The following is a 230,686-nucleotide window of genomic DNA, read 5'->3' as shown; positions in this document are numbered from 1 at the left end:
GCTTAAGAACGACCCACAAAAATAACCCAGAGCGCACCCTGATGACGGCACCTGCCAAAATGCCTAACGACGCGCCACAGCATCAGTAACGCTGTCGAGCTTCTCAACCAGAGCCTCGAGCGGCATAGCACCATTAACCCGAGACCCATCGGCAAAGAACAAGGCCGGCGTACCACGAATGGTCATTTGCTGGCCAAGCGCCAGAATATCTTGCACAGGGGTTTCGCACTGAGCTTCGGGCGGCACAACGCCGTCAAGCATCCAGTTGCGCCACGCGGCAACGCGGTCGGGGGCACACCAGATATTACGCGCCTTGTCGTGCGAATCTGGTGACAAGATGGGGTACAAGAGCGTATACACCGTAATGTTGTCGACGTCGGCCAAGGTTTGGTGCAAGCGTTTGCAGTAACCGCAATTGGGGTCTTCAAACGCAACCAGCACGCGTTCGCCATTGCCCTTGACCTGCTTTATCGCCAGATGAAACGGCAACTCGTCAAACGGCACCTGACTTAAATCGGCCAGTCGCTTTGACGTCAAATCAACGCGTGATACCGCATCGATAAGTGAGCCCTGCATCACATAAGACACATCGGCGTCGCTATACAGTAAATCCATCCCTACCTGGACTTCGAAAAGGCCGGGGAAAGGGGTCTCACGCACCGCAGTAATTTCAATCCCCGGGAAACGGGTTTCAAACCGGCCTTTAACATCGGCCAAGAGGTTTGTTGATTGTGTTGGAACAGGCTGCGCGTGCGCCCCCGAATACATGGCACTCAACAATACGAAACCTACCAGCGCCAAGTAACGCCGAACGACAGAAAACATATGGACTCCAGAAATTGAATCAGAGCATGCGCAAGGACTAGCGCGACGCCCCTTGTATAAGTCGCCGCTTGACCCAGGGCAAACGATCGACTAACTGCATGCCCAGATTACGCACCATGACGACAGGCGGCGCCTGTACCGCAAACAGGCGGTGCAGACCATCGGTTACCGTACGCATGGCCAAAACGGGTTCGGCCCGCGCGCGACGGTAACGCGACAAAACACGCATATCGCCAGGTGACCGGTAAGACTCTTTAGACACCAACACGTGTAAGAGTTCCTGCACATCGCCCAACCCAAGGTTAAGCCCCTGACCAGCCAGGGGGTGAACGCGATGCGCCGCGTCGCCCACAAGCACCACGCCGGGCGCAACCATATCGCTGTACTCGCAAAACAGCGGAAACGCGTACACCGCACTACGAACGGATATCGTGCCCAAATCGTGTCCAGCCAAAACTTTCAGACGCAACGCAAGCCATTCGGCCCGAGCCGCCGCGTCAAGCGCCATCAGGGTATCGGCCTGGTCTTGAGGCATAGACCAGACCAGAGACACCTGATGAGCGTCGGACGTATCGGGCATGGGTAAGAATGCGATGATGCCGTCAGAAGTAAACCATTGAAATGCCGTACCTTGGTGGGGCCGATCGACGCGCAAATGGGTAACTACGCCGGCATAACCATAAGGTTTGGAGTGGTGGGCGATACCTGCGGCCTGACGAACCACTGACTGCCCGCCTTCGGCGCCAATGACGAGAGGCGCAGAGATAGACTTGCCCGATGCGAGGGAAACACCGCGTTGGGCAAAGTTTTCAAACCGGTCGTCGAGCCAATTCACACGAAAGAGCTGAACAGCCTGACGCAATACACGTTCGAGCTCATCAGATTCGATAATCCAGGCCAGTTGGTCATGCGCAGCCTGCCAAGCGTTCAAGCTTACCTGGCCACTGGCATCGCCATAAATTTGCATGGACTCCACCGCGGTAATCCGCTGCGGGTCGAGCATGTCCCATACCCCCTGCTCGGCCAAAAACCGCTGACTAGCCGGAGACAAGGCATACACGCGCGGGCAATACACCCCGGGTGCCTTGGATGGCAAGGGCTGCTTCGGCGCGACAAGCACGGTGTCGAGCCCTGCCCGCGACAAGCCCAGCGCCGCTGAAAGCCCAACGATTCCGGCACCGCAGACAACAATCGGGTCACTCATCGCGCGGAAGGCGCTCCGGCCTGCTTGGGCCACAGCACCCACATTTCGCCGGATTGCTTCATACGACCCGCGCGCGCGCCAGCCTCGTCACCAAAGCCCCAATAAAAATCAGTTCGGGCTGCCCCCTTGATGGCCGCGCCGGTATCTTGCGCAAACACCAGACGACGCAACGGCTGCTGAGCGGCCGGGTATGTTGTCGCCAGATAAACAAGGCTGCCTAACGGAACGAAAGCGGGATCGATAGCAACTGCGCGTTCGCCAATCAGCGGAATACCGTAGGCGCCCTTGGGCCCAAGTTCGGCGTCGGAAATACGCTCTTCACGGAAAAACACCATGGCCGTGTTTGCATTGAGCATTTCTTGAATGCGGCCCGGATTACGCTTTGCCCAAGCCTTTATGTTTTGCATGGAGGTTTGCGCCAACGGCATTTCGCCTTGATCGGCCAACCACTTGCCAATGGACGCATACGGCCGACCGTTGTGATCGGCATAGGCCAGACGAATGGTTTCGCCATTAGGCAGCAAGGCACGGCCCGAACCTTGAATTTGCAGGAAAAAAGCTTCGACAGGATCATTTGCCCACACAATGACGGGCGGCTGCTTTTCGGCGCCGGCAATCTGGGCGCGGGTGTCGTAGGGCACAACCCGCTTGCCTTCGAGCTTACCGCGCACCCGTTTACCGGCCAGCTCGGGGTAAACCGACCCCAAGTCAATCGTCAGCAGGTCGTCGGGTGCGGCATACAGTGGCCATTGATAGTCGCCGCCACGCGTGCGTGACGCCCGAATCAAAGGCTCGTAGTAACCCGTTACGGTGTTGCGGGCCAACTTGCCTTCGCTATCGAGCAGGCGCCAGGGCTGCAAATGAGTTTGCAGGAACTCGCGCACCCATTGCGTATCGGGTCGACTGTTTTCAGGCACACCAGCACGTTCGACCTGCAAGCACACCGGCTGCCAGGCACGGGGTGCGGCGCGCGCCGGTAACGCCAACGAACCGGAAACCGGCCGCATCAAACCTTTACAATTGTTGACCAAGCCTTTCCAGACCGACGCGAGATCGTCTTCGTTCCAGCCCGGCAAAGCCCCCCAGCCCACGGCCTGAAACTTGCCGGACAGCGGCCGGACGGCGGTTTCCCGCAAAACAGATATATCGGGCACCCGCAGTGGACGCTCGGCAATATCGGGGGTAGGCTCGGCACCGGGCGCAGAAACGGGCGCCTCGGGCGGGACACTGGTACAGGCTGCCAGCAGGACCAGCAGCAGAGGGAGAAGACGTTTTTTCATGAGTCGGCAGAAAGCAAAGACACAAGCCCGGTACAATTTCAATGCAAGGTGCGCGGCATGGCCAGCACAAATTCGGGGATTTCAGCCTCGAACGGAATACCATTATCGCCGACGCAGTGATAAGCGCCTTTCATGGTGCCGAACGGCGTTGGCAAGGGGCACCCGCTGGTGTATTCGAAGGTTTCGCCTGGTGCCAGCAACGGTTGCTGGCCCACGACACCCAGCCCCCTGACCTCTTGCACGTTTTGCCGGCCATCGGTAATTACCCAATGACGGCTGATGACTTGTGCGGCGTGTTCGCCATTATTGGTGATGCGTACGGTGTAGGCAAACACAAAATGCTGTTTGTCCGGGTCAGACTGTTCTGGGAGGTACTGCGGAGTTACGGTAATGCTCAGGTCGTAAGGCTTCATAAAGATTCCAATGGCACTCACCTGCAATAATGTCATGTATCAACCGGAAGATGTCCGGCTTACCCACAGGTTTACTGATTATGTCTACATCTAACACCCGAATTGCACCCAGCCTGTTGTCGGCTGACTTTGCCCGCCTGGGCGAAGAAGTGCGCAACGTTATCGACGCTGGCGCCGACTGGATTCACTTTGACGTCATGGACAACCATTATGTTCCCAATCTGACGATCGGGCCGATGGTTTGCGAGGCGATCCGCCCCCACACCAAGGCACCCATTGACGTTCATCTGATGGTAGAACCAGTGGACGACATTATCCCGCAATTTGCAAAAGCAGGCGCCGACGTTATTACGTTTCACCCGGAAGCTTCGCGGCACCCTGACCGCACCCTGTCGCTGATCCGCGACCATGGGTGCAAGGCAGGCCTAGTCTTTAACCCGGCTACCCCCCTGCAATGGATGGACTACGTCATGGACAAGCTGGACATTGTTCTATTGATGTCGGTAAACCCGGGCTTTGGCGGGCAAAGCTTCATCCCGAATACGCTGACCAAACTTAAACAGGCCCGCGAAAAAATTGATGCCTGGCAAAGTAATGGCGGCCAAGCCATTTTGCTGGAGGTTGACGGCGGCGTAAAGGTCAACAATATCGCCGAAATTCGCGCAGCCGGCGCCGATACATTCGTCGCCGGCTCGGCCATATTTGGTCAGCCCGACTACCGTCAAGTCATTGAAAACATGCGGCGCGAAATCGCACGGGGCGAACAGCAGGCATCATGACATACGCAGCTGTACTTCTCGATCTGGACGGCACGCTGGTCAACTCCATTCCAGATCTGGCTGATGCCACCAACGCCATGCGCACCGAAATGGGCTTATCGCCCCTACCGCTCGACGTTATTGCGACCTATGTCGGCAAAGGGGCCGAAAACCTGGTCCGACGCGCGCTGTCATCAGGCTTCGACGACGACCTGCCAGAAGAAACCGTCACCCAGGGCCTGACGTTATTCAAACGACACTATCACATCGTTAACGGCACCAAGTCGGCGGTGTACGAAGGGGTTGTCGAGGGGTTGGTACATTTGCGCGATGCCGGCGTCCCCATGGCGGTTGTCACAAACAAGCCCGCAGAGTTTACCCACCCGCTTTTGCTGGCCTGTGGGTTAAGCCGCTTTTTTGAGCACGTCGTTTGCGGCGACACCTGCACCGAAAAAAAACCGCACCCCATGCCGCTTTTACACGCTTGCTCATTGCTTGACGTAGCGCCGGAAACCGCTATCTTGATCGGAGACTCGGCCAACGACGCGCTGGCTGCGCAAGCTGCCGGCATATCGGTATTTGCCGTCCCCTACGGGTACAACGAGGGGCAAGACGTGCAAAACCTGAAAGTCGATGGTATAGTTGCCTCGATTGACGTCGCAGCAGCTCGCATCACGGGTAGCGCGGCACCTGTCTTTACCGAATAATTTCAGCAAAAATTCATGACGTTTACCGCTATCCGCATCACAACACCCGGCGCCTATTGGCGCTGGTGGCGTTCGTGTTCCGGGTAACGGTCAATCGTCTCCTGGTGCAAAAACCAGCTGTTTTTGTACCACCAGCCAACTGAATCCAGCCCGGAACGCTCTGCGTAGCCGGGCTTTTTCGTTAAGGGTCCCGGCGCGTGCAAACCTAACCACCGAGACCTTTTATGACCGAAATCGAATTCAATGCACTGGCCGCCCAAGGCTTTAATCGTATTCCGCTTATCGCGGAAACCTACGCCGACCTGGACACCCCGTTAAGCATTTACCTGAAACTGGCATACAACTCTCCCGATGGCGGGCGCAACAGCTGCCTGCTCGAGTCGGTCGTGGGCGGGGAACGCTTTGGACGCTACTCCTTCATTGGCCTGCCAGCAAAAACCGTCATCCGCGCCAGCGGAAACACCACCGAAGTGCTGCACCAGGGCAAGGTGGTCGAAACCCACGAAGGCGACCCGCTGGCCTTCATCGAGCAATACCAGGCCCGCTTCAAGGTAGCGTTACGCCCGGGTATGCCGCGCTTCGCGGGCGGTTTAGCCGGCTACTTCGGATACGACACCGTTCGCAATATCGAATCGAAGCTGGGCCCGGCCGTCAAACCCTTCCCCGCCGGGCAAGGCAAAGGCACGCCCGACCTCATGCTGCTGCACATTGACGAATTAGTCATTGTGGATAACCTGGCAGGTAAAACGTACCTGCTGGTATACGCAGACACCCGTCAGCCCGAAAGCTATGTACAAGCCAAACGCCGCCTCAAAACATTGCGCGAGAAGCTGCGTACGCCTGTCACGATTCCGTATGCCTACGCTAGCCTGCAAACCGACTGCCACCGCAGCTTTGCCAAAGAAGACTACTTGCAAGCCGTGCTTCGCGCAAAAGAGTACATTGCGTCAGGCGATGTCATGCAAGTACAAGTCGGCCAGGTCATCGCCAAGCCGTTTCGTGACTCTCCCCTGTCGCTCTACCGCGCCTTGCGTTCACTCAACCCGTCGCCTTACATGTACTACTGGGATTTCGACAGCTTCCATGTCGTGGGCTCATCGCCCGAAATTCTGGTGCGACAGGAAAGCGTGACCGAAGACGATAAAACGCGCTCGGTCGTCACTATTCGTCCGCTGGCAGGCACACGCCGTCGCGGCGCGACCCCGCAAGAAGACCAACAACTGGCCGAAGAGCTCCAAGCTGACCCGAAAGAGCGGGCAGAGCACGTGATGCTGATTGACCTAGCGCGCAACGACGTCGGCCGTATTGCGGAAACAGGCAGTGTCAAAGTGACCGAAACCATGACCATCGAACGCTATTCGCATGTTCAGCACCTGGTGTCAAACGTAAGTGGCACGCTGAAGCCGGGACAAAGCAATATGGACGTTTTGCGCGCGACTTTCCCGGCCGGCACCCTGACCGGCGCGCCCAAGGTACGGGCGATGGAAATCATTGACGAATTGGAGCCGGTGCGCCGTGGTGTGTACGGCGGTGCCGCTGGCTACCTGAGCTACAGCGGCGAAATGGATGTCGCCATCGCCATTCGTACTGGCGTCATCAAGGACGGCATGCTTTATGTGCAAGCCGCCGCCGGCATTGTGGCGGATTCCGACCCGGAAAAAGAATGGCAGGAAACGGAAGCCAAGGCGCGCGCCGTCATTCGCGCCGCAGAAAAAGTCCAGTTTGGTCTGGACGAACCCGTCTGAACGCCACCGGAGATAGCCATGCTGCTGATGATCGATAACTACGATTCGTTTACCTACAACCTTGTGCACTATTTTGGCGAGTTGGGCGAAGACGTGATGGTGCTGCGCAACGACCAAACGACGCTGGAAGAGATTGACGCGCTCAACCCCGACCTGATCTGCATTTCCCCCGGGCCGTGCTCGCCTGCAGAGGCAGGCATTTCGGTTCCGCTAATACAGCACTTTGCGGGACGCAAGCCGATTTTGGGCGTCTGCCTGGGACACCAGGCCATCGGCGCGGCCTTTGGCGCAAACATTGTGCGCGCCAAAACGCTAATGCATGGCAAGACATCGGCCATTACGCACGACAACGCCGGCGTTTTCGCCGGCTTGCCCTCACCCTTTACGGTGACGCGCTATCACTCACTGGCCATCGAACGCAGCAGCCTGCCCGACTGCTTGGAGATATCGGCGGAAACCGACGACGGCGAGATTATGGGCGTGCGTCACAAAACCTTACCCATTGAGGGCGTACAGTTTCATCCCGAATCTATTTTGAGCGAGCACGGGCATGACCTGCTTCGCCGATTTCTTACAATGTAAATAACAGGATCACCGAACATGAAAAACATTTCAATCCAGGAAGCGCTGACCCGCTGCATTGAGCATCGCGAAATTTTCCACGACGAAATGCTGCACCTGATGCGCATGCTGATGCGTGGCGAGATGTCGCCGCAAATCGCGGCGGCGCTCATCATGGGCTTGCGCGTCAAAAAAGAAACCATTGGCGAAATCACCGCTGCGGCGCAAGTCATGCGCGAGTTCGCACTTAAAGTAGAAACACCCAATCCCGACGACCTCCTGGACATGGCAGGCACGGGCGGCGATGGCAGCAATACATTCAATATCTCTACCGCCGCCATGTTTGTAGCCGCAGCAGCTGGGGTCAAGATTGCCAAACATGGGGGTCGAAGTGCGTCGTCGTCATCAGGCAGCGCCGACGTTGTTGAGGCCCTGGGCGTCAATATCGCCTTAAGCCCCGAGCAAATTTCAGAGTGCATTGCCGAGACCGGCATTGGCTTTATGTTTGCGCCTGCACACCATGGCGCCATGAAAAATGTAGCGCCCATTCGTAAAGAGCTGGGTGTCAAAACCATTTTCAATATTCTGGGGCCGCTGACAAACCCGGCCGGCGCCGGCAACCAGCTCATGGGTGTGTTTCACCAAGATTTGGTCGGTATTCAGGTGCGCGTACTGCAGCGCCTTGGGTCAAAGCACGTTCTGGTTATCCATGGCAAAGACGGCATGGACGAAGCCTCTTTGGGCGCCCCCACCCTGATCGGCGAACTGAAAGACGGCGAAATCAACGAGTACGAAATTCACCCCGAAGACTTTGGTATTACCATGACGTCCAATCGCTCGATCAAGGTCAACAGTCGGGACGAATCGGCGGCGATGATCAAAGAGGCGCTAGCTAACGTTGAAGGCGCTGCCCGTGATATCGTCGGTTTCAATGCCGGGCTGGCCATTTATGCCGGCAATGGTGCGGCCACGCTCAAAGACGCTGTAAAACAGTCTTTCGAACTCATTGCTAACGGCGCAGCCCTCGACAAACTGAATCAGTTCAGCGCATTTACACGGAAATTCCAGTCATGAGTGACATCCTTCAAAAAATAATTGATACCAAGAAAACTGAAGTCGCCACCGCCCGCCAAATGCGCAGCGAAGCTGACGTGCTGCGCGAAGCCGAAAGCCGCAAGGATGTGCGCGGCTTTTTAAGCGCCATGGAAAGCAAGATCCAGCACGGTAAGCCGGCGGTCATTGCAGAAATCAAAAAGGCATCGCCCTCGAAAGGCGTGATTCGCGAAAACTTCAACCCCGCTGAAATTGCAGCCTCCTACGCGGCACATGGCGCAGCGTGCCTGTCAGTACTGACCGACGTGCAGTTTTTCCAGGGGTCCTATGATTACTTGCGCCAGGCGCGCGCGGCGTGCTCGTTGCCCGTGCTTCGCAAAGACTTCATGATCGACCCTTATCAAATTGCACATGCACGGGCCATTGGCGCCGACTGTATTTTGCTGATTGTTGCTGCGCTAAGTCCCTCACAGCTGCACGAAATGGAAGCACTCGCCATGTCGTTGGGTATGGATGTTCTGGTCGAAGTGCATGATCAGGAAGAACTTGAAATCGCCCTGAAAATGAAAACGCGCCTTCTGGGCATCAATAACCGCAACCTGCGCACCTTCGAGGTATCTCTGCAGAACACCATCGACATGCTGCCGCTTATTCCTGCAGAAAAGCTGGTGGTGACTGAAAGTGCCATTTTGTCGCGCGAAGATGTCGACCTGATGCGTTCTCATCACGTCAACGCCTTTCTAGTCGGCGAGCGTTTCATGCGCGCCGAAGACCCCGGCCTGGCATTGAAAGAGCTGTTTTTCTAATGAGCGCCACACCTTCCTGCCCCCTGTGTACACGCAACCCGCTGGTCGAAATCTGGAGCGACGACCAGCTTCGGGTCACTGACGCACAAGACCCTGACTTCCCGGGCTTTACGCGGGTGGTCTGGCATGCCCATGTCAGCGAAATGACCGACCTGACCCACGCCGAACGCGAACACCTGATGTCGGTGGTGTGGGTCGTAGAAAGCGTACTGCGCAACGAGCTCAGCCCGGTGAAAGTAAACGTGGCCCAACTGGGCAATCAGGTACCTCACATCCACTGGCACGTCATCCCGCGCTGGCGGCTCGACAGCCGTTTTCCCGATGCCGTCTGGGCGCCGGCCCGCGAACGCACTCCCGAGCAAAACCTGGCCTGGGAGGTGTTTCAGGAACAGCAACTGAATCTGATGGCCGACTACCACCACGCTTTGCGCAACGCGCTCGAGCAATTACCGGGGTATCGGGCAGCGACATGACGCCTGCGAACCCGACAGACAACAGGTATGCCGGACCCCTGTCACCGCACATTGCCGGGCTGCCGGCGGCCTGGCGCGATATTTTGGCGCACACCGACGTTGCCGCCACATTAGCAGGCCTCGACGCCTTTTTAAACAAACGCCTGGCGGCCAACGCGGTGATATTTCCGGCACACCCCTTCCGGGCGTTGCAAGGGCTTGCTCCCGACGATGTACATGTGGTTATTTTGGGGCAAGACCCATACCACGGCCCCGGGCAGGCACATGGTCTAGCATTTAGCGTACCGGAACAATGCCCCTGCCCACCCAGTTTGCGCAATATTTTTACCGAGCTCAAGCTGGAGTTCCCCGACCGTCTAACCCTACAGTCTCACGACCTGAGCCGCTGGGCGCAACAAGGCGTACTGTTGCTGAATACCGTCTTGACGGTAGAGTCGGGCAAACCAGCATCGCATGCCCGGCACGGCTGGGAAGCCGTTACCGATGCGCTAATCCGCCGCGTGGCGCAAGGCACGCAGCCCAAGGTGTTTATGCTGTGGGGCAACCATGCCCAGCAAAAACGCGGGCTGATCCCCGACAATGCGTTCAACCTAGTGCTTTGCGCCAACCACCCGTCACCGCTGTCGGCTCGCCGACCTCCGGTGCCCTTTATCGGGTGCGGGCATTTTGCCCAAACCAACGCATGGCTGACCGAGCAAGGCCAGCGAGCCATCAACTGGTAAGCTGTATTGGCATTACGACACCCCCGGCGACTGTACGCCAGCCCTGCGGTACGCACGCAACATGACGAGCACGTTACAAATTAGTACTTTCCCTAATATTGTTGTGCGGGCTATACTCCGAGCACTGCAATAAAACGCGTCGACATTTTTATACAACCCGAGGGTTGTGTGCCAGCAGTTGACTGATTCGTCAGCACCCATGTCGGACGCCATCGCCCCCTGACCCCCAAGCCTTTTCCGTTGCGGTTTGCGCTAGCAAACCTGCTGCACTCCAGGTTGATTGGTCGGCACGATGCTTTCAATCAACCGGCCAACGGGTCATTTTGAACCCAGGCCAGTGTATGCCGTAAACAACGGCAAAGGAATACGCATGTCTTTTGAGAACCTGGGTCTCGTCCCTACCCTATTGTCTGCCGTCAGCAAAGCTGGCTTTACTACACCTACGTCGGTGCAAGCTGCCGCTGTGCCTAAAGCCCTTGAGGGCCACGACCTGATGGTGTCGGCGCAAACCGGCAGCGGCAAAACCGCCGCTTTCATGTTGCCCGCCCTGAACCGCATTGCACAAATGCCCGCCAACGCCGGTACAGGTGTTCAGGTACTGGTCTTGACCCCTACCCGCGAACTGGCCATGCAAGTAGCCGAGGCCACCAAAATTTACGGCGCGCACATTAAAGACCTTCGCACAGCTGTCGTTGTGGGCGGCATGCCTTACGGCGCCCAACTTAAAGCCTTGTCGCGTCGCGTCGATGTTCTGGTCGCAACGCCAGGTCGCTTGATCGATCACCTTCAGGCACGCCGCGTCAACTTGTCGACCGTACACACATTGGTGCTCGACGAAGCTGACCGCATGCTGGACATGGGCTTTATCGAAGATATTGAAACCATTGTGGCCAGCACACCGGCCGATCGCCAGACGCTGTTGTTTTCGGCAACGCTGGACGGCTCGATTGCCCGCCTGGCCGGCAAAATGATGCGTGAGCCGCTTCGTATCGAAGTATCGGGCCACAAAGAAAAACACAGCAACATTACGCAAAGCCTGCTTTATGCAGACGACAACAATCACAAACTGCGCCTGCTCGACCACCTGCTGCGCGACGCCAACCTTGACCAAGCCATTGTATTTACGGCAACAAAACGCGGCGCCGATGACTTGGCCATCCGTCTGTCTGACCAGGGCTTCCAGGCCGGTGCGTTGCATGGCGACATGAACCAGCGCCAGCGTACACGTACGTTGGGCCTGCTGCAAAAACGTAAACTGCGTATCCTGGTCGCCACCGACGTCGCTGCCCGCGGTATCGACGTTCAGGGTATCAGCCACGCGATCAACTACGACCTGCCCATGCAGCCCGAAGATTACACGCACCGCATTGGTCGTACGGGTCGTGCCGGCAACAATGGCTTGGCCTTCACGCTGGCTACCCATGCCGAACGCCACAAGATCCGTCGTATCGAGCACTTTATTGGCCAGCCTATTCCTTCAGATGTCATTGAAGGCCTGGAACCCAAGAAAACCGTGCGTCCCACTTACACCGATCGTACACCCGGCGGCAAAAAGCCTTACGGCGCTCGCGGCGGTTTTGGCGGCGGTAAGCCCAGCTACGGCAAACCCGAAGGTCGCTACGGCGACAAGCCTTCATATGGTAAGCCTGAAGGCCGCTTCGGTGACAAGCCTTCGTATAGCAAGCCTGAAGGCCGCTTTGGCGACAAGCCTTCGTATAGCAAGCCTGAAGGCCGCTTTGGCGACAAGCCTTCGTTCGGCAAACCCGAAGGTCGTTTCGGCGACAAACCTTCATATAGCAAACCCGAAGGTCGCTTTGGCGACAAGCCTTCGTATAGCAAACCTGAAGGTCGTTTCGGCGACAAGCCTTCGTATGGCAAGCCTGAAGGCCGTTTCGGCGACAAGCCTTCGTATAACAAACCTGAAGGTCGTTTCGGCGACAAGCCTTCGTTCGGGAAATCTGAAGGTCGTACTTCGTACAGCAAACCGGAAGGCCGCTTTGGCGACAAACCTGCGTTCGAAGGCCGTGCCCCGGCATATCGCGACCAGGACGCCGGCGCCCACCGTGGCCACTTTGGCGGCTCGAAGCGCCACGATGGCCCTGCTGCTGCGGCAACCGATCGCCCTGCACGTCCCCGCCCCAGCTTCAAAAAGCCTGCGGGAGCCAAGACAGGCGCAACCAGCCGCCCTTCGCGCTTCGCATAACACAAGCAAACGTGGGGCTACGCCCCACGTAGTTTGAAAAGACGCCCTGCAACCCTGGTCTTCCAGGATTACAGGGCGTTTTTTATTGCGGCACAGGACATCTCGCCCTGACGGTTTCTTGCAAGAGCTGCGCCAGTAAAGCAGTGGCGGGGCCGATGCGATCGGGGTTCCCGTAAATAAGAAACAGCGCCCCAAAACGCCGCTGATACGGCCCCAAGGCAAGTGGCACCAGTACGCCAGCATCAAGATCGGGCTGCACAATATGCGTGGGTAACCAGGCAAAAGCCAGCCCACCCACCACCATGGCCCGCGAGGCAGGAAAGCCACTTACGGTCCACCTGTGCGACGATCCCAGCCAGCCTTCGTTTCGTGGTTGCTTCATGCCTGAATCGCGCACCACCACATGCAAATGGCTTTTCAGGTCGTGCTCGGTCAGCATCCGCCCCAACTGATGCAAGGGGTGGTCAAAGCGGGCCACAGCAACAAACTCGATGTCGCAAAGCTTCTGCCCCAGCCGACCAACAGGCACATGCGCCGAGATCGCGATATCGGCCTGCTGTTCCAGTACGGCGTCTTCGGCACCCGACAAAACGACTTCGGTGAGCTGAACGCGGGTCGCCGGCGCACGGCCATTGAACTGGTGCATGGTTTCGACCAATGCTTGCGTGGGAAATGCCGCATCCACCACCAGCTTGAGCGTGGTCTCCCACCCTTCACCGATGCGCTGCGCAAGGGTTTCGATGCCGTTGGCTTCTGACAGCAAGCTTTGCGCGTATTCGAGCAATACCCTGCCTGCCTCGGTGAGTTCGGCCTTACGCCCCTGAACTTCAAGCAACACAACACCCAACTGTTCTTGCAACTTCCCCACCAGATAACTGATGGATGACTGACTGCGATGAAGCCGTTCGGCCGCCTGAGCATAGCCGCCATATTCGACCACCGCCTGAAAGGCCCGCCATTGCTCTAACGTTGTTTTCATCCACCCACCTTTACATCTAAAAATTCGATTGTTTTAATCGTAATTTAGCGATTTTTTATCTATTCATTTGACCATAAAATAGCCATAACGTCACTCAACGAAACAAGCCCGGAGGCCCAAATGATCGAGATTCGCAAAGCTGAAGACCGCGGCCACGCCAACTACGGCTGGCTCAACAGCCACCATACATTTTCGTTTGCCAACTACTACGACCCCGATCAAATGGGCTGGAGTGCACTGCGTGTCATCAACGACGATACTGTCGCACCCGCTCAGGGTTTTGGCGCGCACGGCCATCGCAACATGGAAATTTTTTCGTACGTGCTTGAAGGCGCTTTGGCTCACAAAGACTCTTTGGGATCGGGCTCGGTTTTACGTCCTGGCGACGTTCAGCTGATGAGCGCTGGCACGGGTATCCGGCATAGCGAATTCAATGGCTCGCAAGAGGCGCCCACTCATTTTCTGCAAATCTGGATCACGCCTAATGAAACAGAAACCGCGCCAGGCTACCAGGAACGCTTTTTTACAGAAGATGAAAAGCGTGGACAGCTTCGTTTGTTGGTCTCGCCAGAGGGTGAAGACGGCGCTTTGAAAATACGTCAGGACGCACGCATTTATGCGGCCTTGCTTGACGACAACGACGCCATAACGAAGCCCATCGACCCAGCGCGACACGGTTACGTGCATGTCGCCAAAGGTAAGGTCACGCTAAACGGCCATGCCTTGAAAGCCGGCGACGGCGCCCGGATTTTGGGCGAATCGACGCTAACCCTGGATAACGGGGGCGGTGCCGAAGTCCTGGTCTTTGACCTTCCTTGAACACCAAACCGCAAGGCCTGGCCTTGCTACCGCAACAACATCAACCCCAGTTTCTTTATAAGGAAATTTCACATGTCTAAAGTATTGGTGCTGTACTACTCGGCCTATGGCCATATTGAAACCCTGGCAAACGCCGTTGCCGAAGGCGCACGCACGGTTGCCGGCACTCAGGTCGACGTCAAACGCGTACCCGAGTTGGTACCCGAAGACGTGGCGCGCAACAACCACTTTAAAGTGGACCAGGCCGCGCCCGTAGCCTCGCCGGCCGAACTAGCGGACTATGACGCCATTATTTTCGGCACGCCGACCCGTTTCGGCATGATGTCCTCGCAGATGAAAAACTTCCTGGATCAGACCGGCGGCCTGTGGGCACAAGGCAAGCTGATCGGAAAGGTTGGCAGCGTGTTCACATCGACCGCCACTCAACATGGCGGCCAAGAAGCCACACTGCTGTCCTTCCATACCGTGCTTTTGCATCACGGCATGGCAGTAGTTGGCCTGCCCTACTCATTCCAAGGTCAAACCCTCAATGACCAGGTCAACGGCGGCACACCCTATGGGGCGTCTACCATTGCCAACGGCGACGGCAGCCGCCAACCCAGCGCCGTTGAGCTTGAAGGCGCCCGCTTCCAGGGCCGTCATGTCGCAGAAATAGCCTTGGCGCAAAAGCTGGGGCGTGAAGCCATGCAAAGCGCCACAGAGCTGGCCTGATCGACCGCCCGATTTAACACGCACTTTTTACGCGTAAAATCGGGCGCTATGAAGCAACTGGCCACTAAACCCGTTTTCCTGTCGCTGCTGCTGGCAATCATTCTTTGGTTCATCTTCGACAACTTTGTTGTCGCGGCGGCAGTCGGCCTGCTTGCGGGTTTTATGGTCTCTATGCTGTACTCGCTGCACCTGTTAAAGCAACAAGCGCAGCCCCCGGGCACTACCGCACCCGCTACGGCAGCTGCAGCACGCTCACCATCGCCGTCAACACAGACACCAACATCCAAATCCCCCATGTCGTCTTCGCTTCCCGAACCAGACCCCGCCGCCGCGCAGCACAGCGCCGCCCTGCACCGGCTTCTCGAAGCGCAAATCAAAGCGGCATCTAATGGGTTTTTGCCATTCGATCAGTGGATGCAATCGGCGCTCTACGCGCCCGGGCTGGGCTATTACGTCGCCGGTACAGAAAAATTTGGCAGCAATCTGCCAGTGGGCGACTTCACTACGGCGCCCGAACTCTCACCGTTTTTCGGCCAGACCCTTGCGCGGCAAATCGCCCAGGTGTTGCAGCAAACAAAAACAAACCAAGTGCTCGAATTCGGCGCAGGCTCTGGTGCACTGGCTGCGTCAATTATTCCGGCCTTGCAACAGTTGGGCATACAACCCTCGTACACCATTATCGAGGTCTCGGCCGACCTGAAATCACGGCAGCAAGCGCGTCTTGCCGACACTGACGCCAACGTGGTTTGGCTCGACCAGCTTCCCGAGGCCTTCGAAGGTTGCGTTATTGCCAACGAAGTCATGGACGCTATGCCAGTAACCCTCTTCCAATGGGATGAGAGCGGGAAACTGCAGGAAATGGGCGTTACATATAACGACGACTTCGAATGGGCCGTGCGCGCGGCATCACCTCGTCTGCAAAAGCTGGTAGGCAGCCGCATGCCGGCGTTACCGGGCTACCGCTCCGAGGTCAACCTGCAGGCCGAGGCGTGGGTAGCGGGCATGGGTGATTGGCTGCACAAAGGGGCCGCACTGCTTATTGACTACGGTTTTCCTCGTCACGAGTATTACCACCCGCAACGCGCTGAAGGCACGCTGATGTGCCATTACCGGCACCAGGCACATGCCAACCCGTTTTTATACCCTGGCCTGCAAGACATCACCGCCCACGTCGACTTTACCGCCATGGCCGACGCAGCGCTGGAGGGCGGGCTCGACGTCCTGGGCTATACGTCTCAGGCGCGCTTCCTGATCAACGCCGGGCTGCCAGCGCTTATTGCCGACATCGACCCAGCCGACCCGGTGGCGCATGCCCGCCAAATAGGGCCTGTACAAAAACTGTTGTCAGAAGCCGAGATGGGCGAATTATTCAAGGTGCTGGCAATTGGTAAAGACATCGACGGCCCGCTGCTTGGCTTTATGCAAGGCGACCGCCGCGACCGGCTCTGACTGACTGGCATTACCACCACATCGAAGTCGTCATCACTGGCTAAGACACCAGACCTTCAAGGGCCGCCAAACGCGCTTCCCGCACCGCGGCTTTAATTTGCGCAGGCCGGCCCGCGCAAGATCGTGCCACTGCACCGGCATCAACGTCGTGCACCTTAGCCAGGCACGTCAACCATTGAGCCATTGACATCGTCGACTGCTCCTCTTGGCAGGTACACGCCGCCGCCTGCAGCAACGCTTGAAAGCGATCGGGTTTGCGCAAGCCGTCGGCCTGCTCGATAAGGGTCAGAACGCTTTCAGGCGACGCCTTGCCGGCCTTTGCTGGCATACCCGCCTCGCCAAGGGCAGTACCGCACTGCCACGCAACGACACACGGCAACAAGCGGCTGTAATCCACCACCTCGACGGGTGCACGCAAGTGTCGGGCCAGCGTCTCGGGCGAAGGGCTATGAAGCACGGCAAGTGCAAATCGCCCCGCCAAGGACAACCGACTCGCAGAAGCACACTCAAGCCTGTCGGCTAGTCGCACATCGAAGACAAAGCCTGGCATGACGCGCTGCAACGCACCGGTGTTGCGCAGCACCTCGAACATTCGTTCCGGGTGCACGCTCATCAGCCCTTTAGCCATCTCACGCCATACCCGCTCTGGAACAAGAGCGTCGACCTCCCCCTCGGCCACCAGACGCTGCGCCAGCGCCAGAGTTTCGGGCGCTATGGAAAAGTCGGCGAAACGCGCCGCAAAACGCGCCAGCCGCAACAACCGGACGGGGTCTTCGACAAACGCGTCGCCGACATGGCGCAGGACGCGAGCCTGGATATCGGCCAGACCATTGAGCGGATCGACCAATTGGCCTTGTGGCGTTTGGGCAATCGCGTTAACGGTGAGATCGCGCCGACGCAGATCGTCGGCCAAAGAGACATCGGCGCCGGTATAAAACGTGAACCCCTGATACCCCCGCCCCGACTTTCGTTCAGTACGCGCAAGCGCATACTCTTCTTTGGTAACCGGGTGCAAGAAGACAGGGAAGTCGCCACCGACCGGCACAAACCCGCGCGCCGACATGGCTTCGGGAGTCGCGCCGACAACCACCCAGTCGCGGTCTCCGGCCGGCAACCCCAACAAAGCGTCGCGTACAGCGCCCCCGACAATGTATACCTGCAACCCGTCGGTAACCGGATCGGGCTCAGCGACCGGCAGCGGTAAAAACCTGGTCATTACGGCAGGCCTGTACCCCGGCGCGGCTTCGGGCTAATGGTACCTAAGCGCGCCTTGAGCGATTGCGACTTCCCGCTAAAGAGCATGTCGTAGTACACGGCATTGGACAACACGTTTTTGACATAGAGCCGCGTCTCGGTGAACGGGATAGTCTCGGCAAATATCGCCCCTTCGACCGGCCCACGCAACTTGGCGCGCCACTGAATGGAACGACCCGGCCCCGCGTTATACCCTGCAGTTGCGAGCACCTGGGAACCGCCCAGATCTTCGAGCACCATGCGCAAGTATTGCGTGCCCAGAATCGTATTCACTTCGAAATCATTGACCGACGACGGCTTAAAGTCGGTCATGCCGATTTTTTTAGCCACCCAGCGCGCTGTTGCCGGCATCAGCTGCATCAGACCCGACGCGCCCACCCGCGACCGGGCATCGGTGATAAACCGGGACTCTTGACGGATAAGACCATAGACCCAGGCAGGATCAAGATTGATTTCGCGCGCTTTCTGGCTGACGCGCCCCTCGAATGGCGCGACAAAGCGTTGCGAAAAGTCGGCCAGTTCAGTGGTTTGCAGCGACGTATTGACGACCCGGTCAAAGATCTGCTCTTCGCGTGCCAGTTCGGCCGCGGCCAGCAACTGGCGATCGGTCATGCCCCGAAGGGTGAAATTCCATTCGGGCACAGCCTCGGCCCGCCACCCCAGATCGAAAAGTTTGATGGCCCTTTGCAACCCAGGGTTTGCCTGTGCCTGAGCGAGTTCGTCGGGCGTTACCGGAGCCGGCTTTGGCGGCATGGCTATAGGCATACCCAGCTCTTCGTGGGCCAACTGCCCATAAAACCCGTAATCGCCCAGAATAGACTGATATAACTTGGTTGCTGCCTGCTCATTTCCTACAGCTGCCAAAGAACGCGCATACCAGTACACCCATACCGGCTCGGCCTGCTGGCGCGCTGTCATTTTGCGAATCGCGTTACCCACCTGCTTCCAGTCGATAGGCACCTGCCGAAGCTCGGAGCGCACTTCCCAGGCATGGTTGTAATCGCTTTTAGGAATATTGCCCGACTGTCGATACCAAGTGACGGCTTCGGGCTCGACATTGAGCGCCGACACCAACCCAAACTGCCCCCACACCCATTGCATATCGGCCTTCGAGATGACATTGGCCCAACGCTGCTGGATATAAGCCGTTTCGGCATCGCGATCGCCGCGCGCCAAGCGCGACAAAGCCAAGGTCACCAGCTCGAAGTCTTCACGTGTGCGCGGCGTTGACTGCGTAGACAGCCACTGCTTGGGGTTTTTCATGAGCGCGGCATATGACTTCATTTGCACCGCATTAAACATCAATGCAGCCAACCGTTGCGCATCGCCCGTTTTATTGGTTTCAAGCGTATCGCGCAGCATAGGCTGCAAGTGCTTCCAGATGACCACGTTGCTATCAACAAGTTGATCGAGCATCATCCAGCACGTGCTGACCGGCCGGAAGGTATCGACGGCCACTTGCGCGTTAACCGGCTGACCGGTCATATGACGCGACAGCAGTACCGCGCAGTCGACCATCGCATTGCTGGCTACCACCGGCTCCAACGCTAAGGCTTGGCGATAGTCGCCGGTGCGCGCTGCGGCGACGACCCAATCGGCCCGGATGCGATCGGCCAGATAAGCATCTTTATTGGTGGCCATGAAGCGCTGAAGACGCTCGGTGGGCACAGGCGATGTCGGGTCTTGTAATTGCCGACGCAACAACCAGTACTCGGCGTAAGAACCCAATAAGGGCTCTTGACTTGCGACCGACGCCAAGGCCTCTAGACGCCCCCATTGCTTGCTTTGCATGGCGTCGCGCGCATCGATGACCGCTTGCAGCGGGGCATCGGTTTGCGTGCTAATGCGGATGACTTCGACCGGGGCTGAAGACTGGGCTTTTGCCGGGACAGACGCCACACTGGCGGCTGCCACCAAGCCCGCTAGGGCGATACCGGCACGACGAAACAATTTCTGATACCGTTGGGACTGCTTGAACACCATCTTGAACAACCTTACGAAGTAACCGCCATGAGCAACAGTATAGAGAATAAGACGCCGGCCCTGCGAGACCGCCTGAAAGCGTTACGTTTAGCCCAGGACCCAAACGAGGCGCGACGTGGTGCGTTGCTGATGCGCGGACGCCTGTTTACTTGGCTGGCCACCACGCGCGACGCACTAAAAAAAGCAGGCAAACCCACACCTAAAAATATTGCTGCATTTTGGCCTATGGCTCAAGAGCCCGACCTGACGCCGCTGTTATACCAGTGGGTTGAGGAGGAAGACATCACGGTATCGTTACCCGTCGTAACCGGCCCCGAGCAACCGCTGACGTTTCGGTTATGGACTCCGGACACCGACATGCAGACCGGCGCGTTTGGCATTGCCGAGCCCACAGGCGAACCAGCGCCGCCACCCGACGTTATTTTAGTACCTACCCTGGGCTTTACCCGCAAGGGCGACCGCGTGGGTTACGGCAAAGGCTACTACGACCGCACCCTGACGAATCTGAAATCACAAGGCCATACCTTTGTAGCCCTGGGCATTGCTTGGGCTTGCGGCGACATCGACCGACTGGACGATGTGGTCTACGAGCCTCATCCTCACGACTACAGGCTGGACGGCATTCTGACAGACAAGGGCTGGGCGTTAAAACTACCCGAGTAATCAAAACCGCCTAATACAAAACGCCGGTACAACCGTACCGGCGTTAGGCATAGCCTGGCAACTACGTAGCCAAACTGCATCAACCCAGCTTCAGGTCGTTTGCAATGGCCAATGTGGATTCCGCCGTATTCAATGTGTAAAAGTGCAGGCCAGGCGCACCGCCATCGAGCAAACGCTGACACATCTGCGTAATGACATCTTTACCGAAGGCCTTGATCGAGGCCAAGTCGCCCTGGTAGTCGGCCAGGCGTTGACGGATCCAGCGCGGAACCTCGGCCCCGCACATATCGGAGAACCGCAACAACTGAACCTGATTGGTGATGGGCATGATGCCCGGCACAATAGGAACATTAACCCCTTTGGCCTGCGCCCTGTCGACAAAGTCGAAATAAGCATCGGCATTAAAAAAGTACTGCGTAATGGCTGCATTGGCACCCGCATTAACCTTGCTGACAAAATGATCAAGGTCAGACTGCGCACTTTTGGCCTGCGGGTGCACTTCGGGATAAGCAGCTACCTCGATGTGGAACCAGTCGCCAGAGTGCTCGCGAATAAAACGAACGAGGTCGACGGCATAATGCAAATCGCCGCTATCGATGCCCATGCCCGAAGGTGGGTCGCCACGCAGGGCAACCACACGCCGTACGCCAGTGTTGCGGTAGGCATCGAGAATATCGGCCAGTACGCTTCGGGTTGAGCCCACACACGACAAATGCGGTGCGGCGTCGAACCCCAAACCCTGCATCAGACGAACGGCCTCGGCAGTGCCTTCGCGCGTTGAACCGCCGGCACCAAACGTTACGCTGACGTACGCCGGGTTTAAAGCCGACAGCCGACGCGCCGCCACCGACAGCTTTTCTTGGGCAGCGGCATCGCGCGGAGGAAAGAACTCTAGGCTTAGCGCCTTGGAAGCATTCATTGTGAAATCAACCTGGACAAGAGCCCCGAGACAATACTGTATACAAATGCACCCAACAAAGCCCACCAAAAGCCATTGACCTGGAAGCCTTTGAGAATGGAGCCGGCAAACCAGAACACCAGCGCATTAAGTACCAGCAAAAACAGCCCCAGGGTCACGATAGTGATGGGCAGTGTCAACAGAACCAACAGAGGCTTGACCAGGGTATTGAGCAAGCCTAGAACCAGCGCGGCCACAAGGGCCGATCCAAACGATGCCACCGTGATACCAGGCAGAACATACGCCACGACCAGCAGTGCCACTGCATTGAGAATCCATATCAGCAAAATTTCCATGGTCAGCCTCCGTTGAAGTTCAAGGTTTAATAACGGTAGTGATCGGGCTTGTAAGGGCCGTCGACCGAAACGTTAATGTAAGCTGCCTGATGCTCGGACAGCGTGGTGAGATTTACGCCCAGCTTTTTAAGGTGCAAACGCGCGACTTTTTCGTCGAGGTGCTTGGGCAAGACATAAACCTCGCCCTTTTTGTAGGCGTCACCCCGGGTAAACAGTTCGATTTGGGCGATGGTTTGATTGGTGAACGAAGCCGACATCACGAACGATGGGTGGCCTGTCGCGCAACCCAGGTTTACCAAGCGGCCTTGTGCCAACAAAATAATGCGCTTGCCGTCGGGGAAGATCACATGATCGACCTGGGGCTTGATCTCTTCCCATTCGAGGTCTTCGATAGCAGCAACGTCGATTTCGTTATCGAAGTGACCGATATTGCAAACGATGGCCTGGTCTTTCATGCGTTCCATATGATCACGCGTAATGACGTGATAATTACCGGTGGCCGTCACGAAAATGTCGGCTTTATCGGCGGCTTCTTCCATGGTGACCACTTTGTAGCCTTCCATTGAAGCCTGCAGGGCGCAGATAGGGTCGATTTCGGTAACCCAAACCTGGGCACGCAGCGCGGCCAGCGCCTGGGCACAACCCTTACCGACGTCGCCAAAGCCCACAACAACAGCGATTTTGCCGGCGACCATGACGTCGGTCGCGCGCTTGATGCCGTCGACCAGCGATTCGCGGCAACCATAAAGGTTGTCGAATTTGGACTTGGTGACCGAGTCATTGACGTTGATGGCGGGGAACGCCAGTTCGCCTTTTTTGGCCATTTGATATAAACGGTTCACGCCCGTCGTGGTTTCTTCGGTAACCCCTTTGATTTGCGCCAGACGCACCGAGTACCAGGTGGGGTCAGTAGCCAGACGCGCCTTGATGGCGGCGAACAGCACTCGCTCTTCTTCACTGCCGGGGTTAGCCAGAACGGAAATATCTTTTTCGGCCTTGGTACCCAAATGCAGCATGAGCGTGGCGTCACCACCGTCGTCGAGAATCATGTTGGCTTGCTGGCCATTGGGCCACTCGAACAGCTTGTGGGTGTACTGCCAGTATTCTTCAAGGGTTTCGCCCTTGACGGCGAACACAGGAATGCCTGCTGCGGCAATAGCTGCAGCGGCGTGATCTTGCGTAGAGAAAATATTGCACGATGCCCAGCGCACTTCGGCACCCAGGGCAACCAGGGTTTCGATAAGCACACCCGTTTGGATGGTCATGTGCAGGCTGCCAGCGATACGGGCGCCTTTAAGCGGTTGCGCGGCAGCGTATTCTTCGCGCGTAGCCATCAAGCCGGGCATTTCGGTTTCGGCAATGGCGAGCTCACGACGGCCCCAGCCAGCCAGCCCGATATCGGCAACGATGTAATCTTTGAAATTGGTGTCAGCAACAGTGTTCATGGAAGAATTCCTTAAACCTGCCGAGACCGGTGCGGAGCAACGATTTTGCCCACCCCACCCGGCCAGCAGGTGATGATGAGCGCCGTTGAACAAAAGAAACGACCCTGAGCCTAGCGGGGAGTATCCCGTCGCAGCGCCCCTCAGGGTGGTGTCATTGTAGCGTAATTGCCAGCGTTATCTAGCCCTGACGGCGCGGATAACCCTGGCTTTTGATGCGCGCCCAGACAACGCGCTTTTCGTCTTCAGACAAAAAAACCCAGTTGGCCACTTCCATGGCCGTTCGTCCGCAGCCGCGACAAATGTCGTCGTACAAGGTAGAGCATACGGCGACACACGGCGAATCGGTGGGAGACAGACTGTGACTGTCGTCGTGGTCGCGGCTGGACGAAGACATTACAGACCTTTTCTGAGCAGGTCGGCTTTATCGGTGGCTTCCCAGGTGAACTCGGGCTCGGCACGACCAAAGTGACCATAAGCTGCGGTTTTACCGTAGATGGGACGCAACAGATTCAGCATATTGATGATGCCGCGTGGGCGCAGGTCGAAGTGTTCACGAACCAACAACGCAATTTTGTCGTCGCCGACAACACCTGTACCGTTAGTGTTGACGGTAATGTTGATGGGTTCGGCCACACCAATGGCGTAGCTGATTTGTACCTGGCACTGACGCGCCAGGCCGGCGGCAACAATGTTCTTGGCGACGTAGCGCGCTGCATAAGCGGCAGAGCGGTCGACTTTTGAAGGGTCTTTACCCGAGAATGCACCACCGCCGTGGGGGCATGCGCCACCGTAGGTATCGACAATGATTTTGCGACCGGTCAGACCGCAGTCGCCCTGTGGCCCGCCAATAACAAAAATACCGGTGGGGTTGATCATGAAGCGGGTTTTGTCAGTAAGCAGACCTTCGGGGAAGCAAGGCTTGATGATCTGCTCGATAACGGCTTCACGGATATCGGCCTGTGAAATTTCGGGGTGATGCTGGGTAGACAGCACGACGGTGTCGACCTCGACGGGCTTGCCGTTAACGTAGCGGAAGGTGACTTGCGATTTGGCGTCGGGGCGCAGCCAGGGCAAACGGCCGTCTTTGCGCAACTCGCTTTGGCGTTGCACCAGGCGGTGTGCGTACCAAATAGGGGCTGGCATCAGGTCGGGGGTTTCGTCGCAAGCATACCCAAACATCAGGCCCTGGTCACCGGCACCCTGGTCCATATTGGCCTCGGGGTTACGGTCAACGCCTTTGGCAATGTCGGGCGACTGCTTGTCGTAGGCAACCAGTACGGCACAACCTTTGTAGTCGATACCATAGTCGGTGTTGTCGTAGCCGATGCGCTTGATAGTGTCGCGAGCGACCTGGATGTAATCAACGTTGGCGGTTGTGGTGATTTCGCCGGCCAGAACAACCAAACCGGTATTGCACAGGGTTTCTGCGGCAACACGCGCGTAGGGGTCTTGTTCGAAAATGGCGTCGAGAATCGCGTCGGAAATCTGGTCGGCGACCTTGTCGGGGTGACCTTCGGAAACTGATTCTGAAGTAAAGAGGTAATCGTTGCTTGACACAGTGGACATCCTTCTAGGTTGGCCGTTTTTACGGCACAGAGGTTGAACGGGTTGCGTTGCACCTCGGATGCCGGGCTGTGAAGCTGCGATCAGGGCGCGACGCTTTAGCGGATTATTTAATTCAGGACAAAGGCTTGCGCCGCCGCCCTGGTATCGCCCCGCAAGTTGTCGGTTAACTCAGCGATACTTTTCATTTTAAGCGAAAATAGCTCTTTGTTTCATTTGCCGGTCTGAGACTACCGCCACACACTGCTCATGCTGCTCTTCCTGTTCCGTTTGCTGGCCTCGGTTCCGCTACCTGTGTTGCACGCCATCGGTCGGGTTGCGGGTCGCATAGTGTATGCCCTGCCGGGCAAGTATCGCGACCGCCTTCAAGCAAACGCAAGCCAAGCGGGCTACAACAGCCCTGCCTTTGCACGAGCCGCGGCAGCGCAAGCCGGCGCCATGATCATGGAACTGCCCAAGGTATGGCTGCGTAACGCCGAAAGCCTGTCGAAAGTCGTGACCGACGACGATGAGGTGGTTAAAAGCGCCCTTGCAGAAGGGCGCGGCATTCTTTATCTCACGCCTCATTTGGGGTGCTTCGAAATCACCGCGCGCTATCTTACCCAGCATGGGCCCATTACCGTCATGTACAGGCCGCCCCGCAAGCCGGTGTTAGCGCCGGTCATGGATGCTGCGCGTAACACGTCGGGCCTTAAGGCCGTGCCTGCAAATATGCAAGGCGTGCGCGAATTCGTCCGGGCACTGAAGCGCGGCGAAGCGGTAGGCATGCTGCCAGACCAGGTCCCTACCCAAGGCGATGGCGTGTGGGCGCCCTTTTTTGGTCGGCAGGCATACACCATGACACTGGCCGGCAAGCTAGCGGCGCAAACAGGCGTCGCGGTCATTTTGACCGCGGGCGAGAGACTACCTCACGGCCAAGGCTGGCGTATTCATTACGTACGACTGCCCGATCCGCTACCGGCCGACCCGGCCGATCAGGCCCTGCTCATCAACGAAGCCATGGAAGCGCTGATACGTCGGTTTCCCACGCAGTACCTCTGGAGTTACAAAAGATATAAAGTCCCCGAGGGCGCACCACCGCCGCCGTCAACCGGGCTTTAACCCCTCTCGTACCTTATGAAAATCAATAAAGCGCGTCCACTGCGCGCCCTGTTCACCTATTTTGGGCAGTGCCCGACGGCAACCCGCCTGCGCTGGGCGCGCGTGCTGGGGTGGCTGGCACCCCGGTTCATGAAGTCGCGCGCCCACATCGTGCGCACCAATCTACGCCTGTGCTTTCCCGAATGGTCTGACGACGAACGCGAAGCCGTTTTAAAGCGGCACTTCCGCTTGCTGGCCTTGTCCATCATCGACCGCGGTCTGATCTGGTTTGGCAACCCCGATCGCGTACGACACACCGTTCAGCTGTCGGGTTACGAGCACCTTGAGCAACATGTCCAAGCCGGCGAAAAAGTCATTATTCTGGCACCGCACTTTGTCGGTCTGGATGCCGCAGGAACCCGCGTCACGATGGACTCGCCCAAAACAGCTACGTTTTATACGCCGTCCAGCGATACCGACATCGACGATCTAATGCGAGAAGGCCGATCGCGGTTCAACGAATCGTTTCTGATCAGTCGGCACGACGGTGTACGCGGGCTGATCCGCCTGTTGCGCCAAGGCATCCCCGTGTACTACCTTCCCGATATGGACTTCGGCATTGAAGGTGCGGCATTTGTGCCTTTTTTTGGTGTGCAGGCCGCCACGCTGCTCAGTACGGCTCAAATTGCGCGCGTCTGGAACGCTAAGGTGCTGCCTATCGTCAGCCGTCTTGACGAAAATACTGGCATCTATCATGTCGAGCTGATGCCGCCGATCCCCGACTTCCCCGGCAACGACGGACCCGAAGCCGACACCGCACGTATCAACACCCTGCTTGAGGGCTGGATCCGCAAAGACCCCGCCCAGTACTATTGGGTTCACCGCCGGTTTAAAACACGACCACCCGGCGAGCCCAAACCTTATTAGGCGTATTCGTCATGATCTGGAATTTCACCAAAATGCATGGCGCCGGTAACGACTTTGTCGTTCTCGACGGCGTCAGCCAGTCTATCGAAATGACCCCAGAGCGCGCCCGCGCCCTGGCCGACCGTCATTTCGGCATCGGGGCAGACCAGCTGTTGCTGGTCGAGAACCCGAGCCACCCCGAGGCCGATTTCAAATACCGGGTCTTTAATGCAGACGGCAGTGAAGTCGAGCATTGCGGCAATGGCGCTCGCTGCTTTGTACGTTTTGTTCACGAACAAGGCCTGTCGCGCCGGAACCCGTTGCGCGCAGAAATATGCACCGGCCTCATCACCCTGAATGAATCGGAAACTGGGGAAGTCACCGTCGACATGGGGCAAACTCGCTTTCAGCCTGCAGATGTCCACTTCATGACGCGTGGGCTGGTCAATGCCCCGCTGCACCACGACACCCTTTGGACACTGCCGCTGCCCGACGGCGACAGCGTCGATATTTCACTGGTCGCCATTTCCAACCCGCATGCGGTTCAAGTAGTCGACAATGTCGATACCGCGCCAGTCGCCACGGTGGGCCCCATCATCGAATCGCACCCACGGTTTACCCAGCGCATCAACGCCGGATTCATGCAAATCGTCGACCGGCACACCATCAAACTGCGCGTCTACGAACGCGGGGCCGGCGAAACACTGGCCTGTGGCACAGGCGCCTGCGCCGCTGCGGTTGCCGGCATTCGTCGCGGGCTGCTCGACAGCCCCGTGGCTGTACACACCCGGGGCGGGCTGCTAACCATTGCCTGGGACGGCGATCGCTTGCAAATGACAGGGCCCGCCACCACCGTATTTACGGGCCAGGTCGACATTGATAAGCTTACGCAAAATTATTTACAAAAGGATGCTGCCACGCCATGACAACAACCCACCTGAGCGCCGACGAGGTCGCCCTGTTTTTGCGCGAAAACCCCGGTTTTTTTCATGAGCACGCAGACGTTTTTGCTGACCTGCGGGTACCTCACCCTCACGAAACACGCGCCATCTCGCTGGGTGAACGCCAAATTCTCACGCTTCGGGCCAAAGCCAAAGACCTCGAATGGAAACTATCGGGGCTCATCAATAACGCGTCAGGGAATGAAAAAATCAGCCGTACCCTGACCGCATGGTGCGCGCGCATGCTGGCCGAGCCTGATGCCGAAAAAATACCGGCTCACATCATTGACAGCCTAGCCAATCTGTTCGAACTGCCCGACACCACACTACGGCTTTTGGAAAGCAGCCCCCGCGTGGCCGAGCGCTTTACGCAAGACGTATCAGATGACATCAGGCTATGGGCGCAGGCCCTTCCCAACCCTTACTGCGGGCCGACCGAAGGTCATGCCGTGTCAGCCTGGCTGAGTGACAATGCACAATCAATGGCGGTTGTCCCCTTACGCGCCCCCGCGTCAGGCAAACTGCTGGGGCTGCTGGTTATCGGGTCCGCCGAAGCCGATCGTTTCGAACCCGACATGGGCACAGCCTTCCTGGAAATTATCGGCGAGCTATCGGCCTCTGCCCTGACTCGCCTGCTTGACCCGCACGAATGAACTCGGTCGAACCGGTTAACCGTTGGCTGCAGTACCTGACGTCTGAAAGGCGTTACTCGGCCCACACCATCAGCGGTTACCGGCAAGACCTGTTGTTACTACAAAATCTATACCCCGACACGCCGCTCAATCAGCTTTCGAACGGCGAACTGCGGCAGGCGGTTGCGCGGCTGCACAGCGAAGGGCATAAGCCTCGCAGTCTGGCCCGGGCTCTGGCGGCCTGGCGGGGGTTCTACCAATGGTGGGCTCCGCAAATTGGTCTGGCCCATAATCCGGCCGCAGACATCCGCGCGCCCAAAATCCCGCGTTCGTTGCCCAAGGCGCTTTCTGTCGAACAAACACAGGTGTTGCTCGATAGACCCAACCTGCCCGCACCGCATACACCCATCGAATGCCGCGACCAAGCCATGTTTGAGGTCCTGTATTCAGCAGGTTTGCGTTTGTCGGAACTGACCAGTCTGGACACGCACTATGTACACTCGGCGCAGTACACGTCGGGCAGTTGGTTACAGCTTGACGACGCCGAGGTCGTGGTAACTGGTAAAGGCGGCAAAACACGGCATGCGCCATTGGGCCGGCAGGCCATCGCAGCCCTTGAACGCTGGCTGGCCTTGCGCGCAGACATGATCAAACCCCAAACCGGACTAACGCCGGGCGATAACGCTGCCTTATTTTTGGGTGAACGCGGGAAAAGGATTTCGGGTCGTGTGGTGCAGCTTCAACTGAACAAACTGGCTCAGCAAACCGGGCTGCCCATTAATGTGCACCCGCACAGTTTAAGGCACAGCTTTGCCAGCCATTTGTTGCAATCGGCGCAAGATTTACGCGCCGTGCAAGAACTGCTGGGGCACGCCAATATTGCCACCACACAAATTTATACGCGCCTGGACTTCCAGCATCTGGCCAAGGTGTACGACCAGGCTCACCCACGAGCAAACCGCCGGCGCGATACCGCAACCCACACGCCGGCGACCGACACTACGGCTTCAGCGAAAAAATCAACTGACCCGCGTTCCACTTGAACATTCCCAAATACGTTCCGGCGGGGCGATCCGTTACGTCCAGAGTATCTGCGTAAAGCGTTCCGCCCACTTTGGCCCCGGTTTCGCGCGCAATCTGGTTGATCACACGCGACGACAGCGCTTTTTCGGTAAACAGTGCCGCACTTTTGGTTTTCTTGATTTCGCGAATCAAACGCGCAATATCGCGTGCAGAAGGTTCGGCGTCCGACGCCAGACCGGCAACGGGGACAAAAGTAATGTCATATGCCTGCCCGAAGTAACCGAAGGCATCGTGCGGCGTAACGACCTTGCGCCGCTCTGGGGGTATGGCCGCCAGCGACTGCCGGATTTCATGATGAAGTTTTTCCATTTCGGCCACATAAATATCGGCGCGCGCCTGATAACCCGCCCGATTAACCGGATCGACCCGCGACAGGCCGTTGGCGATGTTGCGAGCGTACTTTACGCCGTTTCGGAGGTCTTGCCAGGCATGTGGATCGACAGAAGCAGCACCATCGGCCTTGTCGTCGTGCCCGTGTGAGTGCCCATGGTCGTGGTCATGGTCATGGTCCAGTTGACGCGGGGTGACGCCTGTCGATGCAACAATTTCATGCCCCTTGAACCCAGACGCCCGCATGAGCCGAGGCATCCAGGCCTCAAAACCTAAACCGTTCATGACCACCACATTGGCATCGGCCAGCACCCGACTATCGGATGCCGTAGGCTCGTGCGAATGCGCATCGACATTAGGGCCAATGAGCGTCGTGACCTGGACGTTCTCACCACCGATCACCTTGACCATATCACCCAGGATAGAAAAGCTGGCAACCACCTTCAACGGCTCGGCCGCTACCGACAACGGCGCTCCCAGCACCGCAAATGTGCTCAAGCCTATCGCGCAAAACCGTCGCAACCGCGCAAACCCTGCTTGCATCAACACCGCGCCACCATTTGAAAACATAACCATCCTCATCACTTAACCTAACTGGGAATCGACGCCATATGCCGACGACGCGCCCGTGCCTGACGGGCGGCCTGCAATAGCCCCCCTTGCGGCCCGGCGCACAGCGACACAAAGTAAAACAGGCCCGCCGAAAGAATAATGGCCGCAGAAGCAGGCACATTGACGTAATACGAAACAAGCAAGCCAACATACGCGGACGCAGCGCCCACGCACCCGGAAAAAATCATTTGCGCGCCGACCGACCTGACCCAGAAACGGGACGCAGCCGCCGGCAGCATCATGATGCCTACGACCATTAACGTGCCCAATACCTGAAACCCCGACACCAGCGTCAGTACAAGCAGAAACAAAAACACCAGATAACTGATCGAGCCATGTCCGCGCTCAGCACGCAAAAAGCCGGGATCCATACATTCGGCGACTAAAGCCCGAAAAATCAAAGCCAACACGATCAGTGTCACGCTGGCCGTTGCAGTGACCAGGAGCAGGGCATTGTCATCCAGCCCAAGCACGCTGCCAAACAGGACATGAATCAAGTCCATGTTCGAGCCTCGCAATGAGACCAGCAACACACCCAAACCCAGCGACACCAGGTGAAACGCAGCAAAGCTGGCATCTTCACGCTGCGGCGTTAACCTGGACACCAATCCGGCCAACCCCGCCACTACCAAACCCGTCACCACGCCCCCTAATGCCATCGCCCACAACGACAAGCCAGCGACCATGAAGCCTACCGCAACGCCGGGCAGAATCGCGTGCGCCATCGCGTCGGCCATGAGACTGACACGTCGCAAAATAAGAAACACACCCAGCGGGCCGGCGGCAAAGGCCAGCGAAAACGACCCCGCCAGCGCACGTCGCATAAAAGCAAACTCGATAAAGGGCGAGACCAAAACCTCGAACAACCCGTTCACAGGTAGTCTCCCGCACACAAATGACGCGCCAGATGCAGGTTCTCGGGCGTCAGCACCTGATTTGTGTCGCCCCAACCCACTACCTGCCCGGCCAGCAACAGACTCTTCGGAAACAATGATCGCACCATATCGAGATCGTGCAATACGGCGATTACCGTACGCCCCTCGATGTTCCATTGGTGCAGCAGCGCCAGCAGGTCTTCGGTCGTGTGGGCATCGACGGCAGCAAACGGCTCGTCGAGAATCAGCACCTGGGCGTCGTGCAACATAAGACGAGCGAACAACGCCCGCTGCAACTGCCCGCCCGACAGCGTCCCAATAATGCGACGGCCAAAATCGGCCAGCCCAACGGTTTCAAGCGCGTGCTGCACACGCTCGTGCTCGGCCAACGATACCCGGCGCCACCACCCCACCCTGCGCCACGCACCCATCGCCACAAGGTCGTAAACAGAGATGGGAAACGTTTTGTCGAGATCGCCAACCTGCGGCAAGCAGGCCACCTTGCCGTCAACGTTGGCGGCCAGCCGGATCGTACCGCGCACCGGGCTCAATACCCCCGAGATGCCTTTGACCAGCGTGGATTTTCCGGCGCCGTTCGGCCCCACCAAAGCGGTCAACGACCCTCGCTCGAATGCGCCCGTAACGTCGCGCACGGCAATACGATCTCGCCAACCCAGGGAAACGTGGTCCAGTTCAATAACAGGCGAGGTCACGGCGCTACCACCACTGCATGGCCCAACCGGTCAGTGCCCAAAGCGCAAGCACAACCAGGGCAACGCGCCACAGGCGGTCTAGGCCAGACAACAAAATTGCCGAGCCGCGATAAACGCCATGTTTGCGCACAGCGCGCGAGAAAACAGACATAATGAGGGACAGGAAGAACCACTTGGCCAGAAGGGTTATGTTATAACATACTGCGGCCAACTCATACTATGCCACGCAAAGCCACTACACCTGCCGCGCAAATTTCCGCGCAACTCGACACCGCCGAAACCCTCTGCAACCAGCGAGGGCGGCGCCTGACGCCCATTCGTCGCAAAGTGCTAGAAATCCTGTTGCGCCGTCAGCGCAGCGTAAAGGCTTACGAGCTGCTCGAAGAAATCCGCGAAGTACAACCTGGCGCGGCGCCCCCCACGGTTTATCGAGCGCTCGACTTTCTTATTGCAGAAGGCCTGATCCACCGGCTTGATGCCGTTAACGCGTGGGCTGCTTGCATGGATGCCGCAGGCGACCCTCATGACATTTTGGTCATTTGCACCGAATGCGGTGCCGTCGCCGAATTCAGCGATCCGGTACTGCATCGCCAGCTTGCCCAAAAAGTGGCAGGCGCCGGGTTCGTACTCGACCACCACGAAACTGAGTTAAGGGCGCTGTGCAACCCGTGCCACCAAAAAACACATGCGCATCCAGCCGCTGAAAAAGCGGCCCACAAACACGCCCATCAGTAGTTACCCGAAGCATCGTTTTTTCTTTTAAATACAACGACTAACACAAAAGTTTGCTCTTCCGCTCGTGCTGTGATGTAATCGCACGTTGATTATTTTTCCGCGCGGTACAGAATAAAGTCGTAGTCGCTTCGCAAGCGCTTTGCAAATATTCAGGCCGCGCCTTGTGAGCTTTACAGATGAATACCGCAGTAAAAATCGACAAAATGGTGCCCGTCACCATTCTTACCGGGTTTCTGGGTGCCGGCAAAACCACTTTGCTCAAGCGTGTGCTGTCCGAAAACCACGGCCAGCGCATTGCCGTCATCGAAAACGAATTCGGACCCGAAAGCATCGATAACGAGCTGCTGGTCCAGGAAAGCGACGAACAGATCATCGAACTCAGCAATGGCTGTGTATGCTGCACGGTGCGTGGCGACCTGCAACGCACCCTGAACGAGCTGCGCACCAAACGCGAAGCCGGCGACATTAAATTCGACCGCATCGTGCTCGAAACAACAGGCATGGCCAACCCTGGCCCGGTATGCCAAACGTTCTTCATGGACGACGACATCGCCGACTACTACCGTCTTGACGCCGTAATTACGGTTGTCGACGCCAAACATGGCATGGACACGCTCGACCAGCAAGAAGAGGCGCAAAAGCAGGTAGGGTTTGCCGACCGCATCCTGGTCTCGAAAAAAGACCTGGTCACCGAAGACGAATATCAGACGCTGCGCGCGCGCATTGTCCGCATCAACCCACGCGCACCAATCAAGCCGGTACACTTCGGCGAAGCCGACATCCGCGAAGTCCTCGATATCAGCGGGTTCAACCTGAACACGATTCTGGATATCGACCCCGACTTCCTGGCGGCCGATCACCCCGACGCAGCACACGACCACGACCATGGCCACGACCATGCGTGCGACGAGCACTGCCATCACGACCACGATCATGACCATGGTCATGGCCACCACCACGGGCACCATCACGCACATCACAACGACGACATCGGCGCCTTCGTCTACCGCTCGAACAAAGCCTTCGACCCCGAACGCCTTGAAGAATTCCTGGGCGGTATTGTGCAAGTCTACGGGCCCGACCTCCTGCGCTACAAAGGTATTCTTTTCATCAAAGGCATCAATCGACGCATGCTGTTCCAGGGCGTGCACATGATGATGGGTGCCGAACCTGGCAAAGCCTGGCTCGCCAACGAAAAGCCCAATACCAAAATGGTATTCATCGGGCGCAAGCTCCCTGAGGATATTTTCCGTCAGGGTCTCGATAACTGTCTTGCCTGACCGTCAGTTTCGACGTTTCATTTTTAGGGGTACACCATGGCCACGAAGTCAGCCACCACCAAAGAAGAAGCTCAAACCAAGTTGCTCACCGAAAAAGAGCTCTTGGCCATGCCCGAGTCTGACTACATGAACGAGGCTCAACTGGCCTTCTTCAAGCATCGGCTAAAGCAGCTCGAGCAAGAAATTCTTACCAACGCCGACATCACCACCGAACACCTGCGCGAAACGCAGTTTGTACCCGACCCTGCCGATCGCGCGACTATCGAAGAAGAGCATGCCCTCGAACTGCGCACGCGTGACCGCGAGCGCAAATTGCTCAAGAAAGTTCAACAGTCACTGACGCTGATTGAAAACGGTACCTACGGCTGGTGCGAAGAAACCGGCGAGCCCATCGGCATTCCCCGCTTGTTGGCCCGCCCCACCGCTACCTTGTCGCTCGAAGCTCAAGAGCGCCGTGAAATGCGTCAAAAGCTCTACGGCGACTGATTCACGCGCCACGCCGACAACCTCGCTTTTTTACAGTTAGCGCAAACGGTATCAAAGCCGGGCCGGCACACTTCTGTATCATTAGCCATCGCAGCCGCGATGGCTTTTTTTTGCCTATCGCAGTGGTGGCCACAGCGCGCCAGGGGCCACGTCAATACAGAAACGCCTCGTAACCTGTAGCCGCTTGAACTCTGGCCCCCTGCCCCCATTTAGTCGAATCAAGGGGAAAATCCATGGAACAATTTCACGCTACAACCATTATTTGCGTTCGTCGGGGCAACCAAGTTGCCATCGGCGGCGACGGCCAGGTTACCCTGGGCAACATCGTTTTCAAGGGCACGGCACGCAAAATCAGACGTCTGTATCACGACCGCGTACTGGCAGGCTTTGCGGGCGCGACCGCCGATGCTTTCACTCTGCAAGAGCGCTTTGAGGGCAAACTTGAAAAGCACCAAGGTAACCTGATGCGCGCTGCCGTCGAACTCACCCGCGACTGGCGTACCGACCGAGTCTTGCGTCGCCTTGAGGCCATGCTGATTGTGGCCGATGCCGACCATTCGTTGATACTAAGCGGCAACGGCGACGTGCTTGAACCCGAATACGGTTTGGCCGCCATCGGCTCAGGCGGCGCTTATGCCCAATCTGCGGCGCTGGCCTTGCTCAAGAATACCGACCTGCCTCCTGCAGACATCGTCAAGAAATCACTCGAGATCGCGGGCGATTTGTGTATTTACACAAACCAGAACCACGTCATCGAAACGCTTTAAGAGAAACATTATGTCCGCCCTCAACATGACCCCCGGCGAAATCGTCTCTGAGCTCGACAAACACATTGTTGGCCAGAACAAGGCCAAAAGATCCGTCGCCGTTGCGCTGCGCAACCGCTGGCGACGCCAGCAAGTGCCTCAGCCCTTGCGCACCGAAATCGTCCCTAAGAACATTTTGATGATCGGGCCGACCGGCGTCGGCAAAACCGAAATTGCCCGCCGCCTGGCCAAACTAGCCAATGCGCCCTTCATCAAGGTCGAAGCCACCAAATTCACAGAGGTGGGTTATGTCGGCCGTGACGTTGACACCATTATTCGCGACTTGATCGAAGTCTCGATCAAACAAACCCGCGAACAGGAAATGCGTCGGGTGCGCACACAGGCCGAAGACGCCGCCGAAGACCGCATTCTTGATGTGCTGATTTCGCCACCGCGCAACGCGCAGGGTGAGCCCGTTCGCGAAGAAAACTCGGCCCGGCAAACCTTCCGCAAGCGCCTGCGCGAAGGCCAGATCGACGATCTGGAAATCGAAATTGAAGTGCAACAAGCCATGCCACAGATGGAAATCATGGCGCCGCCCGGCATGGAAGAAATGACCGAGCAGCTTAAAGGCATGTTCGCAGGGTTAGGACGCGAAAAAAAGAAAACCCGCAAAATGACGGTAAAAGAAGCATTCAAGCTTATTACCGAAGAAGAAGCTGCCAAGCGCATCAATGAAGAAGAGCTACGCACCACAGCGGTAACCAATGCCGAACAAAACGGTATTGTCTTTCTGGATGAAATCGACAAAATCACGACACGCCAGGAACAATCGGCTGGCGATGTCTCCCGTCAGGGTGTCCAGCGCGACCTGCTACCTCTGGTAGAGGGCACGTCGGTTAACACCAAGTACGGCGTTGTGCGTACCGATCACATTCTATTCATCGCTTCCGGCGCCTTCCATCTGTCGCGCCCGTCTGACCTCATCCCCGAACTCCAGGGCCGTTTCCCTATTCGGGTAGAGCTTGACTCGCTGACCGCTCAAGACTTCGTACGCATTTTGTGCGACACCGATGCATCGCTCACCAAACAGTACACGGCACTGCTGGCTACTGAAGAAGTCGCCCTTGAGTTCACCGACGAAGGCGTACAACGCCTGGCCGAACTGGCGTTTGACGTAAACGAGCGCACCGAAAACATTGGTGCGCGCCGGCTATATACCGTCATGGAAAAACTGCTGGAAGACTTGTCGTTTGATGCGCCGGCCAATAGCGGAAAAACGGTAACGATAGACGCCGCCTTCGTAAACGAAAAACTGCAAGAGACCGCCAGTAAAGAGGATTTGGCGCGCTACGTGCTGTAGTAGCTTAGCTGGGTGCAATCATGCAGCCCTGTATGAACAAACCTGCCCAGCGCAAATAGTACAAAAGGCCCAAGAAACGGAAGCTCCGATTCTTGGGCCTTTTTTAAAAGAGTAAAACGGTAATACTGACCGCCGCTTACTTAACGTTGATCAGTTTCCAGCCACCGTTATTGACCTGAACCAGTGCAGCAGCACGCTCGTCGACGCCGGTGTGATCTTTAGGCGTCATTTTGTAAACGCCGTGCACGCCGACAACTTCCTTGCCAGACTCGAGTGCGTCGCGAATAGCAGCGCGGAACTCTTGTGTACCCGGCTTGGCTTTCTTGGCCGCTTCACGAACAGCCTGATCGCCAATCAGGTAGGCATCCCACGAATACGCCGCAAATGCACTGACGCTACCCTTGCCGTATTTGTCTTCGTAGCGTTGACGGAAATCGAGCGCAACCTTTTTGATTGGGTTGCTGTCGTCAAGCTGCTCGGCGATGATGACCGGACCAGTAGTGGCATAGCCACCCTCGACGGCTTTGCCCCCCACACGCAGGAAGTCTTTATTGATGACCGCTGGGTTGTGATAAATAGGGCCCTTATAGCCGCGCTCGCGCAGGGCGGTATGGGGCAACGCAGCCGGCGTACCCGAACCGCCAATAAGCACGGCGTCGGGCTTGGCGGCAAGAATCTTCAAGATTTGGCCAGCGACGCTGGTGTCGTTACGAGCGTAGCGTTCTTCGGCAACGATTTGGATGTCGTTGCCCGGCACGTTCTTGAATCCGTTAATGACCAGATCGCCCCAAGAGTCGGTAAAGCCGATGAAGCCGACTTTTTTCACGCCGTTGGCCTGCATATGACGCACCACCGGCACCGACATAATGTTCATGGGCTGCGGAATGGAAAATGTCCATGGGCTGGTGTCGGGCTTGAGCGGCGTAGGCGTTAAGGCAATTTGAGGCACTTTGGCTTCGTTGGTGACCTCGGATACCGCAACGGCGGTAGGCACGTTGCCCGAGCCGAAAATCAGGTCGACCTTGTCTTCTTGGATAAGTTTGCGCGCCTGCTTGGTCGCCAGCGTTGTGTCGGTGGCGTCGTCCAGCATGATGTAACGGGCTTTCAAGCCACCCAGGGTATCGGGAACCATATTAAACGTACTTTTGTACGGAATGCCCAGCGAAGCGCCCGGGCCGGTTTCACCCACGATCAGGCCCACGGTAATTTCGTTGGCCATGACTGCCGACGCGGGCACCATGGCGGCCAATGCGAACGCGATAAAAGTCTTTTTCATTGCATGTCTCCTGCAGTTTATGTAAGTCGTTAAAAGGTTTACTGCTGTTTTAATAGGTGTACTGCTTGTCTTGCAGCTTTTTAAATGTTGGGCCTAAAAGCCCAGTTGTCTTGAAACGATGAGCCGCATGATGTCTCCGGTACCGCCGCCAATCATGGGAAAGTACGAATCGCGCAAAAAACGCTGGGCCGGATACTCATTCATCAAACCATAGCCACCATATACCGACATGGCCATTTCGCACACTTCGTGACAACCCTCGGCCGCTACAATTTTTGCAATTGCAGCTTCGGTAGTTATAGAGGCGTTCTGGTCGGCCAAGGCAGCTGCGTGGTAGGTATACAAGCGGGCTTGCTCAAGTTTGGCCAGCATATCGACCAGCCTGAACTGAACTGCCTGAAATTTACCTATGGGTTGCCCGAACTGCTCGCGCTCTTTGGCATATTGCAGTGCGGCGTTATAGGCTGCCTGCCCGCCGCCCAGCGCCAGGGCCGCGGTAAAGATCCGGTCGACCGTCAACGATTTGTACGCATTTAAAAAGCTGCTGCCCGAACCGTTATTCAAATAATGGTCGTCGGGAACAAAGACGTTCTCGAAAACCAACTCGCCCGTGTCGGAACTTCGTACCGAAAACTTGTCGAGCTTGCGCCCCACCGAAAACCCAGGGCTGGTGGTGTCAACCAAAAACAGATCGAGACCTTTGAGCCCCTTGGTCGGGTCAGTAGTAGCCACCACCGTAATGAAATCAGCCACAGTACCGTTGCTGGTAAACATTTTGGTGCCGTTCAGTATGTAACCGCCATCGACCCGGGTGGCGCGTGTCCGCAGCGACGCCGCGTCAGACCCCGAGTTAGGTTCGGTAATGGCAAACGCGGCCACCTTGTCACCCTGCAATGCAGGCTTCAAATACTTGTCGTGCAGGCTTTCGTTACCCCACTGAAAAATGGTGTGGGTGGCCGTAGAACCTTGCATACAAACACCGGCCGCGAAGCTCATCGAGCCGCGCGCCAGCTCTTCGCACAGAATCGTGAAACAGGTATAGGGATACTTCAGCCCGCTGCCACCTACCGATTCGGGGTACATCACCCCGTAATATCCCAATTCGCCCAGCTCTTTGAACAAGGCATGAGAAAATTCAGCCTCGTGATCGATCGCCTCGGCCTGCGGCACCAGACGTTCGTCAACCCACCGGGCAATATATGAACGGAACTCGGCGGCTTCGGCCTCGAGTGCGTCGCGGCTAAAATCGGCTCTTAACGCAGTAGTACCCATGATCTTGTCTCTCTGTTGGTATGTTTTGATACGGGTGGAGTGGCTGAGTCGCCCTAAGGCTGTGTGGCCCGTTGTACCTTGTTGGCCTTGCGCTCAAGAAAGTCACGCAACCGCTGCTTGGCTTCGTCGTCGCCCTGCGCAATACCCACCATCAACATTTCGGTAAACAACCCGGTTTGCGGGTCTTGTTCGGAAATACGCGGAATGGACTGGATAATGGCAAAGTTGGCCAGCGGCGCGTTCTTGGCAATACGTTTGGCCAGTTCTATTCCTTTCTTCAGACCCTCGCCAGGCTCAACCAGGTATTGCGACAGCCGCAAGATATGATGGGCCTCTTCGGCCTCGTAGACGCGCCCGGACAACATCATGTCGATAACGGTCGCAGCGCCAACCAGCCGGGGCAGGCGCACCGAACCACCCGAACCCAGAAAGATGCCGCGCGTACCTTCCGGTAACGCGTAATACGCATTTTTCTCGGCAACCCGAATATGCGTCGATGCCGCGAACTCGAGGCCGCCCCCGATTACCGCACCATGCAGCACCGAAATGACCGGCACCTTGCAAAACTGAACGGTGTCGTTCAGCCGCTGGCCAATAATGGAGGTGTCGAAACTTTCGGCCACCGAGGTTTCTTTCAGTTCGTTTAGATCGAGGCCTGCACAGAAGTCGTCGCCGGCCCCGTGCACCACCACGCCCTGAACCGATGTGGGAATACTGGAAAAGAACGTTTGCATGCCCAGCACCAGTTCGTCGCACAGGGCATTACGCTTATGGGCGCGATTCAGGGTCAGCACGGCAATGGTGCCGTCCAGGGTGACCGACAAGCATTCGGGTAATGGCATGGGCCACGTCATGGGTTCTCTCATTTTGTTCCTGCTACGGCTATTCGATTGATTCAATTGGCGACAAAAGCCCAAAGCCTGCGTCGCGCCAAAACACGCTGCTTAAGCCCCAAGCTTTTCCTGGAGCTTGAGCACATCGACCAAACCACGGTCGCGCCAATTCACCCAGTCTTGCACTGGCTCGCCTTTTGAAACTTCTTGCGCAGCCTCGACCAACTTCGCAATGACCTCAGGGGTCAGCACCGGTGTTATCTTTGGCGTCCACCATTCTTGTATGGCTTTGGCGGTATGGTCGAGGATGCCTTGCATACCGCCAGGGCCGCCGGCCAGATGCAAAGTTAAAAGGCTGCCCATCAAGGCCCAGCGCGGCCCCAGGCCATAGCGCACCGCCGCGTCGATATCTTTGGCACTGGCAATGCCCTCGACCAGACACGCCACGGCTTCGCGCACCAGCGCAAACTGCAACCGGTTGGTCATGTGGCCACTGGCCTCGGCATGCAGCAAAATGGGTTGCTTGTGAAGAAGCCGAGCAAAGTCCATCGCCCAATCAAGCACGGCTTGTGACGTTTTTTCGCCGCCGACAACTTCGACCAGAGGGATCAGGTGCGTAGGGTTGAACGGATGCAACACAACCAGACGCTCGGGATGCTTGCACGCTTGCTGCATGGCCGTCGGCGGAATACCGCCCGTGCTCGACAAAATAATTTTTTGAGGTTCGGCGGCGGCATCTACTTCGGCCAATAAAGCCAACTTGACGTCAAGATGTTCGGGACAATTTTCCTGAATGACATCGGCCTGCCGGGCCGCTTCGGCGGGCGTTGCCGCAAAACTCAGGCGTTCGAGCGGTGGGCTTTCAAGCCCGGTTCGCCCCAATTCGCGCAGCGCAGGCCAGGCGTCAGTCACAAAGGCCTTGACGCGTTCGGCCGCCTGGGTAGACGGGTCGAAAGCAATAACGTCAAGGTCGTGGGCCAGAAACAAGGCGATCCAGCTGGCGCCGACAGAGCCGGTACCCAGAACGGCAACTGACCGAACCTGGTCTGGCGGGGTGTAGATCACATGACTCATGGTGTCCTTTGGGCAGATTGAATAAGTAGGAAAATGGGCTCAACCCGGCGGCGTGAACCGACTAAGCAGGCGCCCTAGCTGTCGCGACGTGCAGCGTTGTCGGCCCAGTCTGGATGCAAGGCCTCGTATTTGGCCGCCAGGTCAGGATCGCGCTGACGCACATCGTCGTGCGACACCCGGCCACTGCGGGTGACGTAGTCGTAGGCGAACGAGATAGGGTCAAGCGACAACTTCGGACCCAGGTTTTCGTACCATTCGGTACTTTTGATCGCTGCACGCTGAAGCGCGTCGGCGCTGGGTTTACGACGCTGCACGAAGTCTTCGAGCATGGCCGACACATTGGAGCCGCACGCCTTGTAGGCCTCGAACAGGGCGATGGAGTCTTGCATGGCCAGCCGCGTACCCGAACCCACCGAGGGATGGCCTGTGCGCAAGGCATCACCAAGCAAAACGATATTTTTGTAGAACCAGTTTTTGTTTTTAACGATGGTGTAACGAAACCATTGCGACTTATTCGACAACAACTTATGACCGGCAAGGTCTGGCGCGAACACCTTTTCGCAGTACGCCAGGCTCTCGGCTTCTGACATTGTGTCGAGCCCGGCTTTGTGAAAGGTTTCGGGGTCGCACTCGACCAGAAAGGTGCTTAAGGTGCGGCTGTACCGATAGGTGTGGGCAATCAGCAAGCCATCGTTGCACTGACGGAAAATAAGCGACAAGGCATCGAACAGCTGGGTTGTGCCATACCAGGCCAGGTAATTGGGGCGAACATCGAGCTCGGGCTGAAAATGCGCCGCATAACGCGTACGAATAGCGCTATTGGCGCCGTCGGCAGCAACCACCAGGTCGGCATCGACAAACTGGGTGACATCATCGAATTTTTGATTGAACTGAATGTCAACGCCGACGGACAGGCAGTGTTTGTGCAAGGCCTTGAGCAAATCGATGCGACTGGTGCGATGAAAGGTATTGTGCGCCAAAGGCACAAGCACATTCTGGTGCACCACCGCCATTTCGTCAAAAACTTCTTGGTTTTCGGTGATGGCGTCGTAAAGTTCAGGCGCGATATCTTTGACAAATGACAGGGCCACATCGGAAAACACCACACCCCAACCGTAGGTCGCATCTTGCGGATCACGCTCGTATAAGACGATGTCGTGTGCAGGGTCGTCGCGTTTCATGAGGTATGCATAAAACAACCCGGCCGGGCCACCGCCCACAATACGAATCTTCACACCTGTCTCCTGAGCATTCTTGTTGAACACAGTTTAGAGACAGCGCAATTATCTGAATAATGCAGATAACCTATAATTGTTAGTCGTTATTTGCATAATGTGGCGTGAATGGATTCCCGTGTACTTGAGTGCTTTTTAAGGGTGGCCGAACTGGGCAGCATTAACCGTGCGGCCGTTGATCTGCACCTGTCGCAACCCGCTTTGTCACGGCAAATCGCCGCCCTTGAACACGAAATGCAGGTCCAGCTCTTCATCCGGTCGCAAGGGGGCGTCAAGCTCACCGACGCCGGCAAGCTGTTGTCCGATCGCGTCCGCCCCCTGCTTCGGCAATTTTCAATTATTAAGGCGCAAGTCGGCGAGCGTGCCGCGGGCCAGCTTGCCGTAGGCATCCCGCCCTCGTGGCACAGTGTATTTACATCAACCTACCTGCCCACACTACTGCGCGACTGCCCTAATGTATCGCTCAAAGTTTACGAAAACGTCAGTCATATATTGCGCGACCAACTGCTGGCAGGTGCTATCGACCTCGCCGCCGTCCCCTTCGAACAAGCGCCGCCTAATGGCTATCGCCAAACGGTGCTGCTGCGCGAACCCCTGGTCGTGGTGGGCAAAGCCGGCAGCGGCTTCAACGCCTCAACAGCGGTAGGCATTCAAACCCTTGACCAGCAAAAGCTGGTGATGCCTGGCCGACCCAATGCGTTGCGCACCTATCTGGAAAACACCCTGGCGCGCAAAGGCATCAAAAGCAGTGTCGCCATCGAAACCGATACGCTAAGGCTGTGCATGGCACTGGCCCGCCAAGGGGCGGGGCTGACGGTTGTGCCGGCTTGCGCGGTATATGACCACGCCTCAGACGACATTTGCTGGGCACCCCTGAAAGGGCTATACCTGACCTGGGCTCTGTTCGAAAACGAATCCCGCTCGCACTCGCCGGCTGTTCAAGAGGGTCGACGGCTGTTTATTGAAACCCTGAAGCAGCAACTGGGCAAGGGCGTCTGGTTTGGGGCCGAGCAAATCGGCGCCCCCAAATAACCTGACTATTTACTGATTTTGACAATAATGTATTGGCCGTCTTGACGGCGAGCCGTAAAAGATACTTTGTCGCCCGGCGCAATGCCCGCCAGCAAAGCCGGGTCAATACGATAGGCCAGCGTCATGGCAGGAAGGTTCAGGTCGGCAATGGCCCCATGTTTGATCATGATTTTGCCCTCGGCAGCATCGATCTTACGCACCTCGCCCGATGCACTGGCCTCTTGGGCGGCTACCGGCGTTACGTAAGCCGCTACGGGCAGCGCCAACGCCGCCAATACACCGGCTGACACGCTACGATTGCAATGGCTCATCGGTTTCCTCCGTTGTAAAACGTTATAGTATCAACCTTGTTCACCCCGATAAAATCATGACCCACCGTTTATCTGTAATTGCGACCCGTACCGGCGACGACGGCACCACTAGCTTGGGCGACGGCAGCCGCATAGAAAAAGGCGCGCCACGTGTTGCAGCATTGGGCGACGTCGACGAACTGAACAGCGTTATCGGCTTGTGGCGTTGCGAACCGCTGCCCGCGCCGGTAGACACTCTTCTGGCAAGCATCCAGAATCATTTGTTTGATATGGGGGCCGAGCTTTGCATCCCGGGGCACAACGCCATCAATAACGAACACGTGCTGGCGCTCGACGAGGCCCTGAAGCACTACAACGCACAGTTGCCCCCTTTAAAAGAATTTATTTTGCCAGGTGGAAACCGACCGGCTGCGCTGGCGCACCTGGCCCGCACCGTCTCGCGGCGTGCCGAACGCGCCGTCATTACCCTGCACAACCACGAACCCATCAATGCCCCGCTGCGCCAGTACCTTAATCGGCTGTCCGACCTGTGCTTCGTGCTCGCCCGCACCCTGAACCGGCAAGACACCCTCTGGAATCGCGACGCGACCTCTTAAGCCAAAACCGCCGGGCACACTCCCTGTCCAAGCTCACGGGCGCACACGCACCGTGAGCATTTTTTTACTTAGATCATCGACAGCATCGATTAATTTGTAGATAAAAACTTCATTTTCATTCATGGAGACCCAACGGTACACTCTTCCGTAACTTATCAAAAGACCGGCTGAACCACAGCCCGGCACCACGGGAGACACCGCATGACATCCAGAGAATTTACGATCACCCAAGAAGCCATCGACCGCATGACGCCTAAAAACGAGCGCTTTGGTCAAGTGATGACTTCTTTGATCCACCATCTACACGACTTCATCCGCGACGTTCAACTCACCGAAGAAGAATGGATGACCGCCATCCAGTTTCTGACCAAAACCGGCCAAACCTGCACCGACAAACGTCAAGAGTTCATCCTGCTGTCCGACACACTGGGTGTGTCGATCCTGGTCGACGCCATCAATAACCGCCTGCCCGAAGGCGCCACCGAACAAACCGTGCTGGGCCCTTACTATTGGGAAGGTGCCCCTCACAAACCCATGGGCGCAAATATTGCCGAAGGCATTGTGGGCGAACCCTGCCTGTACTCGGGCATTGTCACCTCGCTCGACGGCAGTCCCGTCGAAGGCGCGACGCTCGACATCTGGTCTGGCGACGGAGAAGGCAACTACGACATGCAACTGGGCAGCGACGAAATGCGCGCCCGTGCGGTTTTAACCACCGGGAAAGACGGCAAATTCTGGTTCTGGTCGATCAAACCGTCTTTTTACCCGGTACCGTCCGATGGGCCAGTGGGCTCCATGCTCGACGCCATGGGGCGCCACCCCAACCGCCCCGGCCATATGCACTTTATTTTGCGCGCCCCGGGCCACAAAACCATCGTGACGCACATCTTCCCGTCCGACTCGCCCTATCTCGACACCGACACGGTGTTTGGCGTTAAAGACGGCCTGATCGTTGACTACATCCCTCACGAGCCCGGCACAACCCCCGCAGGCGACACCCAAACCGTGCCGTACTACACCTGTCACTACGACTTTCAGTTAGCCCCATTGTCCGAAGTCGAAAAGCTGAAGACCGCGTAAACCGCAGGCACGAAACAACAAAGGTTAACCATGAAAATTGGTAAAGAAACTGTTCCTCGCACGGCTATTTGCACCTCAAACCCTGACACCATTATTGTCCGGGGCAAAGACCTGGCAGAAGAACTGATCGGCAAAGCCTCATTCGGCGACTACTTCCATTTGCTGGTTACCGGCAAAATGCCTAATCCCACGCAGTCGGCCGTGCTTAATGCCACACTGGTGGCCATCGCCGAGCACGGGCTGGTGCCCAGCGTGCAAGCCAGCCGCATGACACTTGCCGCGGCCCCCGACGCCCTGCAAGGCGCCGTTGCGGCAGGCATTCTGGGCTGCGGCTCGGTCATTTTGGGCGCCTCTGAAAGCTGCGGCCAATTTCTGGAAGACATCCGAAAGCGCGCCAACGGCAACCCCGACCAATTCGAATCGGCAGCACGCGAAGCCGTAACCGAACTGCGTCAGGCACGACGTGCCATTCCCGGTTACGGGCACCCCTTGCACAAAAGCCGCGACCCCCGCGTCAGCGCTCTGTTCCGGGTCGCTGCCGAAGCCGGCGCCGACATGACTTATGTGAACCTTGCCGAAGCTGTCGAAAAGGTCATCCCCGACATCGTAGGCAAGTCACTCATGCTGAATGTATCTGCAGCTATCCCGGCTGTCTTGTTGGGCATCGGGTTCCCGCTGGCCGGGCTGAAAGGTGTGCCTATTCTGGCCCGAACAGCCGGCTTGATCGGTCACTTGGTTGAAGAGGCCAATCAGCACCCCATAGGGTTTGCACTGTCGTACCAGGCCACTCGACACGTCGAGTACACAGGCGAAGCCCCGCCCGGCTTTGTCCCCGGCGACTAAGCACCGACGGCTTATCGACTTAAAACACATTTTCTAAAGACTTCTCGAAACATGACCCTTTTGGGCGTTCTCGTACGCCCAGGGCCTCTTTTTGCCCGGAGCAAAGACCATGAAAAAAGTTCTGGAAGGCATTCGTGTATTGGACCAGGGAACGTTCATTACCGGCCCGGCAGCCGGCATGCTGCTGGCCGACTTGGGCGCCGATGTCATCAAAGTTGAACAACCCGGCAGCGGCGATCCGTTCCGGGCCTTCAAGGGCGGCCTGTACAGCCCGCACTACCAAACCTATAACCGCAATAAACGCAGCGTTACGCTGAACACAAAAGACAAAGACGACCTCGCGGTCATGGACGAACTCGTTCGCAGCGCCGACGTTTACATACAGAACTTTCGCCCAGGCGCCGCAGACAGGCTCGGCGTAGGCGAAGGACGCCTGCGCGATATCAACCCGCGCCTGGTGTATTGCTCGATCAGCGGTTTTGGCCAAACAGGCCCATCGGCATCGCGTCCGGCGTATGACTCGGTCGCACAAGCCGCCAGCGGCTTTCTTGGCTTGCTGATTAACCCCGAGAACCCCCGCGTTGTAGGGCCCGCGTTGGCAGATGCCATTACCGGCTTCTATGCAGCGTATGGCATTTTGGGCGCCCTGTTCGACCGCGGCCGAACAGGCGTAGGTAGCACCGTAGAAGTATCGATGCTCGAAGCCATGTGCCACTTCAACCTTGACGCGTTCACTCATTTTTATTCGGTCGGCGAAGTCATGGGCCCTTACAGTCGCCCCAGCGTCTCGCAGTCGTATGTCATGAAATGTAAAGACGGCAAATGGCTTGCGTTGCACATGTCGTCTCCCGAAAAGTTCTGGCAGGGCCTGGCCAATGCCATCGAACGCCCCAACCTGTTCGAAGACCCACGCTTTTGCGACCGGAACGCCCGTATCCAGCATCAAGAAACGCTGATCAAGGTGCTGTCGGAAATTTTTATCACCAAAGACCGCAACGCCTGGTGCGAACGCTTGCTGGCACAAGACGTACCGCATGCCCCGATGTACGACCCCAGCGAAGCACTGGAAGACCCACAGGCCAAGCATCTTGAAATCTTAGTGTCGGGGCAGCACCCTGAAATGGGGCTGTTTCGCACAGTGCGCCCGCCTGTGAACTTCGACGGCGAGCACGCTAAATCTGTCGTGCCGCCGCCTGTACTCGGTGAGCACAATGACGACATTCTTGGCCCGATTCGAGCAACGCTGGGGCAAAAACCGCCCTCTACCGGTTCTGGGTCTGACGTGTAGTCGCCGCCCTATCTCGCTTTAAAAAAGCCCGGCCTTAATATTCATAAGGCCGGGCTTTTGTTATTACGCAGAAAAAGAGAGCAAGACTTAGTGTCCCGCCCCCAGCATTGCCCGACGCAGTTCATCGTGGTCGATAGCTGCTGCATCGTTAAAGTGGCGTGTGATCCGGCCATGGGCCAACACGTAGGCCCGTGACGCAACGCTGATGGCCTGGAAAAAGCTTTGTTCTGCCATAAGAATGGTGAGGTTGGTGCTTTGTTGCAGCGCTTTGATGGTATCAATGACCTGCCCCACAATAATGGGCGCCAACCCGACAGAAGGCTCATCGATGACAATGACTTTCGGTGCCGTCATGAGACAGCGAGCAATAGCCAGTAATTGCTGCTGGCCGCCGCTCATGCTGCCCGCCAGCTGGCGCCGGCGCTCTTGCAAGATCGGAAATGTTTCATAGCAGAACGACAAGTTCTTTTCGAGCTGATCGCGCACCATGGGGTTACTGCCAGCCAAGCGTAAATTGTCTTCTACCGAAAGCGTCGGCACCAAGCGGCGGCCCTCGGGCACAATCGACAGCCCCCTGCGCACGATTTCGTGCGGGGGCAAGTCGGTAAGGTTGGTGGTCACGCCGTCCCATTCGAGCAAAATGCGCCCTTTACTGGGCTTTACAAACCCCATAACGCAGTTCAGCAGCGTGCTTTTGCCATTGCCATTGGTGCCCAGCAGAGCCACCAGTTCGGCCTCGTTGACCTCAAGCGAAACGTCGTGCAACACCGGCACGGCGCCGTAACCGGCGCTGAGGTTTTCAATGATGAGTCTGTTCACCGAAGTACACCTTTTGAACGGTTGTATTGTTGGCGATTTCGTCTGCCGTACCGGCCGCAATCAGCAAACCAGTGTCGAAGCAAACCACGCGCTGCGAGAAGCGCATGACCGCATGCATAATGTGCTCGATCATGATGATGGCCACCCCGGACGCATTCAGGCGCATCAAGATTTCCAGCACTTCGTCAATTTCGGTATCTGACAAGCCCGCCATGGCTTCGTCTGCGATCAGCACTTTGGGGTCGCTGGCCAGGGCGCGCGCCAATTCAAGCTTGCGCAGCTCGAGCTGCGATAGATCACCCGATGGGTCGAACGCCCTTTGATGCAAATTGACGGACTTGAGCAACTGCAAGGCGCGCTCTTCTTTATTGTGAACTGCAGGCTTGTAATCGAGCGGCACCAGCAGATTTTCGAGGACGCTCATGCCAATAAAGGGGCGGGGAATCTGAAAACTGCGCGATATCCCCATACGGGCACGCTCGAACGGCGGCACGTTGCTGATATCTTTGCCCATGAACTGAACCGACCCCTGGTCTGGACGTAACACGCCGGTAATGCAGTTAATGAGGGTTGTTTTACCCGCGCCATTAGGGCCAATGATACCCAGACGCTCGCCTTGCATCAGGTCGAGGTCGACTGGCCCTAGCGCCTTGAATACACCGAAAGATTTTTCGATGCCGCGTAAAGAAAGGGCGGGCGATGTCATCGTGCACCTCCGGATTTGCGTTTGGCCAGGCCAAGAATACCGTTGGGCGCCAGCGCAACGAAGGCGATCAGAACCAGACCGACAAACAGAATATTAAGTTCGGATGAAATGGTGACCGTCGCAATTTGCTGTACAGATGCCAACAAAATTGCACCAATAACCGGCCCAAGCCAACTGCGAGTACCGCCAATAAGCGGCATGGCAATTGCGTTAAGGCCAATAAGCAGGCTAAACGCGGTGACCGGTTCGACAAACGACGTGTAGAACGGGAACGGCGCACCGGCCGCACCCAATATGGCTCCACTAACGGTACATGCCAGCAACTTCAGACGCAACGTAGGCACCCCCGAACACTCGGCGGCATCTTCGCTGGCGCGCACGGCCCGTAGCCCGCGCCCCACCCAGGAAAGCTCTATCCAGCGGGCTAGCGCGACGCTGATGACGGCGACGATAAGCATGACCAGAAAAATGTACTGCACTGGGCCGCCCGACCAGTCGGGTGGCGGCGGGCCATATACGGCCATGCCGCGCGCCCCGCCCATACCGGGGATATTATGGATAATGGTTTCAAGCACAATAACCAAACCCAGCGTGGCAATCGCGAAATAAACCCCCTGGATCTGCAGCGTAAGGTACCCCATGCCCAGCCCCAGCAATGCACCAGCGCCCGCAGCACACAAAATACCCAGCCATAAAGGGATCTCGAACACGTTAAACAGGAACGCCGAGATATACACCCCAAGTCCGAAAAAGGCAGCGGCCCCAAAGTTGATATACCCCGCGTAACCCCCCAAGACGTTCCAGCCCGTGGATATGGCGATGTACTGAACAATGACGTAGCCGGCAAAGAAATAGAACGGATTAGTAACAATGGACGGCGCTAAAAAGCCGGCCACAATGACGGCCACAGCGGCGATCGTAAAAATAAGGTTGTTGCGTTTCATCGTGAAGCTCCGAATAAACCTTGGGGACGAAACGCCAGGGCTAACAGCAAAATCGCGAAGGCGACGCCAGGAGACCACGACGGCGTAAGGTAGGCTGAGACAAACGACTCGGCAATGCCGATCATGATGGCCACGACCAGGGTGCCAGGAATGGACCCCATGCCGGCCAGAACCACAATGGCAAATACCCGGCCGATTTGGAAACGGCCGCTGAACGGATCAACAGGCCCCATCATGACCAGGGCAACCCCGCCCACCACGGCTGTAGCCGTGGCAATACCAAAGGCATGACGTTTGATCCAGGCTGGGTCGATACCCGCAATAGACAGGGCACGATCATCGTGTGCCACTGCGCGAATGGCTGTGCCTGAATTTGTTTTGGTGAAATACATCCAGAGCAACGCAATCATGATGGGTGCCAGCAACGCAGGAATCAGCAGGCGATAGGGCAGCGTAAAAACACCCAAATTAAGGCTGGTGCCAATGTATGGCGCACTGACCGACTTGAGCTCGGAGCCGAACAGCAAGGCAATGGCAATTTCAATCACCAGCGACAGCCCGAAGAACAAGGTCAGGCTTTGCAAAGTGTTGACTTGCCCTCGTCGCTCGAAGGCTTGCGAGTAAAACGTATATAAGAGCATCCCGAACACGTAGAACACAGGAAGCCCGATAAGCGCGGCAAGTAAAGGGTCGACTCCCCACTGTCCCAGCAACACCACAAAATAGGCGCCGACAATTACCAACGTGGGGTGCGCCACATTGGGAATGTGCAAAATACCAAAGGTAATAGCCAACCCCAGGGCGACAGCAGCATAAATGCTGCCCAACAACACCCCGGTTGAAATGGCGTTAAAGAAGATGTCTAAGGTTGACGTCATGCTGCAATGCCCCACCGGCCGGCCCCGAGAGGGGCCGGTCGTACGTGAAGGTTAAAGAATGGCAGAGGGCAGAATTAGCCCTGGCGTGCCTTGTTATAAGGCGTGATCAGCTCGCCCGACTTGAGCGACGACGGGTCGAGAATGACCTGACGACCGGGTTCGCGGAACTGATTGATATCGTTGCCTTTTACGCCCTGCACCTGGATCATGAGGGTGCGTCGCTCTGTCCAGTCGCCCAGTTCGTTGAAGGCCACTTTGCCCACCAGTGTGTCGATAGGGTTGGCATGCAGATACTGGGCCATTTTGGCGTGATCGACCGACTGCGAGCCCTTGATACCGGCCTCGACGATTTGCCCAGCCACGTAGTAGAACGGCGGGATATAGAAGCCCAAGGGATCGAGGCTTTCGGCCTGTGCTTTAGGCACGTATCGGCTGAAGAAGCTGTCGATGGCCGGCGTTTTAAGCGTGGGCTCGGGTACGAAGGTGGTAATGTTGACCAGACCGTTGAGGTCTTGGCCTAACGAGCCTAGCAACGAACCATACTGCGGGCCAATCATCGACCCGCCAAAAATTTGTACCGAATCGGAAATGCCGATTTCTTTGACGCCGCGGATGATGGCCGCGCTGTCGGCCGGATACGAGCAAACAAAAACCGCGTCGGGGTTGGCGGCGTTAATGTTGCGCAAAATGGCAGAGAAATCGCTGGTATTGGGTGGATAGCTTTGGTTCATGACCACTTCCATCCCGTACTCTTTAGCCACCTGGGCCCCACCCTGGGCCGCGCTGGCCGAGAATTCAAGGTCGGAGTTGATGATGGCAATTTTTTTGGCGTTGATGGACTTGGCCAGATCGAAGAACCCTCGCGCCCATCCCAACATCGAGTTAGGGCCCCAGGGGCAGGCGTGAAAGTATTTATCGTGGCGCGCACGGTCGTTGCCAGCTAGGGCAAACATACCGACCATAAACTGGTTGCGCTGACGAATAAAGGGCATCAGCGGAGCCGACAGATTGGCGCCATAAGGCGAAATCAGGACATCAACCTTATCGACGTCAACCAGTTTTGAATAGATGGCGGGGACGTTGGACGCGCTGCTTTGATCGTCGTAGATGACGAATTCGACCTTGCGACCCAACAGGCCACCGGCGGCGTTAACGTCGTCGCGCCAGAGTTCGTAACCGATCTGGCCGGCGCGAGTACTGGCCAACGGCCCCGTTAACGACACACTGGCCCCGATACGAATGGGCTTGTCGCTGGCGTAAGCCTTGCGCGAAATAATTGCGGGTGCGGCCAGGCCTGCTGCGGCCATGGCGGCTAACTTGTTGAACTGACGTCGTGTGGTCATTTGGGTCTCCTCCCAATGTCATTGAATATCTGAGGCGGCTTGTACCGCTTCGTTATTTACTGCCTGTGACCTTGAATTTTTTAAAGTGTGCAAGACGTGCAATTGGTTGCAGGTTGGGTCGTGCTGGGTGGTGTTCCTCCGGGGTGGGGTGCCATGGGCTTTTGCAGCGCCATTTCGGCACAGTGAGACGAGTTTACTTTGTGCTTTGCATGAATGAAAATGAAGTTTTCCATTAAAAAACGATCGACAGCATCGATTGAAAACGCTCATTACTACAAGGCTTTGTATGGAACTCAGACACCTACGCTATTTTGTTGCCCTGGCCGAACAACTCAGTTTTACGCAAGCCGCCGAGAAAGTTCACGTTACGCAATCAACACTATCACACCAGATCAAGCAACTGGAAGAAGAGTTATCCTGCCAGCTTTTCTCGCGCATCGGCAAACGCGTCGTGATGACTGAACGCGGCGAGGCCTTCCTGGAACATGCCCAGCGCGCACTGCGCGAGGTAGAGGAAGGGATGAAAACCGTTCGCGACACGTCGAACGAACTTAGCGGCGTGGTTAGGGTCGGGACGACACACACGTTCAATATGCGGATTATTCCCCGTAGCGTATCGATGTTTGTGGCGCAGCACCCATCGGTGTCAGTGCAGGTCACCGAGCTGCCTGGCGACATCGTGGCCCGAGAACTGTTGGCCGGCAATCTTGATTTCGGGATTACATACAAGCCCGAAAACACCGCCCAATTACAGTTCGAACCTCTGTACAACGAGGAGATGCGCCTGGTGGTGGGCAAGCACCACATGTTTGCCAAGCGCCGGTTCGTGCGCATGGCCGAGCTGCACAAGCAAAAAATGGTGCTGTTGCCACAGTCTTTTTCAACCCGCGCTTTGCTGGAGGATTGCTTCGAGATGGCCAACGCGCAGCCTGTTGTAGTGGCCGAGATGAATGCCGTCGTACCCATGTTGGAATTCGTGACCATGACGGATGCCGCCGCGATTATTTCGGAATACGGGCTATGGGGCGATGAGGTAGCGGTACTCCCGCTTCAAAGCCCCACCCCAGTGCGCACCCCGGGCCTGCTATGGCTACGCGACGCCCCGCGCAGCCCCGCCGTTCGGCAGTTTGCAAACATCATCAGAGACCGGGTGAACGAATTCAACCCCAAACGCCGCCTGAAGTAAAAGTACCCGCAGGCCAAACGTTAAAAAGCCCGACGCCTAACCAAAGGCGTCGGGCTTTCGTGCGTGCAATTGAATTAACTAGCCACACCCGCCGCGTGCGCCTGCTCGTCGGCGTGATACGACGACCGCACCATGGCGCCAACCGCAGCATGACTGAACCCCATGGCATAGGCTTCGCGCTCGAACATGGCGAAGGTATCGGGGTGTACGTAGCGCAATACGGGCAAGTGATGCTCGGACGGCTGCAAGTACTGGCCAATGGTGATCATATCGACATTGTGCTCGCGCATATCGCGCATAACCTGCAAGATTTCTTCATCGGTTTCGCCCAAGCCAAGCATTAGACCCGACTTGGTGGGTACGCCAGGATGCCTGGCCTTGAATTCGGACAGCAGCTTGAGGGAATGATGATAGTCGGAACCCGGCCGGGCCTGTTTGTACAGGCGGGGCACGGTCTCGAGGTTATGGTTCATGACATCGGGTGGGCCCTGATCTAGAATGCCCAGCGCGCGGTCAAGGCGGGCTCGGAAATCGGGCACCAGAATTTCGATACGCGTCGAGGGTGAAAGCTCGCGAACCTTGCGGATGCACTCGACAAAATGAGCCGCGCCGCCGTCGCGCAGGTCGTCGCGATCGACCGACGTAATCACAACGTACGACAACTTAAGCGCCGCAATAGTGCGCGCAAGGTTCTCTGGTTCGTTGACATCAAGCGGATCGGGGCGACCATGACCGACATCGCAGAAGGGGCAGCGACGCGTGCACTTGTCGCCCATAATCATGAATGTGGCCGTGCCCTTGCCAAAGCACTCGCCAATGTTAGGACAGGACGCCTCTTCGCAAACAGTATGCAGATTGTGCTCGCGCAAAATACGCTTGATGTCGTGAAAGCGCGAGCTGGGAGCCGCCGCCTTGACGCGGATCCAGTCAGGTTTTTTCAGGCGCTCGGCCGGAATAATTTTGATGGGAATACGCGACGTTTTAGCTTCGGACTTTTGCTTTTGAGTCGCATCGTAAACCGTATCGGTACGGCCTACGGCCTGATCTGGAGTAGACATACACCTTCCTGGGCCGCAACACACAAAGGTCGCGACATCATGAATTGGTAAAAACCCTATTTTAGCGCCTGAGCCCTTCGAAGGCCTAATCTCCCCGGCTACGTCAGGGCTTTGGTGATGGCGCAGGCAGGGTTTGAAAGGCTGTAACCAAACGGGCAGCCAAGGCCTCGCCAACGTCGTGCACCGTTGCAGACACACCACAAGCTGCCATATCGACCGTGCGCAAACCGGCGTAGCCGCAGGGGTTGATACCTAAAAAAGGAGCCAGATTCATGTCGACGTTAAGTGCAAGGCCATGGTAACTGCACCCCCGGCTGATCTTGACGCCCAGCGCTGCAATTTTTGCAAGCTCGGCGTCAGAGGCCGTCGCGGACAGACCGGGCGCGACAGGCCAAGGCACATACACCCCAGGCGCCCCTGCTTTGCGACAAGCCTGCACAAGGCCGTAATCAACAAGCACGCCGATGACAACGGCCTCGAGCAGTTCAACGTACTCTTTGACAAAGATACCCAACCGACGCAGATCGACCAGACAATAGGCCACTACTTGGCCAGGACCATGATATGTGACCTGCCCGCCGCGGTCACTTTTGACCAAGGGGATATCACCAGGATTCAGAACATGCTCCGGCTTGCCCGCCTGACCCAGCGTATAGACGGGGTAATGCTCGACCAGCCAGATTTCATCGGGGGTATGGGCGTCACGCGCATGCGTGAACGCCTTCATGGCTTCAAAGGTTTCTTGGTAGAGAACCGGACGATGCGGCCACCACTTGACGGCGATCACAGCACAACTGACACCATGGCATGCCCGTGCAGGGCGCGATACAAACCGTCGAGCTGCTCGCGGGATGTGGCCGTTACAGTGAACGTCAGGCCAATGTAATTACCGCTGCGACTCGGCCGCATTTCTACGGTGGCCGGGTCGAAGGCCGGGTCGAACTCGAGCACAACCGCCGCCAGGGTTTGGGCGAAGTCCGGATGAGACTTGCCCATGACTTTGATAGGAAACTGACTGGGGTATTCGATCAGCGAACGTTCTGGGGGGATTTCAGGCATGGACATTAGAGTGCCTCGAGGACTTGATCGTAGGCGGCACGCAAGGCCGCGTAAACGGGGCCGGGCCGGCCGCTGCCTACCGGGCGACCATCGTGCAGGACAATAGGCAAGACTTCTTTGGTCGCCGACGACAACATGAGCTCGTCGGCGGTGTCGACTTCGGTGCGCGACACAGGACGCGCCTCGAAGGGAATACCGGCTTTTTGCGCCAGGCTTTCGATGAAACGATAGCGCACACCTTCAAGAATAAGGTGATTGGGCTCGGGCGCAAGCAAAGTGCCGTTGCGCACTACCCAAATGTTGGTAGAAGCCCCTTCTGACAAGAACCCGTCGCGAAACTGTACAACCTCGTCGACGCCAGCCTCGACAGCGGCCTGCTTGGCCAACACATTACCCAATAAGGACACCGACTTGATATGGCAATGCAGCCACCGGACGTCGGGGATTGAGATAGTGGACAAACCCTTTTCGCGCTGCTCTGCGCCAGGCCGCTTGAACGGCGACACCATACAAAATATGGTGGGTGTGGCGTGGGCGGGGAAGGCGTGGTCTCGTTTAGCGACACCACGCGTCACCTGCAAATAAATCATGACGTTTTCAGACACGCCGGCCATCGCTGGCGCGGTACGGGCGATCATATCGAGGAATAAATCGGCCCATTGATCGTCGGTAAACCCAACCTGGATGCTGATTGCCTTCAGGCTGCGCTGCAGGCGGGCAATATGGTGCGCCATGCGAAACGGCTTGCCCGAGTAAACCGGCACGACTTCGTATATGCCGTCACCGAACACAAACCCCCGATCGAGTACCGACACTTTCGCATCGCCAAGCCGAACATACTGGCCGTTAAGGTAAACAATGCTGTCGTTGTCGACGTCGGGGATCATGAGGCACCTGCAGACAAAAACGCCTATTTTAGCCTGCTGTCTTACTCGAACATGAGCTTAATTTTATCGACCATGCGCGCCATGAAACCCGCCTCAGGGACGTCGGACATGACCAACAATGGCGCCTGGCGCAACACAACGCCATCAAGCGACAAGGACACCGTACCCACTTGCGTGCCTGCAGTCAGCGGAGCAATCAACGGCTGGGTATATTCGGCAACGGGGGTCAGGTCGCCGGCCTTGCCGCGCGGTACTGTTACCCACAACGGTTTGGGTTGGCTCAGCGCCACGGTTTCAGCCTGACCTTGCCAGACGCGCGCCTGAACCGCAGGTTTATCTTCACCGAACAACTTGACCGTATCGAAGTTCTGGAAACTCCAGTTCAACAGCTTGAGGCTGTTTTCGGCGCGTGCCGCATCGCTGGACGCCCCCACAAGCACGGTAATGACACGGCGGCCATCGCGTAACGCGGTCGTGACCAGGCAATACCCTGCCGAAGATGTGTGCCCTGTTTTCAAGCCATCGACAGTTTCATCGACCCATAGCAAACGATTGCGGTTACGCTGTTTAATGTCGTTATAGGTGTATTCTTTTTGGCTGTAGTAATGCAGATACTGGGGAAAGTCGACCACCAGATTGCGCGCCAGAATGCCCAGGTCGCGCACGGTAGTGATGTGCTCAGGGTGCGGCAAACCTGGCGAATTGGTGAAATAAGTACCGGTCAACCCCTGACGCTGAGCCTCTTGGTTCATCAGGGCGACAAAGGCGCTTTCGCTGCCCGCAACAGCCTCAGCCAGCGCGACGGTGGCGTCATTGCCCGACTGCACGATCATGCCCTGAAGCAATTCGCCCACCGACACCTGTGAGTTCACGTTGATAAACATACGCGAACCTTCGGTCTTCCAGGCCACTTCGGACACGGACACTTTCTGGTCGAGCGACAACCGCCCTTCGGCAATTGCATCAAACACTACGTAGGCCGCCATAATTTTGGTCAGCGACGCGGGCTCGACTTTTTCATTAATGTTGGCGGCCGCAATGACCTGGCCACTGTTGGCATCGAGCGTCAACCAGGCCTTGGCGGCCAGCTCGGGCATTGGAATCGAGGAGAAGTCGGCCACCATGGCGTCTGACGCCTGCTGGGCACCCGCCACCGGAGACATGGCCAGCGCCGCCCCCAGAAATGCGCAACCACCCAAACGCAACGCGTTTCGATACAACCTGGAAATCAGAGACATAAAACACCCATCGATTGAAAACAGGCGTTTTGAACGCCTGTACGGCAAAAGGTTCATTATAGGCAGTGGTCAAGTCACGGGCAGCCACCGCTCACGCAACGGTAGGGATCAAATCGCAAACATTTGCTACAGCGCCCGCAATCGCAGTTGCACCAATGTTTTCAAGGTAAGCAGCTTGCCGTGAAAAAAATGAGAGGCATCAGGGATCACCGTTACCGGCAAGTTGTGTGCCCGCGCAAATTCCATGGCTTCTGCCAGCGGCACAACTTCGTCGGCCTCGCCATGGATCAGCACAGTGTGATCGGGCAAGGCGATGTCGCGGAACTTGAAGCGCTCGACAGCCGGCCCGGCCAAAATAACAGCGTCGGGCTGATGCCCACCTTGCAACGCCGAATACAGTTGAGCAGCCACTGAAGTACCAAACGAGAACCCCGCCAACACCCAGTGCCCGACGCACGCCTGCGGGTAAGCCGCCCGGAACTGCTCGACCAGCTGGAGCATGTCGGCCGTTTCGCCACGGGCATGGTCAAAACTGCCTTCGGATGCACCTACCCCGCGAAAATTGGGGCGCACTGTCACCAGGCCGTGGGCCAGACAGGTACGGGAAATAGTAGTAACGACCTTGTTATCGCGGGCGCCCCCATGCAATGGGTGCGGATGCAAGACCAGCGCCCAGCCCTGAACGGGCCCCTCGGGCCATTCGACCACACAATCGACGGCGCCGGCTTGCCCCTGCGCCACCCAAGTTTCTTTGCGTTCTGTCATAAAGTACAAATAAACCGCTACGTTAAAGATTTACACTACCGCTATTTGCTGAACATTGCACCCAGCATCAACCATAAAGCTTAACGCGAATCGGCAGCCCACCGCCCCCGCACAGCCAGATCTTTATGTCGAGCCCATTCCCAAAAATCCCCGAACCCGCCGCATTTCAAACCCTGCTTACCCAGGCGCTACCGGCGTTTCGGTATGTACGCTGGCTCGAGGAAACCGGCTCGACCAACGCCGATCTGGTCGCCCTGGCACGCGAACCCAGCGAAATATATGCACGCCCATGGCTAGAAGGCGCACACCTGCAGCAACGAGGCCGTGGCCGGGCCGGACGCACATGGCAAAATCGTCGCGGGGCGAACCTGATGTTCTCGTGTGCTTTTGATATTTTTGTGCCTGCCCGACACCTGCCGGTGCTCTCCCCCCTGACCGGCGTGGCCACCTGCGAGGCCCTCAGGACGTTCATCAGCCCGGCGCACCGTAACCGCCTGACCATGAAATGGCCCAATGACGTCCTTTGGGACAACGCCAAGCTGGCAGGCATTTTGGTTGAAAGCACGCGCGCCGGTACCGCACGGCAATCGAGCGACCATCATGTCATTATTGTCGGTATGGGTCTGAACATTGACGACGCTCGCACCCTGAGCCAGTCGCTCGACCGCTCTGTCGCCGACTGGTCTGAAATTGCCGCCACAGACCCAGCCGAGGCAGGATCTGCCACCGCTACCGCCCTGGTACAGACTATTGCCAAAGCCTGGTACCAGGTATTTAATGAAGCCACGCGCGATGGTTTCGAACATTTTCCCGAACGCTACCATGCCGTCGACGGTTTAATCGGGCAACATGTTCACATCATTGACGACGGCCGGCTTATACAGGCCGGTATTGCCTGCGGGGTCAACACCACCGGCCAGTTGCTGGTACGCGGCCCCGAAGGTGAAACCGCCATGTCGGTCGGCGAAGTATCTGTGCGCACCCGCACACCGGGCCATCTGACACCCAGGGTCTGATTACGGAGGCACCTATGATTGTATTGATCGACGCCGGAAACACCCGTGTCAAAGCAGGCTGGGTCGACCCCAGCACCGGCGCGCGGGAAACCGACCCCATTGCCCTGACGCACGACAACCTCGACCAGCTCAGCCATTGGCTGGGCAAACTGCCTGCAACGCCCGAAAAAGCCTTGGGCGTCAACGTCGCCGGCGACGTCGTGGCTGCCGCCATAGAAGACGTTTTTCATTTGCACGACTGCCCGATTGAATGGGTAAAAGGCCAAGAAGAAGCGCTTAACGTCACCAACGCCTACGACAACCCGGTGCAGCTTGGCCCCGACCGCTGGCTATCTATGCTGGGGCTAGCCCATCGCCCGCATCCGAAAATATCTGAAAATGTCGGCGCAATTGCCCAAGGTGTCTTCCCACCCATAATTCTGGCCAGTTTTGGCACCGCCACCACCATCGACACCCTGGTGGTCGACGTTGCCCGTAGCGCGCCCAACAGCATCCGATACGCATTCAAAGGCGGCACTATTTTGCCAGGCCCGGCACTCATGAAGACATCGCTGGCCGAAGGTACCGCAAACCTGCCCGAGGCCCATAGCGAACCAACTGCCTACCCGACACACACACACCAAGCCATCAGTACCGGTGTCGCGGCGGCGCAGGCGGGTGCAGTTTTGCGTCAATGGCTGATAGGCCTGGAATACTACGGGCATGGCCCGCTGATATACAGCGCTGGGGGGGGCTGGCCATTGGTACAAGAAGAAACCCGACGCCTGTTGCACTTTACCCAGCAGCAACTGGGCCTGCCCCAAACGCCCATCGAGTGGCTGAGCACACCCGTGCTAGATGGCCTGAGTGCACTAGCGTTACAATCTCCCGCTACGTGCACTTAGCCGTCGACTCTTTATCCAGATACCTATGAAACCAATTCGCAAGGCCGTTTTCCCCGTGGCTGGTATGGGCACACGTTTTCTTCCGGCAACCAAAGCCATGCCCAAAGAAATGCTGCCCATTGTCGACAAGCCGCTGATTCAATATGCCGTTGAAGAAGCAGTTGCGGCAGGGATTACCGATCTTATTTTTATCACTGGCCGAAATAAACGCGCCATTGAAGACCACTTTGACAGCGCCCCCGAACTCGAAGCCGATCTGGCTGCCAAGAACAAACAGGCGCTGCTGGATGCCGTGCGCAATGTTTTGCCATCGTACGTCACCTGCATCTACACGCGGCAGCCGGCGCCACTGGGTTTGGGCCACGCCGTTCTTTGCGCCGCGCCTATTGTGGGCAACGAACCCTTTGTCGTGCTGCTGGCCGACGACCTGATCGACGCCAACATGCCGGTTACGCACCAACTGATCGAAGCAGCGCACCAGCACAATGGCAGCGTGCTGGCCACGCACCACGTCGACCGTGCCGACACCAATAAATACGGCATTATTTCAGGCCACGCCGTCAACGACCGCACTGTTAGAGTCGGCGGGATTGTCGAAAAGCCAGCGCCCGCCGAAGCCCCTTCAACATTGGCAGTGGTGGGGCGTTACGTGCTAGAACCCGAGATTTTCGAGCACTTGCGACGCACGCAAGCCGGTGTGGGCGGTGAAATACAACTGACCGACGGCATTGCCAGCCTGTTGCAAGAGCGCCAGGTGTTTGGGTTGGAATACGAAGGCACCCGCTACGACTGCGGCAGCAAAGCCGGGTTTTATAAGGCCACTATGGAGCTGGGACGTAAATACCACGGGCTCTCCTGAGCTCGTTGATACCCGACACCACGCGGGCAACCGCGCCGGCATGCTTTTGAACCCAATGCGTGCCGGCTTCACCAATACGGTGCAAACGTTGCGGTTCGTCAAGTAACTGCAAGGCCTGCTGCAATGCGACCTCGGCATTCGGGGCGCGCAAAGCGGCGCCCTCTTGGATGGCGTCAAATACGGCCTGCTCGAAGTTATCGGTGTGCGGGCCGACCAGAACCGGGGTACCAATGGCGCAGGCTTCGATCAAATTCTGACCGCCGAAAGGCAAAAAACTGCCCGCCACAATGGCTACCTTGCTGGCCGCGTAATAGCGCGGCATTTCGCCCAGGCTGTCGCCCAGCAACACCAGTTGATGATTGCGGCTGCAAATGCGGGCATTGGCTGCGCCGGTTTCTCCTGATTGCACGAACTCGGATCGACGCAAAAACGAAATACCTGCATCGGCCAGCAACTGCGCGACATCATCAAAGCGCTGCGGATGACGGGGCACAATGCAAAACAGCACACGATCGGCCAGACTCACGCCCTGCCCCCGAGCCCGCGCCACCTGCTTGAGAATAGCCTTGATAAAAAGCTCGTCTTCGCCTTCGCGCGTACTCGCAATGGTGATCATGTTACGCGGCAGGGCTTCGGCAAAAGCGCGCCCGCGCTGCACGTGCTCTTTTGACAGTGACACATCGAACTTGAAATTACCCGACACGCGCACTCCCTGCACACCAGCCTGCTCAAGGCGCTGGGCATCTTGCAAGGTTTGTGCATACACCGCCTGAAAACTTTGATAGGCCTCTCGCATGACAGCGCCAGCCCGTAGGGTTTGACGCAATGACTGGTCGGAGAAACGCGCACTGGCCAACACAAGGGGAATATTCAGTGCGTGCGCCTCAGCAATGATGTTCGGCCAAACTTCGCGCTCGATGAGCACTGCCAGCGAGGGCTGATAATGTTCGAGAAACCGGCGGGCACTACCTGGGAAATCGTATGGCATCCATTGCTGCACCAACTGACCATCGGCAATAGCGTGAGCGAAGGCGCGGGCTGCCTCTTCACGACCCGTCACCGTCATGTGGGTTAATAAGACCTGATCGCCCTGATCGAGCAGCGCCTGAATAAAAGGCTGTGCAGCGCGAACCTCACCCAGGCTGACGGCATGCACCCACACCGGCGACGACTGGGTGGCCGGTTGCGCGTAGCGGCCAAACCGCGCCCCCGACAAGACTTCCCAACGACCACCGGCACGCCGCGCGCGCAATCCCATCCAGGCCATCAGCAACGGCGACAGCATACGGATGCTGACGTTATAGAAAAACCTGTTCAAAACGCCTCCGAGGCCAGGGCCTGGTCAATGGCACTGATCACCGTTTGTGCAGAAGGCGCCTGACCCCGCTCGCCCAGGCTCGCGGTATAGCCAGACCCTTGCAAGGGCGTGCGTACTGGCGTCGAGGCTTTATAAATGCCAATGGTCGGGCGCCCCAGTCCCGCCGACAAATGCGTCAGCCCGCTATCGAGGCCGACCATCAGGCGGGCCCTAGCCAACAGCCACGCAATATCGGTCAGGCTCATGCGAGGCATTACCTGCGCATTAGGCACGCCGGCTACCAAAGCCTGCGCGCGCGCCGTTTCGGCCGCATTGCCGGCCAACAACTTCAGCGACAAACCCGCTTGCGCCAATCGCTCGAACACAGCATGCCAATCTTGTTCTGGCCAGAGCTTATCGTCGCGGCTGGCTGACGGCATGACGACGGCATAGGGTTCGATAGCCTGACCCTCGGTAAACGCCTGCAAGCCGAAATCTGGCTCGCCCTCGGGGGTATAACCAAATGCCAGCCCGGCCAACTGCCGTTGCCGCGGAACCGCCGGCTGCCAGAACTCCACCCGATGTTTGACATCGTAAAAGAGCGATGCCAAAGGTTCGCGTGCCGATTTGCGGTCTAACCCGTGACGAACCCCCTGCGTTTGACGCACCAGCCAGATCGACTTCATCAGCGCCTGCATATCGAGGACGATATCGTAATGCCGCGCCTTGAGATTTTTCTTCAGGGCAGCACGTTCGGATCGCGTTTGCGAGGACCACCAGCTTTTACGCCAGCGGCGATGCGCCACCTTGATCACTTCATGAACCGCTGGATGCCACCCAGGAATTTCGGCAAAGGCCTCTTCGGCCAGCCAATCGATCTGGGCGCCGGGCACATGGCGGGCAATATCGGAAATTGCGGGCAGCATATGCACCAGGTCACCCAGCGACGAGGTGCGCACAATAAGTATTTTTTTCGTCATGGCGCGATTATAAAGACTCGGAAACCAGAAGAAACCTGTCAATTGAAACGGCACAAAACGCTAAAATACCGGCCATGACTTCGACCATACTTGTTACTGGCGGCACCGGCTTTATCGGCAGCCACACCACCGTCCTTTTGCAGCAGGCTGGCTACCGTACCCTGGTGCTGGACAACCTGTGCAACAGCAGGCTTAACGTTATCGACCGTATCGCCCAAATAAGCGGTACCCGTCCTGACTTCATCCAGGGTGATATCCGCGATACTGACCTGCTCGACACGCTGTTCAAAAATCACAATATTGCCGGCATCATGCACTTTGCCGGGCTTAAGGCCGTAGGCGAATCAACCCAATTGCCGCTTCAGTACTACGACAACAACGTCAACGGCACCGTCTGCCTGCTGCAGGCCGCGCAAAAAGCGGGCGTCAAAACATTTATCTTTTCGTCATCGGCCACGGTATATGGCGACCCGGTCAGCCTTCCCATCACCGAAGACCACCCGCGTTCGGCAACCAACCCGTATGGGCACACCAAACTGGTCATCGAAGACATTCTTGAAAATCTGTACAACGCCGAGCCGGACTGGCGTATTGCGCGTTTGCGCTATTTCAACCCGGTAGGCGCACACCCCAGCGGCCTAATTGGCGAGGCGCCGCAAGGCACCCCCAACAACCTCATGCCTTATGTGGCCCAAGTGGCTACTGGCCGGCGCGAGCGGCTTCAAGTGTTTGGCAGCGACTACAACACGCCCGACGGCACAGGCGTGCGTGACTACATTCATGTCATGGACTTGGCGCAGGGCCACCTGGCCGCACTGCAACACTGCAAAACCCAAAGCCGTGCCCTGCTAAGCGTCAACCTGGGCACCGGCAACGGTTTCTCGGTACTCGAGATGGTGCGTGCCTTCGAAGCGGCCAGCGGCCGCGCCATACCCTACGACCTGGTGCCTCGCCGACCAGGCGACATCGCGGCCTGCTTTGCCGACACCGAGCTGGCGGCAAAGCTCATTGGCTGGCGCGCCAAACTAGGTATCAACCAGATGTGCGAAGATGCGTGGCGCTGGGAAACTGGTCAAGAAAATCAAGCAACTGGGTCGTAACGCAACGCCGGAACTCCAGGTCTTCTGACAACGTCGCCCCGAATATATCGGACGACGCCAGCACAGTTTCGGTTAGCTCGTAAGGGTCTGCCGCTTCGCCGCCCAATGCCCGAATTTGCGCAGCCAACGGCCCGGCCCCCATGTCGTCAGACACGGCCTGCGATGCGCTAACTTGCATGAGATGACGCAACCAAGCCGCCACAACACGCGCGTGACGATCAATGGACAGCCCCTGGCGCAAACGATCGGCAACGACTGGCAGCACAGCGTAAGGCAACACTTGGCTGACTTCGGCAACCAACTGCCGCGTCGACACCCGCAAAGACGGATTGGCAAAACGCATCAACCATTGCTGCTGATACTCTTCCCAGGCAATGCCGGTATGTTTCTCAAGCGTTACGCCCGCGTCCGCCATCAACCCGACCATAAACAAGGTGATTTCGGGCTTTTGCATCGCCTGATAAAGGGTTTGGCAACCTGCCAGGCTACCCAGCAAACCTAGCGTTAAATAGCCCGCGTCAAGCAAGCGATAACGGAGTTCTTCGTAGGGCCCGACATGCGGCGTAAGAATGGCGCCCGCATTTTCCAAGGGCGGGCGATCGTTGCAGAACCAATCTTGAATGACAAACAAGGCATAAGGCTCGGTAATGACAGGCGCGGCATCGTGCAAACCCAGAATGCCGGCAGTTCGCTCCAGATCGGCCTCTTGGACTTGCGGCGTCATGCGATCCACCAAGGTGCAGGGGCATGCATATTGCTCCATGAACTGTCTTAACAAGCCAGGCACGCCCAGTTGCGGCTCGGCCTGCTCGATGTAATGCGCCAGCACACGCTGCAACACCTTGCCGTTAGCCGGCATGTTGTCGCAACTTAGCAAGGTAAACGGCTTGAGCCCCCGGGCTTGCCGCTGCGCAATCGCCCAGGCCAACACGCCAATTGCGGACTGCGGGCGTTCAGGCGTACGCAAATCGGCATTGATCTCGGGCAAGGCCTGATTCAGGCAGTCGCCGGCCGGGTCATAGCAATAGCCACGATGCGTAATGGTCAACGAAACCACGGCCGTATCGGGGTGCAACAACGCTGCCATGACCTGCTCACCTTGCTGGACGAGGTTGAGCACCGGCTTCAAGCTTCCAATGACACGTGCGCGCGTCTTGCGACCGTCATCAACCAACAAGGTATATAAACCATCTTGCGGCGCCAGCGCCTGATCGACCCCTGGGCTCTTCAGGCTGACTGCACACACGCCCCAATCGGCCTCGCCCTGTTCGAGCAGATCGTCGGCATAAACCGCCAAATGACTGCGAAAAAACGCGCCCGCCCCCAGATGCACCATCCGGACGCCTGCAGCCGCCCGGTCGTAGCCGGGTTTGGCCACGGTGGAAGGCAACTCAACCAACGTTTTTTCGCTTAATCTGTTCATGAGGATTTACCTGTGTAGAATTTGTCATTATTCAACGTGTGCATTACTTTTGGCAATTCAACGCAGCAACAAGGCAACCGCATCAAGCCGCCAAACTGCGCCACACCCAGAACCCGCCCGGCCCACCGGTCTTATAGCAGCCCCGACCGGTATAAACCAACCGCCAGGGCCCCAACAAAACAAACGATATGTTTTCTTCGTTTCGCACACAACTTATGCTTGCCCTGGGGGGCCTTACGTTGCTTGTCAGCGTCGGGCTGGTTGTCTACGTTGACCAGGCGTCGTCCGAACAACTCGCCACGGCCAGCAAAAACCGCCTGTCCAGCGTATCCGACGCCATTGCCCAAACATTGACCATCAGCATCACCGAACGCAAACGCGCCATTATTGTCCTGAGTCAGGCCCCCTCACTTCTCGAAAAATCTCTGGACGACGACGCCATTCAGGGATTGCTGGAAGACTTACAAGACGCTTACCCCGACTATGCCTGGGTCGGCGTAGCCGATGCCGAAGGTACCGTTCGCGCCGCTGCCAACGACCTGCTCGAAGGGCAAAGCGTTGCCAACCGCCCCTGGTTCATCGAGGGCCTCAAGGCTCCTCACTTGGGGGACCTGCACGAGGCCGTATTGCTGGCCCAAATGTTGCCCAATCACTCAAACGAACCGATGCGGTTTGTCGACTTTGCGGCCCCCATCATCGACAACAACGGCAATACGCTGGGCGTACTGGCCACACACGCCCACTGGAGCTGGGTGACCAGCTTGATAGAAAGCACGGTGAGCACGGGCTCGTTGTCCGATGGCATCGAAGTGTTCGTCATCAACTCGCAAAACGAAATCCTCTACCCGTACGCCAAAATCGGCGAACTAACGGTGCCCGATCTATCCGACGCCGGCCGGGCGCCTTTGGCCTGGGCCGACGGCGGGCTATTTTTAACCAGCACCAGTATCGTCTCCCCGAATACAAGCACGCAATTGGGCTGGAAAGTCGTCGTCCGCCAGCCTGTTGAGCTGGCGCTGGCGCCAGTAGAACAGTTGCGCAAGCGGCTGGCCCTGTTCGGCTTGCTGGTCGTAGCTATTGCCATGCTGGTAGCCTACATCCTGGCGCGTCGAACCAGCCGGCCCATCGAGCGCCTGCACCGCGTGGCCCGCGATGTTCTGGCAGGCGCCGAGGCCCCGCCAGAGCCCCGGCAATTCAAAGGCCCCTTCGAAATCCGCGAGCTTTACCGCGCCTTCCACGACATGACGCTTAATCTGCTGCAACGTAAAACCCAACTGGAAGAGGTCAACGCGTCGCTGGAACAAACCATTAACGAGCGTACGGCACAGCTGCGCGGCGCCAACGAGCACCTTGAGCAACTTGCGCGACTAGACAGCCTGACTGGGCTGCGCAACCGCCTGGCAGCTACAGAAAGACTGAAAGACGAGTTTTTGCGCTATAAGCGCAACGGCACACCCTACGCCGTGTTAATGCTGGACATCGACCATTTCAAACGCATCAACGACACCTATGGTCACCACGCAGGCGACCGTGCCTTGCAGGGCTGCGCGGCCGTACTGGCTGCCAACCTTCGTGAAAGCGATTTCATTGCTCGCTTTGGCGGCGAAGAGTTCGTTGTGATTTTGCCGGACACCAATCTGCTGAACGCCCACGAAGTTGCGGTCAAGATATGCCTGGCGATCAGCCAGACCCCACCCGCGGGCGTTGATGCCTTGACAATCAGTGTTGGGGTCGCCTGCGCGCGCCCTGCGCACCTTGAAAAAGACGATATGGCCATTGTGAATGATGCCGATCGGGCGCTGTATCGTGCCAAGACCAACGGCCGCAACCGCGTTGAAACCTGCACGGCCGAAGACGCCCTGATTGATTAACCTTGCACAGCCAAAGTCAGCCCGACTGCTAGCCGCGACGCCCTTGCGGCCGCTGCGCAACCCGTACTTCCAGGGTAAGCGACTTGCCGCTGCGCACAACTTTGAACGCGGCGCTTTTACCCGGCGCAAGGCGCGCTACCTTGCCTAAAAAGTCAAGCGTATCTCGCACGCGCTCGTCGTTGATGGCCACGACGATGTCGCCCACCGCGAGCCCCGAACGAGCCCCCGGCCCCTGCCGTAAAACACTGGCAATAATGACCCCATCGAGGTCGGGCAAGCCAAAAGCGCGGGCCAAGTCGGAGGTGATGTCTTGCGGTTCGACACCAATCCAGCCCCGGGTCACGTACCCCTGCTTGATAATTTGGTTTTTTACATTCAAGGCCACGCCGGCGGGGATGGCAAAACCAATCCCCAGCGAGCCGCCGGTTTCAGAGTAAATAGCCGTATTGATACCCACCAGCCGACCCGCCGTATCGATAAGCGCACCGCCCGAGTTGCCCGGATTTATGGCCGCATCGGTCTGGATGAAGTTTTCGTACATATTGATGCCAAGACGGTTGCGCCCCAGCGCCGAAACAATGCCCAGGGTCGTGGTTTGCCCGACACCAAAGGGGTTGCCAATCGCAAGCACCACGTCGCCCACAGCCAAATGCTGCTGGTCGTCAACGCCAATGGCCGGCACGTTTTTCAGGTCGGTCTTGAGCACGGCCAGATCAGTTTCCGGATCTGCGCCAATGAGGCGCGCCTTGGCCTGCCGCCCATCGTTCAAGGCGATTTCGATATCATCGGCCGCCTCGACAACATGGTAGTTGGTCAGGATATAACCCGCGCCGTCAACAACGACACCTGACCCCAGCGCCGTTGTTTTTCGACTGCGCGAGAACCCCGGCAACTGATTGAACAGTCGCGCCATATCCGGGTCGTTTAATAACGGCAGAATGGGCTCGACGACCTGTTTGGTGGTGTAGATATTGACGACCGCCGGCGCTGCACTGGCTACCGCGGCCGAATACGATGCGCTGCCTTGAGCGGCGATAACGCCCGACGGGGCCACCGTCGCAACCGGCAACGGCCCCTGCACAGGGCGCAAAGACAGCCAGTCGGGACGCAATGTGCTGACGATGAATAAAATACCAAGACAAACCGTCACGGTTTGCGCAAACAACAACCAAAGTCGACGCATAGGAATACGCACAGATGAAAACAGTAGCGACAAAAGATCTGGCTGCCTGGCTGGACAACACCCTGCAGGTTTCACAGTTTCGGGACTACTGCCCCAACGGCCTGCAAGTTGAAGGCAAAGACCAGATTGCGCATATTATCGCCGGAGTTACCGCTTCGGAGGCACTGCTACAAACCGCGATCGACCGAAAGGCCGATGCCATCATGGTGCACCATGGCTGGTTCTGGAAAAATGAAGACCCCCGGGTGAAAGGCCCCAAACGCCGCCGCCTTCAACTGGCTCTGCAGCACGACCTGAATGTTTTTGGGTTTCATTTGCCGCTGGATGCCCACCCGAAATGGGGCAACAATGCACAACTTGGCGAAAAATTGGGACTGACGCCGCTGCGCGACGAAAACGGAACCCCAAAAACATGTGGCCCCGATAACCTGGTGTGGCTGGGCACGTGCAAACCAAACCACAGTTTGCAGAACCTCTCTGATGACATCGAAGCTGCGCTGGGCCGCAAGCCACTTGTCATTGGCGACCCAACGCAGCGCCCGGCAAAAATTGCCTGGTGCACAGGTGGCGCACAAAATTTTGTAGAAGCGGCCATTGAGGCTGGCGCACAGGTCTACATTACGGGTGAGGCATCGGAGCAAAACTACCACCTGGCCCACGAAACCGGCGTTGCATTTATTGCTGCCGGCCACCACGCCACCGAACGCTATGGCATACAAGCCTTGGGCAAGGCCGTCGCCCAACAGTTCGGTATCCAGGTCGACTTTGTCGACCTGGATAACCCTATTTAAAACTTAACTCCCCGCCCGGACACCAGGCCAATTGCCAGGCTTGGCGTCTGGAAGCGTCGGCCCAGTCGGGCCGGGCACTTACTTCTTGAGCAAGTCGCGAATTTCGCGCAACAAGGCAACGTCTTCAGGCGTGGGCGCAGGCGCTGCGGGCACCTCTTCTTTCTGCTTTTCAAGGCGGCTACGGGCTGCGTTAACCGCCTTGACCATCAGAAACACCACAAAGGCCAGCAGAATGAAGTTGATAAGGATGGTGATGAAATTACCCCAGGCAAACACGTTGGCACCGGCCTTGACCAGTTCGTCGTAGGTTTGCGGGCCGGTATAGCCTTCGGGCGCCTTCAGCACCCAGAACAAATTGCGGAAATCGACCTGCCCGCCCAGAATAAAACTGATGATCGGCATGATCACGTCTTTGACCAGCGAATCGATGATCTTGCCAAAAGCCGCCCCGATAATCACCCCGACGGCCAAGTCGATCATGTTCCCACGTACTGCAAATGCCTGAAACTCGGCAATGAAGCCCTTACCCTTGCTCATGTTTTTATCTCCCGTGAATTCACCCAACGTCGGGCTAACGCTATAATACGCGGTTGGTAGAATATTCAATACGGTAAAAACGTTGAATGCAATGCCCTTTAAGGGGCATGAATTAAGGATACAAGAATGAGTCAGGATAAGTCACAGCACGACGCTGGTGCGGTTGATCTGAGCAACCTCCCACCCGATCCGTCGCGCCGTCTTTGGGTTACCACCGCCTGTGCCGTTGGGGGTGTCGCCGGGGTAGCCACCGCAGTTCCGTTCGTCGGCAGCTTTGCGCCGTCAGAAAAGGCAAAAGCCGCTGGCGCTCCTGTAGAACTCGACGTTGCCTCGATCCCGCCAGGCCAAATGCGCACAGTCGAATGGCGCGGCAAGCCGGTTTGGGTTCTGCATCGCACGCCCGAACAGCTCGAAGCGCTCAAAGGGCTTGATGGCGAACTGGCCGACCCCAACTCCGACCGCCCTGGCTACACGCCACCCTACGCCAAAAACGAATACCGCTCACGCAAGCCCGAGTACCTCGTTGCGGTAGGCATTTGCACCCACCTGGGTTGCTCGCCCACGCCCGAACTGGCCGCCGGCCCTGGGCCAGGCCTCCCCGCCGACTGGGAAGGCGGTTTCTTCTGCCCTTGCCATGGCTCTGCCTTCGACCTCGCCGGTCGGGTTTACAAAAACAAACCCGCACCCGACAACCTCGAAGTGCCGCCCTACGAGTTTTCGGCCGACGGCTCCCGAGTCATCATCGGTGTCGACGAAGACAACAAGGCGTAAGCCATTCAAACTTAATTCATATAGACGCCACTGATACAAAGGAACCGTTTCCATGGCTGGTGACAAAACCGTCGAAACGACAGGCCTCTTAGGATGGATCGACAAGCGCTTTCCGCTGACTCGATTGTTCAAAGAGCACATGTCGGAATACTACGCTCCCAAAAACTTCAACTTCTGGTACTTCTTTGGTTCGCTGGCACTGCTTGTGCTGGTCATCCAGATTGTCACGGGTATTTTCCTGGTCATGAACTACAAACCCGACGGGAACCTCGCGTTCAATTCCGTCGAGTTCATCATGCGCGAAGTCCCCTGGGGTTGGCTGATCCGCTACATGCACTCCACCGGTGCGTCCATGTTCTTCGTGGTCGTCTACCTGCACATGCTGCGCGGCTTGTTCTATGGCTCGTATCGCAAACCTCGCGAACTGGTCTGGATCTTCGGCATGGCCATTTTCCTCTGTCTTATGGGCGAAGCCTTCATGGGCTACTTGCTGCCCTGGGGTCAAATGTCCTACTGGGGTGCACAGGTTATCGTCAACCTGTTCTCGGCTATTCCTTTCATCGGCCCCGAGCTCTCCCTCTGGATCCGTGGTGACTACGTCGTTTCCGACGCCACACTGAACCGCTTCTTCGCCTTCCACGTTATCGCCATTCCGCTGGTACTTATCGGCCTGGTAGTTGCACACATCATTGCATTGCACGAAGTGGGCTCCAACAACCCCGATGGCGTCGAAATCAAAGAAGGCCCCAAAGACAGCAAAGGCCACCCAGTCGATGGCATTCCGTTCCACCCCTACTACTCGGTGCACGACATCATGGGTGTGGCCGGCTTCCTTATCGTCTTTGCCGCCATTGTGTTCTTTGCCCCGGAAATGGGCGGGTACTTCCTTGAATACAACAACTTCATCCCTGCCGACCCACTGAAGACCCCAGCGCACATCGCACCGGTTTGGTACTTCACGCCGTTCTACTCCATGCTTCGCGCCATCACCGATGATTTCACATGGGTTCTGGCTGCCGCTTCTGTGCTGGGCGCCATTGCCCTGTTCATCAAGGGCAACCTGCGCGGCCTGTGGCGTATCGTCGTACCGGTCATCCTCATTGTCGTCGCTGTCCTGCTTCGCACCATCGACGCCAAATTCTGGGGTGTTGTGGCCATGGGCGGTTCGGTTGTCATCCTGTTCTTCCTGCCATGGCTCGACCACTCACCGGTGCGCTCCATTCGCTACCGTCCTACATGGCACAAGTACTTGTACGGCATTTTCATTGTCACATTCCTGGTGTTGGGCTATTTGGGCACGCAGCCGCCCAGCCCGGTATTCAACCTCATGAGCCAGATCGGTACGCTGATCTACCTGGGCTTCTTCCTGCTGATGCCTGTCTGGAGCCGTATCGGCACCTTCAAGCAAGTCCCAGACCGCATCACGTTCAACGCTCACTAGGCCTTACGACACGGAAAGATTATGATTAAAAAGCTGCTTGGTGCTCTGGCGCTTTCTCTGACTTGCTCGGTCGCTTTTGCGGCGACCAGCAACTACGAGCTCGACACCGCACCCGACCGAATCAACAATATGGCATCGCTGCAAAACGGCGCCAAACTGTTCGTCAACTACTGCCTGAACTGCCACAGTGCATCGGCCATGCGGTATAACCGTCTGACCGACATCGGCCTGACCGAAGAAGAAATCAAAAAGAATCTCCTCTTCACATCAGACAAAGTCGGCGACCTGATGAACATTGCCATGCGCCGCGCCGATGGCGCTGCATGGTTTGGCACCACGCCACCTGACCTGTCCGTCATTGCACGCGCCAAGTCAACCAACCTGGGCCCTTCAGGTGTCGACTACGTCTACACCTTCCTGCGCACGTTCTACCGCGACACATCCAAAATGTCCGGCTGGAACAACGCAGTCTTCCCCAGCGTGGCCATGCCTAACGTCCTCTGGCAACTGCAAGGTCCGGTAACGCACACCAGCACACTGACTCACCCCGTCGACAAAGACGGTAAGGTTCAGTGGGAACGTGTCGTCACCACCTACGACGCTCAGGGTTACGGCGAATCGAAAACTGAAGCTGTACAAAACTACCGCGGTTCCGAAAAAACCGAGGCCCGGTTCCAGTACACCAGCAAAGCCCAGCAAACCCAATTCGACAACAACGTTGCCGACTTGGCCAACTTCCTGGGCTGGATGGCCGAACCCGACCAGCTGCTCCGCAAGAAGATCGGTGTTTGGGTCCTGCTGTTCCTGGGGCTCTTCCTGGTCGTCGCATGGCGCCTGAATGCTGCCTACTGGAAGCACGTCAAGTAAGCGCCAGCTGTCGCACTCAAGGTAACGGCACCTAGCCGTTACCCTCCCGGAAAATAGGCGTAAAAGTTCTTACGCCTATTTCCCTTTTCTGAGCAACGTTTTTTCTCGCTCCTGTTTTCTTTCAGAGGATCCCTCGCCATGATGGTGCTCTACTCCGGAACTACCTGCCCTTTTTCCCAACGCTGCCGCTTTGTGCTCTTCGAAAAAGGGATGGACTTCGAAATCCGTGACATCGACCTGTACAACAAGCCTGAAGACATTTCAGTCATGAACCCGTACGGTCAGGTACCCATTCTGGTCGAACGCGACCTGATCCTGTACGAATCCAACATCATCAACGAGTACATCGACGAGCGCTTCCCGCACCCGCAACTCATGCCCGCCGATCCGGTCATGCGCGCGCGCACCCGTCTGTTCCTGTTCAACTTCGAGAAAGAACTCTTCATCCACGTTTCCGTACTTGAAAACCGTGCAGAAACCGACGAGAAGGTCCTCGAAAACGCACGCCAGAACATTCGCGAGCGCCTGTCGCAATTGGCTCCACTGCTCATCAAGAACAAGTTCATGCTGGGCGAAGAGTTCTCGATGCTCGACGTTGCCGTTGCACCTTTACTGTGGCGCCTCGACCACTACGGCATCGAACTGCCCAAAAATGCAGCACCGATCCAGAAATATGCCGAGCGCATTTTCTCGCGCCCGGCCTACATCGAAGCGCTCACCCCGTCTGAAAAAGTCATGCGACGCTAATCGTTATGTCAGAGACCCCGACCAAGCCTTACCTTATTCGCGCGCTTCACGAATGGTGTACCGACAACGGCTACACCCCACACATTGTCGTGACAGTAGATCAAAATACGGTGGTTCCCCGGGCCCACATCCACGACGGGCAAATTACCCTCAATGTGGCCTGGCTGGCTACCAATGGGCTGGTCCTGGGTAATGACTACATCGAATTCCAGGCGCGGTTCGGCGGCGTAAGCGAAGACATCTTCGTGCCGGTCGCCGCCGTTTCAGCCATTTACGCTCGGGAAACCGGCGCGGGCATGGGCTTCGAGGTTGAACCCTCGCTGCCCTACCCCGGGGGCGAATACGCGGCGCCAGCCACTGCCGATCCTTCACCGGCGCAGCTGGCTACCGCCGAAGACCCTCCCCCCGACGACGACCCCAAGCGCCCCCATCTAAAAATTGTCAAATAGCGGAGACTCAATGGACGCCAAGCTTTTAGACGAACTCTATATCCGTCAAACTATCGAACGCTGGGCCGTATGGCGCGATGCAGGCGACTGGGATCGCTTCGAGACCGTGTGGCACCCTGACGGCGTCATGATGGCCACCTGGTTCCAAGGCCACCACAAAGACTTTATCCGGGTTACCCAAGAAGGTTGGAAAAAAGGCGTTAGCATTTTGCACTTCTTAGGCGGTTCGGCGGTCGACATCAATGGCGACCGCGCCATTGCTCAAACCAAAATGACGATCTCGCAACGCGGCGACGTTGAAGGCGTGTTGTGCGATGTCGTCTGCACGGGTCGCTTTTACGACTTCATGGTGCGTCACGAAGGCGAATGGAAGGTATTACACCGCCAGCCTATCTACGAAAAAGACCGCATCGACCCGGTTGACCCAGCGGCTTCGCTATCGCTCGACCACACCGCGCTGGCTACCATGCCTGCAGGGTACCGTCACCTGGCCTACATTCAAACCCGTATTGGCTACAACGTCAAAATGGACATGCCCATGCTGACCGGCCCGGAAGTCGATAACCTTTACCGCCGCGGGGCCAACTGGCTGGCGGGTGGCGACGGGGAATTCCCCAAGTTTTGAGGCACTGATCGAGGCCTTTAGACAACAATCTGGCCCCGATCATCAAACCCGCATCACGCAAGTTGCAACAACACTCGATTTTCGTAGTAGAATAATGGTCTTGCCGGTTTAGCTCAGTTGGTAGAGCAGCGCACTTGTAATGCGAAGGTCAACAGTTCGAATCCGTTAACCGGCACCACGTATTTATGCAGCAATGCTGCAGCAAAAAGGCCCTCAGAAATGAGGGCCTTTTTGCTGGGCGTGATCGGCTAAAAAATGCCTGACCACCGTTTTATGGTGCATTGAAAAACGCTATGCACCACCAGCAGAGGCTTGATTCAAGAAAACGCGCGCTTTCTTGGGTGTTAACAACAACTTGTCACCTTCTTTCAGGTTAAGCGCCCGAAATCGCTCTTCGGTCAGACTGGCCTCGATTAACGGGTCGTAGCCGATCGTCTGCTGGTGCTCCAAGGGCCAAAGCTCCAGACGCGCAACCGGGCCCACCACAATAGCTCGTTGTAGCTCGACCACGATGCCGTTATCGGCGCCGGCTTGCGTGTAGCGTGTCACCTCAAAATCGTGAGGACGTACAAAAGCCATGGCATCTGCATGCTCGGCGTGTTCAAGCTCAGGCGCCGCAATGCGGGCCCCGCCAAGTTGCATCGAACCCTTATGGGTCTGCCCGCGGAAAAGGTTAACATTGCCCAAGAAGCCGTAAACGAACGGGCTAGCGGGGTGATCCCAAACCTCTTGCGGAGACCCTACTTGCTCGATAACGCCCGAGTTCATCAAGACAACGCGGTCTGCAACCTCAAGCGCCTCTTCCTGATCGTGCGTAACAAATATACTGGTCACGTGCAGCTCGTCGTGCAATCGCCGCAGCCAACGCCGCAACTCCTTGCGCACCTTGGCATCAAGCGCGCCAAAAGGCTCGTCAAGAAGCAAGACTTTAGGCTCTACAGCTAGCGCGCGTGCCAACGCTATGCGCTGGCGCTGGCCGCCAGACAGCTGGGTAGGGTAGCGATCGGCAAGCCAGTCAAGCTGCACTAGCTTTAATAAATCGAGCACTTTCTTCTTGATCGCCGATTCGCTTGGGCGCACCGAGCGTGGCTTGACCCGAAGCCCAAAAGCCACGTTCTCAAAGACAGTCATATGCCGGAACAGCGCGTAATGCTGAAACACAAAGCCCACATTACGATCTTTCACGTGCAAATTAGTCGCGTTTTCACCGCCAAACGAAATAGTACCGGCATCGGCAGACTCCAACCCCGCGATAATCCGCAGTAACGTCGTTTTGCCGCACCCCGAAGGGCCAAGCAAGGCCAACAGCTCGCCAGACTCAATGTCCAGATTAACGTCGCGAAGGGCTTGGAACGACCCAAAACGTTTACTTAAGTGACGTATCTCAATACTCATAATCATTCCCGAGGTAATTCGGCCAGCGCCTTCATTTCGCGCTCCATTCGCCAATGCGCAACCGTCTTGATGACAAGGGTTACCAACGCCAGCAAGGCCAACAATGACGCGACTGCGAACGCCGCAACTGACTCATATTCGTTGTAGAGAATTTCAACTTGCAGGGGCATAGTGTTCGTCTGGCCACGAATATGACCTGACACCACAGAGACAGCGCCGAACTCACCCATTGCACGGGCATTACACAGAATGACCCCGTAAATAAGCCCCCATTTGACATTCGGTAGCGTGACGTACCAGAACGTTTGCCAACCCGACGCTCCCAATACGACAGCGGCCTGCTCTTCATCGTTGCCCTGTGCCTGCATCAGCGGAATCAGCTCGCGTGCAATAAAGGGGAACGTCACGAAAATAGTGGCCAAAATAATCCCTGGCACCGCAAAAATGATTTTGATGTCATGCTCGGCTAACCAAGGGCCCAGCCAGCCCTGCGCACCGAAAACCAGCACATAAATCAATCCTGCCACTACCGGCGACACTGAAAAGGGCAGATCCACCAAGGTGATCAAAAACGACTTGCCTTTAAACTCGTATTTCGCGATTGCCCAGGCCGCAGCCACACCAAAAACCAAATTCAGGGGCACCGCGACCATGGCCGTGATTAAAGTGAGTCGAATTGCCGCCCATGCATCTGGATGTGTCACCGCTTGCCAGTATGCTTCCCAGCCTTTGCGCAGCGCTTCTGTAAACACTGCCGCCAACGGCAAAACAAGAAACAACACCATGAAGCCAAGCGCAACAGAGAGCAGTAGCAAACGTACCCATTTGGGCTCGCTAATTGGGCCCGGGATAGCACCCGACATCCTTGAACTCATAATGATGCTCCCAAACGCCTTCTTTTCCAGGCTTGCAAGCCATTGATCAACAGCAGCATAAGAAACGAAATTAGCAACATGACGCATGCCACCGCGGTCGCTCCGGCGTAGTCGTACTGTTCGAGTTTTCCGATAATGATGAGCGGCGTAATTTCAGACACCATCGGGACATTACCCGCAATAAAAATCACGGATCCGTACTCTCCAATGGATCGGGCAAAAGCTAGGGCAAACCCCGTCAGCAACGCGGGCATGACCGTCGGCAAAATAACTTTGAGAAAAGTTTGCAGCCGGTTCGCCCCCAGACAAAACGCAACCTCTTCCAGCTCGCGCTCCATTTCTTCAAGAACCGGTTGAACTGTACGTACGACAAACGGCAAACCAATAAATACAAGCGCAATCACAATCCCTTTAGGGTTGAAAGCCAGCTCAATACCCAATGGCGCCAAATACTGGCCTAACCAACCGTTATTTGCCAAAACTGCCGTTAACGCAATGCCTGCCACTGCGGTAGGCAGCGCAAACGGCAAGTCAACCAGCGCATCAACAATCCGCTTTCCTGGGAAGGAATAACGCACCAGCACCCACGCCACCAAAAAGCCGAACACCATATTGATGGCGGCTGCCAGTAGTGAGGCACCGAACGTCAGTCGATAAGACGCCACAACCCTGGGTGAGCTCACCGCCTCCCAGAATTGAGGCCACGACAATGACAGCGTTTTGAACACCAGAGCGCTCAGCGGAATGAGCACGATCAGGCAAAGGTAAAACAAGGCGTAGCCCAGCGTCAGATTGAAGCCGGGCAGAACACGTTTGAGAGACATCGCTTACTTACCGACGGTGTACAGTTTGTCGAAAAGACCGCCGTCGTTGAAGTGCACTTTCTGGGCTTCGGTCAACGACCCAAAGTACTCTTCAACCGTAAACAGCTTCAATGGCTTGAATGTCTCGGCATGCTTCTGCAAGACGCTTTCCAACCGAGGACGGATACCGTGCTTCGCCGCAATTTCTTGCCCCGAAGGTGTGTACAAGAACTCAAGGTAAGCACGCGCTTGATCCGCCGAGCCTTTTTTTGCAACGGTACGCTCGACCACAGCCACTGGATTCTCGGCGACGATACTCGCCGACGGATGAATGGCTTGAACTTTGCCTTTGCCAAATTCGCGCTCAACAGATACCACTTCTGACTCGAACGTAATCAGCACATCGCCAATATTACGTTGCAGGAAAATGCCGGTTGCATCACGCCCGCCTCGAGCCAGTACGGGCACATTCTTATACAAATCAGCAACGAACTGCTGCGCTTGTTCTGGTGTACCGCCTTTATTCAAGACGCTTCCCCACGCTGCCAGGTAGGCCAAGCGCCCGTTACCTCCGGTTTTGGGATTAACCACGACAACCTGCACCCCAGGCTTGACCAAATCATCCCAATCCTTGATCCCTTTCGGGTTGCCCTCACGGACCAGAAATAACATTGTGGATGTGGTCGGCGCAGCATTGTTCGGGAATTTCTGGCGCCAGTCTTGAGCCACAATACCCTTACTGGCCAAGAAGTCCACATCGGTCGTCGTGTTCATAGTGACCACGTCGGCCTCTAGGCCCTCGGCTACCGCGCGCGCCTGCGCTGAAGAGCCAGCGTGTGACTGCTGGACTTCGATATCTTTACCCGTGGTTTGCTTGTAATGTTCGACAAAAGCAGCGTTGAGATCTTTATAAAACTCTCGCGCAACGTCGTAAGAAACATTCAACAATGTGGTTTCCGCAGCCTGACCCGGGGCTGTAAACATAACAGCGGAAGCTGCGACCACTGCGCTCAAAAATGCCTTCATAAACTTACTCACTATTAATGGTGTGGATACATAGGCATTCTGTCGGTCTTTTCAAATAATCAAAACGACTAATAAAAAATGTATTAATAACCCCTGCTTATTCCTACTGATGACACGCACCAAAAAACAAGGCCCCAAAGGGCCTCGCTTTTTGGTGCTGTAGATGACGTGACGCAGCACTTTGCCAGGTGCCATTCGGTTTGAAAGCCTTACTTTTTGCTGTAAATCTGATCAAACGTTCCACCGTCCACAAAGTGTGTCTGAGTGGCCTGTTCCCAACCACCAAAGGCATCGTCGATAGTGAATAAGGGGATGGCAGGAAACTGCGACAAGTATTTCTTTTGAGCCGCCTCCGAGCGAGGTCGATAGAAGTTCTTTCCGGCAATATCCTGACCGATATCTGTGTACAAGAAGTTCAGATAGGCGGTCGCCACCTCGCGCGTCCCTTTCCGGTCAACATTCTTATCTACGACCGTCACGGGGGGCTCGGCAAGAATGCTGATACTTGGATAAACAATGTCAAATTGCTTACCAAACTCTTTTTCAAGCAAGTAAGCTTCGTTCTCCCACGAAATGAACACATCGCCCTGATTGCGTTGCGAGAACGTGATCGATGCCCCCCTGGCGCCGGTATCGAGCACAGGTACATTTTTGTAAAGCTTCTCGATAAATTTTTGTGCCGCTTCGTCACCGCCATACTTACGTTTGGCAAACTCCCATGCGGCAAGGTAGTTCCAGCGAGCACCACCAGACGTTTTCGGATTCGGAGTAATCACCTTAACGTCCTCACGCACCAGGTCGTCCCAGTCCTTGATGTTCTTTGGATTACCCGCTCGAACCACCAGTACGATGGTTGAGGTATAAGGCGACGAATTTTGCGGCAGGCGCGACTGCCAATTCTTAGGAATGAGTTCGCCGTTCTTATTCAGCGCGTCAATGTCCTGTGCCAGGGCCAATGTGGCCACATCGGCATCAAGCCCGTCAATGATAGATCGCGCCTGCTTGCCCGAGCCGCCGTGCGATTGTTGAATCGTCACTGTTTGACCGGTCTTGTCTTTCCAGTATTTGGCAAAAGCGGCGTTGAATTCGCTATAAAGCTCCCGGGTCGGATCGTAAGAAACATTCAGTAGTGAAACATCCTGAGCCTGAACCTGTGCGGAAAATAAAAACCCAATAGCCGCAGCGACGAGAAAACGACAGCTGTTCTGATACAGAAAAATCATTGGTCCAAGTCCTTAAGTTGATATTAGAGGAACTAATGATCAGTCAAAGGACTCCCCGAAAGAACTACTTATTTTGCGTATCTTTATTACCGTGCATCTTAATACCACTTAGCCAGCTCATTATGTCCCCTGGTTCGGCGCAAAGGTTATGTCGGTAATCTGACCGCGCCGAAAACTTGAAGACTATTTGAGTTATTTACCCCCGCGCGTCCCTAGTGAAATCCCTAGCCACAAATGTCATCACCCCGACAGATGCGGCAGACCCTCCTGTCTAAACTTCCCAAAGAGGACTCGACGCACGATTCCAAACACTGGAGAGACAAGGGCACCCTATGGACATTGATCTAGCCGAACTGGCATCTTTAGTCACGCTACTCAAAGAAGCCGATTTCACAGAGTTTCGTTACGACAAAGGGGACACACATATTGTCGTACGCAGGGGAGTCGTCGGGCGGGACGACATCGAGATACCGCCTGCCCTGCCTTCAGCACCTGCTACACCAGCAACAACAGCCTCACCCGCCGCCAAAGCCGCAGTTGCCCCTACTCATGGCGCAAAGGTAGTAACTGCCCCCATGCTTGGGACATTCTATGTCTCCCCAAAACCGGGGGAGCCCCCGTTTGTCAAACTGGGAGACACTGTCGGCCCAGAGTCGGTAGTGTGCATCATTGAAGTGATGAAACTCATGAACTCGGTCAACGCCGAGTGGAGTGGCACGATTGTGGGCATTCATGCCGAGAACGGGGCTCTTGTAGAGTTTGGTCAACCCTTGTTCAGCATTCAAGAGGCAAACTGATCATGGGCGCCGCAAAACACCGCAAGGTTTTCGTGGCCAACCGCGGCGAGATCGCCCTTCGCATCATCGAGGCCTGCGACCGCCTGGGTATTGAAACCGTACTGGGAGTCTCTGCCTTCGACAAAGACTCTTTACCCGCACAACGTGCCGGCCAAACTGTGGTGCTGGGTCCTTCCCACGCATCCAATAGCTATCTGAATGTCGGCGCTGTCACCCACGCAGCAATCCATACAGGTTGCACTGCGTTGCATCCGGGCTACGGCTTTCTGTCCGAGCGCGTCTCACTCGCCCGGGCCTGCGCCGAAAACAACCTTATTTTTATCGGCCCACGCCCTGAACACCTTGAGGTACTGGGCGATAAGCTCAGCGCCCGTCGGGTTGCAGAAGCGGCCGGCGTTCCCGTTTCGCCGGGAGGGGCCACCACGTCAGGTCAAGAGGCCCTGGACCTCGCAGACCAAATTGGTTACCCCGTATTGGTAAAAGCTGCATTTGGTGGCGGCGGTCGCGGCATGAAATTAGTGCATAACGCCGATGACCTGGTAGCCGCATGGGAGCTTGCCGCCTCAGAGGCTCAGGCCGCTTTCGGCGACGGCACCGTCTTCGTCGAACGATTCATTGCCAATGCCAAGCACATCGAAGTGCAAATTCTGGGTGACCAACACGGCAACCACATCCATCTGGCCGAACGGGAGTGCTCAGTGCAGTATCGGTATCAGAAGATGCTCGAGGAAGCGCCGTGTAACGCCCTGAGCGAATCTGCCCGAAACAAGCTGCACGGTTATGCGCTCAGTCTGGCACGGCAAATCAACTACCAAAGTCTTGGGACAATCGAATTTCTGTACGACGTACAGCGCGACGCCTGGTGCTTTCTCGAGGTCAACCCCAGAGTTCAGGTCGAGCATCCGGTCACGGAGTCTGTGACAGGGATTGACCTGATACGCGAACAGATACTTGTCGCATTCGGTGAACCGCTCTCGCTACGCCAGCAAGATGTACAAATCAGTGGTCATGCCATTGAACTTCGCCTGACCGCACAGGATGCGCATCGCGCGCTGATGCCATCGCCCGGCACACTGACACGTTGGCGGCCGGCTCCTCTGGGCGGCGTAAGGCTGGACACCCACCTCTACGAGAACTACCGTTTCCCACCTCACTACGATGCCTTGATGGCAAAAATCATTGCCTGGGGTCCCGACCGAAACACGGCCCTGGAGCGTCTGACCCTGGCGCTACACCGCCTTGAAATTGAGGGGCCGCGCACCAACCTGGCGCTACTTCAGCGCTTGGTCAATTCACAAACCGTGCTTGAAAACAGCGTGACAACACGCTGGCTCGAAGATGCCCTGCCACAGCTTATGGAAGAGCCCTCATGACAGATGTCCGACTTATCGACGTAAGCCTGCGTGACGGCAATCAAAGTATCTGGGGCGCAGTAGGTGTTAAAACCAGCACCATCGAACGTGTGGCGCCACATATCAATAAAGTGGGCTACTACGCCGCGGAGGCCGCCACCAGCACGATGTTTGCCACCGCCGTACGCTACCATCAAGAAGACCCGTGGGATCGTCTTGATGCCTTGCGCATAGCCGCGCCGGACACCACTTTGGGGTTTTTGACGACCGGCAAACGATTTATCACGTTCTCACGCACGCCCCCAGAGCTTTTCAAGCTGGCCTTCGAGCTGCTGCGTCGTCATGGCGTCACCAGAATGTGGGTCATCGACCCCATGCACGACATGGAAGCCGCCATGTCCACGGCCCGATTGGCAAAAGCCGCCGGGTTCGAAGAGGTAATCGGCGGCTTGTGCTACACCATCAGCCCCGTACATACCGACGCCTACTTCACCGAAAAGATTGCGCAATTCGACAAATGCGACGCCATTGACAGTATCTATATCAAAGACCCCGCAGGGCTGCTTACACCCGATCGCCTGCACTCGTTGGTGCCAAGCCTTCGCAGCGGCCTGAAGCACAAGCGTATTGACGAGTTGCATACCCACTGCAATACAGGCCTGGCACCTCTTACCCTGCTGGCAGGGGCCGACCTCGGCTTACGCTATCTGCATTGCGCACTGCCCCCATTAGCCGAAGGAGCTTCGCACGCCTCTGCACTCCAACTGGTGAATAACCTGAAAGCACGCGGCCATCACGTCAATGTCGATGTCGACGCCATGCAACGCGCCTCCGACGCGCTGCTTCGCGAAGCGCGATTACGCAACCTGCCCGAAGGCAGGCCCCTGTTATACGACGAAGCCTACTACCGTCATACCTTACCCGGCGGCGTGCTCAGCACGACGGCCCGACAACTCAAAGAAATGGGAAAAGGCCATCTGATGCCCGCCGTTGTCGAGGAGGCCCAGCAAGTCAGAGCCGACCTCGGATGGCCAATTGTTGTCACCCCTTTCGCTCAGTACATCGTCACCCAGGCCGCGCTGAACGTGATGGCAGGCGAGCGTTATCAGCGCATCAGTGATGAGGTAGTAGACATGCTCTTAGGTGACTGGGGCCCGATGCCGGGGCTGGTTGATCCCGAACTGCTGAACCGCGTTCACGACTTACCCCGCGCCCGTCAACGTATCGCGCAACCGGAACCTGACCCACCGTCAATCGCAGATCTGCGTCGTCGATTGGGCAGTGAGTTGACCGATGAAGACTTTTTAATGCGCGCTGTCATGCCAACCGAGCAAATGGACGCTATGGTTGCCAAGCGCAACAGCTTGCGACGTGCTCGTGCACATGGTGCCAGCCTGGGGCTACGCGAACTGGCACTGGCCTTAAGCGACCCCCAACGCCCGCTGTCGATTCAAATCTCTCAAGGCGACACCACCCTCACGCTGACCGGGAAACATACCTCGACCTGACGCCAGGAAAACAGAACATGAACGCACCCTCGCCCTTTTCTGACATGCTCTTTGAAAAACGCGAAGAACAGGCCATTTTGACTGACCTTGCCTATGCCAACGGGTGGATGCTCGACGTGGACGGCTGCCTTGTCAAAACCACAAAGGCAGGAGGCGCAGGCGGCCACGCCATCGGCGGCGCTGCGAAACTGCTCGACTGGCTACGCCGCAACGAACGCAAATTTGTCATTTGCACGAATGCATCCCAGCGCACCGTTGCAACCTACGCCAGTCACCTGCGCAGTATCGGACTCGACATTGCAGACCACGAAATGATGACAGCAGCCACTGCTGCAGGTGAAACCATAGCAAGAGCGCATCCCGGCGGACGCATTTTGGTCGTTGGCGATGAGGGGATGCTCGAAGCCATCCGCAGCGCAGGTCTGGAAGTTACGCCTCCGGATGCATCCAACGCTGACGCCGTCGTCGTTGGCGCCGCCGACACGTACAGCTCGGCAAACTTGAACGCAGCCTGCCTGAGCATTGCTGATCATGGTGCACCACTCTACACCTCGGTGTCATCCCCTTGGTTTCACGGCGGCGTCAAACGCAGCATTGCCGTATCGTCCGCGATTGCCCAGGCAATCGCCTCGGTGACAGGTGTCCAACCTATCGTTTGCGGCAAGCCGTCACGCGAGCTAGGCGAAAGCCTGCGCCTGCGCCTAAGCGGTGGCAATAGCCAAATAGTCATCGTGGGCGATGCAGCACCCGCCGAAATGCGCCTGGCACGCGGCATGGGCGCAATGGGCGTCCTGGTGCTCAGTGGCGCGACCCAGGCCGACGAGTTATCCGGCTTACCCGTTGACCAACAGCCGCATTGGGTCGTCCAAGACATCGACGAGCTGGCCGACCAACTGCAAAGAGTTATCCCCTAGTCGTTCCGAAGCTGTTTATTCCCCCCTGATCACGCCAAACACAGAGCGCGACCATCTACTCAGGAGACAAACCATGAATGCACCAACAGATCGCTTCCCTTACCTGCACGAAGCCAAGGCCCCGGCCGGTGCCGAAGGCTGGGAACGCATGTACCCCTATTTTCTGATTTCCCAGCCGGAAGGGCGCGACTTTGAGCAGGAACGATTCTGGTTTGCAGACTCAATGCATTGGTCTCGTGCAGTTCATCCCTTCGACAGCATCGGCGCCGAAGCTGTCTATTATGGTTGCGGTGTCAACGGCGCTCGCAGCATCGTGCTTCCCGCCGCCTTGGGGCTAGACGTGCGCATGGTCAATGGTTTTGTCTACATTTGCCCACAAGCCGTGTCCGACCCGGCAGAAATCCAGCGCCGACTGGCCTTGTTCCAGGAACGAGCAGGCCACTATTACAAAAATTGGGATGCGCTGTACGCAAACTGGAAAGAAAAAATGACTGTCGCAATTGACAGGATGAGGTCCCTGGAGTTCGCGGCGCTGCCAGAAATTGAACCCATTGAGGTCGTGACCGAAGGCCAGGGTCGTTCGGTGTCTTGGGATTTGGTCGAAAACTACCACCGGCTGGTCAACGACTTTTTCCTGGTTTGGCAATATCACTTCGAGATGCTCGGCCTGGGCTACGGCGCGTATCTGGTGTTCTTTGACCTATGTAAAAAGGCCTTCCCCGAAATTCAGGATCAAACCATCGCACGCATGGTGGCGGGTGTCGAGGGGATGGCATTCCGCCCAGATGACGAACTACGTCGACTCGCCAAACTTGCCGTCGAGCTTAAAGTTGACCCGGCGATCAACCCTGATGATACCGCTGATACCGTTCTTGCAAATATTGCGAAACAAGGCAACGGCGCGCAATGGCTTGCGGCTCTGGATGAAATACGCGATCCATGGTTCAACTATTTTGCAGAATACGGTTTCCTGCATGACCAGGAAACCTGGAATGAAAACTTGTCTATCCCTTTCCAGGCCATCGCCCGCTATATCGAGCTCCTTCGTAATGGCGAAGTTATCGATCGTCCGGTCGAAAAGCTTCACGAAGATCGTGACGAAATAGTGGCCGAATATCGAGCATTGCTGGCCCCCGAAGAGGCTAAAGCCTTTGACGAAGCCCTGGCCTTATCCCGCAACGTATTCCCGTACATTGAAGAGCACAACATATACGTCGAGCACTGGAGTCATGCCGTATTCTGGCGGAAAGTACGCGAGCTGGCCAATGTATTTGTCGCCGCCGGCTTTTTCCGCGAGGCCGAAGACTTTTACTTCCTGAACCGATTTGAAATTGATCAAGCCCTGTTCGACATGGTGGAATCGTGGGCCATTGGCGTTCCAGCAAGAGGCGCTCAACACTGGGCCCACGAAATCGATGCGCGACGAAAAATTATGGCGGCGCTTCGTACAAAAACTGCAGCCCCGGCCTATGGCACACCCCCGAACGAAGTAACAGATCCGTTCGCCATCATGAACTATGGCGTTACAACAGAACGCGTGCAGCAATGGCTGGCTCAGACGCGTGGCGGCAACGCGACAGCCCTGCAGGGCATTGCGGCATCGCCGGGGGTTGTCGAAGGGATCGTCCGTGTCATTCGACACGAAAATGAAATCAGCGATCTTCAGCCAGGAGAGATTCTTGTGGCTGCGATTACAGCGCCGTCGTGGGCGTCGGCATTCTCGGTCGTTGCCGGCGTAGTCACCGACATTGGCGGACTGATGAGCCACGCCGCAATTGTTTGCAGGGAATATGGCATGCCCGCCGTCGTCAGCACAGGCTTTGCCACCACCCAACTGAAAACCGGCCAGCGCATTCGTATTGACGGCTATAAAGGCACAGTAGAACAGTTGGCTGCCTGATTGACCCAAAAAAATAGCAACATTGCAGCAAGGAGACAACAGAAATGCAAGACTGGACCCTGACTTTCGAACAACAGAACGCACTGGAACATGCCCAGGTTGGCGGCAAGGGTCATGGGCTGGCGCTCATGGCCCAGGCTGGCATTCCTGTTGCTCCGGGCTTCATCGTAGCTACGTCCGCTCACCGCTATTACCTCGATAAAACCGGCATTGGCACGCAGTTACATCAGGCTTTAAACGGCATCGACAAGGCCTCGCACGAGGCCCGCGAAACCCTTGAGCAAACCGTCATGACATGGTTTGATCAAACACCTATGCCCACCGAACTACGCGAGGCCATCATTCAGGGTTACAAGGACCTGTCCCGGGCACTTCACTTGCCTGACCTCGTCGTCGCTGTAAGATCCAGCGCAACAGCTGAAGACACACAGGGCACGAGCTTTGCAGGAGAATACGAAACATATGTTGGCCTGCATACCTCAGACGATGTCGAGCTTCATGTTCGCCGTTGCTGGGCCAGCGCCTTTTCGGCCAGGGCGCTGGGTTACGCCTGGAAGAACGGCATTGACCCGCTCGGCATCCATATGGCGATTGTTATCCAGAAAGTCGTTAATGCGCGCGCGGCTGGCGTCATGTTCACAGTCAGCCCGACAACCGGCGACAGATCGCGCATTGTGATTGAGGCCAGCCACGGGCTTGGGCTGGGTGTCGTTGGCGGAGACGTCACCCCGGATCGCTTCGTCATCGCCAAAGTAGAAGGTCACGTCATTGATCGAATTCTAGGGGAGAAACATCTGGAATATGGTCCCGACGGCAAGGCAAGGCCCGTCGAAGCAGAGCGACAAGCTGTCTTTTGCCTAAGCGACGCGGAGGCTGTTGCGCTGTCAAAGGTCGGCAAGCGGCTTGAGCGCATGCGGGGCGCACCTCAAGACATTGAGTTCGCCATCGACCGTGAGCTACCAGGCGGTGACAACATTGTCCTGCTCCAATGCCGGCCAGTTACCGTGACTGCGCCCAAAGCCAGCGCTCCAATCGATAAGGCATTGGTTCAACTAACCGCCAGTGTGCTGGCAGCCGCGCGTTAATGACAAAGCCGCTACATCAACAAACGGTTTCGTTAAACCGTGACGAGCTTCTTGCCGGTGCAGATTGGTATATCACACTGTCTGACAGCGCCCAGACACTTGTCAAGCGAGACCTGATCGAGCGCCACGTCAGCTCGGGCGACGCGCTTGGCCACCAAGGCGAAATACAACTTCATTGGTTTGGCGTCATGGATGGTCTGCTCAAATGGTCGGTCAGTGCAATTGACGGGCGATCGGTAACGCTGGGCGGCCAGTCGGTAGGCAGTTGGTTCGGCGAAGGTACATTAGTGCGTGGTAAACCCCGACAATCGGACATCATCGCCTTAAGGCACAGTCGTGTTGCAATGCTCCCGCGCACTACATTTAATTGGCTGAGGCAAAACGAACCTGCATTCAATGAGTTTTTACTGCGCCAAATCAATGAACGAATGCACTGGTTCATGGGCAGCATGGCCGCCCACCGCCTCCTGGATGCAGAACACTTGGTAGTTCGCGCACTATGGGGCCTGGTCCATCCACTGTTAAATCCCCTAGGGCTGCGTCACCTGTTGATTTCCCAAGAAGAACTCGCCAACCTGGCAATGGTGTCCAGACAGCGCTGCAATATGACGCTTGTCACACTAAAACGCGAAGGCCTGATCGAGTTAGGTTACGGTGCCATATCAATCCGCGACGTCGATGCGCTCGCTGCCCGCATCAGATAAGCCTGGGCATCTACCTGTCTGCCATCTGCACCGTAGGTGACTGCGACAATCCAACTCAAACAAAAACGCCAGCCCAAAAAGCTGGCGTTTTTGCGTTACGGCCGCAGGCGCAATTACTGGCTAAGTTCCACCAAGCGCTCTTGCAGCTTGGGGTCGGCTTGCGCGGCCTGGTTAATCGCCAGGAATTTCTCGACGGTTAGCCCTTCGTCTTGTACGGCCCCCATCATTTTCTCATCGGCCTCTTTAACCACGGCTTCACGCTCGTCGGACGATGACGTCGCCTGAACCTTGGGTGCATATTCTTGGGTTAGCACCGACACCTTTTCGGCCGCCGCTACAAACTTTTGCAAATCGGTTTGCGAATAGCTTGTCGTTGGTCCGGCGGGCGGGGTTGCCGACTGCGCCGAAGCGGCCAGCGGCGCTAACGCCAGCGCGGAAGAGATTGCGGTAATAGACAGGAATTGAGTGACTTTACGATGCATCCGTTCTCCTCGGAGTTGATAAAGCAACGCGCTTGCACACGTTAAGGTCACCCTAACACGCACCATAAAGCCATCACAACCCAATGTCGCAATACTTCGCCTAACGTAACATCGCCACACATTTCCGATGCCGGCCTGTGCGTAATACACTGCAGGACATAACGGCAAACCCGACACGCTTTAGCGCAAAACAATAACGGGCAAGCCCAGGCACTACATACAAACACAGTCATAACGTGCCTCAGGAGACAACTTTGGACCGATACCTGTCTATCGAAGCTTTTGTCACGGCTGCAGAAACGCAAAACTTCTCAGAAGCCGCGCGCCGGTTAAGTGTGTCGAAGTCTGTTGTTACCACGCGTATACAGCAGCTAGAAAACTACGTCGGTGCCCCTCTGTTTCACCGCAACACCCGCAACATCCAGTTATCAGAAGTCGGTGAGGCATTTTTAACCGAGTGCGCCGACCTGCTGGCGCGAACAACAGACCTCGTAGACCAGATGCGACAAGCCAAGGCGACCATTACCGGACGGCTGCGCGTGCATGCCTTGCCAGGGCTTGTGCTTGGACATCTGGCCACTTATCTGCGCGAATTCCAGGATCTGTACCCGGGCGTAGAGCTCGACCTCAGCGTTAACGACACGGTCGTCGACCCCGTCAAAGCGGGCGTCGACTGCACATTGCAGATCTTCAAACCCGCATCAAATGAACTGATCGGTCGCCCTCTTTTCCCGGTCAGGCGCGTGTTCTGCGCCTCGCCTGAGTATCTCGAGAAACACGGCACGCCGAAAGGGCCGCGAAATTTGTACGAACACCGCCTGGGCTTGTATTCAAATTATCCGACCCGCGACCGCTGGCTTTTTTACGGCAAACGCGAAACAGTGTCGATGGATTTGCGCCCTGCACTGCGGACCAACAGCGTGCACCTGCTTGAAGAATATGCAGCCGCACACGCGGGCATTGTCTGCATCCCGACGTTGGTTGCGTCGGCCCCCATTATGTCCGGCCGCCTCACGCCCATACTCACCGACTGGCAACTGACCTCGTTCTGGCTATGGGTCGTCTACCCGCATACCCACCGGGGCGGGCTTAAGTTGAAGCTGTTCATCGAACACATTTTGTCTCGCTTTTCGACCGAACCGCCGTGGGACGAAGACCTGATCCGAGGCGGCTTCGTTTCACAAAGTCTTATAGAGTAAACGCAAGACTGCGCCCACTGGAACAGGGCCGTTTTGGCTATGATTGTTTGCATATTGCAAACAGTCTTGTCGCCCATTTGTGCTTTCAGTATCAACAACTTACGCCTAGACTTTTCAAACAACGTCTAAAAATAAGTTGCCCAATCACAAACAATTGTGGAGACAAACATGCAATACACGACAAAGTTCGGATCGCTGGAGCATTACGAAAAAGGGGGCGTGCAAGTCATCAACGACAACGCAAAAAACTACGCATTTTCTAACTGCTTCGAAATCGCCAACACATCAAAACCCTACGAAAAGGTAGTGTTTGGCGTCAACCAGATTTACGTCCTTGAAACCCTGAGAGCCGAAGGCACTTCACCCTGGTATACCTGCGCGCACGACGAGTTTGCCCTGTGCATGGACAAAGACGTCGAAGTTCACCTTATCAAGCTCGATCCATCACAGCACGTCAAAGACACTGAAAAGAATGGCTCGGTCCTGGTCGAAGGAGACCCAAAAGGGCCAAAAATGGGCTGGATTCATCTACGCCGCGGTCATCAAGCCATGTTGCCGGCCAACACCGCCTATCAGTTCCGGGCGGCACAACCTTCGGTCATCGTCCTGCAAACCTGCATGGGAGACCTTTCGGTTCAAAAGTGGGCAGACATCTGCCAAGCCGCTTAAGCCCAACAGGAGACATCTTCATGGACACCGCTACCAAATTTGACGCCATCGCCACTGAGCCCCACCCCGTCTACGGCTACAAGGCCTATTCACTGGGCGATTTCTCGTTCGAACGTGACGAGTACTTTGCGCACATCAAATGGACAACCGTTCAAGGCAAGCCAATGTCTCATACCATCGACATCGGCAACTTCCTGCGCGCCCTGATGCGTGATGTCGGCTGGGGGTTCTTCTACGGTTGGGTAAACTTCGACAACGTTTTCGGCACAACCAACCACTACACCACTGTTGACGTCTTTGCCGGCACCTACAACAAAGACTTTAAAGACGCCAACGCCGACCTGCTGCAAAACTTTCCGTCCGAGCAAGTACGCGTCACATTTGTCGACATGCTCGAAGACTGGACCAATACGGGCTTTGACCCATATGCCGCCCCCCAGGAAACGGGGTCGCCATACGGGCGCAAAAACGGCAATAACCTCAAAGCCGTCCGTCGTGTACGACAACTGGCTGACCGTTGCGTGGGCCTTAAGGGCGACCTGGCCATGCGTACCGACGAAAACGGCTACCCGGTCAATCGCGGATTTGCCGACGTCCCCCAAGATGCGCCCGAACTGCATCCAGAGCCAGGCTTCGAGAACGAAGTTCACGCCTTTAACTTGTTTGCGTATCTGTCGCGCTCCGACGTTACTTGGAACCCTTCATTCACGACTGTCGTCAAGCACAGTTATATGTGCCCCACCACCGAAGAGCATATCTTGCCTGTTGTGCACGGCAACGATCGCGTCGAATGGTTCTTTCAGATGTCCGATGAAATTTCGTGGGTGTGCGCCGACAAGAACACTGCAGAACCTCGGGCTCGCGTCATCATGAAAGCCGGTGACATGGCAGCCATGCCCGCCGACTGCCGACACCAGGGTTTCTCGCCGAAGCGCTCCATGCTGCTGGTTTGGGAGAACGGCTCACCCCAGGTGGTGTACGACATCCAGGAAGGCCGCGCCCCGGTCAACCCGGTTTCATTCTGACGCCAACGCCCCTTCGTTTTTTTAAGGCCCGCCGCATCACGTAACGGCGGCGGGCAATTTCGCCCTTCGCCTACGTCCCGGAGACAGGATGAACACACAGCTTTTCATCAATGGCCGTTTTTGCCCCGCCGCCGACGGCGCGACTCTGGCTACCTTGAACCCCCATGACAACAGCGTCATTGCTGACGTTTCAATGGCAGGGCCAGCCGATATTGAACTGGCCATTAAGGCGGCAAAAGCAACACTGCCCGCCTGGTCGCGCATGGCCGCCATGGACCGCGGTCGCCTGTTATTAAAGTTGGCAGATGCCATCGAAGCCAACGCCGACGAGCTTGCCCGCCTTGAGTCTATCGACACAGGCCACCCATTGCGCGACACGAAATTCCTCGATGTACCCAGAACCGCAGTTACCTTCCGGTACTTTGGCGGCATGGCCGACAAATTTGAAGGCAGCGTCATCCCGGTCGAAGAGGGGTTTCTGAACTACATGCTGCGCGAGCCGGTGGGTATTGTGGGTCAGGTCGTCCCCTGGAACTTCCCGCTTATGTTTACTAGCTGGAAAATGGCGCCTGCCCTGGCCGCGGGTAACTGCATCGTCATGAAGCCCGCCGAACTGACGCCTCTATCAACGCTGCGCATCGCCGAACTGATGGCTGAAGTTGGCTTTCCGGACGGCGTGGTAAACATTCTGCCCGGATTGGGGCAAGTTGCCGGCCAATATATTGCCGAGCACAACGACATTGCAAAAATTGCCTTTACCGGATCTACCGAAACAGGCAAGCGCATCGTACGCGCCTCGGCCGACAACCTCAAAAAAGTTCAGCTCGAACTGGGCGGAAAAGGCGCCAACATTGTTTTTGGCGACGCCAATTTACAGGCCGCCATCAATGGGGCGGCGTTTGCCATCTTTCATAACCAGGGCCAGGCCTGCATTGCAGGGTCTCGTCTGATACTGCATAAATCCATCGCAGACGAATTCCTCAAAAAATTCATTGCGCTGGCTGCCTCTATCAAAATCGGCAACCCCCTCGACATGTCGACCGAAATGGGGCCGGTAACCTCGTTACATCATCGCGACCGCGTTTTGTCTTATGTCGACATAGCGCGCGAACAAGGCGGCGAAGTATTGCTGGGTGGCAAGGTGCCGTCTGACCCAAGCCTTGCGGCAGGCTGCTATATCGAACCCACCATCGTTCGCGCCAAGCCTACCGACCGCGTTAGCCAGGAAGAGGTCTTCGGGCCCTTCGTGTCGGTAACAACATTCGAAACTGACGAAGAAGCACTGGCCATTGCCAACGGGACCGAATACGGCCTGGGTGGCGGGCTCTGGACCAACAACCTGCAACGCGCCCATCAGTTTGCCGGCAAGATGCGTTCGGGCATGGTCTGGATCAATTGCTACAAACGCGTTAACCCAGGATCACCCTTTGGCGGCTTTGGAAAATCGGGCTACGGGCGAGAAATGGGCTTCGAAGTAATGCGCGAATACACCCAGGTCAAATCCGTCTGGGTCAATGTCGACGCCAACCTTAAACCCTTTTACCCGCGCTAAGCACCTCTTCAAGCAGCACACAGGCCACATCAGCAAATAGAACTCGCAGTTTCATGTTGCATTAAAAGAAGCGCCACAGGCGCAAACACCCAGGAGGAGTCTCATGAACCGCTTCAATCTGTCACGCCGTCGTGTTCTTCAAGGTATAGGTGCAGCCACTGCACTCACCGTTTTCCCCGCATTTGCCGCCAACCGCGAAATCCGTATCGGCTATGTTTCCCCTCAAACCGGCCCACTGGCGGCTTTCGGTGAGGCCGACAAGTGGGTCATTGCCAGCCTCGAAAAACGCTTTAACGAAGGCGTTACCCTTGAGGGCAAAAAAATGCCCATCAAGATCCTACTCAAAGACAGCCAGTCGTCACCCAACCGGGCCGGCGAGGTTGCCAACGACCTTATTCTGCAAGACGACATCGACCTAATGCTGGTGTCATCGACACCGGAAACCGTCAACCCGGTTTCTGACGCCTGCGAACTTAACGAGGTGCCCTGTATTTCAACCGTTGCTCCCTGGCAACCGTGGTTCTTTGGTCGCGGCGGAAAGCCTGACACTGGCTTCGAATGGACGTACCACATGTTCTGGGGGCTTGAGGACGTTATTGGCAACTTCCTGAATGGCTGGAACTCGGTGCAGACCAACAAAAAAGTGGGCGGTCTGTTCCCTAACGACGGCGACGGCAACGCGTGGGGCGACCCCGAGCTGGGCTTTCCCAAGCCGCTTGCAGCGCAGGGCTACACCCTTACCGACCCGGGCCGCTTCCAGAACATGAACCAGGACTTTTCCGCACAAATCGCCGCATTCAAGCAAGGCCAAGTCGAAATTGTGACTGGTGTCGTCATCCCGCCAGACGCCAAAACATTCTTGACGCAAGCCCGTCAGCAAGGCTTTAACCCGAAAGTCGTCACGTTGGGCAAGGCTTTGCTTTTCCCTGGCGCCATCGAGGCATTGGGCGACCTAGGGGCAGGGCTGACGACCGAAGTGTGGTGGTCGCCATGGCACCCGTTCAGCTCATCGCTGACAGGACAAAACGCCCAGGCCGTGTGCGCGGCATACGAAACGCAAGCACAGCGCCAATGGACGCAACCCATAGGCTTTGCCCATGCCCTTTTCGAGGTTGCCATCAACGCACTCTCGCGCGCCAAATCTACCGAAAAGGCCGCCATTCGCGACGCTGTGGCTGCTACTCAGCTCGACACTATCGTGGGGCCGGTGAAATGGGGTGGTCAAGGCCCGTTCAAGAATGTCTCGAAGACACCGCTGGTGTTCGGGCAATGGAACCCCGGCCAAAAGTACAAATACGAACTCAGCATTGTCAATAACCAGGCCAACCCGCAAATCCCGGTAAACGGCGAGATGAAACTCATTGGTTAACACGTTCAACTCTACATGGGCCGCTCGAAACGGGCGGCCCTCCTGCTCATGACCATGCTTCTTGCACTGAACGATGTTCATAAAAGCTTCGGCGCCCTCAAGGTTACCGACGGCATCAGCCTGGCCGTCAACCAAGGCGAAACGCTAGGCATTCTTGGCCCCAACGGCGCCGGCAAAACCACACTCTTCAACCTGATATCGGGCGATATCCAACCCGACCAGGGATCCATCACGTTCGGTGGCGCCGACATCTCGGGCCTGCCGGCCCACAAACGTTGTCGCCTGGGTGTGGGCCGTTCTTATCAGGTGCCGCAACCCTATTCGGGCCTTACCGTATTTGAAAACTGCCTCGTTGCCGCAACGGCCGGGGCGCAACTGCCCGAAGAAGAGGCTTACGTGGTTTGTCACGACGTTTTGCAGTCGACCGGCTTGCTGAACAAAGCCAACCAACTCGCCGGCAGTCTTACATTGCTTAACCGCAAGCGGCTCGAACTGGCGCGCGCGCTCTGCACACGCCCCAAGCTGCTGCTGCTCGACGAAATTGCCGGCGGCCTGACCGAGCACGAGGCCAAAGCCCTGGTCGACGAAATCAAAGCGATCAAAGCGCGGGGCGTCACCATGATCTGGATTGAGCATGTTGTGCATGCCTTGCTGGCCGTCGCTGACCGACTCTTCGTCCTTAACTTTGGCGCCCGACTGGCAGAAGGAGCCCCAACGGACGTGATGAACGACCCTGAGGTCAAGCGTGTTTATATGGGGCTGGACGCATGACCGTACTCCTGCAAACCCAGGCGCTTGACGCCTTCTACGGTGACTTCCAGGCCTTGTTCGGAATCGATTTCGAAATTCGGCAAGGCGAAACCGTCGCCGTCATCGGGGCGAATGGCGCCGGCAAATCAACATTTCTTAAAACAATTACCGGGCTGATCAAAGGCCCGCCAGACGCCATACGCTTTCGGGACAAAGGCATTGGTGGCATTGCGCCGGGGAAAATCGTGTCTATGGGCGTTGCCATGGTCCCTGAAGGCCGGCGACTTTTCCCAAGCCTGAGCGTCGAAGAGAACCTGCTCATGGGCGGCTACACGCGCCGCCCCGGCCGCTGGACTCTGGAAACCATCTACGAACTGTTTCCGATTTTGCGCGAACGACGCCACAACCCGGGCACCGCGTTATCTGGCGGCCAACAGCAAATGGTTGCCATAGGGCGTGCCCTGATGAGCAACCCCGCCCTGTTGATTTGCGACGAAATATCTTTGGGTCTGGCACCGATCATCGTCAAAGAGATTTACAGCACGCTTGAACAAATCAGGGAAGACGGATTAAGCATTATCGTGGTCGAACAAGATGTCTCGACCGCACGCCAGGTATCGAACCGGCTTTACTGCTTCCAGGAGGGCAGGGTGTCGTTGCAGGGCGCTTCCAGCGCGCTCAGTCTTGATGAGATATCTAAAGCCTATTTCGGCATTTGAAGGAGTACCCGTTAATGCTCAGTTGGATATCTACGGTTCTACAGGGCCTGATGCTTGGCGGACTTTATGCATTGTTTGCCATGGGGCTGTCTTTAATGTTCGGCGTCATGCGCCTGACCAATATTGCACACGGTGACTTTATTATTCTTGCCGCCTTTGCCGCGTTTGCCCTGCTGGCATCTTCCGGCATGCATGAAGCAGGCCCGGCACTGATCAGTATGGCCATCCTGTTGCCAGCGGCATTTATCGTCGGCTACGGCATGCAACGTCTCATGCTTAACGGCACGCTGGGCAAAGACCCGTTGCCATCCCTGGTCGTTACCTTCGGCTTATCCATCGTTATCCAGAACGCTTTAGTCGAAGTCTTCAGTGCCGACCCTCGGTCCATCGGAAGTGGCGGCTTCAACACGTCAAGCCTGAGTCTGGGCGGCGACCTGGCCGTTGGCGCCTTACCACTCACTATCTTCCTGATCGCCGTCCTTATGGCCTTTCTCATGCAATGGCTATTTAACCGCACTGCTATCGGGCGGGCTTTTCGGGCCACCTCCGACGATAAAGATGCCGCCGAACTCATGGGCCTGGATCACCGACACATTTACGGACTGGCAACCGCTACAGCATTTGTGCTGATCGCGGTGGCCGGCGTGCTGCAAGGCATGCGAACGACCGTGTCGCCATCCGATGGGCCGGCATTACTGATCTTCGCTTTCGAGGCGGTGATCATTGGCGGCATGGGGTCGTTCTGGGGCACTTTTGCCGGCGCACTGATTCTGGGTGTGACGCAAAGCCTTGCTTTTCGCATCGACCCCGGTTGGGGGATCTGGGCCGGCCATGTTGTGTTTCTGATTATGTTGCTGGTTCGCCCAGAAGGGCTCTTCCCTAAAACACGCTAAGCATCAAGCACGAGTTTCTTCCCCATGCAAAATACTCAAATGCCCTTGTTCACCATCGAGCGCAAAACAAAAGCCAGCCAGGTGGGTATGGTGGTTGCCATCGTATTGGCTATTGGCGCGGCCACGATGCCGTGGTGGGCAGGCTCAAGCTGGTTGCGTGAATTCAACCAGATTGCCTGCTACTTTATTTTTGCCAGCATGTGGAACCTGTTGGCCGGTTACGGTGGCATGGTTTCAATCGGCCAACAAGCCTTCCTGGGGTTCAGCGGCTACCTGATGATCATCATGGCTAATTCGTTAGGGGTGAACCCCTTTGTGGCCGTGCCCATTGCCGCCCTGATGTCTGCCGTCATTGCTCTGCCGCTTTCAAAACTGGCCTTCCGTCTGCAAGGCGGATACTTCGCCATTGGCACCTGGGTCATTGCAGAAGTCTTCCGATTAACATTTGCCAATATTTCCTCTATTGGCGGCGGCTCGGGCATGAGCCTGACGGCACTGCGCGGTATCCCGCGTGCAACACGAGAATCCGTGACCTTCTGGATGACCCTTGCTGCCGTGGTCGCCACTATAGGGCTGACGTACTGGTTCTTGCGCAGTCGCCAAGGGCTGGCCTTACTGGCTATACGCGACTCCGAAACGGCCAGTGAGTCTCAGGGTATCGATGTCAAATCGACCAAGCTTCTGGTGTATGTCGTTGCCGCCTTTGGCGCTGGGCTGGCTGGCGCGCTTTATTTCCTGGGCAACCTGCGCATCTCACCCGATGCAGCGTTTTCGGTCAACTGGACGGCATTTGCAATTTTCATGATCATGATCGGCGGCCTGGGCACCATTGAAGGCCCAATCTTAGGCGCCATCATCTTTTGGGCCCTAAACCGTTATTTTGCGGACTATGGCACATGGTATTTGGTGGGATTGGGACTATTGGCCATTGCGGTCACCGTTGTCTTCAAACAAGGGCTCTGGGGGTATATCCAGCAGCGTTACGACATTCGACTGTTTCCGGTGCAGCGCAGGCTGATATTGCGTAAATAAGCACTTAACCTGCCACCCCGGGCACCACCAGCCTCACCCCCAGCCCGCCCAGGTCCGACGCATAAGCATCAACAGTACCGCCATAGGCTGTAGCCATATCGCGCACTATCGACAACCCAAGGCCGCTGCCTGGGACACGCTCATCCAGGCGAACACCGCGCTCGAACGCAGCTTCGCGCCGGGCCTCGGGCAAGCCTGGTCCGTCGTCTTCCACGCACAGCACCAGCATCGTATCAGCGCCTTGCGGCATAAGCCGCGCCATGACGCGGATATTGCGACTGGCCCATTTGCAAGCGTTATCCATGATGTTGCCCAACATCTCTTGCAAATCTTGCGACTCACCACGAAACGCAACACCGGGCGCAATGTCATCAAGACTAATTTGCAAGCCGCGTTCGGCGTAAAGCTTGGACAGCACCCGCACCAAGCCGTGCACCACCGGTGATACCTCGGTACGCAGGCCGGGCGTACGTACCGCGGCCGCTGCGCGTGCACGCGCCAGGTGATGATCGACATGACGGCGCGCAACCCCCACCTGCTCGGCAACCAGGCGACCAAACTCGGAAGACTCTTGTGCCGATGCATTGGCCAGCACCGACAGTGGTGTTTTAAGCGCATGCGCGAGGTTGCCTGCCTGTGTACGTGCACGCTGCACAATCTGATGGTTGTTTTGCAACACCTGGTTAAAGCTATCGACGAGCGGTTGCACCTCGGAGGGGAAATCCCCATCGATTTGCGTTTTAGCACCATCGCGCACAGCACGAAGACGACCACGCAACATCGCCAACGGGCGCAAGCCCACCACAACCTGCATGACTGCGGCCATGGCCAAACCTAAGGCCAGCAAGCCCAACGACACAGCAAGCATGATCCGAAACTGCCGAAGCGGGCGATCGAGCACTGCCTGATCAACGGCCACAATCAACCGATACCGGGCGTCGCCTTCCGGCGGCGCAACGACGCGGATCAGGGCGAGCATGTCGCCCATATCAGCGCCGCCATCAAACGCCGCCAGGCCGCTGGACGGGTCGATCGACAGGCGTGCCGGCACATGCAGGGTTTGATCCCAAAGCGAACGGGAGTGGAAAACTGCAATGTCTGACGGCAAGACAGACGCCGCTGACGACCGAGCCGAAGCCAATCGATCGACCTGCCAGTACAAGCCCGATAAAGGTTGCAGCAAACGCGGGTCGGTAGGCTCGAAAGTCAGTGTGGCATCACCCTGCTCATTCGCCGACAAGCCCGCAACCAACTGATTCATGTGAACAGTGAGCTCGGACGCCAATTGGCGCGCTGCATGCTGACGAAACAGGTCGGACAGCACCCAGCCCGCCACAAGCACCGAAACCATTACCCAGACCAGGGTGCCCACCAGCAAGCGGGTACGCAATGAGTGGCGCAAGCCACGCAGCACCTGACGCATCAGGCCGCATCCCGCATTCGATAGCCTAATCCACGAACCGTTTCGATCGCACCGTCGGGCAGTTTCTTACGCAATCTACCAATAAAGACGTCAATCGTATTTGAGTCGCGGTCAAAATCTTGCGCGTAAATATGTTCAACCAGCTCTGTGCGAGAAACCACCTGGCCTGCGTGCTGCATCAAAATAGCCAACACCTTGTATTCGTGCGCCGTCAACGTTAAAGGTTGACCATCGACAGTCACGCGCGCTGCGCGAGTGTCCAACGTAATGGCGCCGCAAGTCCAGCGTGCCGTGGCGTGATTGCCACTACGACGAATCAAGGCACGTAAGCGCGCCAGCAGTTCTTCCATATGAAACGGCTTGGTCAGGTAATCGTCGGCCCCGGCATCTATACCACTGACTTTTTCATCCCAGTTACCACGCGCGGTCAGAATAAGCACCGGCATCAAACGCCGGGATGCACGCCACTGACGCAGCACCGTGAGCCCGTCCATGAGTGGCAGCCCAAGGTCAAGCACTACCACGTCGTAGTCCTCGACATCACCCTTGTAGTGAGCGTCGACGCCATCCGCCGCAGTATCCACGACATAACCCGCCCCAAGCAAGGCCTGCTGCAACTGCCCTGATAAAACGGGATCGTCTTCAACCACTAACGCACGCATCAGTCAGCTCCCTTGCGTTCGATACCACGACCTTTTACCCGGATGATTTCACCTGTTTGGGCGTCAACTTTTAATTTAATGATGTTGCCGGCCGACTGCAGTAGTTTGATTTCATACAGGTAGAGGCCGTCATCCTCTTCAAATTCGATTTCGACCGGGTCGCCGGGATACTGGCTTTCGACTTTATCAAGAACCACACGCAGCGGCAGCACTTTGCCAGCAAGCAACGCCTGTCGGGCGCGGTCTTGATCATTGTCGGCACGCCCCACAGAGGGCACTGCTGAAAAAGCCAACAGCCCGCACAGAAATGCAGAAAGCATGGAAATACGCCAGCGACCACGTACCCCGCTTACTGGAAACAAAAAATGCTTTACCTGAAATCTCATGATTGCTTGTCGAAGGGAATGAGCCGGCTACGCGCCCGCCTGCCCTGTGGTTTTAACGCACGAAACATGAACAAAACATGAACGCACTCTTCATGCAACGTTCATGTGCCGACGCGCACAATGCACCCATGCATCTGCAAATACCTCGGATGCAATCCCATTTACAGGAGCTCATCATGCAAAAAACTATTCGCCAATCTGCCTTCATTATCGCACTGAGCAGTGCAGCCCTAGCGGTCAGTGCCATCCCTGCGCACGCCCAAACCGCCCCTACAACGCCGCCTGCGGCCGCCGCTACGGCCAACCCAGGGCAAGCCCAGTGGTTAAACATCGGGCAAATCCACGACAAACTCACGGCGGCCGGCTACACCGACATTCGTGAAATTGAACGTGAACGTGGTGGCTACGAAGCCAAGGCCCTCGACAAAGAAGGCCGTCAGGTGAAACTGTATATCGACCCCCGTAGCGGCGATGTCATCAACCAACGTACGCGCGACAAACGCAACGACGACTAACCTCAGGGCCTCGGCGGCGCTGGACTAATCCGGCGCACGCTATTACGCTATGTCTACCTACAACTTTCGGAGGATAGACATGGGTATCATCACCATGATTGTGGTTGGTTTCATTGTGGGCCTTATCGCCCGCGCCATCATGCCCGGCGACCAAAAACTGGGCATTGTCATGACTATCATCCTGGGTATTGCGGGGTCAATTGTCGCCGGTTATTTAGGCGCGGCATTAGGCTTTTACACCGCAGGCCAGGGCGCCGGCTGGATCGGTTCAATTATCGGCGCCATTATTGTGCTGTTCATTTACGGCATGGTCACTAAAAAAGGCTGAGTCACGCGGGCCTACCCTGACGGTTGTGCCACTGGATGTCGTTTGCGCCAAGTCCAGACGCCAACCTAAACGCTCAACCATCAGGGTCACCAGATACAAACCCAAACCGCTGACCGGGCCACTGCCCGACGCCAGGTCTTGCTTGCCTTGCAAGATATCTTGCGCCACCGGGTTCAACCCCGGCCCCTCATCGCGCACCTCTACAACATCGTTGTGCAAAGCAATGTAAATACGGCGTGCCGTGTGTTGCAAGGCGTTTTGAATCAAATTGCGTAACAACATGCGCACCACGACCGGGTCGGCACAGACTTGCCCGGGACCCGAGGCATTGAATGTCACACGCGAGGCAATCGGGAAGTCAGTTGCTAGGCCTTCGAGCACACCATGAATTTCGGTCGCCAGCGACACGGGCCCGGCAACGTTATCCTCATCATCGCTTTTGCGCGCCAAGGCCAGCAACACACGAACATTAGATTGCATCTCGTCGGCTGCCCGCCTGATGCGCCCCAGTGTCGCCTGGTCGGCGGCACTTAGCCCGCCGCGCTGCTCAAGAATGTCGAGAGCGCCGGTAATAATCGCAATAGGCGTTCTGAGCTCATGACTAGCCAGGGCAAGTAATGACTTCTCGCGCCGAACATACGCCTCCAGCTCGGTCACAAAATCGTTGAACGCCCCTGCAATCGTTTGCAGCTCGGCGTCTTGCCAATGGCCCGGCAATCGGTCGATGGAGGGCCCGACCGGCAAGCGCTGAATTCGCTCGGCCAGTTCGCTCAACGGCTGAACGACACGACGGGCGCCCAGTACAGACAACACGACCACCAGCAGCCCAACCAACACGCCTACAACAAGAATGGCCATTCGAAACAGCCATTCTCGTTCCTCGAAGTGCGTGATGTCTCGGGCGAGGTATAGGGTCCCCCCGGAGACCGTTGAAACGCTGACCAGATAGGTGCGATCGTCACGAGAGATCTCGCCCATAAAACCGAGTGACAACCCTTCGAAAATAGCGGGCAATACGTCAGCGTCGCTGCCAATATGGCCTTGCTCTGCCGGACGGTAAACCCGGGTTATACCGGGCCCTTGGAAGAGCAACGGCCTTGATGCATCAAACCCCTGAGCCAAAAAAAACTCACGCTCTTGCGCAAGCTCAACGCGCAACATGGTGTCTTCCAGGTCTTCATTGACGAGCGTCGTGCTTACAAACATGGCCACTAGCGAGATCAGACCGACCACGGCAATCACCCGGTATATCCGGTACGAAATCGACCTCATGCCTGCGCCTCTTCGGGCGATAACAACCGATAGCCCCGGCCATGCATGGTTTTGATCAAAGTATGGCCGGTGTGGTCTTGCAAGGCCTTGCGCAACGCATACACATGCGTACGCACCGTGTGCCGGTCGACTTCGCGCTCCCCCCATACCGTATCAACAATGCGGTCATACGAAACGAAATCGGGGTAGGCCCGAATCAACATCTCGAAAAGGCGGGCCCCAATGCCCGATAGCGCCAGATCAGAATGCCCCACCAAAGACACCGTCAGGCGCCCGGGGTCAAAGCCAATGCCTGGAATATGAACGACGCTTGTGCGTGACGGTAAACGGCGGCGCCCCAGCGCGTCGACCCGCAGCTTCAACTCTTTCAAATTGAAGGGTTTGACCAAATAGTCATCGGCGCCGGCGCCAAAACCAGCTTCTTTGTCGGGCAACTGATCTTTGGCGGTCATGAAAATAACGGGTGTCTGGCACCCCAGGTCTTCGCGCAACCGCCGGCAAATATCAAAACCCGAAACACCCGGCAGCATGACATCGAGCACAATCACGTCATATGACTGAGTAGCCACCAGGTGCAAAGCCGTCAAACCATCGGGCGCAAAATCCAGCACATAGTGCCGATCGTGGCCAAAATACTCGAACAAGTTCTCGGCCAGGGGCCGGTTGTCTTCAACAATAAGCAACCGCAGGGGCGTATCGTTCATTTGATCAGCGGCTCGGCTTGGCCTACAGAGCTTGGCCCCGAAGCAATCTGGTTGTCAGAATGACTTTGATGATACATGAGGACGAACCGCCGGCTCTCGAGCACGGGCACCGCCCCTACATCGCCCAAGCTCGCCGCGTTTTCTTTCGAGATCGCAAACCACAAGGCCTCGCCAGTGGCCAGCCGGGCCAGCAAGGTGTCTTGAGACACGCGTCGCGCAGTATTGCGAGAATAAAATCGTGCTGAAAACGGCAGGTCATCGACGTAAAGCAAAGGTGTTGATAAATCGCCGTGATGTTGCGCATACGACACCAGATACTTCTCGGTTTTCAGCAGGGATGGATTCATCACCATAACGCTCACAAATACGGCCAGCGCCAGTGGTGCCGCCACCGCGGCATAGGGGGCAAGCCTTACCCAGGTGGCGGGCTGCTGCCGATACAAACATACCAACCCCCAAGCCAGTAATACACTAAATCCGCCCAGCGCCGGCAACAGATATGTCCACAGGATATTGCCCGAGAAGGTGAAAAACAAGGGTGTAAATAAGGCCCAGCCCAGAAAATAAAGGGTCCGACGGTCGCGACAACCCGCGAAAAGTGCAGCACGCCCACGCGCTGACACTGACACCCACAGCAGCAAGGCCAGGGCCAAAATACCCCAAGGAAAAGACGCCTGCAGCCAATACACCCAAATAGTGCCGCGTGGAGCGCGGTGTGCGGTGCCATACAAATCGCCTGCCCAGCCAGGATCCAGAAACCGGCGCACATGTTCGCCAACCAGAAAATAATCCAGGAACCCGGGGGTTTTAAGCTCGGCCAGCACATACCATGGCACGACCAACACCAACACCAGCGCGGTGCCTGTCTTCCACGGCAACGATTTCAACGAGGTCCGAAAAGATCGATCGAACAAAAATGCAGGTGCCACTGCCCCGCCGACCAAAACCACAGCCAGCGGCCCTTTGGCCAACAAGCCAACGGCAAGCCCGATAAAAAACGCATAGCGCCAGAACACTCCGGAAGCGCGCGACGCCATTAATGCCCCCGTCATGCACAGCACCGTGCCTAAAGCCAGAAAAGGGTCGGTCAGCACGGCGCCCGAAGCAATAAACACCAGCGCGCAAGAAGCGTAAATCAGCACGACCAGGCGCGCCGTCGATATGTCGTAGACCTGACGAACGCAAGAATACAAGGCGCCCAGCGCCGCCAACGTTACCAGCCACGAGGGAAACCGCGCGGCAAAGTCCGTCACACCAAATACGCGAAAGGATGCGGCCTGCGCCCAAAATGAAAGAGGCGGTTTACCCCAGAATGGCGTCCCAGGTTCGAACCAGGGCGTGATCCAGTCACCTGACTCGGCCATTAGCCGGGCAATCTCGGCATAGCGTGGCTCGGAAGTATCGGCAAGCGGTAATAGGCTCATCCCGATCAGCGGCAGCATCAACACCGCCAGCAACAATAAGATATAGCGCCGATCAGGCCGCATGACCGCGCTCCTCGAGCGTACGAACCCCGGCAGAGCGACTGGCCTGACGACGCTCGACAACGTCCCTGACAAGATACAGCGGGCGTTGCTTGGCTTCGAAATATGTTTTACCCACGTACTCGCCCAGCAAGCCGACCGACACCAACTGCACGCCGCCAAGCAGCGTCATAACGGCAATCAATGACGGATAGCCTTGCACAACCTCTCCCAACACAAGCGTTTTGGCAATGATCCAGCCCCCGAACAATACGCCGATCAGGGCCGTCAACAAGCCAAGCACCATGGCAATGCGCAACGGAGCCACCGAAAAAGAGGTAATGCCCTCGAAGGCCAGGCGCAGCAACCCAGGGTAATCCCACTTGGTCTGCCCCGCCGCCCGCGGCGCGCGGTCATATAACAATACCGTCGTGGGCAAACCAATCCAGGCAAACAAGCCCTTCATGTAACGATTGCGCTCCGGCAACTGTGCCAAGGCGTCAACAGCTTTACGACTCATCAGGCGAAAGTCGCCTGTGTCTTCAGGAATATCGACCGCACTGACACGGTTGAGCAAACGATAGAACAAATGCGCACTGAATTTCTTGGCGGCTGTTTCGCCAGCCCGCGTACGACGCCTCATGGCAACGACGTCTGCACCGGCTTGCCAGGCCTCGATCATTTGCGGAATGAGCTCGGGCGGGTCTTGCAAATCGGCATCCAGAACAATAACCGCATCGCCTTTGGCGTGGGCTATACCCGCAGTAAGGGCAGCCTCCTTGCCAAAATTGCGACTGAGTCGAACGGCGCGCACATGCGGCACCCGTGCGGCGAGGTCAGCCATATCGATATCGCTGCCGTCACGACTGCCATCGTCAACCAGCACAATCTCATACCGAAGCGGCAACCCCGACAAGACCGCCGTCAGGCGCGCGTGCAACAAGGGAAGTACCGCGCGTTCGTTGTACACAGGCACCACGACCGACAAAAGCGGTTGCGCCGCCGGTTTGAAACGCAGGTGCATTGAAGCATTCATGAGCAGACTCACCGAAATATCAAAAGAGCCCCTACGTTAAGGGCCGGCGCGACAATAAACCGTCAAAGAAAAGTCAAGAAAACGTCAAAATCGGTAATTTCCCGGAACCAGTGACCAGAACGGCCCCAAATGCCGGTGCGAGCCCGTAAATGTGCTTGTTTGCATCAGATGATTGCATTATGCTTCTAAGGCTGAACATAGTGCCGGACAAAATTCTTTGGCGCCGGACCCCGCACCACTCTTATCGCAGGATACCGTCCATGACCAACCCTCATAACGAAGCCACAGAATCCGTCAGCACCGACGAAACTCAAGCCATTCAGGTGTCGTCAACCAGTGTCGACCTCGACCCGGCCAACGCTCAAGCCGAACAAGTCATCAAACGTTACGTCAAATGGGCTGCAGCAGCGGCCATCGTTCCGGTCCCGGTGCTTGATCTGGCCGCCCTGGCTACAGTACAAGTCAAAATGATCAAAGGCATTGCCCAATGCTACGGCGCAACCGCCAACGAAACCTCGCTCAAGCCCATTGTGGCGTCATTACTGGGTACGCTCGGTGCCGCCGGCATCAGCGGCGGGCTGGTAGGCTCGTCTGCCAAAATCGTACCTGTCACAGGCACCATTCTGGGCAGCATCGGTTTTGCCGCCTTTGGCTCGGCAGCCACCTATGCTTTGGGTCGTGTGTTTAGCTCACATTTCGCTTCGGGCGGCACGCTCGAAAACTTCAGTGCCAGCGCCGCCACAAGCCGCCTGAAAGCCGAGTACAAAAAAGCCCGCGCCGAGTAACCCCGTTATGCTGCCGTTTTCCGTCCTGGCCTATGTGTTGCTCTCGTTGCTGGTGGGCTTCATCGGGCGCAACAGCCGTGTGGGGTTTGCGGGTGCGTTCGTACTCTCGCTTCTGCTCACACCGGTTGTCATGGGGTTGGCCTATCTTATCGCCGAACCGCGTAAAACATGACCTTGCCCTTCACATCTTTCGGCACCGTCAATGGCCAAGCCTCCTGATACCCAAAGCACCGGGGAATTCCTTCTAGGGCTGCTGGGCCGCTCAAAAAAAAGGGGCAGCCAAGCCCCTTTTTCTTTGCTGTCGTTCATTAAAGCCGGCACCCAAAATGGTGCCCGCGGGTTCTTGCTGGCCTATGCCATTTTGTCGGCAGCGGCAGGCACCGGTATTTTGGTATTGCTCAATACCGAATCGGAACTGCTGGAGCAGCACGGCTACTCCACGCTAATTGCCGTTTTCTTCATTGTGCTGCTGCTGGTGTACCGATTTTCGCAACGGCTGCTGGTTGCCAAAACCGCCGCCCAAATCGAACAAGCCCTGCATGCAAAACGGCAACGCATTTTGGGCAAAACCCTTAATTTGTCGCTGCGCGATCTCGAGAACCTGGGCGGCAACCGGGTCATCAATGGCATTTCAGCATCATACGAGTCGCTCTCGCAGGCGGTCGTACCGCTAGTCGCCGGCGTCGAGGGGCTGGTCATGCTGGTCTTCATGTATGCCTACTTGCTGGTGTTGTCGCCAGCAGCAGGCCTGCTTACGGCCGTCGTCGCGGGTCTGTCGGTATTGGGTTATCTTGCGCTCAACAAGCACCTGGACAACACCCTTAAAGAAACCGAGGAAGACAGCCAACGGTTTCGCGATTACGCCAACGCGGTAGTACAAGGCAGCAAAGAACTGCGTTTGAACCCCGCCCGACGCGCCGGCCTGGAACAAGACATGGTCGATACCTCTGCCGCGTTAGCGTCCAGCCGCTCAACCAGTGCGCACATCCTGGCCCAGATCCTTACCACCGGCACCTCGGTATCCTATCTTTTGGCCGGTAGTGTCGTTTTTTTATTGCCCTTGCTGGCCGACATCCCCGGCGAAGATATTTCCCGCATTGTCATGGCTGTATTGTTTCTTATTGGGCCGGTCGGCTCATTGGCCAATAGCATCCAGCACTACGCCATTGCCCGCTTTGCCATGGGCAACATTAACCGTTTCGAAAGCCAGATCGACAATTGCCACCCCGCAGCCACAACCGAACATGACGCGGACGCGGGCGAATTCACCGGCCTGACGCTTAAAAATGTCAGCTACGAGCACCGTGTCCCGGAAGGCGCAGGCTCAGGGTTTCAGATCAATGACATCAGTCTCGACGTCAAACCCGGAGAAATCCTGTTTATCACGGGCGGCAATGGCTCCGGCAAAACTACCGTGCTGCGCGTGCTCACAGGGCTTTACCCGCGCGACACCGGCATTATGGCGGCTCAAGGTACCGACATCGCGGCAAACCCGCCACAGTGGTATCGCAATCTATTTGCCGGCGTCTTCGCCGACTACCATGTGTTCACCCGGCCCTATGGGCTCGACGAAACCGGGCGCAACATACTGGCGCAATGGCTTGAGCGCCTGGGCATTAACGACAAAATACAGTGGCCCGCAGACCAGATAGACGCAGATGCGCTGTCTACAGGGCAACGAAAACGCCTGGCGCTCGCGCTGGCCCTTGCCGAGCAACGCCCTGTGCTGGTGCTCGACGAATGGGCAGCCGACCAGGACCCGGCCACGCGCAAAATGTTCTACACGAAAATTCTGCCCGAATTAAAAGCGCAAGGTAAAACCATTATCTGCATTACCCACGACGACAACTACTTTGATTGCGCCGACCGGCGCTTCCATATGTCTGAAGGGAAAATGACCCAGGTAGAAGCCCCATGAATGTAAAGCTCCGACACCTTCTGCGCCGGCTGGCATCGACCCTGATCTTCCTGCTTCTGGTCGTCATTTTTCTCGTTATTGTCTTGTGGGACTCAGTAGTGCAGACCACCCCGGTCGGGCATGCCAGCGTGCTTTGGCATCGTTTTCCCATCGGGGGCCAAAGCTCGGTTGGGCCGCTGCGTGAAGGCATGCACTTCATTCAGCCGTGGGATCGCTTCTACACCTACGACCTGCGCCTGCAAACCAAAGACGAAGACTTCCAGGTCGTGTCCAAAGACGGTTTGCATTTCAATATTTCGCTCACGATTCGGTGGAGAATCATCCGGCATAATCTGGTGATACTTAACCAGACCATGGGCCCTAACTATGTCGACAAGCTACTTGTACCCAAAGTCGGCTGGGCAGCGCGCCGGGTAGTAGCTAATTACTCGGCCGAGGCTCTGTTTACCAGCAAACGCACCGAAGTACAAGAACAACTCTATGAGCTCATCACCGAGGGCTCACCCAAAAACGGCATTGCGGGCGACTCGCCCGACATGCGCGACGACGAAGACGTCGTCGAACTCACCGATGTCCTCATCCGCAATGTAGAGTTGCCGCCGCAGATCAAACGCGCCATCGAAAACAAACTCGAACAGGCCCAGATCGTGGAAGAGTATCGCTTCATTGTCCAGCGGGAAACCCTCGAATCGCAACGTAAAGAAATCGAGGCCGAAGGCATTCGAAAATTTCAGGAAACCATCGCCCCAGCTATATCAGACAGCTACCTGAAGTGGCGCGGCATTGAAGCCAGCCTTGAACTGGCCAAATCACCTAACAGCAAAATCGTGATTTTCGGCAACAGCGAAAGCGGACTACCCGTAATTTTCGATGCTACCGATAAGGGGCAGTCGCCTGTAACGGTCAACACACCGCCGAAGACCGATGCACACCCTGCCAAAGCGGCCTCAGACATCCTCCCCACCAAGGGGGCCGAGCAACCTGCAGGTACGGTGACCACGAGCAATCAGCCAATGTATCCGAACCTTGCCGAAGGCATGCCGCCCACCCCCGAGGCCATGCGCGGCTACAAAGACGACGGCCCCAATCACCGCAACCCTGCCGCCCGATCACGATAACACCCGAGGTCCTCCACATGTCTGCGCCACACGCTTTCGATCGCAACCCGACCGATGCAGATGCAATTGATGTCGCGCAACGACTTAACCAGTTGCCAGGCATCCATCATGTGGTTGGCGAGCAGGTTGTGCTTAACGACGGCCCAAAACACATTTACTGGCTCAGTGGGCCCGCCAGCCTTGACGTTGCACGACACCCACCCGACTGGGTCGGCCCCAATGCGCACCTTGTGGCCACCACACAGACGCCATCGGATACCGAACCCAACGCCTTGCCTCTCTGGACGCCGAGCGCGCTCAGTCAGGCGTGCGAAGCGCTTGTGCAACAAAATGGCACCCAAGACGTTGCCATCACGCTCACCCGACCCATCGGCACCCGCATTTCGTTGGGGCCAATTTATGCCGACAACGCACTCGAAACGCCCGACGAGCACACGCCTGTCCCGTCCGTCATTGGTCAGTCACGTAGCAACCAGCCGGCCATCAGCGACGGCGGGCCGCTTGTCTGGCCCAATGACCTGCCAGCCACCTGTACCGAGGCCATCCAACGCGCCGCGACATCGACCGGCGAGGTTGTCATTTACCTGCCCGACGGCCAGGTCAAACGTATTGGCTACCCCAAACTTTTTCAGCAGGCCCAATGTGTGCTTGCCGGGCTACAACACGCCGGGCTGCAACCCACAGACACGCTGCTGATTGCCAGCAACGATGCCGAAGTGCTCATTACCGGCCTGTGGGCCGCTATTCTGGGTGGCCTGTATGCCAGTGCCATCGAACTGCCCGACGCGCAAGCTGACCACACCGCCTACCAGCGGCTTCAGGCGGTGAGCCAGGTTTTAGACGGCCCCATATTGCTCATCGACGATGCCTCAGCCGCGCAACGCGCACACATTCCGGCATTCAGCGCACAGCGCGTCGTCACCATAAAAGCCCTGTTAAAAACGCAGGCTAGCCAGGCACGTATTTACACTGCCCAACCCGACGACATCGCCCTGATCATCATGACATCCGGCAGCACCGGTGTGCCCAAAGGCGTCATGCAAAGTCATCGTGCGTTGTTAAGCATGGTGGCCGGCGTGCAGCGCCAACGCTGCGCAGCCACGACCAACGACGTGTTCCTGAACTGGATGCCTCGCGATCATATCGGGGGGTTGGCCTTCGTCGTTTTGGGTGCGACCGCACTGTGTGCGAACCAAGTTCATGCCGACATTGGCTACATTCTGGGCAAGCCCGAGCGCTGGCTGGCCTTGGTCGACGCCTGCAGAGTCAGCATCACCTGGTCGCCCAACTTTGTCTACGAACTTCTGGGGCGGGCTGCGCGCGCCACCTCTCGAACATACGATTTAAGCAGCTTGCGGCACATCTTCAACGGCGGCGAGGCCGTCAATGAACTGGCCTTGCTTAAATGTGTGAACGAACTGGCAAGACATGGCATGCGGGCCAGCACGATGGTCCCGACATTCGGTATGTCGGAAACCTGCGCCGCTATCTCTTGCGGGCATTTGGGCAGCACCATCGGGGCCTTCAGCAGCCTCGGGCCGGCAGTTCCCGGCGCAAAAATCCGCGTCGTAGACGACGACAACCAGGCACTTACCGAAGGCGAGATCGGTCAAATCCAGATCTGCTCACCCCAGCTTCTGACACGCTATTTCGGTTTACCCCCCGATAGCGCGCGCGTTAACGGATCGGAATGGTTTGATTGCGGTGATGCAGGTTTTATCGCCGACGGCCAGCTATACCTGACCGGGCGTTTAAAAGACACCCTGAACGTCAGGGGAGTGACCGTCTTTGCTCACGAGCTGGAAAACACGTTGGCAAAAGTTTCCGGCGTCGACCCGACCTGCCTGTCTGTTGTACCAGTCAGGCCGCCAGGGGCGAGCACCGAAGAAATCGCCGTGTTCTTCTCGACCTACCCTGAATCGGGGCTGGACACCCCTCCGGTTGTATCGGCTGTTATCGGGGCCATGCGCGACGCCTTGCGTTTAACACACGCCATATCAGCCGACCATTTTGTACCCTTGAAATCCGCCGATTTTCCGCGGACGCCTATCGGCAAAATCGTAAAGCGTGAGCTACGCGAACAATTCGAAGCCGGTCACTTCAATACCACACTGGCCCGTTTGCAAGCCCTGGCGGCTGCACAACAACATCGCGTTGCACTTCATCGTCAAGTCTGGGCGCCAGTACACGACCACCGCCAAACGCTGCCGGTCACGGCATACGTCATCGTTGCGCCCGACACGGCACAGAACAACCCGCTGCAACATTTGCTGGGCGCCTTTGCCGCCGCCACTCAAAAATTACTCGTTATCGATCTGCGCCCACGGCTACAAGACAGCGCATTGCGCAAAGGGTCGACATACGACCTTCTGCAAGCCTTCGCCCACGCCATACGCGAAGACGATACGCCAGAGGGCAACGGCCCGTGGCACATTCGTATTGTTGCCACCAAAAGTGTTTTTAGCGGGCCAGAAGACGCCATCGACGACGAAGCCGCAACGCTTTCGGGTCTTGTTGGCAGCTTCAACCTTGCCAAAGACCCGGTTATCTGGTCGCTGGTCGACTTGCCCCCTATCGCGCAGGCCGAGACAGCGCTCAGCGCGCCTTCACATTTCGAACCGCTGCTGGCCTGGCGCCAAGGGCAGTTTCTGGCGCCCAGGCTCAATCCAATAACCGAGCTGCCACCCAAGAGACCCCCTTCGGAATCGGAGCTATGGCTGGTCGCCGGGGGGCTGGGCGGCGTCGGTGAACAATGCTGCCTGGCGCTCCAATCGCTGGGAGCAAGCCTGATCGTCACAGGGACAACGCCCGCCACACAACTGTCAGCAGAAAAACAGCAACGGCTTGATCGGCTTAGCCAAGGCGGATGGGTCAGGTACACCCATGTGTCAGACGCCCAGGCACTTAGCAACGAAGTCAACGAGGCCGAGCGCCTGAGCGGTACAGTATTGCAAGGTGCTGTGCATGCCGCCGGCGTCGACCTATCGGGCGACGAACACTGGGACGACGCGCAGTTTCAGACTGGCCTGGATGCCACGACGGGCACGCTAAACGCGCTAAACGCCCTGGCATGCGACAAAGCCAAACTAAAGCTGCTGGTCGTCAGCTCGGTGGCCGGCGTCAACGGGGCGCGCATCAAAAGCTATGCTGCGCAGCAGGCGGCGTTTATCGCCCAGGCACAGGCCGGACGAAGCGCGGGGCCCGCCCCGACAGTCGTGGCTTTTTCTGCTTGGGACGACACCGGTCTAAGCCGGGCACGCACGAACGCAGCACTACTGGCCAACGACGGCTTACTTCCCGTCCAGCCGACAGCCGGGCGCGCCATCATCCAGTGGGCATTATCAGCCCCCGGAGGCGTCATTTGCGCCGGCCTCGACGACCAACACCCTCAAAACGCCTGGCGTACCATCCGCCCGGCAACACCAATGCTCGAACCGTCTGCCTGGGCGCCTCATGCGGGCGCAGTCTGCCTGCCCGACGCTCATGGGGCCGCACGCTGGATGCCTGTTTACAGCACAAAAGGGGCGCCGCGCACCTCCGAAGGTTTGCTTGATCTCGCACGTTTAGGTCAGTCCACACTGCAAACCAAGGCCACCACCAACGACCCGGCAGCGCCGTGTATTGCGAGCTTTATTGCCGCAGCCATCGACATCGGCACACCCAGCGTCGACGACGACTTTTTTCTGGTTGGCGGCGACTCGGTAAAAGCCACCCAATTGGCGGCCCAGCTTTCAGAATGGTTTTTCACCGAAATTCCGGTCGCGGCCATATTCCAGCACCCAACTCCGAACGCATTGGCTCACTACCTGCGCAAGCAAACCACTGACCCCGAACTCTTTGACACCGTCATCGCCCATTTAAGCCAAGTGATAGACGGCATTGAACCGCCGCCCGACGCATTGGCCCCATGAAGCAGCTTTCATCACAAAACCACCAGGCACTGCAGGCCTTGCTGCAAAAAAAAGGCCTGCTTAAACAGCACGACACGCACAACAGGCCAGACGGCGCAACTCCCTGGGCCGCCGCAAGCCCGGTGCAGCGCATGTGGTTGCAGGAGTCTCTGGAAGGTAATGCCCTGGTGAACTGCCTGGGCCTGCATTTAGAATTTCTGGAGCCCTGCACCCTACCGCAATTAAATAAGGCCGTGCAGGCCCTGGTCTTGCGACACGAAACGCTGCGTACGCGGCACGAGCCCCAGAACGGTGTCATTTATGCGCAGGTGATCCCTCCTGCCCAATTCACCTTTGAGTTCGGCCCGCCACTGCTCGCGCCTTCAGCGTCCGAACTGCACGGCCTGATGTCATCGCAAAGCTTGTCTATCAATTTGAATGATAACTGGCGCATTTTTCCAATTATCAAGGGCGAGCAATGTTGCGGCGTGGTGTGGCTGATGCACCATGCCATCTGCGACTGGTTTGGTATTCAAACGCTGGCCAATGAGCTCATACAACACTTGCAGGGCATATCGCCCGCAACGCCAGCCCCCTTGCAACCCCGCGACTTTAGTCCGGCCGCAAGGCCGGCCAAAGCCGCAGAGACACAAGCCTTGCAAGCCTATTGGCGCGAACGGCTGCAAAACGCACCCGCCTATTTCCAGGCGCCGGTCACCTTGTTCAAGCACGACGGCGAAACACCTTACGATGCCTTTCGGGCCACGCTAAGCGCGGAACAAGCCAATCGACTGCGTACCGCCTGCCATCAACTTAAGACTACGCCCTATTTTTTCTTTCTGACGGCACTGACTTATGTGTTGTTGCGCCTGTCACGCCAGACCGAAGTGGTTATTGCGACTACGCTGACCAACAGAAACCGACCGGGCGCCGAACATGTTGTCGGCTGCCTGAGCGACCTGGTGCCCCTGCGCTGCCACCCAGACCCTCACGCGACATTCCCAGACGCCTTGCTCGCCCTACAACAACAGGTTGTACAAGACCTTGCGCACGCAAACCTTGGTTTTGCACACATTGTTGAGACGGTCAAACCCGAGCGCCAGCCGGGCAAACCGCCCTTGGCGCAAATCATGTTCAATGTTCTGCCTCGGCTCGACGTCACCCTGGCCCAGGCATCGCCACTGCCAATGGCGACCCCGCGGACCGACCTTGTCATTGAAATTATTGAGAATGACGGCTTCGACGCGGTCATCGAATGCCGCTCAGGACAGTTTCCTCAGGGCTTCGCCCAAATACTTGTGCAAGCGTGGTCGACCCTGGTGCAGTGGGCCCTTGAGCCTCAAAACCAAACGGCGCCAGTCAGCACTTGCGCACTGTCGACCAAGCAGTACGCCGTCGTCACAGCGTTATCAGACAATGCCGAAGCAACCGTCTTCGATGACTTCATGCAACAGGCGATGGCGAAACCCGGCCAAATCGCACTGATCGATGGCGAACACGCCATCGAAAATGCCGAGCTAGTGCGCCGGATTAATGCACTGGCGATGCGCATTGCCAACCACCCTTCGTTTTACATGGGTTGCAAAGTCGCCCTTTGGCTACCTCGTTCAAGCGACCTGGTCACCGCAGTACTCGCGTGCCTGAAGGTCGGTGGCGTCATGATCTTGCTCGACCCAGCGCACCCCGCAAAGCGACAACAACACATTTTGTCAGTCGCTCGGCCGGCGCTCATTATCGCGCCCCCTGACAACCCGCCCCCAACCGGGGCCAACGTCGCTATCCTTCATCCGGCAATACCCTCTACCACGCCCGAGTCCGGCACCGCGCCGGCGCCAACGACAGACGCTGTACCTACCGCCTTCATCGCCTTTACATCGGGCTCAACCGGCACACCCAAAGGCGTTGTCTGCACGCAAAGCGCACTGCTTAACCGGCTACGCTGGTATCGGCAAACGTTTCCTGCACAGCCTAACGATATCGCCTGCCTGAAAACATCCCCCGGGTTTGTCGACGTATTTGCCGAAATGCTCGGCCCACTATGCGCCGGCATACCCTTGGCTATCGCCTCGGATGACATCGCCACTGACCCTGTTGCTCTGGCTCACCTGATTGATCAGCACCGGGTGACGCGACTGGTAGCCGTACCCACCCTGCTGCAGGCGATGCTGGATCATGTCGATAATATCGACATCCAATTAAGACATTTGCGGCTTTGCACCAGTAGCGGCGAGTCACTACATCCGACGCTCGCAAGCCAGTTGCTCGACCGATTACCTGACTGCCGTCTGATCAATATCTATGGGTCATCCGAAGTCACCGCTGACGCCAGCTGGGCCGAAATTCGACGACCGGTGGGCGCCCGTTGCGATATCGGCGAGCCCTTGCCCGGCATGGCAATGGCCATCGTCGACAGCACTGGGCATGCCGTACCCGACGGTTTCCCCGGAGAACTCGCCATCAGTGGTATCGGCCTTGCAGAAGGCTATCTCGACACCCCCGAACTGACCGAGCAGCGCTTTTGCGCCTTACCGGCCTTCGGCGGGCAGCGCGCCTTTTTAAGCGGCGATTCGGCCATAAAAATACCGCAGGGTCCCACCGTGCTGCTTGGCCGCCAAGACCGTCAGTTCAAACTCGAGGGTGTGCGTATCGACGCACTCGAGATCGAAACCGCCCTGAGTGCGTACCCCGGCATCGATGCTTGCCGTGTCGTACTGGTCGACCCGAACGACCGACCCTGGCTGGCGGCCGCCGTCGTTGGGCGTGCCCCACTTGATCAGGCGCAACTTCGTGCGTGGATGCAAAGCCAATTGCCGCGCGCCGCAATCCCGACACGGTTTATATGGTTGGACACGCTGCCGGCCGGCCCAACCGGTAAAACCGACGATGCACGTATAGCCCAGTTGGCCATCGACAGCCAGGGCTCCGAAAGCGAGGTCACACACGAAGCGCCGCAAGACGACATCGAACGCATGCTTGCCCAGCAATGGTCAAGCGTATTAGGACGCTCAATCGCTCACCGTCACGCCCACTTCTTCGACCAGGGGGGGACCTCTTTAAAAGCCATTATGGCCATGAACACGCTACAGCGTGCGACAGGCGTGACCGCGCAGGCTCGGTGGCTGTTCGAAACCCCTACTCTTTCCGGTATTGCCGAACGCTTGCGCCATCTAGGCGTGCGGCTACAGTCAAGCGCCAAAGCAGCCCCACCCTCAGAAACACCGCCAAAGCCACTGCCCGCGACCCAGCCGCAACGCGCGCCACTCACGTTTAACCAGCAATGGCTGGTTCGAGAATACGTAGCTAACCCGAGCCGTACTGCCTATAACCTTGCGATTGCGCATCGTTTCGACAACGTCCCCGACGTGGCCCTGTTAGTTGGAACCCTACAGAAACTATCTGACCGCCACGCCGCCCTGCGCACTCACCTGGTGCTTGAGCTGGGGCAGTGGTCACAACTGACCCTGCCTCCGGGCACTGTACTACCCGTTACCGTACGTCACGACCCAGCCATGGATGATGAGGCGGCGCGGACGTATCGTGACCAATTGGCGCAGATCCCCTTTTCGCTGCCCGACGAACCCTTGATCCGGGTCGACATTTGCACGGCCGCCAACAATAAAACTTATCTGTTTATGTTGGCCCACCACGCGATGCTAGACGGCTGGTCCAGCGAAAGACTGACACGTGACCTGGCCGAGATATACCTGTCATCGCCGGGGCACAACATACTGCCTGCCAGCGCACCCGCCGGCATTGACGATGTGGCCCGCGAGCAGTCGGCGCTGATGCCGGACATTTCCTCAAAGCTGGGGACCTATCGCGACTACCTGGCCGCAGCCGCCTGCCCGCGCTGTCCACCCGTTGCCCGCGGCGTCAAACGGGGCGGCCCATTGGCGCGACTGGCCGTCGCTCGGCTGTCGGGCTCACACCATGCACCGCCCGCTCAACATGTCACGCCCTTTATCATCGGCCTGTATGCACTCACCGTCGCGCTACAGCAGTTCAACACACAGAACGGCCCGGTGACTATTGGCTTTCCCGAGGCCGGGCGACATCGCCCGGAGTGGGAGAACACCGTCGGCTTTTTAGCGAACACGGTGCTGGGGCGTTTCGATGCGACAGCGCAGGCAACATCGCACGCTCAAACCCTGGACACCATACGTCAGCAGTTTCTGCAGGCGATCGAGTTCCAGGACGTCCCGACTTTCTGGCTTCAGGATCAAGGCTGGAAAGGGCTTGACGATGACGGCGACGACCTGCAAGTCATGATCGTCCCCGAACAAGATTTCGACTGGACATTGGATATTCCCGGACTGGCGGTCGAATGCCTGGGGCAAGCACGCGCCACCCAGGCCCGCGTCGACATTGCACTGATCATCAGGGCCGACGGCGACAACGGCACCACATTCGACATTGAATATGACAGCGGACGGATTCAGGGCACATTTGCCCGAACGTTGGCCGACCTTCTGGGACACTTGCTGAACCAGGCTGCCACGGCAGCGCACTTTGAAAACGGGAACTCGAGCGCGTCGCCCTGGGGTACGGGCATGCGCCATCACCTGGCGCTGTCGGGCATGGCAGATGCCGTACCGGCAACATCGCTACGACTAAACGACCTGATCACGACCCTGGCGCAATCTTGCCCTGACCTGATTCTTGCCAGTGATGACTTAAGTCAGTTGACTGCGGCACAATTGAATACGCAGGCCGATCAAATGGCCGAGGCAATTCGCAAAGCCTACGGCGCACCGGCCGTCGCTGGGCTGTGCGCAACGCGCTCAACCCGATGGCTCACAACGCTCCTGGCCCTCTGGAAATCCGGCGCCACCGTCGTCATTTTCGACCCATTATGGCCAACAGAGCGCATTGATTTCATCGTCAAAGACGCCGGGGTAACGCTGTGGCTGGACGATCCGGCCCTCGACGGCCTCGCCCTCGTCAAAGAAGGCATTGCCGCCCAGCAAAACCCTGCTTTCCCGGACACCGCCAATACGGCAATACCCGCCAACCCGGTCGCCGCAATAGTGTACACATCGGGCTCGACCGGCAAGCCCAAGGGCGTGCCGGTGCGTCACGACGCGCTGATCCGGCTGGGGCAGAGTCTTGCCACCCACTACAAGCTGGCACCGGGCAACCGCATACTGCAAGTCGTAGCGCCTGCATTCGATGTTGCTCTGTCGGACATCGCCATGGCCTGGGCCTGCGGTGCCCATCTGGTGGTATTGCCGCAGCACGATGTCATGCCGGGCAACTCGCTGAACCAGGCGATCGAACGCCATGCCATCACTCATATGCAAGTACCCGCCGCAGTGCTGCATGCCACGCCTGCACAGTCCCACCCTTCGCTGCAGCACGTGATTGTCGGCGGCGAGATTTGCCCGGAACCTACCCTTTTGGCCTGGTCAAAGCAGGGGCAAGTCGACATTGCCTATGGCCCCACCGAAGCTACAGTCACGGCTACCTTGGCCCGCTACCGCCCAGGTTTGCAGCCCGGCGCACTGGGCAAGGCTATTGCCGGCAACCAACTGGCTATCGTCGATGAGGCTGGCCGACCGGTACTGTGCGGCATGCCCGGCGAACTCTTGATTGCCGGCCCCCAGGTTACCGACGGCTATCACGGGCACGCACAGACACTATCCGCAGCATTTAAAACAACTTCGGTTTTCGGCGCCACCTGCCGGGCCTACCGCACCGGTGACCAGGCCTGGATGGATCATGACGGACACGTATGGATATTGGGCCGCAAAGATCGCCAGATCAAAATTCGTGGGCAACGCATTGACCCTGAAGAAATCGAAATCAACCTGCGCGCGCATCCCGGCGTTTCGCAGGCAGCTGTGGGAACGCGCCCCGACAGCCACAACGACAAGCAAATCGTAGCGTGGGTCGTACGACTCACCCAAGACACCACCGACGACGATTTGCGACAGTGGCTACAACAGCGGCTTCCTACCGCCTACCTGCCCGGGCGCTGGATCTTTTTAGACGCCTTGCCACTCAACGCCAACGGCAAAACCGACTGGTCAGCCTTACCGGATCCGACCGCCGATGTGCCGCAAACGCCCGCCAGCGCTGAAGTACTGGCGCTTGAGACAAACGACCCAATAGACTTGGTCACAGAAACCCGCGCCAACACCCCCTCTATCCAGTACGCCTTAGATGACGAAAGTGATATTGGCGATTTTCTGGAAGCGTGCTGGCAAGCGCTGCTTGAGCGTGACGATATCGAACGCGACCGCAGTTTCTTTGACTATGGCGGGCATTCGATGCTGACCGTAAAACTACACGAACGCCTTGAGGCCGCCTTTGGCCTGACCCTGCCCATTGGCGAAATCTTTGGGCACCCCACCATCGACGAAATGGCGGCTTACCTGCACGAGCGGCGTAACGCCACCTACGGAGCTTCATGATGCAGTCGCTGCCCGAGGGCCCACAGCCCGGGAAACACATTACCGCCACTCAAGCCACAACAAAACTCAAGCTAAATCCAGAGCAAGTGCGATTGTGGTTTCTGGACAAGCTCAGCCAAAACGCTCAAGGGTTCGTGCTGCAGGCCTCATTCGAATTGCGTGGCCCGATTGACACCGATGCCCTGAGCCGTGCCGTCGCCGCAGTTGTCGATAAACACGGTATTTTGTCCGCGCAACTGGTCGAAGAAGACAACACGCCGTGGCTGACACTTAACTCGACGCTACCCGCACTGGAACGCTGTACCGCAGAAACGCCTCGGACTTTACCCACCGACCGACTGTTTCGGGTCATGCTTCAACCTCTGGGCAAGCACCATCAACTTACCTTTTTAATTCATCACATCATTGCTGACCGGACATCGATGGCCATTGTCATCAATGACTGTTTTGCCGCGTTGCAAAGCCAGACCATCGGCAAAGCGCTACAGTTTGCCGACCGGCTACACGAGTCTGCCCCAACTGCCCCCGATGCCCAGGCCTTGGCCGACTGGTGCAAAATACTTGAAGACGCACCCGCCGAAATCAATCTGCCGCTAGATCACCCACGACCAGCAGAGCGAGGCACCCAAGGCGCCATGATCAGTCGGCCACTCCCTGCATCCGCCGACCTGACCCAGGTTGCCCGATCGCTGGGCGTCACTCCCTTTATGGTGTATCTGGCGACCTACGCCGAGCTGTTACAGCGCTGGAGTGGTGACGCCGATATCGTCATTGGCTGCCCGGTGTCTACGCGCCAGACAAGTCAAGAGCAAGACATGGTGGGGTTTATGGTCCGAACGCTGCCGCTGCGACTGCAGTTCGAGCCGGAAGACGCGCTGCCCGCCCGCGTCAACGTCATCAAGCACACACTGCTGACCACGCTGGCACGCCCGCCGGTTTCGCTGGACCAGATCGTCAGCGCACTCAACCCGCGCCGACACCTGAACCGCAACCCGCTATTCCAGGCCATGTTTGTATTGCAGGCGCAGGCACTCGATATCCCGAAACTGCCGGGCATCGACATTACCGTTCTGCCATCGACACTGCTCGCCCCCGAGGTCGACCTGAACCTGAGCATCGAACGTTCGACCGACCCGGCGTTTCCATATGTCGCTCATCTGGAATACGACCCGGATCTTTTCGAGCCCGAAACCATTGCCGAATTTTTGCGGCAGTACGTCGATTTATGTTGTCAGACCGCTGGCACACCCCAGCCAGAACCTATCCGTGTGGCTCGTTGGCAAGGTCCCGTCACAGCGCTGCCCAACGAGTCCGTCGACGCCCTGATCAATCGGAGCCTTCACACCCTACCCGCTGATCGCTGCGTAATTGAAGATGCGACCACGAGCCTATCGGTCGCGGACCTTCTGACACGCACGCATGACATCGCCCGCGCGCTAACGGCCCGGGGGCTTGGACATCGGTCTGGCATCGGGCTCTGTGTCCCGCGCCTGACAGAACTGACCCCGGCGCTGCTGGCCATCTGGCGTATTGGCGCCCATGCTGTATTTTTACCGACGACTGGACCTGTTGAAGCCATCGCCGAGCGGGTACGCAACGTCAGTATCGACCTGATCCTGACCGGCTCCGACAGCCCTGACCTCGATGCAGTTCATACAGACGCCCTGGCTTGTGCCAGCATCGAGTCAGTTTTGTCGACGGCACTCGCAAACCCGCCTGCGCTTGAAACACTGCCGATAAAGAACGCCCTTGATCAGGCAGCCTATGTGTGCTTTACCTCGGGGTCTACCGGGCAACCCAAGCCCGTCTTCATCACGCACGAAAGTCTGCTGAATCATGCGCTCGATATCAGCCAGCGCTTCGGGCTGCGTGACGCAGATCGGGTACTGCAATTTGCCATTCCATCGTTTGACGTATTCATTGAAGAGGTCGTCCCCAGCCTGCTGACGGGCGCCACACTAGTACAACTGGGCCGTACGCATACCCGCGATCTCGAGGCTTTTACACAAGCCTTAATAACGCAAGCCATCAGTGTGGCCAACCTGCCCGCGGCCTACTGGCACACCTGGGTTCACGAACTATTGGTTGGCGGCGGTCACGTACCCCCCACTTTGAGGTTACTGATCACTGGCAGCGAAGCGGTGCAGGCAGAGGCTGCCCGCACATGGCTGGCGCGTGCGCCACATTGCACGCTGCTTTGCGGCTATGGCCTGACTGAAACGACGGTATCGGCAAGTTTCTTTGAAGTCACCCAAGTGCCGGCCGATTGGTCGACCCTGCCCCTGGGCGCACCCATCCATAATGTAGAAATAGACATCGTCGGGCCCGACAATGAGCCCGTACCACCGCTATGCCTGGGCGAGATCCGCGTACGCGGCAAAGCGTTAATGCACCTGCCGGACACCGAAGACAAACTGACACCCTTAGACGCGCTGCGCACCGGTGACCTGGGCCGCATGAGCCTGGACGGCAATCTATGGTGCTTGGGTCGACGCGACCGGCAAGTCAAGATCCGCGGTATTCGTGTCGCACCGGCCACGTTGGAAAACGCGCTGCTGCAAATTGATGGCATTACCGAAGCGGCCGCCGTTGTGCATCGCACCGGACAACGCAACAGCCTTTTTGCGTTCATCAGCGGCCGCTCCGCCTCCGGCTTGAAAGACCTGCTGAAGAATCGTCTGCCCGACGTGCTGATCCCCGACCAGATCCTCTCACTGGCCGCCCTACCGCGTACCGTTCAAGGCAAAACCGACTATCGGGCCTTGGCCGTGCAGATCGCGCAGGCCCCCGAAACCCATGCTGCTGTCCCCTTGGATAGCCACGAAGAACGACTGGTAGCCCGCTTGTTTGGCGAAGTGCTGCAGCGTACCGCGATTGGGCCTGACGATAATTTCTTCGATCTCGGCGGCGATTCAATCAGCAGCCTTCAGGTCATTTCACGCGCCCGACGCGCGGGCCTGGACTTATCTGCGAAAACCATTTTCGAACACCAGACCGTACGCGCTATTGCCCAAAATGCGATAGCGCAAACACTTACGGCCGAGAGCGGCGATGCCACCGGGCCCGTTTGGGCCGCACCAATACTGGCGTGGTTCAAAGGCGAAATGCGCGGCACCTGGCAACACTTTAATCAAGCCGTTGTTATTGCGCTGCCGACCCCCTTGGATTTGAACGCGCTGCAAGCAGCCCTTGATGCAGTGATCAAGTGTCACGAAGTGTTTGGACTGCAAGTTACCGGGACCCCGGGCCCAGCAGCACAGTACACCATCCCGACGCATCGACCCGCGCCTTACTTTGAAGTCCTGACACGTCCGGCAAATATGCCGGATGCCGACTGGGCAGAGCAACGCAAACACGCGCTAGAGAACGCTCAAACCCGGTTGGACCCTGCTTCGGGTTTGAACGTTGCCGCCGTCGCATTCCCCACTGACCACCAACTCATGCTGACGGTGCATCACCTGTGCGTTGATGTCTTATCGTGGCAAGTTGTGCTGCGCGACCTGCAAAACGCTTACGAGTCGCTGGTACACGGCTACCCGGCGGCCTTGCATCGCCATGGCACACCGTACCGTCGCTGGGCAGCAGCACTGGCGGCCTACAGCCAACGTCCCGAAGTTCAGGGCGCCCTGTCTTTCTGGGTAAATTCGCTATCGCCCGTACCAGACCGTCTGGCACCGGCGCTGCCGGCCAACCCCGGCATCGAAGCCGACGCCCGCAGTCATGTACACGAACTGCCACCCGCCTTGACGCAACATCTGTTGCGCAAAGTACCGGCAGCGCTGGGCTTGCGCATGGACGAAGCCCTGCTTGCAACGCTCGCCATGGCGCATGCCAGCCAACATGGACGCGTGCTACGAGTCGATCTTGAGCGCAATGGTCGGGGCATGCCCATCGATGACCTCGACATTACAGAGACCGTAGGCTGGTTTACGTCAGTCATTCCGCTAACGCTGCCTGCTCAAACCGACCCTGCCCTCATGGCAGCACAGGTGAAATCGGCCTTGGCACAGTGCCCGCACGACGGCCTGAGTTACGGCTTGCTGCGGTACGGTGACAACCCGGCGGCGGCCGCAGCGCTAGCCGCCTTGCCGCCCGCCGATGTGCTCCTTAACTACGTCGGAGTACTCGATGGCTGGACACAGGCTGCTTTCCAACCCGTAGACGCCGACACCGGCCCAACCATTGCAGCCAACCTGGCACGTAGTCACCGCATAGAGCTGAACGCCGGCGTGGTGGCGGGCCGACTGCGCTTAGCCATCAATTACGCGGCAGGGCCAGGCAGCGACGCCGCGGCGGCGGCCCTGATGGATGCGCTCGCGGTTGCCATTGCCCAGCTGGCACATGCCTGCGGCTATCGCGAAACTGATGACAACGATGCAAAGGCCGACGACCCGGCAGCGCAGCTGCCGGTAACGCCGCTGCAACATGCCATTTTGCTTCATAGCCTGCACGACGCCGACACCTATTTCGACCAGATCCACTTCCGTTTAACTGGCCCGCTGGACACCCACACGCTGAAGAAGTCCTGGGCTGAACTGCTGGCTCGACATGGCGCACTGCGCTGTAGTTTCGATTTCGACGCGAGCGAACAGCCGTTCCAACATATTGCCGCCAGCGCCGAGCTGCCCTGGCATGACTACGACTGGCGCAGTATCGAACCAGCGACAGCGCAAGGCTATCTCGACGCCTTGATACAAGCGGATAGACGCAAAGGCTTTGACCTGCATAATCCGCCGCTCATGCGCATGCACCTGATTCGGCGTGACGAGCAGCACTACGACTGGATCTGGAGCTGCCACCACCTTATTGTGGACGGCTGGTCAGTATCAATATTGATGCAAGAGTGGATGACCCTGTACCGCCACATGTCAACAGGGCAAGCCGCAAGCTTGCCCGAGGCACCGGACTGGGCCGACTTCGTCAGACATTGGGACGCGCTCGATGCAACAGCCGCCCGCCAATGGTGGGCCCAAAAATTGGCCGACGCGACACCCACCCTGATTGGCCGGCAGCCAACCGGCACCAGCGCGCCCGCCAAAGCACAACAGCACAGCCACGTCACTCTTGACCCCGCCATGCGCGATGCGCTGGGCGCCATGTGCCGACAACACGGCGTTCCGTTGGGGGTGTTGATACAAGCCTCGTGGGCCATGCTGCTGCGCCGCTATCAGTACAGCAACACCGTCACGTTCGGGATTACATTCGCGCACCGACCACCCGCAACTCCGAACGCAGACGCCCTGGTTGGCATGACCATCAATACGGTCCCCGTCTGGGCCGACATGCACCCCGACATGACGCTGCGGACACTGCTTGACGCCTTGCGGCAACAGTCGTTTGACCGCGCAGACCATGCATTCATCGGCCTTGAGGACATCTTGCAATCGGCAGGCTGCACGTCTGCAAGCCCTTTGTTCGATACGCTGCTGCTGGTACAGAACTACCCTCGTCCCGACAATCTGGTCGCTGGTGAGCTTAATGTGTCGGTCAGCGCCGTGCTGGAGCAAACCAATTTTGCCGTCACCGCCATCATGACGACAGGCAACGACGCTGGCCTGACACTGGCATGGGACGCCTCACGTCTAACCGATCGTGTGGGCCAGGCGATGCTTCAACACTGGCATCAAATGTTGCGTGGCATGGTCACACAACCCGAGGCGCGTCTGAACACGCTATCGCTTTACGATGCCGAGACGCTTGCCTCCCGACTGGCCGTAACCCACGGCCCCGATACGAAACGGCCCGCCACCATGGCACCGGAACAAGTCGACCAATGGGCCGACGTGATCCCCGACCACCCAGCCATAAACGCACACGACGGGACATTGTCTTATGCCGCATTAAGGCACGCCACCAATGCCCTGTGCGCAGAACTACAGGCCCAAGGCATTCGCCCCAAAGACACGGTTGCCCTGCATCTGCCCCGTGGCGCCCGTGCAGTCGTGGCCCTTTTGGCCATTATGAAAGCCGGTGGCATGGCCATCCCCATCGACGCCAGCTACCCAAGCGACCGGGTCGCCATGATTCTTGACGACAGCCAAGCCAACTGGCGAGTCACCGAGTCCGGACTGACCGACCACGCAGGCTCCGTCGGGCGCAGCACCCAACCGATCATTTTCGACACATTGCCGCCCCCTGAGACGCCGGCTTTAAATACACAGGTCTCACCCGCTGTCATTTCGCCCGATTGGCCTGCTTATCTGATTTACACCTCGGGCTCGACCGGAAAGCCCAAGGGCGCCATCACCCGGCATCAGGGGCTGGCCAACATGCTGCGAGTCCAGCAACATCACATCGACCCCCAGCCGGCCGATCGGGTGCTGCAGTTTGCGTCGTTGGCGTTCGACGCTTCGATTTGGGAGATTTTCATGGCGCTGGGGGCCGGCGCCACCCTGTATATCCCGAACCCCAACGCCGTCGGCTTTGGCGAAGAGCTGCTCGACGACCTGGCACGCCAAGCCATTACCATCGCCACCCTGCCGCCCTCTTTACTGATTGCCCTGCCCAAACGGCCATTGCCCGCGTTAACGACGATTATTGTTGCAGGAGAGGCCTGCCCAGCTGCACTGATCCCCAAATGGGCCGACGGGCGGCGCTTTTTCAATGGCTATGGCCCCAGCGAGACCTCGGTATGCGCCACCTTGCACCTGGTATCAAGCACCAGCGACCCGGTTCCGATCGGCCAGCCAGCCGCGCATGTGTGCGCCTACGTCGTCGACCTGGACGGCTTACTGGTGCCGCCAGGCGGCGAAGGCGAACTGGTCATTGGCGGCGAGGGCGTTGGCCCCGGATACTTGAATCGTCCCGACCTGACAGCCGAACGTTTCCACCTCGACCCATGGCAGCCCGATGGCATCGCCCGAATCTATCATTCGGGCGATAAAGTCAGCATTGACGCCGACGGCGTTCTGACCTTCATCGGGCGTATTGACCGCCAAATAAAAGTGCGGGGCTACCGGGTCGAACCGGGCGAAATAGAACGCAGCATCGAACACCTGGCTCCCATCGACAAGGCGCTGGTCGGTGTTACGTCAGCCGCCGACGAGGCTGTTTTATGCGCCTGGGTGTTACCTGCAGCGGGCGCCTTGATCGACCTTGCGGCATTACGCCAAGGCTTGAGTCACCGCCTGCCAGGGCACCTGGTACCCACCCGGTTCCAGATCATTGACCACATCCCGCTGACCACCAATGGCAAGATAGACTGGTCTGCCCTGCCCGCAGCCAACGACAACGTTACAACCGCCCCCGAACGCGCCGATACACAGGCACAGGCAACCCGCACGCCCGCCAATCTGATCGATGTCGTGGCTCAGACGCTTGAACCCATATGGTCCAAACTGCTGGGCCAAACCCGCATTGACAGACACCGCAACTTCTTCGACCTGGGCGGACAATCGCTGCTGCTCGTCAAAATGCAGCCCATTTTGCGCGACACCTTCAACGTCAACGTACCCACAAAAGTACTGTTCGAGCACGCCACCATTCATGGGCTGGCAACGTGGTTATCCGCGCAGCAGCCCGTCATTGACGCACATGCCTCCAATGGCGAAACCGACGACATTGCGGTTATCGGCATTGCATGCCGCTTCCCCGGGGCCGATTCGGTGGATGCCTTCTGGGAAATGCTGTACGAAGGACGCGAAGGCATACATACCTTCGACGCGGCCAGCCTGGCGGCCGCGGGTGTACCGGCACAAGTGATGACGCATGAAAATTACGTTCCGCGACGGGGCATCATTAGCCGCAGTGACCAGTTTGATGCCGAGTTTTTCGGCATTGGTCCACGCGACGCGCAGTTGCTCGATCCACAGCACAGACTATTTCTGGAAGGGGTTTGGAACGCTTTCGAAGACGCCGGCGAGGTCCCCGGTGGTCATGTGGGCGTATTTGCCGGATGCGGTCATAACACATGGCTGAAAGAAGTACTGGCCCCAGCTGGGGAAAACCTTGAGGGATCGGCTGGCTTTCATGCCATCACCGCCAACGACAAAGACTTTCTAGCCACCCAGGTCGCCTATCGGCTCGACCTCACCGGACCCGCCGTCACGGTTCAGTCGGCCTGCTCGACCTCGCTGATCGCAGTCTCACAGGCCGTCGATGCCCTGCGCAGTGGGCGCTGCGACATGGCGCTCGCGGGCGGCGTTGCTGTCACCTACCCCGAGCAGCAAGGCTATACATATGAGCCCGGCATGATTCTGTCACCCGACGGCCATTGCCGACCTTTCTCGGCTGACGCTGCCGGCACTGTTCCCGGCGCAGGAATGGGCGTAGTGCTGCTTAAGCCACTTTCACAAGCCAAGCGCGACGGCAATCGCATTTATGCGGTGATCAAAGGCACTGGGGTCAGCAATGACGGAGCCCGAAAGATGAGCTTCGCCGCGCCAGGCGTCGATGGTCAGGTCAAGGCCATCCAGGCAGCACTGTCGGCGGCCAAGCTAAACAGCAACGATGTCGACCTTATCGAAGCACACGGTACGGGTACCGCACTGGGCGACCCCGTTGAAATTACCGCGCTGGGCCGGGTTTACGGCAAACGCGACGCTCCCTTGCTGATCGGGGCCGTCAAAAGCAATATCGGCCACGCCGACGCCGCTGCCGGCATCGCCGGTTTCATCAAGGCTGCGCTCAGCCTGCATCACGGTTTCATGCCAGCCAGCCTGCACGCTGCAACTCCAAACCCTAAGCTCGACCCCGGCCCGAATCGCTGGTTCGATATTGTCAGCGAAGGGCGCAAACTCGTTGCCCCAGGCCGCCCGCTACGGGCCGGCATTAGTGCGTTCGGCATCGGCGGCACCAATGCCCATGTCATTCTCGAACAGGGCCCCGATGCGCCACCCCGGCCGACATCGTCGCAAGCCGCCTGGCAACTGGTACCGATCTCGGCCGCTACGGCAACACAACTTCCACAAGTTGCCCGCAGCCTGGCAAAACGACTGGCGTCACTCGACCGGAACGAAAGCTTGTCTGATGTTGCTACATCGCTGCAACGCGGCCGCGCCAGACTCAAAGTACGCAAAGCCTTTGTGTCCAACGCGTGTCCCGCACTGCGTCAGATGCTGGAAAGCGTCGATACACCAACAGCGTCGACGCGCAAGCCATCGAAGATCGCCCTACTGCTGCCGGGGCAAGGCGCTCAGCACCCAGGCATGGGTCACGCTTTGTTCCATCAGCATGCAGGCTTTCGTGACCACCTGGAAGACTTGTCCGACCGATTGCAGCCGCTGCTATCGCTGTCTTTAAAAGACGCCCTGTACAACGGCCATCTCACCCCCGAGCAATGGCAAGACACACGGATTGCCCAACCCGCTATTTTTGCAATCAGTCTGGCATGCGCTCAGTGGTGGTCGTCCATCGGTGTCAAAACAGACGCCATGCTGGGCCACTCACTGGGGGAATACACTGCGGCCTGCCTGGCCGGCGTGTTTTCGGTAGACGACGCCCTGGAAAGCGTAGCCGAGCGAGCGCGCCTTATGGCAGCCATGCCGGGCGGTGCAATGTTGGCCGTTGCCCTGGACGAACAGTCAGTCAACCAAGTGTTGAACCTTCACCCCATGCTCGACCTAGCGGCCATCAATGGCCCACGACAGGCCGTAGTTTCAGGCCCGCACGAGATCGTCAGCGCCGTCGCAGAACAGCTTTCGGCACAAGGCATTGCCGTTCAGCGCCTGCGCACCTCCCACGCATTCCATTCGCGCGCGATGACGGCGGCCGCCGAAGGGCTAAGCGCCTTCTTGCGCACGCGCAAACTGAACCGTCCAACCCGCAAATTTGTGTCCAACCTGACCGGCACATGGATATCACCTGAACAGGCCGTTTCTGCGGACTATTGGGCACAACATATGCTGGCGCCAGTAAAGTTCATGGACGGACTACGCACGTTACAAGACAAAGGCGCGTCGCTGGCCATCGAAGCCGGCCCCGGGCAAGTGCTGTCGCTGCTGGCGCGGGGACAAGGGCTGATCACTCTGCCCACGCTGGACAGCGCACCGGCCAACGCCACAGCTACCACCTTCGAGCCTAACCCGCCGGCCTATCAGCAGAGTGCGGCGCAGTTGTGGGAGGCCGGTATCGATATTGACTGGAAGGCCTTCAATACAGCGCCGGGCCGACGCATTGCCCTGCCGCCTTATCCTTGGGCGCATCAAACTTTCAGGCCCGCCCCCCAAACGGGCCTTACGTCGTCTGCGTCGGCAACGCCCAAGCCATCCAAGCCAGCCCCCGACGACTGGTTTTACGCACCGCAATGGGTGCTCTGCCGCTTGCCTGCCGCCGATAATGTCCGCGCCGACCCGATACAGATTTACTGCGAATCGGATAACCCGGCCGAGATACTGGCCGACAACCTGCGATCCAAGGGCTACCACGTCAACATCGCCATGAGCTCAGACGGGCTTCCTGGCACGGTGGGCGATGACTGCACACATCTGCTGATACTGGCGACGCCGGGCCCAGACGACAATGCCCTGCAGGCCCAACAACGTATCAGCGACATACTGATGCGCGTGCGCGACACCCTTCGTCAGCGTCATCCCGCTACCCTGCACATCGACCTGATCACCTATGCCGGCGCGTCTACGGGCATGGAGGAAGTCGCCAACCCAACCCATGCGGCACTCATCGCGGCTTTCCAGGTATTGGCACACGAGTTCCCCGAACACCGTTTTGCCGGACTGGACCTGCCAAGGACCACCGACACGCCAATGGCGGCTGACATCCATGCCTGGCTGCAAACCGAGCGCGCGGGACTGTTCGTTGCGCGACGCCAGGGGAAATACTGGACTGAGCAGGTAACACGTGTCGATGTTCCCAAAGGAGATACATGGCCGCTGCCCCGGCATGCCACCGTGTTGATTACGGGAGCCACCGGCGGCGTGGGGCAAGCCTTTGCCAAAGACATAGCCCGACGGGTCGATAAACCTCATTTGCTGTTGGTCACGCGGCAACCCAGTTTGCCGCAAGACCTGCGCGCTTCGCTTGAGCAGTTTGGCGCGCGGGTCAGCCATCTGTCGGTTGACCTGGCCGATGAGACGGCTTTTGCCCAGGCCCTGCACAACTGGCAGCAACACGCCGGCCCAATTCATGGGGTGGTTCACGCCGCGGGTGTCGCGGACTACGGTGGCGTCATGGCGCGACGCGACCAGACATCGATCAATACGGTACTGGCCCCAAAAATTGCCGGTCTTCACGGTATAGAACACGCATTAGCCAACCAACCCCTGCAGTTTGTCGTGTTGTGCTCAACGCTGGGGTCATTTTTACCTGCCGCCAAGTTCGGCCAGGTAGCCTACAGCGCGGCCAACGCGTATTTAGATGGGGCGGCCAGCGCCTTGGCCGCTCGGCAGCCATGGCATGTCGTGACCATTAACTGGGATGACTGGGTAGGTGCGGGCATGACCGAGGCTGCCCGTCGTCGGGCGGGTTTACCGCCCTTACCGCCGGACCACGGCTTACGGGCTGACGAAGGCCCGGCAGCGCTCCGACGCGTTCTCCAGACCCGCCTTACGCGCGTCGCAATTGCTGTCAACGATCTTCCAGCGCTAATGAAGCAAACCCGTACTTGGCTGCGCGACGACCTAACTGACCCTGACGCAGCCACTGCGGCCCAAACACAGCAGGTCCCGATCAAAACAACCTCATCGGCAGCAGCCGACACGTCGCTGGATCAAACACTGCTGCAGTTTTTCCGGGAAGTGCTGGGCGCGCCCGACTGCTCACTTCAGGACAGCTTTTTCGATTTGGGTGGGCACTCGTTGCTGGCCATGCAGCTGATCAGCAAGATTCGTGAGTCGACCGGGCACGACGTAACGCTGATGGATTTGTTCGCTGCATCGTCAGTATCTGAACTGACCCAGGTGATTGCGACCAGAGCGGGAAAGTCTGCTACGGGGTAAACATTGGTATTGGCAGGCTGCCCGGGCGTAGATCAGTGCTCAGCCACGTTACCGCCCGGGTCCCGCTCAGCCCGAACGAGGCGGCCACACCAATCCGGTAGCCAAAACCGGCTTTGACATAGACTTGCCAGGCTTCATGCGGTTGGGCAAAAGCGTCAGGCAAGCGCGTCGGCTGTATCGGGCTCCCGCCCAATACAACAGTCGGCAACGCAATGCGCAGGCCAAGACCGACCGCTTTGATCAGGGCCTCTTTTGCCACCCACCATGCCACCCGTTGCGCATCCTGGGCCTCGGGCGTCAGCGCGGTCAGCACCGAAATCTCTTCGGGCGACAGCCAGGCCGCGTCCATCTCCCGCAACGCACCCGCGCGGGTATCCGACTCAATGTCGACGCCCACGGGGCCGCGCCGCGACAGCGCGACAGCGACATATCCATCGGTATGGCTAAGATTAAAGTGAATGTCTTGACGAGGCGAGACCAGATAAGGCTTGCCGTATCGGTCTGTGGCATAACGCCAGCGCGCCTGCTCGGCACAATAAGTATCGAGCGCGACCTGCAGCAAAATATGCGCCGCCAGATACGACAGGCGGTCAGGCAAACGCACAAACCGTTCGGCCCGCGCCAGTTCAGCTTCAGAAAGTCGCAACAGCCATTCGGGCGCTATCTGGGCGGGTACCGGCGCCACATACACCGTTACCATCGTCAATCGGGCATGCGCGCGGTGCACGCCTCGCGCACCACAGCAGCCACAGCCGGTAACGCATCGAACAAATAAAAATGTCCGCCGGGAAACGTCTGTTGCTGCAACGGAAAGATGGTTTCGTCTTGCCAAGTAGCCATGGCATGACACGCCGGGTCATCCCCACCCCGCAGCGCAACAACCGGCACGGGTACCGGGACCGCGCGCTCGCGCCGGTCGGGCGTAAGCGCGTACTGCGGGGCATGCTCCAGTAAGCGCATGTCGTGGCGCAATATCGTCTCGAAGTAGGACCGATACTCGGCATCCTGAAGCAGCACTTCGGGCACGCCGCCGTAAGCACGCACCTCATCCCAGAACGCATCGCTGGAGAGTGCGGCCACGTTCCTGACCCGGTAGGCTGACGGCGCCACGGCACCCGAGGCAAAAAACAACGACGGCAACGACAAACCACTGCGTCGGCGGTCGCGCAACAAAGCCATGCCCAGATGGGCGCCCAGGCTATGCCCGAACAAGACCCAGGACTGCCCGTCCAGCGCCCCCAGTTGCCGGTTGATGTCGGCCAAGGCCGCCGCGATATCCGTGACGAAGGGTTCGCGCGCGCGCTTGCCCCGGCCAGGCAACTCGAGGCAACGTACCGCGAAATCTGCTTTAAGTGTTGCTGCAAGCGGCGCGTACTGATAAGCCGCAGCACCCGCATGCGGCAACACAATCAGCAACGGCAAATCGCGACGACACAAGTCTTCAGACATAAGGGCTCACGCATCCTTGAAAGCCTCTGAGCATACTATGAAGCGCCCTTCTTGCCGCGTAAGAACGCCGTTTTATCGCCGCCGCACTGTCATTGGCGCCAGCCGCCTGAATCCGGTAACGCCACGCCCCAAGGCGCGCATCAAAAGCTTCTTACCCACGCTTCTACCACTCTCAATAATAGTCCAGCCAGTCGTTTTATTAGGAAAAACCCCAATCACTTATTCCATATAAAACTATTGACCTGAAAAACTGACTATCGCTATTATTCGACTAACCAGACTATTAATAGAAAAAGCCGGAGCACGCCAAGATGAAAATTCAGGAAAAATGGATTCGCGCATTCGAAATCATGTTTCGCAAATGCAAGGTCGAAACCGGCGAAATTGTCCGCTTGCTGACCGAAACCGAAAGCCGCAGTATCAATGTTCAACTGGCCGAACTGGCCCTGGCGCGCATGGGCGCCATCCCAGTACAAATCACCGTTCCGTCGCTGGCCATCAACACGCCTGTCCCCGTGCGATCCACGGGTGCGTCACATGTCATTCAAAACATGGCGCCCGTCATCCAGGCCTTGTCGGGACCAGGCCTCGTCGTCGACCTCACGGTCGAGGGCCTGCTGCACTCGCCCGAGCTGCCCGGCATTCTGGGTTCAGGTGCACGCGTACTCATGGTCAGCAACGAGCACCCCGAAACACTCGAACGCCTGACCACCGACCAGGACCTGACTGCCGCCGTAAAAAAAGGCGTCAAGATGCTGGCCAATGCCAAAGTCATGACGGTCACATCAGCTGCGGGCACCCACCTGACCATCGACCTGAATCACGCCAAAGTGGGGGGCGTCTGGGGGGGCGCCGACCGACCCGGCCTGGTACAGCACTGGCCTGGCGGCATCTGCCTGGCTTTCCCGGCAGCCAACACCGTCAACGGCACGCTGGTCATGGACATCGGCGACGTCAACCTGACCTTCAAGCGTTACCTCGAACAACCCGTGACACTGCACATTGAAAATGACTATGTCGCGCGCATCGAGGGCAAAAACCTCGACGCCGAACTGATGCGCAGCTACATGGCGGCCTGGCAAGATCGCGACGCGTATGCCGTCAGTCATGTCGGGTGGGGCATGAACCCGCAAGCCCGCTGGGACGCCCTGCAAATGTTCGACAAAGCCGACACCAACGGCACAGAACTTCGGGCATTTGCAGGCAACTTCCTGTATTCGACCGGCGCGAACGATGTCGCCGGACGCCACACCCTGGGCCACTTCGACCTGCCCATGCGCCACTGCACAGTGGCCCTGGACGGCATCACCGTGGTCGACCAAGGCCAACTTTGCAACGACGTTTTCCAATGAACATGACGCCTACCTGGCTGGCCGCAGGCCATGGCAACACGCCATTGGTACTTTTGCACGGCATGGGCTCGACGGCCGAAGTCTGGCTGCCCCAACTCAATCACTTTGGTCGCCATCGACACACCATCGCGTGGACGGCCCCCGGCTACGGGCCCTCACCCGCCTTGCCCATGCTCGGCTGGCCCGAGCTGGCCGACGCACTGGCCGACATGCTGGATGCTTCAGGCATTTCAAAGGCGATCGTGCTCGGTCATTCGATTGGCGGCATGGTTGCACAGGCTTTCTACCACCAACACCCCCATCGGGTTGCCGGACTCATTCTGTCGGCGACCAGCGCAGGGTTTGGCAGCACCGATCCGCAATGGAAAGAAGACTTCCTGCGACAGCGCACCGAACCCATGACTCGCTACCACAGCTTTGCCCAGGCCGCCCCCGACATGCTGGCCAGCTTCATGGGGCCAGACATCTCCACTCACATGCGGCAGTTGGCCGAAATCAGCGCCGCCAACATCGAAAAAAGCCGTTATATCGACTACATGCGCCTGCTGGTCACATTCGACTACAAAGACCGCCTGCCCGACATTGCTGTGCCCACACTCTTGTTGGCGGGTGAACTCGACACCCAGGCGCCGCCCAAAGGCATGCAACGCATGGCCGACGCCATTCCGGGTGCCCGCCTTGAAACACTGCCCGGCACCAAACACATGGCCAACCTCGAGAACCCGGCACAGTTCAATCAGGTCGTCGACACCTTTCTGACACGGTTCGCGTAAGCACGCCCAAAACACACATACCTACCGCAATTACTGGATACCAACATGGATAGCAGCTACCTCGCCGAATACGCTCACTCTGCCGACAGCAATGCCTACTTTCATGGCCTGCCCCTGACTGACGAGCAAAAACACCTTATCGCTAAAGTCGACGAATACGGCGTCAAATGGGCCGAACGTGCTTTTAAACACGACCGTGAAGCCAGTTTCCCCACAGAAAACTACGTAGACCTGAAAGCCATGGGCTTTTTGGGGTTGTGCGTACCCAAACGCCTGGGCGGCCTGGGCGCCGACTATCGCACCTACACGCTGGTGGCCAGCCGTATTGCCTATTACTGCGGCAATACAGCCAACACCTTCAATATGCATAATGCCAACGCCCTCTGGACGGCAGACATGATCGACGCCATGGACCTGACCGATGCCGAGCGCGAATCGCACGAACACAACCGGGCGATTCATTACGGCAACATGATCAATGGCAGCATCTATTCGCAACCATTTTCAGAAGGCAGTGGCGCCGCCGCCGGCAAGCACCCCTTTGGCACCACGGCCACCCGCAGCGACAGCGGCTGGGTGCTCAATGGCAAGAAAATTTTCGCGTCATTGTCAGGCCATGCCAATTACTACGGCGTCTTGTGTACCGAAGACGTGCCCAATGCCACCTTGGCCGACACGCTGTTCATCGCCATCCCGGCCGATGCACCTGGTGTTTCGGTGGTCGGCGACTGGGATCCTCTGGGCATGCGAGGCACTGTCTCGCGCACGCTTATTTTCAAAGATGTGCATGTACCCGACACCGCCCAACTGATGCCCCGAGGCATCTACATCAAAGCGGCATCGCAGTATCCGCACATGTTCATGACGCTCACCCCCACTTATATGGGTGTTGCTCAGGCCGCTTTCGACTTTTCTGTAGCCTATCTGCGGGGCGATGTCGCCGGCGTCAACGTCAAACGCCGCATGTATCCCACCAAACAACACGCCATCGCCGAGATGTATATCAAGCTGCAACAGGCCTGGGCCTTGTTCCATCGTGTCACATCCGAGTTCAAGCGCCGACCCAGCCGCGAAGAACGCTCACGCGCCTATGCCTGCCAGTACACAGTTATGGAATACTGTGCCGAGATATGCGCCATGGCGGTCCGCGTTTGCGGTGGCCAGGCCATGCTGAAGACATTCCCCCTCGAGCGCCTGTACCGCGATAGCCGGTGTGGCGCGCTGATGCTGCCCTGGACAGCCGAAATCTGTATAGACCGCCTGGGCTACGGACTTTTATACAAGGAAGGCGAACGTGATGACGACTAATCAGAAACCGGAACTGCGTCAGGCATTTGGCCGGTTTGCCACCGGCATCGCCGTCATTACGATGCTGGCTGAAGACGGCCAGCCCTATGGCCTGACAATCAATTCATTCTCGAGTGTGTCGATGTCGCCGCCGATGATCAGCTGGAACGTTGTACGCGGCACAACGGCACACCAGGTCATCAGCCGCCAGGGCCGCTTCGTCGTGAACATTCTGGCGCGCGACCAGCGTCATGTGGCCCAGCAAATGACGGGCCCCATCGAAGGGCGCTTCCAGGGCATTGCGTTCACACCGTCGGCATATGGCCTCCCTGTCATTGACGGCGCACTGGCGACTTTCGAGTGCGACACCCACACGTTGGTCCAGGCCGGCGATCACGACATTATTTTGGGTCTTGTCGAGCATTTCAGCCACCGCGACGGCCCGCCATTGGTGTACTGGCAAGGTCGATACGCTACCGCCACCCACGAACAATAAGACAACAGGCTCACCCACCCCAACCTGACAGACCGCAGTCGTCTGGCGCTGATTCAACCCGATCAACGTAGTACAACAACCCGGAGACACCTCATGCAACTTAAAAAAACATTGTTTGCCCTGATTGCCGGTCTGGCTTTTGCCGCATCGGCACACGCCCAGCTTAAAGTCGGCGTCGTTTCGTCGGCCACCGGCCCGGTATCGCTCATCGGCATTCCGCAGAAGAACACCGTGCCCCTCATGCCCAAAGAGATCGGCGGCCAGAAAGTCGAATACATCACATTCGACGACGGCAGCGATCCATCCAACACCGTCACCGTTGTCAAAAAGCTAATCTCGGAAGAGAAAATCGATGTGCTGGTCGGGCCGTCAAGCTCACCCAATGCCATGGCCATTCTTGACTTCGTCGCCGAAGCCAAGCTGCCCACATTGGCCCCCGTCGGTACCATCGCCATCGTCCTGCCCATGGACGAAAAACGTCGCTGGGTATTTAAAACCACGCAAAACGACGGCCTGGTTGCCGACAAACTGTTCGACCACATGAAAGCCAATGGGGTCAAAACCATCGGCTTTATTGGCACCGGCGATACGTTCGGCGAGACCTGGTTCAAGGTGGCCTCCGATGCGGCCAAAGCGCGCGGCATCGAAATCATTGCCAACGAACGTTTCAAGCGGCCCGATACATCGGTCACGGGCCAAGCATTGCGTATTTTGTCGGCCAAACCCGACGCCGTGCTGGTCGCGGCCCCGGGCGGGCCAGCAGTATTGCCGCAAGTCACGCTCACCGACATAAACTACAAAGGTCCCTTCTACCAGACCCACGGTGCGGCACTAAACGAGTTCATCAAACTGGGCGGTAAAAAAATCGAAGGCACCATTCTGGGTGGCAGCGTCATGCTTGTACCCAACGACGTGCCCGACAGCAACCCCGCCAAGAAAGTGGCACTTGACTACATCAATGCCTATAAAGCCATGCACGGCACCGAACCCGCCACATTTGGCGGCAACATGATGGATGCAGGCATTTTGCTGGAAAAGGCTGTACCCGAGGCACTCAAAGTCGCAAAGCCCGGCACCGAGGCCTTCCGGGTCGCTCTGCGCGATGCGCTTGAAAACATCAAAGAAGTCCCCGGCACCCAGGGCATTTACAACATGACGCCCCAGGACCATAGCGGTTTTGACCATCGCGGCGTCGAACTGGTGACGGTCAAAGACGGCACCTGGGCACTGGCCAAATAAGGCCTTGCGGGCGGCTATCCGGTCGCCCGCCATTTCATTAGCTTTCAGCTCACCGGTCGGCCAACCTATGGCCGGCCGGAGCTGGTCGTATCTTGCAGGTTTCCGAATGACCCAAAACACCCCAGACTTTGCCTTGCGATGCACAGCCTATGGCAACCCGCCCGCCATCGACATTGTTGCCGCCGAGACCCCCTCCCTAGGCCCATCTGACGTACGCATTGCCGTTGAATGTGCCGCGTTCAACTTTACCGATCATTTGCTGGTGCAGGGGCGTTATCAAGACAAGCCCAACCTGCCCTTTACTCCCGGCCTGGATGCCGCCGGAAAAATCATCGAAGTTGGCAGCGAGGTGCGCGGTTTCAAGCCCGGCGACGCGGTGGTCTCCAGCGGAGTTGTAGGGGCATGGGCCGCGCGCCTGATCGCCCCCGCCCACCGCCTGGTTCATATCCCTGCTGGCCTGGCGCCCGCCGACGCGGTGGCCTCCATCAACTCGCACCTTACGGCCTATCATGGCCTGATAGACCGCGCGGGCCTGACCGCCGGTGACCGCGTGGTCGTGTTTGGCGCCAATGGGGCGGTAGGCAAAGCGTGTGTGCAAATTGCCTGTCATGCCGGCGCCCAGGTGTATACCGTTACGCGCACCCCAAACGGCCTGCTGCTAGAAGACACCGCCCGCCAGAAACATATCACCGTCACGCCTGACACGCTAAAAGAAGGGCTGCGCGAACTGCTGGGCAAGGCGGGCGCAGACATCGTCGTTGACCCAGTTGGCGACTTCTACACCGAGGCCGGTGTGCGTAACCTGGCCTGGCGTGGGCGTTTGCTGGTCATCGGCTTTGCCGCCGGCGATATCCCAAAAGTACCCACCAATTTGCTGCTGCTCAAGGGCGCCTCGGTCGTCGGCGTTTACTGTGGCGGGTTGCTTGTTCAAGAAACATCGGCATTCACGCAGCAAATGGCGCAAATGTTCGGCCTCATGGCGCAGGGCACGCTCACGCCGTCACCGCACGAAACCTGGCCGGCCCAATCGTTTACGGACATCTGGGAACGTTTCTCTTCCGCACCGCGCGGCACCAAAGTTCTACTGGGGTTCAGCACCCCCTGATTACGGATACTGCAGCATGAGTCGTCATATTCCAGAAACCATTCAAGCCATCGAACCTCTGCGCCCCGACGCCCCCTTTCGCGACGTGGACTTTGCTCCCATCGACCTTCAACTGACAACGCGGCCTGACGGATCGCTGACTCTGTCTAACCGGCTAGCCCTGGCCACGCTGCCCGTACAACAAATTGGCGAATATCTGCATCGTTATGCCGCAGAACGCCCCAATCAAACTTTTCTGGCCGAACCCGGCCCGGACGGCCAATGGCAACACTTGACCTACGCCCAAGCCTCGGCAAAAGCCAACGCCGTTTCGCAATGGCTGCTAGACCAGCAATTGCCCGCTGAGCGACCAATTCTGATTCTGAGTGAAAACAGTATTAACCAGGCCATACTGCAATTTGCCGCCATGCAAATCGGCGTGCCGGTCATGCCAGTTTCACCGGCCTACAGTCTGATGTCCGAGGCCTGCGGGAAAATTGCCGATCTGTCACAACGATTTTTGCCATCGCTGATCTATGCCAGCGATAGTCAGCGGTTTGCCAAAGCCCTGGCCGTGGCACGAGCCCACAGCCCCAACGCACGCTGGCTTTGCGACGACACTGTCAATGCTGACGCTGTAACCTTTGACCAGGCCGTTGCAACCACCCCAACCCACGCTGTTGAAGAGGCCTTCGGGCGGGTGGGGCACGACACCATCGCTCGCCTGCTCTTGACGTCCGGCTCTACCGGCAGCCCCAAAGCAGTCATCATGACCCAGCGCAACATCATTGCCTCGGGCGTGCTGTGGGACCAAGTCTGGCCTTTCCTGGCCAAAGAGCCGCTGGTGATGGTCGACTGGTTGCCCTGGAACCACACTGCCGGCGCCCATGGTGCGCTGGCCATGGTGCTGCGCCATGGCGGCACGCTTTACCTTGACGATGGCAAGCCCGTGCCGCACTTGATTGGCCGCACAGTACAACACCTGCGCGACATCAAACCCAATGTCATGACCAATGTGCCCCGCGGTCTGGATATGCTGGTCGCCGCCATGGAAGACGACCCAACTATTGCCAAAGATATCTTCGCTCGCCTGAACGCCATAGTTTACGGTGGCGCATCGCTGGCGCCGAATACGTTGCTCAAGCTCGAGCAGCTGAGCGCCCAGGCTACCGGGCAGCGTATTACGGTCTCGTCATCGCTAGGCTCAACCGAAACTACCATGCCCGCCACCCTGATCTGGTGGCCACCCAAAGTACTCGGCACCCTGGGTTTGCCTGCGCCTGGCGTCGAGGCAAAGCTTGTTCCCTTGGGTGATCGGTACGAAATCAGGTTTCGCGGCCCCAGCATTACACGCGGCTACTACAACGACGACAACGCCAACCAGAAAAGCTACGACGACGAGGGCTTTATGCTGACCGGAGATGCCGTCGTCTTTGCTGATGATGACCACCCGGAAGAAGGACTTTTCTATGCCGGACGCTTGTCTGAAAACTTCAAGCTGGCTACCGGCACCTGGGTTTCTGTCGCCACTGTACGCGGCAACCTGCTGCCCCAATTGCACCCTTATGTCACCGACGCCGTCCTGACCGGTCACGATCGTGACGAACTGGGCGCCCTGCTCTTTTTAAATACTTCGCAAATCCGCAAGCGTCTGGCCGGGGCAACAAACCTTGACGATGCTGCGCTGACGCAGTTTGAGCCGTTGCAAAATATCATTCATGAGGGCATCGAACGCCACAACCGCAACTTCCCTGGCAGCAGTACCCGGGTTATGCGTGCCCTGCTGCTCGACAGCCCGCCCAGCATCGACGACAACGAAATCACCGACAAAGGCTATATCAACCAGTCAGGTGTCCTCAAGAAACGGGCCGATGCGGTTAAACGCCTGTACAACGTCCAGACGTCGGGTGAAGACTGCCTGATCATCAACACCTGATCGCCCATCGGAAGACCTTATGACCCAAGCCATTCGCCTGTACGGCACACCGCTAAGCAACTACTACAACAAGGTAAAAATAGCTCTGCTGGAGCAAAACCGGCCATTTGAAGAGATACTTGTACGGCCTACCGACCGCTGGCCCGAGGGTAGTCCGACCGGAAAAGTCCCCTACCTGGAAACACCAGACGGGTGCCTCGTCTTCGAGTCACAAGCCATCATCGAGTACCTTGAAGAAACGCGTGGACAAGCGCCCAGCCTTTACCCCGTCGACGCAGTCGAGCGGGCGCGCTGTCGCGAACTGATCAGCTACCTTGAGCTTTACCTGGAGCTACCCGCCCGAAGGCTTTATGGCGCCGCCTTCTGGGGCGGCACGCTGGCCCCAGGCCTGGCCGAAGAAGTCACTGCAGATGTCGCACGCGGACTTGTCTATCTGGCACGCCGCGCCGATTTTTTACCGTGGCTGTGTGGCCATGACTTTACCCATGCTGACGCCGCCGCCTGGGCGCACTTTGCCACCATGAAACGTGCCCTGCAATTCGTTGGGGCCGCCAGCCTATTGCAAGACGTGCTGCCGCCCCTGGCCGACTACCTCGAAAAATTGCTCAATCGAGCCAGCATCCAACGCACACAAGCCGACCTGCGGGTAGAATTTCGCCAACGCTTTGGCAAAGCATCTCCTGCTTGAACGGACACGCACATGGCACGCACACGCGCACTGGATTACGAAGACCGAAAAAAAGATATCCTTAAGGCAGCAGCAATTCTGTTCGCACGCCAAGGCTACAGCGAAACGCTGCTCGAAGATATCGCCACCCAATGCGGTGTAAAAAAATCTTCGCTTTACCATTACCATCGCTCAAAGCACGCCATTTTGTATGGCCTGATCACCTGGAAAATCGAAGACCTGGCCTGGAAAGTCGACGCGGCCATTGAGGCCGAACACACCCCAGAGGCAAAGTTTCGGGCTCTGACTACAACGCTGGTCAATGAATATATTCGTGTCCCCGAAGAAATGACGGTGCTGATTACCCAGATGCGTTACTTAAACAAAACCGCGATGCGCTCAGTCATTGTGATTCAAGAACGCATCATCAACCGGGCGGTGCTGCTGATACAGTCGCTACGGCCCGACGTTGAAATCACCCGCAAAAAAATCACCGCCATGGCCATGCTGTATTTCGGCATGACCAACTGGATCCCCGTCTGGTACAAGCCGTCGGGCTCGATCAAGCCCGCCGATTTATCCGCGATGATTGCCGATACCTTCCTGAACGGCGTGCGCCAGCTTGCCATCGAGTAAAGCCAGCCTGCGGTGGACATAGGCCAGGTTATCGGACAAAGCATGCGGCTTAAAGCCTAGCGCCTGCAACTTCCGGCAAGCCAGCGCCGAGTATTGCGGACGCCGCGCCCGAACGGGATAGTCATCGGTCGTAATCGGTTGCAGCCGGTGCGGCACACCTGCCAAAATAGCGCCGGCAAATTCAAACCATGACACCACCTCGCGGCCGGCAAAGTGGTAAATACCGCCGGGTATCGCATCGCGACCGGCGAGCCCAATAAGGACATCGGCCAGATCACCCGCGTAGGTAGGTGACCCCACCTGGTCGTTAACCACCGTCAGCAGTTTGTCTTGTGCTGCCAGTGCCAAGATAGTCTTGACGAAATTCTTGCCATACTCGCTGAATAGCCAGGCGGTTCGCACCACGATCGCGTCGGGGTTGGCGGCAAGCACCGCCAGTTCACCCGCCCTCTTCGACTGCCCATACACGCCCAGGGGCGCCGGCGTATCGTCTTCTGTATAGGGCGCTTGATGCGTGCCATCAAACACATAATCTGTCGACACATGGAAAAAGCGAGCGCCGCAACCGCGTGCCGCTCGAGCCATATGCTCGGGGCCCTGGGCATTGACGGCATAAGCACGATCCGTGTCCGATTCTGCGGCGTCTACTGCGTTATAAGACGAAGCATTGATAAGCACATCTGGCGTAAACGAGGCCACGACGTCGGCAACCTGGGCCACCTGAGTAATATCGACCTGGGCCGACGTGGGCGCATGAATATGCCAATGCGCTGGCGCACGGTCTTGCAAACAACGCCCCAACTGCCCGGCGCCGCCGAATATCAACACTCTCAAAAAACACTCCCTAGTTCACACAACGCCGACAACACCAAACCTTGTCTGTCTTTGTCGGAAACCACCGGGTCGGATACCGGCCAGTCAATACCCAGTGCCGGATCATCCCAACGCAGGCAGACTTCGTCGCCAGGCTGATAAAAATCAGTACATTTATATTCGACCAAGGCGTCTTCAGACACCACGACAAAACCGTGAGCATAGCCTGGCGGCACCCATAGCTGAGTAAAGCCGCGCGCCGACATCGCCACCATTTGCACCTGACCAAATTGCGGCGAACTGCGCCGGACGTCGACAGTGACATCGACGATTTCGCCCTGCACCACACGCACCAGCTTACCCTGAGGGTGCTTAAGCTGATAGTGCAAGCCACGCACGACATGCCTGGCAGAGTAGCTGCAATTATCTTGCACAAACGGCCTATACCCAGGCAACTGGGCCTCATACCGACGCGCCTGGAATGTCTCGAGAAAATACCCCCGAGCATCGCGATGCACGTCCAGCGTAATGAGCTTGACGTCTTGAAGTGCGGTGTCGGAAATCTTCATTGGCCTGCGGCCCCCATCATTATGCAATTGCTCCTACAATCTAACATCAAATTTTGCCGCTCCCGTACGCATATGCCCTTAAAAGATCTGCGCAATCTCATCATTCTCAGCATCATCTGGAGCGGATCATTTCTGTTCATGCTGCTGTCCATTCACGAAGTCGGGCCTATGCCCCTCATCGAGATTCGCGCTTTTGCCGGCGGGGCGTTCCTGATGATGCTGGTCATTGCATTAGGCAAAATGCCCAGTCTCATTCAGAACTGGCGCACTATCAGTGTGGCAGGCCTGTTTAACTCGGCTTTTCCGTTTTTAATGCTGGCTTACGCGGCACAGCATCTCACCTCGGGCCTATTGGCTATTCTTAATGCCATGACACCCTTGTTTGGCGGGCTGATCGCCCGCGTATGGCTAAAAGAACGCATGACCGCACCGCGCATCGGCGGGCTTGTTCTGGGCTTCACCGGCATTCTTATTCTGGTGTCAGACGACCTGCAGTCCAGTTCGGGCGCCACCCATTTGCTGCCGGTTATCGCCGGGCTGGGCGCCCCGCTATGCTACGCAATTGCCGCGTGTTACTCGGGGCTGTACCTTAAAACGGTCGACCCTATGGCCAGTGCCGCAGGCAGCGTTGGCACCACGGCCCTCATTTTCATGCCGTTCGCCCTGTTTACCTGGCCTGATTCGGCCCAGGTATCGGTAACCGCCTGGTCGGCCGCCATCGCTCTGGGTGTGCTATGTACAGGATTGGCTTACGTACTGCTGTTCAGGCTACTCGCCAGCGTCGGCCCAACCAAAACCATTACCGTCACCTTTTTGGTGCCACCCATGGGCGTGATGTGGGGCGTGATATTTTTGGGTGAACCCCTAACGCCCGCCATTGTAGTGGGCGCCTGCGTGGTACTGGCCGGCACCTTTTTGGCCACCGGCGTGCGGTTGCGCAGCACCCCAAAAAACTAAATCGGTGTGCCGCGCGCCTGCAGCGCTTTACCCAGCATCCAGGCCATGGCAATGCCAGCCAACGAAAACAGCCCCGTCACCACCCATGTCATTTGCCAGCCCCCGGCCAGCGTAGCCACCCAAGCCACGATGGGCGGGCCAATAAACTGGCCCAGCGCGGTGCATTGCTGCATCCAGCCTACTGACGTGGATGTGGTCTGGCGCGAAGGCGCCAGCTGAATCACCAGGTAAAACAACGTCGCCGGAATCAGCCCACCAACGGCCGAGAACAAAAAGACCATGACCAACTGAACCGGGGTTGAAATATTTAAGGCAAATGCCACAAACGAACACAGCCCCATGGTGATGAAGCCCGTGGCAATGAGCGTTTGCGGCTGCAGACCTTTGTGCAACAAACGGCCGCCCCAAAAGTTACCCAACGCATTGCTGCCGCCCACAATGGCGGTCATGAAGCCGGCCGTTGTGCCGGAAAAGCCCTCGACGACGTAGATAGAGGGCAAGAAGCCCACCACGGCCATCCATTGCGACGAGTACGCCAAAAAGCTTAACGCCACCAGCCAGACATTTCGGGAGGACAAGGTTTGGCAGACGATACTCCAGGCACGCGGAGGAGGCGCGGCAGCCGCGTCTGTGGCCGCCGCGCTGCGATACACCGCATCGGACGGCACGCGTGACCACACCAGCCACCAAATAGCGCCTGTAAGCACTGCCAGTAGCCACCACAATACCTGCCAGTGCGAAAAACTGAGCAACCACGAGCCGAAGATCAAGACAATAATGGTGGCAAAGGGCACATAACACCCCCAAAGCCCAAGCAAGCGACTTAAATAGGCCGGTTCGACCAAGCGCCGAATAAGCCCGGGTGCGGGCATGACCACCATCAGGAACCCGAGTCCCTCGAGGGCCCGGAACAACAACAGGGCCGTTTTACTGTCGAACAACGGGCCCAACGCAGAGCTGGCCGTCAGCAACGACAGACCCAGCAAAATGCAACGGCGCAGGCCAACTTTCTCGGCCACCAGCCCGATCATCAAACCCAGGCTCATGCCGCCCATTTGCACCAGCGACAGCAAAAAGCCCGACTCGACCAATGTCATGCCCAGCTGACGTTGCAGCTCGGGCAGCGCCGGCGGCAGCTTCCAGACGTGCAAGGCCGCACACACCCCGGCCACAAACACAATGTAGGCAAACGTATTAGAGGTAACCGGCCCCCGGGAAGCAACTGAAGACATGAAAAACAACCCGCGAATTTGAAAAGACAAGCGTTAAGTGACGGCATTAAAGCACACTGTAAGCGCATCAGTGCTATGGTATGCCATCGCTACAAATATTGTGGCACACTGCTTTTCAACGCGCCCGCTAACCGCCTAAGCCGCACCACCCGTCTTGTATTTCAGGTTGCCATGTCGACACACCCAGATGCTGCACAACCGCCTTCAACCGCTCAGCCCGAAGGCACCATCCGCTCAAAGTTGCTGCTTGTATTTGCGATCTGTTTTATCTCCATCAACCTGCGCTCGGCGCTCATCAGTGTCGGGCCGGTAGTCGAGTCCATCCGCCATAGCCTGTCGCTGTCGGGCACCATGGTCGGCCTGCTCCTCACCTTACCGGTGCTTTGCTTTGGCGCTTTCGCCCCCTTTGTTCCTCGTTTGCAGCGCTATCGCTCGTCAGAACAACTGGTCACGCTCGCACTGATCGTATTGTGCGTGGGCGTCGCACTCCGAAGCCTGTTCGGCACATTCGGGTTGTTTGCGGGCACACTAGTGTCCGGTGCGGCCATCAGCGTAGTCATGGTCATGCTGCCCAGCTTAATCAAAAAGAACTTTGCCACACAAGCAGGTGCCATGATGGGGCTTTATTCAACCGCCCTGTGCTTGGGGGCTACGGTCGCCGCCGCGTTCACGGTGCCCGTCGAGTCCATACCCGGCAGCGACTGGCGCTGGGCCCTGGCGTTCTGGAACTTGCCTTTGTTTGTCGCCATTGCGCTGTGGCTACCCTATTCAAAGGCGGGCAAGGCCAACCCGCTCGCCGCCACAGTCAAGCTGCCCAAGCTACGCAGCAACGCCCTGGCCTGGCAGGTATCTTTGTTCATGGGCATTCAATCGTCCATCGCCTACTGTGTATTTGGCTGGTTGCCCGTCATTCTGGTCGATCGCGGCCTTACGCCCCTGGCCGCTGGTTTCATGCTGTCTATTTGCATGGGCGTTCAGGTCGTCACTTCGCTATCGGCGCCCTGGCTGGCCACCCGAAGCAAAGATCAGCGCAGCACCATCGCGCTCATGCTGGCGCTGTCGGTTGTTGGCCTCATGACCACCATATACGCGCCCCTGGAAACCATGTGGCTATGGTCAACTATTTTAGGCTTGGGGCTGGGCGGGGTGTTTAGCATGGCACTGGCCTTGCTGGTATTACGCGCCCCCAACCCCCAGGTCGCTGCATCGCTATCGGGTATGGCCCAAGGGGTAGGCTACACCGTCGCCGCAACCGGCCCCATTATTGTGGGTGTGCTGCACGAACTCACCGGCAACTGGCACGCAGTTGCCGTGTTTTATCTGGTGCTGGCAACCGGTTCGTTCACATTTGGCATGGGTGCCGGGCGCAATCTTTATATCAAGCCAGACCCAAAGTCTTAAGCGCTACCGAGGTGTCCAACGCCTGAGCCCGATCAACCACCACCTTGTCGGCAATCAGGCGACGCGAGGCCAAGTGATCGGCCGGCGAGTTAATGGACTCGGCACACGTCAGGCGGTCGCCTTCAAAATACAGCACCGAAAACTTGCCCTCGGCCGGGTTACCGCGCACAGCACGTTCATTCGCGGCATCTGGCACACCTGCAATCTGAATACGGGTCGCCCCCTGATCTGACCAGAACCAAGGCATCGCCGTGTACGGCGCCGGGTCACCCAAAATGCTGCGCGCAGCGCATCGGGCCTGATCATTGGCATTTTGAACGGACTCCAGACGCACCCGACGCCCCAGCATGGCCGACGGAAACGCAGTGCAGTCGCCAATCGCATATACGGCCGGGTCACTGGTTTGCATGAATTCGTTGACCATAATGCCGTTATCGCAATCCAACCCGGCCGCTTGGGCGAGTTCGACATTAGGTACCGCGCCCACACCAACCACGACGACATCGGCAGCGAAGAAGCGGTCGCCCACCCAGGCGCCCTTGACCACGCCGTCCAGCGTTTCAAGGCGATCGGCACGACAACCCAGCTCGATGGCTATGCCGTTGGCACGATGGGTGCTCAGCAAATAATCGGAGATTTCGGGAGAGGCCGAACGGCCAAGCAAGCGATCGGCAGCTTCGAGGACCGTTACATGCTTGCCCAACGCCGACGCTGTAGCGGCCAGTTCGAGCCCGATAAAGCCGCCGCCAAACACCAGGACATTACTGGCCGTGCCGATCTGGTCGCGCAGCCGCTGTGCGTCGTCGATGGTGCGTAAGGTGAAGACATTACTGAACTCGCCCTCGAACAGGGGCAGCATCCGTGCACGCGTACCCGTGGCCAACACCAGAACATCATACGGGAACGTATCGCCCGAATTGACCGTGACCTGTTGCACCTCGCGGTCGATGGCAGTGACACACGTATTAACGTGGACATTAATGCCGTTGTCAGCATAGAAACTGCCCGGCCGCAGCCACGCCGGTTGTGGGTTTTCGTCTTTGATGAAGGTTTTTGACAGGGGCGGCCGCTGATACGGCAAATAGCCTTCTTCAGTGATCAGGGTCAGCTTTACCGACGAGTCGGCTTCAAGGACGGATGCACAAAACTGGGCTGCGGCATGCCCGCCCCCAACAACAACGATATTCTTCAAAACGGGATCATCCTTCAGGTTGACGTAATGGCTTTAGGGCCTTTTTCTTTGATGTAGGCCTGGGTTGCCTTTTCGACATTGGGCAAATTGCCGTGCACGCGCAGCAGCAAGCCCATGAATGTCTGGGCCTCGGCGTCGGACAAGCATGACAGCAACACACGCTGGCGCTCGAGCGCCACAGCCTTGATTTCGTCGTGCTTGGCGCGGCCGGCCGGCGTTAAAGTAGCATAACGCACCCGGCCATCATCGGGGTCGACCGAAAACGTGATGAAGCCCTTTTCGTACATGGTTTTGAAGCAGCGGCTGACCGAGCCCTAGTCCATACCAATGAGCTTGCACACCATATTGACCGACACTTTCTCTTCGAGCGCCAGCATGACCAGCACCCGCCAGACCTCGATGCCGACCCCGTAGTACTTGCGATAAACCGCGGCAGCGCCGCTGGCCAGCTTGGTGGCGGTAAACGTCAGGTAGGCCGGCACATACTGTTCAAGGTCAATACCGCCTGTCGGGTTCTCGGGCTCCAGCGGCGGCTGCACTGGCTGTGCCACCGCCCGTGTCAAGGGTGTGCGCCTACCACGCCCACCCGTTGGCGTTGCCGTCGAAACCGAACTTTTTGCCTTGGCCATATGCCGTAAACCCGCGTTATTGCTGTGTTTCGGGCAAGTGTACCGTGATCGTGTCGCAGTCGTCTTTAATTACCAGTTGGCAACTGAGTCGGCTGGTGGGCTTGAGCGGACTGGTCGTGCACTCGAGCATTTCCTGCTCGGGTGCATTGGCCGCATCAAACTTGCCCATGTCATTTTCATCGACATACACATGGCAGGTCGCGCACATGGCCGACCCACCGCACTCACCCACAATACCGACCACGCCACCATTGACAGCCGCCTGCATCAGGTTGACGCCCGGCGAAACATCTATCTCGGTTACCGCGCCGTCGGCGCTTATATATTTAACAACAGCCACTTTAATCAAACCTCTTTTTTGTTAATGCGGAATCAGGCGCACCGGCAAAGACTCGAGCGCGCGTAGCGTATTGTTCAAGCGGCGTAACGGCTCGCCGATGATTTCAATGCGCTTGACCTTACGGGCCAGGGCCGTGAGTATAAGCTCGCCCTCCAGCCGGGCGATGGCCTGACCGACGCAGCCGTGAATGCCCGTGCCAAAGGCCATGTGACCCACCGGCTTGCGCTCAATATCGAATACCTCAGGATCTTTCCACTGACGTGGGTCGCGATTGGCCGCCGCCAGGAAAAAGAGCACTTTATCGTTCTCTTGCATTTGGGCACCGGCAAACTCAACATCGCGATTCACCGTACGGAAGAAAGTTTGTACCGAGGACTCGAAACGCAATGTTTCTTCAAAGGCAATGCGCGCCAGCGCAGGGTCTGCTGCAAGCTTGGCGTACTGGTCGGGAAACTGCCCGAAGCAATAGATCGCGTTGCCGATCCCGTTAACCGTTGTGTCGACCCCGGCTGACAAGAAGGAGCGCACCAGCATCGTGGCCTCTTCATGGGTAATTTCGCCCGCATCTGCCGCCTGATAAATTTGGTCGCCAAAGCCATCCGGGCGCAGCGCCTCGCGGCGACACTTATCCATAATCCACTCACGCACCGGCTCGTAGCGCTCGACCGCTTTCTGAAACACATGGTTGCGCGGTCCGAAGGCATTGAACACCATATCGCCATAAAGCAGCAGCGTGTCACGCTCCTCATCGGGCAAGCCAACGGCGTCGGGAAACACGCGCAGCGGGTAAACCTTGGCCAGATCACTAATGGCGTCGATCTCGCCCTTTTCGACCAGACGATCAATCAGCGCCTCGGCCTGGGCCTGGAACTCGGCCCGCACCTGCTGCACGACCTTCGGCGACAAAATACGCGCAAGAATCGCGCGAGCCTTGGTGTGATCAGGTGGATCTGCTTCGAGGATGAGGCTGGGGGGACGAAAAGGCTTCTCGGTGCGGAAATTGGCCAAGCCCACCCCGGCAGACGAAATAAAGTTCTGCCAATCGCTCAGCCCGGCCTTGACCGGCTGATAACGCGTAAACGCCCACAAACCGTAAGAATCAAGCCAAACCACCTCACCGGCTTCACGCATAGTTTCGTGATGCGGATAAGGCATGGTTAAAAAATCGTCGCCGAACGGATCGATATCGAGACGTGTGACGTGCGCCGGCGGCGTCTGGGTTTTACTGGCGTGAATTTTCATGATTGTCTCCTGCTTCGTATTTTGCTTAATGGGCCTGCCCCGGCACTGCAGCCACCGAAATATGGCGGTCAAGTACCGAAGGATCTTCAATCAGTTCGGCGGTGGGGCCTTCGTGCACAACCGCGCCGTGGTCAAGAATGAGTGCGCGCTGCGCAAACTTCAGGGCTTCTTGTACTTTTTGTTCAACCAGCAAAATAGCCACGCCTTGCTGCTGACTTAGCTGGTCGAACGCGTGCATCAGTTCCTCGCAAATAATGGGTGCAAGGCCCTCGAGCGGCTCGTCGAGCAACAGGAGCTGCGGATTACCCAACAAGGTACGGGCCACTGAAAGCATTTGCTGCTCGCCACCTGAAAGCGCCGTACCGGGATTATTGCGACGCTCTTGCAAGCGCGGGAACAGTTGATAGGCGCGCTGAATGTCGGATGCCGGCCGGCTACGTAACCCGGCGATCAAGTTTTCTTCGACGGTCAGCGACGGAAATACATCGCGTGTTTGCGGCACATAGCCGATGCCCATCCGTGCGCGATCGACCGTACTGCGACGCGCCACGTCGGCACCCCTCCAGGCCAAGCTGCCACGACGGTAATCGGTCAGCCCCATAATGGCTTTCAGTGTGGTCGACTTGCCCACACCATTGCGCCCGATCAGGCATACCCGTTCACCTTCGGCCACACTAAACGACACGCCATGCAGCACGGTAAGCGGGCCATACCCGGCCTCCAAGCCATCCAAAGCCAATAACTGACTCATATCTGCCCCTCTTTACCCAGGTACACCGCCCTGACCACGTCATTGCGGCGAATATCATCGGGTGTACCGTCGGCCAGTACCGCACCATTGGCCAGCACCAAAATGCGGCTGGCAAACCGGAACACCAGGTCCATATCGTGTTCGATAATCACCACCCCCAGTTCTGCCGGCAAGCGCTCAAGCGCGTCGAGCACCAGTTGCGCCTCGGACTTGGGCACACCGGCCATGGGTTCGTCGAGCAACAAAACCTTAGGCCGCAGCGCCAGTGCCAGTGCCACCTCTACCAGACGCTGGTCGCCATAAGCCATTTCAGCCGGTGTGTTGTGGGCGACACGCGTCAGCTGCAGCTCGGCCAGAATGTTTACAGCCTCGTCAATAATGTGGGTGTACGAGTTTTTGCTTCGCCACATCTGCCCAATAGAACCATCTCGCTGATGGATAGCCAGTGCAACCTGATCAATCACCGGCATGTCGGGCGCCAGCTTCGAAATCTGGAAAGTACGCACCAAGCCGTGAGCCACACGCTTGTAGCTGGGCCAAGACGTGACGTCAGTATCGTTCAGCAACACACGCCCTTCGTCAGCATGCAGGACTCCGCCCACCTGATTGACCAATGTGGTTTTACCGGCGCCGTTAGGGCCAATAATGGCCAGGCGCTCACCCGCCGACAAGCTGAATGACACATCGTCAGTCACCTTCAGGCCGCCAAACGACTTTTTAAGATGCTCAACCTTCAGCAGCGTCATGCGCGCCTCCCGAACAGTGCCAGTACATTCAGCCCTAACCGGCGCATCATCTGCTGCACAAAGCCTTTAGGTAAAAACACGACGAGCATCAACAACCCACCAATCACAAACAGCCAATGAAACGGATTTGCGGTCGCGGCAAAGTGGTGAATCATGGTGTACAGGGTGGTGCCGATAATGGCCCCACTTAATGTGCCCAGCCCACCCAGCACCAGCATGACCAGCGCCTCGGCCGACAACTCGAAACCCAGGCTATCTAAGCCGACGACTTGGTTGACTTGGGCAAACAAGCCCCCGGCGATGCCGGCAAACACGCCCGACAACGTATACAGCTTGACCAAATGCGGGTAAATACGCGTGCCATTGGCCGCCATACGGTCGCGGTTTTCGCGAATACCGACACAGCACAAACCAAACGGCGAGCGCATAATGCGCCGCAGTACGGCAAACGACAACAGCATCACGACCATGGCGTACCAGTAGCCGGTGACCCCAAAAATATCGAACTGAAACTGGCCAAAAATGGGCGCCACTTCGAAACCCGACAAGCCGTCGTCGCCCCCGGTAATAAACTGCAGCTTGCTGGCCAGGTTTTGCATAATGAGCGCAACAGCAATCGTCAGCATCAAGAACGCCAACCCTTGATAGCGCACCAAAAACAAACCGGCAATAAAGGCCAGCAAGGCACCCGAGCCTGCTGCAACCAACAGCCCCAGCAAAGGGTCGGGCATCACAAACTTGGCGAACAAGCCGGCGGCATACGCCCCCATGCCAAACATGGCCGCCTGACCCAGTGTGGGCAACCCGCCATAACCCGTTACCAGGTCAAGCGACATGACCAAAATGGCAATCATGGCGATGCGGGTAAGAATGAGCAATTGCCCGGGCAAATACCAATACAACAGAAAAATCACAGCCAGCGCAGCCACATAGCCCAGCCAGCCCCAGGGGGATTGACGCATGGCCATACCCGCGGAAACAGGGGATAACGTCATCAGTGTCTCCGTAAAATGCCTTCAGGTCGCAACGCCAGCAAAACAATCATGGCTGCGTAGAAAAAGAATGTGCCGAAGTCGGATGCCAGGTACTTGCTGGTGGTGTCGATTACGCCCAGCAACAAGGCTGCTGCCAACGTCCCGGAAATACTGCCCAGGCCACCCACGGCAACCACAACCAACATCAAGACCAGATACTTCAGGGGGTAATAAGGCTCGAGGGGCATGAGTTCGGCGCCAAGCACACCACCCAAAGCAGCCAGACCCGCCCCGGCTGCAAACGTGGCGCACTGCACCACCCGGATATTGATCCCCAGCGACGAGGACATGGCGGCGTTGTCGACCGACGCACGTAACCAGATGCCAAAACGGGTTTTGGAAATGAGTAACCAGATGAGCAACACCACAATGAAGCCGGCCACCACGACCAGCACGCGCTGCTTAGGCAAGGTGCGTTCACCCAGGCTGATCGACCCCTGCAGCAATTCGGGCAACGGAATTTGCTGGATATATGCACCCGCAAAGAAGTTGGCCGTTGCAATACAAGCGAAGGTAAAACCAATGGTGAACAACACCTGTTGCAGCTCCGTTTTTTTGTACAAAAAACGGAACACAAAGGTTTCGAGCAGTGCCGCCACGACCATGGTGGCCACAATGGCAATCAATAAGCCCGTAAGAAAGGGGTAGCCTTGCTCACGCACCAGAATGGCCGTGACATACCCTCCCAGCATGGCAAATGCGCCATGGGCCAGGTTGATGAACCGCATCAACCCCATGGTGACGGAAAGGCCCACAGAGATGACAAACAACACCATCCCGTAGACGATTCCGTCGATCAGAATATTACTGAGTAGCAGCACGCATGCCCCCTTCGATTACTTCAAGCCATGGTCGCGTTGCGGACCGAAGTTCTCGATTTCTGTGTTAACCAGCGTGCCGTCTTTACGCTCGACTTTGCGCAGGTAAACGTTCTGGGTAATGTGACGGGTATCGGGGTCGATTTTTGCCGGGCCGCGTGGGCTTTCCCATTCAAAACCTTTAATGGCTGCCATGGCCTTTTCACCGTCTTTTTTACCGTCGGTGGCTTCAACCATTTTTTGAATCACGCGCATACCGTCGTATGCTCCCACCGAAGCGTAGTTGGCCAATGCATCGGCCGCCTGTTTCTTCATGGCGTCTTTAAATTGACGGTTGGCGTCAGAGTCGTGATCAGCCGAATAATGGAACGAGGTCAGCAAGCCCAATGAGGCATCGCCAAACTTCTGCAAGTCGAACTCATCCATTTCGGCAGTGCCCAGAAACTGGATACCGGCTTCACGCAAACCATTCTGGTTGTATGCATTTACAAAACCCAGGTTAGGCGGCCCGCCGGGCAAGAACACATAAACGGCCTGCGCGCCACTGGCCTTGATGCGCTGGGCAAACGGACTGAAATCGTTGGTGTTGAGCGGCATACGAATGCTTTCAACAACCTCGCCCCCCTGCTTGGCAAACTCATCCTTGAAAGCGGCTTCGGCATCTACGCCAGGCGCGTAATCCATGACTGCAGTCACGACTTTGGTAATGCCCTGTTTTTTGGCCCATTGTGCGATGGGCACCGTCACCTGCCACAAGGTATACGACGTGCGCACGAAGTAGTCGGACTTGGTGTTGATGGACGATGTTGCCGCGTTGAAAATGACCGTGGGGGTTTTGGACTGCTGGATAAGCGGTGCAACCGCCATGGCATTGGGGGTAAACACCAGACCGCCCAGGTAATCGACACGCTCATTCACAATCAGTTCTTGAGCTACGGTTTTAGTGCCGCCCGGGTTGGGGCCGCCGCTATCACGATAAATAATCTGGATATCGTGACCGCCAAATTTGCCGCCTTGCTGAGCAAGATATGACTCGGCACCATCTTTGAACAATTTTCCATAGTGTGCAAAGGGGCCGGAAAACGGGGCAATAATGCCGACCTTCACGGTTTCGGCTTGCGCAAAACCCGACAACGACACAGCCATCAGTGCGATGGCACCTAAACGTAGTGCTTTCATTTTGTCTCCTTGATTATTAGGGTGAGCGGATGTCGGCCTCTGCGGGCCCTTACGCGTCTCACGTGCACTGAGTCTAAGTTCAAACTAGTTGGTAAGTCAACTAGTTGAGACCCCAACAAAATAGAGCTTTCTCTATCGACTGGACGTCGGTACGACGGCCAGCCTAATATTCCCCCTTGCTATTGCTTGCTCAACGCCTATTTATGGTTTTCATTTCAAGCCCGACTCGGGGTTTTCACTTAGACTTGCCCGGAGCGCATCATGCGTGATGCGCTGTCGTTCAACGCCGTATGGCTGGCCGAAACGCTGCGCATCAAAGAACTGCGCGACGGCGCTCTGGACGACGCTGCGCCCGTGGCGCGCGCACTTGGGCGCGGGGGCAATTTTGCTCAGCGCCTGATCACTCGCGCCCAGGCGCTGGCCGAACGCGAAAACATACAAACGACATTCGTCCACTGGCAGACGCTAAGCAAGTTGGCTTTTGCACTGCTTGCGATTACCGCAATATTGACCGGCGCGGGGCTGGCGGCAAGCGCATTGGGTGACGGCAGCCATCCTGTCAACCTGATGCTGGCAATAGCTGTACTGTTGGGGCTACACGCCCTGACCTTTGTCTTTTGGTTGGTTGGCACCGTCGCATCCTCATCGCACGCCAGCGGAATGGGCGCGGTCTGGTTATGGATGACCTCGCGCATGGCGCGTACACCGCAAAGCGCGGCAATCGGCCAGGCGCTAGTCGCAACGCTGCAACGTAGCCACGGGCTCAAACCGCTGCTGGGGATCCTGACCCACGCTGTCTGGTGCATTGTTTTTGTCTCGACCATCGTCACCCTGTTGGCACTACTGTCGGCACGACAATATGTCTTCCAGTGGGAAACGACGCTCTTGGCGCCCGAAGCGTTCACCGTTATTACGCATCTGTTCGGTGGACTACCCTCGCTGATCGGATTCCCGATACCCGCCGACACCGTTGTGGCACAAAGCATGGCCGGCGCACTGCCTGCGAACAACAGCGCAGGGCCGTTATGGTCTCAATGGCTGCTGGGCGTTGTCGTCGTATACGGTTTTTTGCCCAGGCTATTGGCCTTGCTGGCGTGCATCGTCACCTGGCGAAGGCAAATGCAGCTTCTTACGCTGGACACCGAACTGCCCGGGTTCATCGAGCTCAAGCCGCGCCTCATGCCCGGCAGCCTGAACACCGGTATCGACGCCCCTGCCCCTGATTTAGCAACAAACTCTGGCGAAAGCAGCCAGGCTGGTCTCATAATTCCTGGCGGGCATAATGCCTTGGTGGCCATTGAGCTGCCCAACGACATTACCTGGCCGCCGTCAGGCCTGGAAAACATTGGCGCCGACCTCGGACGTGTCGATACCCGCGCACAGCGCAGCGCGCTGCTGAGCGCGCTGGAATCAAAACAGTATGACCACCTGATTGCGGCCTGCGACGGCCGCCTGACACCCGACCGCGGCACCTTGCTTTACTTTCAAGCGCTGGCCCAAACCTGCAAACAATTTCATGTGCTGATTTTGCTGCCTGACACAATGCCTGAAAACAATCGAACTACACTATGGCAAGCAAACCTTGAGCGCGTCGGCTTTGACAGCGCCCGCGTTTACACCGGGCCGGCAAGCCTAACGGCTCAAACCGGCACTACCCAGAGCACCCCGCATGGCAACCACTGATATCGCACAGCCGCCCACCGACCCGGCACCGACGCCCGACGTTCTGCTGCGCATTGCCGTGGTTGGTCATACCAACACCGGTAAAACGTCGTTGCTACGCTCACTGACACGCAACCCCGACTTCGGTGAAGTCAGCGACCGCCCCGGCACCACACGCCACGTCGAAGGCATACAGCTACTCATCGACGAAACGCCGGTCATCGAGTTCTTTGATACACCGGGCATCGAAGACGCCATCGGTTTGTCAGACTACATCGATCGCCTTTGTCCACGCGAAGAGCGCCTGGACGCCTTCGATCGGGTCGACCGCTTCCTGGACTCGGTTGAGAGCCGGCGCCGCTTCGAGCAAGAGGCGCGTGTCCTGAAAAAATTGCTTGAGTGCGATGCCGCGTTATACGTCATCGACACCCGGGACCCGATGCTCAGCAAGCACAAAGAAGAACTGGCCATACTAGCCTCTTGCGGGCGCCCCATTTTGCCAGTGCTGAACTTTACGCAGCACAAGTACCAACGTGTCGATGAGTGGCGTGAGGGCCTGGGTCGCCTGAATCTGCATGCCATAGTCGAATTCGACACGGTTGCCCCCTCGCTCGACGGCGAAGACCAGCTTTACGAAAAACTAGGCGTTTTACTCGACCGCCACGCCGCACTGCTGACTACCCTGAAAACCAATATTCAGGCGCAACGGCACGCACGCCGCCAAGGCGCCTACCGCTTGCTGGCCGAGCTGCTGGTCGATGTTGCCGCCCTGCGTGTCAGCACAAAAGCAGACAGTACATCCGTCGAAGAAACCACCCAAGTGTTGCGCGACCTGGTCCGGCGCCACGAGCAAACCTGCCTACAAGCCTTGCTCAAGCACTACAACTTTCGTCGTGAAGACTTCCTGCAGCATGCCTTACCCCTTGAAGGTGAGCGCTGGGGCATGGATTTATTCAGCCCCCAAACCCTTAAAGAAGCAGGTATTGAGGTCAGCAAAGGTGCAGCAGCAGGTGCCGCAGCGGGGCTGACTGTTGACTTGCTCAGTGCCGGTCTCAGCCTGGGCACCGGCACCATGATCGGCGCCGCAGTCGGCGGCGCCTGGCAAGGGGTAGATCGCTTCGGCAAACGCCTGCTGGCAAAACTACTCGGCTACCAAGAAATTTCTGTCGATGACAATGTCATCAGACTGTTGGCAGCCCGCCAAATGGCCCTGATCGCCGCACTAGAGCAACGCGGTCATGCCGCACGGGACCCGATCACCATTGATATTGAACGCGTCAACGGATTCAGTGACTCTCGCCTTCCTGAGACGATTCAAGAGGCCCGCAGCAACCCGCAATGGTCAACACTCGACGACCACTACGAAACATCGGTGCGGCGCCAGCGCCTGGTTGAGCGGCTGGCGGCCAGCTTATCCAACACGCCTTGACCTAACCCTGGCATGCCCACGCACCACCGACGGAATCAGCTGCGCGGCGGCTGGTTCAGGCCCGCCTGCACCGCGGGTCGCGCCAAAAAGACCTCAAGCACGCGCAAGACCTCAGGAAAATCACTGATGCCGACTAAATCGGCAGCTTCGTAAACCTGCATCAGGCTGCGCACCCAGGGCAACGTCGCCATGTCGGCAATGGTGTAATCATCGCCCATGATCCACTGACGCCCTGCCAAGTGTTTATCCAGAACCCCCAGCAAACGCCGGGTTTCAGCCAAATAGCGATCGCGCGGACGTTTGTCTTCGATATCTTTGCCGGCAAACTTATGGAAAAAGCCCAACTGCCCGAACATGGGCCCTACACCGCCCATCTGGAACATCAGCCACTGCAAGGTGGTGTAGCGCTGCACCGGATCAGTGGGTAGAAACTTACCCGTTTTCTCGGCCAAATACACCAAAATAGCCCCCGACTCGAACAGTGGCAGCGGCTTACCGCCGGGGCCGGCCGGGTCGATGATGGCGGGGATCTTGTTGTTCGGGTTCAGCGAGACAAACTCGGGCGTCAGTTGGTCATTGGTCTGGAAACTGACCAGGTGCGCTTCGTACGGCAAACCCGTTTCTTCAAGCATGATCGACACTTTGACGCCATTAGGCGTGGGTAGCGAATACAGCTGAATACGATCGGGGTGTGCAGCCGGCCATTTTTGGGTAATGGGAAACGCAGAAAGATCAGACATGAAAAACCTTTGATAAAAAATCAGTATTCGGAAGATTTACCTGTCAGGGCAACGCCCAGACGCAACAAGCGATGCGCACAGGCATCAAGAAATATTGTCAGCCATGACCGCTTTTCGTAGACCAGCGGGGTAACGTGCTGGCTACTGACCTGCAACTGAGCCTCGAGCCGTTCGCGCAGTTGCGCGGCAAAACCCGCATCGTCTACGTAGACATTGGCCTCGCGCGCCAACAATAAACTGAACGGGTCCATGTTAGCCGAACCCACCATGGCGCGATCATCGATGACGGCCACCTTGGCGTGCAAATAGCTGGGCATGTATTCATAAATACGAATACCATGCTTGAGCAATCGGCCATACATGCTGCGGCACGCCCTGAACTGCAAAGTATATTCAGACCGACCTTGCAACAGCAAACGCACAGACACCCCACGGGCCGCGGCATCTTGCAGGGCTCTTTTCAGCGCGCGCCCCGGCAAGAAGTAAGAATTAGCAATCAGGATATCGCGCCGTGCCCGATAAATGGCGCCAATGTAAGCTGACTCGATGGCTTTGCGAAACCGGACGTTATCTCGAAACAGCGCGGCGGCACGCACGCCACCAGGCACCGGACCCGACCGCTGCACCAAGGCAACATCACGCCTTCGGCGCCAGCGCCTGACCCGCTTGTAAAACGCAGCCCAATCGCTGCGATGCCGCCAGGCCATGCGCATCCATAAGTCGCTTTGCGCCTTGAACAAGTCTTGCACAATCGGGCCGCGCACTTTAACGGCAAAATCGAAACGCGGCTCGGGGCCCTGCCCGTCGTCAGGCACATCGACCAGATCGTCCAGGACATTGATGCCGCCTACAAAGGCCACACTCTGGTCAATGACCACCAGCTTGCGATGCAGGCGCCTTAAACGACGCAAACTGAAGCGGTAAAACTCAATACCGCGTGGCTCCGGACGATACACCCGGTAGCGCCCGCCCATTTGCGTCACTTCGCGCCCGATGGCTTCGGCATTAGGTGCACTGCCAAAGCCATCGACAACCACGCGCACCCGCACCCCACGCTCACAGGCCGCACGCAAATGCGCCAGCAACTTCAGGCCGGTATCATCAAGATTGAAAATGTAAGTTTCGAGGTGAATGCTGAAGCGCGCACCGTCTATGGCCTGAAACAGCGCCGGAAAATACTGGGCGCCGTTCTGCAGCAGCGTCACTTCGTTGCCTGAGCGCCAACGGACAAAATCCGGGTAGCGGTCTGGCCCAGGCTTGCTCAAGGCAACTCAAGCTCGGTAAATATGGGCGCGTGGTCTGACCACTGCGACCAGGGTTTGCCATGCAGCACTCGCGCCGTACGCACGGCAAAGCCGCGCTGGTAAATGCGATCGAGCCGGAACCACGGGAAAGCAGCAGGAAACGTACGTGGCGGCGGCGTGGTACGCGCCATGCCGTCGACGCCCAATTCGTGCGGACGCCCGCCAAACCCGCCGCTGCCACCCAACATGCGCAACGACTGACCCAAGGCTTTAAGCGGCGCTGGCATGGTTAAAGGACCCGTATGCGGCGCATGAGGCGCGACCGAAAAGACTTCGTATAAATTTAACTGCTTGACGAACAACGGTGCCAGGCGGTTGTTCCAGTCGTTGAAATCGCCAGCGATAAGCAGAGGCGCATCGGCAGGCACGAGCCGCCGGATACGTTCGACCAACGCCAGCACCTGACGAGACCGACCGCCAGCAAACAAACCCAGATGCACCACGATGCAATGCACATCGGTATTGTTGATAGACACCACCGCATGCAACAAGCCGCGCTGCTCCAGACGGTGATCGGACACGTCTTCGTTTTCGTAGCTCAGCACCCTGAAGCGCGACAACAGCGCATTGCCGTGGTCGGTATGGGTTCGTACGGCATTACGCCCGTAGCAAACGTCCATGCCCAGGGCGGCCCCCAGCGATTCGTGCTGCGCGTCGAGCACACTTTGCCGATGATTGCGCCCCTGCACTTCTTGCAGAAAAAGCAAATCGGGCCGCAGCCCATACAACCCCAGACGCAACTGGGAAAGGGACTCGCGCGCGCCCGTGGCGGAGCGGCCCTTATGGATGTTGTAGCTGACGACCCGAAGTACCGACATAGTCGTTAGGGCCCGACGTCGTTTAAGACGACGGAGCCTCGGCCTTGCGCAAACGAATGTGCAACTCGCGCAATTGCTTTTCGTCGACGGGCGACGGCGCATGCGTGAGCAGACACTGAGCGCGCTGCGTTTTGGGGAAAGCAATGACGTCGCGAATGGATTCGGCGCCCGTCATCATGGTGACGAGACGGTCGAGACCAAACGCCACGCCGCCATGGGGCGGCGCACCGTATTGCAGGGCGTCGAGCAGGAACCCGAACTTCTCGGCGGCCTCTTCGGCCCCGATATTGAGCGCACGGAAGACCTTGCTTTGAACATCGGCACGGTGAATACGTACCGACCCGCCGCCAATTTCCCAACCATTCAGGACGATGTCGTAAGCCTTGGCCAGCGCGCTTGCCGGATCGGTCTCGAGCAGCTCTTCGTGGCCGTCTTTGGGGCTGGTAAACGGGTGATGCGCTGCGAAGTAGCGACCTTCTTGCGGATCGTATTCGAACATGGGGAAGTCAACCACCCACAACGGCTGCCAGCCAGCCTCGAAGAGGCCGTTTTGCTTGCCGAAATCGCTGTGACCGATTTTGACGCGTAGCGCGCCCATGGCATCGTTGACGACTTTGGTTTTGTCGGCGCCAAAGAAAATCAGGTCGCCGCTTTGTGCCCCGGTACGCTCGATAAGCTGCGTGAGCGCCTGGTTATGGATGTTCTTGACGATGGGTGACTGCAGGCCGTCGGGGATGCTGGACGCATCGTTGACCTTGATGTAGGCCAGCCCCTTGGCGCCGTAAATACCAACAAACTTGGTGTAGGCGTCGATTTCGCTACGGGGCATGCTGGCGCCACCGGGTACGCGCAAGGCAACGACGCGACTGGCAGGGTCGTTGGCCGGCGCCGAGAACACCTTGAAGTCGACATCAGACATCAGGTCGGAGACATCGACGAACTCGAGCTTGACGCGCAGGTCGGGCTTGTCGGAACCATAACGACGCATGGCCTCAGCCCAGGTCATGGTCGGAAACTGCCCGGGCAATTCGACATTCTGGACCGATTTGAAGACGTGACGCAGCATGCCTTCAAAAATTTCGCGAATCTGCTCTTCATTCAGGAAGGAGGTTTCGCAGTCGATTTGTGTGAATTCGGGTTGACGATCAGCGCGCAAGTCTTCGTCGCGGAAGCACTTGGTGATTTGATAGTAGCGGTCGAAGCCAGCCACCATCAGCATCTGCTTGAAAAGCTGAGGCGACTGGGGCAATGCAAAGAACTCGCCCGCATTGACGCGCGAAGGCACGAGATAGTCGCGTGCGCCTTCGGGTGTGCTCTTGGTCAGCATGGGGGTTTCGATATCGATGAAACCCAGGTTGTCGAGGTATTTACGTACTTCGATAGACACGCGATAACGCAGCATAAGATTGCGCTGCATTTGCGGGCGACGAAGATCGAGCACACGATGAGTAAGACGGGTCGTTTCGGACAGGTTATCGTCGTCGAGCTGGAACGGCGGCGTGACCGAAGCATTCAGGATTTCGATTTCACGGCACAGAACTTCGACCTCGCCCGAGGCCAGATCGGCATTGGTCGTGCCTTCGGGACGCTCACGCACCAGGCCGGTAATACGCACACAAAATTCGTTACGGATGCGTTCGGCCGTTTCGAAGGCACTGACGTTATCGGGATCGACAACGACCTGAGCCAGGCCGGCGCGGTCGCGCAGGTCGATGAAGATGACGCCGCCATGGTCGCGGCGGCGATGCACCCAGCCAAACAGTGTGACGGTTTGGCCCAGTTGGGCACGACCCACCTCGCCGGTATAGCACGTACGCATGAAAGAATACTCCGTTTATATATTCAAAATTTGATGTCGGCGGCCAGCGTCTGTTAGTGATCAGACCCCGGTTTGCCATTATTGTTCTGTTTGGGCGTAGCCGCCGCTGCACCGACTGCTGCTGCCGCCTGCACCGCATTGATTACAGCGCTTTCCAGTTCGGGCTTTAATGCACCGGGCACCACCACCCCCATGGAAACAATATACTTGAGCGCCGCATCGACGCTCATGTCGAGTACCTGGACGTCGGCACGAGGCATCATTAAAAAGAAGCCCGACGTTGGGTTGGGTGTAGTGGGCACATAAACACTGACATAATCGCCGCCCAGACGCTCGGCCACTTCGCCCCCGGGGACGCCGGTTAAAAAGGCGATGGTCCAGGCACCTTGGCGCGGGTACTGCACCAACACAGCTTCGCGAAACGCCTGACCACTAGGCGACAGCACCGTGTCGGAAACCTGCTTAACCGAATTATAAATGGAACGTACCAACGGGATTTTGCCCAACAAACGTTCCCAGCGGTCGACCAGCGCACGGCCAATAAAATTGGCCACGGCCAGGCCGGTAAAAAACACCACCAGCAAAACGAGAAGCAGCTGGAAGCCCGGAATCTGAATACCAAACAAGGATTGCGAGGTGAGAAAACGGGGCACCACGCTTTCAAGCGTGGTGAACACCAGAGACAACACCCACAAGGTGATGACCAGCGGGATCCAGACGAGCAGCCCGGTGATGAAGTAGCGTTTGAATGTACGCATGCGGCCCTAGGTTGCCGACGACACAGGCGCCGCCGCAGGTGCGGCTGCAGGGGTCCCTGCCGTCGAGGATGACGATGCTGTGTCGGAGGCACCGGACGCCGCTGCGCCCGCAGCGCCCGACGCATTGGCCCCGCCACGGAAATCGGTAACGTACCAACCCGAGCCTTTAAGCTGGAAACCCGCCGCAGTCACCTGTTTGGCGTAGGTAGCCTGCCCACATTGAGGGCATTGAGTTAAGAGCGGGTCGGAAATTTTTTGCAAAACGTCTTCGGCATGGCCGCAGGCGCTGCATTTGTAAGCGTAAATAGGCACAATACTTACCCCAGAAAAATACTTGAACGCCCGCGAAAAAGCAGTTTCGCCAGCGCATGGCCGCTTTGTAGCAAAGCAGCCTAAAACACGCGATTTTAGCTTTTTTTACGGGTATTTACCCAGATTGGCCGGCTTGGCCGACAAAGCTGTCACGCCATAGATGGGGGCACTAGGCCAAGTTACAAGCATTTCGGCCAAAGTTGAAGTATTCTAAAGGGCTAAACGCCCTCTTTTTTAGGAATAATGCGGGATGACGAGCTCGAACGCCCATAACCCCAACACGCAACCCTATACGTTTTCGCAGCGTGCGCAAAAAATCACCAGTTCAACGATTCGCGAAATCTTGAAAGTGACCGAGCGCCCCGAAATTATTTCGTTTGCCGGCGGGTTACCGGCAGCCAAAGGGTTCCCCGTTGACACGATCAGTGCAGCCTTCGAACGCGTACTTAGCCACAATGGACGCACCGCGCTGCAGTACGGCCCCACCGAAGGCTACGCACCGCTGCGCGAATGGGTCACACAAGACCTGAAACGCGTTGGCGCCACCGACGTCAACATCAATCAGGTCCTTATCGTTTCGGGCTCTCAACAGGCGCTCGACTTACTAGGCAAACTGTTCATCGACCCGGGCAGCAAGGTCCTGGTCGAGGCGCCCAGCTACCTCGGTGCCCTGCAGTCCTTTTCGTTATTCGAGCCCGAATACGTTGCCGTCCCCACCGACGAACGCGGCCTGATCCCCGAGGGCCTGACCGACGAACGCGTTGCGGGCGCCCGCTTCATCTACGCTTTGCCCAATTTCCAAAACCCCACCGGTCTGACGCTCAACCTCGAACGCCGCAAAGCGTTGGTCAAGCGCTGTGCCCAGGCTAATGTCCCCATCATCGAAGACGACCCGTACGGTGATCTTCGCTACGCGGGCGAAGCGCTGCCCGGCCTGCTGGGGTTGGGCCGCGAAGTCGGCGCAACCGTTATCCGGCTAGGCAGCTTTTCAAAAGTACTGGCACCCGGCCTACGTCTGGGCTATATCGTCGCCCCCGAGGCCATCATCTCGAAGCTGGTGCAAATCAAGCAGGCCACCGACCTTCACACGGCCACACTCACTCAAATGGCAGTCTACGAAGCTATTCAAGACGGCTTCCTTAACTTCCATTTGCCGGCCGTACGCGACATCTACAAAGAACAGTGCGGCTATATGCTCGACGCCATGCAGCAGTTCTTTCCTAAAGACGCCCACTGGACGCGCCCTGAAGGCGGCATGTTCATTTGGGTCACGCTGCCCGAGCACATCAATGCCTACGAGCTCCTCGAACGGGCCATCAAGCAAAACGTCGCCTTTGTTCCCGGCGAACCGTTCTACGCGGGTGCAGAACCAAAACGCAACACCATGCGCCTCAGTTTCGTCACCGTCTCCGAAGAGCGCATCCGCGAAGGCATTGAAATTCTCGGCCGCCTGATCGCCGAAACGGCCATCAGCAAAGCAGCGTGAGCGGCGCGCAGCAGCCAAAACCCGACCTATCCGATATGCGCCACGATGACTGGGTGGCGCATTACCTGCCGGCCGCCTGGGGCCCTTATGCCCGGCTTTGCCGGCTCGATAGGCCGGTGGGCACCTGGTTAACGCTTCTGCCTTGCCTGGCGGCACTGGTTCAAGCCGCCGAAGGCTGGCCTACACTTTTCCGCCTTTTTATCTTTTCGCTAGGCGCCCTGCTCATGCGTGGTGTGGGGTGCACCATCAACGATATCTTCGACCGCGACATCGACAGCAAAGTCGAGCGCACGCGCTTTCGGCCACTGACCAGCGGACAACTTTCATTAAAGAATGCGCTGTGGTTTTTGTTCGGGCAATTCGTGGTGTGCGGCCTGTTGCTGTTTGCCGTTAACGAATACAGCCGCTGGCTGGCCGTGCTGCTCGTCCCCATTGTGATTGTTTACCCGCTGTGCAAGCGCTTTACCTACTGGCCGCAAATTGTGCTGGGCATCGGGTTTAACTGGGGCATGCTCATGGCCTGGTCCGACACCCAAAACATCGTGCCGCTGGCCGCCATTGCCATGTGGGTGGGCGCCGTGCTGTGGCAGGTAGGTTACGACTCTATTTACGCCTATGTCGACGTGCGCGACGACCTCAAATTAGGGGTCAAGTCGACTGCCATGCGCTTCGGCGAGCACGGCAAACTATGGATCAGCGGATTTTACGCGGCAACTGTGCTGCTTTGGCTGTATGCAGGCATTGCCCTTCATTTGTCATGGGCCTATTTTTTGGTCCTGGCAGTCATTACCGCTCACCTTGCCTGGCAAATGTGGGTGTTCAGCCTTAACCGTCCCGACCGCAACTTCATGTTGTTTCGGTCGAACATGACGGTGGGTGTATTACTGATTGTCGCCTCGTTGGGCGGCACCCTAATCAACTAAAGGTCAAACCCATGCCATCTTTCCTTGAAACGCTGGCAACGTTTCTGTTTGCCGTTGCCATTATTCACACGTTCTCTGTCCCTGTTTTCGCCCGGTTGGCCAACAAACATGGCCCGCACGCGGGGTTGTGGCACATGCTGGCCGAAGTCGAGGCCGTTTTCGGTGTCTGGGCATTCGTTCTGATCGTCTTTATGGTGATTTCGGCCGGAGCGCCAGAGGCCATCAGCTATATCGACTCGCGTAACTTTACCGAACCCGCTTTTGTGTTCGCCATTATGGTGGTCGCTGCCAGCAAGCCTATTCTTGATCTGGTTGGCTTGTTGGTACGCGGCCTGGCCCGTGCGATGCCTATCCGCACCGAAGTCGCCATGTTCTTCATCACCATGTCGCTGGTGCCGCTGGCCGGCTCATTTATTACCGAGCCTGCCGCCATGACGCTGGCCGCCTTGTTGTTACGCGATGCGTATTTCCGACGCTCTGAACAGGCCGGGTTCAAGTACCTCACCCTGGGCGTGCTGTTCGTCAATATCTCTATTGGCGGCGTACTCACAGCCTATGCTGCTCCGCCCGTGCTCATGGTCGCCCAAACCTTCGGCTGGGACTCATACTACATGCTGACGCACTTCGGCTGGCGCGCTGCAGCTGCAGTGTTCCTTAATGCCGCCCTGCTTACCCTTATTGTGCGCAAGTACCTGGTCACCAAAGAAATCGGTACCGGCTCGGGGGTTAACAATGCCAACGACTTCACCGAAAAGCGCCCCCCTGCGCCACCGCTGGTCATGGGCATCCACCTGGCCTTCCTGGTAGCCATTGTGCTTACCGCGCACCACCCTGCGATGTTCCTGGGCCTGCTCATGATGTTTATTGGCTATGCGGCAGCCTACCCCAAGTTCCAGAACCCGCTGCTCATCAAAGAAGGCTTGATGGTCGGCTTCTTTCTGGCGGGGCTGGTCGTCTTGGGTGGCCTTCAAAAATGGTGGCTGCAAGACCTCCTGGGCAGCCTCTCACCCACGGTCTTGTTCTGGGGTGCAACGGCACTGACGGCACTTACTGACAACGCTGCGCTCACTTACCTGGGGTCTCTGGTCGAAGGCACCAGTGATATCTGGCGTTATATGCTGGTGGCCGGTGCGGTAACCGGCGGCGGCTTAACCGTCATTGCTAACGCCCCCAACCCGGCTGGCTTTGCTATCCTGAAAAATACATTCCCAGACGGCGCAATTTCACCCCTGAAATTGCTGCTCTCGGCCCTGGTGCCCACGCTTATTGCAGCATTCTTCTTCCTGCTGCCGCATCAGGCATTTAACTAACCCAAAGCACCAAACACAAAAAGGCCTGAACCCGCGATAAAAGCGGGTTCAGGCCTTTTTAATTGCAGCGTCGTTACCGAACCGCCTTGAAAATCGCCTAACTAGACAACTTTTTTGGCCGTGCTGCGCCTGTTACCGTTTGGGCAGGCGCCAGACACTTACTTCTTGCGGTCGCGTCGCAGCATGCGAACCAACCAGACAAACAGGGTAATAGAGCACACAAGGCCAATGCCGAATAAAGCTAAGACGATCAGTTCACCGGTTGTCATCATATGCTCCGTACCCGTTTATATGAGGCTTTGATTACTGGTTGCCACCAAACTTGGCGCGCAATTCAGCGGCGTGCTTGGGGCTGGCCTGGTCAATTGCTTTCCAGGCTTCGGCGTTGGCTTGCTTGACGAAAGCCTCACCATTGCCGACCGATACCATTTCAATACCGAACTCTTCCTGACGTTTTTTCTCTGCAACAGCCAGTTCGTGGTCTTTAGCGTAATTGGCTTCAATCTTGGCCATTTGCGCTTTCAAGAACTCACGCTGTTCGTTGTTCAATTTCTTTTCCCAGGTATCCTGGTTCATGAACAAACTGACTTCTACGTTGTAAAAGCCGGGTTCGACGCGGTACTTGGTTTTCTCTTGCCAACCCAGGTCGAAAATACCTACGCTGGGCCAGCCGTAGCCGTCGACCACACCGCGCTCAAGCGCCGTAAAGACCTCGCCGGGGGGCACTTGCAAAGGTGCGGCACCCAACGACTGGAAGAATGCACGGTACACAGGCACACTGCGCAGCTTCATGCCAGCGAACGAGTTACCGTCGGGCTTTTTGTTGCTGTAAACATGGTATTTCAAGCCGTCGGTGGTACGGCCCAGCCACACCATGTTGGCCTTTTCGCGGTGGATCTTGTCCATCAGCTCGTAGCCGCCGTTTTTACGCAGCTCGGCCATAGGGGTGTCGGTCACCGTCAAGGCCAGCCCTTCGGGCACCAAGTTGGCATGGAACACGGCCGTTGTATTAGCGATGTCGACAACACCCGAACGCAGGGCGCTACCAACTTCGAACGGAGGCATGGACTCAGGGCCACCCACAAACTGGATCTGGACCAGACCTTTGCCTTCGGCATTCACCGAGTTCATGAACTCGTTGAATTGACGGAAGAAAAAGGCATCTTTGTTGAATACGCTGACGGCTTTCAGTGTCACTTCTGCGCCTTGTGCCGATACTGCGGCCAAGCCCAGCACCGCGCCCAGCGCGATTTTTTTCAATTGAAATTTCATGTACGGATCTCCTTTGGTTACATCATGAGTTGTGGCAGCCCCACAGCCAGCCACGGGATTAACAAGATCAAGCCCAACACCAGCAGCTCAATGAGAAGGTAGGGCATGACCGACGCGTAAATTTGCGTCAGGCGAATTTGTGGCGGGGCCACACTTTGCATGACCATGCACAGCAAACCAAATGGCGGTGTCAGCAAGCCCATTTCCATGGCCAACAAGAACATCACGCCGAGCCAGATGGGATCGATACCAGCCGCATTGGCCAGAGGCATGAAGAACGGCAGCGTAATCATCATCATGCTGACCTGGTCAATCACACACCCCAGAGCAAGCAAAATCAGCAACATGCCGATAATCAGCCACATGGGCGACAGGTCATACTCGGTAATCAGATTAAGCAAACCGGTGGTTGCCCCCGAAAAACTGAGTAGCTGCGAGAACGTGGTCGACGCAATAAGCACGAACAGAATCACCACCGAAATGCGGGCAGTTTCGATAAGTGACTTGTAAAAACTGCTGACAGTGAAAGTGCCGTAGCACACGGTAGCAAGCGTGGCCGCAACGGCGCCAATGGCGGCCGACTCGGTTGGCGACGCCCAACCTACCAGCATACTGCCCACCACGGCAATGAAAATACCCAGCAGCGGCACCACGTCACGCATGAAGGGCTTCCACTTTTCCCAACCCGACACGCGTTCGCTGGGGTCATCGGCCGGGGCCAATTCGGGGTTCATTTTGCAGCGCAAAACAACATAACCCACGAACATAATCGACAACAGAATGCCCGGAATAATGCCGCCGATAAGCAGCTTGGAAATGGAAATGCCGGCCAGACTACCCAGCATAACGGCCAGCGCCGATGGTGGGATGAGCATGGCAATACCCCCCACCGCCATAATCGGGCCCATAGCCAGGTTAGGGTGGTAGCCGCGCCGCATCATTTCGGGCAACAAGGTCCCGCCCATCATGGCCGTATTGGCAATGGTAGAGCCCGACAGGGTGGCAAACACCGTTCCGCCAACGACAGACACGACAGACAACCGCCCGGGCACCCGTGCGATCAGGCGTTCGATGGCGTTAATGGCCCTGAATGCCAACCCGGTATGAAACAGCACCTCGCCCATCAGGATGAACAACGGAATAGGCGTTAACGAAAAGCTGCTAACTGACTGAATGGAATTACGAACCAGCTGACTGACACCGGCCTCGCCCCCCATGAACACCCAGGCGCCCAGCAGGTTAACCCCCAAAAACGCAAAAGCAACGGGCATGCCAACGAGCATCAGCACGAAGAGCGTACCCAACAACAACATAATTGCCGACTGCCAATCCATCATGCCACCTTACTTTTGAAAAACAGACCTGCAAACTGACGCGTAAATTCGATGGTCAGCAGCACAAAGCAAAACAGCATGGGCAGCCCCAGCCACCATTCGGGGAACATCAGCACTTTGAACACGATACCGCCCTGTTGCGCGGCGTCGAGCAAACTGGTGTAGCTATACCAGGCCAATACTGCCGAAATAAACAGGCATACACCGTAAGAGACCAACCCGACCAGGAAGGCGGCCGCCCCGGTGAAATTACGCACAATGACGTCGACACGAATGTGGTCGTTGGTGTAAACCAACCAGGGCGCCGCACAAAACGCGGCAATCATCATCATGTATTCAGTGACTTCTACCGCCCACTGAATAGACATGACGCCCAGGTTTCGAAGCAGAACATCGGCGCACACCAGTAGCGCCATGGCAAAGAAAAGCAAGGCGGCAAAAGCGCCCGTACCGTTTAACAGGCCCCTATAGGCCCGCGACAGCCCGGAGCCGCCGACCGGCTCGGACTGTGTCTCGAAAGATTGTTGCATACGACTCGTCCTGTAAGCGTTGAGCGCAGAATTTTAACCTTAAACAATGACAGCCTAAACCATCTGCGTGTAACACTTGAAGAGTCGCCCTACACATCGCCTACCAGGAGGCCCCTTTTTCGGCATGCATTTTGCGCACCATGGCCTTGAAGAACTTAACGGCGAAATCGTCTTCACGAATAAGCATGGCCGTCAAGTCTGCGCATTTCTGTGCAATTTCGTCTGACAACGCTACATCCTCGCCCCCCATCGCCGCCGCCTGACACTGAATTTCGGCAGCGCGCTGCACCGTCCAGAGCAGGAAAAATGCTTTTTCGATGGAGCTTTCGCCCACGGCCACGCCATGATTACGCAGCACGAGAATGTGTTTGTTACCCAAACTATCCAGCATGCGGGCCTTTTCGTCGGCAAACAGCGTAATGCCCTCGAAGGCGTGATACCCCACACGCCCATACAACTGCGCCCCGTAAAAATTGTTGTGATCAAAACCGTTCTGCTTTTGCGCGACGGCCGAAATGGGCGTCGTATGGGTATGAATCAGGCAATGGATATCGTCGCGCGCACCATGCACGGCGCTGTGCAAAGCAAAACCCGCTGGGTTTGCATCGTATTCGGAGGCCTCAAGCTTATGACCATCGAGATCAACCTTCAGCAGGTTAGCGGGAGTGACTTCGCTGTAATTCAAGCCAAAGGGGTTGACCAGATAATGATGCGCAGGCCCCGGCAAACGCGCCGAAATATGGTTGAAAATAGTTTCGGTCCAGCCAAAAAAATCAACCAACCGGTAGCAATACGCCAGTTGTTCGCGCAAAGCCCATTCGGCCTCGGGACAGTGATCGGGGCGGGTAACGGGTGACATAGTCAGGTCTCCTTGGGGTAAACGTTATTGTGTAGCGGCGTGAACGCCCCGAAACCGCGCCAGCGCCAGAATGTCGCGACTGACCGGCATGGGGATATTCATACGGTCTGCCAGCTCGATGACGGCATCGCCAATAGCGGCCAGCTCGAGCGGCAGGCCTTTCTCGTAATCTTGCAACATCGACGTTTTTACGGGGCCCATGCCGGCAGCCAGTTCTAAAAAGGTGTGCGGGTCAAAGTTGATGCGCGCGCCGTAGGCTGCCGCCACAGCCAACCCTTCATTCAGCATTTTGACCACAATCTGTTTGATGTCGGGCTCGGAATACAACTGATCAAGCGTACCGCCAATGACAACCGACAGCGGGTTGGACGTCAGATTGGCCAAAATTTTGGTCCAAAGCGTATCGCGAATACGGTCAACGCCGCGCGCCTCTATACCCGCCCGCTCTACCATGCTGCGCAAACGTTCCAGACGCGGGGTGAGTTTTCCGGACGGTTCGCCAAAGACCACCAGGTGCGGATTGACGGACTTTATTACCCCCGGCGACAACGCTTGAGCGGTAATGAACACCACGCAGCCAATCACGTTGGCTAACGGCAAGGCACGCGTCAGGACGCCGTCAGGGTCAACCGCATGAACCGGCTGCCCATCAAAGCGGCCACCTTCGGCAAAAAAGTACCACCACGGCACACCGTTAACCATGGGCACGACCACGGTATCGTTGCCCACCAAAGGCGCCAGCGTGGGCAACAAGGCGGGCAAGGCTTGTGCCTTGGTGCATACAAACACAATATCTTGTACGCCAAAGTCGGCACAGTCGTCACTAGCATTCACGTGAACGCGGTGCTCTCCGTCCAGGTCGTGCAGGCGAATGCCATCGGATTGCAAGGCCGCCAGCGTCGCCCCTCGGGCCAGCACATTCACCGGCTGCCCTGCGGCCTGCAACCTCGCTGCAAGCGTGCACCCGATCGCACCCGCGCCCACCACACATACTTTTAAAGAAATCGATTCTGTCATCTGCCTAGCCTATGTCTGCCTGCTGCAGAACATACCGGGCATTGGCACCGGCCGGCCCGCAGCGCAGGCGCTTGAAACAAAAAAATTTTACCCTTAAAGCATTTTGAGAAAACTAGGGGAAATCGCTTAAAATTCCAGCTTTAGGCGTTCATCTTGATCGCACTCCCTGATCAGCTTTTTACCAGCCTCGAGACCTCGGGTTGGGCCATGTCCGACGAGGTCATCCCCGTCGAATGGCGGCATTCATTAAAAGAGGCCAGTCAAACACTTTTCGAAGCCGGCCAGTTCCACGATGCACTCATCGGGCAACACGCAAGCCGGCAAAAAAACACCGACATCCGCGGCGACAGCATTTGCTGGGTCGACCCTCATCTCCCCCCCTACGCCGCGCACCCTTTCTTTCTTTTTCTGGCCGATTTGCGCCAAACCCTGAACCAAACTTACTTTTTAGGCCTGCGTAGCGAAGAACTGCATTTCGCGCGGTACGGCAGTGGCTATGGGTACAAAAAACACCTTGATCAACATCGCAATTGCCCCCACCGAAAAATTTCGGTCGTGCTGTACCTGAACGAAGACTGGGGGCCCGACGACGGCGGCGAACTGTGTCTTTACGAAGCGGGCAACGCCGGCCTTGAACGTGTAACCCGACTATTACCCACGCCGGGCAGGTTCGTCGTATTCAGAAGCGATCAAATCTGGCACGAAGTATTACCCACCCGCAAAACACGCTGGAGTCTGACCGGCTGGTTCAGGGACGACCTGCCGCAAATTTTGGCCTAGATCGAACACATAGCGTCGGCGCCCGACGAAGCAACACCCGCATTGTTCTTGGCATAGGCCACTTCCATATCGCGCGGCAAGGTTACGCCGTTTTTAACGGCTAACACTTCGGCCATGATGCTGACGGCGATTTCGGGCGGCGTTTTACTACCAATAAAAATACCGATAGGCCCGCGCAAACGCTGCAGCGTTTCGCGGGTTTGGCCCAAATGCTCAATCATGCGCTGATGACGAGCCTCGTTGTTGCTGCGCGAGCCGATGGCGCCGATATAAAAGGCCTCGGTTTCAAGGGCCTCAAGCAGCGCCAGGTCGTCGAGTTTAGGGTCGTGTGTTAAGGCAATAATGCACGAACGACGGTCGGCCTTGAACGCCAAAACCACGTCATCAGGCATGTCGGACACCACCTTGACGCCGGGCACCGACCAACTACCTCGGTATTCTTCGCGCGGATCGCAGACGGTAACGGCAAACCCATTAAACAGCGCCATAGTGGCCAGGTATTCGGCCAATTGCCCGGCGCCGATCAGCAGCATGCGGTATTCGGGCCCAAAGGTGTTGACCAGCGTCGTATCGGAAACAGCCAGTGCTTCGGGTTGCTCGGCTTCGCGAAGCATGACCACACCATCGGCCAGATTGACGCTGCGCTGCATGAGCTTGCCTTGCTCGAGCGATGCAATAAGTGTGGCCAGCGCCTGGGCATCGGGGTCGAATTCCAGCAACAGCTCTAGTGTGCCGCCGCAGGGCAAACCAAACCGGTGGGCCTCGTCGGCCTTGATCCCGTACTTTAAAAATCGCGGCGCCCCATGCGGCATGTCTTCGTTCTGCGGCGCCCCAGCATAGGCTTTGGTAAACCGGTAAATCAGATCGTCTTCAATGCAACCGCCCGACACCGACCCCACCACCGAACCATCTTCGCAAAGCGCCATGGTCGAGCCGACAGGCCGAGGCGAAGAACCCCAGGTGCGTACCACGGTTGCCAGCAGCCCGCGCTTGCCCGCCAGACGCCAGTCTTTCAGCGCGCGCAATACAACCAGATCAAGATTTTCCATAATTCTTTATCCATAGACCGTCGACGCTGATGCTTTACATCAACACGGCCTCAAACGCGGCGGCTGCCGCCAAAACCAAAGCATCATCACCCAACTTACCGGCAATATGCAAGCCGACCGGGAAGCCAGCCGCATCTACACCGCAAGGTATGGAAATAGCCGGCATACCCGTCAAGTTGAACGGAGAGGTCAATCGTGTGAGTACGGTACGCGCAGCAATAGCTTGATTGCCGTGATGAATCACAGCATCGGCTGGACACGCAACCGTTAATGCAGTTGGGGTCACCATCACAGACGCAGGCCCCTCTAGTGGAGCCGATAACGCTTCAGTCAGAACTGTACGCAAGCGCTGGGCTTTGATGTAATCGACAGCTGAAATCGCTTTGCCGGCCTCGAGTCGTGCCCTGATGTCGGGTGCAATGTGTTCTGGACGACGTAATGCCCAGTTATCGTGAACCTGCGCTGCCTCGGCAGCCAACGTCACATGCTGGATGGCGGGCGCCTGATCAAGCGCAGCAATGTTGCCCTGTCGCATCTGCAACCCGGCCTGCTGCAATTTATGTAGTGCACTACCGTATGCCGCCTGCACACTGGGCTGCAACATATCGTGAAATAAGTTTTGCGGGCAAAACGCGGTAATGTCATCCAGCGCAAACGTCGTGGCCTCGGTATCGGCAGCCTCAGGCGCTGCCTGTACCATCAAGGTGCTCAGCAGGGCAGCGTCTGCCACGGTTTTGGTTAACGGGCCCACATGATCGAGGGTAAAGGTCAACGGTATCACCGCGTCGCGCGGAATGACGTCGTAACTGGCTTTGAACCCCACCAGCCCACACAACGCCGCTGGCATGCGCACTGAACCGGCCGCGTCAGTGCCCAAAGCAAAGTCAACCATACCTGCGGCTACGGCAGCAGCCGAACCACCGCTTGAACCACCTGGCACACAAGAAGCATCGAGCGGGTGACCTACCGCACCAAAATGCACGTTATTCGACAGGCCGCCATACGACAGCTCATGCATATTTGACATGCCAATAACGATGGCACCCGCGGCCTCAAGCCGGGCCACTGCAGGCGCGCTCTGTCGGGCAACTTGCCTACTGATGGACAGCGACCCCGCCTGATACGGCAAACCGGCCACCGGAATACAGTCTTTAACGGCAAACACCATGCCTGCCAACGGCCCCGGATCACGTCCGTCGGCAATTTGGCGCTGCAATTGCCGTGCCTTTTGAAGCGCCCCATCGGCATCGACATGAATGAACACATTTAATGCGGCTTGTTCGGCAATCACTTTGAGGAAATGCTGCACCCGGTCAACCGGATTGACCTCGCCCGAAGCCACTTGCCTGGCCAACCGGGCCAGCGGTGCTTGTGCCACCGACATGCCCCCGAAAAAACCCGGCGCAACGCCAGGCCAGACTCGGTTCGGCATGCCGATCGGGTCGACATGGTCCGGGACGGTATAACTGCGCAGCGCCTGTACTCGGACGTCTGACACGGATGAATTCATAACAAGCCCCCTGCAACAATGGCTTAAAGGGTATGTATCGGCACAGCCGACACAAACGCATCGATAAAATCGGGCATAAGTACGGCCTCGGCACGCCCCCGTTTGGTAATGCGATAAAAACTCAGCGACGCCGCTGGCTCATTAATAATAGCGGTGCGCACACCATAACGCTTGCAAGCCGCATTGGCATACGATGGCACAATAGCCGTACCCAGCCCCGAAGACACCATCGCAATCACGGTTTCAAAATTATTCAGGGTCAGGCGCTCTTCGTTGGCTCGGCCTATGGCCGCCAGGTGTTTCTCGACCACTTGCTGAATGCGGTTTTCGGGCGGCAACCCCATCAGCGGCACGTCGATCAGGCTTGACCACGGAATAACCTTGGCATCGGGCAGCGGCCCGCCCTCAGGCGCATTGAAATCGACTGGCGCCACCCACATCAGTTGATACTCGAACAATGACACGAGCTCGACACCGGACGTCGGCTTGAAAAAAGCCCCCAGACCGAAATCAAGCTCGCCGCCTTCGACCATATGCTGCACTTGCGCCGGTATGGCATCGACCAGACGAATGTTGACCTCCGGGTGCATCAGGCGGAACATCCGGCATGCCGCCGGCAAAATATTGGAGGCCACCAACGGCGTCACACCAACATTCAAAGTCTGATTCGCACGGTCGGTCAGTTCGCCCAGGTACTGGGCAGACGATTCCAGCTCTTGCACCATACGAGACGCCACCGGCAGGAACTCTTGCCCAGCGGCGGTTAGCGTAACGTTACGGGTGGTGCGGTCGAACAAGCGACAATTAAGTTGCGACTCGAGCTCGCGCATCATGATGCTGAGGCCGGCTTGCGTGACGTGCATCTGTTCGGCGGCGCGTGTGAAATTACCCAGCCGCGCCACATGCAAAAACGCTTTGATCTGCCGAAAACTTATATTCATAAACTATTATTATTAATTCATTTTATATTCAAATTTCCATGATACCCCCGAGTCCTTTCTAATAACCTTAGTATTAGCCCGGAGACAAACTCATCATGACACTTGCACACCATTACATCGACGGCCAATGGGTCACCGCCGTTTCAGGCACTGCCACCACCGGTCCCATTCTTAATCCCGCCACGTCTGAACATGTGATGGACTTCTGCGACGGAACCACTGCCGAAGCGCAGGCCGCCGTTGCTGCCGCTCGACGCGCATTCAACGACACAAACTGGAAGCAAAGCCCCCGGGTTCGGGCCGAGGTCTTACTGACCTTTGCGACCAACCTCGAAGCCCGTAAAGACGAAATTGCCGACTGGATCGTTAAAGTTAACGGCAAATTACGCCGTGAAGCCATCGGTGAAATCATGGCTGGCGTTTCTGAGCTGAAGTACTACGCCGGTCTGGCACGCAACCAATTTGGTCGTATCCTTGAAATTGAGCCCGGCTGTTTTTCTACGCTAGACCGCGAAGCCGCAGGTGTCGCTGCCATTATTTTGCCCTGGAACGCGCCCATCACGTTGCTGATCCGCTCACTGGCACCCGCCCTGGCGGCAGGCTGCTCAGTCGTCATCAAGCCCGCATTCCAAACTTGCATCGCCAATAACCTGGCGCTCGAATGTGTCGTCAACGACGAGCGCATGCCTAAAGGCATTATCAACTCGGTCATTGAATCGGGAACCGACGTATCTCGCTATCTGTGCGACACCATCGATGTCGACGTCATCAGTTTCACCGGGTCTTCACATGTGGGCAAGCTGATTGCCGCAGCCACCGCCGGCACGCTCAAGCGCCTGTCCCTCGAACTGGGCGGCAAAGCACCTGCCATTGTTTTCCCCGACTGCAACATGGACAAAACCGTCGCGGGCATTGTGGCCGGCGGCATGGTCATGGCCGGCCAGCAATGTACCGCCATTGCGCGTGTTCTGGTCCACGACAGCATCTACGACGAGTTCCGCGCCCGCCTGACCCAGGCCCTGAAGAACCTTAAAGTCGGCCCGGGCACTGACCCCGAAGCGCAAATGGGCTGCCTGATCGACATTCGCAACCGCGATCGCATTGCCGACCTGGTCGCCAAAGCCGAGCGCGAAGCAAGAGTCGTCCTGAAAGGCGAGATTCCGGGCGGCGATCTGGCCAAAGGGGCGTTCATCCGACCCAGCCTGATCGAAGTCGACGATCTGAACTCGCCGTTTATTCAAGATGAACTCTTCGGCCCCATTCTCGTGCTCGAACGCTTTACGTCAGAAGACGAAGCTGTTTCGCGGGCCAATGCCACGCGCTACAGCCTGGCGTCCAGCGTCTGGACGGAAAACGCCCTGCTGGCGCGCCGCATGGCATCACGCCTGAACTTTGGCAACGTCTGGTGCAATAGCCACAACCGGCTGTTTGCCGAAGTCGAAACCGGCGGCTACGGCGACAGTGGTTACGGCAAACTGCACGGTTGGGAAGGCATGTACGACTTCATGAAGACCAAGCACTTCTACCTCGAAACCAAATAAGCAACACACATGACACCGGCGCCAAAGCAGCCCAAGACTGCGCGCGCCGGTTAAGAAACACCGCAGGAGACAACAATGTTTATCAAGAATGCCTGGTATGTTGCAGCATGGGGCAATGAAATCGGTCGCCACCTGACCCAGCGCTGGATCACCGGCGAACCCCTGGTTCTGTTTCGCACCGAAGCCGGCGAAGTCGCCGTCCTTGAAGACCGCTGCGCGCACCGTCGTGCGTCTCTGTCCAAAGGCAACTTGGTGGGCGACGCCGTTCAGTGCGGCTACCACGGCATCACGTTCGATTGCTCCGGCAAATGCACGCACATTCCTGGTCAGGACAAAATCCCGCCAGCCATGCAGGTGCGCCGTTACCCGGTCATTGAAAAATGGAAATGGATCTGGGTATGGATGGGCGACCCCGACAAGGCCGACGAATCACTGCTGCCCGAGTTCCAGTACAACGACATGCCCGGCTGGCTGGCCACCGGCGGTTGCCTGAAAGTCAATGCCAACTATCAGTTACTCACAGACAACCTGCTCGACCTGACCCACGAAACCTATGTGCACGGCAAAACCATTGGCAACTCGGCTATTGTCGAAACCCCTATGGAATACCGCGTCGAAGGCAACGAAGTGCATGTACAGCGCATCATGCGCAACACCCCGCCACCGCCGCTGTTCAAGAAAGTGCGCGGCTTCACCGGCAACATCGACCGCTGGCAGGTCATCCGCTTTCAGATGCCGGCCAACGTTTCAATTGACGCCCGCGGCTACCCTGCCGGTGTCGACGACCTTGAACAAGGCATGCGCTGGTTTTCGATCAATTCGATTACCCCTATCGACGAGCGCAGCAGTCTGTACTTCTGGACGATCACCCGCTGTTTTGCGCTAGATGACGACAATCTCACCCAGATGATCAACGATCAGATTCTGAAAACGTTTCTGGAAGACGTTGAGGTCCTGGAAGCCCAACAGCAACTTATCGAAACCGACACGCGCGCCAACCCAGACATCAGTATCCGGGCCGACAGCGGCGCCATTTCGGCACGCCGTATCGTTCAGCGTCTGGCCCAAGCCGATGCAACGCAGGCCCAGCCCGTCGAAGCCAGCGTCAACTAACAAACAGCAGCCATTTCCCGCCGCCCAGCATTAACTCACACAAGACATGACGACAGAAATTACCGCAGCAGTCAGCCGCAAGTCCGGCGAACCATTTTCCATCGAAACCCTCACGCTTGAAGCCCCCCGTGATAACGAAGTCCTGGTTCGCGTCGTTGCAACGGGTATCTGCCACACCGACGTCAACATGCGTAATTCCGACGTTTTTGTACCCAAGCCCATCGTACTGGGCCACGAAGGTGCAGGCATTGTCGAGCGCGTGGGTCGATCGGTACAAAAGGTCAAGCCGGGCGACCACGTCGTCATTTCGTTTGACTCGTGCGGTACTTGCCAAAGCTGCCGCAAGGGCGACTCAGTCTACTGCCAGCATTTGGGGCGACATGCCTTTTCGGGCAAGCGCATCGACGGCACTACCGCCTTGAAAGCCGGCAATGAACCTGTTCACAGCCATTTCTTCGGCCAGTCTTCGTTTGGCACCTACAGCCTGTGCACCGAGCGCACCGTGGTCCCGGTCGACAAATCCGTCGACCTTGAGCTGCTGGGCCCGCTGGGCTGCGGCATCCAGACAGGCGCCGGTGCAGTCATCAATTCATTAAAAGTAGCGGCCGGCAGCCGTATTGCCATTTTGGGTACCGGATCGGTCGGGCTGGCCGCCGTCATGGCCGCACGCCTGTGCGGCGCCGCCACCATTATTGCCGTCGACACCCAGGACTCGCGTCTGGGCTTGGCGATGGAGCTAGGAGCGACACACACCATCAACGGTGCAAAAGAAGAAACCTTTGATGTCATTCGCAGCTTGGCCCCCGAAGGCCTGAACTACGTAGTAGACACCACAGGCAGCCTGCCCCTGATCAAGAACGCCGTCAACCATTTGGCCCCGCGCGGCGTATGCGGCCTGATCAACACCGCCAAGGGCGCCGACGCCCAAGTCAATATTTTGCAAATGGTACTGGGCGGCCGCACCGTGCGCGGCATACACCAGGGCGACAGCGTCCCCGACATTTTCATCCCGCAAATGATCGAGCTCTACCGCCAAGGCCGCTTCCCGTTCGACCGGCTACTTAAGTTCTATGACCTGGCCAACATTAACCAGGCCATGGAAGACATGGACAAAGGCGTCACCATCAAGCCGGTGGTGCGGATGGGGTAGGGAGGCCGCTTAAATAATCTAGTGTTTCTCTTAGCGAGACCACATCGGCATACTTCGCATTTAAATCGAACAAGCTCTGACGATGCGAGGCTTCCGATCGGTCTCCAACGCCCTCTTCCACAACCATTGGACGGAAGCCCGCCTGACAGGCATCAACAGCCGTAGCCCTGACGCAACCGCTAGTAGAAGTTCCAACCATAATCACAGTATCAACGCCCAAGTTGATAAGTATCGACAATAAGTCAGTGCCCCAGAAACAGGATGCGTACTTCTTGTATAGCCTTATGTCCTGTTTGTCGGTGCTTAACCGTTCATCTAATTCGTGCCCATCTCCACTGGCCAATAGACTAGCAACGCCCTTTTGTTTCATCGCCCATATGCCAGCATCAATCAAATTGGGGTTGTCGTATCTAACGGAAGTAAAAATTACTGGCACCCCCTTATTTTTGGCGGAAGCGAGAATGTCGTTTGCCGCCTTTATTTGACTGGAAAGATCAGCACCTAGCGGCCTTCGAGCATCGGTAAACCCTTTCGTCAAATCAATAACCAGCACCACCGGTCGCTTACCAAACCCGATCTTTACACCAAAGCCTCTCGCGGCGAAAAAAGCCTCTTCATCAGTCAACTCGCCCATAGCCCCCCCCTTTATTTTGTTTACCGAAGCATACTCTTCTAGTTCACATTAATTGATACGCGAACAGGTGCTACCGTCTCACAAATCCCTGAATAGTTCAAACATTACCTTGCGCAACCAAACTACGCCCGGATCACGATGAAATCGCTCGTGCCAATGCTGCATGACAAGTATGCGTGGCGTTTTGAAAGGAAGCTCAAAGTACTTGAGCACGCCTCGCTCGGCAAAAAATCGAGCCATCGCCTTAGGCAAAGTCACTATGTAATCGCTAAAGGGAATTATGGGCGGCACAGCCAAATAACTTTCGGCCTGCCACCCTATATGCCTGACGATACCGGCCTCTTCGATAGCATTGTTAAGCACCCAATGTCCGGTTCCCTGCAGCGAAACAGCCAGATGCTGTTCTCCGGCGTAGTCCGACCAGGAGATCTGACGATCAATTCGAGGGTGATTGCACCTTACTGCACCTACAAAATCCTGCTCGATCAATAACTGTTGATAAATGCCCGGGCCAAGTTGGGGGGAAAAGGCAATCGTCAAATCAATTTCGCCTTCGGCCATGAGCGCACCTGTATCCTTGCTGATCGAACGAAACTCGAAACTGATGTTTGGCGCCTGGCGCTGCTTGAACTCAAACAACGGCTTAAAGAGCGCCAAATAACCCGCATCGGCCATCGCAATGCGAAACACCCGATTTGAGGTACCCGCATCGAACGGATCCCTTGAGCTCGTCGCGTCGCACAATAAGCGGTAAGCTTTGCCCAAAGGTTCCTGCAGCGACAACGCATGCGGCGTTGGTGCCATCCCCGCATTTGTACGAACAAACAACGCATCACCGAACTGTCGTCGCAAACGCGACAAACACATGCTTACCGCCGGTTGGGTCATATGCAAAGCCTCTGCTGTCGCAGACACACTGCCCGTTCTAAACATTTCATCAAACACCGCAAGCAAGCGAAGATCCAGGTTCTTGATTGAACTGTTGAGCATTTAAAAACACCGCTTATCAATTTTATTGATATAGAGTATAGCGATCTCAAAATAGACGGCTCGGGTGCCCGGCACTAACCTAGTAGGCGTATATACCAACAACACAAGCAACAAAGCCACTTTTGCCCATTACAGAGGTCGCACAATCATGGATACAGCCCAACCGCTTTCGACAGATACGGACTCAACAGATATTGATCACCTAACCCCAGCCAACGCTGAGCTAATCAACGACCTGGTAACGGCTAACCACATTCTGTACGCCCAGGGTGTGTTAGACGCCTTTGGTCATGTGAGCGTTCGACACCCCGAGAATCCAAAACGCTACCTGTTGTGTCGCAACATGGCCCCAGGTCAAGTTGCGGCCGAAGATATTATTCAATATGACCTGGACAGTCGGCCCCTTGATGCAAATGGTAGGAAGGTATATCTGGAGCGGTTCATCCACGGAGAGATCTACAAAGCTCGCCCGGACGTCATGGCCATCGTACATAGCCACTCACCCTCCGTCGTTCCGTTTAGTGTTGTGCGCACCGCTCCACTTCGACCCGTTTGTCACATGGCTGGTTTCTTGGGCATTGGCGCACCGATATTTGAAATCAGCGATGAAATCGGAGACGGCAGCAATCTTCTGATTACCGACCCACCTCTAGGAAAGGCCCTAGCTCGAACCCTGGATAAGAAAACACTCGTTTTGATGCGAGGCCACGGGTCTACCGTCGTGGCAGATGACCTAAAGAAAGTTGTGTATCGCGCCGTGTACGCTGAAATTAACGCAAAGACGCAACTGCAAGCATTACAGCTTGGGCAACCACGCTACCTCTCGGAGAAAGAGGCTGCAGCAGCTACTGAAACGATCGAAACACAAGTCATCCGGGCCTGGAATCTCTGGAAACAAAGAGCTAACGAGGTCAACTGAGGGCAGTACAGATTGACGTTAATGAATTAAACCTCATCCGCTTCTTCTGCCAACCTTAGTCGGGCCAGATGTCGTGTTGAGGGTACTTTTCTATTCTCAGAGTGCAGCAGCTCTTGCTCATCCATAGCCAGATTTTCAATAACTTTGGCCAACACTTTTCTCGCTATAAGCACTTCCTGTACAGAAAGACCTTGCACAGCCAAAGCATTAACTTCCTCGGCAAGCGGCAGGAGGGTTGTCTTTAACGACTTGCCTGAATCGGTAAGGTATAGATAAACGTTCTTTCGATTCCCCGATTTTTGCTTACGCTCGACGTAGCCCAAAGACTCCATCGCGCGGATCGCCGCTAATGTTGTTGGCGCCGACATCCCCGCAATTTCGCTCAATTCGCGCTGAGTTAATCCGTCGTGCTCCCACAATATGCGCAAAAAAGACCAATGCCCGAATGAAACCGAGTGATCTATAAGTCGAATTTGAAGCGACCTCTCCATGGCGCGCCGGGCATCTTTAATCAGGTGTGCCAAACGGTCTTGCGGGATTGATTCCAGCCAGTCGCGACGGCCCAGGACAACATTCTTCTCAGTCATTACCAATAACGCTCCAAAATTTACGCAGTACTCTAAGCCACGATCCCGGCCTTTACCTGATGGGATAAGCGTACCTCTTTGCCAGTTCGGGCAGACTCCAAAATGGCCAGACACACCTCGATGTTTGCTCGTGCCCAAGCCGCAGAATGTAACGGTGGGCGCACCTCGCGCACGCTAGCCCATAACTCATCAACCACCTCGACCCGAGGCACATCACATTTCGGCGTTGGCCGGAGTTCCCGTTGTGTATTTCCACACACCCATAACCCTTCCGGCGTCAAACTAATATCTGCATGATCCATCGAAACAATTACAGGCCCAAAGTGCTGATGATAGGCCCCCGCGGAAACCGACATCGGGCGATAGGCACTGCCGCCGTAGTTACGAGCGGCCTTAAGTAGAGCCTCCTGCTCCGCATTCGCCGATGCTAATCGGGCACGTATCTGACCATAGGCATCCAATGGCTTTATTTCACCCATCTCGCTAATGTTGCCCATTAATTGATCACTGTCGTAATGCGCAAAGCCACTGTAAGTCAACGAAGCAAACGCCCCGCCCTCAAATCCAACCAGCGCCATATAGGCGCCTTCGGTAGGTCGTGTCGCGTCCCAACAACCTGTGTACGCTCTAACACTCACAGCCTCGCCACCAAGTAGCAAGCGCACGATATCAACCTGATGAGCAGCCTGACTGAACACAACCCCGCCACCCTGACGCGTATCCAGCTCCTCTGGTCGCCTCGGACGGTATAGATAATCTGTGTAATTCATCGTATGCAACATTCGAGGCCTACCCAAAGTGCCTGACTGTATCAATCGAGCAGCATGCAAAACAGGGCCGTCAAAGCTATGCGAATGTCCCACCACGATAGGAACCCCTGCCTCATGTGCTACGTCCACAATACGTGTGCAATCTTCCAGCGTTATGGCCAGGGGCTTTTCTACAAGCACCGCCTTACCAGCTGACGCCGCTATAGCGACATGCTCAGCATGGTACTGGTGGGGGGATGCAATATACACAGCCTCAACCAACGGATCGCCGCAAAGCGCCTTCACTGAGTCATATACGCGTCCACCAAAATCCACCTCGAATTGCGCGCAGGGACCCGGCTGGGGATCAACGGCCGCCACCAAGCGGATTCGCTCGTCCTGAACAAACGTAGGAAGCATCAGCGTAAACGCGCGCCCCAAACCCACGACACCCAACCCGATCGGTTTCTTCTCCATTCGCCCCCCTAAACATATTGCCACTAAGTTAGATATCTAATAATATAGTCCAAATATAGTTAGATATCTAACAATAAATGCTGGTCACCACAGGCGCATTCATTTGCGCGCGACAACATAAACGGAGGTAGTCATGACACCCGAAGAAAACGATCTTCTTTGCCGAGTTACCGGAGACGCTCCGATGGGGCAACTGATGCGACGTCACTGGACGCCTGTCTGTCTTGGGGAAGAAGTCGCAGAACCCGACGGCACACCCGTAAAAGCAAAAATATTCGGGGAACCCCTTGTCGTATTCCGAGATACCTCAGGCAAAGTAGGCGTCATCGCAGAACACTGTCCTCATCGGGGTCCATCTCTAGCCTTGGGCCGAAACGAAGAGGGGGGACTGCGCTGCTTGTATCACGGCTGGAAATTCGATATTCACGGAAACATTCTCGAGATGGTCTCCGAACCGGGTGGCAATCGCATGGCGGCCGGCATCAAACATCCGGCCTACCCCGTTAAAGAATGGGGCGGTATGATTTGGGCCTATATGGGTCCGCAAGATGCTATCCCAGAGTTTCAGCCGCCGGCATGGGCGCCAACGGCAGATACACAAGTCACTATTGCAAAGGCCGTTCTACCTTGCAACTGGGCCCAAATTCTCGAAGGCGCAATCGACTCAGCACATAGCTCGAGCCTGCACTCTTCTGATATGGTCTCCACAGAATCAGTCAGCGGCGCAGAAGCCACGGACAGCCTATGGCTTCGTCCATCTAACGACAAAGCGCCACGGCTTCAAATCGATAGAACGCCATACGGCTTTCGCTACGCCGCCATTCGTATCCCGATACATAATGCCGACGTTAACGATTACGTGCGCTCCACGGTATTCGTAGCCCCGGCAACTGCCCTAATACCGCCAAACAATCTTTATAACGTCGCCAACATTAACGTGCCGGCAGACGACACCACTACTGTTTTCTATTTCATCGCGTGGGGTCATCCTGCTCAAACCCCAAATACCGAACAATGGCGAAAGTTCTTGGGCCAAACTGTGGGTGTAGACCTGGACCAGAATTATCGGCCACTACGCACTGTTGAGAATAATTTCTGGCAAGATCGTGACGCCATGAAAGCAGGTAACTTCACTGGCATCACCGGTTTCCCGAACCAAGACGTTGCCATGTGGTGCACGATGGGCGCTATTGCCAACCGGACCGCCGACCACCTTGGGGCAAGCGATATCGCCGTAGCAGAGTTTCGCAAGCAAATGCTTAAGGCAGTGCACGCATTCCAGGAAACCGGTGAGGTCATTGGCGCTGGCACCTACGCCATACCCAAGCATATCTGCGCTTTTCAGACCATGGTACCCAAGGGGACTGACTGGAGAACACATGAAGTTGGCCCTGTCTGGGAATCCGACAAGGCAACGGCGTAACTGCCCACGACCCAAATTTACGTAGAACTAATACAGGAGCATGAATTGGCACGACTACAACTTTCTATCGCTATGGGTGACTACGACCGCACCAGAGCACTGCTGGACGGCAATGCGCTGATTGATGGCGTCGATCCGGTCTACATGACACTGTCACCGGAAGAGATATTTTTTCGGGCCTTCCGGAACACTGAGTTTGATATTGCGGAAATGTCGTTCTCTAGCTATCTGGTGAAAGCCTCACAAGGGCAAAATGCTTATGTTGCCATTCCGGTATTTCTTTCACGTGCCTTTCGTCATACCTCAATTTACGTTCGCACCGACCGAATCAAGCGACCCGAAGACCTGCGCGGCCGGCGCATTGGCCTGCCAGAGTACCAACTTACAGCTAACGTATGGGCGCGAGCAATTCTTGAAGATGATTACGGCGTGACGCCTTCAAGCGTAACCTGGGTAAGGGGCGGTATTACAGAGCCAGGTCGGCCTGAGAAAATCAAACTCCAACTGCCAAACGACATTCGGCTTGAGAACGCACCCGAGGGCGAAACCATTTCAGAAATGATAAGCCGAGGCGACATCGACGGCTTCATTGGACCTCGACCGCCCGCAGGCAGCGCCGCAACAAATCCAAACGTTGGCTGGCTATTCCCTGACCCCACAGCAACGGCAAAAGACTACTTCAAACGAACGGGCATTTACCCAATTATGCATGTCGTAGGCATCCGCAAAACCCTGCTAGAGCAGCACCCCTGGCTAGCGAATGCGGTCTATAAGGCGTTTGAACAAGCAAAACGCTTCGCTCTTGAAAAGCTGGCTGACACGTCTGCGACAAAAGTCACGCTTCCCTTCGTAGAAGAACAGCTGAAAGCCGCGAAAGCACTCATGGGCGAAGACTATTGGTCATATGGGGTTGATCGGAACAGGAAAACACTCGAGGCCTTCGTCCACCATCATCACAAACAAGGGCTTTCGGCACGCTTAATGAGTGTCGATGAAATTTTCCATCCCGCCACATACGAAACCGTCAAGATTTAAGTCAGCATGAGGTCGGGTAACTTCCATTCCCCGGCCTCGCCACAAATCTTAGCGTGCCGCGTAATTGCCACGCGGCCGTAATACAAAGCCCGCCAGGCGTTGCTCAAGAACATGAGCAATCCATCCTGCCGATCGACCTATTCCCCATAGCGCCCCAGCCGTGCGTTCGGGCAAGCCTCCGGCCAGACACAACATCGCCAGCCCCACTTCGATGTTCGGATGTATACCAAGGCGACTCTGAACATCCTCGATAAACCGAAAAGCCAACTCTGACTGCCTGGACTGCTTTCCTAGTTTCTTCGCAAGCTCAATCAACAAAACAGCGCGAGGGTCTCCTTCAGGGTATAAAGACAACGCAAAACCCGGCAGCCTTTCGCGATGACGATCGGCCTCGTCTACTCGGACGCGAATCTGGGCCTGCGACGCAAAGCCCCGAAGCAATTGATCCGCTTGGTCACAGCCCCCGCCGAGCGTACTTCCAACTTGGGTTGCCAAGGCTGCAACAACGCAAGCATGCAAACCAGCGCCGACCGAAGCGGCAATACGTGCCGTGAATGTCGCAGGTGAAAGCTCGTGATCAGCCCCGACAATCAACGCCGCATTGATCGCATCGACCAAGAGCGGATCTGCGGGCATGCCCAACGCATCAACAATGTGCGCAGCAATCGGCTGCTCGCCAACTGGTTCGTGAAATTTTTTCTTTATCCCTAGAATGCCGCAGCAACCCACAAAAGCAAAGATCAGTTGACGCGAGTAACTTGTTAAAGACCCGCTTCGGAGCTCCTCGGCCAGCGTCCCACCCCCCATAGAGGTGGCTGCAATAGCAAGCACCCGCATCATGCGCAAACTAGGCATACGCTCGATATGCATGCCGTCAAGTGCCCCCTGAACATCGATATCCATCGGCTCGACGGGCCAAGTATGCCGACCGCTTGGAAGCACCCCGGACCAAAGCAACTCGGCAACACCTTCAAATGCGCCTGGGTACGTCGCCAACTCGGTTGCCAAGTACCCACGGTATTTTGGCCCCCGGCTCGTAATCTCGGTAATGCTTGTATTAATAACCGGCTGCCCCCAACGCATCGCGCTGGCCGCTACCGCCCCGTGACCCAGGCGAGACTCGCTGCGCGCTTTCAACCCAAGGACATCCTGACGCAAGTAAAGGCTCTCACGCCCCGTCGACTGCCCTACCGGATGTAATTTCCCACGGCTGACATACGTATAAAGCGTTGCAGGCTTGACGCCAAGCACCTCGCAAGCCTGCTTTGCGCTCAAGAGCTCTGAGTCCTGCAGGCTATCGGGAGAAATGGGGTTTTTCGTTTCTGGCATACGTCCTAGGTATTTATATTGATCGATTGTTGAATCGAGATTGAATCAATGTTTACTGATCGATAGACTACATTCAAATACACAAGAAAGTCCAGTATCAGCTAGTTAAACGGAGACAAGAATGGAAACGAGCAGTTCGGTACAGCGCGTTGTAGTAATCTCAGGCGCAGCGCAGGGCATTGGGCGGGCTTATGCTCATAGATTTGGGGCATTGGGCTACAAAGTTGCGGCGTTAGACATCAACACAGAAGGCGTTGCCAATGTCGCCGCCGAAGTCCAGGCCAATGGCGGGCAATGCATTTCAGTCGCCGTCGATATCGGCAATGAGTCCTCGGTTCAAAACGCGCATCAAAAAGTCTTAGAGGCATATGGGCAGGCCGACATCCTGATCAACAATGCGGCCATTTTCTCGACGCTCAAAATGCGGCCTTTCGAAGAAATCCCAATGGACGAGTGGACAAAAGTACTGCACGTCAACATCACTGGCACTCTGCTAATGGTTAAAGCGTTCCTGCCGACAATGCGCAAAAACAATTGGGGCCGCATCATCAACATTTCGTCCGCAGCAGTAACAATGGGCCGGCCGCATTATCTTCACTACACGACATCCAAAGCTGCAGTTATAGGCATGACCCGCTCTATGGCTAAAGAACTTGGACGCGACGGCATTACTGTCAACGCCATATTGCCGGGCGCAACCGATACGGAAATCTCGAGGGAAACGGTAACGGCGGCGCAAAAACAAGCGCAAATAGCGATGCGCTCTATACCCAGGGAAGAGAACCCCGAAGACTTGACTGGCGTCGCCGTATTCCTGGCATCGGAAGATAGCCGCTTTATTACGGGTCAGTCATTAATCGTAGACGGCGGGCTGACCTTCCTGTAACAAGGGCTCAGCAGTATTGTTGCAGCGCTCGCCTTTCACAAAATACATAAATACGCAGCCCCCCCAAAAACCAGAGGAGACAATCATGACACTTACCAAGCGATTTCTGCTGGCAGCAGCATCCATAACACTCGCAATGAGCACTTCAGCCCAAGCCGAACAAATTACTATTCGGGCTGTGAGTGCATGGCCTGAAGGCAACTTCTTCTCGCAAAACTTCGAGAAGTTTGTCAAGAAGGTGAACGAAGACGGAAAAGGCGACATACAGATTCAATATCTGGGCGGCGGGGCAAAAGTAATGCCCCCATTCGAAGTCGGCAACGCAATCAAAGCTGGCGTTATCGATATGGCAAACGTCACCGGCAATTTCTACACGAACCTGCTCCCCGAATCAGATGCGCTGTCGGTCAGCACGGTACCCGTCCAGGAATGGCACAAAAACGGTGCTTACGACTACATCAACAAAATCTGGGGAGAGAAACTCAATGCACGATATCTTGGTCGCGCCATTGATCAAATGCCCTATCACCTTTTCCTGAAAAAATCGATCTCTTCGCCAGATCTGAAAGGATTGCGACTGCGCGGCATCCCAATCTATCGCTCATTCTTTGAATCATTGGGAGGCTCGGTGTTAACTATCGCCCCTGGCGAGCTTTACACAGCACTCGAACGGGGGGTCGTCGACGGGTACGGCTGGCCTGTATCGGGCATTTTCGACCTCAGTCTTCAGGAACAAACCAAATATCGTGTTGAGCCTGGTTTTTACAACACAGAGGTTGGTGTACTAATAAACGCAAACACCTGGAACAAGCTCAACGACAAACAAAAGGAAATTCTGAATAACGCTGCACGCTGGATGGAAGACCTTAACCTCGACAATGCAAAAATGTGGGAAGAGGAGAAAAAACGTCAAGCGGCTGCAGGTATCGAAACCATTAGTTTTGACGCCAAAGAAAGCGCGGCTTACGTAGAAAAAGCAAACAACACCATTTGGGCCAGCATTATTTCGCGAAGCCCGGATCATGGCCAAAAACTCCGCGATCTAGTAACGAAATAACGCCGGTCGGCAACCATGAGCTTGAGGACTTAAAGCATGCTGGATCAAATCGATCATTATTGGGAAAAGCTTCTCAATGGACTTGCATTAGTTGCTTGTCTACTCATCATAATCATGGTTGTCGTGATCTGCGCCGACGTAGGGACTCGGGCGATGAAATGGGGCAACATCCCCTGGTCGCCTGAGGTCGCCGAATATACACTCTACTTATCCACTTTTTTAGCTGCTCCTTGGCTGCTGCGCGAGGGCAAACACGTCCGCATGGACATGCTCTTACGAGCGATTCCATCTAAAGCCGCCTGGGCGACCGAATTAGTCGCCGACATCATCGGCGCCGCAACAGCCTTTGTCTTGACCGTATCAAGCATACGCGCGGTTACCGCCAGCGCAGACAGTGGTTCGCTTGTCTTGAAAATTTTGGTATTTCCAGAATGGTGGGTGCTGGCGCCCGCGGCGGCCATGTTTTTTATTCTCGCCATCGAGTTCCTCTTCCGAATTCATCGGTTATTGACGGGCACCAGAACCCTGCGGGCAGAAGCCACGTCAGTAGCGTAACGCCAGATAAATCAAAAAGAGACAAACATATGGACTGGACGACAAACCTGGCTCTCCTGATGGGCACGATCGTACTTTTAATGCTGATCGGCCTACCCGTCGCCATGGCTTTTCTGGCCTCGAATGTTATTGGCGCCTTCCTGTTCATGGGCGGCATTGCGGGCATTGACCAATTGGCCCGCAACTCAATTGCTTCGGTCATTACATTCTCACTCACACCTATCCCTCTCTTTGTATTAATGGGAGAAGTGCTATTTCAAACAGGCTTGGCACTCAAAGTCATCGACGGCTTCGATAGATTGATCTACCGAGTCCCAGCACGCCTTCCAATCATTTCGGTAGTTGCAGGAACAGCATTTTCGGCTGTTTCAGGATCGACAATCGCAACTACAGCTATGCTGGGCAGATCCATGACGCCCGTCATGCTCAAGAAAAAATATCATCCTAGTCTGGCCATGGGGCCGATTATCGCGATTGGCGGTGTCGATATGCTGATACCACCATCTGCACTAATCGTTCTTTTTGGTAGCCTCGCAAACATTTCAATCACAAAGCTCTTGTTTGCCGGGATTTTGCCTGGCGTGGCACTTGCCTGTCTTTTTGTACTTTACATTCTTCTGCGCGCAAAAATCTCACCATCAATGGTGCCGACCGACGACGTGGGCACCCGATATTCCGGGTGGGAAAAATACAAGCCGTTGGTCACGTATGTCTTGCCGTTAATGTCTATTTTCGCGGTGGTCATTGGCACCATGACCGGCGGCATAGCAACACCAACAGAGGCGGCCGCATTAGGTGCAGCGGCAACCATCGTCTTAGCGTTAGCCTATCGCGCGCTAACGCTCTCAAGCCTGCTTGCATCTCTGAAAGGCACAGTTCATGTGTCGGGAATCATTCTTTTTATCATCGTAGGAGCCACCTCATTTTCACAGCTATTGGGAATGTCCGGCGCAACCAACGGGTTCCTGGGGATGATCAGCGAAATGAGCCTTGGCACGACAACACTATTGATCATGATGATTCTGGTGTTAATTGTTTTGGGCTGCTTCGTTGATCAAATCAGCATGATGCTGCTTACGCTGCCATTCTTTATGCCTTTAGTACTAACTGCAGGCATCGACCAAATCTGGTTTGGCGTTTTATTCCTAATTGCCATGCAAATGGGGCTCATGACGCCACCGTTCGGATTATTGCTCTTCACCATGAAAAGCGTAGTACCGCCGTCAATATCCATAAACCAGGTGTTCGCGTCGGCAATGCCATTCGTAATAATCAGCGTGCTTATGCTAGTCGTCATATTTTTGGTTCCTAGCGTTGCCACCTGGCTACCGGGACTTATCGGCTAATTCGCATTGCACAAAAAGTACGCAAACTTTCTTCGCTACCTTAATACCAACCGCCTGAAGCAACCGTCATGACACAACATAAAACAAACCTGACCAACGAAGATTTATCCTCCCGCGTCCCAACTATCATGCCGTCACAGCTCGGACATTATTGGGGGGGCGAATGGCATTTCTCGGCTGACAATGGCTTTATCGAATCTATCAACCCATCAACCGGCAAACTACTTGCATCACTACCCATTGCAAGCGATCAGCAGGTAGATTTGGCGGTCACAGCGGCAAGCAACGCCTTCGAAAAGTGGCGCACCACACCGCCACTTGAACGTGCGCGCCTTATGCGAAAGGCGGCCACACGAATCAGGGAGCATGCGGAAGACTTGGCACTTTTAGATGCCGCCGACTGTGGTAATCCCGTCAAGGCCATGATCTTCGATGCAGAAATTGCCGCGACCCAACTCGAATACTTTGCGGGCCTTGTACTTGAAGTTAAGGGGGAAACAATACCTACGGGCAACGGCTCTTTGAACTACACCCAGCGCGAGCCACTGGGTGTAGTTGCGCGCATTTTCCCCTTCAATCACCCTTTTATGTTTGCCGGTGGCAAAATTGCAGCGCCACTCGCCGCCGGCAACACGGTCGTTGTCAAACCGCCAGAGCAAGCGCCTTTATCCACCATTAAGTTGATGGAGCTTTTGGCAGACATTTTTCCGGCAGGGGTCCTGAATTGCGTCGTCGGCGACCGCAATACAGGCGCCGCTCTTGTTGCCCATCCGGAAGTTGCAGCAGTAGGGCTAATTGGCAGCGTACAGGCAGGCCAGGCCGTGCTGCGAGCAACCGCCACTGACATGAAGCGCACGCTACTTGAACTGGGGGGTAAAAATGCAATGATCATTTACCCGGATGCAAACCTTGATCGTGCCGTAAGCGGAGCAGTGCGTGGAATGAACTTCACCTGGTGCGGCCAGTCTTGCGGATCAACCAGTCGGCTATTCATTCATGAAAGCTTACATGACCAATTTGTCGAGGCTCTCATTCAAAAGATTCACCAAGAGCACAAGCCAGGCATCGCAACCAACCTAAGCTCAACTATGGGCGCCCTGGCAAGCCCTGCGCAATATCAACGCAGTCTCGAGTACATCGAAATTGCAAAAGCCGAGGGGGCAACCCTGGTTTGCGGCGGCAAAAAACCCGACGATCCGGCGCTCAAGGACGGATATTTCTTAGAACCCACCGTTTTCACCAACGTCACGCCAAACATGCGCATTGCCCAAGAAGAGGTATTTGGCCCTGTACTTTCTGTACTTAAATGGAATGATGAAGACGCCCTTATCAACGATGTAAACAGTACCGAGTTCGGCTTAACTGCATCAATCTGGACGCGTAGCTTGGTGACTGCTCACCGGGCGGCCGCTAAAGTGCAAGCTGGCTATGTCTGGGTCAACGATTGCTCATCACACTTTATCGGAGCACCCTTTGGGGGCTACAAACGCTCTGGTATTGGCAAAGAGGAATGTCTCGAAGAGCTGTATGAGTTCACGCAACTCAAAAATGTAAATGTGTCGATGATCGACTAAAAAATATCCGGCATTTTTGCCGGATATTTTTCATAGAAACCGTACGTTGAATACTCTTCTACAGCGTGATGAAAGGCTTCACACAATCAAGCCAATGGTGCGGATGGGGTAGGAGGGCACCCTTCACCACATCGACATAGAAAAGCCCAGCAAGCACATGGCCTACTGGGACCTTGTTTACAAATAAATCTAGGTCGGAACTAAAACGGAATATCGTCATCCATGTCGGCCAGGTTGGCTGCTGGCGCAGCCTGCGGTGCGGCCGGGCGCGGCGCTACGGGTCGCTGCTGACGCGGTGCGGACGATTCAGAGCCGAAGTCGGCGCCGCCACCCATATCGCCACCATCGCGGCCGCCGAGCATTTGCATTTGCTCGGCAACAATTTCGGTGCTGTAACGATCGGCGCCGGTTTCTTTGTCTTGATATTTACGTGTCTTGATACGGCCTTCGACGTAAATGGAACGGCCCTTTTTCAGGTATTCGCCGGCAATTTCGGCCAGACGGTTATAAAACACCACACGGTGCCATTCGGTTTCTTCGCGCTTTTCGCCGCTATTGCGGTCTTTCCATTGCGATGTGGTCGCGAGCGACACGTTACAAATGGCCGCCCCCTCAGGGCTGTAGCGCACTTCGGGATCGCGCCCGAGGTTACCCACCAAAATCACTTTGTTTACTGAAGCCATCTAAACCCCCAATCAATAAATTTCACAGCGCCATTATCGTTGAATCGACACCAACGAAACAGCAAAATACGTAGTAATGCGAACGCATATTTTTGTCTTGGCCGGCAGGTCAAACTGCTGGGCCAAGCAGGCCAGACACGCGGTGTCCTACCGTCGTCCCAAAATCTGGCTTACGCCCCGTTACGAAAACCGCGTGCGGTTAAAAACCAGACAAAAGTCAGCACCGCACACACCAAAAACACGTACGACGTGTTGCCCGCCGCCGCCAGAACCCCGCCCAGCGACGCCCCGGCAAAAACGCCCAGCGACTGCGCGGTGTTGTAAAAACCAAGGGCCAAGCCTTTGAATTCGGGCGGCGCGACGCGAGACACCAACGACGGTTGCAAGGCCTCGAGCACGTTAAACGCAATAAAGAAACCGATAAGCAAAGCCACCATAGGCACAAACTGCTGACTGGCCCACGGTAAAAACGCCAGCACCACCACCAAGCCGGCCACGGCAACTTCAAGGGCGACCTTATGCGCGCGTCGTGTCTCGGTATAAAACACCGCCGGCACCATCAGCACAAAAGACAACAAAATCACCGGTAAATATACTTCCCAGAGCCGGGAAGAATCGTACCCGCCCAGCCGCGCCAAAATGCCCGGCACCACCACAAACATGGCCATCAGCACAAAATGCAGGCAAAACACGCCAAAATTCAGGCGCAGCAAATCGGCATGCCGCAAAACGTCGGACACCTTGGCCTGCACAATGGGCTGCATCGATTGCGGCGCAGCCGGCACTAAAAAGGCGGCAATCAGCAGGCACACAAACCCAAGCAAACTGATCGCCCAGAACAGCCCCGACAACCCGAACTCGCCGACAAGCACCGGCGACAACACCAGGGACACGGCAAAAGATAAGCCGATCGACCCACCCACCATGGCCATGGCACGGGTGCGCACTTCGGGTCGGGTAGCGTCGGCCACCCAGGCTGTAATCGCGGCTGAAATAGCCCCAAGCCCCTGTAACACCCGCCCGGCAATAATCCAGTTAATGTCGGACGCCAGCGCGCACATGATCCCGCCGGCGACAAACAACACCATGCCAGCCACAATAACGGGTCGTCGGCCGAAACGGTCTGAGGCCATGCCTAAGGGTATTTGCAAAAACGCCTGGGTTAGCCCGTAAGCGCCCAGCGCAAGCCCCACCTTGACCGCATCGTTACCCCCGGGGATGGACAAGGCAGCCACAGCAAACACCGGGGTCAACAAGAACAACCCCAACATGCGTGAAGCAAATAAAAGGGCCAGCATGATGCTGGCTTTACGCTCGGTGGCGGTCAGTTTCAGCTTGACCCGCGGCGGTTTAACCGTTGCGGCACCAGAGTTAGCCATAAATACTCATTTAATAAAGACGGGCACAGCGCGTTATAGTAGCAAGTTAGCCTTCGAAAAACCTTAATGGACCAGATGGACGCAATTCGCATCCGGGGCGCCCGCACCCATAACCTCAAAAATATCTCAGTCGACCTACCCAGACACCAGCTTGTTGTGGTCACCGGGCTGTCGGGTTCGGGGAAGTCATCGTTGGCGTTCGATACCTTGTATGCCGAAGGGCAAAGGCGTTACGTCGAAAGTTTGTCGGCCTACGCTCGGCAATTCTTGCAGTTAATGGACAAACCCGACGTCGATCTGATCGAGGGGCTGTCGCCTGCAATTTCTATCGAACAAAAGTCGGCCGGGCATAACCCGCGCTCGACGGTGGGGACCATTACAGAAATTCACGACTATTTGCGTCTATTGTACGCGCGAGTCGGCACACCATACTGCCCAGACCACGGGTTACCCTTGCAAGCGCAAAGCGTCAGTCAGATGGTCGACAAGGTTTTAACCTGGCCCGAGGGCACACGACTGGCCATTTTGGCGCCGCTGGCGCGTGCACGCAAAGGCAGCTTCGAAGACGAATGCGCCGGGCTTCAGGCCCAAGGCTTTGTGCGGGTGCGCGTCGATGGCGAAATGGTCGAAATCGATCAACTCGGCCCCCTGAAGAAAACCGAAAAACATAGTGTCGATGTCGTCATCGACCGCATCAAAATCAAACCGGAAAGCCAGCAGCGTCTGGCCGAGAGCTTCGAAACCGCCCTGAATCTTTCAGACGGACGAGTGCTGGCATTGAACATGGATACCGACGAAGAGTCGGCCTTTTCCAGCCGGTACGCCTGCCCCGTATGCCAACACAGCCTGACTGAACTCGAGCCGCGCCTGTTCAGTTTCAACAACCCTGTGGGGGCATGCCCAAGCTGCGACGGCCTGGGGCATGTCGACTTTTTCGACCCCAAACGGGTGGTGGCCTTCCCCGAACTCAGCCTGGCCGGCGGCGCGATTGCCGGCTGGGACCGTCGCAATGCCTTCACCCATGCCCTGCTGGCCAGCTTGGCCGCGCATTACCAGTTCGACATCGACACGCCGTTCGAAACGCTGGACGAACGATTGCAAAACATTGTGTTGTACGGTTCGGGCGAAGAAGAAATCGGATTTTTTTACATCAACGAGAAAGGCCGCAGCAGCGTCAAAAAGCACCCTTTCGAAGGGGTCATTCCTAATCTGGAACGACGCTGGCGCGAAACTGACTCCGGCGCTGTACGTGAAGAGCTGGGCAAGTACCGCCACACGCGCACCTGCCCCAGTTGCCACGGCTCGCGTTTGCGCCCCGAAGCGCGCAACGTACTGATTGGCAACGAAATCGGCGAAGCGCAACGTATGGGCCGCGCCATCTATGAGGTCGAGGCGCTACCGCTGTCCGATTGTCTGGCGTGGTTCCAGGCGCTACAGCTATCGGGCTCGAAAAAAGAAGTCGCCGACCGCATCGTGCGCGAAATCGAAGCCCGACTTCAGTTTCTGAATAACGTAGGGCTGAGCTACTTGTCACTTGACCGCAGCGCCGACACTATTTCTGGCGGCGAGGCGCAGCGCATCAGGCTGGCCAGCCAGATTGGTTCGGGCCTGACCGGCGTCATGTATGTACTCGACGAACCTTCCATTGGCCTTCACCAACGCGACAACGACCGCCTGATCGCCACCTTGCAACACTTGCGCGATCTGGGCAACAGCGTCATTGTGGTCGAGCACGACGAAGACATGATTCGCGCCGCTGATTTTGTACTGGACATGGGGCCCGGCGCGGGCGAGCATGGCGGTCAGGTCGTCGCCAAAGGCACCCCGCAAGCTCTGGCAGCCGACCCAGCCTCGCTGACCGGTCAATACCTGACTGGCGCAAAAAAAATTGCCATCCCTCGGCGTCGGCCCGTTGACCCCGAAGGCACATGGCTGAAAGTGCTGGGCTGCACCGGCAATAATCTCAAGTCCGTCGACCTGGCCATCCCGGCCGGTCGCCTGGTGTGCATTACCGGGGTGTCGGGGTCCGGCAAATCCACCCTCATCAACGATACGCTCGCCACAGCAGTAGCGCGCGACCTTCACCGCGCACAAACCGAACCCGCGCCATTCAGCCACCTGGAAGGCCTGACGCATTTCGACAAAATCATCAATGTCGACCAAAGCCCCATCGGCCGCACCCCCCGCAGCAACCCGGCCACGTACACCGGCATGTTCACGGCGATTCGCGAGCTCTTTGCCAGCGTGCCCGAATCGCGCACACGCGGCTACGACCCAGGCCGGTTTTCATTCAACGTCAAGGGCGGGCGGTGCGAAGCCTGCCAGGGCGACGGCGTCGTCAAGGTCGAGATGCACTTCTTGCCCGACATGTATGTGCCGTGCGACGTCTGCAAAGGCGAGCGATACAACCGCGAAACACTCGACATCCGCTACCGGGGCCGCAATATCAGCGAAGTGCTGAACCTGACGGTGGCGCAGGCGCTTGAATACTTTGACGCCGTCCCCACCATCGCGCGGAAGCTCAATACACTGATTGATGTCGGGCTGTCGTACTTACGCCTGGGCCAAAGCGCCACCACGCTTTCGGGCGGCGAGGCGCAACGCGTCAAGCTTTCGCTTGAGCTGTCCAAACGCAGCACGGGCAAAACCTTGTATATTCTCGACGAACCGACAACAGGCCTGCATTTTCAAGATATCGCCCTGTTGCTCAAGGTGCTTCAACAGCTGGTAGATGCGGGAAACACGGTTGTCGTTATCGAACATAACCTCGATGTCATCAAAACCGCCGACTGGCTGGTAGACATGGGGCCCGAAGGCGGCAATGGCGGAGGCCGCATTGTGGCGCAAGGCACGCCGGAAGACATCGCGGCACACCCGGAAAGCCACACCGGCCGTTACCTGGCACCGCTTTTAAAACGATAAGGCACATGGCAAAAGATACCCCGGTCTGGCATAAGGTCAAGCAATCGAAAACGCATGGCAACGGTGTGTTTGCCGCCCGCAATATCCCCGAAGGCACGTGTATTTTTGAATACACTGGGCAAAAAATTTCACCCGACGAGGCCGACGAACGCCACCCGACCAACCCGGAAGACCCATTTCATACCTTCTTTTTTGCGCTAAGCAGCGGCAAGGTCATTGATGGCGGCGTGCGCGGCAACGACGCCAAATGGATCAACCATTCTTGCGCCCCCAACTGCGAAGCGCAAGAAAACGAAAAAGGTACGCGGGTATACATCGTGGCCCTGCGCGACATCAAACGCGGCGAAGAGCTTTTTTACGACTATGGCCTGGTGCTTGACGGCCGCCTGACTAAAAAACGCAAGCTTGAATACCAATGCCTGTGCGGTAACGACAACTGCCGTGGCACCATGCTGGCATTAAAGACCAAGGCCAAAAAAACCGCCTGAAAGCGTCAGGTAGTACCTGACCAGCTCACTTCTAAAACTGATGTGCAAACGTTCGAAGGCACGGTTGCGGTATGTTTTAACGGTAGGTAACTTCAAGCCCAGATCGGCCGCAATGCCTTCGTAGCTCATCCCCAAAACCGTCCTGGCGACCACATCGAGTTCCCGCTCAGTGAGGTCTGGGCGGTGGGTCTCGAAAGCCTGCCGAACCGAATCGAGTGACAAGGGGCTCGCCAAGGCGGCGGCACGCGGGTGAAGCAACAAATGCCGATGCACAGACGCCAGCAACGAAGGCGCAATGGTCTCGAAGGCAGCCAGCTCGCGATCGGTGAAAAAACCCTGGCCGTTGTAACGGTAAAGGTTTAATGCAAACACCGTGTCGCGCGATTGCGGCTCAACAACCGACAAACGCTCGCTCATGTCGAATTGACGGTACACCTTGTCGCGATGGGCCCGAGTCGGAATTTCTTCAGCGGTCAGGTGCGTTATCACCGGGCCGGCCGGGTCAATTTCACCAAAAGCGAAGGTACGATCGGCCAGATGAGGGCCGGAAAGGTAGGCCTGCCAACTGCCCGTTGTCGTGTCTTTTCGATGGTAAGTGCCCGACAAAAACATGCGGGGCTGATCGCCGCCAATGCGGTACACAGACCAGCAGCCCACGGGTATAACGCGGTTGACCTGGTGTAGAACCCGTTGGGAAAAATCACCCTCGCCAATGGCGGCAACGATATTGGCCACGGCCTCGCCGGTCAAGTCGGGGCCCGAAGCCATGCCGCCAAGACTCCATGCTCGCATCCTGATCTCCTCTACCCCTTCGGGGGCTTGTCATCTTCTGGGATGACAGCGTTTTTGCTTTTACTTGTTAGTGTAGTACGTCGTACATAAAGAATAGCAAAACAACAAAACGTTGGTTACCAGGAGACTTAGACATGTTCCCCAAGACTTTCATTGCACCGCAGAATCAACCCACCAAACGCGCTGGGGCGGCACCGCGCGCCGAATGGCGAAAAACCGTGCTGTCATGCGCGACGGCAATCGCGCTACTGGGCGCCACATCGGCCAATGCCGAGGTCACTATCGGCGTCATCCTTTCATTGACCGGACCGGCGGCCTCGCTGGGTAAGCCGGCCGAAAACACCGTCAAACTCTGGCCCGAAACCATCGGTGGCGAAAAAACAAAAGTCATCGTCCTTAACGACAACAGCGACCCGACCGAAGCGGCCAAGCAAGCCGCCAAACTCATCACTGAAGAAAAAGTAGACGTCCTGGTTGGGTCCTCGATTACGCCACCGTCCATTGCCATCGTCGAAGTGGCGGGCCGCAACGGTACGCCCCTGGTATCGCTGGGTGGTGGTAACGCCATCATCGAACCCCAAGAAGGGCCACGTACCTGGGCCTTCAAAATACCTGCACCCGAAGCACTCTCGGTACAGCGAGCCATTCAAGACATGAAGGCTCGTCAGGTCAAGAAAGTAGGCGTCATTGCCGTGACCACAGGCTACGGGGACGGGTTCCTGAATGCTTTCCAGAAGCAAGCACAAGCCGAAGGCATCGACATCACTGCAACAGCGCGCATTGGCGCCCAAGACATCTCGGCGACCACCCAGGCCGTACAAATGATTTCCGCCAAACCCGACGCAGTTTATATCTTCAGCTTCGGGACACCCGGCGCAACGCCGCAAATGGAACTGCTTAAACGCGGCTACAAAGGCATCATCTATCAAACCCACGGCGTAGCCAATGCCGACTACCTGCGCCTGGGCGGCGCCGCCCTGAATGGCACACTACTGGCCGTCGCCCCCGTCTTGGTCGCCGAACAATTGCCTGACGAAAACCCCACCAAAAAGCCCGGGCTGGAGTACGTGACTAAATACGAAGGCAAATATGGTCCTGGGACGCGCTCGCTTTTCGGTTCTACAGCCTGGACGGCCTACAACATGCTGGACGCCACGATTCCGCTCGCCATGCAAAAGGCCAAGCCTGGTACCGCCGAATTCCGCAGCGCCCTGCGCGACGCGCTGGAAGGGATGAAAGAAGTCGTAAGCCCGGAAGGCGTTTTTAACATGAGCCCTGGCAACCATAATGGTCTGGATGCCCGCGGCCAGGTCATGGTTAAAGTGGAAGACGGCAAATGGAAGTTGGAGCAGTAAGTATCATGAATTTTGCCACCGCCCTGCGCCCGGAAATCAAAACGCTGGAAGATATCCGGGCCCTCGAGCAAAAGCCCTACGAGACCATGGTGCCGTTCCCTTCTACTGCGGCGCTGTTAAGCTACGCAGCGAACACCTACGGCCCGGCAACCGCCCTCTATTTCCAGGAAAGCGCCAACCTCGCAGAGGCGCCGCTAACCTGGTCTTTCCAGGGTTTCCTCGATTCCTGCATAAGGGCGGCCAACCTCCTGCGCACTTTGGGTGTTCAACAAGATGACCCTGTAGCGCTTTTGGTACCGCACATCCCCTCAGCGTTATTTGCGCTGTGGGGCGCGCAAATGGCGGGCTGCGCCTTTCCTATCAACTATTTGCTTAGCGCCGAACACATTGCCGAACTGCTACGCAAAACCAATACCCGTGTTGTCATTACGCTGGCGCCGAGCGATACGCTACCCATCAATGCAGAAGCTCGGCGAGCCGCCGAGCTGGCCGGCTGTGTCACGCATGTTATTGAAATTGACCCCGACGAACGCAACCCCGGACCAGGCTCTTTTCAACGCCTGCTAAACGCACAACCCGCAACCGGAAACTACGAAGCCGAGCTAAGCGCAGACCGCATTGCGGCGATGTTTCACACTGGCGGAACAACAGGTCTGCCCAAAATTCTGCGGCATAGCCACCGCAATGAAGTGCATACGAGCTGGTTTGGTGCGCTTTACTACGACATGCAGCCGGGCGACCGGATTCTGAACGGATTTCCGATCTTCCATGTGGCCGGGACTTTCGTTTATGGCCTGGCACCGCTGGCCGCGGGTGCTGCGCTGTTCTTGCCCACACTGACGGGGATGCGCAACCAGGCGTTCGTAAAACAGGCCTGGGCTTTTGCGCAACGCGAAAAACTCACGCATTTGGGATGCGTCCCTACCGTCTTATCGGCACTACTCGACGTACCCCGATCGCCCGGGGAAGCGGAGAACATTCGCTGGGCACTTTCGGGGGGGTCGCCGTTACCCAACGAACTGGCACAAACCTTCGAAAACGAACATCACATTCCCATACGCAGCATTTTCGGCATGACAGAATGCGCCGGCCTGGTGTCCATCGAGCCCTGTCACGCCCCACGCCATGTCGGCTCGGTGGGCATTCGCCTGCCCTATTCCGATGTAGCGGCCATTCCCCTCGAAACAGCATCAGACAAAAGGTTAAGTACCTTCTGCAAACCTGGCGAAACCGGCATTGTGGTGATCCGCGGCCCTCATGTCAGCCCCGGTTATCTCGACGACGCGCACAGCGCGGGCACATTCACCGACGATCAATGGTTGATCTCGGGCGATTTGGGCCATGTCGACGAAGATGGCTACATTTACCTGACCGGGCGCAGCAAAGACCTCATCATCCGCAGCGGTCACAATATCGACCCGGGTCTGATCGAAGAAGCATTTTTAAAATTGCCCGCAGTCAACACTTGTGCAGCAGTGGGCGAGCCCGACAGCTACGCTGGCGAGCTGCCGGTGGCCTTCGTCAGCCTGAAAGAAGGGGCGCATGCCACACCAACCGACCTACTGGCCGATGTGGCCCGACACATCCCCGAGCGTCCGGCCCTGCCCAAACGCGTGCTGATCCTGGATAAAATCCCGACAACACCGGTCGGCAAGATTTACAAGCCGGCGTTGCGAGCGCTGGCTGCCCAAGAAAAAATTGCAGCCCTGATCAGTTCGCTGGACCTTCCCGAGGCGGTTGTCGTCGATTGCGCGGCTGAGCCTCGCGGCATCGTCGCCCGATTAAAAGTACCATCAGCGCTTAACCCCGACCAGCGCACCGCGCTAGATCAAGCCTTAACCGGCCTGCCGCTGCAAATCCATTGGGAGGACCTGGCGTGAATCCGCCCTTGCTTACTGAAACCTGCGACGGCGTCCTGACGTTGACGCTGAATCGTCCGGACGCACACAATGCGCTCAACCCGGAGCTGTTGTGCAGGCTGGTCGATGCACTGGACGCTTTCGAAGCCGACCCTAACCTGCATGTCGCTATCCTGACGGGCGCAGGCCCGCGTGCCTTCTGTTCGGGTGGAGACCTGGGCAGTACCTTGCAATTGCTTTCAGGACGCCTTCAACCCAAAGACGATTGGGATCATCGCCTGCTCGATGACCCTCGCATCAGGACGCTGGCGCCCTTGCGTGAAGCGCCATTAAGCAAGCCACTAATCGCAGCCGTCAATGGCCTCTGCATGGCAGCTGGCGCAGAAATCCTTCTAGGCACCGACATCCGCCTGGCCACCTCAACAGCAACCTTCGGATGGCCCGAGGTCAGGCATGCGCTGATTCCGTTTGCCGGCACGCTGGCGCGCTTGCCCCGTCAGATCCCTTATTGCCAGGCCATGGACCTGCTGCTGACAGGCCGCACCATAGACGCGCCAACGGCGCTGAACCTGGGCCTGATCAACCAGATATTGCCGGCCGACGACGTGTTGACCGAAGCGCAGCGTATCGCGCAACGCATTGCGGCCAATGGCCCGCTGGCAGTGCGCGAAATCAAACGTGTAACCCGCGCCGCCATCGGCATGCCCCTGGACGCTGGCTACGCGCTGGAAGACGAGAGCTACCGCACAATAATAGGCAGCGCTGACGCGCAAGAAGGGCCGGTGGCCTTTATGGAAAAACGCAAGCCCGAGTTTCGCGGGCAATGAACAGGATACCCCGCATGATCCGTCTGGAAAACAAAGTCGCCGTTGTCACGGGCAGCGGCCAAGGGCTGGGGTTAGCCACAGCCAAGGCCCTGGCACAAGCTGGTGCGGCAGTTGTCGTCAACGACATCAGCGAAGCACACGCCACCGCTGCCGTCCAAGCCATTATGGCGGCCGGTGGCCGGGCCACCACAGCCGTCGCCCCAATCGGTAGCAGCGAAGCGGCCGACCTGTGTGTCGAGCGTGCAGTATCTGTGTTCGGGCGCCTGGACATTATGGTGACCAATGCGGGCATTTTGCGAGACAAAGTTCTTTGGAACATGAGCGATGACGATTTTGACAGCGTCGTCCACACACACTTGCGCGGCACATTTACTTGCGCCCGAGCTGCCGTCCGCCAATTTCGTGCCCAAGGTGAAGGCGGCAGACTGCTGTTGGTATCGTCGCTGGCCGGGCAGCGCGGCAACTTCGGCCAAGGCAACTACGCCGCCGCCAAGGCCGGCATTGCCGCTTTCGCCCGCACCTGGGCGCTGGAGTGCGCCCGCATGAACGTCACCGTCAACGCGGTGCTACCCACAGCCCTAACCCAAATGGTCGCCACCATTCCTGGCATGCAAGATCATGTAGCCGCCGCACAGCGCGGCGAGCCGCTACCCCCGAACGTACGCATGGGGATGGGCCTTGGCTTACCCGAGGATGTGGCACCGCTGTTCGTTTTCCTGGCGTCGCACGCGGCACAACATATCAGTGGCCAATGCATTGGCTTGGGCGGCGACAAACTGGCGCTTTGGTCGCACCCCGACGAAAAGCACATAGCGTTCAAGCAAGGGGGTTGGAGCGCCGAGACCATCGCCGAAATGTGGGACAGCACCTTTGGCCGCCACCACGAAAGCTACGGAATAACGATGGCATAAACCACGTTATCCCGCCTGACAAACCTACTTGAATGCCGTCTCGATGAAGCTGCGCAACTTGCGCGAGTGCAAGCGCTCATATGGCATCTGGCGCAGGCTTTCGAGGGCTCGGATACCGATTTGCAAATGCTGCCCCACCTGCGTTCGATAGAACTCACTGGCCATGCCCGGCAGTTTAAGCTCGCCGTGCAAGGGCTTATCGGAGACGCAGAGCAACGTGCCATAAGGCACCCGGAAACGGAAGCCATTGGCCGCGATAGTTGCCGACTCCATATCGAGTGCAATAGCTCGCGACTGCGACAAACCGCGCACCGGCTCGTTATCGTCGCGCAGCTCCCAGTTGCGGTTGTCGGTGGTGGCCACCGTTCCTGTACGCATAATTCGCTTTAATTCCCAACCCGACAAACCCGCCACTTCAGCCACGGCGTCTTCCAGTGCCACCTGGATTTCGGCCAACGGCGGCACCGGCACCCAAACGGGCAAGTCGTCGTCGAGCACATGGTCTTGGCGTACATAGCCATGGGCCAATACATAATCGCCCAGCCGTTGCGTTGTACGCAGGCCCGCACAATGGCCTAGCATGATCCAGGCCGACGACCGCAAGACGGCCACGTGATCGGTAATGGTTTTGGCGTTTGACGGCCCGACGCCAATGTTGATTAGCGTAATGCCGGTATTGTTCTCGCGCAGCAAGTGGTAAGACGGCATCTGTGGCATACGGGCCGGGGCGGGGCCGCTGGGCTGAGCCCCAGCGCCCGCCAGCGTAATCACATTGCCCGGCTCGACCAGGGCCGTATAGCCGCCCTCGCCGCTAGCCAACATCTCTTTGGCCCACCGGCAGAACTCGTCGATATAAAACTGATAGTTGGTGAACAGCACATAACTTTGAAAATGCTGCGGAGCCGTTGCCGTGTAATGCTGCAAACGATGTAACGAGTAATCGATACGTGGAGCGGTAAAGGGCGCAAGCGGCTCGGGTTCGCCGCGCCGGCTGCGCCAAGTGCCGTTCACTATCGAATCATCGGTGACCGCCAAGTCGGGCACATCGAAGTGGTCGCGCAATGCACCGCCCACCGAATCGGCAAACACCCCTTCAACGTAATAGCCCTCGGGGAAGGCAAAATGCAACGGGATAGGCACATCGGACTCGCCGATTTCAACCGCAACACCATGATTCTGGATGAGCAAATGGATTTGCTCGCGCAAATAGCGCTCGAACAAACGCGGTTGCGTAATGGTGGTCATGTATGTGCCTGGCTCGACCACATACCCGTACGAAAGCCGGCTATCGACGGCCTGATACGTAGAGACCTTGATACGAATGGCGGGGTAATAAGCACGCACTCGCTGCCCAGGCAGCAGTCGGCCTTCGGCGTACATTTTGAAGCCATCGCGAATAAATGCGGTATTGCGTTCGTAGATTTCAACCAGCCGCGCTACAGCGGCATCTGCCTGCTCGAACCCTGCAAAAGGGATCAGTTGCGGCATTACCAGCGGGGCAATCGGGCCCTCGCCAGATCGATAAGACATACTTTCTCCTAAACCAGCTGGTCCATAAAAGCGGCCAGCGCGACATCGCGATCGGTAACGCCGTTGGCATCGTGCGTGGTCAGCGTCACACTCACGCGGTTATATACATTGAACCACTCGGGGTGGTGCCCGGTGCGCTCGGCCTGCAGCGCCACCTGTGTCATAAAGCCGAAGGCTTCATTAAAGTTTTTAAACATGTAATTTTTGTGGATAGCATCCCGGCCGGCGACCGCCGTCCAGCCCTCGAGCAGCAACAGCGCCGACGGCGCCCCAATCAGTTTTGGCAAACCTTTCATTACGCCCCCCAACAATTACCCTACCGGCCCAAACCGGCAACTCATTACGAACTATTTGTGGCCATGTTGATTTTATTTATTAACTTTTAGTTCAAGGTGATTGAACCCGCACAGTCTTGAGCCGACACCTTCAACAGTCCATACTATACGAGCATCGTACGCTAAAAACTTTACCGATTTTTGTCCAATACCTATGCAACAAGGAAGCGCCATGACACAAAGAACAACATGCCAGCAGCTCCAGGTCGACACCCGCCTTTACGACTTCATCGAAAAAGAAGCCCTACCCGGCAGCGGCATCACGTCGTCGGCCTTCTGGGCCGGTTTTAACAGCATCGTTCACGATATGGCGCCCGAAAACAAAGCATTGCTGGCCGAGCGCGACCGCCTTCAAGCCGAAATAGACACCTGGCACCGTGCCAACCCCGGTCCGATTCGCGATATGGGTGCCTACAAGGCTTTTCTGAAACGCATTGGCTACCTGCAAGACGCGCCGGCCCAGGTTCGCGTCAACACCCAAAACATCGATTTCGAATTCTCGGACCAGGCCGGCCCGCAGCTGGTGGTTCCCATTACCAACGCGCGTTATGCCCTGAACGCCGCCAACGCGCGCTGGGGCAGTCTGTACGATGCGCTGTACGGTACCGACGCCATTTCGGAAGACGACGGAGCGACGCGTGCGGGCGGCTATAACCCGGTGCGCGGCAACAAGGTCATCGAATATGGGCGCCGCTTTCTTGACGACACCATTGCATTGGCACACGGCTCACACGCCGATGCCACCGCGTACCGGATTGAAAACGGCAAACTGGTCGTGCAACTCGCCAACGGCGCCACAACCCTGGCGCAACCCGAATGCCTGCTCGGTTACCGGGGCACCCCCGACGCACCCGAAGCGCTGGTGTTCCGTCATAACGGCCTGCACTTCGAACTGCAAATCGACAGCACCCACCCTATAGGCAAGCAAGACAGCGCCGGCGTCAAAGACATTCTCATGGAGGCGGCGCTCACCACCATCATGGACTGCGAAGACTCGGTGGCCACCGTCGATGCCGAAGACAAGATTTTGGCCTATCGTAATTGGCTGGGCCTGATGACCGGGACGCTGAACGAAGAAGTCTCCAAAGGCGGAAAAACCTTCACCCGCACCCTGAACCCCGACCGCGAATACACTGACCTGAACGGCAAACCTCAGATGTTGGGCGGGCGCTCGATGATGCTGATCCGTAATGTCGGCCACCTCATGAGCAACCCGGCCATTCTCGACAAAGACGGCAACGAAGTCCCCGAAGGCATTATGGACGCCGTCATCACGTCATTGATTGCGCTGCGCGACATTGAGCGCAAGGCCAACTCGCGCAAGGGGTCGGTTTATATCGTCAAACCCAAAATGCACGGCCCTGCCGAAGTCGCTTTCGCAGGCAAACTGTTCGGCCGCGTCGAACAGCTGCTGGGTATGGCCCCCAATACCCTGAAAATGGGCATCATGGACGAAGAACGCCGCACCAGCGTTAACCTGAAAGCCTGCATTGCCCAGGCCACTGAACGCGTCGCCTTCATCAACACTGGCTTTCTGGACCGCACCGGCGACGAGATCCATACCGCCATGGAAGCCGGCCCCATGATTCGCAAAGGCGAAATGAAACGCAGCCTCTGGATCGACGCTTACGAGCGCAATAACGTACAGGTCGGTCTGGAATGCGGCTTGCGCGGACGCGCCCAAATCGGCAAAGGTATGTGGGCCATGCCCGACCTGATGGCCGACATGCTGGTGCAAAAAATCGGGCAACTTAAAGCTGGCGGCAACACCGCGTGGGTGCCCTCGCCTACCGCCGCCACCCTACACGCTTTGCACTACCACCAGGTCAACGTGCAAGATATCCAGCGCGGCATGGAAGGTAAAACCGAAGCCTTGCTCGACAAAATCCTGACGGTACCGGTCGCCACCGACACCTGTTGGTCTGAAGCCGACAAACAGCAAGAGCTCGATAACAATGCCCAAGGCATTCTGGGCTACGTCGTGCGTTGGGTCGACCAAGGCGTCGGGTGCTCAAAAGTACCCGACATTCACAACGTAGGGCTCATGGAAGACCGCGCTACGCTGCGCATTTCCAGCCAGCACATCGCCAACTGGATGCGTCACGGCATTGTGTCAAAAGAGCAAGTCATGGAAACCTTGAAACGCATGGCGGCTGTCGTCGACGGGCAAAACAATGGCGACCCGCTGTACAAGCCCATGGCCGGCAATTTTGATACGTCAGTAGCGTTTAAGGCCGCCTGCGACCTGGTCTTCAAAGGGCTTGAACAGCCCAACGGCTACACCGAGCCGCTGCTGCATCACTGGCGGCAGGTGGCCAAGCAAGGGTAAGCCTGGCCAACACCGCTGAAGATTACGCCCGAACCTGGCCGACGATCTCGTCGAGCCAACGCAACATCAGGTCGACTTCTTCAGCGGTAACGTTCAAAGCGGGCATAAAACGCAGCAGCTCGGGACGCGGTGCGTTCAGCAACAGGCCCTCGGGCCCGCGGTCGCGCGCCGCAGCCACAATAGCGGCGCCATCGGGTTTGCCAAGTTTTAGTGCACGCAGCAAACCTGTACCACGCTCGCCATCCATCCCCCACTTGGTCGAAAGCGCCAGCAAACCTTCCGACAACTGTTGTGCACGCGCATTAACAGCCGCCATAAAATCGGGCGCGCTGACCTCGTCGAATACCGCAATACCGGCCGCGGCCATGAGCGGGTTACCGTTGTAAGTACCGCCCTGATCACCGTATTCGAAACAAGCCACGGCCTCGCGTGCGCACAAGGCAGCCAGAGGCACGCCGCTGCCTATCCCTTTGGCTAGCGTCATGATGTCGGGGGCGATGTCGGCATGCTGATACGCAAACAGCTTGCCGGTCCGACCAATACCCGTTTGGACTTCATCAACAATCATCAACAGGCCCAGCTCTTGTGTCAAAGCACGCAATGCCTGCATGAACTCGACGGTGGCCGGAATAACGCCCGCCTCGCCCTGGACGGGCTCGAGCATGACGGCAACGGTTTTGTCGTCAATCAACTTGCGAACCGATTCAATATCGTTCAGCTCAGCTTTGGGGAAACCGTCGACTTGCGGCGCGAACATGGTGTCCCAGCCGGGCTTGCCGGAGGCCGACATGGTGGCCAATGTGCGGCCATGAAAGCCATGGTTAAACGTAATGATTTTGTAGGCGCCATTGCGATGCAGCTTGCCCCATTTGCGGGCCAGCTTGATGGCGCCTTCGTTGGCCTCGGCACCGCTGTTGGCAAAAAATACGCGGTCGAAACACGACGACCCCGTAATACGTTTGGCCAGATCCATAGACGGCTGGTTGTAAAACGCCGGCGAGGGGTTAATTAACGTTGAAGCCTGCTTTGTAAGCGCAGCCACCACCGACGGCGGGCAATGCCCCAGGCAGTTCACGGCCCAGCCCTGCAGGAAGTCGAGGTATCGCTTGCCATTATGGTCTTCAAGCCAAGACCCCTGGCCACGCACAAATACCAGATCGGGCCGCGAGGTGATTTCCATAAGGGCTTTGACGCCGGACTGATCGAATTCCATAGTGACTTCCCAAAAAATAAAGGGCAAAACAGCACATGCTGCAAAACGTGGATTTTAACGCAGTGGGAAGAGCAAGCGGACGCAGCCACTTTGACGAACACGCGCGGTCGAATCGCCGCCGCCAACGGCCCAGCCGCGCTGGGCGCCGCAACACACAATCGCTCGCCCAAAGAAAAACCGGGTGGCTTTCACCACCCGGCAACACGACGATAACGACGGTAGAAAAATAGTGCAAACCTAGGCCCGGCGGTAACCCCGGGCACACATCCAGATTATTTAAATATCGGCCCCGAACTGTCACCGCCAAAGACACTGCTGCCGCCGTAGTCAGCCTGAACCTCAATCTTGACCGTATTGGGATCGACCTTGGACGCACCATCTTTGTAGTGCATGACGGTTGCCGGGAACATCATCACCAACGCGACCATCAGCAGCTGGATGCAGATGAACGGGATGGAGCCCCAGTAAATCTGGCCCGTCGTGACCTTGGCAATAGTTTGACCCGTCAGCTTGTCTTTGTAATCTTCTTTAGGCGCTACCGACCGCAAATAAAACAGGGCAAAGCCAAACGGGGGGTGCATAAATGAGGTTTGCATGTTCAGCGCCAGCAACACCCCGAACCAGATCAGGTCAATGCCCATTTTGTCGGCGACCGGGCCCAGCAGCGGCACAATAATGAAAGCCAGCTCGAAGAAGTCCAGGAAGAACGCCATGACGAACACGAAGATGCTGACGATGATCAAGAAGCCGGTTTCGCCGCCGGGCAAGCCCACCAGCAAATGCTCAACCCACAAGTCGCCGTCGACACCACGGAAGGTCAGGCCGAACACGGTGGAGCCCACCAAAATAAAGATCACGAACGATGCCAGTTTGGTGGTCGTGTCCATAGCCTGCTTGAGCAACGACCACGACAACCGCTTACGGGCCAATGCCATGATAATGGCGCCGACCGCGCCCATAGCGCCCCCTTCGGTAGGTGTGGCTATACCCAGGAAAATAGTACCCAGCACCAAGAAGATCAGGGCCAGGGGCGGAATCATGACAAACGTGACCCGTTCGGCAATTTGCGACAGCAAGCCAAACCCGAAAACCTTGTTAAGCACGGCCAGAGCAAACGCCACCACGCCGCCTACCAGCGTACCCACAACAACGGTTTCATCAATGGGTGCATCGGCTGACAAGATCATGGGCGACAACAACCACGACGCACCGACAGCCACCGCCAACAACACCAGCAACGACGGAATGCCGTGACTGCCGTTAGGTTCGATAAAGGTACGGCCCTCTTCGGGAATGGCCGGCGCATTGCGTGGCCGGAACAGCGCGAGCAACAAGATATAGGCAATGTAAAAACCTACAGTCATCATGGCCGGCACCATGGCGCCACGATACATGTCGCCAATTGAGCGGCCCAACTGGTCGGCCAGCACGATAAGGACGATAGACGGCGGGATAATTTGCGACAACGTACCCGACGCAGCGATCACGCCTGAAGCCAACCGGCGGTCGTACCCGTAGCGCAACATAATGGGCAGGGATATCAAGCCCATGGAGATCACCGACGCCGACACGACGCCGGTGGTGGCGCCCAGCAGAGCACCGACAACCACCACGGCAATAGCCAAACCGCCACGCAATGGTCCGAACAACTGACCAATCGTTTCAAGCAGGTCCTCGGCCATGCCAGAACGTTCAAGAATCAACCCCATAAAGGTAAAGAACGGGATTGCCAGCAGCGTGTCGTTGGCAATAATGCCGAAAATACGCTGAGGCAACGCCTGAAACAACGCTGGCTGGAAAAAACCTAGCTCTACGCCCAGCAGGCCAAACAACAAGCCATGCCCGGCCAGGGTGAAAGCCACCGGAAACCCCATCAGCAAAAACAGGATCAACGAGGCAAACATGACCGGGGCCATGTTGGCAATTAAGAACTCCATGATCAAACCACCTTATCTTTTTATTTGGACGATGCCGCGTTGGCAATTTCTTCGGCCAACAACTCTTCAGACGTTTTGTGACCTTCGGGATGCGTGGGATTAGGACACTTGCCCATCAAAAACCCGGCACACTTGATCAGGTGCGACACCCCAGCCAAAGACAACAAAATGAACCCCAGCGGGATCAGCGCCTTGACCGGCCAGCGCACCAGGCCACCCGCGTTGGATGACACTTCGTGATGCACGTAAGACTCGATGGCCATAGGCACAGAAAGCCAGAGAATAAACATGCACGCAGGCAAGAAGAACGCCAGGATGCCGATGATATCGATCACGATCTGCCCGCGCTCGGAAAGGCGCGACGCCAGGATATCGACACGCACGTGCCCATTACGCAAAAATGTATAACCGGCGGCCAGCAAAAAAATCATCCCGAACATGTACCACTGCACTTCCAGCCAGGCATTCGAGCTCATGTCGAAAGCCTTGCGAAACGCAGCGTTAAACGAACTAACCACCACAACCACCAAAATTACCCACGACACCGCTTTGCCCACCCTGACATTGATCGCATCGATCAACCGGGACAACGCCAGCAAACCACCCATAACAGCTCCTTTGAAACCACCAGACCAACAATTTATTCTTCGTGTCCTTGACGCCAAGGCGTTGCGTGGCGCTCGATCCAGGCCAGCGCACCGTAAAGCACAACACCCATGACCCCAAGAATGAACAGCGCCGCAAACACCCGAACCGTATCGAATGTGCCCTGCGCACTCATGATCACGTAACCCAACCCTTTTTGCGACGAGACAAACTCGCCGACAATGGCGCCGACCAGCGCCAGCGACATGGCGACCTTCATGCCCGCCACCACCGAAGGCAGCGCACAAGGCAGCTTGACCTTAAAGAAGAAGTCCCAAGCCGACCCCTTCAGTACCTTGCCTAAATCGGTAATGTCGGACGGCACCGACCGCAACCCATGAACCGTATCGACGATAATGGCGAACACCGCTATCAGGAACGCAATCGCCACCTTGGGCTCGGCACCAGTGCCCATCCAGACCACAAACAGCGGCGCCAGCGCTACCTTGGGTACGCTGTTAAAACCGATAATCAGCGGATACAGAAACCGTTCGAAAATACGTGAGCTGACCAGTGCCACTGCGATCAGCACACCCCCCACTACGGCCAGCACGAAACCACCCAACGTAATAAACAGGGTGTACAGACTTTGCTCTACATACCACGAGGCTTCGTTGCTCAACTCGGTCAAAATTGCCGACGGAAGAGGCAACATGATCGAGCGAATCTCGAATGCCCGGCACACAAACTCCCAGACCAGCAACACCACGACCAGCGAGAACGTACCGGCAGCACCCGTTTTCAAATGATTCATTGTCATCAGGCTTTCCTCTTTTCTGACCCTGTGTCCATGTTGTCGAACAGGCCACGGATATGAGAGACATACTTGCCGAACTCTGGCGTTTCTCGCACCGACAGCGGCCTAGGGCGCGGCAAATCAACCTCTATGATTTCAACCAACCGGCCGGGGCGCGGCGACAACACCATGACGATGTCACCCAAAAAGACCGCCTCGGAAATCCCGTGCGTCACGAACAACACCGTATTACGGGTCTCCATCCAGATACGCTGCAGCTCAAAGTTCATCTGGTCACGCGTAAATGCATCCAGCGCACCAAAAGGCTCATCCATCAGCAACAGCGAAGGGTCATCGACCAGCGCACGGCAAATTGCCGCACGCTGACGCATACCCCCCGACAGCTCACGCGGATAGCTTTGCTCAAAATCGCGCAACCCGGTCAGGTCAAGCAGATGATCGACTTTGGCCTGGTAATTGGCTACAGGCTTCTTTGCAAACTCAACAGGCAACAACAAGTTCTTTCGAATCGTGCGCCATTCAAGCAGGGCGTCGCGCTGAAACACCATACCGATGCCGTCGGGCGGGCCCGATACCGGGCGACCGCCAACCTCGAGGTCGCCCGAAGTGATGTTTTCAAGCCCGGCCACACAGCGCAAGAATGTACTTTTGCCACAGCCGCTGGGGCCCAGAATGCTGACAAACTGCCCCTCAGGGATATCAATGTTGATTCCATCCAGAGCCAATACGCCTCGGGCACCTGGATACTGTTTTTGAACACGCCTTGCGCTAACAGCCGGTACACTCATTTGCCAATCATCCCGTCATAAGCCTCGGGCTTGACCATACCGGTGACGTAAAAGTCAGTGGCTGGCAAGCCGCCCTTGATCAACTCAAGCTTGGTCATGGTCTTGACTGCATCATCCCATTCGGCGGGTATCGGCATCCCCATGCGGTAGCCCTCGACGGGCTTGCCGAAATAAGGCTTCAAAGCATCAAGCTGCCCACGAAGCGACTCGGCATCCAGACGGGCTTGGGGGCGCGCGGCAATAATCGCTTTGACGGCTTCATCTTCGTTGCCCGCCCAAATGTATTCCCAGGTACGGGCGGTCACACTAGCAAACTTCGAAATGGCCTCGCCGTGGCTAGCCAATTTGCCTTCGTTAGCAAAAATGCCAAAGCTGGGGATATTCAGACCATAATCGGCAAAAGGAATGGCCACTGAAGGCCGGGTCTTTGAAACCGATGCAATGATGAACGGGATGGTCGATACGACGGCATCGGCCCGACCAACAGCGTATGTTGTAGCCTTGGCTGCCGCTTCAACATTAAGCAATTCAAGGTCGGTGCGCTTTACGCCCCCAGCCGCCAAAAACGCATCTACAAACGGGGCCTCAAGCGAGCCCGCCGTGTACACCAGTTTTTTACCTTTCAGATCAGCCGGCCCTTTGATATTGGAGTCTTTGGGCACCAGCACGCCAATGTCATTACGACGCGCAAACGGGGCCACTGCCTTGACGGGCAACCCCTTGTCGCGCGCAATGATCATAGGTGCCAAAGCCGCATGACCCACATCAAAATTGTCGCTCGATCCCACGATCTGAACCGTGGTCACCGACCCATTGCCATCTTCGAAGTTGACGTCCAGGCCCGCATCTTTGTACCAGCCCTTTTGCATGGCCAGATGAAACGCGCCATGTATACCCCAGGGCGTCCAATCAAGACGTACTTTTAAAGGCGTTAATGACTGTGCCGCGGCCGTGCCGGCAACCAGACAAGCCACGGTACCCGTCAGTACACGCGCCCAGGACTTCGTCAGCAATTTCTTCATGGCAAACCTCTTGTGGTTTTGGTGGAAAAGAAAATCTGGAACGGTGCGCCTTTATTGACCGCCGAGCATCCGCTTCAGGCGGGCCCAAAGCACGCTCATGAACATCTTGAACGGGCTGAACTCAGCCTGCGGCAGGGGCTCGGTCGAACCGGCGGGTTGCGCCATGCGCAATGCCACGTTGCGGCCAAAGTCGGCAATCATGCGTTTAACAAAGTCCTGCACCAGACCCGACCGGGAAAATTGCGCCAGCGGCCCTTGCAGGGAATAAAGCAGATCAACGTCGACACGCGCTTTGTCGGCGGACAACGACGTGACCCGATAGCTGACATCGCCTTTAGCGCGAGACTGGCTAAGCGAATCTTGCCCCGAGCCGCGCAGCACCGCAGACTTGGCAGCATCGTCACGCTCGAGCGTTGCCGCACCATTGAAGGCTGCGGCCATCGGCCCGAACTTGATGGCAATTTTCCCCTTGACCTCGTCGCCTTCCTGCGACTCGATGACTGCGCCCGGCAGGCAGCCGGCCACCGCACGCAAATCGGCCATAAAAGCCCACACCTGATCCGCAGAAAACGGGACCTCGAAACCGCCCTGGATATTTGTACCCTTGCCTGCTGCGGCGGGAGCAGACGCACCGGTAGACGCCGAAGGCGTCGCGGCAGGCGCCGCTGGCGCTTTGGTGCTGGTCGACGGCACTGTCGCGTCAAAGCCGGTAAACGGCTTGGGCGCATCGGCAGCGGGCGGCAAGGCGGCCTTGCCTTGCATGGCTGCCTCACGCAACGCCTCGACAGCAGGATCGGGCTGCATACGCAGCGCGTCGAGCACCGACATAACGGCGGCCGTAATACCCTGATAGCCGGTGCAACGGCAAATATTGCCCGACAACTCGATTCGCACACGCGCTTCGTCGGCATCGGGCAAGCGCAAGATAATGTCACGTGACGTCGTCAACATCCCCGGCGTACAAAAACCACATTGCAACGCATGGTGGGTATTGAAGGCTTCACGCAGGCGAAGCATGACGGGGTCATTGTCGTAACCTTCGATGGTGGTGACCTGGCGCCCCTCGCAGGCGCTGGCAAACGTAATGCACGAACGCACTGGCTTACCATCGACCAGCACGGTACATGCCCCGCAGACCCCGTGCTCACAACTTAAATTGGTACCGGTCATGCGCAAGTCTTCGCGCAAAAAATCGCCCAAATGCGTGCGATCAACAACATCGCGCGTGAAACGGCGACCATTAACTTCAATATTCAACTCGGACATAGCTACTTTCCTTTACTCACCCAATGCCTGTTGCAGGCAACGCTGGATGACCGTGATATACAACCGTCGGTCGGCGGCGGTTTTTTCGGGTGCGACGGCGGCGAGAGCCTGCCCGATGGCCTGCTCGTCGGCTGCGGCAAGGCCGCCTTTAGCCACTTGGGCAGACAGTTCGGCCAACAACTGCGGTGCGCCCCCAAGCGCCCCCACCACAATGCGGGCAGTTTGGGTAGACGGCTCGAAATACGCAGCACAGCTGGCTTCGGCAAACTCGCCCGTTTTACGGCAAAACTTGTAGTAACCCCAACGGGTTTGGGCCGTACGCGCGGGCACAATGACGGCCGTGATCAATTCTTCGGGTTGCAGATCGACGGCATAAGCACCCAGCATGAACTCGGGCATGCGCACGCGTCGCGTACCGGCGGCAGACGACAATTCGAGCTCGGCAGCCAGGGCGCTGGTGGCCAGCACCCAGTCGGCCGCCGGGTCGGCGTGCGCAATGCTGCCGCCTATGGTGCCGCGGTTACGCACAGCACGGTAAGCAATGCGGCCGGCCACTTCTTGCAGCATATGACCACGCAGTTCGGGGAACACACCGTCTTCGATGTCGGTATGTGTGACAGCCGCCCCGATACGAATCTTGAGACCCTCGGCAGCGACCTGTCGCCACTCATTGACGCCGGAAACGTCAATGACCTTGGCCGGACGCGCCAGACGCAGATTCAGCATGGGGCCCAGCGACTGGCTGCCGCCCATGGCTTTGACCGACCCATCGGTGTTTTTTAAGACAGCGAGTGCTTCTTTGGCCGTTACGGCACGTTGATATTCAAATTTTGCAGCTTTCATACGGTAGCCCCTGTTGTTGCGTTGGGACGTGATTCGGTTGAGCGGCCCGCATCGGCCAGCGCATCGAGCACGCGATGCGGCGACAGCGGCGTGCGGGTGAATTCGACGCCGTAATCCTTCAAAGCGTCGTTGACGGCGCCAAAAATAACGGCGGGCGGTGCAATGGCCCCGCCTTCGCCCATACCCTTTGCACCGAACTCGGTGTGCGGCGACAGGGTTTCGAAATGGTCGATACGGATATTGGGCACTTCGGTGGCGCCAGGCATGATGTAGTCGGCCAGCGTTGACGCCAAGGGCTGACCTTGATCGTCGTAGGGCATTTCTTCGTACAACGCGGTGCCAATGCCCTGCGCAATACCGCCAATGGTCTGCCCTTCAACCACCAGGGGATTAATCATGCGGCCACAGTCTTCGACCACGACATAATCCAGAATTTCGATGGCACCAGTGTTCGGATCTACAGCGACCACAGCGGCCTGACTGCAATAAGTGAAACTACCGGTATCTACTTTGGGGCGATAACCCACACTGATTTCCAGACCGGCAGGGTCGACATCGGGCGGCAAATGCTGGGGGTTGACGTACCACGCATTACAAATTTGCGACATGGGCACCTGACGATCGCCTGCTTTTACGCAGCCGTCTTCAAGCACCACATCGTCGACCGATGCGCCTAACAAATGAGCGCCGATTTTTTTGATGCGCGGCACCAACTGCTTGCATGCCGTTGACACAGCACCGCCTGACATGACCAAGGACCGCGACGCGTAGGTGCCGGATGAATATGGAGTCTGCCCGGTGTCGCCGTGCACAAGACGGATACGATTGACGTCGATTCCCAAAATCTCGTTGGCAATCTGGGCGAAGGTGGTTTCCATGCCCTGACCATGCGAGTGAACGCCCACACGCAACTCGGCGCCGCCGTCGGGCGTCAACTTGACTGCAGCCTGATCAAAACCTGGAATTACAGGCGTGCCCCAGGCGGCAAAAACCGACGTACCGTGCGCGGATTGCTCGGTGTAAGTGGCTACGCCCAGACCAATCAGACGACCATCGGGTTCGCCGCGCTGCTGGCGTTCACGCACGGCGTTGACATCAATCATTTCCAGTGCGCGTCGTAGGCTGGCCGGGTAGTCGCCACTGTCCAGATGCTTGTTGGTCACGTTGACATAAGGCATTTGCTCGGCCTGCACCAGATTGTCCAGACGCACTTCCCAAGCTTCGCGGCCCACTTCACGCGCCACGGCGTCGAGCAATAGCTCGATAGCAAAGCACACGCCTGTACGCGCTACACCACGATACGGCAGAAAGCCCGGTTTGTTGGTCGCCACGCAACGTGTCTGGCAACGGTAACCGCGAAACGCGTAAGGCCCAGGCAGGTTACCCAAAGCCTGGCCTGTTTCCAGGCCTACGGTAAACGGCCAGACCGAATACGCGCCGCCATTGATGGTGACTTTGGCATCGAGCGCAAGCAATTTGCCCTGTTTATCGGCGTACGCCGTCATTTCGTAGTGATGTTCGCGCGTATTGGCACCCGCAATCAAGTGCTCGCGGCGGTCTTCGAGGTAACGAAACGGACGCTTGTAAGTTTTGGCCAGCCAGGCAACACACAGCTCTTCTTGCTGCAAAATACATTTGTATCCAAACCCGCCACCCACGTCGGGCGAAATAACCCGGATTTGCTCTTGAGGCAGGTCGAGGAATTCGGACAAACCGGTACGGATCAGGTGTGGCACCTGAGTCGCGGTGTAAATCACCAACTGGTTGACCTGGTTATCCCAGTAGGCCAATACCGCGATGCCCTCCATGGGCAGCATGCACTGGCGGGAAAGGTCGATATCACGCTTGACGACGACCTCGGCCTTTGCCGACAGTTCATCAAAATTGGTATTGGCATTCAACGTCACGAACACATTGTCTTTCCAGTGATCGTGTACAAAATTTTCAGTAGCTGCTTCGGCGCTTTCGATATCAACATAAACCGGCAGCTCGTCATAATCTACGTCGACCAGCTCTGCCAGATCTTCGGCTTCGGCACGCGTTGGCGCGAACGTCATCGCGACGGGTTCGCCCACAAAACGCACTTTATCGTGCGCCAATGGCGGCTGCCCAGAGGCCTGGTAAGTCGGTAACGTCGAGTTGGCAACAATATCTTTGGCGTCGGGCATGGACGACCGCAGAAACACATGGCCCTCGGCCTCGGGCGACACTTTGACCCCAGTGATACGCGCGTGCGCCAGCGGACTGCGCAAGAAGGCGACCTCGCTGAGACCCGGCATGCTCATGTTGCCAATGAAGTTGCCCTTGCCATGCAGGTGACGCGCGTCTTCTTTACGAGGAATTCGCGCGCCAACGCCCTGCGGCTTTGCGGTGAATGTTGAGTGATGTGAGTCTGTCATGCCTGAACCTGCCTGTAATGCATCTGTTGCCTGCTTAATTCGGGGTACCACAAGGCGCGCCCGCTAACCGGGCGCGCCTTTTGAAGAGACCGGATTACGATTTCTTCAGTACTTCGTTGAACGTAAAGTTATCGAGCGCGTTTTCAGTGACGCGGAACCAGCTGGCTTCCGATTCCTGGAACTTCTTCCACTGGGGATAGATTTTGGCGAAGTCAGGGTTCTTGGCAGACAACTCTGTCCACAGCTCTTGCGACGCCTTGTACGCTGCGTCCATAACGTCTTTCGGGAAGAAGCTGAGCTTGGCGCCGTTGGCGATAAGCGAGCGCAACGCGCCGGGGTTCAGGGCGTCGTACTTGGCCAGCATGCGAACCGTTTGCTCGGCCGCCGCCGCCTCGAACGCAGCCTTGTACTCGGGTGGAAGCGCTTCCCAGGCCTTGGTGTTGACCATGCTGGTAATCGACGCACTACCTTCCCACCAGCCTGGCGAGTAGTAGTAAGGCGCCACTTTGTTCAGGCCGAGTTTTTCATCATCGTAGGGGCCGATCCATTCAGCCGCGTCGATGGTGCCCTTTTCAAGCGAAGGGTAGATATCGCTGGGGGGAATCTGCTGTGGAATGGCACCAAGCTTGCTCAGCACCATGCCGCCAATGCCGCCCACACGCATTTTCAGGCCTTCGATGTCTTTCAGGGACTTGATTTCACGGCGGTACCAACCACCCATTTGCACACCGACGTTACCGGTCACAAAGTTGGTAATACCGTATTGCTTGTACATGCCGCGCAACAAATCCATACCCCCGCCGTAGTTCAGCCAGGCGTTGTGCTGACGAGCGTTCAGGCCAAACGACATGCCGGTATCGAAAGCGATGGCGGTATTGGTACCAATGTGCGCCGTAGCCAGCACGTGGTTACATTCGACGGTCCCGTTGCTGACCGCTTCCATGTTTTGGGCGTAAGGCACAATTTCGCCGCCCGGAAACGCGCGAATTTCAAATTTGCCTTGCGTCAATTGGCTGACGCGACGGCACAGATCTTCGGCCGAACCGTAAATCGCGTCAAGACTTTTGGGCCAGCCGGTCGACATACGCCAGCGCACGCTGGGCGTCCCTTGAGCGACTGCGGGCATCCCGACAGCGGCCAAACCTGCGCCGGTCGCGGCGACTGCCTGTGTTAGAAAGCGACGTCGTTGCATGTACAGCTCCTTGTGATTTGTTATGAATAGAACAGACAACTGCTGTGGCCCGCATGGGCCGAAAAGGGGACAAAACGTAAAGTTCGCCAACCCACCCGATGACTGAATGCGAGACGCCGAATACGGTTAAAAATTGGCGCACCAGAGCAGGTTATTTGTTAGTATGCTGATCAATCTGCACAGGTGTCAACGAGGGTAAACACCGAGAAAGCCTTTATTCATGCCATTTTCGGGCAATCCCTAATTACTTGGTGTAAACCCCTATATAGGCAAAAATAAATATACAGCATACTGACTATATTGCCACTAAAATCAAAGAAAACACTATGAACTGGATAAAAATCGCTACCGTCGATCAAGTCGCCGAAGACGAGTCCCTGGCTGTCGACGTCAATGGTCATCAATTGGCCGTGCACCACACCGAAGGCGAATTCTTTGTTTCGGACAATATCTGTACGCATCAGTACGCACTGCTGTCCGACGGCTTTCTGGAAGACGGCTGTATTGAATGCCCCTTGCACCAGGCCAAATTCGACCTGCGTACGGGCAAAGCCATGTGTGCACCGGCTACCGAAGACATGAAAGTCTACGAAGTCAAAACTGAAGGCAACGAAATTTTCGTGCGCTTCTGAACCGGCAAGGCCAACGCATGAGCTCACCATCATCTATTCTGATTGTCGGCGCGGGGCAGGCGGCAGCCGTTGCCGTTGCCGCGCTGCGCGGCCACGGTTATAGCGGTCGCATCAGTTTGGTGGGCGACGAAGCCCACCCGCCCTACGAGCGCCCGCCGCTCTCCAAAGATCTGCTGGTCGCCGCCTCGCCCGATACTGAACCGGCCATCAGCGTGAAGCCCGCCGGGTTCTACGAAGAAAGTCAGGTCGACCTGAAACTCGGCCTGAGCGTGACGCACCTGGACACTAACGGTAAAGTCGCCGCCCTGTCTGACGGTAGCACCGTCGGTTTCGACAAATGTCTGCTGGCAACCGGTGGTCTGGCGCGCACCCTGCCCGACTTCCCGGAAACAGCGCCCAATGTTTTCTATTTGCGCACACTCGACGACGCACGGCACCTGCGTGCCGCCATGCAGCCCGGCAAGCATGTCGTCATTATCGGCGCCGGGTTTTTAGGGCTTGAAATTGCATCGACAGCGCTGGGCAAAGGGCTGACAGCATCGGTTATCGAATACGCCCCGCGCGCCCTGGCGCGAGTGGTTCCACCCGAATTTTCTGGTTGGCTCGAGGCACAAGCCGCCCGGGCCGGCGCGACGCTGCATTTAGGGCAGGCGGCCCGCGAGGTCGTCGCTCCCGCGGCTTCGCAGGGCGCCTGGCAGCTCACACTCAATAACGGTACCGTGCTTTCGGCCGACCTGGTGGTCGTGGCCGTTGGCCTGACCGCAAACACCGCGCTTGCGCGCGACGCCAGCCTGAGCGTCGATACCCAAAATGGCGGTATTGTCGTTGATTCGCAATGCCGCACCAGCCATGGCGATATCTTTGCCGCCGGCGACTGCACCAGCCAGATTCGGGACGCCTCGGGCGCCGGCATGCGTCTGGAGTCCTGGCAAAACGCCAACGAACAGGCGCGCATTGCCGCAGCAGCGATGCTGGGCGAAACCGCCGAGCCTGCGGCCTACCCTTGGTTCTGGACTGACCAGTTTGGCCACAATATCCAGATGCTGGGTTTACCGCAGGCAGGTCTGCGCTATGTCACCCGGGGCGACACCTCGGGGGGCGCCACGCCGGCAAAATTCATTATGGTCGGCTTGCTCGACAACATTCCGGTACACGCGATTGCCGTGAATGCCGGTGGCGACCTGCGCGCCCTGCGACCAGTTTTCGAATCGCGCCTGGCCATCGACCCTTCCCAATTTACCGACACTTCGGTCACCGTACGTGCTTTTGCCAAACAAGTCTTGGCCCAAGCCACGCCGGTGTCACCGGCTTAGCCCCGATTTCCAAGGAGATCTTCATGTATCAGTCACAAACCGTCATCGGGCAAACCGTGGCGTCAAAAGACCCGGCACTCGATCAGTGCGTCTGGCCCGAACAAGGCCTGGACGCCATCCCCGACTGGGTTTACACCAGCCAGGCCGTTTACGACCGCGAAATGGAAAGAATTTTCCAGGGCGACACCTGGAACTACGTTGCACTTGAGTGCGAAATCCCCAACGCGGGCGATTACAAGCGCTCGTACGTCGGCGCCATTCCTGTTGTGGTTGCCCGCGCCGAAGACGGCACTATCAGCGTATTCGAAAACCGCTGCGCGCACCGTGGCGCAGAGTTCTGCCGTTCAAGCCAGGGTAATGCCAAAGAATTCGTCTGCCCCTATCACCAGTGGTCGTACACCCTTAAGGGCGACTTGCAAGGCGTTCCGTTCAAGCGTGGCGTTAACAAAGAAGGCGGTATGCCTCGCGATTTTCGCAACGAGGACCACGGCCTGCGCAAACTGAACGTTACAGCACTCAATGGCGTGATCTTCGCATCGTATTCCGACAAGGTCGAGCCCATCGAAGAGTACCTGACCCCCGAAATTCTTGAAGATTTCAAGGTGGTGTTCCCAGGTAAAAAACTTAAATTGCTGGGCTACTACCGTAACGAGCTGCCCTGCAACTGGAAGATGTACCACGAGAACCTGAAAGACCCCTATCACGCCACGCTGCTGCACTCCTTCCTGGTGGTGTTCGGGCTGCTGGTTGCCGGCAACAAGTCCATGATGTTTGCCGACAACAAACACGGGCGCCACGGCATTATGGGTTCAGCAAAGAAAGACGAAATATACGCAAGCGTCAGCGAAGAGACCAAGAAAGAAATGCGCTCGTTCAGCGACGAGTTGCGTCTGCGCGACGAACGCTTCCTGGACTTCGTCAAAGAGTTCAACTCGCCCTGGTCGGTGACCATGACCACCATCTGGCCCAACCTGGTGGTTCAGCGCGAGATGAATACCTTGGGCGTGCGTCAGATTATCCCCAACGGCCCGAACAGCATGATCATGCAGTGGACCATGTTTGGCTACGAAGACGATACCGAAGAAATGCTGCGTCATCGTTTACGCCAGGGTAACCTGATGGGCCCGTCGGGCTTTTTAGGGCTGGAAGACAACGAAGCCATGCGTTTTGTGCAAGAAGGCGTGCGCCGCTCCAGCACCGACGTGAACATCATCAAACTCGACACCGGCACCGTCGGAACGTCGAACACCCTGATTTCCGAAGCGGCCATCCGTGCCATGTACCAATACTATCGCGGCGTAATGGAGTTGTAAGATGCTTTCGACCATGAAAACTGATTATTCGTTTCAACCCGCACGTATCGATGCTGCGCGGGCCCAGCAATTGCGCGCCGAGGTCGAAGCATTTCATAACGAGTACTGCGCCGTGCTCGACACTAACAATGTCGAACTCTGGCCCAACTTCTTTACTGAAGACGGCCTGTACCGCATTACCTCGCGCGAGAACGCTGACCTGGGCCTGGTGGTGGGCCTGGTGTACGCCGAAGGCCGCAACATGATGCACGACCGTGCTGTTGCCATCGGTCGCACCCAGATGTTTGCACCGCGCCACACACTGCACCTGGTGTCCAACATCCGGATCGTCGACGAGGCAAACGGCGTCATCGAAGCCGAGGCCAACTTCCTTCTGGTGCAAACTCTGATCGAAGGCCCCTCGACCGTGCATCTGGCCGGCAAGTACTACGATCGTTTCGTACGCGACGGCGACCGCCTTCTACTTAAAGAGCGCCAGGTCATTCACGACACCGAAATTCTGGCCACCGATCTGGTGTACCCGGTTTAACCTGCACACGGGTGCGGCGGGCATAGGTACCCGTCACACCCGAGCGTCATGATGCGCGACCGGACGTCGCTGGCAAAAATAACGCTGCAGGTCGTAAAAAAGGGAGGCATTTAAAAAATGCCTCCCTTTTTTTCTAAACATACCCCGGCCACCTAAGCCGGGGGTAGACACACGTCATGCCGATAAAGCTGCTAAAGCTTCGTCGCGAGTCATGACTGCGGCGTACTTCTGCTTCATGTCGAACAGATTGGCCTCGTGAGGCGCCAACGCGCGGTCGCCCACGCAATCGGACAACACCAGCGGACGAAAACCCCACTGCATTGCATCGACGACGCTAGCCCGCACACAACCGCTGGTAACAGCGCCCGCCACCACCAGAGTTTGCACCCCGCGCATGGCCAACCACGCAGCCAACGACGTGCCAAAAAACGCCGACGGCACCGTTTTGCGCACCACCAACTCACCATCGACCGGCGTCAGTTCGGGCACGATGGCACTGTTGTGATCGTGCTCTTTAAGGCCAAGCATGCTGGGCACTTTTAACGTAAAAATATTGTGGTCGGCACCATCGTCAGCAAACACGATACGGCTGTGCGCTACCGACCAACCGCGCTTGCGCGCCTCGGCAAGCAAAGGCACCGTATTGTTGATGGCCTCTTTGATATTGCCGCCACCAAAAACGGCTGGGTCGGCAAAGCCATTGACGAAGTCAATGATCAGCAGGCCCACCGGCGCTTTCAGTTCGAAACTGTTGCCAAACCCCTGTTTGGCATAGGTTTGTGCGTCAGACTGGCTCATTTGACGCCCCCGTCAAGCACCTTGCCGTTGCGAACCATGTCTTCGCCGTCGAGTCTGACCGTGCAATGACGCAGCGGGATATCGATATGGCAGGCCGTTGTACGCTTGCCACCGGCTTCGTTGTTGGGCCCCAAAGAGAACAGGAAGTTACCTTCGAATGCACGGGCGTCCATGCCAATGGTTTGCTCGCGATCGTACAGGCCCAGGGTTGACCAATGGCAACGCGGCTGCAAGCCCCAGCCAATGTGCGAAATGGCATAACCCTCGGGGTCGTTGAACGACGCCATGTACTCGTTGAGCAGATCGGCGTCGATGCCGCCTTCGATCTTTGTGGCATAGCCGTTTTCGACAGTCAGGATAATCTGGCTGCTGCAATACATTTTTTGCGGGAGCAAAATGTCGCCCTTGTCGATCACGATACGACCACTCGCTTGCCCTTCATTGGGGAAGGTCAGCGCAAAACCACTGGGCCAGTGGTCCCAACGGCCGGGTTCGTCGACAAAGCCGTATTCGCTGATGGGGTGGAACTCACCCAGGGGGCAACGCAGATCGGTCCCGGCCTCGGAAACAACCGTCATTTCGCGCGCGGCGGCAATGCGCGCAGCGGCGGCCTTGACGCGGGTGCGATCGGCTTCTGTGGGCACCGTGCGCACCAAGATCTCGGGCGGCTCAACGGCCAGCAAAATTTTGGTGCCACCCTTCAAGATGTCGATTTGTTCGGGCGAAAACAGCAAAGTCATCAAGTCGAGGACAAGGTCGCTTTCTTTGAGCGCGGCAATTGCCGCTTTGTTGCCGGTAAGCGGCGTAGTACCTAAGTACGCCAGCGGATCACGGCTTAGTGCCTTTTCGGCGTTGACCGGCGGCAAGTCTAAACGGTTAACCACGGCCCCCATCGACTGCGAAGCAACCGTAGCGGCCAACAGTGTTTGCTGATTGGTGGCCGAACTGGTCAAAATGGTAACGGTTTGGCCGGCCTCTAGGTTGGACAGCTTCAGCACCTGCTGCCACGCCGAAATAAGCTGATAATCACTGACAGGCATGTTGAGCTCCTGGATGATGCAATGCGCAAGCTGCGCGTTAAGTTAAAGACGCACCCAGGAAATCGCCGAAGGCCTGATAAAAGCCCTCTTCGTTATCCCAGGGAATCATATGACCGGCATCACGCACATGCGTCACCTGAACATCGGCGATGAGTGTCTTGATTTCGGCAATGTCTTCTTCGCGGATCACGTCGCCACGCTCGGCGACCATGAGCATGCAGGGCACGTCAACAGCCGGCATATCGACATGAACGTCATCGGTATGAAATGCATTGAAGCTGGTAATAATGGCGCGCTCGTCGCAGGTGTGCAGCCATTCGGCACGCAAGCGAAGTTGTTCGTCGGTCCATGTGGGGCAAAACGCACGCATGGCTTCGAGGTCGCAACCTTTGCGGGCCAGCGCCATAGAGTCGACATACCAGGGCAACTTTGAAGGGTATTCGCGGCGCCCAGGACCCGATACGGGCGGGTCGACCATAACCAGGCGGGTCAGGCCGGCAGGCTTGGTGCGTGCGGCGCGCACACCAATACGCCCGCCCATCGAATGCCCAACAATGCTGTAACGTTTCAGGCCTAAGGCCTGGGCAAATGCCAGTACGTCAGCAGCTTGCGCATCAAGGCTGTAATCGAGCGAATCCGAGGCCTCGGACAAACCGCGGCCACGCACATCGAGGACGTAGGTATCGAAGTGACGACCAAAACGCTCGCCCACAAAACCCCAGGTGATGGCCGGACTGGTAATGCCCGGCACAATAATGACAGCATCGCGCTGAGCACGGGCACCGTCGGTGCCGCCGTAGCGCAGGTAGTGCTGACGAATACCGTTGGCGTGCACATTGGCGCCATACAGGAAAGTCGTCATTTATTTGTCTCCGTTCAGTTTGAACAGACGCTCGGCATTGCCATGGCAAACCAGCGCCCGCGTTTTTTCATCCATCGGGGCGGTTTCAATAAACGTCGCGGCCGTGGCGGTATCTTCGTAGGGATAGTCAACCGAGAATAGCACGCCTTCAGGCCCCATTTCACCGATGGCGCCCATCAGGGCGGGGTGCGAACATACGCCCGAGGTCGTGATAATGATGTTAGAGCCGAAGTACTCTGACGGCTTGCGCTTGAGGGTGACGCCCTGCGGGTAAACGGCAAAACGGCTATCGAAGCGCCAGCGCAAAAACGGCAAGCCTTCGCCCATATGACCAATAATAAGCTTAAGGTTGGGGAAGCGGTCGAACACGCCACCAAACAGCAAGCGCAGCGCATGCGTGCCCGTCTCTACGCCCCACCCCCACGTCGCTCCCGTCAGTTCGGGGTGACGGCTGAACATGTGCGGCGAATCGAACATGTTAAACGGGTGCAAGTACATGGGCACATCGAGTGCCTGCATGCGTTCCCAGAACACGTCGTAGGCCGGGTCGTCGTAGTACACCCCGTTGGTATGACCATTGACCAGCGACCCTTTCATGCCCAGATCATTAACCGCGCGCTCGAGCTCGTTGGCGGCGGCAAGCGGGTCTTGCATGGGCAAATGTGCAAAGCCGCCAAAACGCGTGGGGTGACGGGCAATTTGCTGGGCCAGAAAGTCATTGTTTTCTTTGGCGCGCTTGATCGCCACCTGCACATCCTGCTCGACCTGAACACCCGGGCCGGTTTGCGACAAGATCACATAATCAATACCGGCAGCGTCCATTTCTTTCAAACGAACATCGTCAAAATCCGTCAGGCGTCGGGTCAGATCGGCGGCAACCTGGGGATCAATCAAACTTACAAATGCTTTGGAATAGTCTCCAAAACCCACCCCGGAAAAGTGCTCTTCCAGCGCAATTTTACGAATACGGCTCACAGCGGATCTCCTCTAAAAGTCCTCTAGTCAGTATACTGACAATTACGCCAAAGTTAACATGGCGTAAACCCTTAGAGCCTGCGCGGTGAACGTTAAACGGCTTTAAGCGCGGCGCGCCCGTACTGGTTATTGGCCTCGACCAGCTCGGTCAGCAAAGACAAAAACAACTTGCGATTGGAAGGCGATAACGGCTCGATAAGGCGCTGTTGGGCGCGGGCCATGCTGTCTTTGAGCGACACCATGAGCTCGAGCCCTGCCGTCGTGATGTTGGCCTGACGCGACCGCTTGTCTTGGGGGTTGACGCGTCGCTCGAGCAAGCCTTTGTCTTCGAGACGTTTGATGACGTCGGCCGACGTGGTGCGGTCAAGCCCCAGTTCGTAACCAATCGTGGTCTGGTCTAGCCAGGGGTTTTGCGAAAGC

At 57.1% G+C, this 230,686-nt stretch carries 211 protein-coding genes, 1 tRNA gene and 1 riboswitch (2 of these 213 cut by a window edge); of the genes, 107 read left to right on the top strand and 105 right to left on the bottom strand.

The window, feature by feature from the left end; all coding sequences use genetic code 11:
• Positions 1 to 25, top strand: the end of a protein-coding gene (locus CHR62_RS06340) for a TetR/AcrR family transcriptional regulator (protein WP_123660379.1). The gene continues 653 nt to the left of window position 1, outside the view; the window shows 25 of its 678 coding nt (coding positions 654–678); the start codon falls outside the window, past its left edge; the stop codon is at positions 23 to 25.
• A 38-nt stretch (positions 26 to 63) separates the two neighbouring features.
• On the opposite strand, the gene CHR62_RS06335 is transcribed toward CHR62_RS06340, so the two are convergent.
• The 4 genes from CHR62_RS06335 to apaG form a co-directional block, all read right to left on the bottom strand.
• Complete coding sequence (locus CHR62_RS06335; RefSeq protein ID WP_370318043.1) at positions 64 to 768, bottom strand: DsbC family protein; 705 nt, start codon at positions 766 to 768, stop codon at positions 64 to 66.
• A gap of 94 nt (positions 769 to 862) precedes the next feature.
• A complete protein-coding gene (locus CHR62_RS06330) occupies positions 863 to 2,029 on the bottom strand; it encodes an FAD-dependent monooxygenase (protein WP_123660378.1) in 1,167 nt (388 codons plus the stop codon).
• Positions 2,026 to 3,309, bottom strand: coding sequence for a murein transglycosylase A (locus CHR62_RS06325; protein WP_093971001.1), 1,284 nt, complete (start codon positions 3,307 to 3,309; stop codon positions 2,026 to 2,028). Before CHR62_RS06325 ends, CHR62_RS06330 begins: the two co-directional genes overlap by 4 nt.
• Positions 3,310 to 3,347: 38 nt before the next feature.
• On the bottom strand, positions 3,348 to 3,722 hold the full coding sequence (apaG, locus tag CHR62_RS06320) for a Co2+/Mg2+ efflux protein ApaG (protein WP_093971021.1): 375 nt from the start codon (positions 3,720 to 3,722) through the stop codon (positions 3,348 to 3,350).
• 80 nt (positions 3,723 to 3,802) lie between these two features.
• On the opposite strand from apaG, the gene rpe reads away from it, so the two are divergent.
• The 9 genes from rpe to CHR62_RS06275 all read left to right on the top strand — a co-directional run bounded on the left by rpe (position 3,803) and on the right by CHR62_RS06275 (position 12,750).
• Positions 3,803 to 4,501, top strand: a complete 699-nt coding sequence (rpe, locus tag CHR62_RS06315) for a ribulose-phosphate 3-epimerase (protein ID WP_173862538.1) — start codon at positions 3,803 to 3,805, stop codon at positions 4,499 to 4,501.
• On the top strand, positions 4,495 to 5,187 hold the full coding sequence (locus CHR62_RS06310; RefSeq protein ID WP_093970999.1) for a phosphoglycolate phosphatase: 693 nt from the start codon (positions 4,495 to 4,497) through the stop codon (positions 5,185 to 5,187). Before rpe ends, CHR62_RS06310 begins: the two co-directional genes overlap by 7 nt.
• 224 nt (positions 5,188 to 5,411) lie before the next feature.
• Positions 5,412 to 6,932, top strand: coding sequence for an anthranilate synthase component I (gene trpE, locus CHR62_RS06305; protein WP_123660377.1), 1,521 nt, complete (start codon positions 5,412 to 5,414; stop codon positions 6,930 to 6,932).
• An 18-nt stretch (positions 6,933 to 6,950) separates the two neighbouring features.
• Entirely contained in the window at positions 6,951 to 7,514 is a 564-nt protein-coding gene (locus CHR62_RS06300; RefSeq protein ID WP_093970997.1) for an aminodeoxychorismate/anthranilate synthase component II, read from the top strand.
• Between the two features lie 18 nt (positions 7,515 to 7,532).
• Positions 7,533 to 8,567 (top strand): anthranilate phosphoribosyltransferase, encoded by a 1,035-nt coding sequence (trpD, locus tag CHR62_RS06295; protein WP_093970996.1) that lies wholly within the window; start codon positions 7,533 to 7,535, stop codon positions 8,565 to 8,567.
• Positions 8,564 to 9,352, top strand: coding sequence for an indole-3-glycerol phosphate synthase TrpC (gene trpC, locus CHR62_RS06290; protein WP_093970995.1), 789 nt, complete (start codon positions 8,564 to 8,566; stop codon positions 9,350 to 9,352). The genes trpD and trpC overlap by 4 nt, the downstream gene beginning before the upstream one ends.
• A complete protein-coding gene (locus CHR62_RS06285) occupies positions 9,352 to 9,825 on the top strand; it encodes an HIT family protein (protein ID WP_123660376.1) in 474 nt (157 codons plus the stop codon). Before trpC ends, CHR62_RS06285 begins: the two co-directional genes overlap by 1 nt.
• On the top strand, positions 9,822 to 10,547 hold the full coding sequence (locus tag CHR62_RS06280) for a uracil-DNA glycosylase (RefSeq protein ID WP_123660375.1): 726 nt from the start codon (positions 9,822 to 9,824) through the stop codon (positions 10,545 to 10,547). Before CHR62_RS06285 ends, CHR62_RS06280 begins: the two co-directional genes overlap by 4 nt.
• Positions 10,548 to 10,917: 370 nt before the next feature.
• Positions 10,918 to 12,750 carry a DEAD/DEAH box helicase gene (locus CHR62_RS06275; RefSeq protein ID WP_123660374.1) on the top strand — a complete coding sequence of 611 codons (1,833 nt, stop codon included), beginning with the start codon at positions 10,918 to 10,920 and terminating at the stop codon, positions 12,748 to 12,750.
• An 82-nt stretch (positions 12,751 to 12,832) separates the two neighbouring features.
• Here CHR62_RS06275 and CHR62_RS06270 read toward each other — a convergent pair whose 3' ends face one another.
• Positions 12,833 to 13,729, bottom strand: a complete 897-nt coding sequence (locus CHR62_RS06270) for a LysR family transcriptional regulator (protein WP_093970992.1) — start codon at positions 13,727 to 13,729, stop codon at positions 12,833 to 12,835.
• A gap of 120 nt (positions 13,730 to 13,849) precedes the next feature.
• Here CHR62_RS06270 and CHR62_RS06265 point away from each other — a divergent pair, with 120 nt between their 5' ends.
• The 3 genes from CHR62_RS06265 to CHR62_RS06255 all read left to right on the top strand — a co-directional run bounded on the left by CHR62_RS06265 (position 13,850) and on the right by CHR62_RS06255 (position 16,708).
• Positions 13,850 to 14,548, top strand: coding sequence for a pirin family protein (locus CHR62_RS06265; RefSeq protein WP_123660373.1), 699 nt, complete (start codon positions 13,850 to 13,852; stop codon positions 14,546 to 14,548).
• Between the two features lie 72 nt (positions 14,549 to 14,620).
• Positions 14,621 to 15,259: an NAD(P)H:quinone oxidoreductase gene (wrbA, locus tag CHR62_RS06260; RefSeq protein ID WP_123660372.1), complete on the top strand. Its 639-nt coding sequence runs from the start codon at positions 14,621 to 14,623 to the stop codon at positions 15,257 to 15,259.
• 171 nt (positions 15,260 to 15,430) lie between these two features.
• On the top strand, positions 15,431 to 16,708 hold the full coding sequence (locus CHR62_RS06255) for a class I SAM-dependent methyltransferase (protein WP_370318042.1): 1,278 nt from the start codon (positions 15,431 to 15,433) through the stop codon (positions 16,706 to 16,708).
• 40 nt (positions 16,709 to 16,748) lie between these two features.
• On the opposite strand, the gene CHR62_RS06250 is transcribed toward CHR62_RS06255, so the two are convergent.
• Together CHR62_RS06250 and CHR62_RS06245 are read right to left on the bottom strand one after the other, a co-directional pair.
• Positions 16,749 to 17,924 (bottom strand): hypothetical protein, encoded by a 1,176-nt coding sequence (locus CHR62_RS06250; protein ID WP_123660371.1) that lies wholly within the window; start codon positions 17,922 to 17,924, stop codon positions 16,749 to 16,751.
• Positions 17,924 to 19,945 carry a lytic transglycosylase domain-containing protein gene (locus CHR62_RS06245; protein ID WP_123660370.1) on the bottom strand — a complete coding sequence of 674 codons (2,022 nt, stop codon included), beginning with the start codon at positions 19,943 to 19,945 and terminating at the stop codon, positions 17,924 to 17,926. The genes CHR62_RS06250 and CHR62_RS06245 overlap by 1 nt, the downstream gene beginning before the upstream one ends.
• Positions 19,946 to 19,972: 27 nt before the next feature.
• Between CHR62_RS06245 and CHR62_RS06240 the strand changes: the two genes are divergently transcribed.
• The gene (locus CHR62_RS06240; protein WP_123660369.1) at positions 19,973 to 20,608 is read left to right on the top strand and encodes a 5-formyltetrahydrofolate cyclo-ligase; all 636 of its coding nucleotides are present in this window, start codon (positions 19,973 to 19,975) and stop codon (positions 20,606 to 20,608) included.
• 79 nt (positions 20,609 to 20,687) lie between these two features.
• Here the strand turns inward: CHR62_RS06240 and metF are convergent, their stop codons facing one another.
• The 5 genes from metF to metK all read right to left on the bottom strand — a co-directional run bounded on the left by metF (position 20,688) and on the right by metK (position 24,864).
• A complete protein-coding gene (gene metF / locus CHR62_RS06235; protein ID WP_093970986.1) occupies positions 20,688 to 21,527 on the bottom strand; it encodes a methylenetetrahydrofolate reductase [NAD(P)H] in 840 nt (279 codons plus the stop codon).
• A complete protein-coding gene (locus tag CHR62_RS06230) occupies positions 21,524 to 21,862 on the bottom strand; it encodes a phage holin family protein (RefSeq protein ID WP_093970985.1) in 339 nt (112 codons plus the stop codon). Before CHR62_RS06230 ends, metF begins: the two co-directional genes overlap by 4 nt.
• Positions 21,863 to 21,888: 26 nt before the next feature.
• Positions 21,889 to 23,307 carry an adenosylhomocysteinase gene (gene ahcY / locus CHR62_RS06225; RefSeq protein WP_093970984.1) on the bottom strand — a complete coding sequence of 473 codons (1,419 nt, stop codon included), beginning with the start codon at positions 23,305 to 23,307 and terminating at the stop codon, positions 21,889 to 21,891.
• A 70-nt stretch (positions 23,308 to 23,377) separates the two neighbouring features.
• A riboswitch (S-adenosyl-L-homocysteine riboswitch) is annotated at positions 23,378 to 23,455 on the bottom strand.
• 30 nt (positions 23,456 to 23,485) lie between these two features.
• Positions 23,486 to 23,701, bottom strand: coding sequence for a DUF1289 domain-containing protein (locus tag CHR62_RS06220; protein WP_093970983.1), 216 nt, complete (start codon positions 23,699 to 23,701; stop codon positions 23,486 to 23,488).
• Positions 23,701 to 24,864 (bottom strand): methionine adenosyltransferase, encoded by a 1,164-nt coding sequence (gene metK / locus CHR62_RS06215; protein ID WP_093970982.1) that lies wholly within the window; start codon positions 24,862 to 24,864, stop codon positions 23,701 to 23,703. The genes CHR62_RS06220 and metK overlap by 1 nt, the downstream gene beginning before the upstream one ends.
• Positions 24,865 to 25,119: 255 nt before the next feature.
• Between metK and CHR62_RS06210 the strand changes: the two genes are divergently transcribed.
• From CHR62_RS06210 to xerC, 5 genes are read left to right on the top strand one after another with little or no spacing between them, the layout of a single operon-like run.
• On the top strand, positions 25,120 to 25,971 hold the full coding sequence (locus CHR62_RS06210) for a lysophospholipid acyltransferase family protein (protein WP_123660368.1): 852 nt from the start codon (positions 25,120 to 25,122) through the stop codon (positions 25,969 to 25,971).
• 15 nt (positions 25,972 to 25,986) lie between these two features.
• A complete protein-coding gene (locus CHR62_RS06205; RefSeq protein ID WP_123660367.1) occupies positions 25,987 to 26,877 on the top strand; it encodes a lysophospholipid acyltransferase family protein in 891 nt (296 codons plus the stop codon).
• An 11-nt stretch (positions 26,878 to 26,888) separates the two neighbouring features.
• Positions 26,889 to 27,782 carry a diaminopimelate epimerase gene (dapF, locus tag CHR62_RS06200; RefSeq protein WP_093970979.1) on the top strand — a complete coding sequence of 298 codons (894 nt, stop codon included), beginning with the start codon at positions 26,889 to 26,891 and terminating at the stop codon, positions 27,780 to 27,782.
• Positions 27,779 to 28,450, top strand: coding sequence for a DUF484 family protein (locus CHR62_RS06195; RefSeq protein WP_093970978.1), 672 nt, complete (start codon positions 27,779 to 27,781; stop codon positions 28,448 to 28,450). The genes dapF and CHR62_RS06195 overlap by 4 nt, the downstream gene beginning before the upstream one ends.
• Positions 28,447 to 29,472, top strand: coding sequence for a tyrosine recombinase XerC (gene xerC / locus CHR62_RS06190; protein WP_093970977.1), 1,026 nt, complete (start codon positions 28,447 to 28,449; stop codon positions 29,470 to 29,472). Before CHR62_RS06195 ends, xerC begins: the two co-directional genes overlap by 4 nt.
• Here the strand turns inward: xerC and CHR62_RS06185 are convergent.
• Genes CHR62_RS06185 through CHR62_RS15585 form a run of 4 tightly spaced genes read right to left on the bottom strand, consistent with a single transcriptional unit; the run spans position 29,429 to position 32,193 of the window.
• Positions 29,429 to 30,385, bottom strand: coding sequence for a metal ABC transporter solute-binding protein, Zn/Mn family (locus CHR62_RS06185; protein WP_233574896.1), 957 nt, complete (start codon positions 30,383 to 30,385; stop codon positions 29,429 to 29,431). The two genes, xerC and CHR62_RS06185, sit on opposite strands and share 44 nt — an antisense overlap.
• Positions 30,386 to 30,432: 47 nt before the next feature.
• The gene (locus CHR62_RS06180) at positions 30,433 to 31,278 is read right to left on the bottom strand and encodes a metal ABC transporter permease (protein ID WP_093971019.1); all 846 of its coding nucleotides are present in this window, start codon (positions 31,276 to 31,278) and stop codon (positions 30,433 to 30,435) included.
• A gap of 47 nt (positions 31,279 to 31,325) precedes the next feature.
• Positions 31,326 to 32,042: a metal ABC transporter ATP-binding protein gene (locus CHR62_RS06175; protein WP_123660365.1), complete on the bottom strand. Its 717-nt coding sequence runs from the start codon at positions 32,040 to 32,042 to the stop codon at positions 31,326 to 31,328.
• 4 nt (positions 32,043 to 32,046) lie between these two features.
• The gene (locus CHR62_RS15585; protein ID WP_158214034.1) at positions 32,047 to 32,193 is read right to left on the bottom strand and encodes a hypothetical protein; all 147 of its coding nucleotides are present in this window, start codon (positions 32,191 to 32,193) and stop codon (positions 32,047 to 32,049) included.
• Between the two features lie 68 nt (positions 32,194 to 32,261).
• Between CHR62_RS15585 and CHR62_RS06170 the strand changes: the two genes are divergently transcribed.
• The 5 genes from CHR62_RS06170 to hslU all read left to right on the top strand — a co-directional run bounded on the left by CHR62_RS06170 (position 32,262) and on the right by hslU (position 36,652).
• A complete protein-coding gene (locus tag CHR62_RS06170; RefSeq protein WP_093970974.1) occupies positions 32,262 to 32,777 on the top strand; it encodes a Fur family transcriptional regulator in 516 nt (171 codons plus the stop codon).
• Between the two features lie 176 nt (positions 32,778 to 32,953).
• Positions 32,954 to 34,057, top strand: a complete 1,104-nt coding sequence (locus CHR62_RS06165) for a GTP-binding protein (protein ID WP_123660364.1) — start codon at positions 32,954 to 32,956, stop codon at positions 34,055 to 34,057.
• A gap of 36 nt (positions 34,058 to 34,093) precedes the next feature.
• A complete protein-coding gene (gene dksA / locus CHR62_RS06160; protein ID WP_093970972.1) occupies positions 34,094 to 34,543 on the top strand; it encodes an RNA polymerase-binding protein DksA in 450 nt (149 codons plus the stop codon).
• Between the two features lie 233 nt (positions 34,544 to 34,776).
• Positions 34,777 to 35,310 (top strand): ATP-dependent protease subunit HslV, encoded by a 534-nt coding sequence (gene hslV / locus CHR62_RS06155; RefSeq protein WP_093970971.1) that lies wholly within the window; start codon positions 34,777 to 34,779, stop codon positions 35,308 to 35,310.
• 10 nt (positions 35,311 to 35,320) lie between these two features.
• Positions 35,321 to 36,652, top strand: a complete 1,332-nt coding sequence (gene hslU, locus CHR62_RS06150) for an ATP-dependent protease ATPase subunit HslU (RefSeq protein ID WP_093970970.1) — start codon at positions 35,321 to 35,323, stop codon at positions 36,650 to 36,652.
• A gap of 136 nt (positions 36,653 to 36,788) precedes the next feature.
• Here the strand turns inward: hslU and CHR62_RS06145 are convergent, their stop codons facing one another.
• From CHR62_RS06145 to CHR62_RS06125, 5 genes are all read right to left on the bottom strand, one after another.
• Positions 36,789 to 37,928, bottom strand: a complete 1,140-nt coding sequence (locus CHR62_RS06145; RefSeq protein WP_093970969.1) for an ABC transporter substrate-binding protein — start codon at positions 37,926 to 37,928, stop codon at positions 36,789 to 36,791.
• Positions 37,929 to 38,021: 93 nt separating this feature from the next.
• Positions 38,022 to 39,200, bottom strand: a complete 1,179-nt coding sequence (locus CHR62_RS06140) for an acyl-CoA dehydrogenase family protein (RefSeq protein ID WP_093970968.1) — start codon at positions 39,198 to 39,200, stop codon at positions 38,022 to 38,024.
• A 53-nt stretch (positions 39,201 to 39,253) separates the two neighbouring features.
• Entirely contained in the window at positions 39,254 to 40,054 is an 801-nt protein-coding gene (locus CHR62_RS06135) for a crotonase/enoyl-CoA hydratase family protein (RefSeq protein ID WP_233574891.1), read from the bottom strand.
• A gap of 90 nt (positions 40,055 to 40,144) precedes the next feature.
• Positions 40,145 to 41,107, bottom strand: coding sequence for a 3-hydroxyacyl-CoA dehydrogenase NAD-binding domain-containing protein (locus CHR62_RS06130; RefSeq protein ID WP_123660362.1), 963 nt, complete (start codon positions 41,105 to 41,107; stop codon positions 40,145 to 40,147).
• Between the two features lie 74 nt (positions 41,108 to 41,181).
• Complete coding sequence (locus CHR62_RS06125) at positions 41,182 to 42,342, bottom strand: FAD-dependent monooxygenase (protein WP_123660361.1); 1,161 nt, start codon at positions 42,340 to 42,342, stop codon at positions 41,182 to 41,184.
• Positions 42,343 to 42,450: 108 nt separating this feature from the next.
• Here CHR62_RS06125 and CHR62_RS06120 point away from each other — a divergent pair, with 108 nt between their 5' ends.
• Positions 42,451 to 43,374 carry a LysR family transcriptional regulator gene (locus CHR62_RS06120; RefSeq protein ID WP_093970964.1) on the top strand — a complete coding sequence of 308 codons (924 nt, stop codon included), beginning with the start codon at positions 42,451 to 42,453 and terminating at the stop codon, positions 43,372 to 43,374.
• A 5-nt stretch (positions 43,375 to 43,379) separates the two neighbouring features.
• On the opposite strand, the gene CHR62_RS06115 is transcribed toward CHR62_RS06120, so the two are convergent.
• Positions 43,380 to 43,685 carry a copper-binding protein gene (locus tag CHR62_RS06115; RefSeq protein ID WP_093970963.1) on the bottom strand — a complete coding sequence of 102 codons (306 nt, stop codon included), beginning with the start codon at positions 43,683 to 43,685 and terminating at the stop codon, positions 43,380 to 43,382.
• Positions 43,686 to 43,741: 56 nt separating this feature from the next.
• Between CHR62_RS06115 and CHR62_RS06110 the strand changes: the two genes are divergently transcribed.
• The 4 genes from CHR62_RS06110 (at position 43,742) to CHR62_RS06095 (ending at position 47,492) form a co-directional block, all read left to right on the top strand.
• The gene (locus CHR62_RS06110; RefSeq protein ID WP_123660360.1) at positions 43,742 to 44,281 is read left to right on the top strand and encodes a cob(I)yrinic acid a,c-diamide adenosyltransferase; all 540 of its coding nucleotides are present in this window, start codon (positions 43,742 to 43,744) and stop codon (positions 44,279 to 44,281) included.
• 201 nt (positions 44,282 to 44,482) lie between these two features.
• Positions 44,483 to 45,361, top strand: a complete 879-nt coding sequence (locus CHR62_RS06105; protein ID WP_093970961.1) for a dioxygenase — start codon at positions 44,483 to 44,485, stop codon at positions 45,359 to 45,361.
• Positions 45,362 to 45,391: 30 nt separating this feature from the next.
• Positions 45,392 to 46,204 (top strand): citryl-CoA lyase, encoded by an 813-nt coding sequence (locus CHR62_RS06100; protein WP_123660359.1) that lies wholly within the window; start codon positions 45,392 to 45,394, stop codon positions 46,202 to 46,204.
• A 109-nt stretch (positions 46,205 to 46,313) separates the two neighbouring features.
• Positions 46,314 to 47,492, top strand: coding sequence for a CaiB/BaiF CoA-transferase family protein (locus CHR62_RS06095; RefSeq protein ID WP_123660358.1), 1,179 nt, complete (start codon positions 46,314 to 46,316; stop codon positions 47,490 to 47,492).
• Between the two features lie 87 nt (positions 47,493 to 47,579).
• Here the strand turns inward: CHR62_RS06095 and CHR62_RS06090 are convergent, their stop codons facing one another.
• The 5 genes from CHR62_RS06090 to CHR62_RS06070 all read right to left on the bottom strand — a co-directional run bounded on the left by CHR62_RS06090 (position 47,580) and on the right by CHR62_RS06070 (position 52,182).
• Positions 47,580 to 48,311 (bottom strand): ABC transporter ATP-binding protein, encoded by a 732-nt coding sequence (locus CHR62_RS06090; protein ID WP_093970958.1) that lies wholly within the window; start codon positions 48,309 to 48,311, stop codon positions 47,580 to 47,582.
• Positions 48,292 to 49,017, bottom strand: coding sequence for an ABC transporter ATP-binding protein (locus tag CHR62_RS06085; RefSeq protein ID WP_093970957.1), 726 nt, complete (start codon positions 49,015 to 49,017; stop codon positions 48,292 to 48,294). The genes CHR62_RS06090 and CHR62_RS06085 overlap by 20 nt, the downstream gene beginning before the upstream one ends.
• The gene (locus CHR62_RS06080) at positions 49,014 to 49,961 is read right to left on the bottom strand and encodes a branched-chain amino acid ABC transporter permease (protein ID WP_093970956.1); all 948 of its coding nucleotides are present in this window, start codon (positions 49,959 to 49,961) and stop codon (positions 49,014 to 49,016) included. Before CHR62_RS06080 ends, CHR62_RS06085 begins: the two co-directional genes overlap by 4 nt.
• A complete protein-coding gene (locus CHR62_RS06075) occupies positions 49,958 to 50,839 on the bottom strand; it encodes a branched-chain amino acid ABC transporter permease (protein ID WP_093970955.1) in 882 nt (293 codons plus the stop codon). The genes CHR62_RS06080 and CHR62_RS06075 overlap by 4 nt, the downstream gene beginning before the upstream one ends.
• A gap of 74 nt (positions 50,840 to 50,913) precedes the next feature.
• Positions 50,914 to 52,182, bottom strand: coding sequence for an amino acid ABC transporter substrate-binding protein (locus tag CHR62_RS06070; RefSeq protein WP_093970954.1), 1,269 nt, complete (start codon positions 52,180 to 52,182; stop codon positions 50,914 to 50,916).
• A gap of 286 nt (positions 52,183 to 52,468) precedes the next feature.
• Here CHR62_RS06070 and CHR62_RS06065 point away from each other — a divergent pair, with 286 nt between their 5' ends.
• Positions 52,469 to 53,368, top strand: a complete 900-nt coding sequence (locus CHR62_RS06065) for a LysR substrate-binding domain-containing protein (protein WP_093970953.1) — start codon at positions 52,469 to 52,471, stop codon at positions 53,366 to 53,368.
• Positions 53,369 to 53,442: 74 nt separating this feature from the next.
• Here the strand turns inward: CHR62_RS06065 and lipA are convergent, their stop codons facing one another.
• The 6 genes from lipA to CHR62_RS06035 form a co-directional block, all read right to left on the bottom strand.
• A complete protein-coding gene (gene lipA / locus CHR62_RS06060; protein ID WP_093970952.1) occupies positions 53,443 to 54,426 on the bottom strand; it encodes a lipoyl synthase in 984 nt (327 codons plus the stop codon).
• A gap of 103 nt (positions 54,427 to 54,529) precedes the next feature.
• Entirely contained in the window at positions 54,530 to 55,213 is a 684-nt protein-coding gene (gene lipB, locus CHR62_RS06055; RefSeq protein WP_093970951.1) for a lipoyl(octanoyl) transferase LipB, read from the bottom strand.
• Positions 55,210 to 55,485, bottom strand: coding sequence for a DUF493 family protein (locus CHR62_RS06050; protein WP_093971018.1), 276 nt, complete (start codon positions 55,483 to 55,485; stop codon positions 55,210 to 55,212). Before CHR62_RS06050 ends, lipB begins: the two co-directional genes overlap by 4 nt.
• A gap of 5 nt (positions 55,486 to 55,490) precedes the next feature.
• Positions 55,491 to 56,372, bottom strand: a complete 882-nt coding sequence (locus tag CHR62_RS06045; RefSeq protein ID WP_123660357.1) for a D-amino acid aminotransferase — start codon at positions 56,370 to 56,372, stop codon at positions 55,491 to 55,493.
• Positions 56,373 to 56,413: 41 nt separating this feature from the next.
• On the bottom strand, positions 56,414 to 57,610 hold the full coding sequence (locus CHR62_RS06040) for a D-alanyl-D-alanine carboxypeptidase family protein (protein ID WP_093970949.1): 1,197 nt from the start codon (positions 57,608 to 57,610) through the stop codon (positions 56,414 to 56,416).
• Positions 57,611 to 57,736: 126 nt separating this feature from the next.
• Positions 57,737 to 58,375, bottom strand: coding sequence for an alpha/beta hydrolase (locus CHR62_RS06035; protein ID WP_123660356.1), 639 nt, complete (start codon positions 58,373 to 58,375; stop codon positions 57,737 to 57,739).
• A 125-nt stretch (positions 58,376 to 58,500) separates the two neighbouring features.
• Between CHR62_RS06035 and CHR62_RS06030 the strand changes: the two genes are divergently transcribed.
• Genes CHR62_RS06030 through galU form a run of 3 tightly spaced genes read left to right on the top strand, consistent with a single transcriptional unit; the run spans position 58,501 to position 61,134 of the window.
• The gene (locus CHR62_RS06030; protein WP_123660355.1) at positions 58,501 to 59,391 is read left to right on the top strand and encodes a biotin--[acetyl-CoA-carboxylase] ligase; all 891 of its coding nucleotides are present in this window, start codon (positions 58,501 to 58,503) and stop codon (positions 59,389 to 59,391) included.
• A 14-nt stretch (positions 59,392 to 59,405) separates the two neighbouring features.
• The gene (locus tag CHR62_RS06025) at positions 59,406 to 60,275 is read left to right on the top strand and encodes a type III pantothenate kinase (protein ID WP_093970946.1); all 870 of its coding nucleotides are present in this window, start codon (positions 59,406 to 59,408) and stop codon (positions 60,273 to 60,275) included.
• Between the two features lie 25 nt (positions 60,276 to 60,300).
• Positions 60,301 to 61,134: a UTP--glucose-1-phosphate uridylyltransferase GalU gene (gene galU, locus CHR62_RS06020; protein WP_093970945.1), complete on the top strand. Its 834-nt coding sequence runs from the start codon at positions 60,301 to 60,303 to the stop codon at positions 61,132 to 61,134.
• Here the strand turns inward: galU and CHR62_RS06015 are convergent.
• Both CHR62_RS06015 and waaC read right to left on the bottom strand, forming a co-directional pair.
• Complete coding sequence (locus tag CHR62_RS06015; protein ID WP_093970944.1) at positions 61,097 to 62,452, bottom strand: 3-deoxy-D-manno-octulosonic acid transferase; 1,356 nt, start codon at positions 62,450 to 62,452, stop codon at positions 61,097 to 61,099. The genes galU and CHR62_RS06015 overlap by 38 nt on opposite strands.
• Positions 62,449 to 63,411 (bottom strand): lipopolysaccharide heptosyltransferase I, encoded by a 963-nt coding sequence (gene waaC / locus CHR62_RS06010; protein WP_123660354.1) that lies wholly within the window; start codon positions 63,409 to 63,411, stop codon positions 62,449 to 62,451. Before waaC ends, CHR62_RS06015 begins: the two co-directional genes overlap by 4 nt.
• A 74-nt stretch (positions 63,412 to 63,485) precedes the next feature.
• On the opposite strand from waaC, the gene galE reads away from it, so the two are divergent.
• Positions 63,486 to 64,511: a UDP-glucose 4-epimerase GalE gene (gene galE / locus CHR62_RS06005; RefSeq protein ID WP_123660353.1), complete on the top strand. Its 1,026-nt coding sequence runs from the start codon at positions 63,486 to 63,488 to the stop codon at positions 64,509 to 64,511.
• On the opposite strand, the gene CHR62_RS06000 is transcribed toward galE, so the two are convergent.
• On the bottom strand, positions 64,444 to 65,934 hold the full coding sequence (locus CHR62_RS06000; RefSeq protein ID WP_123660352.1) for a mannitol dehydrogenase family protein: 1,491 nt from the start codon (positions 65,932 to 65,934) through the stop codon (positions 64,444 to 64,446). The two genes, galE and CHR62_RS06000, sit on opposite strands and share 68 nt — an antisense overlap.
• Before the next feature lie 188 nt (positions 65,935 to 66,122).
• Here CHR62_RS06000 and CHR62_RS05995 point away from each other — a divergent pair, with 188 nt between their 5' ends.
• The gene (locus CHR62_RS05995) at positions 66,123 to 67,805 is read left to right on the top strand and encodes a sensor domain-containing diguanylate cyclase (protein ID WP_123660351.1); all 1,683 of its coding nucleotides are present in this window, start codon (positions 66,123 to 66,125) and stop codon (positions 67,803 to 67,805) included.
• A gap of 28 nt (positions 67,806 to 67,833) precedes the next feature.
• Here CHR62_RS05995 and CHR62_RS05990 read toward each other — a convergent pair whose 3' ends face one another.
• Positions 67,834 to 68,988, bottom strand: a complete 1,155-nt coding sequence (locus tag CHR62_RS05990) for a S1C family serine protease (protein ID WP_123660350.1) — start codon at positions 68,986 to 68,988, stop codon at positions 67,834 to 67,836.
• 14 nt (positions 68,989 to 69,002) lie between these two features.
• Here CHR62_RS05990 and CHR62_RS05985 point away from each other — a divergent pair, with 14 nt between their 5' ends.
• On the top strand, positions 69,003 to 69,779 hold the full coding sequence (locus CHR62_RS05985) for a Nif3-like dinuclear metal center hexameric protein (protein ID WP_093970939.1): 777 nt from the start codon (positions 69,003 to 69,005) through the stop codon (positions 69,777 to 69,779).
• Between the two features lie 78 nt (positions 69,780 to 69,857).
• Here the strand turns inward: CHR62_RS05985 and mscL are convergent, their stop codons facing one another.
• Positions 69,858 to 70,316 (bottom strand): large conductance mechanosensitive channel protein MscL, encoded by a 459-nt coding sequence (gene mscL / locus CHR62_RS05980; protein ID WP_093970938.1) that lies wholly within the window; start codon positions 70,314 to 70,316, stop codon positions 69,858 to 69,860.
• Between the two features lie 126 nt (positions 70,317 to 70,442).
• On the opposite strand from mscL, the gene petA reads away from it, so the two are divergent.
• The 7 genes from petA (at position 70,443) to CHR62_RS05945 (ending at position 75,394) form a co-directional block, all read left to right on the top strand.
• On the top strand, positions 70,443 to 71,087 hold the full coding sequence (gene petA, locus CHR62_RS05975) for a ubiquinol-cytochrome c reductase iron-sulfur subunit (RefSeq protein WP_093970937.1): 645 nt from the start codon (positions 70,443 to 70,445) through the stop codon (positions 71,085 to 71,087).
• Between the two features lie 52 nt (positions 71,088 to 71,139).
• Positions 71,140 to 72,528 carry a cytochrome bc complex cytochrome b subunit gene (locus CHR62_RS05970; RefSeq protein ID WP_093970936.1) on the top strand — a complete coding sequence of 463 codons (1,389 nt, stop codon included), beginning with the start codon at positions 71,140 to 71,142 and terminating at the stop codon, positions 72,526 to 72,528.
• 21 nt (positions 72,529 to 72,549) lie between these two features.
• Positions 72,550 to 73,395, top strand: a complete 846-nt coding sequence (locus CHR62_RS05965; protein WP_093970935.1) for a cytochrome c1 — start codon at positions 72,550 to 72,552, stop codon at positions 73,393 to 73,395.
• A 138-nt stretch (positions 73,396 to 73,533) separates the two neighbouring features.
• Complete coding sequence (locus CHR62_RS05960; protein WP_123660349.1) at positions 73,534 to 74,142, top strand: glutathione S-transferase N-terminal domain-containing protein; 609 nt, start codon at positions 73,534 to 73,536, stop codon at positions 74,140 to 74,142.
• A 5-nt stretch (positions 74,143 to 74,147) separates the two neighbouring features.
• Positions 74,148 to 74,591, top strand: a complete 444-nt coding sequence (locus tag CHR62_RS05955; RefSeq protein WP_123660348.1) for a ClpXP protease specificity-enhancing factor — start codon at positions 74,148 to 74,150, stop codon at positions 74,589 to 74,591.
• A gap of 10 nt (positions 74,592 to 74,601) precedes the next feature.
• Positions 74,602 to 75,216, top strand: a complete 615-nt coding sequence (locus CHR62_RS05950; protein ID WP_093970932.1) for a nuclear transport factor 2 family protein — start codon at positions 74,602 to 74,604, stop codon at positions 75,214 to 75,216.
• A gap of 102 nt (positions 75,217 to 75,318) precedes the next feature.
• Positions 75,319 to 75,394 (top strand) — tRNA-Thr (locus tag CHR62_RS05945).
• Positions 75,395 to 75,507: 113 nt separating this feature from the next.
• On the opposite strand, the gene CHR62_RS05940 is transcribed toward CHR62_RS05945, so the two are convergent.
• The 5 genes from CHR62_RS05940 to CHR62_RS05920 all read right to left on the bottom strand — a co-directional run bounded on the left by CHR62_RS05940 (position 75,508) and on the right by CHR62_RS05920 (position 80,538).
• Positions 75,508 to 76,611, bottom strand: coding sequence for a sulfate/molybdate ABC transporter ATP-binding protein (locus CHR62_RS05940; RefSeq protein WP_123660347.1), 1,104 nt, complete (start codon positions 76,609 to 76,611; stop codon positions 75,508 to 75,510).
• Between the two features lie 2 nt (positions 76,612 to 76,613).
• A complete protein-coding gene (cysW, locus tag CHR62_RS05935; RefSeq protein ID WP_093970931.1) occupies positions 76,614 to 77,486 on the bottom strand; it encodes a sulfate ABC transporter permease subunit CysW in 873 nt (290 codons plus the stop codon).
• Positions 77,483 to 78,310 carry a sulfate ABC transporter permease subunit CysT gene (gene cysT / locus CHR62_RS05930; protein ID WP_093970930.1) on the bottom strand — a complete coding sequence of 276 codons (828 nt, stop codon included), beginning with the start codon at positions 78,308 to 78,310 and terminating at the stop codon, positions 77,483 to 77,485. Before cysT ends, cysW begins: the two co-directional genes overlap by 4 nt.
• Before the next feature lie 3 nt (positions 78,311 to 78,313).
• The gene (locus CHR62_RS05925; protein ID WP_123660346.1) at positions 78,314 to 79,315 is read right to left on the bottom strand and encodes a sulfate ABC transporter substrate-binding protein; all 1,002 of its coding nucleotides are present in this window, start codon (positions 79,313 to 79,315) and stop codon (positions 78,314 to 78,316) included.
• A 209-nt stretch (positions 79,316 to 79,524) separates the two neighbouring features.
• A complete protein-coding gene (locus tag CHR62_RS05920; protein ID WP_199722900.1) occupies positions 79,525 to 80,538 on the bottom strand; it encodes a sulfate ABC transporter substrate-binding protein in 1,014 nt (337 codons plus the stop codon).
• A 332-nt stretch (positions 80,539 to 80,870) separates the two neighbouring features.
• Here CHR62_RS05920 and accB point away from each other — a divergent pair, with 332 nt between their 5' ends.
• From accB to CHR62_RS05885, 7 genes are all read left to right on the top strand, one after another.
• Positions 80,871 to 81,335 carry an acetyl-CoA carboxylase biotin carboxyl carrier protein gene (gene accB / locus CHR62_RS05915; RefSeq protein WP_123660345.1) on the top strand — a complete coding sequence of 155 codons (465 nt, stop codon included), beginning with the start codon at positions 80,871 to 80,873 and terminating at the stop codon, positions 81,333 to 81,335.
• Positions 81,336 to 81,337: 2 nt separating this feature from the next.
• Positions 81,338 to 82,708, top strand: a complete 1,371-nt coding sequence (locus CHR62_RS05910) for an acetyl/propionyl/methylcrotonyl-CoA carboxylase subunit alpha (protein ID WP_123660344.1) — start codon at positions 81,338 to 81,340, stop codon at positions 82,706 to 82,708.
• Complete coding sequence (locus CHR62_RS05905; RefSeq protein WP_123660343.1) at positions 82,705 to 84,195, top strand: pyruvate/oxaloacetate carboxyltransferase; 1,491 nt, start codon at positions 82,705 to 82,707, stop codon at positions 84,193 to 84,195. Before CHR62_RS05910 ends, CHR62_RS05905 begins: the two co-directional genes overlap by 4 nt.
• Before the next feature lie 17 nt (positions 84,196 to 84,212).
• Positions 84,213 to 85,109, top strand: a complete 897-nt coding sequence (locus CHR62_RS05900) for an HAD-IIA family hydrolase (protein ID WP_199722899.1) — start codon at positions 84,213 to 84,215, stop codon at positions 85,107 to 85,109.
• A 73-nt stretch (positions 85,110 to 85,182) separates the two neighbouring features.
• On the top strand, positions 85,183 to 87,009 hold the full coding sequence (locus tag CHR62_RS05895; RefSeq protein WP_123660342.1) for a PEP-utilizing enzyme: 1,827 nt from the start codon (positions 85,183 to 85,185) through the stop codon (positions 87,007 to 87,009).
• Between the two features lie 44 nt (positions 87,010 to 87,053).
• Positions 87,054 to 88,094 (top strand): PEP/pyruvate-binding domain-containing protein, encoded by a 1,041-nt coding sequence (locus CHR62_RS05890; RefSeq protein WP_123660341.1) that lies wholly within the window; start codon positions 87,054 to 87,056, stop codon positions 88,092 to 88,094.
• Positions 88,094 to 88,798 carry a Crp/Fnr family transcriptional regulator gene (locus tag CHR62_RS05885; protein WP_123660340.1) on the top strand — a complete coding sequence of 235 codons (705 nt, stop codon included), beginning with the start codon at positions 88,094 to 88,096 and terminating at the stop codon, positions 88,796 to 88,798. The genes CHR62_RS05890 and CHR62_RS05885 overlap by 1 nt, the downstream gene beginning before the upstream one ends.
• A gap of 113 nt (positions 88,799 to 88,911) precedes the next feature.
• Here the strand turns inward: CHR62_RS05885 and CHR62_RS05880 are convergent, their stop codons facing one another.
• Positions 88,912 to 89,280, bottom strand: coding sequence for a DUF4168 domain-containing protein (locus tag CHR62_RS05880; RefSeq protein WP_123660339.1), 369 nt, complete (start codon positions 89,278 to 89,280; stop codon positions 88,912 to 88,914).
• 254 nt (positions 89,281 to 89,534) lie between these two features.
• Between CHR62_RS05880 and CHR62_RS05875 the strand changes: the two genes are divergently transcribed.
• From CHR62_RS05875 to CHR62_RS05835, 9 genes are all read left to right on the top strand, one after another.
• Entirely contained in the window at positions 89,535 to 90,479 is a 945-nt protein-coding gene (locus tag CHR62_RS05875) for a LysR family transcriptional regulator (protein ID WP_123660338.1), read from the top strand.
• Positions 90,480 to 90,647: 168 nt separating this feature from the next.
• Positions 90,648 to 91,148, top strand: coding sequence for a hydroxyquinol 1,2-dioxygenase (locus tag CHR62_RS05870; protein ID WP_123660337.1), 501 nt, complete (start codon positions 90,648 to 90,650; stop codon positions 91,146 to 91,148).
• Between the two features lie 20 nt (positions 91,149 to 91,168).
• The gene (locus tag CHR62_RS05865; RefSeq protein WP_123660336.1) at positions 91,169 to 92,173 is read left to right on the top strand and encodes a hydroxyquinol 1,2-dioxygenase; all 1,005 of its coding nucleotides are present in this window, start codon (positions 91,169 to 91,171) and stop codon (positions 92,171 to 92,173) included.
• An 88-nt stretch (positions 92,174 to 92,261) separates the two neighbouring features.
• A complete protein-coding gene (locus CHR62_RS05860; protein WP_123660335.1) occupies positions 92,262 to 93,725 on the top strand; it encodes an aldehyde dehydrogenase family protein in 1,464 nt (487 codons plus the stop codon).
• Positions 93,726 to 93,828: 103 nt separating this feature from the next.
• On the top strand, positions 93,829 to 95,094 hold the full coding sequence (locus CHR62_RS05855) for an ABC transporter substrate-binding protein (RefSeq protein WP_123660334.1): 1,266 nt from the start codon (positions 93,829 to 93,831) through the stop codon (positions 95,092 to 95,094).
• A 48-nt stretch (positions 95,095 to 95,142) separates the two neighbouring features.
• On the top strand, positions 95,143 to 95,865 hold the full coding sequence (locus CHR62_RS05850) for an ABC transporter ATP-binding protein (RefSeq protein ID WP_123660333.1): 723 nt from the start codon (positions 95,143 to 95,145) through the stop codon (positions 95,863 to 95,865).
• Positions 95,862 to 96,563 (top strand): ABC transporter ATP-binding protein, encoded by a 702-nt coding sequence (locus CHR62_RS05845; RefSeq protein ID WP_123660332.1) that lies wholly within the window; start codon positions 95,862 to 95,864, stop codon positions 96,561 to 96,563. Before CHR62_RS05850 ends, CHR62_RS05845 begins: the two co-directional genes overlap by 4 nt.
• Before the next feature lie 14 nt (positions 96,564 to 96,577).
• Positions 96,578 to 97,456, top strand: a complete 879-nt coding sequence (locus CHR62_RS05840) for a branched-chain amino acid ABC transporter permease (protein WP_123660331.1) — start codon at positions 96,578 to 96,580, stop codon at positions 97,454 to 97,456.
• Between the two features lie 24 nt (positions 97,457 to 97,480).
• The gene (locus CHR62_RS05835) at positions 97,481 to 98,488 is read left to right on the top strand and encodes a branched-chain amino acid ABC transporter permease (protein ID WP_123660330.1); all 1,008 of its coding nucleotides are present in this window, start codon (positions 97,481 to 97,483) and stop codon (positions 98,486 to 98,488) included.
• 4 nt (positions 98,489 to 98,492) lie between these two features.
• Here the strand turns inward: CHR62_RS05835 and CHR62_RS05830 are convergent, their stop codons facing one another.
• Genes CHR62_RS05830 through CHR62_RS05820 form a run of 3 tightly spaced genes read right to left on the bottom strand, consistent with a single transcriptional unit; the run spans position 98,493 to position 100,893 of the window.
• Complete coding sequence (locus tag CHR62_RS05830; RefSeq protein ID WP_123660329.1) at positions 98,493 to 99,911, bottom strand: sensor histidine kinase; 1,419 nt, start codon at positions 99,909 to 99,911, stop codon at positions 98,493 to 98,495.
• Positions 99,911 to 100,573, bottom strand: a complete 663-nt coding sequence (locus tag CHR62_RS05825) for a response regulator transcription factor (protein ID WP_093970925.1) — start codon at positions 100,571 to 100,573, stop codon at positions 99,911 to 99,913. The genes CHR62_RS05830 and CHR62_RS05825 overlap by 1 nt, the downstream gene beginning before the upstream one ends.
• Positions 100,573 to 100,893: a PepSY domain-containing protein gene (locus CHR62_RS05820; RefSeq protein WP_123660328.1), complete on the bottom strand. Its 321-nt coding sequence runs from the start codon at positions 100,891 to 100,893 to the stop codon at positions 100,573 to 100,575. The genes CHR62_RS05825 and CHR62_RS05820 overlap by 1 nt, the downstream gene beginning before the upstream one ends.
• 242 nt (positions 100,894 to 101,135) lie before the next feature.
• On the opposite strand from CHR62_RS05820, the gene CHR62_RS05815 reads away from it, so the two are divergent.
• Positions 101,136 to 101,474: a PepSY domain-containing protein gene (locus CHR62_RS05815; RefSeq protein WP_123660327.1), complete on the top strand. Its 339-nt coding sequence runs from the start codon at positions 101,136 to 101,138 to the stop codon at positions 101,472 to 101,474.
• A 79-nt stretch (positions 101,475 to 101,553) separates the two neighbouring features.
• On the top strand, positions 101,554 to 101,802 hold the full coding sequence (locus CHR62_RS05810; RefSeq protein WP_093970922.1) for a GlsB/YeaQ/YmgE family stress response membrane protein: 249 nt from the start codon (positions 101,554 to 101,556) through the stop codon (positions 101,800 to 101,802).
• On the opposite strand, the gene CHR62_RS05805 is transcribed toward CHR62_RS05810, so the two are convergent.
• The 4 genes from CHR62_RS05805 to CHR62_RS05790 are packed head-to-tail and all read right to left on the bottom strand — an operon-like array spanning position 101,743 to position 106,277.
• Positions 101,743 to 103,074, bottom strand: a complete 1,332-nt coding sequence (locus CHR62_RS05805) for a HAMP domain-containing sensor histidine kinase (RefSeq protein ID WP_123660326.1) — start codon at positions 103,072 to 103,074, stop codon at positions 101,743 to 101,745. The two genes, CHR62_RS05810 and CHR62_RS05805, sit on opposite strands and share 60 nt — an antisense overlap.
• Positions 103,071 to 103,778, bottom strand: coding sequence for a response regulator transcription factor (locus CHR62_RS05800; protein ID WP_093970920.1), 708 nt, complete (start codon positions 103,776 to 103,778; stop codon positions 103,071 to 103,073). The genes CHR62_RS05805 and CHR62_RS05800 overlap by 4 nt, the downstream gene beginning before the upstream one ends.
• Entirely contained in the window at positions 103,775 to 105,265 is a 1,491-nt protein-coding gene (locus CHR62_RS05795; protein ID WP_123660325.1) for a glycosyltransferase family 39 protein, read from the bottom strand. Before CHR62_RS05795 ends, CHR62_RS05800 begins: the two co-directional genes overlap by 4 nt.
• Positions 105,255 to 106,277 (bottom strand): glycosyltransferase family 2 protein, encoded by a 1,023-nt coding sequence (locus CHR62_RS05790; protein ID WP_123660324.1) that lies wholly within the window; start codon positions 106,275 to 106,277, stop codon positions 105,255 to 105,257. Before CHR62_RS05790 ends, CHR62_RS05795 begins: the two co-directional genes overlap by 11 nt.
• A gap of 260 nt (positions 106,278 to 106,537) precedes the next feature.
• Here CHR62_RS05790 and CHR62_RS05785 point away from each other — a divergent pair, with 260 nt between their 5' ends.
• Genes CHR62_RS05785 through CHR62_RS05760 form a run of 7 tightly spaced genes read left to right on the top strand, consistent with a single transcriptional unit; the run spans position 106,538 to position 132,292 of the window.
• Complete coding sequence (locus CHR62_RS05785; protein ID WP_158214033.1) at positions 106,538 to 107,062, top strand: YcjF family protein; 525 nt, start codon at positions 106,538 to 106,540, stop codon at positions 107,060 to 107,062.
• A gap of 7 nt (positions 107,063 to 107,069) precedes the next feature.
• Entirely contained in the window at positions 107,070 to 107,234 is a 165-nt protein-coding gene (locus tag CHR62_RS15680; protein ID WP_173862536.1) for a hypothetical protein, read from the top strand.
• 30 nt (positions 107,235 to 107,264) lie between these two features.
• Positions 107,265 to 108,980: a cyclic peptide export ABC transporter gene (locus CHR62_RS05780; protein WP_123660322.1), complete on the top strand. Its 1,716-nt coding sequence runs from the start codon at positions 107,265 to 107,267 to the stop codon at positions 108,978 to 108,980.
• Complete coding sequence (locus tag CHR62_RS05775; RefSeq protein WP_123660321.1) at positions 108,977 to 110,098, top strand: prohibitin family protein; 1,122 nt, start codon at positions 108,977 to 108,979, stop codon at positions 110,096 to 110,098. Before CHR62_RS05780 ends, CHR62_RS05775 begins: the two co-directional genes overlap by 4 nt.
• A 17-nt stretch (positions 110,099 to 110,115) precedes the next feature.
• Complete coding sequence (locus tag CHR62_RS05770) at positions 110,116 to 114,009, top strand: AMP-binding protein (RefSeq protein ID WP_123660320.1); 3,894 nt, start codon at positions 110,116 to 110,118, stop codon at positions 114,007 to 114,009.
• On the top strand, positions 114,006 to 120,401 hold the full coding sequence (locus tag CHR62_RS05765) for an AMP-binding protein (RefSeq protein ID WP_123660319.1): 6,396 nt from the start codon (positions 114,006 to 114,008) through the stop codon (positions 120,399 to 120,401). The genes CHR62_RS05770 and CHR62_RS05765 overlap by 4 nt, the downstream gene beginning before the upstream one ends.
• Complete coding sequence (locus CHR62_RS05760) at positions 120,398 to 132,292, top strand: non-ribosomal peptide synthetase/type I polyketide synthase (protein ID WP_123660318.1); 11,895 nt, start codon at positions 120,398 to 120,400, stop codon at positions 132,290 to 132,292. Before CHR62_RS05765 ends, CHR62_RS05760 begins: the two co-directional genes overlap by 4 nt.
• Here the strand turns inward: CHR62_RS05760 and CHR62_RS05755 are convergent.
• Both CHR62_RS05755 and CHR62_RS05750 read right to left on the bottom strand, forming a co-directional pair.
• Positions 132,282 to 132,992, bottom strand: a complete 711-nt coding sequence (locus CHR62_RS05755) for a 4'-phosphopantetheinyl transferase superfamily protein (RefSeq protein ID WP_233574894.1) — start codon at positions 132,990 to 132,992, stop codon at positions 132,282 to 132,284. The genes CHR62_RS05760 and CHR62_RS05755 overlap by 11 nt on opposite strands.
• Positions 132,993 to 132,994: 2 nt before the next feature.
• Entirely contained in the window at positions 132,995 to 133,741 is a 747-nt protein-coding gene (locus CHR62_RS05750) for a thioesterase II family protein (protein WP_123660316.1), read from the bottom strand.
• A gap of 311 nt (positions 133,742 to 134,052) precedes the next feature.
• Here CHR62_RS05750 and CHR62_RS05745 point away from each other — a divergent pair, with 311 nt between their 5' ends.
• From CHR62_RS05745 to CHR62_RS05705, 9 genes are all read left to right on the top strand, one after another.
• Positions 134,053 to 135,093, top strand: coding sequence for a peptidase M29 (locus tag CHR62_RS05745; protein WP_093970909.1), 1,041 nt, complete (start codon positions 134,053 to 134,055; stop codon positions 135,091 to 135,093).
• Positions 135,090 to 135,866 carry an alpha/beta fold hydrolase gene (locus CHR62_RS05740; protein ID WP_123660315.1) on the top strand — a complete coding sequence of 259 codons (777 nt, stop codon included), beginning with the start codon at positions 135,090 to 135,092 and terminating at the stop codon, positions 135,864 to 135,866. The genes CHR62_RS05745 and CHR62_RS05740 overlap by 4 nt, the downstream gene beginning before the upstream one ends.
• Positions 135,867 to 135,911: 45 nt before the next feature.
• Complete coding sequence (locus CHR62_RS05735) at positions 135,912 to 137,174, top strand: acyl-CoA dehydrogenase family protein (protein WP_123660314.1); 1,263 nt, start codon at positions 135,912 to 135,914, stop codon at positions 137,172 to 137,174.
• The gene (locus CHR62_RS05730; protein ID WP_093970906.1) at positions 137,164 to 137,649 is read left to right on the top strand and encodes a flavin reductase family protein; all 486 of its coding nucleotides are present in this window, start codon (positions 137,164 to 137,166) and stop codon (positions 137,647 to 137,649) included. The genes CHR62_RS05735 and CHR62_RS05730 overlap by 11 nt, the downstream gene beginning before the upstream one ends.
• 93 nt (positions 137,650 to 137,742) lie before the next feature.
• Positions 137,743 to 138,888, top strand: a complete 1,146-nt coding sequence (locus CHR62_RS05725; RefSeq protein ID WP_123660313.1) for an ABC transporter substrate-binding protein — start codon at positions 137,743 to 137,745, stop codon at positions 138,886 to 138,888.
• Positions 138,889 to 138,994: 106 nt separating this feature from the next.
• Positions 138,995 to 139,993: an NADPH:quinone oxidoreductase family protein gene (locus tag CHR62_RS05720; protein WP_158609098.1), complete on the top strand. Its 999-nt coding sequence runs from the start codon at positions 138,995 to 138,997 to the stop codon at positions 139,991 to 139,993.
• A gap of 16 nt (positions 139,994 to 140,009) precedes the next feature.
• Entirely contained in the window at positions 140,010 to 141,908 is a 1,899-nt protein-coding gene (locus CHR62_RS05715; RefSeq protein ID WP_123660311.1) for an AMP-binding protein, read from the top strand.
• 19 nt (positions 141,909 to 141,927) lie between these two features.
• Entirely contained in the window at positions 141,928 to 142,596 is a 669-nt protein-coding gene (locus CHR62_RS05710; RefSeq protein ID WP_123660310.1) for a glutathione S-transferase family protein, read from the top strand.
• Between the two features lie 12 nt (positions 142,597 to 142,608).
• Positions 142,609 to 143,211 (top strand): TetR/AcrR family transcriptional regulator, encoded by a 603-nt coding sequence (locus CHR62_RS05705; protein ID WP_123660309.1) that lies wholly within the window; start codon positions 142,609 to 142,611, stop codon positions 143,209 to 143,211.
• Here the strand turns inward: CHR62_RS05705 and rfbD are convergent.
• Both rfbD and rfbC read right to left on the bottom strand, forming a co-directional pair.
• Complete coding sequence (gene rfbD, locus CHR62_RS05700) at positions 143,152 to 144,039, bottom strand: dTDP-4-dehydrorhamnose reductase (protein ID WP_233574893.1); 888 nt, start codon at positions 144,037 to 144,039, stop codon at positions 143,152 to 143,154. The genes CHR62_RS05705 and rfbD overlap by 60 nt on opposite strands.
• Before the next feature lie 2 nt (positions 144,040 to 144,041).
• Complete coding sequence (rfbC, locus tag CHR62_RS05695) at positions 144,042 to 144,593, bottom strand: dTDP-4-dehydrorhamnose 3,5-epimerase (protein ID WP_093970899.1); 552 nt, start codon at positions 144,591 to 144,593, stop codon at positions 144,042 to 144,044.
• A gap of 72 nt (positions 144,594 to 144,665) precedes the next feature.
• On the opposite strand from rfbC, the gene CHR62_RS05690 reads away from it, so the two are divergent.
• Positions 144,666 to 145,550, top strand: a complete 885-nt coding sequence (locus CHR62_RS05690) for a DMT family transporter (RefSeq protein WP_123660308.1) — start codon at positions 144,666 to 144,668, stop codon at positions 145,548 to 145,550.
• Here the strand turns inward: CHR62_RS05690 and CHR62_RS05685 are convergent.
• On the bottom strand, positions 145,547 to 146,782 hold the full coding sequence (locus tag CHR62_RS05685; protein ID WP_093971014.1) for a CynX/NimT family MFS transporter: 1,236 nt from the start codon (positions 146,780 to 146,782) through the stop codon (positions 145,547 to 145,549). The two genes, CHR62_RS05690 and CHR62_RS05685, sit on opposite strands and share 4 nt — an antisense overlap.
• Positions 146,783 to 146,953: 171 nt before the next feature.
• On the opposite strand from CHR62_RS05685, the gene CHR62_RS05680 reads away from it, so the two are divergent.
• Complete coding sequence (locus CHR62_RS05680) at positions 146,954 to 148,183, top strand: MFS transporter (RefSeq protein WP_093971013.1); 1,230 nt, start codon at positions 146,954 to 146,956, stop codon at positions 148,181 to 148,183.
• Here the strand turns inward: CHR62_RS05680 and CHR62_RS05675 are convergent.
• Genes CHR62_RS05675 through CHR62_RS05630 form a run of 10 tightly spaced genes read right to left on the bottom strand, consistent with a single transcriptional unit; the run spans position 148,161 to position 156,114 of the window.
• A complete protein-coding gene (locus CHR62_RS05675; protein WP_123660307.1) occupies positions 148,161 to 149,375 on the bottom strand; it encodes an NAD(P)/FAD-dependent oxidoreductase in 1,215 nt (404 codons plus the stop codon). The genes CHR62_RS05680 and CHR62_RS05675 overlap by 23 nt on opposite strands.
• Positions 149,376 to 149,389: 14 nt before the next feature.
• Positions 149,390 to 149,662 (bottom strand): MarR family winged helix-turn-helix transcriptional regulator, encoded by a 273-nt coding sequence (locus tag CHR62_RS05670; protein ID WP_123660306.1) that lies wholly within the window; start codon positions 149,660 to 149,662, stop codon positions 149,390 to 149,392.
• 27 nt (positions 149,663 to 149,689) lie between these two features.
• Entirely contained in the window at positions 149,690 to 150,004 is a 315-nt protein-coding gene (locus CHR62_RS05665) for a hypothetical protein (protein ID WP_123660305.1), read from the bottom strand.
• 16 nt (positions 150,005 to 150,020) lie between these two features.
• Positions 150,021 to 150,344, bottom strand: coding sequence for a 2Fe-2S iron-sulfur cluster-binding protein (locus tag CHR62_RS05660; RefSeq protein WP_093971012.1), 324 nt, complete (start codon positions 150,342 to 150,344; stop codon positions 150,021 to 150,023).
• 21 nt (positions 150,345 to 150,365) lie between these two features.
• Positions 150,366 to 151,586, bottom strand: a complete 1,221-nt coding sequence (locus CHR62_RS05655) for a cytochrome P450 (RefSeq protein WP_123660304.1) — start codon at positions 151,584 to 151,586, stop codon at positions 150,366 to 150,368.
• A 25-nt stretch (positions 151,587 to 151,611) separates the two neighbouring features.
• Positions 151,612 to 152,337, bottom strand: coding sequence for an ABC transporter ATP-binding protein (locus tag CHR62_RS05650; protein ID WP_123660303.1), 726 nt, complete (start codon positions 152,335 to 152,337; stop codon positions 151,612 to 151,614).
• Complete coding sequence (locus CHR62_RS05645) at positions 152,334 to 153,083, bottom strand: ABC transporter ATP-binding protein (protein ID WP_123660302.1); 750 nt, start codon at positions 153,081 to 153,083, stop codon at positions 152,334 to 152,336. Before CHR62_RS05645 ends, CHR62_RS05650 begins: the two co-directional genes overlap by 4 nt.
• On the bottom strand, positions 153,080 to 154,078 hold the full coding sequence (locus CHR62_RS05640) for a branched-chain amino acid ABC transporter permease (protein ID WP_123660301.1): 999 nt from the start codon (positions 154,076 to 154,078) through the stop codon (positions 153,080 to 153,082). The genes CHR62_RS05645 and CHR62_RS05640 overlap by 4 nt, the downstream gene beginning before the upstream one ends.
• Positions 154,078 to 154,938, bottom strand: coding sequence for a branched-chain amino acid ABC transporter permease (locus tag CHR62_RS05635; RefSeq protein WP_093970892.1), 861 nt, complete (start codon positions 154,936 to 154,938; stop codon positions 154,078 to 154,080). Before CHR62_RS05635 ends, CHR62_RS05640 begins: the two co-directional genes overlap by 1 nt.
• 15 nt (positions 154,939 to 154,953) lie before the next feature.
• On the bottom strand, positions 154,954 to 156,114 hold the full coding sequence (locus tag CHR62_RS05630) for an ABC transporter substrate-binding protein (RefSeq protein ID WP_093970891.1): 1,161 nt from the start codon (positions 156,112 to 156,114) through the stop codon (positions 154,954 to 154,956).
• A gap of 261 nt (positions 156,115 to 156,375) precedes the next feature.
• Between CHR62_RS05630 and CHR62_RS05625 the strand changes: the two genes are divergently transcribed.
• Both CHR62_RS05625 and CHR62_RS05620 read left to right on the top strand, forming a co-directional pair.
• Positions 156,376 to 157,797, top strand: coding sequence for a DUF2868 domain-containing protein (locus tag CHR62_RS05625; protein ID WP_123660300.1), 1,422 nt, complete (start codon positions 156,376 to 156,378; stop codon positions 157,795 to 157,797).
• Entirely contained in the window at positions 157,784 to 159,205 is a 1,422-nt protein-coding gene (locus tag CHR62_RS05620; RefSeq protein ID WP_123660299.1) for a GTPase/DUF3482 domain-containing protein, read from the top strand. The genes CHR62_RS05625 and CHR62_RS05620 overlap by 14 nt, the downstream gene beginning before the upstream one ends.
• A gap of 35 nt (positions 159,206 to 159,240) precedes the next feature.
• On the opposite strand, the gene CHR62_RS05615 is transcribed toward CHR62_RS05620, so the two are convergent.
• The 6 genes from CHR62_RS05615 to CHR62_RS05590 are packed head-to-tail and all read right to left on the bottom strand — an operon-like array spanning position 159,241 to position 164,956.
• Entirely contained in the window at positions 159,241 to 159,945 is a 705-nt protein-coding gene (locus CHR62_RS05615) for a glutathione S-transferase N-terminal domain-containing protein (RefSeq protein ID WP_123660298.1), read from the bottom strand.
• 20 nt (positions 159,946 to 159,965) lie between these two features.
• Positions 159,966 to 161,210, bottom strand: a complete 1,245-nt coding sequence (gene clsB / locus CHR62_RS05610; protein ID WP_123660297.1) for a cardiolipin synthase ClsB — start codon at positions 161,208 to 161,210, stop codon at positions 159,966 to 159,968.
• Complete coding sequence (locus CHR62_RS05605; protein WP_123660296.1) at positions 161,207 to 162,067, bottom strand: endonuclease/exonuclease/phosphatase family protein; 861 nt, start codon at positions 162,065 to 162,067, stop codon at positions 161,207 to 161,209. The genes clsB and CHR62_RS05605 overlap by 4 nt, the downstream gene beginning before the upstream one ends.
• 22 nt (positions 162,068 to 162,089) lie before the next feature.
• Complete coding sequence (gene aspS, locus CHR62_RS05600; protein WP_093970885.1) at positions 162,090 to 163,886, bottom strand: aspartate--tRNA ligase; 1,797 nt, start codon at positions 163,884 to 163,886, stop codon at positions 162,090 to 162,092.
• Between the two features lie 53 nt (positions 163,887 to 163,939).
• Positions 163,940 to 164,644: a DUF502 domain-containing protein gene (locus CHR62_RS05595; protein ID WP_123660295.1), complete on the bottom strand. Its 705-nt coding sequence runs from the start codon at positions 164,642 to 164,644 to the stop codon at positions 163,940 to 163,942.
• 6 nt (positions 164,645 to 164,650) lie between these two features.
• A complete protein-coding gene (locus CHR62_RS05590) occupies positions 164,651 to 164,956 on the bottom strand; it encodes an FmdB family zinc ribbon protein (RefSeq protein ID WP_123660294.1) in 306 nt (101 codons plus the stop codon).
• 250 nt (positions 164,957 to 165,206) lie between these two features.
• Between CHR62_RS05590 and CHR62_RS05585 the strand changes: the two genes are divergently transcribed.
• Genes CHR62_RS05585 through CHR62_RS05575 form a run of 3 tightly spaced genes read left to right on the top strand, consistent with a single transcriptional unit; the run spans position 165,207 to position 168,675 of the window.
• Positions 165,207 to 166,442, top strand: coding sequence for a PLP-dependent aminotransferase family protein (locus tag CHR62_RS05585; RefSeq protein ID WP_093970882.1), 1,236 nt, complete (start codon positions 165,207 to 165,209; stop codon positions 166,440 to 166,442).
• On the top strand, positions 166,439 to 167,365 hold the full coding sequence (gene ubiA / locus CHR62_RS05580) for a 4-hydroxybenzoate octaprenyltransferase (protein WP_370318041.1): 927 nt from the start codon (positions 166,439 to 166,441) through the stop codon (positions 167,363 to 167,365). Before CHR62_RS05585 ends, ubiA begins: the two co-directional genes overlap by 4 nt.
• A gap of 11 nt (positions 167,366 to 167,376) precedes the next feature.
• A complete protein-coding gene (locus tag CHR62_RS05575) occupies positions 167,377 to 168,675 on the top strand; it encodes a putative Na+/H+ antiporter (RefSeq protein WP_093970881.1) in 1,299 nt (432 codons plus the stop codon).
• Between the two features lie 303 nt (positions 168,676 to 168,978).
• Here CHR62_RS05575 and dctP (CHR62_RS05570) read toward each other — a convergent pair whose 3' ends face one another.
• The 5 genes from dctP (CHR62_RS05570) to CHR62_RS05550 form a co-directional block, all read right to left on the bottom strand.
• Positions 168,979 to 169,947, bottom strand: coding sequence for a TRAP transporter substrate-binding protein DctP (gene dctP, locus CHR62_RS05570; RefSeq protein WP_123660293.1), 969 nt, complete (start codon positions 169,945 to 169,947; stop codon positions 168,979 to 168,981).
• A 17-nt stretch (positions 169,948 to 169,964) separates the two neighbouring features.
• Positions 169,965 to 171,284, bottom strand: a complete 1,320-nt coding sequence (locus tag CHR62_RS05565; protein ID WP_233574888.1) for a TRAP transporter large permease — start codon at positions 171,282 to 171,284, stop codon at positions 169,965 to 169,967.
• Positions 171,281 to 171,811: a TRAP transporter small permease gene (locus CHR62_RS05560; RefSeq protein WP_093970878.1), complete on the bottom strand. Its 531-nt coding sequence runs from the start codon at positions 171,809 to 171,811 to the stop codon at positions 171,281 to 171,283. The genes CHR62_RS05565 and CHR62_RS05560 overlap by 4 nt, the downstream gene beginning before the upstream one ends.
• Positions 171,812 to 171,911: 100 nt before the next feature.
• Entirely contained in the window at positions 171,912 to 172,670 is a 759-nt protein-coding gene (locus tag CHR62_RS05555; protein ID WP_093970877.1) for a class II aldolase/adducin family protein, read from the bottom strand.
• Between the two features lie 24 nt (positions 172,671 to 172,694).
• Complete coding sequence (locus CHR62_RS05550; protein ID WP_123660292.1) at positions 172,695 to 173,687, bottom strand: ketopantoate reductase family protein; 993 nt, start codon at positions 173,685 to 173,687, stop codon at positions 172,695 to 172,697.
• Between the two features lie 153 nt (positions 173,688 to 173,840).
• Here CHR62_RS05550 and CHR62_RS05545 point away from each other — a divergent pair, with 153 nt between their 5' ends.
• On the top strand, positions 173,841 to 174,467 hold the full coding sequence (locus tag CHR62_RS05545; protein ID WP_093970875.1) for a 2OG-Fe(II) oxygenase: 627 nt from the start codon (positions 173,841 to 173,843) through the stop codon (positions 174,465 to 174,467).
• On the opposite strand, the gene CHR62_RS05540 is transcribed toward CHR62_RS05545, so the two are convergent.
• The 3 genes from CHR62_RS05540 to CHR62_RS05530 are packed head-to-tail and all read right to left on the bottom strand — an operon-like array spanning position 174,464 to position 177,967.
• Positions 174,464 to 175,516 (bottom strand): XdhC family protein, encoded by a 1,053-nt coding sequence (locus tag CHR62_RS05540; protein ID WP_123660291.1) that lies wholly within the window; start codon positions 175,514 to 175,516, stop codon positions 174,464 to 174,466. The two genes, CHR62_RS05545 and CHR62_RS05540, sit on opposite strands and share 4 nt — an antisense overlap.
• A 34-nt stretch (positions 175,517 to 175,550) precedes the next feature.
• A complete protein-coding gene (locus CHR62_RS05535; protein ID WP_123660290.1) occupies positions 175,551 to 177,026 on the bottom strand; it encodes an amidase in 1,476 nt (491 codons plus the stop codon).
• 23 nt (positions 177,027 to 177,049) lie between these two features.
• Positions 177,050 to 177,967, bottom strand: a complete 918-nt coding sequence (locus CHR62_RS05530; RefSeq protein WP_093970872.1) for a LysR family transcriptional regulator — start codon at positions 177,965 to 177,967, stop codon at positions 177,050 to 177,052.
• Between the two features lie 95 nt (positions 177,968 to 178,062).
• On the opposite strand from CHR62_RS05530, the gene CHR62_RS05525 reads away from it, so the two are divergent.
• The 3 genes from CHR62_RS05525 (at position 178,063) to CHR62_RS05515 (ending at position 181,771) form a co-directional block, all read left to right on the top strand.
• Complete coding sequence (locus tag CHR62_RS05525; RefSeq protein ID WP_093970871.1) at positions 178,063 to 179,508, top strand: aldehyde dehydrogenase family protein; 1,446 nt, start codon at positions 178,063 to 178,065, stop codon at positions 179,506 to 179,508.
• Between the two features lie 75 nt (positions 179,509 to 179,583).
• Positions 179,584 to 180,621 carry an aromatic ring-hydroxylating dioxygenase subunit alpha gene (locus CHR62_RS05520; RefSeq protein ID WP_123660289.1) on the top strand — a complete coding sequence of 346 codons (1,038 nt, stop codon included), beginning with the start codon at positions 179,584 to 179,586 and terminating at the stop codon, positions 180,619 to 180,621.
• A gap of 46 nt (positions 180,622 to 180,667) precedes the next feature.
• Positions 180,668 to 181,771 carry an NAD(P)-dependent alcohol dehydrogenase gene (locus CHR62_RS05515; protein ID WP_123660288.1) on the top strand — a complete coding sequence of 368 codons (1,104 nt, stop codon included), beginning with the start codon at positions 180,668 to 180,670 and terminating at the stop codon, positions 181,769 to 181,771.
• Here CHR62_RS05515 and CHR62_RS05510 read toward each other — a convergent pair.
• Together CHR62_RS05510 and CHR62_RS05505 are read right to left on the bottom strand one after the other, a co-directional pair.
• Positions 181,746 to 182,405: an isochorismatase family protein gene (locus tag CHR62_RS05510; protein WP_123660287.1), complete on the bottom strand. Its 660-nt coding sequence runs from the start codon at positions 182,403 to 182,405 to the stop codon at positions 181,746 to 181,748. The two genes, CHR62_RS05515 and CHR62_RS05510, sit on opposite strands and share 26 nt — an antisense overlap.
• A gap of 78 nt (positions 182,406 to 182,483) precedes the next feature.
• Entirely contained in the window at positions 182,484 to 183,395 is a 912-nt protein-coding gene (locus tag CHR62_RS05505) for a LysR family transcriptional regulator (protein ID WP_093970861.1), read from the bottom strand.
• A gap of 148 nt (positions 183,396 to 183,543) precedes the next feature.
• On the opposite strand from CHR62_RS05505, the gene CHR62_RS05500 reads away from it, so the two are divergent.
• Positions 183,544 to 184,314 (top strand): class II aldolase/adducin family protein, encoded by a 771-nt coding sequence (locus tag CHR62_RS05500; protein WP_093970860.1) that lies wholly within the window; start codon positions 183,544 to 183,546, stop codon positions 184,312 to 184,314.
• A 26-nt stretch (positions 184,315 to 184,340) separates the two neighbouring features.
• Here CHR62_RS05500 and CHR62_RS05495 read toward each other — a convergent pair whose 3' ends face one another.
• Together CHR62_RS05495 and CHR62_RS05490 are read right to left on the bottom strand one after the other, a co-directional pair.
• Positions 184,341 to 184,901, bottom strand: a complete 561-nt coding sequence (locus tag CHR62_RS05495; RefSeq protein WP_233574886.1) for a MarR family winged helix-turn-helix transcriptional regulator — start codon at positions 184,899 to 184,901, stop codon at positions 184,341 to 184,343.
• A 32-nt stretch (positions 184,902 to 184,933) separates the two neighbouring features.
• Positions 184,934 to 186,127, bottom strand: coding sequence for a Gfo/Idh/MocA family protein (locus CHR62_RS05490; protein ID WP_093970859.1), 1,194 nt, complete (start codon positions 186,125 to 186,127; stop codon positions 184,934 to 184,936).
• Between the two features lie 133 nt (positions 186,128 to 186,260).
• On the opposite strand from CHR62_RS05490, the gene CHR62_RS05485 reads away from it, so the two are divergent.
• Entirely contained in the window at positions 186,261 to 187,550 is a 1,290-nt protein-coding gene (locus tag CHR62_RS05485; protein WP_093970858.1) for a Rieske 2Fe-2S domain-containing protein, read from the top strand.
• A gap of 45 nt (positions 187,551 to 187,595) precedes the next feature.
• Positions 187,596 to 188,585, top strand: a complete 990-nt coding sequence (locus CHR62_RS05480) for a 4,5-dihydroxyphthalate decarboxylase (protein WP_093970857.1) — start codon at positions 187,596 to 187,598, stop codon at positions 188,583 to 188,585.
• A 48-nt stretch (positions 188,586 to 188,633) separates the two neighbouring features.
• Here the strand turns inward: CHR62_RS05480 and CHR62_RS05475 are convergent, their stop codons facing one another.
• Positions 188,634 to 189,914 (bottom strand): citrate synthase, encoded by a 1,281-nt coding sequence (locus CHR62_RS05475; RefSeq protein ID WP_093970856.1) that lies wholly within the window; start codon positions 189,912 to 189,914, stop codon positions 188,634 to 188,636.
• Positions 189,915 to 190,035: 121 nt separating this feature from the next.
• On the opposite strand from CHR62_RS05475, the gene CHR62_RS05470 reads away from it, so the two are divergent.
• The 5 genes from CHR62_RS05470 to CHR62_RS05450 all read left to right on the top strand — a co-directional run bounded on the left by CHR62_RS05470 (position 190,036) and on the right by CHR62_RS05450 (position 195,332).
• Positions 190,036 to 190,800, top strand: coding sequence for an SDR family NAD(P)-dependent oxidoreductase (locus CHR62_RS05470; protein ID WP_093970855.1), 765 nt, complete (start codon positions 190,036 to 190,038; stop codon positions 190,798 to 190,800).
• 85 nt (positions 190,801 to 190,885) lie between these two features.
• Entirely contained in the window at positions 190,886 to 191,857 is a 972-nt protein-coding gene (dctP, locus tag CHR62_RS05465) for a TRAP transporter substrate-binding protein DctP (RefSeq protein WP_093970854.1), read from the top strand.
• Positions 191,858 to 191,893: 36 nt separating this feature from the next.
• A complete protein-coding gene (locus CHR62_RS05460; protein WP_093970853.1) occupies positions 191,894 to 192,412 on the top strand; it encodes a TRAP transporter small permease in 519 nt (172 codons plus the stop codon).
• A 29-nt stretch (positions 192,413 to 192,441) separates the two neighbouring features.
• Positions 192,442 to 193,758: a TRAP transporter large permease gene (locus CHR62_RS05455; RefSeq protein ID WP_093970852.1), complete on the top strand. Its 1,317-nt coding sequence runs from the start codon at positions 192,442 to 192,444 to the stop codon at positions 193,756 to 193,758.
• Between the two features lie 68 nt (positions 193,759 to 193,826).
• Positions 193,827 to 195,332 carry an aldehyde dehydrogenase family protein gene (locus tag CHR62_RS05450; RefSeq protein ID WP_093970851.1) on the top strand — a complete coding sequence of 502 codons (1,506 nt, stop codon included), beginning with the start codon at positions 193,827 to 193,829 and terminating at the stop codon, positions 195,330 to 195,332.
• 200 nt (positions 195,333 to 195,532) lie between these two features.
• Here the strand turns inward: CHR62_RS05450 and ssb are convergent, their stop codons facing one another.
• The gene (gene ssb / locus CHR62_RS05445; protein WP_123660286.1) at positions 195,533 to 196,015 is read right to left on the bottom strand and encodes a single-stranded DNA-binding protein; all 483 of its coding nucleotides are present in this window, start codon (positions 196,013 to 196,015) and stop codon (positions 195,533 to 195,535) included.
• A gap of 170 nt (positions 196,016 to 196,185) precedes the next feature.
• Positions 196,186 to 197,394, bottom strand: coding sequence for an MFS transporter (locus CHR62_RS05440; RefSeq protein ID WP_123660285.1), 1,209 nt, complete (start codon positions 197,392 to 197,394; stop codon positions 196,186 to 196,188).
• A 75-nt stretch (positions 197,395 to 197,469) separates the two neighbouring features.
• On the opposite strand from CHR62_RS05440, the gene uvrA reads away from it, so the two are divergent.
• Entirely contained in the window at positions 197,470 to 200,316 is a 2,847-nt protein-coding gene (gene uvrA / locus CHR62_RS05435) for an excinuclease ABC subunit UvrA (protein WP_123660395.1), read from the top strand.
• 5 nt (positions 200,317 to 200,321) lie between these two features.
• Positions 200,322 to 200,804 carry an SET domain-containing protein gene (locus CHR62_RS05430; protein ID WP_123660284.1) on the top strand — a complete coding sequence of 161 codons (483 nt, stop codon included), beginning with the start codon at positions 200,322 to 200,324 and terminating at the stop codon, positions 200,802 to 200,804.
• Here CHR62_RS05430 and CHR62_RS05425 read toward each other — a convergent pair.
• Positions 200,775 to 201,596 (bottom strand): LuxR C-terminal-related transcriptional regulator, encoded by an 822-nt coding sequence (locus CHR62_RS05425; protein ID WP_123660283.1) that lies wholly within the window; start codon positions 201,594 to 201,596, stop codon positions 200,775 to 200,777. The two genes, CHR62_RS05430 and CHR62_RS05425, sit on opposite strands and share 30 nt — an antisense overlap.
• A gap of 134 nt (positions 201,597 to 201,730) precedes the next feature.
• Between CHR62_RS05425 and CHR62_RS05420 the strand changes: the two genes are divergently transcribed.
• Genes CHR62_RS05420 through CHR62_RS05405 form a run of 4 tightly spaced genes read left to right on the top strand, consistent with a single transcriptional unit; the run spans position 201,731 to position 206,548 of the window.
• Positions 201,731 to 202,951: an ABC transporter substrate-binding protein gene (locus CHR62_RS05420; protein ID WP_123660282.1), complete on the top strand. Its 1,221-nt coding sequence runs from the start codon at positions 201,731 to 201,733 to the stop codon at positions 202,949 to 202,951.
• A 5-nt stretch (positions 202,952 to 202,956) separates the two neighbouring features.
• Positions 202,957 to 204,831 (top strand): AMP-binding protein, encoded by a 1,875-nt coding sequence (locus tag CHR62_RS05415; protein WP_123660281.1) that lies wholly within the window; start codon positions 202,957 to 202,959, stop codon positions 204,829 to 204,831.
• On the top strand, positions 204,828 to 205,637 hold the full coding sequence (locus tag CHR62_RS05410) for an enoyl-CoA hydratase/isomerase family protein (protein WP_123660280.1): 810 nt from the start codon (positions 204,828 to 204,830) through the stop codon (positions 205,635 to 205,637). Before CHR62_RS05415 ends, CHR62_RS05410 begins: the two co-directional genes overlap by 4 nt.
• Before the next feature lie 14 nt (positions 205,638 to 205,651).
• Positions 205,652 to 206,548 (top strand): SDR family NAD(P)-dependent oxidoreductase, encoded by an 897-nt coding sequence (locus tag CHR62_RS05405; protein WP_305000433.1) that lies wholly within the window; start codon positions 205,652 to 205,654, stop codon positions 206,546 to 206,548.
• A gap of 24 nt (positions 206,549 to 206,572) precedes the next feature.
• On the opposite strand, the gene CHR62_RS05400 is transcribed toward CHR62_RS05405, so the two are convergent.
• Both CHR62_RS05400 and CHR62_RS05395 read right to left on the bottom strand, forming a co-directional pair.
• The gene (locus CHR62_RS05400) at positions 206,573 to 208,078 is read right to left on the bottom strand and encodes an AMP nucleosidase (RefSeq protein ID WP_199722898.1); all 1,506 of its coding nucleotides are present in this window, start codon (positions 208,076 to 208,078) and stop codon (positions 206,573 to 206,575) included.
• Positions 208,079 to 208,086: 8 nt separating this feature from the next.
• Positions 208,087 to 208,374 carry a 4a-hydroxytetrahydrobiopterin dehydratase gene (locus CHR62_RS05395; protein WP_123660278.1) on the bottom strand — a complete coding sequence of 96 codons (288 nt, stop codon included), beginning with the start codon at positions 208,372 to 208,374 and terminating at the stop codon, positions 208,087 to 208,089.
• 211 nt (positions 208,375 to 208,585) lie between these two features.
• Here CHR62_RS05395 and CHR62_RS05390 point away from each other — a divergent pair, with 211 nt between their 5' ends.
• Positions 208,586 to 210,742: a malate synthase G gene (locus tag CHR62_RS05390; protein ID WP_123660277.1), complete on the top strand. Its 2,157-nt coding sequence runs from the start codon at positions 208,586 to 208,588 to the stop codon at positions 210,740 to 210,742.
• Positions 210,743 to 210,764: 22 nt separating this feature from the next.
• Here CHR62_RS05390 and CHR62_RS05385 read toward each other — a convergent pair whose 3' ends face one another.
• The 10 genes from CHR62_RS05385 to CHR62_RS05340 form a co-directional block, all read right to left on the bottom strand.
• Positions 210,765 to 211,955 (bottom strand): acetylornithine transaminase, encoded by a 1,191-nt coding sequence (locus CHR62_RS05385; RefSeq protein WP_093971600.1) that lies wholly within the window; start codon positions 211,953 to 211,955, stop codon positions 210,765 to 210,767.
• Positions 211,956 to 212,227: 272 nt separating this feature from the next.
• The gene (locus CHR62_RS05380; RefSeq protein WP_123660276.1) at positions 212,228 to 213,892 is read right to left on the bottom strand and encodes a TRAP transporter large permease subunit; all 1,665 of its coding nucleotides are present in this window, start codon (positions 213,890 to 213,892) and stop codon (positions 212,228 to 212,230) included.
• A 20-nt stretch (positions 213,893 to 213,912) separates the two neighbouring features.
• Entirely contained in the window at positions 213,913 to 214,500 is a 588-nt protein-coding gene (locus CHR62_RS05375) for a TRAP transporter small permease subunit (protein WP_123660275.1), read from the bottom strand.
• Between the two features lie 32 nt (positions 214,501 to 214,532).
• Positions 214,533 to 215,291, bottom strand: coding sequence for an ABC transporter permease (locus CHR62_RS05370; RefSeq protein WP_123660393.1), 759 nt, complete (start codon positions 215,289 to 215,291; stop codon positions 214,533 to 214,535).
• Between the two features lie 5 nt (positions 215,292 to 215,296).
• A complete protein-coding gene (locus CHR62_RS05365) occupies positions 215,297 to 216,082 on the bottom strand; it encodes an ABC transporter ATP-binding protein (RefSeq protein WP_093971597.1) in 786 nt (261 codons plus the stop codon).
• Positions 216,079 to 217,104, bottom strand: a complete 1,026-nt coding sequence (locus CHR62_RS05360; protein ID WP_123660274.1) for an ABC transporter substrate-binding protein — start codon at positions 217,102 to 217,104, stop codon at positions 216,079 to 216,081. The genes CHR62_RS05365 and CHR62_RS05360 overlap by 4 nt, the downstream gene beginning before the upstream one ends.
• A gap of 51 nt (positions 217,105 to 217,155) precedes the next feature.
• Positions 217,156 to 218,370 carry a 2Fe-2S iron-sulfur cluster-binding protein gene (locus CHR62_RS05355; protein ID WP_123660273.1) on the bottom strand — a complete coding sequence of 405 codons (1,215 nt, stop codon included), beginning with the start codon at positions 218,368 to 218,370 and terminating at the stop codon, positions 217,156 to 217,158.
• A gap of 12 nt (positions 218,371 to 218,382) precedes the next feature.
• Positions 218,383 to 219,213: a xanthine dehydrogenase family protein subunit M gene (locus CHR62_RS05350; RefSeq protein WP_123660272.1), complete on the bottom strand. Its 831-nt coding sequence runs from the start codon at positions 219,211 to 219,213 to the stop codon at positions 218,383 to 218,385.
• On the bottom strand, positions 219,210 to 221,612 hold the full coding sequence (locus CHR62_RS05345) for a xanthine dehydrogenase family protein molybdopterin-binding subunit (protein WP_093971593.1): 2,403 nt from the start codon (positions 221,610 to 221,612) through the stop codon (positions 219,210 to 219,212). The genes CHR62_RS05350 and CHR62_RS05345 overlap by 4 nt, the downstream gene beginning before the upstream one ends.
• Before the next feature lie 94 nt (positions 221,613 to 221,706).
• On the bottom strand, positions 221,707 to 222,804 hold the full coding sequence (locus tag CHR62_RS05340; protein ID WP_093971592.1) for a TRAP transporter substrate-binding protein: 1,098 nt from the start codon (positions 222,802 to 222,804) through the stop codon (positions 221,707 to 221,709).
• Positions 222,805 to 223,130: 326 nt separating this feature from the next.
• Here CHR62_RS05340 and CHR62_RS05335 point away from each other — a divergent pair, with 326 nt between their 5' ends.
• From CHR62_RS05335 to CHR62_RS05320, 4 genes are read left to right on the top strand one after another with little or no spacing between them, the layout of a single operon-like run.
• Positions 223,131 to 223,436, top strand: a complete 306-nt coding sequence (locus tag CHR62_RS05335) for a non-heme iron oxygenase ferredoxin subunit (RefSeq protein WP_093971591.1) — start codon at positions 223,131 to 223,133, stop codon at positions 223,434 to 223,436.
• 17 nt (positions 223,437 to 223,453) lie between these two features.
• Positions 223,454 to 224,749 (top strand): NAD(P)/FAD-dependent oxidoreductase, encoded by a 1,296-nt coding sequence (locus tag CHR62_RS05330; RefSeq protein ID WP_123660271.1) that lies wholly within the window; start codon positions 223,454 to 223,456, stop codon positions 224,747 to 224,749.
• Positions 224,750 to 224,772: 23 nt separating this feature from the next.
• Positions 224,773 to 226,062 (top strand): aromatic ring-hydroxylating dioxygenase subunit alpha, encoded by a 1,290-nt coding sequence (locus CHR62_RS05325; protein WP_123660270.1) that lies wholly within the window; start codon positions 224,773 to 224,775, stop codon positions 226,060 to 226,062.
• Between the two features lie 13 nt (positions 226,063 to 226,075).
• Positions 226,076 to 226,591: a nuclear transport factor 2 family protein gene (locus tag CHR62_RS05320; protein ID WP_093971608.1), complete on the top strand. Its 516-nt coding sequence runs from the start codon at positions 226,076 to 226,078 to the stop codon at positions 226,589 to 226,591.
• Positions 226,592 to 226,765: 174 nt separating this feature from the next.
• On the opposite strand, the gene CHR62_RS05315 is transcribed toward CHR62_RS05320, so the two are convergent.
• From CHR62_RS05315 to CHR62_RS05295, 5 genes are all read right to left on the bottom strand, one after another.
• Complete coding sequence (locus CHR62_RS05315) at positions 226,766 to 227,389, bottom strand: N-carbamoylsarcosine amidohydrolase (protein ID WP_093971588.1); 624 nt, start codon at positions 227,387 to 227,389, stop codon at positions 226,766 to 226,768.
• Positions 227,386 to 228,429 carry a 2,5-dihydroxypyridine 5,6-dioxygenase gene (locus tag CHR62_RS05310; RefSeq protein ID WP_123660269.1) on the bottom strand — a complete coding sequence of 348 codons (1,044 nt, stop codon included), beginning with the start codon at positions 228,427 to 228,429 and terminating at the stop codon, positions 227,386 to 227,388. Before CHR62_RS05310 ends, CHR62_RS05315 begins: the two co-directional genes overlap by 4 nt.
• A gap of 37 nt (positions 228,430 to 228,466) precedes the next feature.
• Positions 228,467 to 229,291, bottom strand: coding sequence for an alpha/beta fold hydrolase (locus CHR62_RS05305; protein ID WP_123660268.1), 825 nt, complete (start codon positions 229,289 to 229,291; stop codon positions 228,467 to 228,469).
• Positions 229,292 to 230,266, bottom strand: coding sequence for an amidohydrolase family protein (locus CHR62_RS05300; RefSeq protein WP_123660267.1), 975 nt, complete (start codon positions 230,264 to 230,266; stop codon positions 229,292 to 229,294).
• Between the two features lie 92 nt (positions 230,267 to 230,358).
• Positions 230,359 to 230,686, bottom strand: the 3' portion of a protein-coding gene (locus tag CHR62_RS05295; protein ID WP_123660266.1) for a MarR family winged helix-turn-helix transcriptional regulator. It continues 215 nt past the right edge of the window; the window shows 328 of its 543 coding nt (coding positions 216–543); the start codon falls outside the window, past its right edge; its stop codon occupies positions 230,359 to 230,361.

The sequence above is a fragment of the Pusillimonas sp. NJUB218 genome, assembly GCF_003788685.1.
In the GTDB taxonomy this organism is placed as follows: Bacteria; Pseudomonadota; Gammaproteobacteria; order Burkholderiales; family Burkholderiaceae_B; genus Neopusillimonas.
This window is presented reverse-complemented; position numbering and strand designations above follow the sequence as displayed.

Bases quoted from the DNA above. Each gene is read 5' to 3' on its own strand.
- wrbA (WP_123660372.1), top strand. From the start codon at position 14,621: ATGTCTAAAGTATTGGTGCTGTACTACTCGGCCTATGGCCATATTGAA.
- CHR62_RS05990 (WP_123660350.1), bottom strand. From the start codon at position 68,988: ATGCGTCGACTTTGGTTGTTGTTTGCGCAAACCGTGACGGTTTGTCTT.
- CHR62_RS05455 (WP_093970852.1), top strand. From the start codon at position 192,442: ATGGACTGGACGACAAACCTGGCTCTCCTGATGGGCACGATCGTACTT.
- CHR62_RS05740 (WP_123660315.1), top strand. From the start codon at position 135,090: ATGAACATGACGCCTACCTGGCTGGCCGCAGGCCATGGCAACACGCCA.
- CHR62_RS05460 (WP_093970853.1), top strand. From the start codon at position 191,894: ATGCTGGATCAAATCGATCATTATTGGGAAAAGCTTCTCAATGGACTT.
- mscL (WP_093970938.1), bottom strand. From the start codon at position 70,316: ATGAGCAAGGGTAAGGGCTTCATTGCCGAGTTTCAGGCATTTGCAGTA.
- CHR62_RS05885 (WP_123660340.1), top strand. From the start codon at position 88,094: ATGACAAAGCCGCTACATCAACAAACGGTTTCGTTAAACCGTGACGAG.
- waaC (WP_123660354.1), bottom strand. From the start codon at position 63,411: ATGACGAAAAAAATACTTATTGTGCGCACCTCGTCGCTGGGTGACCTG.
- CHR62_RS05430 (WP_123660284.1), top strand. From the start codon at position 200,322: ATGGCAAAAGATACCCCGGTCTGGCATAAGGTCAAGCAATCGAAAACG.
- CHR62_RS05305 (WP_123660268.1), bottom strand. From the start codon at position 229,291: ATGACGACTTTCCTGTATGGCGCCAATGTGCACGCCAACGGTATTCGT.
- CHR62_RS05780 (WP_123660322.1), top strand. From the start codon at position 107,265: ATGGCCAAGCCTCCTGATACCCAAAGCACCGGGGAATTCCTTCTAGGG.
- CHR62_RS05405 (WP_305000433.1), top strand. From the start codon at position 205,652: ATGATCCGTCTGGAAAACAAAGTCGCCGTTGTCACGGGCAGCGGCCAA.
- CHR62_RS05575 (WP_093970881.1), top strand. From the start codon at position 167,377: ATGCCATCTTTCCTTGAAACGCTGGCAACGTTTCTGTTTGCCGTTGCC.
- CHR62_RS05690 (WP_123660308.1), top strand. From the start codon at position 144,666: ATGCCCTTAAAAGATCTGCGCAATCTCATCATTCTCAGCATCATCTGG.
- CHR62_RS06000 (WP_123660352.1), bottom strand. From the start codon at position 65,934: ATGAACAGATTAAGCGAAAAAACGTTGGTTGAGTTGCCTTCCACCGTG.
- CHR62_RS05845 (WP_123660332.1), top strand. From the start codon at position 95,862: ATGACCGTACTCCTGCAAACCCAGGCGCTTGACGCCTTCTACGGTGAC.
- rpe (WP_173862538.1), top strand. From the start codon at position 3,803: ATGTCTACATCTAACACCCGAATTGCACCCAGCCTGTTGTCGGCTGAC.
- CHR62_RS05965 (WP_093970935.1), top strand. From the start codon at position 72,550: ATGATTAAAAAGCTGCTTGGTGCTCTGGCGCTTTCTCTGACTTGCTCG.
- CHR62_RS15585 (WP_158214034.1), bottom strand. From the start codon at position 32,193: ATGTCTGTTTTCTCGCGCGCTGTGCGCAAACATGGCGTTTATCGCGGC.
- CHR62_RS06130 (WP_123660362.1), bottom strand. From the start codon at position 41,107: ATGAGTCATGTGATCTACACCCCGCCAGACCAGGTTCGGTCAGTTGCC.
- CHR62_RS06100 (WP_123660359.1), top strand. From the start codon at position 45,392: ATGAAAATTGGTAAAGAAACTGTTCCTCGCACGGCTATTTGCACCTCA.
- CHR62_RS05535 (WP_123660290.1), bottom strand. From the start codon at position 177,026: ATGAATTCATCCGTGTCAGACGTCCGAGTACAGGCGCTGCGCAGTTAT.
- CHR62_RS05620 (WP_123660299.1), top strand. From the start codon at position 157,784: ATGGCAACCACTGATATCGCACAGCCGCCCACCGACCCGGCACCGACG.
- CHR62_RS05650 (WP_123660303.1), bottom strand. From the start codon at position 152,337: ATGAGTCAGTTATTGGCTTTGGATGGCTTGGAGGCCGGGTATGGCCCG.
- CHR62_RS06255 (WP_370318042.1), top strand. From the start codon at position 15,431: ATGCTGTACTCGCTGCACCTGTTAAAGCAACAAGCGCAGCCCCCGGGC.
- CHR62_RS06245 (WP_123660370.1), bottom strand. From the start codon at position 19,945: ATGGTGTTCAAGCAGTCCCAACGGTATCAGAAATTGTTTCGTCGTGCC.
- CHR62_RS06325 (WP_093971001.1), bottom strand. From the start codon at position 3,309: ATGAAAAAACGTCTTCTCCCTCTGCTGCTGGTCCTGCTGGCAGCCTGT.
- CHR62_RS06165 (WP_123660364.1), top strand. From the start codon at position 32,954: ATGAATACCGCAGTAAAAATCGACAAAATGGTGCCCGTCACCATTCTT.
- CHR62_RS06135 (WP_233574891.1), bottom strand. From the start codon at position 40,054: ATGACGTGGCCCATGCCATTACCCGAATGCTTGTCGGTCACCCTGGAC.
- CHR62_RS05925 (WP_123660346.1), bottom strand. From the start codon at position 79,315: ATGAAGGCATTTTTGAGCGCAGTGGTCGCAGCTTCCGCTGTTATGTTT.
- CHR62_RS05820 (WP_123660328.1), bottom strand. From the start codon at position 100,893: ATGCTTTCTGCATTTCTGTGCGGGCTGTTGGCTTTTTCAGCAGTGCCC.
- dctP (WP_093970854.1), top strand. From the start codon at position 190,886: ATGACACTTACCAAGCGATTTCTGCTGGCAGCAGCATCCATAACACTC.
- CHR62_RS05755 (WP_233574894.1), bottom strand. From the start codon at position 132,992: ATGGTAACGGTGTATGTGGCGCCGGTACCCGCCCAGATAGCGCCCGAA.
- CHR62_RS06115 (WP_093970963.1), bottom strand. From the start codon at position 43,685: ATGAGCCATTGCAATCGTAGCGTGTCAGCCGGTGTATTGGCGGCGTTG.
- CHR62_RS05805 (WP_123660326.1), bottom strand. From the start codon at position 103,074: ATGAGGTCGATTTCGTACCGGATATACCGGGTGATTGCCGTGGTCGGT.
- CHR62_RS05595 (WP_123660295.1), bottom strand. From the start codon at position 164,644: ATGCGTACATTCAAACGCTACTTCATCACCGGGCTGCTCGTCTGGATC.
- CHR62_RS05850 (WP_123660333.1), top strand. From the start codon at position 95,143: ATGACCATGCTTCTTGCACTGAACGATGTTCATAAAAGCTTCGGCGCC.
- CHR62_RS05810 (WP_093970922.1), top strand. From the start codon at position 101,554: ATGGGTATCATCACCATGATTGTGGTTGGTTTCATTGTGGGCCTTATC.
- CHR62_RS05555 (WP_093970877.1), bottom strand. From the start codon at position 172,670: ATGTCACCCGTTACCCGCCCCGATCACTGTCCCGAGGCCGAATGGGCT.
- CHR62_RS06220 (WP_093970983.1), bottom strand. From the start codon at position 23,701: ATGTCTTCGTCCAGCCGCGACCACGACGACAGTCACAGTCTGTCTCCC.
- CHR62_RS05315 (WP_093971588.1), bottom strand. From the start codon at position 227,389: ATGAGCCAGTCTGACGCACAAACCTATGCCAAACAGGGGTTTGGCAAC.
- CHR62_RS06330 (WP_123660378.1), bottom strand. From the start codon at position 2,029: ATGAGTGACCCGATTGTTGTCTGCGGTGCCGGAATCGTTGGGCTTTCA.
- CHR62_RS05540 (WP_123660291.1), bottom strand. From the start codon at position 175,516: ATGGAAAATCTTGATCTGGTTGTATTGCGCGCGCTGAAAGACTGGCGT.
- CHR62_RS05895 (WP_123660342.1), top strand. From the start codon at position 85,183: ATGAATGCACCAACAGATCGCTTCCCTTACCTGCACGAAGCCAAGGCC.
- CHR62_RS05440 (WP_123660285.1), bottom strand. From the start codon at position 197,394: ATGGCTAACTCTGGTGCCGCAACGGTTAAACCGCCGCGGGTCAAGCTG.
- CHR62_RS05495 (WP_233574886.1), bottom strand. From the start codon at position 184,901: ATGACTGAGAAGAATGTTGTCCTGGGCCGTCGCGACTGGCTGGAATCA.
- CHR62_RS05470 (WP_093970855.1), top strand. From the start codon at position 190,036: ATGGAAACGAGCAGTTCGGTACAGCGCGTTGTAGTAATCTCAGGCGCA.
- CHR62_RS05705 (WP_123660309.1), top strand. From the start codon at position 142,609: ATGGCACGCACACGCGCACTGGATTACGAAGACCGAAAAAAAGATATC.
- CHR62_RS06180 (WP_093971019.1), bottom strand. From the start codon at position 31,278: ATGCGACGTGCGCTGGCGGGGTCGTTTTCGCTGGCCTTTGCCGCCGGC.
- CHR62_RS06285 (WP_123660376.1), top strand. From the start codon at position 9,352: ATGAGCGCCACACCTTCCTGCCCCCTGTGTACACGCAACCCGCTGGTC.
- CHR62_RS15680 (WP_173862536.1), top strand. From the start codon at position 107,070: ATGCTGCCGTTTTCCGTCCTGGCCTATGTGTTGCTCTCGTTGCTGGTG.
- CHR62_RS05905 (WP_123660343.1), top strand. From the start codon at position 82,705: ATGACAGATGTCCGACTTATCGACGTAAGCCTGCGTGACGGCAATCAA.
- CHR62_RS05615 (WP_123660298.1), bottom strand. From the start codon at position 159,945: ATGTCTGATCTTTCTGCGTTTCCCATTACCCAAAAATGGCCGGCTGCA.
- CHR62_RS05390 (WP_123660277.1), top strand. From the start codon at position 208,586: ATGACACAAAGAACAACATGCCAGCAGCTCCAGGTCGACACCCGCCTT.
- CHR62_RS05890 (WP_123660341.1), top strand. From the start codon at position 87,054: ATGCAAGACTGGACCCTGACTTTCGAACAACAGAACGCACTGGAACAT.
- CHR62_RS05420 (WP_123660282.1), top strand. From the start codon at position 201,731: ATGTTCCCCAAGACTTTCATTGCACCGCAGAATCAACCCACCAAACGC.
- hslV (WP_093970971.1), top strand. From the start codon at position 34,777: ATGGAACAATTTCACGCTACAACCATTATTTGCGTTCGTCGGGGCAAC.
- CHR62_RS06085 (WP_093970957.1), bottom strand. From the start codon at position 49,017: ATGACATCGCCCGCCCTTTCTTTACGCGGCATCGAAAAATCTTTCGGT.
- galE (WP_123660353.1), top strand. From the start codon at position 63,486: ATGACTTCGACCATACTTGTTACTGGCGGCACCGGCTTTATCGGCAGC.
- CHR62_RS05395 (WP_123660278.1), bottom strand. From the start codon at position 208,374: ATGAAAGGTTTGCCAAAACTGATTGGGGCGCCGTCGGCGCTGTTGCTG.
- CHR62_RS05720 (WP_158609098.1), top strand. From the start codon at position 138,995: ATGACCCAAAACACCCCAGACTTTGCCTTGCGATGCACAGCCTATGGC.
- CHR62_RS05385 (WP_093971600.1), bottom strand. From the start codon at position 211,955: ATGGAATTCGATCAGTCCGGCGTCAAAGCCCTTATGGAAATCACCTCG.
- CHR62_RS05825 (WP_093970925.1), bottom strand. From the start codon at position 100,573: ATGCGTGCGTTAGTGGTTGAAGACGATCCCGTTTTATCAGGGCAGTTG.
- ahcY (WP_093970984.1), bottom strand. From the start codon at position 23,307: ATGAACACTGTTGCTGACACCAATTTCAAAGATTACATCGTTGCCGAT.
- CHR62_RS05730 (WP_093970906.1), top strand. From the start codon at position 137,164: ATGACGACTAATCAGAAACCGGAACTGCGTCAGGCATTTGGCCGGTTT.
- aspS (WP_093970885.1), bottom strand. From the start codon at position 163,886: ATGCGTACGTGCTATACCGGCGAGGTGGGTCGTGCCCAACTGGGCCAA.
- CHR62_RS05510 (WP_123660287.1), bottom strand. From the start codon at position 182,405: ATGGGCGAGTTGACTGATGAAGAGGCTTTTTTCGCCGCGAGAGGCTTT.
- CHR62_RS06050 (WP_093971018.1), bottom strand. From the start codon at position 55,485: ATGCCTGAAATCCCCCCAGAACGTTCGCTGATCGAATACCCCAGTCAG.
- CHR62_RS05515 (WP_123660288.1), top strand. From the start codon at position 180,668: ATGACGACAGAAATTACCGCAGCAGTCAGCCGCAAGTCCGGCGAACCA.
- CHR62_RS05370 (WP_123660393.1), bottom strand. From the start codon at position 215,291: ATGAATCATTTGAAAACGGGTGCTGCCGGTACGTTCTCGCTGGTCGTG.
- CHR62_RS05325 (WP_123660270.1), top strand. From the start codon at position 224,773: ATGTATCAGTCACAAACCGTCATCGGGCAAACCGTGGCGTCAAAAGAC.
- CHR62_RS06105 (WP_093970961.1), top strand. From the start codon at position 44,483: ATGACATCCAGAGAATTTACGATCACCCAAGAAGCCATCGACCGCATG.
- CHR62_RS05330 (WP_123660271.1), top strand. From the start codon at position 223,454: ATGAGCTCACCATCATCTATTCTGATTGTCGGCGCGGGGCAGGCGGCA.
- CHR62_RS05910 (WP_123660344.1), top strand. From the start codon at position 81,338: ATGGGCGCCGCAAAACACCGCAAGGTTTTCGTGGCCAACCGCGGCGAG.
- CHR62_RS06300 (WP_093970997.1), top strand. From the start codon at position 6,951: ATGCTGCTGATGATCGATAACTACGATTCGTTTACCTACAACCTTGTG.
- CHR62_RS06195 (WP_093970978.1), top strand. From the start codon at position 27,779: ATGACAACAACCCACCTGAGCGCCGACGAGGTCGCCCTGTTTTTGCGC.
- CHR62_RS05485 (WP_093970858.1), top strand. From the start codon at position 186,261: ATGACACCCGAAGAAAACGATCTTCTTTGCCGAGTTACCGGAGACGCT.
- CHR62_RS06205 (WP_123660367.1), top strand. From the start codon at position 25,987: ATGAAAATCAATAAAGCGCGTCCACTGCGCGCCCTGTTCACCTATTTT.
- CHR62_RS05710 (WP_123660310.1), top strand. From the start codon at position 141,928: ATGACCCAAGCCATTCGCCTGTACGGCACACCGCTAAGCAACTACTAC.
- apaG (WP_093971021.1), bottom strand. From the start codon at position 3,722: ATGAAGCCTTACGACCTGAGCATTACCGTAACTCCGCAGTACCTCCCA.
- CHR62_RS05520 (WP_123660289.1), top strand. From the start codon at position 179,584: ATGTTTATCAAGAATGCCTGGTATGTTGCAGCATGGGGCAATGAAATC.
- CHR62_RS05985 (WP_093970939.1), top strand. From the start codon at position 69,003: ATGAAAACAGTAGCGACAAAAGATCTGGCTGCCTGGCTGGACAACACC.
- CHR62_RS05360 (WP_123660274.1), bottom strand. From the start codon at position 217,104: ATGAAGAAATTGCTGACGAAGTCCTGGGCGCGTGTACTGACGGGTACC.
- CHR62_RS05550 (WP_123660292.1), bottom strand. From the start codon at position 173,687: ATGACAGAATCGATTTCTTTAAAAGTATGTGTGGTGGGCGCGGGTGCG.
- CHR62_RS05735 (WP_123660314.1), top strand. From the start codon at position 135,912: ATGGATAGCAGCTACCTCGCCGAATACGCTCACTCTGCCGACAGCAAT.
- trpD (WP_093970996.1), top strand. From the start codon at position 7,533: ATGAAAAACATTTCAATCCAGGAAGCGCTGACCCGCTGCATTGAGCAT.
- CHR62_RS05950 (WP_093970932.1), top strand. From the start codon at position 74,602: ATGGACGCCAAGCTTTTAGACGAACTCTATATCCGTCAAACTATCGAA.
- cysW (WP_093970931.1), bottom strand. From the start codon at position 77,486: ATGAGTTCAAGGATGTCGGGTGCTATCCCGGGCCCAATTAGCGAGCCC.
- uvrA (WP_123660395.1), top strand. From the start codon at position 197,470: ATGGACGCAATTCGCATCCGGGGCGCCCGCACCCATAACCTCAAAAAT.
- CHR62_RS05340 (WP_093971592.1), bottom strand. From the start codon at position 222,804: ATGCAACGACGTCGCTTTCTAACACAGGCAGTCGCCGCGACCGGCGCA.
- CHR62_RS06040 (WP_093970949.1), bottom strand. From the start codon at position 57,610: ATGTCTCTGATTTCCAGGTTGTATCGAAACGCGTTGCGTTTGGGTGGT.
- CHR62_RS05835 (WP_123660330.1), top strand. From the start codon at position 97,481: ATGCAAAATACTCAAATGCCCTTGTTCACCATCGAGCGCAAAACAAAA.
- CHR62_RS05725 (WP_123660313.1), top strand. From the start codon at position 137,743: ATGCAACTTAAAAAAACATTGTTTGCCCTGATTGCCGGTCTGGCTTTT.
- cysT (WP_093970930.1), bottom strand. From the start codon at position 78,310: ATGTCTCTCAAACGTGTTCTGCCCGGCTTCAATCTGACGCTGGGCTAC.
- CHR62_RS05955 (WP_123660348.1), top strand. From the start codon at position 74,148: ATGTCAGAGACCCCGACCAAGCCTTACCTTATTCGCGCGCTTCACGAA.
- CHR62_RS05800 (WP_093970920.1), bottom strand. From the start codon at position 103,778: ATGAACGATACGCCCCTGCGGTTGCTTATTGTTGAAGACAACCGGCCC.
- CHR62_RS05745 (WP_093970909.1), top strand. From the start codon at position 134,053: ATGAAAATTCAGGAAAAATGGATTCGCGCATTCGAAATCATGTTTCGC.
- CHR62_RS05680 (WP_093971013.1), top strand. From the start codon at position 146,954: ATGTCGACACACCCAGATGCTGCACAACCGCCTTCAACCGCTCAGCCC.
- dksA (WP_093970972.1), top strand. From the start codon at position 34,094: ATGGCCACGAAGTCAGCCACCACCAAAGAAGAAGCTCAAACCAAGTTG.
- CHR62_RS05665 (WP_123660305.1), bottom strand. From the start codon at position 150,004: ATGGCCAAGGCAAAAAGTTCGGTTTCGACGGCAACGCCAACGGGTGGG.
- CHR62_RS05795 (WP_123660325.1), bottom strand. From the start codon at position 105,265: ATGCGGCCTGATCGGCGCTATATCTTATTGTTGCTGGCGGTGTTGATG.
- CHR62_RS05750 (WP_123660316.1), bottom strand. From the start codon at position 133,741: ATGTCTGAAGACTTGTGTCGTCGCGATTTGCCGTTGCTGATTGTGTTG.
- CHR62_RS05380 (WP_123660276.1), bottom strand. From the start codon at position 213,892: ATGGAGTTCTTAATTGCCAACATGGCCCCGGTCATGTTTGCCTCGTTG.
- CHR62_RS05830 (WP_123660329.1), bottom strand. From the start codon at position 99,911: ATGCGTCAGGTGCTGCGTGGCTTGCGCCACTCATTGCGTACCCGCTTG.
- CHR62_RS05790 (WP_123660324.1), bottom strand. From the start codon at position 106,277: ATGAATGCTTCAATGCACCTGCGTTTCAAACCGGCGGCGCAACCGCTT.
- CHR62_RS05605 (WP_123660296.1), bottom strand. From the start codon at position 162,067: ATGTCGGTACTTCGGGTCGTCAGCTACAACATCCATAAGGGCCGCTCC.
- CHR62_RS06275 (WP_123660374.1), top strand. From the start codon at position 10,918: ATGTCTTTTGAGAACCTGGGTCTCGTCCCTACCCTATTGTCTGCCGTC.
- CHR62_RS05640 (WP_123660301.1), bottom strand. From the start codon at position 154,078: ATGACGTTATCCCCTGTTTCCGCGGGTATGGCCATGCGTCAATCCCCC.
- CHR62_RS05425 (WP_123660283.1), bottom strand. From the start codon at position 201,596: ATGCGAGCATGGAGTCTTGGCGGCATGGCTTCGGGCCCCGACTTGACC.
- CHR62_RS05770 (WP_123660320.1), top strand. From the start codon at position 110,116: ATGTCTGCGCCACACGCTTTCGATCGCAACCCGACCGATGCAGATGCA.
- CHR62_RS05530 (WP_093970872.1), bottom strand. From the start codon at position 177,967: ATGAATATAAGTTTTCGGCAGATCAAAGCGTTTTTGCATGTGGCGCGG.
- CHR62_RS06030 (WP_123660355.1), top strand. From the start codon at position 58,501: ATGTCGAGCCCATTCCCAAAAATCCCCGAACCCGCCGCATTTCAAACC.
- CHR62_RS06280 (WP_123660375.1), top strand. From the start codon at position 9,822: ATGACGCCTGCGAACCCGACAGACAACAGGTATGCCGGACCCCTGTCA.
- CHR62_RS05505 (WP_093970861.1), bottom strand. From the start codon at position 183,395: ATGCTCAACAGTTCAATCAAGAACCTGGATCTTCGCTTGCTTGCGGTG.
- CHR62_RS05670 (WP_123660306.1), bottom strand. From the start codon at position 149,662: ATGTACGAAAAGGGCTTCATCACGTTTTCGGTCGACCCCGATGATGGC.
- CHR62_RS05320 (WP_093971608.1), top strand. From the start codon at position 226,076: ATGAAAACTGATTATTCGTTTCAACCCGCACGTATCGATGCTGCGCGG.
- CHR62_RS05855 (WP_123660334.1), top strand. From the start codon at position 93,829: ATGAACCGCTTCAATCTGTCACGCCGTCGTGTTCTTCAAGGTATAGGT.
- ssb (WP_123660286.1), bottom strand. From the start codon at position 196,015: ATGGCTTCAGTAAACAAAGTGATTTTGGTGGGTAACCTCGGGCGCGAT.
- CHR62_RS06335 (WP_370318043.1), bottom strand. From the start codon at position 768: ATGTATTCGGGGGCGCACGCGCAGCCTGTTCCAACACAATCAACAAAC.
- dctP (WP_123660293.1), bottom strand. From the start codon at position 169,947: ATGAAATTTCAATTGAAAAAAATCGCGCTGGGCGCGGTGCTGGGCTTG.
- trpC (WP_093970995.1), top strand. From the start codon at position 8,564: ATGAGTGACATCCTTCAAAAAATAATTGATACCAAGAAAACTGAAGTC.
- xerC (WP_093970977.1), top strand. From the start codon at position 28,447: ATGAACTCGGTCGAACCGGTTAACCGTTGGCTGCAGTACCTGACGTCT.
- CHR62_RS05500 (WP_093970860.1), top strand. From the start codon at position 183,544: ATGGATACAGCCCAACCGCTTTCGACAGATACGGACTCAACAGATATT.
- CHR62_RS06080 (WP_093970956.1), bottom strand. From the start codon at position 49,961: ATGAAACGCAACAACCTTATTTTTACGATCGCCGCTGTGGCCGTCATT.
- CHR62_RS05870 (WP_123660337.1), top strand. From the start codon at position 90,648: ATGCAATACACGACAAAGTTCGGATCGCTGGAGCATTACGAAAAAGGG.
- CHR62_RS06170 (WP_093970974.1), top strand. From the start codon at position 32,262: ATGCCACGCAAAGCCACTACACCTGCCGCGCAAATTTCCGCGCAACTC.
- galU (WP_093970945.1), top strand. From the start codon at position 60,301: ATGAAACCAATTCGCAAGGCCGTTTTCCCCGTGGCTGGTATGGGCACA.
- dapF (WP_093970979.1), top strand. From the start codon at position 26,889: ATGATCTGGAATTTCACCAAAATGCATGGCGCCGGTAACGACTTTGTC.
- CHR62_RS05685 (WP_093971014.1), bottom strand. From the start codon at position 146,782: ATGTCTTCAGTTGCTTCCCGGGGGCCGGTTACCTCTAATACGTTTGCC.
- CHR62_RS05630 (WP_093970891.1), bottom strand. From the start codon at position 156,114: ATGAAAGCACTACGTTTAGGTGCCATCGCACTGATGGCTGTGTCGTTG.
- CHR62_RS05335 (WP_093971591.1), top strand. From the start codon at position 223,131: ATGAACTGGATAAAAATCGCTACCGTCGATCAAGTCGCCGAAGACGAG.
- CHR62_RS05585 (WP_093970882.1), top strand. From the start codon at position 165,207: ATGACGAGCTCGAACGCCCATAACCCCAACACGCAACCCTATACGTTT.
- CHR62_RS06250 (WP_123660371.1), bottom strand. From the start codon at position 17,924: ATGACCAGGTTTTTACCGCTGCCGGTCGCTGAGCCCGATCCGGTTACC.
- accB (WP_123660345.1), top strand. From the start codon at position 80,871: ATGGACATTGATCTAGCCGAACTGGCATCTTTAGTCACGCTACTCAAA.
- CHR62_RS06025 (WP_093970946.1), top strand. From the start codon at position 59,406: ATGATTGTATTGATCGACGCCGGAAACACCCGTGTCAAAGCAGGCTGG.
- CHR62_RS05970 (WP_093970936.1), top strand. From the start codon at position 71,140: ATGGCTGGTGACAAAACCGTCGAAACGACAGGCCTCTTAGGATGGATC.
- CHR62_RS05880 (WP_123660339.1), bottom strand. From the start codon at position 89,280: ATGCATCGTAAAGTCACTCAATTCCTGTCTATTACCGCAATCTCTTCC.
- CHR62_RS05900 (WP_199722899.1), top strand. From the start codon at position 84,213: ATGAACGCACCCTCGCCCTTTTCTGACATGCTCTTTGAAAAACGCGAA.
- CHR62_RS05355 (WP_123660273.1), bottom strand. From the start codon at position 218,370: ATGTCCGAGTTGAATATTGAAGTTAATGGTCGCCGTTTCACGCGCGAT.
- CHR62_RS06240 (WP_123660369.1), top strand. From the start codon at position 19,973: ATGAGCAACAGTATAGAGAATAAGACGCCGGCCCTGCGAGACCGCCTG.
- CHR62_RS05715 (WP_123660311.1), top strand. From the start codon at position 140,010: ATGAGTCGTCATATTCCAGAAACCATTCAAGCCATCGAACCTCTGCGC.
- CHR62_RS05560 (WP_093970878.1), bottom strand. From the start codon at position 171,811: ATGCAACAATCTTTCGAGACACAGTCCGAGCCGGTCGGCGGCTCCGGG.
- CHR62_RS05775 (WP_123660321.1), top strand. From the start codon at position 108,977: ATGAATGTAAAGCTCCGACACCTTCTGCGCCGGCTGGCATCGACCCTG.
- CHR62_RS05940 (WP_123660347.1), bottom strand. From the start codon at position 76,611: ATGAGTATTGAGATACGTCACTTAAGTAAACGTTTTGGGTCGTTCCAA.
- CHR62_RS05765 (WP_123660319.1), top strand. From the start codon at position 114,006: ATGAAGCAGCTTTCATCACAAAACCACCAGGCACTGCAGGCCTTGCTG.
- CHR62_RS05815 (WP_123660327.1), top strand. From the start codon at position 101,136: ATGCAAAAAACTATTCGCCAATCTGCCTTCATTATCGCACTGAGCAGT.
- CHR62_RS06070 (WP_093970954.1), bottom strand. From the start codon at position 52,182: ATGACCACACGACGTCAGTTCAACAAGTTAGCCGCCATGGCCGCAGCA.
- CHR62_RS05490 (WP_093970859.1), bottom strand. From the start codon at position 186,127: ATGGAGAAGAAACCGATCGGGTTGGGTGTCGTGGGTTTGGGGCGCGCG.
- CHR62_RS05960 (WP_123660349.1), top strand. From the start codon at position 73,534: ATGATGGTGCTCTACTCCGGAACTACCTGCCCTTTTTCCCAACGCTGC.
- CHR62_RS05760 (WP_123660318.1), top strand. From the start codon at position 120,398: ATGATGCAGTCGCTGCCCGAGGGCCCACAGCCCGGGAAACACATTACC.
- CHR62_RS06035 (WP_123660356.1), bottom strand. From the start codon at position 58,375: ATGACAGAACGCAAAGAAACTTGGGTGGCGCAGGGGCAAGCCGGCGCC.
- CHR62_RS06210 (WP_123660368.1), top strand. From the start codon at position 25,120: ATGCTGCTCTTCCTGTTCCGTTTGCTGGCCTCGGTTCCGCTACCTGTG.
- CHR62_RS05625 (WP_123660300.1), top strand. From the start codon at position 156,376: ATGCGTGATGCGCTGTCGTTCAACGCCGTATGGCTGGCCGAAACGCTG.
- CHR62_RS06230 (WP_093970985.1), bottom strand. From the start codon at position 21,862: ATGGAAATTTTGCTGATATGGATTCTCAATGCAGTGGCACTGCTGGTC.
- CHR62_RS05645 (WP_123660302.1), bottom strand. From the start codon at position 153,083: ATGACGCTGCTGAAGGTTGAGCATCTTAAAAAGTCGTTTGGCGGCCTG.
- CHR62_RS06065 (WP_093970953.1), top strand. From the start codon at position 52,469: ATGGAACTCAGACACCTACGCTATTTTGTTGCCCTGGCCGAACAACTC.
- CHR62_RS05365 (WP_093971597.1), bottom strand. From the start codon at position 216,082: ATGAGTGTACCGGCTGTTAGCGCAAGGCGTGTTCAAAAACAGTATCCA.
- CHR62_RS05995 (WP_123660351.1), top strand. From the start codon at position 66,123: ATGTTTTCTTCGTTTCGCACACAACTTATGCTTGCCCTGGGGGGCCTT.
- CHR62_RS05350 (WP_123660272.1), bottom strand. From the start codon at position 219,213: ATGAAAGCTGCAAAATTTGAATATCAACGTGCCGTAACGGCCAAAGAA.
- CHR62_RS05840 (WP_123660331.1), top strand. From the start codon at position 96,578: ATGCTCAGTTGGATATCTACGGTTCTACAGGGCCTGATGCTTGGCGGA.
- CHR62_RS05345 (WP_093971593.1), bottom strand. From the start codon at position 221,612: ATGACAGACTCACATCACTCAACATTCACCGCAAAGCCGCAGGGCGTT.
- petA (WP_093970937.1), top strand. From the start codon at position 70,443: ATGAGTCAGGATAAGTCACAGCACGACGCTGGTGCGGTTGATCTGAGC.
- hslU (WP_093970970.1), top strand. From the start codon at position 35,321: ATGTCCGCCCTCAACATGACCCCCGGCGAAATCGTCTCTGAGCTCGAC.
- CHR62_RS05920 (WP_199722900.1), bottom strand. From the start codon at position 80,538: ATGATTTTTCTGTATCAGAACAGCTGTCGTTTTCTCGTCGCTGCGGCT.
- CHR62_RS06045 (WP_123660357.1), bottom strand. From the start codon at position 56,372: ATGATCCCCGACGTCGACAACGACAGCATTGTTTACCTTAACGGCCAG.
- CHR62_RS05415 (WP_123660281.1), top strand. From the start codon at position 202,957: ATGAATTTTGCCACCGCCCTGCGCCCGGAAATCAAAACGCTGGAAGAT.
- trpE (WP_123660377.1), top strand. From the start codon at position 5,412: ATGACCGAAATCGAATTCAATGCACTGGCCGCCCAAGGCTTTAATCGT.
- CHR62_RS05310 (WP_123660269.1), bottom strand. From the start codon at position 228,429: ATGCCTGTCAGTGATTATCAGCTTATTTCGGCGTGGCAGCAGGTGCTG.
- CHR62_RS05785 (WP_158214033.1), top strand. From the start codon at position 106,538: ATGACCAACCCTCATAACGAAGCCACAGAATCCGTCAGCACCGACGAA.
- CHR62_RS06185 (WP_233574896.1), bottom strand. From the start codon at position 30,385: ATGCAAGCAGGGTTTGCGCGGTTGCGACGGTTTTGCGCGATAGGCTTG.
- CHR62_RS05525 (WP_093970871.1), top strand. From the start codon at position 178,063: ATGACACTTGCACACCATTACATCGACGGCCAATGGGTCACCGCCGTT.
- CHR62_RS05450 (WP_093970851.1), top strand. From the start codon at position 193,827: ATGACACAACATAAAACAAACCTGACCAACGAAGATTTATCCTCCCGC.
- CHR62_RS06265 (WP_123660373.1), top strand. From the start codon at position 13,850: ATGATCGAGATTCGCAAAGCTGAAGACCGCGGCCACGCCAACTACGGC.
- CHR62_RS05375 (WP_123660275.1), bottom strand. From the start codon at position 214,500: ATGGGTGGTTTGCTGGCGTTGTCCCGGTTGATCGATGCGATCAATGTC.
- CHR62_RS05475 (WP_093970856.1), bottom strand. From the start codon at position 189,914: ATGCCAGAAACGAAAAACCCCATTTCTCCCGATAGCCTGCAGGACTCA.
- metF (WP_093970986.1), bottom strand. From the start codon at position 21,527: ATGAATGCTTCCAAGGCGCTAAGCCTAGAGTTCTTTCCTCCGCGCGAT.
- CHR62_RS05860 (WP_123660335.1), top strand. From the start codon at position 92,262: ATGAACACACAGCTTTTCATCAATGGCCGTTTTTGCCCCGCCGCCGAC.
- CHR62_RS05655 (WP_123660304.1), bottom strand. From the start codon at position 151,586: ATGAAAATTCACGCCAGTAAAACCCAGACGCCGCCGGCGCACGTCACA.
- CHR62_RS05400 (WP_199722898.1), bottom strand. From the start codon at position 208,078: ATGTCTTATCGATCTGGCGAGGGCCCGATTGCCCCGCTGGTAATGCCG.
- lipA (WP_093970952.1), bottom strand. From the start codon at position 54,426: ATGTCTACTCCAGATCAGGCCGTAGGCCGTACCGATACGGTTTACGAT.
- rfbC (WP_093970899.1), bottom strand. From the start codon at position 144,593: ATGAAGATTTCCGACACCGCACTTCAAGACGTCAAGCTCATTACGCTG.
- CHR62_RS06110 (WP_123660360.1), top strand. From the start codon at position 43,742: ATGACCCACCGTTTATCTGTAATTGCGACCCGTACCGGCGACGACGGC.
- CHR62_RS06270 (WP_093970992.1), bottom strand. From the start codon at position 13,729: ATGAAAACAACGTTAGAGCAATGGCGGGCCTTTCAGGCGGTGGTCGAA.
- CHR62_RS06145 (WP_093970969.1), bottom strand. From the start codon at position 37,928: ATGAAAAAGACTTTTATCGCGTTCGCATTGGCCGCCATGGTGCCCGCG.
- CHR62_RS06095 (WP_123660358.1), top strand. From the start codon at position 46,314: ATGAAAAAAGTTCTGGAAGGCATTCGTGTATTGGACCAGGGAACGTTC.
- CHR62_RS05865 (WP_123660336.1), top strand. From the start codon at position 91,169: ATGGACACCGCTACCAAATTTGACGCCATCGCCACTGAGCCCCACCCC.
- CHR62_RS06120 (WP_093970964.1), top strand. From the start codon at position 42,451: ATGGATTCCCGTGTACTTGAGTGCTTTTTAAGGGTGGCCGAACTGGGC.
- CHR62_RS05565 (WP_233574888.1), bottom strand. From the start codon at position 171,284: ATGATGGATTGGCAGTCGGCAATTATGTTGTTGTTGGGTACGCTCTTC.
- CHR62_RS06140 (WP_093970968.1), bottom strand. From the start codon at position 39,200: ATGGGTACTACTGCGTTAAGAGCCGATTTTAGCCGCGACGCACTCGAG.
- CHR62_RS06075 (WP_093970955.1), bottom strand. From the start codon at position 50,839: ATGACGTCAACCTTAGACATCTTCTTTAACGCCATTTCAACCGGGGTG.